Genomic DNA, 176,019 nt, shown 5'->3' on the forward strand with positions numbered 1-176,019 from the left:
CGCTGTGCCGCCGTCGGCCTCACCCTGCCGATGGTCCGCAAGGTGGCCGAGGCCGCCGAGCCGGTGCCGCTGGGCGGGGAGGTCGCGGGCGAGGTGGTGGCGGCCGGCCCCGGCGTGTCCCGCTTCCGGACCGGCGACCGGGTGACCGGGCTGTGCTTCGGCCACGGCTACGCCGACTTCGCCGTGGTGCGCGAGGCCATGGCCTCACCGGTGCCGGAGGGCGCCGGCTTCGTCACCGCGATCGCGCTGGTGCGCAGCGGCCTGGTGGCGTACGGCGCGCTGGAGGCGGCACGGCTCGCGCCGGGCGAGTCGGTCCTCGTCACGGCGGCGGCGAGCGGTGTCGGGCACCTCGCGGTACAGCTCGCCCGGGCACGGGGCGCGGGCCGGGTGGTGGGGGCCGTCTCCAGCGCGGCGAAGGCGGACTTCGTCCGCTCCCTCGGCGTGGACGACTGCGTGCGGTACGACGACGACGGCTGGGGCGAGCCGGTCGACTGCGTCCTGGACGCCGTCGGCGGGGAGCTGCTCACCCCGGCCCTGGCCGCGCTCGCCCCGCACGGCCGCCTGGTCGCCTACAGCTCGGGCGGCGGCACGATCCAGGCGTACGACCTGCTGGTGGGCGCCAAGTCGGTGACCGGCTTCCAGATGGCGCTGATCGCCCGCGAGCGGCCGGAGCTGTACGAGCGGTGGCGCCGGGAGCTGTGGCGGCTGCATGCCGAGGGTTCCCTGAAGCCCGCCGTGCACGGGGAGTTCGCCCTGGAGGAGGCGGAGGCGGCGCACCGGGTGATCACCACCCGGGCCAACCTCGGCAAGGTCGTCCTGTGCCCGTGAGTGCACGCTTCTTGTGAGCCGTACCCCCCGCAAGTACCGTCGTTCGGGCGCATGTTGGACATGGGATGTCCGGATGTCCGCTCATCCGGCCGACGAAGGGCAGGCCGCACCGTGCCGCCGAGTCTCCGCACCCGCCTCAGACCCGTACTCGCCCTCGCCGCGGCCGGGTTGCTCCTGCCCTTCCTGCCCGCCGCACCGGCCCGCGCCCAACCCTCCTCTGCGGCATCCGAGTTCGAGCAGCAGGTGCTGTTCAAGGCGGGCCAGGATCCCGGTTACGCCTGCTTCCGCATCCCGGCGGTGGTGCGCACGACCGACGGCACCCTGCTGGCGTTCGCCGAGGGCCGGGTCCTGAACTGCGGTGACGCCGCCGACATCGACATCGTGCTCAAGCGCTCCAGCGACGGCGGGCGCACCTGGGGGCCGCTCCAGGTCGTCACCGAGGGCGGCGGCGACACCCATGGCAACCCGGCGCCGGTCGTGGACCGCGACACCGGCCGGATCTGGCTGGCGGAGACCTACAACACCGGCCGCGGCGACAGCGCCAGCTGCCGCGTCCCCTGCGACCGCACCCCGCACCTGCAGTACAGCGACGACGACGGCGAGACCTGGTCCGCGCCGCGCGATCTGAGCCCCGAGATCCTGCCCGCCGACTGGAACTCCTGGTACGCCACCGGGCCCGTGCACGGCATCCAGCTGACCCGCGGCCGGTACGCGGGGCGTCTGGTCTTCGGCGTCAACACCGAGACCTGGGACGGCACCCGGGTCACCGCCAACCACGCGGCGCTGATCGTCAGCGACGACCACGGCGGCCACTGGCGGATCGGCGCCACCGACACCTGGCCCATCGCCGCCGACGGCACCTTCCGGCAGAAGCCCTCCGAACTCACCCTCGCCGAACGCGCCGACGGCTCGGTCCTGGTCAGCGGGCGGGAGCAGGACGGCACCGACCTCGGCCACCGCACCCAGGCCGTCGGCCGCGACGGCGGCACCGCCTTCACCGGGCCCTTCCGCGCCGTGCCGGACCTGTACACCCCGCAGGTGCAGGGCTCGATGCTGCGGCTCGGCGACCGCCTGCTGCTCGCCTGCCCCGGCGACCCCGACCGGCGCCGCACCATGATGATCCGCTCCTCCTACGACGGCGGGCGGACCTGGGACAGCGTGGACCGGGGCACGGTCGTCACCACGGACTGGTCCGGCTACTCGGACCTGGTGCGCATCGGCTCCACCGCGGTCGGCCTGCTGTACGAGGGCGGGGCGGTGGACGCCCGGGACGAGATCCGCTTCGCCCGCTTCACCGAGGACTGGCTCGCCCCGCGCCGCGGCCCCGACCCGGCCACCCCCGACCTGGCCCGCAAAGCCCGTCCGGCGGCGGTGCTCGGCGACCCGGAGCGCGTCGACGGCGTGTCGGGAAGCGCGCTGGAGTTCGATGGCACGGACGACGCGGTCCGGCTGCCGTACCGCGCCGGGCTCCCCCTCGGCACGAAGGACTTCACGGTGTCGCTGTGGTTCCGGTACGCGGCCACGGCCGGCGAGCAGCCGCTGCTGTGGATGGGCGGGATCGGCACCAACCAACCGCAGGTGTGGCTGCGCGGGGAGCCCGCGAGCGACCGGGTGCGGGCGCTGATCACCGTGCGGAACGGGGCCGGGGCGCCGCAGTCCGCGTCCGTGCAGACCCCGGCCGCCTACAACGACGGCCGGTGGCACCACGCCGTGCTCCGCCGGGGCGGCGGGCTGCTGTCGCTGGCCGTCGACGGCGCGGCCGTCTCCACGGCGGACAAGCCGGGCTCGGTCAGCCGCAACTCGCCCTTCGGCGTGCACCTCGGTCAGCGCCTGGACAGCCGCGCCTTCCTCACCGGAGCGCTGGACGAGGTGCGGGTGTGGGACCGGGCGCTGGACGACGCGGAACTGGCGGACCCGAAAGTGCTGCGGTCAACGCAGGACACGACTGTGTGGCTGCCCCTGGACCGGGTCCGCGGCTGACCCCTCGGGCGCGTCCCCCTGCTCCCGGGGCGCGCCCTCGGCCGCCTCCGGGTCGTGGGAGCGGCGCTTGGCGATGACCGCGCACACCATCAGCTGCATCTGGTGGAAGAGCATCAGCGGCAGGACGGCCAGGGACGCCTGGGCGCCGAACAGGACGCTCGCCATGGGCAGCCCGGAGGCGAGGGACTTCTTCGACCCGGCGAACTGCACGGCGATCCGGTCCGCCCGGCCGAAGCCGAGCGCCTTGGCGCCGTACCAGGTCAGGACCAGCATCACCGCCAGCAGGACGGCCTCCACACCGAGCAGCGCGGCCAGCCGCAGCGGGCTGACCTGGTGCCAGATGCCCTGGTTCATGCCCTCGCTGAACGCGGTGTAGACGACCAGCAGGATGGAGCCGCGGTCGACCAGGCCGAGGACCTTCTTGTGCCGGGTGACGAAGGTGCCGATCCAGCGCCGCAGCAGCTGCCCGGCGAGGAACGGCACCAGCAGCTGGAGCACGATCTTCACCAGCGAGTCCGTGGAGAACCCGACCGCGTCGCCGCCGAGCAGCCCCGCCGCGAGCAGCGGGGTCAGGACGATGCCGGCGAGGGAGGAGAAGGACCCGGCGCAGATCGCCGCGGGCACGTTGCCGCGGGCGATGGAGGTGAAGGCGATGGACGACTGGATGGTGGACGGCACCAGCGTCAGGAACAGCAGCCCCTGGTAGAGCGGCTGGGTCAGCAGGACCGGCACCAGGCCCCGGGCGGCCAGCCCGAACACCGGGAAGATGACGAAGGTGCAGATCAGCACGGTGAGGTGCAGCCGCCAGTGGCGCAGTCCGTCCAGCGCCTCCCCGGTGGACAGCCGGGCGCCGTAGAGGAAGAAGAGGAAGGCGATGGCGGCCGTGGAGGCGCCCGAGGTCACGTCGGCGGCCGTGCCGCGCGCCGGGAGGAGGGCGGCGAGCCCCACCGTCCCGAGCAGCAGCACGATGTACGGGTCGATCGGCAGCCAACTGGGCCGGCGCAGGCGTGTCACGGTGCTCCGATTGCTCTGTCTCGTCTTGCTCACTGTTCGTACGGTCCCGGGGCCGCAGGACCCCCCTCCATCGTCCTCTCGTCGCCGCCGATCGGGAATCCGGTATACCGCTCTGACTGTCATCGCGTTCCGTGATGGCCGCGCTAGGCTCGGGACGTGTACGAGCCGACGCACCTGCGCACCTTCCTGGCGGTCGCCCAGACGCTGAGCTTCACCCAGGCCGCCCGGCGGCTGGGGCTGCGCCAGTCCACGGTGAGCCAGCACGTACGGCGGCTGGAGGAGGCGGCCGGGCGGCAGCTGTTCGCCCGGGACACCCATTCGGTGGAGCTGACCGAGGACGGCGAGGCGATGCTGGGGTTCGCCCGGCGGATCCTGGAGGTGCACGAGCAGGCGACGGCGTTCTTCTCCGGCACGCGCGTGCGGGGCCGGCTGCGCTTCGGCGCCTCGGAGGACTTCGTGCTGACCCGGCTGCCGGAGATCCTGGAGGGCTTCCGCTACGACCACCCGGAGGTCGACCTGGAGCTGACGGTGGAGCTGTCCGGCACGCTGTACGAGCGGCTGGCCGCCGGGAAGCTCGACCTGGTGCTGGCCAAGCGGCGCCCGGAGGATCCGCGCGGTGCGCTGGTGTGGCGCGACGACCTGGTGTGGATCGGTGCCGAGCGGCTGCGGCTGGAGGCGGACCGGCCCGTTCCGCTGATCGTCTATCCGCCGCCGGGCATCACCCGGGCCCGCGCCCTTCAGGTGCTGGAGCGGCAGGGCCGGGCGTGGCGGATCGTGTGCACGAGCGGCAGCCTCAACGGGCTGATCGCGGCGGCCCGGGCCGGCCTCGGGGTGATGGCCCACTCCCGGCGGCTGATCCCGCCGGGCCTGTTCCGGCTGCCCGACCGGGCGGGCCTGCCCGAGCTGGGCAAGGTCGACTTCGTGCTGGTGCACGGCCGCCGCCGGGGCCCGGCCGGGGAGGCCGCCGACGCGCTGGCGGCGGCGGTGCTGGCCGGCGGCGAGCGGCTGCGGCGCAGCGGCGGCTGACCGGCCCGGCCCGCCGGGGCGTCAGCGGGCCGGGCGGTAGGTCAGCTGCTTGACCCCGCGCAGGATGGGCGTCGCCTCCACGTGCCGCACCCCCTCCAGGCGGCCGAGCGGGCCGCTGAGGTAGGCGTACAGGGCGGCGGTGTCGCGGACGACGACGGTGGCCACGATCTGGGAGGGGCCGGCGGTGGCGGAGGCGAACGCGACCTCGTCGTGGCCGGCCAGGGTCCGGCCGACGGAGTCCAGGGCGCCCGGCGAGGTGGTGATCCACAGCATGGCCTTCTTGGGGAAGCCGAGGACCGCGGTGTCGTACTCGGCGTCGACGTACACCGCGCCGGAGGCGATCAGGGCGGACAGCCGGCGCCGGAGCGCGGACTCGGAGCGGCCGGTGGCGCGCTGGAGTTCGGGGTAGCCGGCGCGGCCGTCGCGTTCGAGGACGGCGAGCAGCGGGGCGTCCTCGGGCTCCAGCCGGGCCGGGCCCGGCTCGGGCAGGTCGGGGCGGAGCGCGGCGATCTGGTCCGCGTCGAGCGCCTGGAAGCGGGGCAGCCAGCCGACCGGGCCGCCGTAGAAGCGGTGCAGGAGCTGCTGGGCGCGGATCTCGACGACGCTGGGGGTGCGGGGCAGCTTGCCCAGCAGCAGGTCGTCGTGGTCGCCGGGGCTGCGCGGGCGGGTGATGCAGGCGATCTCGGTGCCGCCGGAGCACAGCCCGATCCAGTAGGTGTCGGGGCGCCGGGCGAGCGCGTCGGCGATGACGGCGGCGCCGTCGGGCGCGCAGCGCAGCCGCAGCATCCACTGGTCCTCGCCGAGCCGGGCGGCGTCCCGCAGCACGACGACCCGCAGCCCGCCCTCGGCGCACAGGCGGCGGTAGCGGCGGGCGATGGTGCGGTCGGAGACGCCGAGCACGGCGGCGATCCGGCTGAAGGGAGCGCGGCCGTCTGTCTCCAGCGCGCAGAGCAGCTGGAGGTCCAGCAGATCAAAGGTGTCGGATTCCATCCGCAGCATGCTCTCCCCCGTCGGATTCCGTCGCGTGCGGCTCGGTGGGGCGTCCGATCGGCCGCCGTCGGGTCATCGTACGCGGCGGTACACCGATCGCAGGGACAGGGAGTTGAGGGGATTGCGGAGCTGGGGGACGCTCACGGCCATATGCCTGGGCACGTTCATGCTGCTGCTGGACGTGACCATCGTGGTGGTCGCGCTGCCGGACATGGCGGGGTCGCTGCACGCGTCGCTGGGCGACTTGCAGTGGGTGGTGGACGGGTACGCGCTGGCGCTGGCCGCGCTGCTGCTCGGGGCGGGGGCGGCGGCCGACATCCTGGGCCGGCGCCGGGTGCATGTGGTGGGCGTGGTGCTGTTCGCGCTGGCCAGCCTGTTGTGCGGGCTGGCGTCGGACCCGGGCCTGCTGGTGGCGGCGCGGGCGTTGCAGGGCATCGGCGGGGCGGCGATGTTCGCGACGACGCTGCCGCTGCTGGGCTCGGTCTACCAAGGGCGGCAGCGCTCGGCCGCGCTCGGGGTGTGGGGCGCGGTCAGCGGCGGGGCCGCGGCGGTCGGTCCGGTGCTGGGCGGGCTGATCACCGAGGGTCCGGGCTGGCGCTGGATCTTCTTCGTGAACCTGCCGGTGAGCGTGGTCGCGGTGTGGCTGACGCTGCGGACGGTCCCGGAGTCGCGCGGACCGCGCGGCATGAGCGTCGACTGGGCGGGGACGGTGTCCTTCGCGGTGTTCGCGGGCGGGGCGACGTACGCCGTCGTGCGGGCCGGCGAGGACGGCTGGACGGCGCCCGCCACGCTGACCGCGTTCGCCGTGGCCGCGCTGGCCGTGGTGGTGTTCGCGCTGGTGGAGCGGCGGGTGGCGCATCCGCTGCTGGATCTGTCGCTGCTGCGCCGGCCCGCGTTCGTCGGCACGATGCTGGGCGCGTTCGCCTTCAACGGGGTGGCCTTCGGCGCCATTCCGTACCTGTCGATCTGGATGCAGACGCTGCTCGGGATGTCGCCGGTGCGCGGCGGGCTGACGCTGCTGCCGATGACGGTGGTGTCGATGGTGGTGGCGGTGCTGGTGGGCCGGCTGCTGCACGGGGTGCCGGCCTGGCTGACGGTCGGCGGCGGGCTGCTGCTGGTCGGTACCGGCACGCTGTGCCAGGCGGTGCTGGGCGCGGGCTCGGACTGGACGGCGCTGGTGCCGGGATTCGTGCTGGTCGGGGCCGGTACCGGGTTCGTGGCGCCGACGGTGGCCGGGGCGGCGCTGGCCTCGGTGCCGGCCGAGCGGGCCGGGATGGCGGGCGGCGCCGTGAACACCGTCCGGCAGCTGGGCTACGCGCTCGGGGTGGCGGTCATCGGCACCGTTCTCACCTCTCGGATGACCGGCCGGCTCCCCGACGACGCGGCGCACGCGCTGGCCGGCGGCGGCGCCGGGGCGCTGCTGCGCGACGGGGTCCCGGAGCACTCCCTGCGGGCCGCGTTCGCCTCCGGGCTGAACGGCGCCCTGGTGGTGGCGGGCCTGGCCGGGCTGGTGGCGGGCGCCCTGGTGATGGCGCTGGTCCGGCTGGGCCGCCGGACACCCGCGCCCGCCCCCGCGCCGGCCCCCGGGGCGGCCCCCGAGAAGGCGGCGGCACGCGGCTGAACCGTGCCGCCTCTCCCGGCGGCTGCGCGGGTACGGCCCACGGGGCGGTCACGGTGCGAGGGCTCCGGGGCCGCCCCCGCACCACCGGAGGGTGTGCGGATCCGGCCGCCGTAAGCGGCCGGTACAGATTCGGTGGAGATTACGGTACCGAAACTTACGGTGCCGTCGGTGTTGTGTCCGGCCCTTCCCCATGTGCGGGCATTTCCCGGCGGTCGTCCGGGCGGAACGCGCGGTTTGCCCGGCTTCCGTAGCCCTCCCGCAGGCGGATCGTGTGAGGTAGCTTTCACCGCGCTGTTGCGGTGCGTGGACCAGCGACACCGAGACGCGAGAAAACGGGGAGCGAGGTTGCGCGAGTTCACCAACCCTCCGCTGGTGTCGCCACCGCCGGCGGGCGGTCTGGCCGACATCGTCTTCGAGCACGCCCTGACCGACCCGCGGCACATCGCGCTCGGCCGCAAGGACGCCGCCGGGCAATGGCGGGACGTGACCGCCGCCGAGTTCCGCGACGAGGTCATGGCCCTCGCCAAGGGCCTGCTGGCCGAGGGCGTGCGCTTCGGCGACCGCGTCGCGATCATGTCCCGCACCCGCTACGAGTGGACCCTCTTCGACTTCGCCCTGTGGACCATCGGCGCCCAGGTGGTGCCCGTCTACCCCACCTCCTCGGCCGAGCAGTGCCTGTGGATGCTGCACGACGCCGAGGTGACCGCGGCCGTGGTGGAGCACGAGGACCACGCGATGACGGTGGCCACCGTCATCGACCGGCTGCCCCGGCTGCGCCGGCTGTGGCAGCTGGACGCCGGCTGTGTGCAGGAGCTGTACGACGCCGGGGCGCACCTGGACGACGAGGTGGTGCACCGGCACCGGCAGGCGGTGACCCCGGACTCGGTCGCCACCGTCATCTACACCTCCGGCACCACGGGCCGCCCCAAGGGCTGTCTGCTGTCCCACGGCAACTTCATGTGCGAGGCGGACACCGTGCTGCGGGGGTGGGAGCCGGTGTTCCACTCCAGGAAGGGCGACGAGGCGTCCACGCTGCTGTTCCTGCCGCTGGCGCACGTCTTCGGGCGGATGGTGGAGGTCGCCGCGATCCGCGGCAAGGTCCGCTTCGGGCACCAGCCGCAGCTGCACGCCGCCGCCCTGCTGCCCGACCTGGCCGCGTTCCGGCCGACGTTCATCCTCGCCGTGCCCTACATCTTCGAGAAGGTGTTCCACGCGGCCCGCCGCAAGGCCGAGCGGGAGGGCAGGTCGGGGCCGTTCGAGAAGGCCGTCGACATCGCCGTGAAGTACGCGGAGGCGGTGGAGGCCAAGGCGTGGGGCACCGGGCCGGGCCCGTCGGCGGGGCTGCGGATGCAGCACCAGCTGTTCGACAAGCTGGTGTACGCCAAGATCCGCGCCGCGATGGGCGGGCGGATCCGCAACGCGATGTCCGGCGGATCGGCGATGGACCGCCGGCTGGGTCTGTTCTTCGCGGGCGCGGGCGTGCAGATCTACGAGGGCTACGGGCTGACCGAGTCGACGGCCGCCGCGACCGCCAACCCGCCCGGGCGCACCCGCTACGGCACCGTGGGCCCGCCGGTCCCGGGCGTGACCGTGCACATCGCCGACGACGGGGAGATCTGGCTGCGCGGCGGGACCGTCTTCCAGGGCTACCTCAACAACCAGAAGGCCACCGACGAGACCCTGCACGACGGCTGGCTGGCCACCGGGGACCTGGGCGCGCTGGACGAGGACGGCTATCTGACCATCACCGGCCGCAAGAAGGAGATCCTGGTGACCTCCGGCGGCAAGAGCGTCTCGCCGGGCGTGCTGGAGGAGCGGGTGCGCGAACATCCGCTGGTCAGCCAGTGCATCGTGGTCGGCAACGACCGGCCCTTCATCGCCGCTCTGGTGACGCTGGACCGGGAGGCCGTCGAGCACTGGCTCCAGATGCGCTGCAAGCCGGGGATGACCGCGGCCGAGCTGGTGCGCGACGCGGATCTGGAGGCGGAGGTGCGGCGCGCGGTGGTGGCCGCCAACACGCTGGTCTCGCAGGCGGAGTCGATCCGCACCTTCCGCATCCTGGCCCAGCCGTTCACCGAGGAACACGGCCTGCTGACGCCGTCGTTGAAGCTGAAGCGGAAGGCGATCGAGAAGGCGTACGCGAACGAGGTGGAGGCGCTCTACCGCGTCTGACACCCCGCCCCGCGGCACCTTCGCGGGCTGCCGCGCGCGGCGGGAAATCCGAGGTGACGCGCGTGGTCAGGAATGCGGAACGGCCTCTGATCGTTGACCATGGGAGTAACACCTGTCGACAACCGAAGGACCAAGAGGCGCGTGAGCAGCAACGTCCCCCCGATCATCCTCAACAACGGCGTCGAGATGCCCCAGCTGGGATACGGCGTCTGGCAGGTGCCGGACGACGAGGCCGAGCGATCCGTCGCCACGGCGCTTCAGGCCGGTTACCGCAGCATCGACACCGCCGCGATCTACGGCAACGAGGAGGGCACCGGCAAGGCCATCGCCGCCTCCGGCCTGCCCCGCGAGGAGATCTTCGTCACCACCAAGGTCTGGAACAGCGACCAGGGCTACGACGCCACGCTGCGGGCCTTCGACACGTCACTGGCGAAGCTGGGGCTCGACTACGTCGACCTGTACCTGATCCACTGGCCGCTGCCGTCCCGGGACGCGTACGTCGACACCTACAAGGCGTTCGAGAAGCTGTACGCGGACAAGCGGGTGCGTGCCATCGGCGTCTCCAACTTCCTGCCCGAGCACCTGCGGCGGCTGACCGAGGAGACCTCGGTCGTTCCGGCGGTCAACCAGATCGAGCTGCACCCGCACCTCCAGCAGCGCGCGTCGCGCGCCGTCCACGAGGAGCTGGGCATCGCCACCGAGGCCTGGTCGCCGCTCGGCCAGGGCAAGGGTCTGCTGGAGGTGCCCGCGATCGTGGCGATCGCGCGCAAGCACGACCGCACCCCGGCCCAGGTGGTGCTGCGCTGGCACCTCCAGCTGGGCAACATCGTGATCCCGAAGTCCGTGACGCCGTCCCGGATCGAGGAGAACATCGCGGTGTTCGACTTCAGCCTGGACGACGAGGACCTCGCGGCGATCAGCGCGCTCAACGAGGACCGGCGGCTCGGCCCCGACCCGGCCACCTTCGACATGGCCTGACCACCGGCCGGGCCCCTGGCCTGATCGCCGGGCCGGGCCCGACCACCGGCCCGGCGCGGCCCCGCGGCTCAGTCGAGGCGCACGTCGGCGTACACGACCTCGAACTCCTCCAGGCCGACCACGTCGACGTGTGCCTTGGCCGACGCCTCGTGGCGCACGCCGGCCATGGCCGCCCGCGAGGCGGCCAGCGCGGCGCGGTCGGCGAACAGGGCGCCGGCCACCGCCCGCCCCCGCTCCCGGTCGAGCAGCAGGGTGGTCCGGCACAGTCCCGGCAGCGACTCGGCCCGCGGCACCACCGAGGCCCGGAAGGCGTCGACGACCAGGTCCGCGTCGCGCGGGTCGAACTCCAGCCGGGCGGCGCGCAGTCCGCCGCCCTGCCGGGGATGCCCGACCTGGTGGTACACCGCCGCCTCGTAATTGGCGACCGACATCGTGCCGGCGAAGGGCTCCAGCAGCGCCTCGCGCCGCTCGCGCATGACCTCGTCGCTGTTGTGCCGCGCCTTCTCGGACTCCCACCAGCTCACCGTGAGGAGTGTGCCGAGCTCGCGGTCCACGAAGACGTCCGCGCCCCGGTATCCCGGGCGCTCCTCCAGCAGGTCCCGCCCCTCGCTGTTCAGCGACCGCAGGGCCGCGTCCAGCAGTGCGGGATCACCGGTCGCGTACACCGCGCGTACGAACATGGGACTCGCCTCCGCAAACGGCGACCGTGAAACGGCCGGACCGCCAGGACAGGTCCGACCCCACCAGTCTCCCCAGCGACCGCAATCACCGCAATGCGCAGGGATTTCAGCCGTTCGCAACCCAAGGGTTGACGAGGGCATGCCGTCGGGGCACGGTGGTCCCCATCCGGTAAGGAAACTTTCCTAACAGAAGGGTCCCGCCGTGCGTCTCCGTACCCTCTCCCTCGCCGCGGCCTCCGGTACCGCCCTGCTCGCCGCCGGCCTCCTGCCCGCCCACGCCTCCGCCGCCGCCCCGAAGTCCGCCCAGGAGGGCACGGTCAGCGCCGCCGACCTGCTCGCCAAGGTGACCTCCTGTTCGCAGATATCCAGCGGCAAGTACAAGACCGACGAGGAGACCTCGGCCACGGTCCCCGTGTGCGGCAAGAACGGCGCGGTGTTCTGGAAGGCGGACATGGACATCGACTGCGACGGCCAGCGCACCACCAACTGCAACGAGGACCGCGACCCCTGGTTCCAGGCCGACACCGCCTTCCACCAGTCCGACGGCAAGCCGCTGAAGGCGGAGACCCTGCCGTACGTCGTGGTGCCCAGCACCAGCGGTATCTGGAACTACTCGAACGCCGGGATCAAGGGCGGCGGTGTGGTCGCCGTCATCTACAACAACAAGGTCGAGTACGCCGTCGTCGGCGACACCGGCCCCTCGCAGATCATCGGCGAGGCGTCGTACGCCACCGCCAAGGCGCTCGGCATCGACCCGGACCCCGCGACCGGGGGCGCGGACTCGGGGGTGACCTACATCCTGTTCAAGAACTCCAAGGTCTCCCCCATAGAGAGCCACAGCGCCGCGGTCTCCCTCGGGGACCAGCTGGCCAAGCAGTTCCTCGCGAACAACTGAACGCCCGTCGTCCGTCAGGTGGGCTGGCCCACCGGGCGGACGACCACCGTGTTGACATCGACCCCGGCCGGCTGCCGGATCGCCCAGACCACCGAGTCGGCGATCTGGCCGGCGGTCAGCAGATGCCCGGGCGGCAGGCTGCCGTAACTGTCCCAGAAGGGCGTCTCCACCCGGCCGGGGGCCACCAGCGTGACCCCGACGCCGAACTCCGTGACCTGCCGCCGGGTGTTCTCGGCGAGCCCCGTCACCGCCCACTTGGTGGCGCCGTAGAGGTTGCCGGGGCCGTGCACGAACCCGGCGACGCTGCCGACGAGGACGATGCGGCCCCGGGTCTCCTTCAGCGCGTCGATGGAGGCCCGGATGAGCAGGGCCGGGCCGAGCACGTTGGTGAGGACCATCTCGGCCCAGCCGGACGGGTCGCCGTCCGCCACGGTGTCATGGGTGGCGAAGCCGGCGTTGGCGACGACGGTGTCCAGCCGGCCGTACGCCTTGAGCGTGAGGTCGACCGCGTGCCGGACGTCGGCGTGGTCGGCGGCGTCGCCGGCCACCGTCAACAGCCCCTCGGGACGGCCGAGTCCGTCGGCGAAGTCCCGCAGCCGCCGCTCCCCGCGCCCGGTGACGGTCACCCGGTGCCCGGCGTCGAGCAGTCGCCGTGCCACGGCGGCGCCGATCCCGCTGCCGCCGCCGGTGATGAGCGCGACCGGAGAGTCGTTCGTGGTCATGTGTCTGGCCCCCTGCACATCGGTGAAGTGCCCGGAGTCCATCACTTGGAGAACACTTCAAGTCAAGTGCGGGTTCAGTCCTGGCGGACGGCGGTGTGCACGGTGTACGCACCGAGCACGAACACGTCCGGGCGGACGTGCACGCTCGCCGGGTCGGACGGGTCCAGGAGCCGGTCCAGGGTGGCGCGGTCCTCGGCGTCCAGCGCCTCGCCGACGCCCTCGCGCACCCGGGACAGGTGCGCGGCGACATAGGCGCGGGCCCGGTCGTCGGCCGGGGCGGGCAGGTCGAGCAGGAAGGTGCGGGTGCCGGTGTGCTTCAGGCCGGCCGCGGTCAGCAGGGCGGGCCAGTCCTCGGTCTCCGCGACGGAGCCCGGCAGTTCGGCCCGCATCCGGGCGAACCACTCCTCCTCCAGCGCGTCGAGCCGGGCCTGGAGTCCGGGGCGGCCGATGCCGAGGTCGCGGGGCAGGAAGCGGGAGGGCAGTCCGCCCTCCAGGAGGGCCAGGGTGCCGCCGGGGGCCAGGTGTCCGGCGAACGCGGCGAGCGCGGCCCGCTGGTCGCCGAGGTGGTGCAGGCTGCGGCTGGCCCACAGCAGGCCGGCCGGGCGGTCCAGGCGGCCGAGCGCCTCGGGCAGGTCGCCCGCGACGGTGTCGAAGCGGTCGCCGACGCCGAGCCGGGCGGCCCGGTCGCGGGCGCGTTCCAGCAGCGGGGCGGTGCCGTCGACGGCGACGACCCGGGCGGTGGGGAACGCCTCGGCGAACAGGCAGGAGACGACGCCGGGGCCGCTGCCCGCGTCCACGACGAGCCCCGGCTCGGGAACGTCCTGCCCGAGCCAGGCCAGCGCCTCCCGGTAGACCGGGGCGAACAGCTCCGCCTGCGCCTGAAGCAGGCCGGCCAGCTCGTTCCAGTCGATGTCCGTGCCGTGCCCGTGGCCATGTCCGTGGCCGTGGCCGGCCTGGTGCCGGTCGTGCCCCTCGTGGTGTCCGTGTGCCATGGTGATCAGCCTCTCTTCCGGTTGCCGTCAGGGTGCGACGGCACACCGGCCGAGGGCCACTTCCGTTGCCGTTCCGGCAAACACGCATGCCGAAAGCGGACCGCCGGGGCCCGGGGGTCGGGCGGGCCCCGGCGGAGTCACCGCGTCAGGACAGCGGCGGGTAGGCGTTCTGCACCAGCTGCTGGAACTGGGCGGAGAACCAGTGCCCGGCCAGCGGAGCGTTCGGCAGCGCGCCCGAGGGGTTGTTGCCGTTGCGCGCGTTGCCACCGTAGGTGGGGTCGCACATCTGGTCGAAGCCCTTGCCCTCGTCGTTGTCGACGGGGGCGCTGGCACCGTCGGACTGCCCCGGCGGCTTGGCCCACACGTAGGCGTCTATCCCGGCGGCGGGCGCCGCGGTCGGCCGTTCACCGAGTCCGGCACCGCTCTGGTTGCACCAGTTGCCGACGTGGATGCGCCGGTCGATGCGGCCGCCGTTGACGTAGTTGTCGACCGAGGTCAGCGGGCCGGGGCCGGTGGGCCGGGCGGTGCCGCCCCAGCCGTTGCGGGAGGTGTCGATCAGCATGCCGATGTTGGAGCTGAACCCGGTCGAGATCAGCTTGTCCCGCAGGCCCTGCGCGTACGACTGCTCGTCCACGTACTGGTTCCAGTCGACCCACTTCGACTGGCGGACGGTCTGGCCGTTCACGGTGTCGGTGACCTTGAAGTTGGGTTCCTTGGTCGGGCTGTAGTTGGCCGTGTTGACGATGAAGCCGGCCACGTCGCTCAGGCTGGCGCCGTTGGTCGTGGCGACCTTGTAGAACTCCTGGGCGGTCGGGCCGAGGTTGGTGTCCCAGCCGAGCCAGCCGTGGTGGCCGGCGTCGATGTAGTTGTAGACGTTCGAGAGGTTGCCCAGCTTGTCCAGGGCGTAGCTCACGCCCTTCTCGTAGTTGCCGTTGGACTTCATGGTCACGCAGGCGTCGGTGGTGGTGTTGGTGCCGCCGGCGTTGGTGACCAGGTTCGGCAGCGAGTCGGGCTCGATGAGCGCGGAGATGCGCAGGCCCGCGTACTTGGAGTCGGCCAGGATCGAGGCGATGGCGTCGATGTACTGCGTCTTGTACTTGTCGATGTCCGTCGGGCCGAGTTCGCCGTTGGAGGCGAGGGCGGCGCAGTCCCGGCCGGGCAGGTCGTAGATGACCAGCTGGACGACCAGTTCGCCGGAGCCCTTCTGCTTGAGGGCCTCGTCCAGGTGGGCACGCAGGCCCATGCCGCCGTTGACGCCGTTGATGGCCGCGATGCGGTCCAGCCAGACGAACGTGGGCTGGTTGGAGACGCGGCTGCCGCCCGGCTCGGCGGCGGCCAGCTTCGACCACTCCGGGTCCACGTACACCTTGGCGCCGGTGTACGGGTTGTCGACGCGGCCGGTGGTGCCTCCGCCGCCGTTGTCGCCCCCGCCGCCGTTGTCCCCGCCGCCGCCGTTGTCGCCGCCGCCGCCGTTGTCGACGTTGCAGGCGACCCCGTCGAGGGTGAACGTGGCGGGCACCGCGTTGGTGCCGGTGTAGCTGCCCTGGAACCCGAAGCTCACCGAACCACCGGTGGCCAGCGCGCCGTTGTAGCTCTCGTTGGCGGCGGTCACCGCGTTGCCGCTCTGGCTGAGCTTGGCGTTCCAGCCGCTGGTGACCTTCTGGTCGCCGGCGTACGACCACTTCAGCGACCAAGTGGACTTCGCGGGCGCGTTGTTGGTGATGGTCACGGCGGCGGTGAAGCCGGTGCTCCACTGGTTCTGCACCTTGTAGTCCACGGTGCAGGGGACGGCGGCGGCAGTGGCGGAGGCCGACTGCATGCCCAGTGCCGTCCCGGAGGCCCCGGCGACCAGCGCCAGGGCGGCGAGCAGTGATGTTCTGGTACGACTCATGAGTGCGGGTGTCCTTCGGTGTGATGTCGTGCCGTGCGGTGCTGTGTCGGGAACTGCGGGGTGACGGCGCGCGGGCGGTCACGCGGCCCGGCGCCGTACGCGGTGGAGGTGCCGTCGTGGGCGAAGCGGTGGCGGGCGGCGGGGAGTCCGCCCGCCGGGTGGGTGGGTTCGCGGGAGTTCCCCTGCCCGAGGCCGTCGCGGTACGCCGCCCCGGTGGCCCGGCCCGGCCGGGTCGTCACCGCTCCCCGGCCGCCGTTCGCCCACTGGCCCGCGGCGGGTGGAGGTACTGAACACAAAGGTGGCGCATGAGCGAGTCCTCGCAGTGAGGTGTGCCCGGACGGACACACCGACTGATGGAAGCGCTCCCACTGGTGCGAAGGAAGGTAGCGCCAACCGACGGGAAAGCCCAGGGGGTTCGCTTTACTTTTTTACGATCGGGTTCCTCGAATGTTTTTCGCAGTGTCCAGGTCTTGACCGTCCGTTACGCCGTCTTCACTATGGGAGCGCTCCCACTGGTTCAAGCCTTGACCTCTCCCCGAGCCGCAGCCGCAAGGAGGAACCAGCACATGGATCCCGGACGCAGACACAGGGCCGCGCGCCGGCTCTGGACCGCGGTGGCCGCCGCGTTCGCCCTGCCGCTGTCGATGCTCGCCACCGGCGCGGAGACCGCCCACGCGGCCGCCGTGCAGTGCAGCGTCGACTACAAGACCAACGACTGGGGCTCGGGCTTCACCGCCGACCTCACGATCACCAACCGCGGTACGGACGCCATCAACGGATGGACGCTGACGTACGCCTACGCGGGCAACCAGAAGCTGAGCGGCGGCTGGAACGGGACCTGGTCCCAGTCCGGCCAGTCGGTCACCGTGAAGAGCGCCTCGTACAACGGCACCATCGCCGCGGGCGCCGCCGTCTCCACCGGCGCCCAGTTCACCTACAGCGGCGCCAACACCGCCCCCACGTCCTTCGCCGTCAACGGCACCACCTGCGCCGGCGCCCACCAGCCCCCGGTGACCGTGCTGACCAGCCCGAGCGCGGGCGCGGTCTACACGCAAGGGGACGCCGTTCCGCTCGCGGCGACCGCGGCGGCGGCCGACAACGCGACCATCAGCAAGGTGGAGTTCTACGACGACACCACGCTGCTGGGCACGGACACCAGCGCGCCCTACTCGCTCTCGGCCTCAAGTTTGACCGTGGGCAGTCATTCCCTGGTGGCGAAGGCCTACGACAGCCTGGGCGCGTCCGCCACCTCCACCCCGGTGGGCATCACCGTGTCCTCCGGACCCGCCGTGGTCGCCTCGCCGACCCAACTGGGCGTCCAGCAGGGCAAGTCGGGCACGTTCTCGGTGAAGCTGTCCACGCAGCCGAGCGCGAACGTCACGGTGAGCACGACCCGCACGGACGGCAACACCGGCCTGTCCGTCACCGGTGGTTCCCCGCTGACCTTCACCCCGTCGAACTGGAACACCGCGCAGACCGTGACCCTCACGGCCGACTCCTCCGGCACCGGCAGCGCGACCTTCACCGCGTCGGCCACCGGCCACACCAAGGCGACGGTCACGGTCACCGAGCTGCCCGCGGCCAAGGCGTACGACGCCCGCTTCCTGGACCTGTACGGGAAGATCACCAACCCGGCGAACGGCTACTTCTCCCCCGAGGGCATCCCGTACCACTCGGTGGAGACGCTGATCGTCGAGGCCCCGGACCAGGGGCACGAGACCACCTCCGAGGCGTACAGCTATCTGCTGTGGCTCCAGGCGATGTACGGCAAGGTCACCGGCGACTGGTCGAAGTTCAACGGCGCCTGGGAGATCATGGAGAAGTACATGATCCCCACGCACGCCGACCAGCCGACGAACTCCTTCTACAACGCCTCCAAGCCGGCCACCTACGCGCCCGAGCTGGACACCCCGAACGAGTACCCGGCGAAGCTGGACACCTCGGTCTCGGTGGGCTCGGACCCGATCGCCGGTGAGCTGAAGAGCGCGTACAACTCGGACGACATCTACGGCATGCACTGGATCCAGGACGTGGACAACGTCTACGGCTACGGCAACGAGCCCGGCAAGTGCGAGGCCGGACCGACCGCCACCGGACCGTCGTACATCAACACCTTCCAGCGCGGCGTGCAGGAGTCGGTCTGGGAGACGATTACGCAGCCGACCTGCGACGCCTTCAAGTACGGCGGCCGCAACGGCTACCTGGACCTGTTCACCGGCGACAGCTCCTACGCCAAGCAGTGGAAGTTCACCAACGCCCCGGACGCCGACTCCCGCGCGGTGCAGGCCGCCTACTGGGCGGACGTGTGGGCCAAGCAGCAGGGCAAGAGCGGTGACGTCTCCTCGACGGTCGCCAAGGCCGCCAAGATGGGCGACTACCTGCGCTACGCGATGTACGACAAGTACTTCAAGAAGATCGGCAACTGCACGAGCACGTCCTGCCCGGCCGGTACCGGCAAGGACGCCTCGCACTACCTGCTGTCCTGGTACTACGCCTGGGGCGGCGCCACCGACACCTCCGCCGGCTGGGCCTGGCGGATCGGCTCCAGCCATGTCCACGGCGGCTACCAGAACCCCCTGGCCGCCTACGCGCTCAGCTCCGTCGCCGACCTGAAGCCCAAGTCGGCCACCGGTGCGAGCGACTGGGGCAAGTCGCTCCAGCGGCAGCTGGAGTTCTACCAGTGGCTCCAGTCCTCCGAGGGCGGCATCGCGGGCGGCGCCACCAACAGCTGGGCCGGCCGCTACGCCTCCCCGCCCGCCGGCACCTCCACCTTCTACGGCATGGCCTACGACCCGGCTCCCGTCTACCACGACCCGCCGTCCAACCAGTGGTTCGGCTTCCAGGCCTGGTCGATGGAGCGGGTCGCCGAGTACTACCAGCAGACCGGGAACGCCCAGGCCAAGGCGATCCTCGACAAGTGGGTGAAGTGGGCGCTGTCCAAGACCACGATCAACCCGGACGGCACCTACCGCATCCCCTCCACCCTCCAGTGGTCGGGCCAGCCCGACACCTGGAACGCCACCAGCCCCGGCGCCAACAACGGGCTGCACGTCACCGTCGCCGACTACACCGACGACGTGGGCGTGGCCGCCGCCTACGCCAAGACGCTGACGTACTACGCCGCCAAGTCCGGTGACACGGCGGCCAAGTCCACGGCGAAGGCGCTGCTGGACGGCATGTGGAACAACTACCAGGACAGCCTCGGCATCGCCGTGCCCGAGACCCGGACCGACTACAGCCGGTTCAACGAGAAGGTGTACGTGCCGAGCGGCTGGACCGGCACCATGCCCAACGGCGACGCGATCAACTCCTCGTCCACGTTCTCCTCGCTCCGGTCCTTCTACAAGAGCGACCCGAACTGGTCGAAGATCGAGGCCTACCTCAAGGGCGGCGCAGCGCCCGTGTTCACGTACCACCGGTTCTGGGCCGAGGCGGACATCGCCCTGGCCATGGGCTCGTACGCGGAACTGCTCGAATAGTCCCCGCCGGCACTCCGCGTACCCGGCCCCGCCACCGGACGGCGGGGCCACCCGGGCCGGGCGGCCCCCGACCGCACAGGGCGGGGCCGCCCGGCCCACCCGCACCGCCACCTCCGTGACCCTTCTTGAGCCTTCGTCGGGAAAGGTATCCCCACCGTGCGCAGAACCCGCATCCTCGTGGCCGCGTTCTCGCTGGCCGCCGGACTGCTCGCCGGCACCCCGCCCGCACTGGCCACCGCCACGTCCGCTCCGCCCCTGGCGGCGGACACCTACACCTGGAAGAACGCCCGGATCGACGGCGGCGGTTTCGTCCCCGGGATCGTCTTCAACCGCACCGAGAAGAACCTGGCCTACGCCCGCACCGACATCGGCGGCGCCTACCGCTGGCAGCAGTCGACCAAGACCTGGACCCCGCTACTGGACTCGGTGGGCTGGAACGAGTGGGGGCACACCGGAGTGGTGAGCCTCGCCTCCGACCCGGTCCAGCCGGACAAGGTGTACGCGGCCGTCGGGACGTACACCAACAGCTGGGACCCGACGGGCGGGGCGGTGCTGCGCTCCGCCGACCGGGGCGCGAGCTGGCAGAAGACCGACCTGCCCTTCAAGCTGGGCGGCAACATGCCCGGCCGGGGCATGGGCGAGCGGCTGGCCGTCGACCCGAACCGGAACAGCGTGCTGTACCTGGGCGCGCCCAGCGGCAAGGGCCTGTGGCGGTCGACGGACTCCGGGGTGACCTGGTCGCAGGTGACGAGCTTCCCCAACCCCGGCAACTACCGGCAGGACCCGAGCGACACGAGCGGGTACGCGAGCGACAACCAGGGCATCGTCTGGGTCACCTTCGACGAGTCCACGGGCACGTCCGGGAACGCGACGAAGACCCTCTACGTGGGCGTCGCCGACAAGGACAACGCGGTGTACCGCTCCACGGACGCGGGCGCCACCTGGACCAGGCTGGCGGGCCAGCCGACCGGGTACCTGGCGCACAAGGGCGTCCTGGACGCCGTGAACGGATACCTGTACCTCGCCTACAGCGACACGGGCGGCCCCTACGACGGCGGCAAGGGCCGGCTGCTGCGGTACGCGACGGCGACCGGCGCCTGGACCGACATCAGCCCGGTCGCGGAGGCGGACACCTACTACGGCTTCAGCGGGCTGAGTGTCGACCGGCAGCACCCGTCCACCCTGATGGCGACCGCCTACAGCTCCTGGTGGCCGGACACCCAGCTGTTCCGGTCCACCGACAGCGGCGCCACCTGGACGAAGGCGTGGGACTACACGTCGTACCCGAACCGCGCCAACCGCTACACCATGGACGTGTCCTCCTCGCCCTGGCTGACCTTCGGCGCGAACCCGTCGCCGCCCGAACAGACGCCGAAACTGGGCTGGATGACGGAGGCGCTGGAGATCGACCCGTTCGACTCCGCCCGCATGATGTTCGGCACCGGCGCCACCGTCTACGGCACCGAGGACCTCACGAAGTGGGACAGTGGCGGGCAGTTCGGCCTGAAGCCGATGGTGCGGGGCCTGGAGGAGACGGCCGTCAATGACCTCGCCGCACCGCCCTCCGGCGGCGCCCGGCTGTTCAGCGCCCTCGGTGACATCGGCGGCTTCCGGCACACGGACCTGACCTCGGTCCCGTCCATGATGTACACCTCGCCGGCCTTCACCTCGACCACCAGCCTGGACTTCGCCGAGTCGAACCCGGATACCGTCGTCCGCGTCGGCGACCTGGACTCCGGTCCGCACATCGCGTTCTCCACGGACAACGGGGCCAACTGGTTCGCGGGCCAGGACCCTTCGGGTGTCTCGGGCGGCGGCACGGTCGCGGCGGCGGCGGACGGCAGCCGGTTCGTGTGGAGCCCGGCCGGCACCGGCGTGCGCCACACCACGGGCTTCGGGACCTCCTGGGCACAGTCCGCCGGCATCCCGGCCGGCGCGATCGTCGAGTCCGACCGCGTCGACGCGAAGACCTTCTACGGCTTCAAGTCCGGGAAGTTCTACGTCAGTACGGACGGCGGGGCGACCTTCACCGCCTCGTCGGCCACGGGCCTGCCGAGCGGGGACAGCGTGCGCTTCAAGGCGCTGCCCGGCGCCAAGGGCGACGTGTGGCTGGCGGGCGGTGCGGCGGACGGCGCGTACGGGCTGTGGCACTCCACCGACGGCGGCGCGAGCTTCACCAGGCTGGCGAACGTGGAGCAGGCCGACACCGTCGGCTTCGGCAAGGCCGCCCCGGGCGCCTCGTACCAGACGCTCTACACCAGTGCGAAGATCGGCGGGGTGCGCGGCATCTTCCGCTCCACGGACAAGGGCGCGTCCTGGACCCGGATCAACGACGACGCCCACCAGTGGGGCTGGACCGGCGCGGCGATCACCGGTGACCCGCGGGTCTTCGGCCGGGTGTACGTGTCGACGAACGGCCGCGGGGTCGTCTACGGCGATGTCTCCGGCACCGGCGACACCGGCGGCGGTGAGGGCGGCGGCACCGACCCGGCGCCGGGGCCCACGGGCGCCTGTACTGTCAGCTACAAGATCACCAATCAGTGGGCCGACGGCTTCCAGGCCGACGTGACGCTGGCCAACACCGGCTCCTCGGCGTGGAACGGCTGGTCCCTCGCCTGGTCCTTCGCCGACGGACAGAAGGTCACGCAGATGTGGAACGCCGGGTACACCCAGTCCGGCGCGACGGTCACGGTGAGGAACGCGGGCTGGAACGGCACGGTGGCGGCGGGCTCGTCGGTGGCCTTCGGCCTCACGGGAAGCCGGTCAGGTACGGCGAACACCACACCGGCGTCGTTCAAGCTGGGCGACCGGACCTGTACGGTCGCCTGACGACCGGCCCGGCGGGGGTGCCGTCCACGAGCGGCATCCCCGCCGGGTCCGCTACTTGACGGTGCCGGTGAAGATCGCCGCGTCCGACTCGAAGTCGGGGCTGACCTCGATCTGGATGAGCTTCTCCCCCTTGGGCAGTTCGCAGCCCCACGGCACGTTCAGGGAGCGGCCCGGGAGCAGCTTGGTCTCCGGGCCGCCCTCCAGGCCGGCGTCGGAGTCGAAGACCGAGTCGCTGCTCTTGCCGTCCTTGCCGTAGGAGCAGTTGACGGTGAGCTGCGTGATGTCGAGGGCCTTCTTGCCGCCGTTCTTCACCTTGACGGTGAACTGGAGGTACGGCGTGTTCTCCGGCTCGGCGTACTCGCCGGTCACGGAGCGCTTGAACCCGGAGAGGGCGACCTCGGTGGCCGGCTCGTAGACGGCGGTGTCGTCCAGGGCGTAGACACCGTCCTCGTCCTGACCGCCGTCCTCGCTGTCCGTGGTCTCCTCGTCGGCGGCGGCCGCCGCGTCGTCGTCTTCGGCCCGGGCGCCGTCCGCGTCCGCGGCGGCGGTCTCGGTGACGGTCACGGTGGGCGCCGGCTTGGCTTCGGCGTCTCCGCTGACCCCCACGGTGATCAGGGACGAGACCGCGGCGGCGACGACGGCCGCCGCCACGGCGATGAGCGCGGTACGGGATTTCCTCGGCGGCACGGGCGGCGGCGGAGGGACCGGCGGTCCGTAACCCGGCATGGGCGGTGGTGTGAAGTCGGTGCTCATGGGCCCCCCTGGGACGTGCTGTGTGATCTTCGCATGATCCCCTCTCGAAGCGGAATGTGAAAACTCCGTGATGGAATCGTGTCCGGGGGCCTGGTCGCGGCGTGACAACGGCTCAGGGCGAGGCGGATGCCGGTTTCCGGAACGCGCGGACGCTGAAGACCGGGTCGGCGCGCGGACGGTCCTGGTCGGGGAGCGCGGCCAGCCGGGCGGCGAACTCCTCGGTGCGCGGCTCGCCGGGCGGCAGCAGGGTGAACCAGCCCCGGCGCAGGTCGGCGATGGTGCGGCGGGGGCTGCGGCCCTGCCCGGGGCTGCGGAAGGAGCCGTGCCCGGCGGGCCGCAGCCCGTGCCGGGCGGCCTCGGCGGTGACGACGGCGGGGGCGTCCGCCGCGGGCCGGCGCGGGCGGTCGGCGAGGACCGCGTCGATGTCGCTGCCGACGTTGTGCGCGGCGGCCTTGTCGACGGTGGTGACGTACACCCCGCCGGGCCGCAGCACCCGGGCGCACTCGGCGAGGACCGCGCGCAGGTCGGCGGGGTCGTCCAGCAGGTGCAGCAGCCAGATGGTGGTGACGGCGTCGAACGTGCCGTCGGGGAAGGGCAGTCGGCGGCTGTCGGCCCGCACGACCCGGCCGGGCAGCCGGGCCGCCGCCCGGCGGAGCATCGCGGGGGTGAGGTCGGCGCCGGTCACCCGCAGCCCGGGGCGCACGGCGGCGAGCCGCCGGGTGACGATCCCGGTGCCGCAGGCGACGTCGAGGAGGCGGCCGGGCCCGGGGGGTATCAGGTCCAGGACGGTGCGTGCGGCGGCCTCGGCCCGGGCCTCGCCGCCGCGCAGGGCGTCGTAGCGGCCGGCTTCCTTCTCGTAATCGAGCACATCGCTCAGTGTGCCCCGTGGCCTGGGGCGATGTCCTCCACTCTGCGGGCCAGTGCGAAGTCCTGGGCGGTGAGGGCGCCGCCCGCGCTGTGGGTGTGCACGCCGAGGGCCACGGTGTTGTAGCCGAGGGTCAGCTCGGAGTGGTGGTCGAGCTCGTCCTGGATGCCGGCGATGTGCACCACCAGCGCGGTGGCCGCGAAGTGCGAGCCGAGCCGGTAGGTCCGGGTGAGCCGCCCGTCCCGCACCGACCAGCCGGGCAACTCGGCCAGGCGGTCCTCGATCTCCTGCTGCGACAGCGGTGCCACGGCCATGGCCGTTCGCTCCCTTCCATGCCGGGGTACGGATCCAGCCTGCCACGGCCGGGACACGGACGGCGGACCGACGCGTCCGGGTCTCTACTAGGGTCGGGCGCATGTCCGTTGCCGCCTCCGCCCGCCCCGTCTCCCCCGCCGCCGGCTCCGGTGCCGGCCCGCTGCTGCGTGCCTGGCGCGAGCGGCGCCGGCTCTCCCAGCTGGAGCTGGCGCTGCGGGCCGGCTCCTCGGCGCGCCACCTCAGCTTCATCGAGACCGGACGCTCCCGGCCGAGCGAGGAGTTGCTGCTGCGGCTGGCGGAGCGGCTCCAGGTGCCGGTGCGCGAGCGCAACGCCCTGCTGCTGGCGGCCGGTTACGCCCCGCGCTATCCGGAGACCCCGCTGGACGATCCGGCGCTGGAGGGCTTGCGGGACGGGCTGGAGCGGCTCCTTCGGGGCTATGAGCCCTACCCCGCGCTGGTGGTCGACGCCGGGTACACGGTCGTCGCCGCCAACCGGGGCGTCGAGATGCTGCTGGCGGGGGTGCCGGAGAAGCTGCTGGCCCCGGCGCCGAACGCGATGCGGCTGACGCTGCACCCGGAGGGGCTGGCGCCGCGCATCCGGAACCTGCGTCAGTGGCGCGGGCATCTGCTGGCCCAGATGGAACGGGACATCGCCCTGCACCGCTCGGACCGGCTGCGCGCGCTGTACGAGGAGGTGGCGGCCTACCCGGTGCCCCCGGAGGAACCGGGGGCCGAACCGGAGGAGCCGGTTGCGTACTTCGCGCTGCCGCTGCGCGTGGAGCACTCCGGCCGGATCCTGTCGTTCATCTCCTCGATCTCCACGTTCAACACACCGATGGACATCACGGTCGCCGAACTCGCCGTCGAGACCCTCCTGCCGGCGGACCGGGCCACCGCCGAGCACCTGCGCGCGCTCGCCGGCTGACCGGCCCCGGCGCCGGGACATCACCCGCCGTTCACCCGGCGGAGCCGGTCTTCGGACATGCGAGGGGCCCGGATGTGATCGGATAGGACGCGCCGGGAACCCCGGCAGACCGCGACCCTCGCGAAAGGAACCACCGTGGCAACCACGCGCACCGCGCACACCGTCTGGGAAGGCAACCTGCTCGACGGCAACGGAGTCGTCACCTTCGACTCCTCCGGCATCGGCCAGCAGCCGGTGTCGTGGCCCTCGCGCGCCGAGCAGGCGAACGGCAAGACCAGCCCCGAGGAGCTGATCGCCGCCGCCCACTCCAGCTGCTTCTCCATGGCCCTCTCGCACGGCCTGGCCGGCGCCGGCACCCCGCCCACCCGGCTGGAGACCAAGGCCGACGTCACCTTCCAGCCGGGTGAGGGCATCACCGGCATCCACCTCACCGTGCGCGGCGAGGTGCCCGGCCTGGACGCGGACGGCTTCGCCGCCGCCGCCGAGGACGCCAAGAAGAACTGCCCGGTCAGCCAGGCCCTGGCCGGTACGACGATCACCCTGACGGCCGAGCTGGCCTGAGTCCGGTCCGTGCCCGTGGGCCGCGCCCCCGCACCGGGGCGCGGCCCGCGGCGTTCCCGGGGCGCTCAGCCGCCCGGGCGCTCCCAGCCCCGCCGCTCCGGTCGCGGGCCGAGCTGCCGGGGGTCCCGGGTGCGGTAGACCACGTACGGCCGGAACAGGTACTGCACCGGCGCGCTGAACATGTGCACCAGCCGGCTGTACGGCACGAACGCGATCAGCACCATGCCCACCACCGCGTGCACCTGGTACAGCACCGGGACGCCCGTCATCAGCCCCGTCTCCGGCCGGAGGGTGAACAGGCCGCGTGCCCAGGGCGCGATGGTCCGCCGGTAGTCGTACCCGTTGCCACCGGTGTGCGTCAGCTTGGCGGCCATGCCCAACGCGATCGCGCCGATCAGCAGCAGGTACATCGCCTTGTCGTTGGCCGTGGTGGCCCGGAAGACGGGGGCGCGGGTGCGGCGGCGGTAGACGAGCAGGGCGATCCCGGCGACCGTCAGCGCCCCGGCCGCCGTCCCGCCGTACAGCGACAGCAGGTGGTAGGCGTGCTCGTCCACGCCGAACGCCTGCGTCCAGGACACCGGCACGAACAGCCCCACCAGGTGCCCCGCCAGCACGAACAGGATGCCGTAGTGGAAGACCGGGGAGGCGATGTTCAGCAGCCGTGACTCGTACACCTGCGAGGAGCGGGTGGTCCAGCCGTACTTGTCGTAGCGGTAGCGCCAGACGAGGCCGGCCACCAGCAGGGCGAGGGCGACGTAGGGCAGGGCGCCCCACAGCAGGACGGTCATCGGCGTGCTCCGGGGTGGGCGGCGGGCAGGGCGGCGCAGACCGCGTCCAGGACGCCCGCGTACGGGGTGGCGCAGGCGCCCAGCCGGGTGCGCAGCCGCTCCAGGCCGGTGCGGTGCTCCGTCAGCAGGCCGGTGTCACCGGTCCGCGCGGTGAACTCCAGCACGGCCGGCAGGAAGTCGGGCAGCTCCTCGCCGCTGAACTCCAGGCCGTGCCGGCGGTAGACGTCCTTGAAGCGCACCAGGGACATCCCGCGCCGCCGGGTGTCGCCGTCGTGCCACCAGCTCAGGTACAGGCTGTGCCGGTTCCTGAGGTCGAAGACCTCCACGTAGTGGGCGGCCAGGTCCGGCAGCGGGGTGACGGCCGCGTGGTCGGTGAACTGCCTTAGCTGCGGGGCGGCTTCGCGCAGCAGCGGCAGCCGGGCGATCAGGTCGTCGTCCGGGTAGGTCAGGCACAGGGCCGCCGCCTGGTAGAGCACCGCGTCCGAGGGCATCAGGCCTCCTCCGCCTCGTCCGAGGTCTGCCGTCTGCGCAGCCGGTGGAAGTTCTCCACCGACACCAGCGGGAGCCGTCTGCGGCCGGAGTCCCGGCCGAACGGCCCGTCGCCGCCCATGCCGGGACCGCCCGCGTGGTCGAGGCTGCACTCCGCGGGCACCGCCGACTCCTCCAGCCGGCGGGCGTCGCCGAGGGCGGCGGTCGGGATGACGTAGCGCTCCTCGTACTTGGCGAGGGCCAGCAGCCGGTACAGGGCCTCGACGTCGGCCGGGCCCATACCGGCCGACGAGGCGATCGCCGGGTCCGGCCTCTCGCCGAGGTTGAGCGCCCGCATGTGGGAACGCATCGCGGCGAGCTTCTCCAGCGCGGCCCGCACCGGCCCGGTCTCGCCCGCCGTGAACATCTCCGCCAGGTACTCCAGCGGGATGCGCAGGGTGTCGATGGCGCCGAACAGGTTGCCCGCGTCCTCCCCGTCGTGCCCGGTGGCGGACAGGGCGTCCACCACCGGCGACAGCGGCGGGATGTACCAGACCATCGGCATCGTCCGGTACTCGGGGTGCAGCGGCAGCGCCACCCGGTGCCGGCTGACCAGCGCGTGCACCGGCGAGCGGCGGGCGGCCTCGGTCCACTCGCGCGGGATGCCGGCGTCCTCGCAGGCGCGCAGCACGGCGGGGTCGTCCGGGTCGAGGAACACCCCCAACTGGGCCTCGTACAAGTCTTTTTCGTCGGATACGGAGGCGGCGGCGGTCACCTTGTCGGCGTCGTACAGCAGGACCCCGAGGTAGCGCAGCCGGCCCACGCAGGTCTCCGAGCACACCGTCGGCAGGCCGACCTCGATCCGCGGATAGCACAGGGTGCACTTCTCGGCCTTGCCGGTGGCGTGGTTGAAGTACACCTTCTTGTACGGGCATCCGGTCACGCACATCCGCCAGCCCCGGCAGTGGTCCTGGTCGACCAGGACGATGCCGTCCTCGGCCCGCTTGTACATCGCCCCGGACGGACAGGAGGCCACGCACGAGGGGTTCAGGCAGTGCTCGCAGATCCGGGGCAGATAGAACATGAACGTCTGCTCGTAGGCGAACCGCACCTGCTCGGAGGCCTGTTGGCGCAGGCGTTCGACCATCGGGTCCAGGTCGCCGTAGGCGGGGGCGCCGCCGAGGTTGTCGTCCCAGTTCGAGGACCACTCGATCTTCATCGGCTCCCCGGTGACGGACGACACCGGCCGGGCCACCGGGTAGTCGTCGCCGAGCGGGGCGTCGGTGAGGTTGCGGTACTCGTAGGTCCAGGGTTCGTAGTAGTCCTTGATCTCCGGCAGCCGGGGGTTGGAGAAGATCCCGGCGAGCTTCCGGAACCGGCCGCCGGCCTTGAGCGTGAGCGCGCCGCGCCGGTTCAGCTCCCAGCCGCCGCGCCACGTGTCCTGGTCCTCGTAGCGGCGCGGATAGCCCTGCCCGGGGCGGGTCTCCACGTTGTTGAACCAGACGTACTCCATGCCGCGCCGGTTGGTCCACGCCTGTTTGCAGGTGACCGAACAGGTGTGGCAGCCGATGCACTTGTCGAGGTTCATCACCATCGCGATCTGGGCCATCGGGCGCATCAGTACTCGACCTCCTGGCCGCGGCGGCGGATCACCGTCACCTCGTCGCGCTGGTTCCCCGTCGGACCCAGGTAGTTGAACGCCCAGGACAACTGGGCGTAGCCGCCGATCAGATGGGTCGGCTTGAGCAGCAGCCGGGTCAGGGAGTTGTGGATGCCGCCGCGCATCCCGGTGGTCTCCGTCCTCGGCACGCTCACCGTGCGCTCCTGCGCGTGGTGCAGGTAGACGGTGCCGGGCGGCATGCGGTGCGAGACGATCGCGCGGGCCACGACCACGCCGTTGCGGTTGACCGCCTCCACCCAGTCGTTGTCCGCGGCCCCGATCGCGTCGGCGTCCTGCGGGGACATCCAGACGGTCTGTCCGCCCCGGGAGAGGGCCAGCATGAACAGGTTGTCCTGGTACTCGGAGTGGATCGACCACTTGTTGTGCGGGGTGATGTAACGCACCGTCACCTCCCGCTCCCCATCCGGCCCGAGGCGCGGTTCGCCGAACAGCCGGTGCATGTCCAGCGGCGGCCGGTACACCGGCAGGGCCTCGCCGAGTTCGTGCATCCAGTCGTGGTCGAGGAAGAAGTGCTGGCGGCCGGTGAGGGTGTGCCAGGGTTTGCCGTGCTCGGTGTTGAGGGTGAAGGCGGTGTAGCGCCGGCCGCCGGACTCGCTGCCCGACCACTCCGGCGAGGTGATCACCGGCACGGGCGCCGCCTGGGTGTCGGCGTACGTGACCCGTTTGCCCTCGTGTTCGGCGGCGAGATGGGCCATCGGCCGCCCGGTGCGCCGCTGAAGTGTGCGGAAACCCTCGGTGGCCAGACGGCCGTTGGTGGTGCCGGACAGGGCGAGGATGGTGTTCGCCGCCTTCACGGCCGTGTCGAGCGACGGCCGCCCCTGGTAGCCGGTGCCGTTCGACTTCCGCAGCCCGGCCACCTCCACGTCCGGGCGCAGGGTGATTCCCTTGACGGCGAGGCCGCGTTGCTCCACCAGCGGGCCGAGGGCGGCGAACTTGGCGGCGATCGCGGTGTAGTCGCGTTCCACGACGGTCAGGTCCGGCAGGGTCCTGCCGGGTACGGGGGCGCACTCGCCGCGCTTCCAGTCCCGCACCACCCCGCCCGGCTGGGCGGTCTCGGCCGGGGTGTCGTGCTGGAGCGGGCTCGCCACCAGGTCCTTGCGGACGCCCAGGTGGTCCACGGCCAGTTCGCTGAGCTTCTCCGCGAGCGCCTTGAAGGTGTCGAAGTCGGTGCGGGCCTGCCAGGGCGGGTCCACGGCCGGGGTGAACGCGTGCACGAAGGGGTGCATGTCGGTGGAGGACAGGTCGTGCTTCTCGTACCAGGTCGCGGCCGGCAGCACCACGTCCGACAGCAGCGTGGAGGAGGTGTGCCGGAAGTCCAGCGACAGCAGCAGGTCGAGCTTGCCCTCCGGCGCCCGCTCCCGCCAGGTCACGTCCCTCGGCCGCTCGCCGGGCGCGGCCTCCCGCGCGCGCAGCGAGGAGTGGGTGCCCAGCAGGTGCCGGGTGAAGTACTCGGCTCCCTTGGCCGAGGAGCCCAGCAGATTGGCCCGCCACAGGGTCAGCACGCGCGGCCAGTTCTCCGGGGCGTCCGGGTCCTCGCAGGCGAACCCCAGCGTGCCGGCGCGCAGTGCGGCCACCGCCTCGGCCACCGGGTCGCCGCTCACCTCGCCCAGGTCGAGCGGGTTGCGGTCGAAGGTGGGGTACGACGGCATCCAGCCCGCGCGGGCGGACAGCGCCAGGCAGTCCGCGGCGGTCATCCCGGTGAACCGGCCCTCGCCGAGCGGGGAGGCGAGCACATCGGCGCCGAAGCGGTCGTAGCGCCACTGGTCGGTGTGCAGGTACCAGTACCCGGTGCCGATCGCCTGCCGGGGCGGGCGGGACCAGTCGGAGGCGGCGGCCAGCGTCGCCCAGCCGGTCACCGGGCGGCACTTCTCCTGGCCCACGTAGTGCGCCCAGCCGCCGCCGTTGCGGCCCTGGCAGCCGGTGAGCTTCAGCAGGGCCAGGAAGGCGCGGTAGATCGTCTCGGAGTGGAACCAGTGGTTGGTGCCCGCCCCCATGATGATCATGCAGCGGCCGCGGGAGCGCTCGGCGGTCCGGGCGAACTCCCGGGCGATCCGCACGCACTGGGCGGCCGGGACGGAGGTGTGCGTCTCCTGCCAGGCGGGGGTGGCCGGGGTGCGGTCGTCGTCGTAGGAGGCGGGCCAGTCGCCGGGCATTCCGGGGCGGGCCACCCCGTACTGGGCCAGCAGCAGGTCGTAGACGGTCGTCACCAGCGGGCCGTCCGCGCCGCCCAGCCGGGTGGCCGGCACGCTGCGCCGCAGCACCTCGCCCCGCCCCTGCCCGTGCGCTCCGCCCTCGGTGTCGAACCGGGGCAGCAGCACCTGGACCGGCACCGCGACCTCGCTGCCGTACAGGCTCAACCGGGGCCGGATGTCACCCAGTTCCAGGTTCCAGCGGCCCTCGCCCGACTCGGTCCAGCGAAAGCCCAGGGAGCCGTTCGGCACCACCGCGCGGCCGGTCGTCTCGTCCAGGACGGCCGTCTTCCACTCCGCGCCCTCCCCGCCTTCGCCGATGTCGGTGGCGCGCAGGAACTTCCCCGGCACCCACGCCCCGTCCCGCTCGGTGAGCGTCACGAGGAACGGCAGGTCGGTGAACTTCCGTACGTAGTCGGTGAAGAACGGCGTCTGCCGGTCGACGAAGAACTCCTTGAGGATCACATGGCCCATCGCCAGGGCCAGCGCGCCGTCCGTGCCCGGGTGCGGGTGCAGCCAGGCGTCGGCGAACTTGGTGGCGTCCGAGTAGTCCGGTGAGACCACCACCACCTTCTGTCCCCGGTAGCGCGCCTCCGCCATCCAGTGCGCGTCCGGGGTGCGGGTCACCGGCACGTTGGAGCCCCACAGGATCAGATAGGCGGCGTCCCACCAGTCGCCCGACTCCGGTACGTCCGTCTGGTCGCCGAAGACCTGCGGGGAGGCCACCGGGAGGTCGGCGTACCAGTCGTAGAACGACAGCATGGCCGCGCCGATCAGCGAGTGGTAGCGGGCGCCGGCCGCGTGCGACACCATCGACATCGCCGGGATCGGGGAGAACCCGGCGATCCGGTCCGGGCCGTAGGTCTTGATGGTGTGCACCTGCGCGGCGGCGACCAGTTCCACCGCCTCCTCCCAGCGCGCCCGCACCAGGCCGCCCTTGCCGCGCGCCCGCTGGTAACGGCGGCGCCGCTCGGGGTCGTTCTGGATGTCCGCCCAGGCCAGCACGGGGTCTCCCAGCCGCTGCTTCGCCTCCCGGTACATCTGGAGCAGCACGCCCCGGACATAGGGGTAGCGGACCCGGGTGGGCGAGTAGGTGTACCAGGAGAACGCGGCGCCGCGCGGGCAGCCGCGCGGCTCGTACTCGGGCCGGTCCGGGCCCACCGAGGGATAGTCCGTCTCCTGGGTCTCCCAGGTGATGATCCCGTCCTTGACGTACACCTTCCACCGGCAGGAGCCGGTGCAGTTCACGCCGTGGGTGGAGTGCACCACCTTGTCGTGGCTCCACCGGTCCCGGTAGAAGGCGTCCGCCTGCCGGCCGCCGGTCAGGGTGACGCTGTGCAGGTCGGGCGCGGGCGTGCCGGGCCGGAAGAAGCGGCCGGCGGACAGCAGGGCCGCGCCGGGCTCCCTGGGCGGTCTCCGCGGGTCGGTCACATGCGCTCCCTAGGTTCACCCCCGTACTCAGAACCTAGGGGCCGGCCCGGCAGGGCACCTGTCCGGGGACCCGTACGGGTCACGCCGGGCGGCGGGCCGGGTCACAGACTCTCGCGGTACTCCCGCAGCAGCTTCCGGGTGCGCTGGGCGGACGCGGCGCGGGCCGTCATGTGGTCCAGCACCTCCAGGTGCGCGGCCACCTCGCGGCGCGCGTCCAGATAGAGCGCGCCGGTCAGGTACTCGGTGAACACCATGTCCGGCAGCTCCGGTTCGGCGAACCGGAACAGCGTGAACGGCGCGTACGTCCCCGGGTGCGGGCCCGCGGCGAACTCGGCGATCTGGAGCGTGACCCGGTCCCGCTCGGCGTACTCCAGCAGCCGGTCCAGCTGGTCCCGCAGCACCTTGGGGTCGGTGCTCACCGGGCGCCTGAGCACCGTCTCGTCCATGATCACCCACAGGTGGGGCGGGTCCTTCCGGTCCAGCAGCCGCTGCCGTTCCATGCGCAGCGACACATGCCGGTCGACCGTCTCCGGGGAGGTGTGGCCGACGGTGCCCGCCTCCATCACCGCCCGTGCGTAGTCCTCGGTCTGGAGCAGGCCGGGGACGAAGTGCGGCTCGTAGGAGCGGATGATCCGGGCGGCGCCCTCCAGGCTGACGTACAGGCTGAACCAGTCCGGCAGCACGTCGTGGAACCGCTGCCACCAGCCCGGCTGGTTCGCCTCCTCGGCCAGCCGGACGAAGGCGCCGGCCTCCTCGTCCGGCACCCCGTAGGTGGTCAGCAGCACCTGCACGTAGGGGATCTTCAGCGCGACCTCGGCCGTCTCCATCCGCCGTACGGTCGCCGAGGCCACCCTGAGGACCCGGGCGGCCTCCTCGCGGCTGAGCCCTGCGGCCTCCCGCAGCTCCTGCAACCGCTTGCCGAGCACCACCTGGCCCACGGTGGGCGCAGCCCGCCGCTCACTCACAGCCACGCCCTCCCCTACGCGCCGATGAACGCGGGCAGCAGTCTGTCATGCGATCGCGCTGTCGCACATATGGCCTAGCCTGCGAGCACGGTGGGGCCGGTGGGCCGTGGCCGGAATCAGGCGGCCCTTTCCTCCTCCGCGCCCTCCTCTTCCTCCTCGGCGGCGGGCGTCAGCGGTACCTGGGGGCCGTTCAGCTCGTCCAGCCAGCGGCGCAGTATGCGGTGGATCCGCTCGGCGCCGACCGGTTCCGTCCCGTCGGCGGCCGGCGGGGTCAGGTCCACCGGGGAGAGCAGGAACGGGCGGGACTGGGCGCCGCCGAGACCGCCGTGCGAGCCGATCTGCTCCTCGAAGGCGAGCACCTCGCCGTCGGCGGGGTCGTAGGCGGAGTTGACCATGATGTCGGCGGTGTGCGGGAAGGAGTGGGTGCGGCGGATGGCGTCGGCGGCGCCGGGGCCGAAGCGGGCCAGCGGGCCCGGCTCCTCGTCCAGCCGGTCCAGCGGGATCTCGGCGCCGTGCGCGCCGAGCACCACGCCGCCGTGCCGCTCGCTGCGCACCAGCAGGAAGCCGATGCCGGGGTGGTTGGCGAGGGTGGTGAGCAGGGCCGGGTGGCGGGCGTCGATCTCCTCCTTGGTCATCCGGTGCGGGACGTCCGGGAAGGAGATCAGGCCGAGGTTGCCGGAGGCCAGCACGACGGGTTCGCGGCGGCGGGCCGGGCGGTGGTGCTCGCCCTTCTCCTCCACCGGGCGGCGCAGGGCGGCGCGCACGGCGGCGCGGGCCTCGGCACCGCTGTGCGTCTGCTCGGCCCGGCGCGGCACGGGCAGCCCGCAGCCGGCCCGGACCAGGTCGCCGAGGGTGAGGCCGTAGCGGGCGCGGAACGTCTCGCCGGGGCTCTGCCCGTGGTCGGACAGCACGACGATCCGGTACGGGCGCGGGGCGTGCTCGGCGACCCGCTCCAGCAGGGCCAGGCAGCGGTCGAGGCGCCGCAGGACCTGCTCGGCGTCGCGGCCGTGCGGGCCGGAGTGGTGGGCGACCTCGTCGTAGGCGACGAGGTCGGCGTAGACGGCGGTGCGGCCGGCGAGCATGTCGCCCATCACCGCGGCGACGACGACGTCCCGTTCGACGACCGTGGCGAAGGCACGGACCAGCGGATACAGGCCGCCCCGGCCGACCCGCGGGCGCTGCCGGCCCAGCCGGGCCCGGGTGGACTGGCCGATCTCGCGGGCCACCTCGGCGACGAAGGACAGGGCGGTGCGGACGGCGTTCGCGGGGTCGGAGAAGTAGGCGAAGTAGCCGGCCCGGGAGCGGTTGTCCCGGCCGCGGCGGCGGGTGGCGATGGACAGCACCAGCGCCTGTTCGCCGGCGCCGCCGCTGAAGAGGTTGCCGCGGCTGGCGCCGTCGACGGCGAGCAGTCCGTCGTCACGGGTGCGCAGGGCGGCGCGGCGCTGGAGCTCGGCCGCGCTGGTCGGCCGGTTGCACACCATCACCTCGCCGCGGTCCTTCTCGTACCAGCGGAAGGCCGGCACGTCGAAATTGCTGCCGTGCAGGATGCCGAGCTGGCTGGCACCGGTCTGACTGGACCAGTCGGTGCGCCAGGGGGTGAGGCGGTGGGTGGGTTCCTGGTGGGCGGGCTCCTGGTGGGTGGATCCGCCCGATGCCAGCCAGCGGGCGACCGTCGGCATCAGGCCCTCGCGGACCGCGTTCATGAGGACGTCGTGGCCGACGCCGTCGAGCTGGACGCAGACCAGGCCGGGCGCGGTGGGGCAGGGCGGGTGGGCCCGGCGGCCTCGGGTGGCGAGGCGGTGCAGCCGGCGGCGGTAGGCCTCGTCGTCGCGGACCGCGAGGGCCCCGCCGGTCGCGGAGGCGACGGCGGACATCACCGCCGCCACGATGACCGCGGTCTCGGGCGCGGCCTCGCCCCGGCCGGAGGGGTTGACGCGCAGGGCGAGCAGCAGCAGGGAGCCGTTGAGGAAGAAGACCAGCAGGCCGAGGACCAGCGCCGGCACGAGCAGCAGCAGCCGGACCAGCAGCGGCCAGACCACGGCCGACAGGATGCCGAAGGCTCCCGCCCCGCAGGCGGCGGCCAGGGCGATGGTGGTGACGTTGTCGCCGTCGGCTGACTGGAGCCGGAAGTCGGGCAGGAGCCCGGCGAGGACCAGCATGGTGGCCGTGGAGACCGCCCATACGGCGACGCTTCGCCCGACCTGACGGGCGATCCGCCGCCACCGCATGCCCCGCACGCCGTACACCTCACAACCCGGCCCTTCCCGCCCCGCGGGCCAGGAGGACCCTCCTTACGCTCCAAGCGGGCCGGTCGGGCCCGGTCCCACCTTGTCACACGGGACGCCGGCGGCCCGGACGGACCGGGGTCAGCGGCCGTCGTAGCCGGCCGTCGGCATGGACAGGCGGCGGTGCACCCGGGCCTTCATCTGCGCGTCGTACGACGGCTCGGCGCGCCCCACCGTCTCCACGCGCACGCCCCGGCGCGCGCACTCGGCGGTGAACTCCTCCACCGACGACAGGGCCCGGCGCAGCACCCGCAGACTGGGCGCGACGAACACGTCCACCCCGGGGCGCACGCCCTCCCACAGCTCGCAGTGATCGAAACGCAGACCGCCGACGAGGAGTTCCCGGGCGATGACGTAGCCGCGCTCGGCGGCCCAGCGGGCACACATGGCGTACTGGCTGCGGGAGTCCACCAGGAAGGGGTCGGCCTCCAGCTCCTCCAGGGGCGTCAGGCTCGCGATGGCGGTGACCCGCACCGGCGTCAGCGTGCCGAAAGCCCCTCGCGGCTGTCTCATGGCGTCCCCTCACCTCCCGTTTTCGCCGCCGACCCTACTCCTGCCCGTAGGCTTCGGGGAGTCGCGCGAAGGAGGCGGAAGAAGGTGCCGGTGGAGATCACCTGGTGGGGTCACGCCACCTGTGTGGTGGAGGATACGAACATCCGGGTGATGACCGATCCCCTGTTCGCCCGCCGGCTGGCGCACCTGCGCCGCCGCCGGGGTGCCGTGCCGCCCGCCGGGGCCCGCCGCGCCGATCTGGCGCTGGTCTCGCACCTGCACGCCGACCATCTGCACCTGCCCTCGCTGGCCTGCCTCGCCCCGGGCACGCGCCTGCTCGTGCCCCGGGGCGCACCACGGGCCGTGCCCGGACTGCGCCGGCTGCGGCAGCTGCGGATCACCGAGGTGGCGCCCGGCGACGAGGTGCGGGTGGGCGAGGTGCTGGTGCGGGTGGTGCCGGCGCTGCACGACGGGCGGCGGCTGCCGGTGGGCCCGCGCCGCTCCCCCGCGCTGGGGTACGTCGTGGAGGGCGAGGCACGGACCTACTTCGCCGGTGACACCGGGCTGTTCGACGAGATGGCCGAGCGGGTCGGGCCGGTGGACGCGGCGCTGCTGCCGGTGGGCGGCTGGGGGCCGTACCTCGGGGAGGGGCACCTGGACGCGGGGCGGGCGGCGCGGGCGCTGGCCCGGCTGGCGCCGCGGGTCGCGGTGCCGGTGCACTACGGGACGTACTGGCCGATCGGCATGGACGCGGTGCGCCCGCACGAGTTCCACGCGCCGGGCGACGAGTTCGTACGGCTGGCGGCGGTGGCCGCGCCCGGGGTGGCGGTGCACAAGCTGGCGCACGGCGAGAGTGTGCGGCTGGAGGTCGCGCGGTGACCTGGCTCGCCGCCGCGTCGGCCGCCTTGACCCCCGAGTCCACGCAGCAGGCGGCGGGCTATCCGTCGTTGTTCCTGCTGGTGCTGATCGGGGCGCTGGTGCCGGTGGTGCCGACGGGCGCGCTGGTGAGTTCGGCGGCGGTGGTCGCGTTCCACCAGCGGGCGCCGTATGCGTCGGCGCTGGTGTTCGTGACGGCGTCGCTGGCCGCGTTCCTGGGGGACGCGGCGCTGTACTGGCTGGGCCGGCGCGGGATGCGGTCCAGGAGCGGCTCGCGCTGGCTGGCGGCGATCCGCGCCCGGGCGCCGGAGGAGCGGCTGGCCCAGGCGCGGGAGAAGCTGGCCGGGCACGGGACCGCCGTGCTGGTGCTGTCCCGGCTCCTGCCGGCGGGGCGGATACCGGTGATGCTGGCGTGTCTGATGGCCGAGTGGCCGCCGCGCAGGTTCGCGCGGGGGAACCTGCCGGCGTGTCTGGCCTGGGCGGCCACATACCAGGTGATCGGGGTCGTGGGGGGTTCGTTGTTCGAGCAGCCGTGGGAGGGGGTCGTGGTGGCGGTGGTGCTGACGGTCCTGATCAGCGCGGTGCCCGGGGTGTGGCGGCGGGTCCGGGCCGCCGGGTGAGGCCGCCGGGACCGAGCGGGGCGGTCCTCAGTCCAGGACTCTCGACGCGCCGACCGGGAGGTCCCACAGGTCCTCGCGCTCCAGCCCCGCCTTCTCCCAGGCGGCCCTGACCCGGGTGAGCGGTTCGAGGACCGGTTCCGCCGAGAGGATGAACGTGCCCCAGTGCATGGGGGCCATGCGGCGGGCGCCGAGGTCCAGGGTGGCCTGGACCGCCTCCTCGGGGTCGCAGTGGACGTCGCTGAGCCACCAGCGGGGGTCGTAGGCGCCGATGGGCATCAGGGCCAGGTCGATGCCGGGGTAGCGGCGTCCGATGCGGGAGAACCAGTGGCCGTAGCCGGTGTCGCCGGCGAAGTACAGGCGCTGTCCGTCCGGGGCGGTGAGGACCCAGCCGCCCCACAGACTGCGACAGGTGTCGGTCAGGGTGCGCTTGGACCAGTGGTGGGCGGGGACGAAGTCGAAGCGGGTGCCGGACAGTTCGGCGCCCTCCCACCAGTCCAGCTCGGTGACGCGGGTGAACCGGCGGCGGCGGAACCAGCCGCCGAGGCCCGCGGGTGCGAACACGGGGGTGTCGCGCGGGAGCCGGCGCAGGGTGGGGGCGTCCAGGTGGTCGTAGTGGTTGTGGCTGATGACGACGGCGTCGACGGGGGGCAGGGCGTCCCAGGGCACGCCCACGGGGGTGACGCGGGCCGGGGTGCCGAGGATGCGGCGGGACCAGACCGGGTCGGTCAGGACGGTCAGCCCGCCGATCCGCACGACCCAGCTGGCGTGTCCCGCCCAGGTGACGGCGAGGGTGCGGGTGTCGACGCGGGGCAGCGGGCCCGGTTCGTACGGCAGCCGGGGGATGTCGGCGAGGCCGTCGGGGCCGGGGCGCACGGCGCCTTCGCGGGCGAAGCGGGCGAGGGCCTTCAGGCCGGGCAGCGGCGCGGTCAGCCGGTCGTGGAAGGTACGCGGCCAGACCCGGCGTTCGCCCAGCGGGCGGGGCTCGGCCAGCGGCGGGAAAGGGCCGGCGAGCGGTTCCGGCACCCCGGGTGCCGTGGTCGTCGTGGCCGGGCCGGGCTCATGCGTCTGCTGCGTCATCGAGGAGGCTCCCATCGCTGAGCGTCGTCGCGGAGATCGTCGAAGGCCGACATCGCCGACATCAAGGAGACCAACGCGTCTCGCACGTGGGGCAGTTCCAGCGGTGCGGGGGACGCGAGGCTCTCGGTGCGCTCCTCGTCCGTGCCGCCCAGCAGGGGTCCGGTGGCGAGCCGTACGCGCAGGGCCCCGAGGTCGTCGCCGAAGCGGTGGCCGCCGGGCGCGGGCATGCCGAGCCGGGCGGTGAGAAGGTCCTCCAGGTCCTGGGCGTCCCCGACCCCTCGGGCGGCCAGCGGCTCGCGCAGCGGCGCGAGGTCGGCGTACAGGTGGCGGCCGGCCTGCGGGGGCCGGGCGAGCGCGCCGGCGGCGACCACGGCGGAGTGCGCGGCGGCGGCCACGCGCGCGTGCAGCCGGACGGTGGCCTCCCGGCGCTCGGTGACGGGCGGTGGCTCGTCGAGGGCGTAGCAGGCCGCGGCGGCGACCGGTACGGCGAGCCGCGCGCCGAGGGCGGTGAGGACGTCGAGCACGCGCGCGTGCAGCCGCCGTCCGGCCGGGGTGGCCGGGAAGCGCGCGACGGCGGCGGGCCAGCCGGCGGGCAGCAGGGCGCCGGCCAGGTCGGTGACGACGGTGACCTCGTCGGGCCACATCTCGGCCGGGCTGAGCAGGACGGTCTCGTGCGGTGCGTGCAGGGTGTCGCGCCAGGTCTCGTCGCTGACCAGGTGGAGGCCCTCGGCGGTGGCGGCCTCGACGGTCTCGTGCAGCAGTTCGGGCGGGGCGACGGTGGCGGTGGGGTCGTCGGCGACGGACAGCACCAGCAGCCGTGGGTCGCCGCCCTCGGCGCGGACCCGGCGCACGGTCTCCAGCAGGGCGTAGGGGTCGGGGACGCCACCGCTCTCGGCGGGGGTCGGCACATGGAAGACGGACCGGCCGAGGAGCCGGGCGTACGGCGCCCACCAGGCCGCGCAGGGGCGGGGTACGAGGATGTCGGCGCCCTCTCCGGCCAGCGCGGCGGTGATGGCGAGCAGCAGCGCGGGGGCGCCGGGACCGGCGGCGATCCGGTCGGGGACGCAGGGCAGTCCGCGCCGGGTCCAGTAACCGCAGGCCGCCTCCAGCAGGGCGGGGGCACCGCCGACGGGCTGGGCGTCGGCACGGCCCGCCGCGGCGGCGAGCACGGCGGACAGCTCGGGCAGCACGGGCAGCCCGTCGTCGGGAAGCGGCGGACCGTAGCGAACGGGTCCGTGATCCTCCCGACGCCGAGCGGGGCCTTGGCCGTCCCGGCGGTGCGCGGGTCCTTGGCCGTCCCTGCGGTGGGCGGAGCCGTCACCCTCACCGCGGGCAACGGGGGCCGGGGCGTCCCCGCCATGAGCGGGGCCGGAGTTCTCCCCGCGCGGGGCGGGGTCCCGGTCGTCCCGGGGGTCCCGCTCCGGGTCCGTCCGCCGCATGTCCGCCTCCGCGAGTGGGTGGTGCCGTGTCTTGCTCCGAGCGTGCGTTCCGGGTCCGGTGCTCGCGGGGCGGATGGTGCCGGTGGGGCGCTGCCGGTTCCCTTGGGACGACGTGTACCCGGCGGGCGGCTCTCCATGGGCGGCGGCGAGTGTTGCCGGGGTCACATCCCGGCGGACGGGTCCACGGCGAGGCGCGTGCGGCCGTACAGCCGGTAGCCGGCGCCCGCGCAGGCGGCGGCGATCAGGGCGGCGCCGACGGCGAGGGCGGGGACCGAGTCCTCGAAGGTGCCGCCCGCCCCGGCGTCCACGCCGTGCTGGACACCGGCCGGGCGGCAGCCGTCGGCGTCGGGGGCCGTACGCGGGTCCTCGCATCCATGGCCGCCCTGTTCCCCGCCGGTCTGCCCCGCCCCCTCCTGACCCGGACCGTCCCACCCGGCACCGTCGCGCCCCGCACCGTCCCACCCGGCGCCGTCGCCTCCGCCCGGGTCCCGGGCCGCGCCGTCCGGCTGGGCCGGGTCCGGACCGCCCGGGTCCCGTCCCGCACCGTCGCGTCCTCCGCCGACCTGCCCGGCCGCGTCCCACCCCGGGCCGTCCGGTCCCCCGCCGGTCTCCCCGCCGCCCTCCCGCGTCGAGCCGTCCCACCCCGTACCGTCCGGCCCGACCGCCTCCTTTCCCGTACCCTCCACGGCTCCGGCATCGGGCCCGCCGCCCCCGTCCGGCCCGGCCGGCTCGCGTGCGTCGGCCCCGGTGGAAGGGTCCTCGCACCCCGGTCCGCCCGCGGCCCCGCCGCCGGGGACTATGGGCGCGGCACCCAAGGCGCCCGGCACGGGTACCGGTACCGGAACGGGAACCGGTGGGGCCCCGGTGAGCGGGGCGCAGGACGCCGGGAGCGGTACCGGGGCGGCGACGGACGCGGCGGGCCCCGTCAGGGCGAACGCGGGCCCGGTCACGGCGAGCGCGGCACCGGCGGCGCAGGCGGCGGACAGGGCGGCGCGGGCGGTGCGGCGCATGGGCGGGGCTCCTCGCGGGGTGCGGCGGGCGGTCGGACGTACGCCGGCGCACCGGCACCACGGCGACGCGTGCGGCACCCGGCTCCGAGGGGGGACGGGCGTACCGCGGCGACGCCGTGCGGCGCCCCGGCCACGGGGGCACGGTCGGTGTGCCCTCGCTGCCATGACAGCCCGCGCGGGGCCGTACCGCGCGCGGCCGGAGCCCATTCGCGCGACACGCGGGGCCGCGCGGGTGACGGCCCGCCGGTTCCCGGCGTCGCGAAGCCCGTACCCGCCCCGCCGCCCCGCCCCGGAGGTTTTCCGTCTGCCGCGCAGGTCACTCGGTACGGGCTGACCGGATCGTCCGCTTCGCTCTCCACCGGGAGGTCTGTCCATGAGCACCAAGGTCTCGGACCACATCCTCGAACGCCTGCGCGCTTGGGGCGTGGAGGAGGTCTTCGGCTATCCGGGCGACGGCATCAACGGACTGCTCGCCGCCTGGGGCCGAGCCGAGAACCGGCCGCGGTTCGTCCAGTCCCGGCACGAGGAGATGTCCGCCTTCGAGGCGGTCGGGTACGCGAAGTTCAGCGGGCGCCTCGGGGTGTGCGCGGCGACCTCCGGACCCGGCGCGATCCACCTTCTCAACGGCCTCTACGACGCGAAGCTGGACCACGTACCCGTGCTGGCCATCGTCGGCCAGACCAACCGGACCGCGATGGGCGGCTCCTACCAGCAGGAAGTCGACCTGCACACGCTGTACAAGGACGTCGCCTCGGAGTTCGTGGAGACCGTGACGGTGCCCGAGCAGCTGCCGAACGTGCTGGACCGGGCGATCCGCACCGCGTACGCCCGGCGCTGCCCGACCGCGCTGATCATCCCGGCCGATGTGCAGGAGCTGGACTACTCGCCGCCCACGCACGCGTTCAAGATGGTGCCGTCCAGCCTGGGGATGAGCGAGTTCACGGCGACACCGACCGACGACGCGCTGCGCCGGGCGGCGGACGTGCTGAACGCGGGCGAGAAGGTGGCCGTCCTGGTCGGCCAGGGCGCGGCCGGGGCGGTCGCGGAGGTGCGGGAGGTCGCCGAGCTGCTCGGCGCGGGGGTGGCGAAGGCGCTGCTCGGCAAGGACGTGCTCAGTGACGAACTGCCGTATGTGACGGGCCCGATCGGACTGCTCGGCAGCCGGCCGTCGTACGAGCTGATGCGGGACTGCGACACGCTGCTGACCATCGGCTCGTCGTTCCCGTACACGCAGTTCATGCCGGAGTTCGGCAAGGCGCGCGCGGTGCAGATCGACATCGACGCGCACATGATCGGCATGCGCTACCCGTACGAGGTGAACCTGGTCGGCGACGCGCAGGCGACCCTGCGCCGGCTGATCCCGCTGCTGAAGGCGGAGGGGCGGAGCCGCAAGTGGTACGACACGGTGTGCGCGAACGTCAAGCGCTGGCACACCACGATGGAGCGGCGGGCCGCGGTGGCGGCCGACCCGATCAACCCCGAGTACGTGGCCCGGGCGCTGGACCCGCTGCTGCCGGACAACGCGATCCTGACCTCCGACTCCGGTTCGGTCGCCAACTGGTACGCGCGGCACATCACGATGCGGCCGGGCATGCGCGGTTCGCTGTCCGGGACGCTGGCGACGATGGGCCCGGGGGTGCCGTACGCGATCGGGGCGAAGTTCGCCCACCCGGACCGGCCGGTGTTCGCGCTGGTCGGCGATGGCGCGATGCAGATGAACGGGCTGGCGGAGATGATCACGGCGGCCAAGTACCGGGACCTGTGGTCGGATCCACGGCTGGTGGTGGCCGTGTGGAACAACCAGGACCTGAACCAGGTGACCTGGGAGATGCGGGCCATGGAGGGCGCCCCCTCGTTCCTGCCGTCGCAGTCGCTCCCGGACGTGCAGTACGCGGCGTTCGCCCGTTCGCTCGGGCTGACCGGCATCCGGGTGGAGAAGCCGGAGGACGTGGAGGCCGCCTGGCGGGCCGGGCTGGAGGCGGACGGGCCGGCGGTGCTCGAGTTCCTCACCGACCCCGCCGTACCGCCGATCCCGCCGCACGCCGACTGGGCGCAGATGGAGGCGACGGCCGCCTCGATCCTGAAGGGCGACGCCGACCGGGGTTCGATGATCAAGCAGGGCCTGAAGGCGAAGGTGCAGGAGTTCCTGCCCGGCCGGGCCAAGCGGTGACCGTACGGGACGTGTCCCGTTTCCGGACTCGGCAGCCCGTGTCGGACGCGGGGCACCGGGTACGCGGTGCGGACCCCGACCCTTGGAGGGAGATATGCAGCGAGGCAGTGACCGGCTGAACGTCCACCGGGACGACGAGATGAAGCACGAGCTGAAGGGGCTGCTGCGGTCCGGCCATCCCACGCGCGTGGAGGAGTGGCACGACCCGGAGCCGGCCGCGGACGACGACCCGGAGGTCTGGAGCGGCCCGGTGGGCGGCCTCGGATCCCCGGCGTCGCTGGAGCGGACCCGGCTGGAGCTGGCCCGGCACCTGAGCCGGCACGCCTTCCCCGCGCAGCCGGGCGAGCTGGCCCGGGCGCTGCGCCGGAGCAACGCGCCCGGCACGCTGATCGACGCCGTCGCCGGTCTGCCGCAGCAGGACCGGTACGAGAACCTGCAACAGCTGGCCGAGGCGCTGGTGGGGGGCGCATGAGCCAGGGGGTACCCTGGCCGGCTCCCCGCACCGCGGGCCAGGCGGCCGAGATCGCGCGGGGCGCGACCGTCGACGTCGGCGAGGTCACGACGCGGTTCCTGCTGTACGGGCTGCTGCCCGGCTGGTTCGTGCCGGGGCTCGCCGACTGGGCGATGCACCGGCGCACCCGGATCGAGGACACGTCGGGGACGAAGGAGTCCCTGATCCACTCCCTGATGATGGCGGAGGTGGGCCTGCCCATCGCGCTCACCCTGCGCTACGAGGTCAACCCCCTGCTGCTGACCGTGCAGCTGGGCGCGGCGGCGGTGCACGAGGCCACCGCGCTGTGGGACGTACGGACGGCGGAGGACAGCGACCGCGAGGTCAAGCCGCTGGAACAGCACATCCACAGCTTTCTGGAGTCGCTGCCGTTCGGCGGGCTGGTCGCCCTGATGTGCCTGCACTCCGACCAGGTGCGGTCGTTGCTGCGGGGAGGGCGCGGCGATGCGGACGCCTGGCGGCTGCTGCCGCGCCGGCGTCCGCTGTCGCCGGGCTACCTGGCGGGCATCGGGGTCGCGATCGGCGCGTGCGTGCTGCTGCCGTACGGCGAGGAGCTGCTGCGCTGCCGGCGGGCGGCCGGGAAAAGGAAGCGGCGCGCCCGGGCCCACCGGGCGGCGCTGCGGAAACTGAAAGGAGCCTGAGACAACATGCGTATCGCGTTTCTGGTGGCACCCGAGGGCGTCGAGCAGGTCGAGCTGACCGAGCCGTGGAAGGCCGCCTCGGACGCCGGGCACGAGCCGGTGCTGGTGTCGACGCAGCCGGGGAAGATCCAGGCGTTCAACCATCTGGACAAGGCGGACACCTTCCCCGTGGACGAGGTGGTGGAGCAGTCGTCGGCCGGGTCCTTCGGCGGTCTGGTGCTGCCGGGCGGGGTCGCCAACCCGGACTTCCTGCGGATGGACGAGAAGGCCGTCGCGTTCGTGAAGGACTTCTTCGACCAGGGCCGGCCGGTCGCCGCGATCTGCCACGCGCCGTGGACGCTGGTGGAGGCCGATGTGGTGCGCGGCCGGGTGCTGACGTCCTGGCCGAGCCTCCGGACCGACATCCGCAACGCCGGCGGCACCTGGGTGGACGAGCAGGTCAAGATCTGCGACCACGGCTCCAACCAGCTGGTGACCAGCCGCAAGCCGGACGATCTGAAGGCGTTCTGCGACGCGTTCCTGCACGTGTTCGCCGGGGAGCCCGGCTGACCGCCGCCCGCCCGTACGTCACGGGGCCGGCCCGCTTCCGGGCCGGCCCCGTCGTATGCCGTGGGGTTCCGGGCATGCCGTGGGGTTCGTGGCGTGTGCCCCGGGGTTCCGGGTGTTCAGGTGCCGGACGTGTCCGGGGTCGCCGCGTCGCCGCAGCTCCGCTCCCGGGCGCCCTCGCGGGTGCGGCCCGCGCTGACCAGGCGGCGGGGGTTGCGCCGCAGGTACTCGCCCTCCAGCTGCGCCATCCGCTCGTTATGGGCCCGCAGTGCGTCGTTCGAGCCGTACAGCAGGGTGTCGTGGCGCGTGCGGTGGATCGTCTCCAGCTCCTTCATGAGCTGCTGGTCGTCCAGCCGGCTGGGGTCGACTCCGGTCATGGTGGTGCCCCGCTCGTCGTATTCGTCCATGGGGTACGGGTACCCGCCCGGCATGCACTGCCCCCGAGCGATTTCCGGGAGGAATCCATGGAGCTCGCGTTCCTGAATCCACTGTACGAACATCCGGGGTCCTGGGCCTCCGCATACGTCGACCTGTCGCAGCACGAGGAGGACATGCACTCCCAGCGCAGGCTCACGGCCGAGGCGGTGGCCCGGCAGCTGCGGGAGCAGGGCGCCGACGAGGCCACCTGCCGGGCGGTGCACGACGCGATGGCGGCCCTGGAGCGCAGCACCGAGCCGTACGGGCGGGCCGTCTTCGCCCGGGACGGCGAGGTGGTGCTCCAGGTCCCGCTGACCCAGGCCCCGCCGCAGGGTCTGGTGCACTGGGGCACGCTGCCGCACGTCACCCCGCTGCTGGACCTGGCCGGTGAGGACCCGGTGGCGCTGGTGGCGTACATCGACCGCACCGGGGCCGACTTCGAGCTGCGCAGTGCGGTGGTGCGGGAGGAGGCCGGGCAGGTGACGGGCAGCCGGCAGTGGCCGACGCACCGGGCGAAGGCGTCCGACTGGTCGGAGCGGCACTTCCAGCTGAAGGTGGGGAACACCTGGGAGCACAACGCGCGGGAGATCGCCGAGGCGCTGGCGGCCTGCCAGGCCGAGACCGGCGCGGATCTGCTGATCCTGTGCGGGGAGCCACGGGAGTGCCGGTCGGTGCACGAGCAGTTGCCGGCACATCTGCGGGACCGGGCCGTCGAGACCGCGCACGGCGTGGGCAGCCGGCTGCTGCCGCGGGAGGTGGCGGAGATCCGGGCCCGGCACGTGCGGGAGCGGATCCTGGCCGAGGTGGACCGGTACCGGTCCGCCCGGACGCCCGACGCGGAGCGGCGGGCGGCGGCCGTCGAGGGCGTGCCGGGACTGATCGAGGCGGCCCGCGAGCACCGGCTGGCCGAGCTGCTGATCCTCCCGGACGGGCCGGACACCCGGCGCGAGGTGTGGATCGGCGAGGACCCGGCGCAGCTGGCGGAGCGCCGTACGGAGCTGAGGGACCTCGGCGAGCGGGAGGCCTGGCCGGCCCGCGCCGACGACGCGCTGGTGCGGGCGGCCGTGGTGACGGACGCGCCGGTCTTCTCGCTGGCGCCGGTGCTGGCGGACACCGGCGAGGAGGTCCCGGCGGGCGGCATGGGCGCGCTGCTGCGCTGGCGGTAGCGGCCCGGGCCCCGGGACGGGCCCGGGGCGCCGGGGCCCGCTCGACGCGGCGCTGCCGGACCCGCTCGACGGCGCTACCGGGCCCGCTCGACGCGGCGTTCGTCCCAGACCGGCTGCGGGGTCTCGCGGACCCGGCCGTCGCCGCCGAAGACCAGGAAGCGGTCGAAGGAGCGGGCGAACCAGCGGTCGTGGGTGACCGCGAGGACCGTGCCCTCGAACGCCTCCAGCCCCTCCTGGAGGGCCTCGGCGGACTCCAGGTCGAGGTTGTCGGTGGGCTCGTCCAGCAACAGGGCGGTGGCGCCGGCCAGTTCCAGCAGCAGGATCTGGAAGCGGGCCTGCTGTCCGCCGGAGAGGCGGTCGAAGGTCTGCTCGGCCTGCCGGGTGAGTTCGTAGCGGCGCAGCCGGGACATGGCCGCGCCCCGGTCCTGGGCGTGTTCCTTCCAGAGGATGTCCAGCAGGGTACGGCCCTGGAATTCGGGCTGCGCGTGGGTCTGCGCGAAGTGGCCGGGGACGACCCGGGCGCCCAGCTTCCACTCGCCCGTGTGCGCGACGTCCTCGCCGGCCAGCAGCCGCAGGAAGTGGGACTTCCCGGAGCCGTTGGAGCCGAGGACGGCGACCCGTTCGCCGTAGAAGACCTCCAGGTCGAACGGCTTCATCAGGCCGGTCAGTTCGAGCCCTGCGCAGGTGACGGCCCGTACGCCGGTACGGCCGCCCTTCAGGCGCATGGTGATCTCCTGCTCGCGGGGCGGCTCCGGCGGCGGGCCGGCCTCCTCGAACTTGCGCAGCCGGGTCTGGGCGGCGGCGTACCGGGAGGCCATCTCGTGGCTGACGGCGGCGGCCTGACGCAGGTTCAGCACCAGCTTCTTCAGCTGGGCGTGCTTCTCGTCCCAGCGGCGGCGCAACTCCTCGAAGCGGGCGAAGCGTTCGCGGCGGGCCTCGTGGTAGGTGGCGAAGCCGCCGCCGTGCACCCAGGCGTCGGCGCCGGCCGGGCCGGGCTCCACGGAGACGATCTTCTCGGCGGCGCGGGCGAGGAGTTCGCGGTCGTGGGAGACGAACAGGACGGTCTTGCGGGTCTCCTTCAGCTGCTGCTCCAGCCAGCGCTTGCCGGGTACGTCGAGGTAGTTGTCCGGCTCGTCCAGCAGCAGTACCTCGTCGGTGCCGCGCAGCAGCGCCTCCAGCACCAGCCGCTTCTGCTCGCCGCCGGAGAGGGTGCGCACCTCGCGCCACTGGGCGCGCTCGTAGGGGACGCCGAGGGCCGCGGTGGTGCACATGTCCCACAGGGTCTCGGCCTCGTAGCCGCGTGCCTCGGCCCAGTCGGCGAGGGCCTGGGCGTAGCCGAGTTGGGCGGCCTCGTCGTCGACGGTCATCAGGGCGTGCTCGGCGGCGTCGACGGCCTTCGCGGCCTCCCGGATCCGGGGCGGCGCGACGGAGACCAGCAGGTCCCGTACGGTCGTCTCGTCGCGTACGGAGCCGATGAACTGGCGCATCACGCCGAGGCCGCCGGTGACGGTGACGGTGCCGCCGTGCGGTTTCAGCTCGCCGGAGATCAGCCGCAGCAGCGTGGTCTTGCCGGCGCCGTTCGGCCCGACCAGGGCGACGACGGCGCCCTCGCCGACCCGGAAGGAGACATCGCCCAGCAGCGCCCTTCCGTCGGGGAGGTAGTACTCCAGGTGCGCGGCTTCCAGATGTCCCATGGGCAGGCATTCTGCGCGGCCCTCGGGGGCGGGGGCAAATGGGTATCGGCCGGGCCAGGGGTGTCCCGGCCGCCGCTCCGCCCTCCCCGGGGCCTGTCCGGCCGGGCCGCCCTCGCCGGCCGGTGTCACCACGGCGCCCTCCCAGGACAGGGCCTTCCACCCGTCGGACGGGGTGCCCTCCAGGACGATCACGCCGGTGTTCTCCAGGGGGCGGGCCGCGGCGAAGGCCACGTCGACGTTGGCGGCGCGGGCGGCGGTCCAGACCCGGATCGCGGCGCCGTGGCCGATCATGGCGACGGTCCGGGCCCCGCTCGCGGCGGCCTCGGCGACCACGGCGTCGTACCGGCCCAGTGCCTCGGCGCCGCTCTCGCCGCCGGGCATCCGCAGCGCGGTGTCCCCGGACGCCCACGCGCATGCGGTGCGCAGGTACCGCAGGCCCTCCGGGGTGTGCCCGGGCAGCAGTTCCGGATCGCCGGCGGACAGCTCGCGGATGCCGTCCCGGACGAGCACCTCATGGCCGCGGGCGGCGGCCGGCGGGGCGGCCGTCTGCCGGGCGCGGACCAGCGTGGCCCCGGGCCGGGCACGGCGGTGTCCAGCAGGCCGTCCGCATGGGACGGGGTCTGGCCGTGCCGGACGAGCGGCAGCCGCATCCGGGTTCACCTCCCGCGCCTACACAGGAAACGGGCCCTTCAGGGTAACCGCATCCCATGAGCCCTGACCTGGACCTGACCGCCCCCGCCTCGGCCGCCGCCCGCGCCCGGCTGCGTAAGCTGATCGACCTCGACGGCCGGCTGTTCGAGGCCGCCGCCGCCTGGCACTGGCCCGGCGCCGAGCGGGTGCTGCCCCGGCTGAGCCGGGCCGCGAACCACGGCGTGCTGTGGTTCGCGTCGGCCGCCGCCCTGGCCGCGAGCCGCACGCCCCGCTCCCGCGCGGCGGCGGCCCGGGGCCTGGCCTCGCTCGGCCTGGCCTCGCTGACGATCAACACCGTCGGCAAGCGCTCGGTGCGCCGGGCCCGGCCGCAGCTGGACCCGGTGCCGCTGGTGCGGCGGCTGTCGCGGCAGCCGATCACCACGTCCTTCCCGTCCGGGCACGCGGCCTCGGCGGCGGCGTTCGCGACCGGCGTGGCGCTGGAGTCGCCGGCGTGGGGCGCGGCGGTGGCGCCGGTGGCGTTCTCGGTGGCGATGTCCCGGGTCTACACCGGGGTGCACTTCCCGAGCGACGTGCTGGCCGGGGCGGCGCTCGGGGCGGGCGCCGCGTTCCTGGTACGGCGGCTGGTGCCGCCGCGCGACCGGGTGCGGCTGCCCGCCCGGTCCCGGGTGGAGGTGCCCGCGCTGCCCGAGGGCGAGGGGCTGGTGCTGGTCGCCAACCGGGCCTCGGGAACGGCGGACCGGGTCGGGGCGCTGCACGACGCGCTGCCGGCGGCGGAGGTCGTCGAGTGCGCGCCGGAGGAGGTCGGGGACGAGCTGGAGAAGGCGGCGGCGCGGGCCCGGGTGCTCGGGGTGTGCGGCGGCGACGGCACGGTGAACGCGGCGGCCCGGGTGGCGCTGCGGCACGGGCTGCCGCTCGCGGTGCTGCCGGGCGGCACCCTCAACCACTTCGCCGCCGACCTGGGCGTGGCGGACGAGCGTCTGCTGGCCCGCGCGGTCCGGCACGGCGAGGCGGTCCGGGTGGACGCGGGCCGGTTCGCCTCCGGGGACCGGGAGGGCCTGTTCCTGAACACGCTGAGCCTCGGGGTGTACCCGGAGCTGGTGCGGGTCAGGGACCGCTGGTCGCGCCGGATCGGCGGCTGGCCGGCCGGGGTGCTGGGCGCGCTGCGCGTGCTGCGGGCCGGCGAGCATCCGCTGGAGGTGGAGGTGGGCGGTGAGCCGCGGCCCCTGTGGGTGCTGTTCGTCGGCAACGGGATCTACCACCGCGTGGGGCTCACGCCGGGCCGCCGGACCGATCTGGCGGACGGGCTGCTGGACGTGCGGGTGGTGCACGGGGGCCGCAGGCCCGCGCTGCGGCTGCTCGCGGCGGCCGTGGCGGGACCGCTGACCCGGTCGCCGGCGCACTCGGCGGTGCAGGTGAACCGGCTGCGGCTGACCGGTGTCGCCCCGGGCACCCCGCTCGCCTACGACGGCGAGGTCACGTCGGTGTCGGGCGAGGTGACGCTGGAGAAGCTGCCGGAGGCGCTGACGGTCTACCGCCCGCTGGACACGTTTTCCTGACGGATCATCAGTCCGTATGGCGATACGTGGGTCTCATCATTCGGCATGCGTGCGTACGGTGGGGACGTACCGGCGGACGGCTGCGGGCCGCTCCGCCACGAGGGGAAGGGGTACGGCCATGCCGGAGGCACAGGAGACCGCCGTCTACACGCACGGGCACCACGAGTCGGTGCTGCGCTCGCACACCTGGCGGACCGCCGCCAACTCCGCGGCCTATCTGCTCGGCTCCCTGAAGCCCCACATGAAGATCCTGGACATCGGCTGCGGGCCGGGCACCATCACCGCCGACCTGGCGGAACTGGTCCCCGACGGCCATGTCACCGGCGTGGACCGGGCGCCCGGCGTGCTGGAGCAGGCCCGGGCCACCGCCGCCGGCCGGGGGCTGGCCAACGTCGACTTCGCGGTGGCCGACATCCACGCCCTGGACTACCCGGACGACACCTTCTGCGTGGTCCACGCCCACCAGGTGCTCCAGCACGTGGGCGACCCGGTCCGGGCGCTCAGCGAGATGCACCGGGTGACGAAGCCGGGCGGGTTCATCGCCGTACGCGACGCGGACTACGCGGCGATGACCTGGTATCCGGCGGTGCCGGGGCTGGACGACTGGCTGGACCTGTACGAGCGGGTGGCCCGGGCCAACGGCGGCGAGCCCGACGCCGGGCGCCGGCTGAAGGCGTGGGCGCTGGCCGCCGGGCTGACCGACGTCACCGCCACCACCAGCACCTGGACGTTCGCCACCGCCGAGGAGCGGACCTGGTGGAGCGGCCTGTGGGCGGACCGCACCCTGGCCTCCGCGTACGCCGACCGGGCGGTCCAGGGCGGCCACGCCACCTTGGAGCGGCTGCGCGCGGTGTCCGAGGCGTGGCGGGACTGGGGCCGACGCGAGGACGGCTGGTTCGCCGTTCTGCACGGGGAGATTCTGTGCCGTAAAGAAGCCTGATTCGCGGATTTCTGGAAACCAGATCTGCAGGAGGTTTCACACTATGGTTCCCATCCTGCTGGTACTGCTTCTGGCCCTTGTTCTTTTCGGCGCCGGATTCGCGGTGAAGATTCTCTGGTGGATTGCCCTGGCGGTGCTGGTCCTCTGGCTGCTGGGTTTCGTGGCCCGCGGCACGACGGCCGGCGGCGGCCGGGGGCGGTGGTACCGGTGGTGACATGACGTCCCGGCCGGCCCGCTAGTCGCGGGGCAGCAGCGGTCCGAGCGGCCCGAGGTCCAGATTCAGGTCCTCGGGCCGCAGGCCGTAGCGGTCGCGCAGCTCGGCCATGCGTTCCTCCAGAAGCATCAGGGTGAGCCCGATGCGCTCCTCCTGCTCCTCGGTCAGCTCGCCGGTGTCGAAGCGGCGCACGGCCTGCCGCTCCATGAGCTGGCGCAGCAGTTCCACCACGGTCAGCACCAGTTTCACCAGGTCGCGCTCGACCGTGTCGGGTTCCAGGTCGAGCCGCTTGGGCGGGGTCACATGGCCTCCTCGGAGGGCTCGGCGGGCCCGGCGGGCGGGAAAGCGGGCTCGAAGGGCGAGGGCACCGCCGCGTTGACGGAGCTGATCAGGGCGTTCAGGTCGATCCGGACCAAGTCGACGTCCGCGATCCGCAGGGTGATGTCCCCGGTGATCACGACTCCGCCGGCCAGCAGCCGGTCGAGCAGGTCGACGAGCGCGATCTCACGCCGCTCGACTACGGTCACGACACCCCCTCCCCCACGTCCGCCGCGCCTTGGCCGTCTTGTATCTGCCCGGTGTCCCCGGAGCCCCCGGTGTCTCCCGTGAACGAATAAGCAGCCCACGGGCCGGTCAGTTCCACCCGGAATCCGGGCTCCTCGTCCTTCGTCCGGTCCACCAATTCCACGAATTCCTCGGAATGGGCCCGCGGCACCAGATAGGCCGCGTTCAGCACATTCAGCCCCGACGCCTGTGAAAGCGCGGAATTCTGCGGAGCGTGCAGCCGGACATCCTCGGCGTGTGCCGAAAGGCGTGCGTGCAGCGCGTGGGCGAACCGCTCGGCCCGCTGCCAGGTCTCCTCCTTCGCCTGCCCGCGCGCGCGGCGCTGCCGCAGATAGTCCCGGCCGCTCGCGGGCTTCGCCCCGGCGGCGGGCGGCGCCCCGACCGGCTCGGCGGCCGCCTCCTCGGCGTACACCTTCACGCCCCATTCCACCCGGCCGTCGAGCCGGTCCAGCAGGGCCCGGAAGTGCTCCTCGCGGGCCTCGATCATGACGCGTACGGCGCTGTCGTCACGGAAGACGGTGGCGAGCCGCAGCGGCAGCGGTGTGGTGACCGTGGTGAGCGCGTCGACCACGCCCTGGTGGGCCCGGGCGGTCGCGGCGAGCCAGTCCAGGTCCTCCAGGTGGGCCTTCAGCGCCTCCTCGCCGAAGTCGGCCTCCGGGACCGTACTGACCACGGCGACCAGCCCGTGGTGGTGGAGCAGGCCGGCCGGGGCGCCCGCGACGCCCGTCAGCTCGGCCTGCAACGGCGTCCCGAAGGGACGGCACACGGCGTACACGTAGCGCAGTCCGGTCATGGGGCCTCCTTCGGGGCGCGGCGGCCCGGCTCCAGTTCCTCCAGCCGGGCGAGCCGTTCGCGCAACTCGGCGTTCTCCCGGGCCAGCTCGTCCCGGCGGGCCCGGGAGGACAGGGCGGGATCGCTCTCCCACCAGTCGATCCCCATCTCCTTGGCCTTGTCCACCGAAGCGACGATCAGTCGCAGCTTGACGGTGAGCAGTTCGATGTCGAGCAGGTTGATCCTGATATCGCCCGCGATGACGACGCCCTTGTCGAGCACCCGTTCGAGGATGTCGGCGAGGTTGGCCCCCGATGCCTGCCCGTACGGCTCGGGCAGGCGGCTCGGCGTCGTCATCGACCACCCCCGCGCCCGGTGGACTCGGGTTCTTCTTCCTCTTCCTCTTCCTCGTCGTACTCGTCGTAGGCGCCCTCCTCGCCCTCTTCGGGCTCCTCCTCGGGCTCCTCTTCCTCCTCGCCCTCGTACTCGTCTTCGTACTCCTCGGGCTCCTCAGGTTCCTCGGGCTCCTCGGGCTCCTCAGGTTCCTCGGGCTCCTCGGGCTCCTCGGCCTCGTCGCCGGGCTCCTCGGCGTCCTTCGGCTCCCGGTCCTCGTTCTCCGAGGCCTGTGCCCCGGACTCCTGCTCCTGCTCCTCCTCGGCCACCGCGTCCTCGTGGCTGCGGACCACCTCGCCGTCGCGGATCTCGCCCCGCCAGGCGTCCTCCGCCTCTCCCTTGAGGGTGATGAAACGGGCGAAGTTCTTCAGGTCCAGCCTGGCCCGGCGGCCCTGGGCGCGCCAGATGTTGCCGGTCTTCTCGAACAGGCCGGTCGGGTAGTACTCCATGACCAGCAGCACCCGGGTGAGGTTCTCCTCCAGCCGGTGGAAGGAGACCACGCCCTTGGTGGTGCCCTTGGCGCCCTCGGAGGTCCACTGGATGCGGTAGTCGGGTATCTGCTCGGTCGTCTGCGCCTTCCAGCTGCGGGAGGACCAGAAGATCTTCGCCTGCCAGTCGGAGTGGGTGTCGTCGGAGCGGCTCGCGCTCTTGACGCCCTTGGCGAAGGTGCTGAAGCTCTGGTACTGCGTCCACTGGTCGTACGCGGTGCGCAGCGGCACGCCGACATCGACGGACTCCATGATGACGGTGGGCTTCCTGCCCGCGCCGCCCTTCTTGCCCTTGCCGCCCCCGAGGTTTCTGACCGCGCCCAGCACGCTGTCCTTGGCACGGGAGGCACCGAGCTCCAACGCGGAGCGCACCGGGCCCTTGCCCTCGGCCAGCTTGCGGCCGCCTTCCAGGGCCAGCTTGGCGAAGCCCGGGCTGTTGCCCTCGGCGATGTCGTTGAGCTTGACGGTGGTCTCGCCGAGCTTGCGGCCGGCACCGGCCAGCATCCGTTCGGCCTGCGCCATCAGATACGCGCGGGCCTCCTCCTTGAGCCGGTCGGCGGCCTCGCTCTGGGCGAGGCCGGTCAGCGGGCCCGTGCCCTTGGAGGCCGTGGAACGCAGGGTCTCGGTCATCGGTCATCGCCGCCCTTCGAGCGCCGGGTGGCAGCGCCGCGGGCGGCCCCGGCCGTGCGCTTCGCCGCCGACTTCCCGGCCGCGCTCGTCTTCCTGGTCGTTCCCTTCCCGGCGGCGGACAGCGGCTTCTTGGCCGGCTTCCGCCCGGGAGTCTTCTTCTCGGGGGCCTTCCGCTCGGACGTCTTCTCCGGTTCCTCTTCTCCGTCCTTCTCCGGTTCCTGTTCTTCCTCGCGTTCCTCGCGGGCCTCCTCGCCGGAGCCGCCGGACACGGCCCCGGACAGCTGGTCGCGCACCCGGTCGGTGCGGCTGTGCAGCCGGTCGGCGAGCGAACTCATCTGCCGCTCGACCATCGCGCCGGAGGCCGCCTTGCCGACGCCCCGCAGGTCCTGGCGCAGCTGGTCCCCGATCTCCTGGAACTGCGGGTTGCTCTTCAGCTGCTGGTTGACCAGGTCCGCGAGCGTCTTCGGGCTGAGGTTCAGCTTCTTGCCCGCCACCAGGGAGCCGACGGCGAGCGCCATCTTCAGCTTCTTCGTGCGGCCGAGCAGATATCCGGCCCCTACGGCGAGGCCCAGTGCCGTTCGGTTCATCGTCCCGTCCCGTTGCCTGTCGTGTTGCCGGAGTGCATGGCTGTCTCCAGCCGGTCGAGCAGTTCGTCCTCACACCGGTCGAACTCCTCCTCGGTGATCTCGCCCGCCTCCAACCGCTCCTCGAGGCGGGCGAGCTCGGCCCGTACGGTGGCGGGGTCGTAGTAGATCCGTTCCGCCTCGCGGAGCACCTGCCTGACGGCCCAGCCGGCGCCGCGCACAGGGGCGAGCGGCAGCATCAGCACTTCACCTATCAGTCCCACGGTGTTCTCCTTCCGTCGGGCCGGGAGCGCCGGTCAGCGCGCGCCGGCGTCCGCGCCGGTCGTGGTGGAGGCGGGCTGGGCCGGTCCGGGTTCCACGAAGCTGTACGGCGGCAGCGGCCCGTGGACACTCAGCTCGAGATGGGGGTGGCTCTGGCGGACCTCCTCCACGGCGGCCAGGAAGCGGTCGGACGTGTCCCGTGGCACGAGGTACGACACGTTCAGCAGCCAGCCGGTGGACTCGGGGCCCACACTGACCGCGGTCGCGGCCGGGGCCAGCAGGTCCCGTACCTGCTGGGCGTCGTCGGCTTCCTTGGCCTTGACCAGATGGGCGACCAGTTCGCCGAGGCGGATCTTGTCGTCGTAGCTGCCTCCGCCGGAGCGGCGGTTGGCCTCGGCGAGGGCGCGGGCCTCGGTGTTCTCGGCCATCACCAGGTGCAGCACGGCCTCCTCGACATGGGTGGCCTTGACGTTGTACTCGACCTTGCCGTCCAGCTCCCGCAGCCGCTCCGCGTAGTGGTCCGCCCGCTCGGTGAGCACGTGGACGACCGCGTCGTCGTCGTCGGCGACGCTGCCGAACCGCATGGGCAGCACGCAGCCGCCGGCCCCGGCCTCGGCGAGCACGTTCTGGTGCGCGAGCAGGTCGCGGCGCTTGGGGCGCAGATCCTCGGGGGCGTCGCTGACCACGGCGGACAGGTCACCGGCCGTGAGGACGCGCACCGGGCGGGCCGGCTCACCCACCCCGGTCATGCCCTCGGGCAGCGCCGGGTGCGACCGGGTGGTGATGCCGTAGACGTAGGTGCTCACTCCTGCTCCTCCTTACTGCGCGACGGAGCCTTGCGGGCACGCGGCCGGGACTCGGTCTCCCCTTCCTGGCGGGCCTGGTTGAAGGCGTCGGAGATGGTCTGGGCGGCACCGGACAGCGCGCCCTTGGACTTGCCCCGGGCGCCCTTCTCGGTGATCTCGCCGACCACCTCGGGCAGACCGGGGCTCTTGCGCGGGCCCGACTCCAGGTCCAGGCGGTTGCACGCCTCGGCGAAGCGCAGATAGGTGTCGACGCTGGCCACGACGACCCGTACATCGATCTTCAGGATCTCGATCCCGACCAGGGAGACGCGGACGAACGCGTCGATCACGAGCCCCCTGTCGAGGACGAGTTCAAGCACGTCGTAGAGGCCGCTGCTGCCGCCTCCGCCTCCGGTCTGCTGTGCCGGAACAACAGTCATGCCGGCTATTCCTCCTCGTGCCTAGTAGGTGCACGGTGTGGGCGGTCGGGGCGCGCGGTGGGCTCAGCGGCCCCCGCGCGCGTCGGCCCTGCCGCGCTCGTAACGGCGGACGCGCCGGTATCCGGTCAGCTGCCCCTCGGGGTCCAGCTCGACCTGGTAGCTCGCCATCAGGCTCATGGTGTCGGGCACCCGGGTGAGCTCCAGCACCTCGACTTCGACGGACCAGCCGTCCTCGGTCTGCTCGAAGGAGGAGACCGTCTCGGGGACGAGTCCGGTGAGTTCGGTGAGCTGGGCGCGCGCCTGGCGCAGGACCTCCATGGGGGTCGGCCGACGGCCGTCCGCTTCGTTCTCGTTCCGTTCGTTGCGCACGGTGTCGTGCGTGTCGCTGTCGTGTGAGTCCTGGGTTTCCTGTGGACTCTGTGTCTTCGGTGTGCTGTTTGTGTTCGACATGGCCACCTCTCCCTGCGTGTGGCCGTTCCTCCCTTGGCCAAACCTCAGGAGCGCATGTGATCGAGGCGGCGTCGGGCCGGGCCGAGCGAGCGGCCCCGTCGCGGCAGGCCGGCCCACGGCTGGGTACGGGCCTGCTCGACGGCGTCGGCGAGGCTCCACCGGCGGGCGTCGAGCGCCGGGTCGTCCACCTGCTTCCAGGCTAGGGGCACGGCGACCGGGGCGCCCGGCCGGGCGCGGACGCTGTAGGGGGCGACGGCGGTCTGGGCGTAGGCGTTGCGCTGGACATCGAGGTAGAGGCGGTCCGCGCGGTCCTTCTTGCGGGCGGCCGTGGTGAGCCGGTCCGGGTGCCGGGCGGCGGCCAGGGCGGCCACGTCGTGGGCGAACCGCAGCACCTCCCCGGCGTAGTGCCCGCCGGTCAGCGGGACGACGAGGTGCAGACCGCGCGAGCCGGTGGTCATGGGCGCGGCGGGCAGGCCCAGCTCCGTCAGCAGCTCCCGCAGCCATCCGGCCGCTTCCCGGACGGCGGCGAAGTCCTCGCCGGGGGGATCGAGGTCGAAGACCAGCCGGTCGGGGTGGCCGGGTCCGCCGGCCCGGTCGGTGCGCGCGAGCCGGCGGTGCAGGGTGATACAGGCCTGGTCGGCGAGGTACAGCAGGGTCGCGGTGTCGTCGCAGACGACGTGGGTGACCGTGCCGCCCTCCTTGGCGACCTCGGCGCGGTGATCCACTCCGGATAGTGCCCGGGGACGTTCTTCTGCAGGAACCTCTCGCCGTCCAGACCGTCCGGGCAGCGCTCCAGCATCAGCGGACGGCCCCGTACGTGCGGCAGCAGATACGGCGCGACGGCCCGGTAGTAGTCGGCGAGGTCGCCCTTGGTGTACTCGGGCGCGCCGTCGCGGCCGGGGAAGAGGACCTTCCCCGGCCGCTGGATCTCCACCGTGCGCCGGCCCGCCCGGACCGTCCGCGCGGCGCCGTGGCTCATCGCACGACCGCCTCCTCGACCAGCAGCCGGGCCGCCGCCGCGATGCCCGCGGAGTCGATGCCGGCCGCGTGCAGCTGCTCGTCGGGGGCGGCCGAGCCCGGCATGGTGCGCACCGCGAGCCGGACCAGCCGGGGGGCCGGCCGGCCGTCGCCGAACACCTCCGCCACGGCGTCCCCGAGGCCGCCCTCCGGGTGGTGGTCCTCCACCGTGAGCAGGCAGCCGGTCTCCTCGGCGGCCCGGCGCAGGGTGGCGGCGTCGACGGGCTTGACCGAGTACAGGTCGACGACCCGCACCTCGATGCCCTCCTCGGCGAGCCGGTCGGCCGCCGTCAGCGCCTCGGGCACGGTCACCCCGGCCGCGACGATCGTCAGCCGGTCGGCGTCGCCGGAGCGCAGGGTCTTGCTGCCGCCGACCGGGAACTCCTCGTCCGGGCCGTAGATCACCGGTGTCTTGCCGCGGGAGGTGCGCAGGTAGCGGATGCCGTCCAGTGAGGCCATGGCCGCGACCAGCCGGGCCGTCTGGTTGGCGTCGCACGGGTAGAGCACCGTGGAGCCGTACACGGACCGGAACATCGCCAGGTCCTCCAGGCCCATCTGGGAGGGCCCGTCCTGGCCGATGGCGACCCCGGCGTGCGAGCCGACCAGGTTGATCCCGGAGCCGCTGATGGACGCCATGCGCACGAAGTCGTGGGCGCGGGTGAGGAACGCGGCGAACGTGGCGGCGTACGGCACCCAGCCGCGCGTGGCCATGCCGACCGCGCTCGCGACGAGCTGCTGCTCGGCGATGTAGCACTCGAAGTAGCGGTCGGGGTGTTCCTTGGCGAACTCCTCGGTGCGGGTGGAGTCGCCGACCTCGCCGTCCAGGGCGACGACGTCGCCGCGCGCGGTGCCGAGCGCGGCGAGGGCCTTGCCGAAGGCGTCCCGGGTGGCGGCCTCCTCGCCCACCTCGTAGTGCGGCAGCCGGACCGCCTCGGTGGTGACGGAGCGCGGCGCGGCGGCGACCTGCGGTTCGCTCACCCGGACCCGCAGGTCGCGCGGCCCGCCGAGTTCGGCGATGGCCTCCTCGGCCTCGGCCAGCGGCTTGCCGTGCAGTCCCTCGCGGTCCTCCACGGCGGCGACGCCCTTGCCCTTGAGGGTGCGGGCGAGGATCACGGTGGGCTGCCCGACGGTGGACAACGCCTCCCCGTAGGCCCGGTCGATCTTGTCGATGTCGTGCCCGTCGATTTCGATGGTGTGCCAGTCGAAGGCCTGGAAGCGGCGGGCGTAGGCGTCCAGGTCGTGGCCGTGCCGGGTGGCGCCGCGCTGGCCGAGCCGGTTGACGTCCACGATGACGACCAGGTTGTCCAGGTTCTCGTAGCCCGCGTGTTCGGCGGCCTCCCACACCGAGCCCTCCGCCAGCTCGCTGTCGCCGCACAGCACCCACACCCGGTAGCCGGTGCGGTCCAGCCGCTTGCCGGCGAGCGCGATGCCGACGCCGACCGGCAGGCCCTGGCCGAGCGAGCCGGTGGCCGTTTCCACCCAGGGCAGCCTGCGGGGCGTCGGATGGCCCTCCAGCCGGCTGCCCAGCTTGCGGAAGGTGACCAGTTCGCCGTCCTCGATGGCGCCGGCCGCCTTGTAGGCGGCGTACAGCAGCGGGGAGGCGTGTCCCTTGGACAGCACGAAGCGGTCGTTGGCGGGGTGTTCGGGGCGCTCGAAGTCGTAGCGGAGGTGGTTGGCGAGCAGGACGGCCAGCAGGTCGGCGGCGGACATCGAGGACGTGGGGTGCCCCGATCCGGCGGCGGCGGACGCCCGCACGCTGTCCACGCGCAACTGCTGGCCGAGTTCGGCGAGTTCGTCGGTGTTCATGAGTCTCCTAGGTCTCCTTACGGTCTGCCGGGGCCGGCCGCTGTCCGCTCGCGGGCTCAGCCGGCCGGGCCCGGGGTGTCAGCGGCACGGTGACCCGGCGGGCCTTTGGGACACCGGTGGCGGCCTGGGGCGGCAGCGGCAGGTGCGGGAAGTGGCCGGCCGGGTCGGCCGGCGTGATGTCGGCGCGGTTCCGGGTGAGCCGGAGCGGCGTGCGGGCGGCCCGGTACCCGGTGAAACCGGCGCCGACGATCACGACGCGAGGTCGGCTCACGGGGCGCCTCCGGGGGTGCGGCTCGTCCGAGGTCTTCCGCGTAACCGGGGCGGGGGCGGCCAAACGCCGGGCGGGCCACCGTTGCGCCGACCGGGGGGCGGCCGACGGTGGCGTTTCGCGCGGGCGCGCCCGGGTTACCCGGCCGGACCACGACCGGCACCCAGCCCCGCGGAGGTTTGCCCATGCCCGAGTACGGCTATTTCCTGGCGGCCGAGGAACACGACCCCGCGGCCCTGATCGAGCAGGCCCGGATGGCCGAGCAGGCCGGGTTCCAGGCGCTGTGGATCTCCGACCACTACCATCCGTGGAACGACGCGCAAGGGCAGAGCGCGTTCGTGTGGTCGGTGATCGGGGCGCTGTCCCAGGCGGTGTCGCTGCCCATCGAGACGGCCGTGACCTGTCCGACCGTGCGGATCCACCCGGCGGTGCTGGCCCAGGCCGCGGCGACCAGCGCGGTGCTGACCGAGGGCCGCTTCCGGCTCGGCGTCGGCAGCGGTGAGGCGCTGAACGAGCACATCCTCGGCGACCCCTGGCCCCCGGCGGGGGTGCGGCTGGAGATGCTGGAGGAAGCCGTCGAGGTGATGCGCCGGCTGTTCACCGGCGAGGAGGTCAGCCACCACGGCAAGCACTACACCGTGGAGAACGCCCGGCTCTACACCGTCCCGGACGAGCCCGTCCCGATCGACGTCTCCGCCTTCGGCCCCAAGGCGCTCTCCCTGGCCTCCCGGGTGGGCGACGGCTTCATCACGATGATGCCGGACGAGGAGGCGGTGCGCCGGTTCCGCGAGGGCGGCGGCGGGACGAAGCCGGTCAGCGGCGGCACGAAGGTGTGCTACGGCACCGACCGGGACGAGTGCGTCCGTACCGTGCACCGGCTCTGGTACAACGAGCTGCTGCCCGGCGAGATGGGGCAGGTGCTGCCCTCGCCCCGGCACTTCGAGCAGCTGCACGAGCTGGTCACCGAGGACATGGTGCGGGAGAAGGTGGTGTGCGGCGACGACGTCGAGCAGCACGTGAGCACGCTGCGGGCGTTCGCCGACGCCGGGTTCGACCGGGTGTACGTGAACCAGATCGGGCCCGACCAGCGGGGATTCTTCGACTTCTACCGGACGAAGGTGCTGCCGCGGCTCGCCGGGTGAGCGGGTCAGGCCCTGTGGTGCGGAACGTCCGGCGGGATCTGGGGCATCGGCGGGTACGGCATGCCCAGGCCCATCGGCGGGGTCGCGGGTGCGGCGCCGCCCACGACGCGGTGCGGTGGGTGCGGGGTGTGCCGGCCGTGGGCCGCGCCCCGCAGGGCGTACGCCACCACGCCGAGCAGCGCCGCGGTGAGCAGGGCCGCGGCCCAGCCGGGCAGCCCGGACGCCAGGGCCAGGCCCACCGCGAGGGCCACCGCGCCGCCCGCGTACAGGGCGACGGCACCCGAGGCGGCGTACAGCAGGGCGGTGCGGCGCTGCCTGCGGGACTGCTCGCGCAGTTCGTCGCGTACCGTCTCACGGGCCACCTGGGCCAGTTCCTCGACCAGGTGCCGGTCCAGATGATGTTCCAGGTTTTCCGAACGGTTGTTCATACCGTGCGGGTACCCGTCCCTCACAGCGGGTAACGCGGGAGCCGTGCACGCCCCCGGCGGCCCCAACTAGGCTCGTCCGCATGGAGATTCTGGGCGCTTCGCTGCGCATCTGCGTCGACGACCTCGATACCGCGATCCCCTTCTACGAGCAGCTGACCGGCGGCAGGGCGCTGCGCTTCACGCGCGGTGGTGTCGAGGTCGCCGCGGTCGGTTCGTTCCTGCTGATGAGCGGCCCCGAGGAGGAACTGGAGATCCTGCGCAAGGTGGCGGCGACGATCGCGGTGAAGGACGTCGAGGAGGCCCACCGGCTGCTGACCGGGCTGGGCGCGAGGATCGTCGCGGGACCGGTGCCGACACCGGCGGGCCGCAATCTGCTGGCGGTGCACCCGGACGGGTCGGTCTTCGAGTACGTGGACCAGCGCGGCTGAGCCGCTCAGCCGCGCATCTCGGTGGTCAGGGCCCAGCGTTCGTGGTCGCGCCAGGCACCGTCGACGTGGATCATGGCGGGCGAGAAGCCCTCCAGGCGGAACCCGGCGCCCCGGGCGAGGGCGATGGAGGCGGCGTTGCCCGGCTGGACGTTGATCTCCAGCCGGTGCAGGCCGAGCGGCCCGAACGCGTACCCGATGACCAGCTCCAGGCCCTCGCGCATCAGGCCCCGCCCGGCCGCGTGCGCGAAGGCGCCGTAGCCGAGGGCGCCGCACTGGAAGCCGCCCCGCACGATGTTGTTGATGTTGATGAAGCCGGCGATGTCCCCGCCGTCCCGCTCGCACACCAAAAAGCCGGCCCGGGCCGGGTCGTCGATCAGCCGGCCGGCGTAGTCGGCGTACGCCTCGTCGGTGTCCGGCGGGAACAGCCAGGGCCGGTGCAGGTCCTTGCTCTCCCGGGCCCGGGCGGTGAACTCGGGGCCGTCTTCCAGGGTGAAGGGCCGGATGCCCACGCGGGGGCCTTCGGCGAGGTACCGGGACGGGGGGTGCGCCATCGGCCCAGCCTACGGCGTCAGCGCAGGGCCGGCTCGTCCAAGGTGAGCGTGCCCGCCTCGGTGTCCAGGGTGGCGGCCACCCCGAGCGGCACCGTCAACGCCCCCTCGCAGTGGCCGAATCCGGCGTTCTCGGCGACCGGGATCCCGAGTCCGCCGAGCCGGTCGGCGAACAGGGCCCGCAGCTCCTCGGGGCCGGCGCAGTCCTCCCAGGAGCCGAGCAGCACCCCGTGCACCCCGTCCAGCCGGCCGGCGCGCAGCAGCTGGGTGAGGCAGCGGTCCAGCCGGTAGGCCGGCTCGCCCACGTCCTCCAGGCACAGCAGTCCGCCGTGCGCCGGGGGCCGGGCGTGCGGGGTGCCGAGTTCCGCGGCGAGCAGGCTCAGGCAGCCGCCGAGGGTGACGCCCCGGGCCCGGCCGGGGACGAGGGCGGTGCCGCCGAGGGCGAGGGTGCGCACGGTCTCGGGCGCGAACAGGGTGGCCCGCAGGTGTTCCTGGGCCCGCTGGTTCTTGATGAAGTCGGCACCGGCCGCCACCGGCCCGTACAGGGTGACCAGCCCCAGCCGGGTGGCGATGGCCTCGTGCAGCGCGGTGACGTCGCTGAAGCCGACGAACAGCTTGGGTCCGGCCGCGCGCAGGGCGTCCCAGTCGAGCAGGTCGATCATGCGCTGGGCGCCGTAGCCGCCGCGGGCGCACAGCACCGCGTCCACGGCGGGGTCGCACCAGGCGTTCTGGAAGTCGGCGGCGCGGTCGGCGTCGGTGCCGGCGAGATAGCCGAACCCGGGGTGCCGGTCCAGGGCGTGGGGGCCGGCGACCGGGTCGAGGTCCCAGCCGCGCAGCACGTCCAGGCCCGCCTGGAGGCGTTCCTCGGGCACCGGCCCGCTGGTGGCGACGACGGCGACCCGGGCGCCCGGGGCCAGCCGGCGGGGGCGGGCGAGTTCCTTCACGGGGACAGCTCCAGCTTCGGTGCGGGCGGCGCCGGGTCCAGCCCGAACACCTGGGTGTACAGCGACAGTTCCGCCTCCAGGGCGCGGATCATGGTATCGGCGCGGCGGAATCCGTGGCCCTCGCCCTCGAACGTGAGGTAGGCGTGCGGTACGCCCCGGCCGGCGGTCCGGGCGAGCAGGCGTTCGCACTGGGCGGGCGGGCAGACGACGTCGTCCAGGCCCTGGAGCAGCAGGAACGGCGCGGTGAGCCGGTCGGCGTGGGTGATCGGGGAGCGTTCGGCGTACCGGTCGGGGACCTCGGCGAGCGGGCCGATCAGCGACTCCAGGTAGCGGGACTCGAAGTCGTGGGTCTCGCCGGGGCCCCAGGTGGTGAGGTCGAGCACCGGGTAGCGGATGGTTCCGCAGGCGTAGACGTCGGTGGTGGTCAGGGAGGCGGCGGCGGTCCAGCCGCCGGCGCTGCCGCCCCGGATGGCCAGCCGGGCGGGGTCGGCGGTGCCCTCGGCGGCGAGGGCGCGGGCGACGGCCGCGCAGTCCTCGACGTCCACCACGCCCCACCGCTCGCGCAGCCGTTCCCGGTAGGCCCGGCCGTACCCGGTGGAGCCGCCGTAGTTCACCTCGGCGACGCCGATGCCCCGGGAGGTGAAGTAGGCGACGGTCAGGTCCAGCACGAGCGGGCTGCGGCTGGTGGGGCCGCCGTGCGCCCAGATCACGTACGGCGGCCGTTCGCCGTCGGGCGCGGTCCGCGCGGGGTGGTGCGGCGGGTACACGTGGGCGTGCACCTCGCGCCCGTCGGGCCCGGGGAAGACGCGCACCTCGGGCCGCGGGTAGTAGGCGGGGTCGACGGGGTCGCGGTGGCGGGCGCCGAGCACGCGGGCGCGGCCGGTGACGGTGTCCAGCTCCACCACCTCGTACCCGGTGTGCGGGCCGGCGCCGACGGTGACGACGCGCTGGCCGTGGACGGCGAGGGTGGGGGCGCACTCGGTCCAGGGCCCGGCGGCGTCGACGATCTCGCCGGACTCCGGGTCCAGTATCCCGAGCGCGGCCGGTCCGCGTCCGTGCAGGACGGCCAGCAGGCCGTTGTCCAGCGGCGCGAACCAGCGCAGCCCGAGCTGCCACAGGGGCCCGCCGAACTCCTCCTCGCGGGTGCACAGGGGGTGGCCGTCGCGGTAGAGCTGCCACCAGCCGCCGCGGTCGCTCGCGTACAGCAGGCGGCCGTCCGGGGCCCACTCGGCCTGGCAGACGGACTCGTCCGGGCCCCCGGCGACCGTGCGGACACCGGTCAGCCGGCCGTCGTCGGTCACCTCGGCGACCAGCAGGTCGGTGCCGTCCCAGGGCATCCGCGGATGGTCCCAGCCGAGCCAGGCGGCACGCCGGCCGTCGGGCGAGAGCCGGGCGCCGGTGACGAACCGGTGCCGGGCCGCGGTGAGTTCGCGCACGGCGGCGCGGTCGGCGGCGGCCGAGCCGTCCAGCGGCACGGCGGCCAGGACCCGTCGTACGTCGTCCGGCCCGTCCCCGGTGTGCTCCTCCAGCACGCACCACACCTCGCCGCGGGCGGGGTCCACGCGGGGCTCGGCCCAGCGCAGGCCGCCGCCGACCGGGGAGACGGGGGTGAGCGGGACGGGCTCGCCGCCGGGCTCGTACCGGTACAGCCGCTGGTCGGCGAAGTGCGCGAACACGACCAGCGGCCGGCCGTCGGCCACCACCCCGGTCCAGGGCCGGCCGCCGTACTCGACGACCCGGCTGCGGACGTTCCACGGCGCGGGCAGCACGGTCTCCTCGGTGCCGTCGGCGCGCCGCCGGACCAGGGCCCCTCGGCCGCCCTCGGCGGGCCGGGGCTCGGTCCACCAGATCTCGTCGCCGACGAACCCCACCCAGTCCGGGCGGCCGTCGTGCGCGGCGGCGAGCGCGGCGGTCACGGGCGAGGGCCACGATCCGTACGGCGCGGTGCGCATCTGTTCCCCCATCGGCTAGGCCGCCCTCAGGAAGCGGTCCAGGACCCGGACGCCGAAGTGCAGCGCCTCGACGGGCACGCGTTCGTCCACGCCGTGGAACAACGCCTGATAGTCGAGGCCGGCGGGCAGCTTCAGCGGGACGAAACCGTAGCCGGTGATGCCGAGCCGGGAGAACTGCTTGGCGTCCGTGCCGCCGGCCATGCAGTACGGCACCACGTGCCCGCCGGGCGCGAACTCCTCGACGGCCGCTCGCATTCCGGCGAACAGGGGGGTGTCCACCGGTGACTGGAGGGCCACTTCGCGGTGGGCGAACTCCCAGTGGACGTCCGGGCCGGTGAGCCGGTCCAGGGTGGCGGCGAACTCCTCCTCGGTGCCCGGCAGATAGCGCCCGTCGACATGGGCGACCGCCTCGCCGGGGACCACGTTCAGCTTGTAACCGGCGTCCAGCATGGTCGGGTTGGCGCTGTTGCGGACGGTCGCCTCGACCAGCGCCGCGGCCGGGCCGAGCTTCTCCAGCAGCCGGTCCACGTCGGTGCGTGAGGTCTCGATGCCGTACAGCGCGGCGAGCGCGTCCAGGGCGGCCCGCACGGTGGGGGTGAGGCGCGCCGGCCACTCGTGTTCGCCGATGCGGGTGACGGCGGCGGCCAGCCGGGTCACCGCGTTCTCCCGGTTGACCTTGGAGCCGTGCCCGGCCCGGCCGCGCGCGGTGAGCTTCAGCCAGGCGGTGCCCCGCTCCCCCGCCGCGATCGGGTAGATCTCCCGGCCGGAGCCGTCGTGGAAGGTGAAGCCGCCGGCCTCGCCGACGCCCTCGGTGCAGCCCTCGAAGAGTTCGGGGTGCCTCTCCACGAGGAAGCCGGACCCGTCCTCGGCGCTGGCCTCCTCGTCGGCGGTGAAGGCGATGACCAGGTCCCGGCGGGGCCGTACGCCCTGCCGGGCCCAGGAGCGGACCACCGCGAGGAGCATCGCGTCCATGTTCTTCATGTCGACGGCGCCCCGCCCCCACACCATCCCGTCCCGGACCTCCCCGGAGAACGGCGGCACGCTCCAGTCGGCGGGCTCGGCGGGTACGACGTCCAGGTGGCCGTGGACCAGCAGCGCGTCGGCGGACGGGTCGGTGCCCTCGATCCGGGCCACCACGTTGGTGCGGCCCGGGGTGCGCTCCAACAGCAGGGGTTCCAGACCGGCCCCGGCCAGCCGTTCGGCGGCGTACTCGGCGGCCGGCCGCTCCCGGCAGTCGCCGCCGCCCCGGTTGGTGGTGTCGACGCGGATCAGGCCGGAGGTGAACTCCACGACCTCGTCGAGTGCCTGCGGGTCAGCCATACTGTTCCTCCACGGCGGCGGAGGCGATCGTGGTGACCGCCTTGAACGTCCTGATGCCCTCGTACATGGTGGCGCTGGTGTACGCCACCTTCCGCTCGCCGGTGCGCGCCACGCCGGGGACGACGGTGGCGGCCTGGGCGAGATGCTCGGCGTCGAACTCGACGGCGACCGTGAACGGCCCGGCCTCGGCGGGCTGGTGACGGACCGCCAGCCGGGCGGCCTCCTTGGCGGCGGCGCGGATGTCGGCGGCGGTGCGGGCCGGGGTCCGGCACACGGCCGCGTACCGGGACACATGGTCCTTGACGGCCACCTTGGGTGCCTCGGGCGCGTAGCCGAGGGCGTCCTCGCAGGCCACGTCATCGCCGGTGACGAGGACGACCGGGACGCCGTACTCGGCGACGACGTGGGCGTTGAGCAGACCCTCGCTGGCGCGGACGCCGTTCAGCCACACCCCGGTGATCTGGTTGGCGAGGTAGGTGTGGGCGAGGACGCCCTCCATGCCGGCACCGGCGTGGTAGCCGACGAAGGCGATGCCGTCGACGTCTCCGTGCTGGACGCCCTCCACCATCGACAGCGCCTTGTGCCGGCCGGTGAGCATCTCCACCCGCTCGTCGAGCCGTTCCAGCAGCAGGTTGCGCATGGTCCAGTGGGCCTCGTTGACCAGCACCCGGTCGGCGCCGCCGTCGAAGAAGCCCTCCACGGCGGCGTTCACGTCGGAGGTGAACATCGACCGGCACCGCTCCCACTGCGGCGTCCCCGGCAGCACGTCGGCGGGCCAGGTGACGCCCGTGGCCCCCTCCATGTCGGCACTGATGAGGATCTTCATGCCGTGTCACGTTACGCGCCGGGCCGCCTGCTGGCCACGACCCGGCGGGGGCGGCGGTGCCCGCGTCCGGTCAGGCCCGGGCGAGGACGAACCAGCGGGCCGGCAGGTCGATGCGGGTGCCGTCGGGGAGGTACTCGGTCTGCGGCAGGGCGGTCTCGCCGTCGGCCAGGACGGTGAGGCCGGCCTCGGCGAGCAGGCGCGGGATCTCCTCGTCGGGGGCGGCGGCGGGCTTGAGGCCGTGGTGGAAGACCCGGCGGAGCTTGGGCGGCGGGCCCGCCGGACCGGCGGCGGCGCGGCTGAGGACGTCCCGGGAGGCGGAGGTCAGCTCGACCACGAAGGCCCGGCCCTCGGTGCCGATGATCTCGGCGACGGCGGCGGCCACCGCGGGGCGCGCGGCCGGCTCGCTCTGGTGGATGACGGCCCGCATGTAGACGTGGCTGTCGCCGAGCCGCCGGTGCAGGGCGCGGACGGCGTCGGTGTCGGTGAGGTCGAGCTGCTGGAACTCGACGGGGGCGTCGCCCGCGGCGCGGCGGGCGTGTTCGACGGCCGCGTGCGAGAGGTCGACGCCCACGGCACGGGCGAACCGGGTGGCCAGATAGCGGGTCTGGGTGCCGTTGCCGCAGCCGAGGTCGACGATCGTACGGCCCGGGTCGGCGTGCGGCAGCAGGAGTTCGCTGTGCGGTGCGGCGCTCAGCGAGGGGTCGCAGTCCCATATCGCCTCCCCCCGGGCGCCGGAGGTCTCGCTCCAGTAGCTCTCCCACGCATGGCGATAGGTGTCCGAGATGTTCATGCGGTCTCCCCACGGGTCGGTTCCGTGATCGGGATATCGCGGCGGAGCGGCGCGGGGCAAGGGTCGCGCGGCTGGTTCCCGGGCGAGGTGCTGCCCGGCGGGTCAGCGGCCGGGGGTGAGGGCCTGTTCGAACCAGACGGTCTTGCGGTGCCCGGTGGCGCTGGCGCCCCACTCCCGGGCCAGCCGGCTGACCACGCGCAGTCCCCGGCCGGACTCGTCGTCGGGGCCGGTGCTCAGCAGGGCGGGCAGCGCGGGTTCGTCGTCGGTGACCTCGAACAGCAGCGCGTCGGTGCGCACGATCCGCAGGCCGATCCGGTCGCTCGCCGCGTGCAGCACGGCGTTGGTGACGACCTCGCTGACCAGCAGTTCGGCGGTCTCCACGGCCTGCGGCAGGCCCCAGTCCAGCAGTTGTCCGCGCACCAGGCGGCGGGCCCGGGGCACCTCGGCCGGTACGGACTCCAGCCGCCACTCGGCGACATGGTCGTCCGGGATGCCGTTGAGACGCGCCATGAGCAGGGCGACGTCGTCCTTGCGCCCGCCGTGGGTGTTCAGCGCGCGGATGATGGTGTCGCAGGCGTCGTCCATCGAGGCCGCGGGGTGGGCGGCGGACTCGCAGAGCGCGGCCAGGCCCTCGCCGATGTCGGAGCCGCGCACCTCGACCAGGCCGTCCGTGCACAGCACCAGCCGGTCGCCGGGCGCCACCTTGACCCGGGCGGCCTCGAACGGGACGCCGCCGACGCCGATCGGGGCTCCGGTGGGCAGGTCGAGGAGCCTGCTGCCGCCGTCCTCGGCGCGCACCAGCACGGGCGGGATGTGGCCGGCGTTGGCGAGGGTCAGTTCGCCGCGGATCGGGTCGTAGACCGCGTACAGGCAGGTGGCGAGGTAGGTGTCGCCGAGCCGGCGGGCCAGGTCGTCCAGGTTGCGCAGGAGCTGGGCGGGCGGGGTCTCCATGGCGGCCATGGTCTGGACGGCGGTGCGCAACTGGCCCATCATCGCGGCCGAGTTCAGTCCGTGGCCCATGACGTCGCCGACCACCAGGGCGGTGCGGGAGCCGGGCAGTTTGATGGTGTCGAACCAGTCGCCGCCGATCCTCCCGAGCCGGGTGCCGGGCAGATAGCGGGTGGCGACGTCACAGCCGGCCATCCGCGGGGTGATCTGCGGCAGCATGCTGTCCTGGAGGGTGTCGGCGACGTTCTCCTGGTACGTGTACATGCGCGCGTTGTCGAGCACGAGGCCCGCGCGGGCGGCGAGTTCGGCGCCGGTGGTGCGGTCCATGTCGTCGAACCGCGGCCGGTCGGGGCGGCGCATCAGCACCATGAAGCCGAGGACGACGTTGCGCGCCTTGAGCGGGACGATCAGCAGCGACCGGCCGCCGATGAGCGGCCTGAGGTCGCGCTTCTCGAACTCGCCGGAGATCCGCTCGGACAGCTCCTCGGTGACCCGGGGGACGAGCACGGGTTCGCCGGTGACCATGCACTGGTAGAACGGGGTGTGCTCGGGGAAGGCGAAGGCCTCGCCGACGGGCACGGTGTCGTCCCAGCGGCCGGGTTCGTCGTTGTGCTCGACCCAGACGCGGAACATCACGGTGCTGGCGTCCGGCGGGCCGTCCGGGAAGCCCTCGCCGGCCAGCACCGCGGCGCGCAGATGGGTGCCGGCGAAGTCCGCGAACCGGGGTACGGCGGCGCTGGTGACCTCGCGGATGGTCTCGCCGAGGTCCAGGGAGGAGCCGATGCGGGAGCTGACCTCGTTCAGGAACTCCAGGCGCTCGCGGACGGCGGCGTACTCCAGGTCCTGTTCGGCGCCGGCCGGGACCGCGGCGGCCACGGGCCGGTGCCCGGCCGCCGCGGGCTCGGGGACGGCTTCGACGGCGATGCGGCCGGGGCGGCGGGGCACACCCCAGTACGGGGTCACGGGCACCCGTTCGTGCCGGCTGAACTCCAGGATGGGGTAACCGAGTTCGAGGACCTGGGAGACGATGCGGGCGCTGAGGCCCGGGCCCATGTTGGGCAGGATGTCGGGCAGGCGCCGTTCGAGGTCCTCGGCGGCGGGCAGTTCGGTGTGGCGGGCGAAGCCGGGCGTGATGCGTTCGGCGGCCGGGTCGTCGTGGCCGCGTTCGGCGCGCAGCCGGGTGGCGTCGGCGACGAGCACCAGCAGCCGGGACGGGTCCGGGCCGACCAGTGGGTAGGCCCACCACAGCACGTCGATCCGGTCCTCGGCGCCGGGCCCCTCCGGGTGCGGGCAGAGCCGGGCGCAGCCGGCCTGGGGGTAACCGCTCCGCCCGTCGAGGGAGGACTCCAGGTCGGGACCGGCGGGGCCGTCGGGACCGGACCCGTCGTACGACGCGGGGCCGCCGAACGGGCCGTCGATGTCGTCGGCGTCGTCGGCGTGGTCGGTGTCGTCGGCGTGGAGGGCGCCGGAGACGGGCAGCAGATCGGCCGCGGGCCGTCCGACGGCCTCCTCCCGGCCGACGCCGAACAGGCGCCGCGCACCGCTGCTCCAGTGGGACACCAGACCGGCGCGGTCGACGACGACCACGGCCAACGGGACGCGGCCCGCCGCGGTGTCGCCGATGCCGCGCCCGGCGGGCGCGTCCCGCTCGTTGCCACGGTCCATGGCCCAGGCCCTTTCTCCCCACGGCTGTCCGCAAAACGATCTGTGCCGCCGCCACTACGGTAAGGCGGCCACCGGTCGCGATGTGTGGCAATCCTGGAATTGGGTGCACCGGATGCACCGGCGCACGGCCCGGCGCGCTGCGTGCGCCCCCCGGTCAGTCCTCGTGCCCCAACTGGAGGTCGCGTTCCGTGCGTCCGCCCCCCGCGACCTGGAGCACGGTGGCCACCGGCGGGTAGCCCGCGGCGATGACGGTGTACTCGCCGGAGGAGAGGTCGACGAACCGGAAGGTTCCGTCGGCTCCGGTGGTCAGGGTGTCGACGACGTTGCCGGCGGCGTCGAGCAGGGTCACCCGGGCCTCCTCCACGGGGCGTCCGCCGCCGGCCCGGACGGTGCCCCGCAGTACGGCGCCGCCCGCGAGCTCGACGTCCTGCCGGGTCTCCCGGGAGGCCTGCACGGTGACCGGGAGGGCGGCGGGCCGGAAGGCGGGGGCGCTGGCGGCGAGGGTGTACTCCCCGGCCACCAGCTCGGTGATGACGTAGCCGCCCTCGCGTCCGCTGCGGGTGGTGGCGACGACCTCGCCGTGCACGTTGGTGAGGGTGACGGTGGCGTCCCGGACGGGGCTGCCGTCGGCGGTGAGCACGCTGCCGGCCAGGCGTCCGGCGCCGCCGAGGACGACGTCGAGCTCCACGGGGCGTTCGCCGACGGTGACGGAGACGGCCTGCGGCTGGTGTCCGCCGGCGGCGGCGATCAGCACGTAGGAGCCGGGGCCGGGCGTGCCGAGCGCGTACCGCCCGTCCTCGCCGCTGGCTCCCCGGCCGACCTGCTGCCCGGCGATGTCGATGAGGGTGAGGGCCGCGCGGGGCACGACGGTGCCGTCGGGGTGCTGCACCGTGCCGCACACGGGGATGCCGGCGGTGAACGGCGAACGGGCGTGCGGGAGCGGGACGTTCACCGGCGCGGTCTCCTGGTCGGTGGCGGGGGCGTGGTGGGACACCAGGGGTTTCTCCTTGAGGAAGCAGGCGATGAGCAGGCCGAGGGCGAGCACCGGGACGAGGTAGAGGAAGATCCGGGGCATCGCGTCGGCGTAGGCGCGGATGTAGGCGTCGCGCAGGGCCGGGGGCAGCGCGTGGACGAGCTGCGGGGTGATCGAGTCCGCGGCGGGCAGGCGGGTGCCCGTGCCCGGGGGCAGCTCGGCGCGGAGCGAGGAGGTGAGCCGCTGGGCGAAGAGGGTGCCGAAGACGGCGGCGCCGACGCTGCCGCCGATCTGCCGGAAGTAGTTGTTGGCGCTGGTGGCGCTGCCGAGGTCGGCGGGGCGTACGGAGTTCTGCACGGCGAGGACGAGCACGGGCATCACCAGGCCGATGCCGGTGCCGAGGACGGCCATCCAGATGCTGTAGTGCAGCCGGGGCGTGTCGGTCTGGAGCCGGGACAGCAGCCACATGCCGACGGCCGAGACGGCGCTGCCGAGCACGGGGTAGATCCGGTAGCGGCCGGTGTGGCTGATGAGGTGGCCGCCGACGATGGAGGCGCCGACGATCCCGGCCATCATGGGCAGCATCAGCAGTCCGGACTCGGTGGCGCTGGCCCCGTCGACCATCTGCAGGAAGGTCGGCAGATAGCTGGCGGCGCCGAACAGGGCGACGCCGATGACCAGGCCGACCAGGCCGCTGACGGTGAACACGGAGTCGCGGAACAGCCTGAGCGGGATGAGGGGTTCGGCGGCGAAGTGCTCGGCGAGCAGGAAGAGAACGGTGGTGACGAGGGCGCCGGCGGCGAGGAAGAGGATGGGCCGGGAGTCCCAGGCATACTCGGTGCCGCCCCAGCTGGTGAGCAGCACCAGGCAGGTGGAGGCGGCGGCGAGCAGGATGGCGCCGGGCACGTCGAGCCGGGCCCGCACGGGCGGCCGGGGCAGTTTCAGCACGACGGTGACGACGGCGAAGGTGACCAGGCCGAAGGGGACGTTGACGTAGAAGCACCAGCGCCAGGAGAGGTGGTCGGTGAAGTAGCCGCCGAGCAGGGGGCCGGCGACGGAGGCGAGGCCGAAGGCGGCGCCGATCAGTCCCATGTACCGGCCGCGTTCCCGGGGCGGCACGATGTCGGCGATGATGGCCTGCACGCCGATCATGAGGCCGCCCGCGCCGACGCCCTGGAGCGCGCGGTAGAGGACCAGTTGGTCCATACTGCCGGCCCGGCCGGCGAGCGCGGAGCCGACGACGAAGACGGCGATGGCGAACTGGAAGACGCCCTTGCGGCCGACGAGGTCGCCCAGCTTGCCGTACAGCGGCAGGCCGATGGTGGAGGTGAGCAGGTAGGCGGTGATGGCCCAGGACATCTTGTCCAGGCCGTGCAGTTCGCCGACGACCTTGGGCAGGGCGGTGGCGACGATCATCTGGTCCAGGGCGGCCAGCAGCAGTGCCAGCATCAGCCCGGAGAACACCAGCCGGACCCGGCGGGGCGTCAGCGGCACGGCGGGCGCGGGGAGCGGCGGCGCGGTCGCGGACGCCTCGCCGGCCGCCGGTGCCACGTCCGGCTCCTGCCGCGCCAGTGTCGTCCCGCCCACGGACCGCTCCCCTCGTTGCGCCTCGCGCGTTTCCCGCGTGAGGCGACAACGGAGATCGGTTGCCTGGGGTTACGGCACCGCCCGGCCCGGGCCGGAGATCCACTCGAACCGGTGAAGGGGCCGACCGGAGGTCAACGCCCTTGCACCGGCGCGCGGTTGGGCTACTTCTCGACCTCGGCGGCGAGGTTGGCGAGCAGCGCGTCGTAGATCCGGCCGAGGCCCTTGGGCGCGAAGGTGCGCTCGAAGAAGCCGCCGATGCCGCCGGCGCCCTGCCAGGTGGTGGTGACGACCACGCGGGAGCGGCCCTCGCCGGCCGGGGTGACCCGCCAGGTGGTGACCATGGAGGAGTTGCGGTCCTTCTCGACGAGCTCGCCGTCGGTGGGCTCGGCCACCTCCAGCAGGCAGTCGCGCACCCGCTTGCTGGTGGCCTGGAGCTTCCAGTGGACGAGGGTGCCCTCGCCGTCGCCGCCCTCGCGCACCTCGTACTCGCTGAAGTGTTCGGGCAGCAGCTTCTGCCGGGTGCCGCGGTAGTCGGCGAGGGCGTCGAACACCTTCTCCGCGTCCGCCGCGACGACCCGCTCGGTAGTGGCCTCGACCTGCGCCATTGCGTTCCTCCAGGACCTGTCTTCCGGTACGGGGCAAGCCAACCACCCCCGCACCCGGCGGCCCAAATCGGGGTCCGCACGATCATGGGAACACATGTTCTATTCTGTGCCCAGTGCTACCGAGGAGGCGTCATGCGCTGGGACAACCTCACCGACGACGGCGACCACGCCCGGGCCGCCGACGCCGCGCTGTTCGGCGCGGACGCCGTGACGACCCGTACCGACCCGCCCGGGTTCCGCGGGATCACCTTCCACGAGGTGCGGGCGCGCTCGGTGCTCAACCGGGTGCCGGGCGCCTCGCGCATGCCGTTCGAGTGGACGGTCAATCCCTACCGGGGCTGCTCGCACGCGTGCGTGTACTGCTTCGCCCGCGCCACCCACGGCTATCTGGACCTGGACACGGGCCTCGGCTTCGACACCCAGATCGTGGTCAAGGTCAACGCCCCCGAGGTGCTGCGCCGCCAGCTCGGCTCGCGCCGCTGGCGGGGCGAGCACGTGGCGATGGGCACGAACGTCGACTGCTACCAGCGCGCCGAGGGCCGCTACCGGCTGATGCCGGGCATCATCTCCGCGCTCACCGACCACGCGAACCCGTTCTCGATCCTCACCAAGGGCACCCTGATCCTGCGCGATCTGCCGCTGCTGGTCCGCGCGGCCGAGGTGACGGACGTGGGCGTGTCCGTCTCCGTGGGCTTCCTGGACACCGAGCTGTGGCGCACGGTGGAACCGGGCACGCCCGCGCCCGAGCGCCGGCTGGAGGTCGTGCGCGCCTTCGCCGGGCACGGCATCGGCTGCGGGGTGCTGATGGCGCCGGTGATCCCGTTCCTGAGCGACGACCCGGAGCGGCTGCGGGAGACCGTGCGGGCGATCGCGGCGGCCGGGGCGGTCTCCGTCACCCCGCTGGTGCTGCATCTGCGCCCGGGCGCCCGGGAGTGGTTCATGGCCTGGCTCGGCCGGCACCACCCGCACCTGGTGCCCCGCTACCGGCGGCTGTACGCGGAGGGCGCCTACGCGCCGCGGTGGTACCAGCGCCGGATCACCCGTCAGGTGCACGAGCTGGCCGAGGAGTACGGCATCGGGCCCGCCCGCTCCGGGCAGGCCCGCCGGATCCACCCGGCCGCGCCGGGTCCCGAAGCACCGGCCCCCGACGCGGCGGAACCGGTGCAGCTCAGCCTGATGTGAGCGGCCCTGGGCGCGTTGGGGGCATCCCGCGGCCCGATCGGGTCAAGTATCGCGAAGCCGGGTTCCCCGGGACCCCGGCGCCGGGACGATCCGGGCGGAACCGTGCCGCACGGTTCACCGCGTCCCCGCGTCCCCGCGTCCCGGGAGGACCCGTATGAGAACACGCGCAGCCGCCGCGCTGGGCGCGGTCGCCGCCGTGGTGGCGGGCTCGCTCGCCGCCGCCCCCGTCCGGGCGGCCACCGCGCCCGCGCCCGTCTGGACGGCGTGCGCCACCCCCGGCCACCCCACGCTCCAGTGCGCCTCGGTGCGGGTGCCGCTCAACCACGCCGACCCGGCGGGCCGGCAGATCACGCTCGCCCTGTCCCGCGTCCCGCACACCGCGCGGACGTCCGAGGGGCCGCTGCTGGTCAACCCCGGCGGGCCCGGCGGCAGCGGGCTGGAGCTGGCCGGGTTCGTCGCCTCGGCGCTGCCGAAGAGCGTGGCGGCCCGCTACGACGTCATCGGCTTCGACCCGCGCGGGGTCGGCCGCAGCACGCCCGCCCTGACCTGTGCGCCCGGCCACTTCGCGGCTCCCCGCCCGGACTCCGTCCCGGCCTCCCCCGCGCTGGAGCGGGCGAACCTCGACCGCGCGCGCTCCTTCGCCGAGGCCTGCGGGCGCAGGTACGCGGACGTGCTGCCGTACCTGGACACCGTGAGCGCGGCCCGGGACCTGGACGTGGTCCGCCGGGCCCTCGGCGCGCCCCGGGTCAGCTACTTCGGCTACTCCTACGGCACCTATCTGGGCGCGGTGTACGCGAAGCTGTATCCCGGGCGGGTGCACCGGCTGGTGCTGGACTCGATCGTCGACCCGGCCGGCGTCTGGTACGCGGACAACCTCGCCCAGGACCACGCCTTCGACGACCGCCACCGCGCGCTGATGGCCTGGATCGCCCGGCACGACGCGGTCTACGGGCTCGGCACCGACCCCGCGCGCATCGAGGCCCGCTGGTACGCGATGCGGGCGGCGCTGGCGCGCGAGCCCGCCGGGGGCCGGGTGGGCGCCGCGGAGCTGGAGGACACCTTCACCCCCGGCGGCTACTACGACGGCTACTGGCCCCGCCTCGCCGAGGCGTTCGCGGCCTACGTCCACCGGGGGGCCACCGGGCCGCTGCTCGCCGCGTACGACCGGCTCGCCGCCGTGGACGCCGAGGGCGACAACGGCTACAGCGTCTACACGGCGGTGCAGTGCCGGGACGCCCCCTGGCCGCGCGACTGGAACCGGTGGCGGGCGGACACCTGGGCGGCGCACGCGAAGGCGCCGGTGATGGCCTGGAACAACACCTGGTACAACGCGCCCTGCGCGTTCTGGCCGACGGCCCCGCTGCGGCCGGTGGACATCGCCGGGGACGCGCTGCCGCCGGCGCTGCTCTTCCAGGCGACCGGCGACGCGGCCACCCCGTACGCCGGCGGTGTCGCGGTGCACCGGCTGCTGGCCCGCTCCGGCCTGGTGGTCGAGCAGGGCGGCGGCAACCACGGCATCACGCTGAGCGGCAACGCCTGCCTGGACCGGTATCTGGCCGCGTACCTGGCCGACGGCACGGTGCCGCGCGGCGCCGGACCGGCCGACGCGGTCTGCGCCCGGTCGCCGGAGCCGGAGCCGCTGTCGGCGAAGTCGGCGGCGGCCTCGCGCGGCGCGGTCCTGCACGGCCTGCTGGGCTTCCGCCGGTAGCGGGGGGACGGCCGTCCGGTAATTCCCGGCCGTGACCCGGGGTCCGCCCCTAGGGTTCCGTCATGGACGAGCCGACCCTGCGCATCCGCCCGATGACCCTCGCCGACTGCGACCGCGTCTCGGAGATCCGCGTGCGCGGCTGGCAGCACGCCTACCGCGGGCTCGTGCCGCGGCCGTACCTGGACCGGCTGAGCGTGGCGGCGGACGCCGAGCGGCGGCGGGAGCGGTTCGCGCGCGGCAACGGCACGGTGGTGAACCTGGTCGCCGAGCGGGACGGCCGGGTGCTCGGGTGGGCGGCGGTCGGGCCGTACCGGGAGGGGGAGGCGTACACGGCGGACGCCGAGCTGTACGCGATCTACGTCGATCCCGCACACCTCGGCCGCGGGACGGGACGGGCGTTGCTGGACGCGGCGGCCGGGCGGTGCCCCGCGGGCGCGCGCCTGCTGCTGTGGGTGCTCAAGGGCAACGCGCCGGCGCGCCGCTTCTACGAGCGCGCCGGGTTCCGGGCCGACGGCGCGGAGGAGTCCTTCGACGCCGACGGCGTGCCCGTGCCCGAGGTGCGGTACGTGCGCGCCCCGGCCGGCTGACCGGGCGTCAGGCGGGCCGCTGCTGCGGGAGCCGGGCCAGCGCGCGCACCGCCGCCTCGGCGAGCGCCGGGTGGGCCAGCGCCTCGGTCAGCACCCGCCGGGCTCGGTCGTCGCCGAGCGCGCCCAGGCCCTCCACACAGGCGAGGGCGACCTTGCGGTAGGGGTCGTGCGGGCTGAGCCGCCGCTCCAGGGTGGTGATCAGCGCGGGCACGGACTCCGGGGCGCGCAGGGCGGCCAGGAGCCGTACCGGGTGCAGGGCGTAGGCGACGCGCAGTTCGTTGGTGGCGAGGGCGGCGGCGGCCCGGGCGGTGCGGGGGTCGCCGAGGCGGGCGAGGGCGTGCGCGGCGGAGGCGCAGCGCGGTGGGTCGCGGTGGTTCAGCAGCAGCACCAGCGCCTCGAAGGCGCGCCGGTCGCCGGCCCGGCCGAGCCGGAAGGCGGCCAGTTCCCTGGCCCACAGGGGCTGTCCCGGGGCGGTGAGCACCTCGGCGAGTTCGTCGTGGTCCCCGGTCGCGAGCAGGCGGTCGAACGCGGCCGAGCCGCCCGACTCCTGCCGTAAGCGCTCCGTGAGCGAGCGCACCTCTTCGTCCACGAGGTCCAGCGTAGGCGGGTCGTGGCGCCCGGGGGAGGTACCTCACACGGAAGGATTGCCCCCTCCCGGGGGCTGGCGCGCTCGTTACCCGCCGGTTAAGCTCAGACGAGCGAGTACCCCTCGCACTCCGCTGGCGACGGTCTGGTGACGCGGCCGTCGCGAGCGAGCTTCATGTCGGTTCGGTACGCCGTACGTACCGCGGTACGACCCGGCTTCGGGACAGAGCCGGTCGGATCCCCCGCCGTGTGCGGGCGTGGACGCGCCCGTGGCCCGGCGGTGCTCACCGGGCGTGTGCGCTCGCAGCCCGGCAACACCCGCACCCCTCCGCGACCGCGGTGCGCTCCGGCGCACCCGGCGCTCCCCTTCCGCACCGTGGTGCGCCCTTGGGCGCACCCGGCGCGCTCCTCGTCGTCACCCTCATTCCTGGAGTCCCGCGATGGCCACTCCCCTGTCCGACACCCCTCTGTCCCCGTCGTCCCCGCTGAAGACGGTCGCCGTCGTCGGCCTCGGCACCATGGGCACCGGCATCGCCGAGGTCCTGGCGAGGGCCGGCCGCGAGGTGATCGGCATCGACGTCGGCGAGGAGCAGGCGGCCCGGGCGCTCGCCGCCCTGGAGGCCGCCACCGCCCGCGCCGTGCGGCGCGGCCGGCTCAGCGAGGAGGAGCGCGCCGGGATGCTGGCCCGGGTGCGCACCGGCACCGACCTCACCGCGGCGGCCGACGCGGACCTGGTCATCGAGGTGGCCCCGGAGTCGTACGAGATCAAGCAGCGGATCCTGGGCGAGCTGGACGGCATCGTCCGCCCCGACACGATCCTGGCGACCGGCACCAACGCGCTGTCGGTGACCCGGCTGGCGTCCGGCTCGGCGCGCCCCGAGCGCGTGCTCGGCCTGCACTTCTTCAACCCGGCGCCGGCCATGAGGCTGGTGGAGGTCGTCTCCTCGGTGCTCACCGCGCCGCAGGCCGTCGCCGCCGTCACCGCGCTGGCGGTGGAGCTGGGCAAGGAGCCGGTCGCGGTCGGCGACCGCCCCGGCTTCGTCGCGGACGGGCTGCTGTTCGGCTATCTGAACCAGGCCGCGGCCATGTACGAGGCGAAGTACGCCTCCCGCGAGGACATCGACGCCGCGATGCGGCTCGGCTGCGGTCTGCCGATGGGCCCGCTCGCCCTGCTGGACCTGATCGGTGTGGACACCGCGCGGACGGTTCTGGAGGCCATGTACGCCGAGTCCCGGGACCGGCTGCACGCGCCCGCCCCCCTCCTCAAGCAGCTCAGCGAGGCGGGGCTGACCGGCCGCAAGGCCGGGCGCGGCTTCTACACCTACGCGGCGCCGGGCAGCGCGACGGTCGTCCCGGACGCGCTGACCCCGGCGGCCGGGGACACCGGGGCGGCGGGCCGTACGGTGCGCTCCGTCGGCGTCGCCGGTTCGGGCACCATGGCGTCCGGCATCGCCGAGGTCTTCGCCAAGGCCGGCTACGACGTGGTCCTCGCCGCCCGCAGCGAGGAGAAGGCGCGGGCGGCCAGGGCCCGCGTCGGCAAGTCGCTGGCCCGCTCCGTCGACAAGGGCCGGCTGACCGCCGAGGCCGCCGCCCAGGCCCTGGAGCGGATCGTCCCGGCGGGTTCCTACGACGCCTTCGCCGAGGTGGACCTGGCAGTGGAGGCGGTCGCGGAGGACCTGGACGTCAAGCGGCAGCTGTTCGCGGCGCTGGACAAGGTGTGCAAGCCGGGCGCGGTCCTGGCCACCACCACCTCCTCGCTGCCCGTGGTCGCCTGCGCCCGCGCCACCTCGCGCCCGCAGGACGTGATCGGGATGCACTTCTTCAACCCGGCCCCGGCGATGAAGCTGGTCGAGGTGGTCCGCACGGTGCTGACGGCCGACGACGTGCACGCGACCGTGCGCGAGGTCTGCGGCCGGATCGGGAAGCACGCGGTGGACTGCGGCGACCGGGCCGGGTTCATCGTCAACGCGCTGCTGTTCCCCTACCTCAACAACGCGGTCAAGATGGTGCAGGAGCACTACGCGTCCCTGGACGACATCGACGCGGCGATGAAGCTGGGCGGCGGCTACCCGATGGGCCCGTTCGAACTGCTGGACGTGGTCGGCCTGGACGTCTCGCTGGCCATCGAGAAGGTGCTGCACCGCGAGTTCCGCGAGCCCGGCCTCGCCCCGGCGCCGCTGCTGGAGCACCTGGTGGCCGCGGGCTGCCTCGGCCGCAAGACCGGCCGCGGCTTCCGCGAGTATGCCCGCCGCTGACGGCGCCGGCGACTGGTTCCGGACGGAGCCGGACTGGGGCGGACTGCTCGGACCGGCCGCCGCTCCCCCGCCCCCGGCGGGCGGGGGACGTCCCGGTCCTGCGCATCGACATGGGCACATGCAGTACGTTCGGGTCATGTCCCAGCCCGCCAAGTCCTCACGTACACCAGCTACGCCCGACGCGCCGGAAAGTGCCGCAGGCAGCCGCGCCGCCGCCCAGCGGCTCAAAATGCGCCGGGAACTGGCGGCAGCAGCCATGGAGCTGTTCGCGACCAAGGGGTACGAGGCCACCACCGTCGACGAGATCGCCGCCGCGGCCGGGGTCGCCCGGCGCACCTTCTTCCGCCACTTCCGCTCCAAGGAAGAGGCCATCTTCCCGGACCACGACGACACGCTGGTCCGCGCCGAGGCGGTGCTCAACGCCGCTCCCGCGCACGAGCACCCGCTCGACACCGTGTGCCGCGGCATCAAAGAGGTCATGAGGATGTACGCCGGCGCGCCGGAGATCTCGGTGGCCCGCTACAAGCTCACGCGCGAGGTGCCCACCCTGCGCGAGGCCGAGATCGCCTCCGTGGCCCGCTACGAGCGCCTGTTCACCCGCTATCTGCTCGGCCACTTCGACGAGCACGCGCACGCCGACGACGCCAACGACGACCCGCTGCTGGCCGAGGTCGCCGCCTCCGCCGTGGTCACCGCCCACAACCACGTCCTCAGGCGCTGGCTGCGGGCGGGCGGCCAGGGGGACGTGGAGGCCCAGCTCGACCACGCCTTCGCGATCGTCCGCAGGACCTTCGGCACCGGCATCGGGGCCGGCCGGGAGGGCACCCCGCGCACCCCGGCGGCCGCCTCCGCCGCCCAGGGCGAGGTCCTGGTGACGGTGGCCCGCACCGACGCCCCGCTCGACGAGGTGATGCGCACCATCGAACAGGCGCTCAAAGAACGGTCGTAACGCAGCGGCCGGGAGAGAACGGTCGTAAGCGGCCGGACCGCGACAGACGGGCAGTGAGTGGCACTGAGTGCCGCCCACTGCCCGTTTCGTTTGCCCAGCGTTGATCGATCATCGCTCATCTGTTACGTAAAGATTTCATCTGAGAGCAATTTCTGGCACTCAGTGCCTTGTCACCTGACACGCCGTGTCATACGTTGGGGATGTCCGGGCGGCCGGCGAGCAGCGATCACCTGCCCGCCGGCTGTCCCCGGGGGCCCATGGCCCGCGCGCCCGGACGCCTGCGTCACAGGCACCCTCCCGCGCCACAAAGCGCTGCCGAAGCACCACCCCGCCGAACCGACGGCACCCCCTTCTCCACCCTCAGCAGCACGCATCCCAGCACCGACGAACCCTCAGGCGCCCCTCCCTCAGGGCGCTCACCGCCGGAGGCAACACCGTGACCGTGAAGGACATCCTGGACGCGATCCAGTCGCAGGACGCCACGTCCGCCGACTTCGCCGCCCTGCCGCTCCCCGAGTCGTACCGCGCGATCACCGTCCACAAGGACGAGACGGAGATGTTCGCGGGCCTGCAGACCCGCGACAAGGACCCGCGCAAGTCGATCCACCTGGACGAGGTGCCGGTGCCCGAACTGGGCCCCGGCGAGGCCCTGGTGGCCGTCATGGCCTCCTCGGTCAACTACAACTCGGTGTGGACCTCGATCTTCGAGCCGGTGTCGACGTTCGCCTTCCTGGAGCGCTACGGCAAGCTGTCGCCGCTGACCAAGCGCCACGACCTGCCGTACCACATCATCGGCTCCGACCTCGCGGGCGTCGTGCTGCGCACCGGACCCGGCGTCAACGCCTGGACGCCCGGTGACGAGGTCGTCGCGCACTGCCTGAGCGTCGAGCTGGAGTCGCCCGACGGCCACGACGACACCATGCTCGACCCCGAGCAGCGCATCTGGGGCTTCGAGACCAACTTCGGCGGCCTCGCGGAGATCGCGCTGGTCAAGTCGAACCAGCTGATGCCGAAGCCGAAGCACCTCACCTGGGAGGAGGCCGCGGCCCCGGGCCTGGTGAACTCCACCGCCTACCGCCAGCTGGTCTCCCGCAACGGTGCCGCCATGAAGCAGGGCGACAACGTCCTGATCTGGGGCGCGAGCGGCGGACTCGGCAGTTACGCCACGCAGTTCGCGCTCGCCGGCGGCGCCAACCCGATCTGTGTCGTCTCCTCGCCCCAGAAGGCGGAGATCTGCCGCTCGATGGGCGCCACGGCGATCATCGACCGCAACGCCGAGGGCTACAAGTTCTGGAAGGACGAGCACACCCAGGACCCCAAGGAGTGGAAGCGCTTCGGCAAGCGCATCCGCGAACTCACCGGCGGCGAGGACATCGACATCGTCTTCGAGCACCCCGGCCGCGAGACCTTCGGCGCCTCCGTCTACGTCACCCGCAAGGGCGGCACCATCACCACCTGCGCCTCGACCTCGGGCTACATGCACGAGTACGACAACCGCTACCTGTGGATGTCCCTGAAGCGGATCATCGGCTCGCACTTCGCCAACTACCGCGAGGCGTACGAGGCCAACCGGCTGATCGCCAAGGGCAAGATCCACCCGACGCTGTCGAAGACGTACTCCCTGGAGGAGACCGGGCAGGCCGCCTACGACGTCCACCGCAACCTGCACCAGGGCAAGGTCGGCGTGCTGTGCCTGGCGCCCGAGGAGGGCCTCGGCGTGCGCGATCCGGAGCTGCGCGCGAAGCACATCGACGCCATCAACCGTTTCCGCAACGTCTGAGAGCCATCGATGACAGAGCGTCAGAAGGACCGTCCGTGGCTCATGCGGACCTACGCCGGCCACTCCACGGCGGAGGCGTCCAACGAGCTGTACCGGCGCAACCTCGCCAAGGGCCAGACCGGTCTGTCGGTGGCGTTCGACCTGCCGACCCAGACCGGCTACGACCCCGACCACATCCTCGCCCGCGGCGAGGTCGGCCGGGTGGGCGTGCCCGTCGCGCACCTGGGCGACATGCGCCGGCTGTTCCAGGACATCCCGCTGGAGCAGATGAACACCTCGATGACGATCAACGCCACCGCCATGTGGCTGCTGGCGCTCTATCAGGTCGTCGCCGAGGAGCAGGGCGCGGACATCACCAGGCTCCAGGGCACGACCCAGAACGACATCGTCAAGGAGTACCTGTCCCGGGGGACGCACGTCTTCCCGCCGGGGCCCTCGCTCCGGCTGACGACGGACATGATCGCGTACACGGTCTCCCACCTTCCGAAGTGGAACCCGATCAACATCTGCAGCTACCACCTCCAGGAGGCGGGAGCCACGCCGGTGCAGGAGATCGCGTACGCGATGTCCACCGCGATCGCCGTCCTGGACGCCGTGCGCGACTCCGGCCAGGTGCCGCCGGAGCGCATGGGGGACGTGGTGGCGCGGATCTCCTTCTTCGTGAACGCGGGCGTCCGCTTCATCGAGGAGATGTGCAAGATGCGGGCGTTCGGCCGCATCTGGGACCAGGTCACCCGCGAGCGGTACGGCATCGAGGACCCGAAACAGCGCCGCTTCCGCTACGGCGTCCAGGTCAACTCCCTCGGCCTGACCGAGGCGCAGCCGGAGAACAACGTCCAGCGGATCGTGCTGGAGATGCTGGCGGTGACCCTGTCGAAGGACGCCCGCGCGCGGGCCGTGCAGCTGCCCGCCTGGAACGAGGCCCTGGGCCTGCCCCGCCCCTGGGACCAGCAGTGGAGCCTGCGCATCCAGCAGGTGCTCGCCTACGAGAGCGATCTGCTGGAGTACGACGACATCTTCGAGGGCTCGAAGGTGGTCGAGGCGAAGGTGGACCGGCTGGTCGCGGACGCCCTCGCCGAGATGGACCGGATCCAGGAGATGGGCGGCGCCATGGCCGCCGTGGAGTCCGGCTATCTGAAGTCGCAGCTGGTCGCCGCGCACGCCGAGCGCCGGGCCCGGATCGAGTCCGGCGAGGAGAAGATCGTCGGCGTCAACATCTTCGAGGGCACCGAGCCGAACCCGCTCACGGCCGACCTGGACACCGCGATCCAGACGGTGGACCCGGCGGTCGAGTCCCGGGTCGTCGAGGCCTTGCGCGGCTGGCGGGACACCCGCTACCAGCCGCCGTTCAACCACCCGCGCCCGTGCAAGGCGCTGGAGCGGCTGAAGGAGGCCGCCAAGGGCACCGAGAACCTGATGGAGGCCACCCTGGAGTGCGCCCGCGCCGGGGTGACGACCGGCGAGTGGGCCGCCGCGCTGCGCGAGGTGTTCGGCGAGTACCGGGCGCCCACCGGGGTCTCCTCCGCGCCGGTGGCCGTCCCCGCCGAGGCCGGTTCGGCGCTCGCCGACGTGCGTGCCAGGGTTGAGGCCACCGCCCGCGAGCTGGGCGTCGGCAAGCTGCGGTTCCTGGTCGGCAAGCCCGGTCTGGACGGGCACTCCAACGGCGCCGAGCAGATCGCCGTGCGCGCCCGGGACGCCGGCTTCGAGGTGGTCTACCAGGGGATCCGGCTCACCCCGGAGCAGATCGTGGACGCGGCCCTCGCCGAGGACGTCCACGCGGTCGGCCTGTCGATCCTGTCCGGCTCGCACGCCCAGCTGGTCCCGGACGTGCTCGGGCGGCTGCGTGTGGCCGGTGCCACAGATATACCCGTGATCGCGGGTGGCATCATCCCCAGCGGTGACGCCGAACAGCTCAGGGCCGCCGGAGTGGCCGCGGTGTTCACCCCGAAGGACTTCGACATCACCGGGATCATCGGCCGCATCGTGGACGAGATCCGGAAAGCGAACAAGCTCGACCCCCTGGAGGTCCCCGCATGACAACGGTCAACCGCCTTCGTCCCCGGCGCTCCTGCCTGGCCGTACCGGGCAGCAACCCGCGCTTCCTGGAGAAGGCGCAGGGCCTCCCGGCGGACCAGGTCTTCCTGGACCTGGAGGACGCGTGCGCGCCGCTCGCCAAGCCCGAGGCGCGGCACACCATCGTCAAGTTCCTCAACGAGGGCGACTGGACGGGCAAGACCCGGGTGGTCCGGGTCAACGACTGGACGACCGAGTGGACGTACCGGGACGTGGTCACGGTGGTCGAGGGCGCCGGCCCCAACCTCGACTGCATCATGCTGCCCAAGGTGCAGAACGCCCAGCAGGTGGTGGCGCTGGACCTGCTGCTGACGCAGATCGAGAAGACCATGGGCTTCGAGGTCGGCCGGATCGGCATCGAGGCGCAGATCGAGAACGCGCAGGGCCTGAACCACGTCAACGAGATCGCCGAGGCCAGTGACCGGCTGGAGACGATCATCTTCGGCCCGGCCGACTTCATGGCGTCGATCAACATGAAGTCGCTGGTCGTGGGCGAGCAGCCGCCCGGCTACCCGGCGGACGCCTACCACTACATCCTGATGAAGATCCTGATGGCCGCCCGCGCCAACGACCTCCAGGCGATCGACGGCCCCTACCTCCAGATCCGCAACGTCGACGGCTTCCGCGAGGTGGCCGGCCGGGCCGCCGCCCTCGGCTTCGACGGCAAGTGGGTGCTGCACCCGGGCCAGGTCGACGCCGCCAACGAGGTCTTCTCGCCCTCCCAGGAGGACTACGACCACGCCGAGCTGATCCTGGACGCCTACGAGTACTACACCTCCGAGGCGGGCGGCAAGAAGGGCTCCGCGATGCTCGGGGACGAGATGATCGACGAGGCCAGCCGCAAGATGGCCCTGGTCATCGCGGGCAAGGGGCGGGCCGCGGGGATGCGGCGCACCAGCACGTTCGAGATCCCGGAGGCGTGAGCGCGATGCAGTTCGGACGCACCTACGAGGAGTTCGAGGTCGGCGCGGTGTACAAGCACTGGCCGGGCAAGACGGTCACGGAGTACGACGACCACCTGTTCTGTCTGCTCACCATGAACCACCACCCGCTCCACATGGACGCCAACTACGCGGAGAAGACGACGGACTTCGGCAAGAACGTCGTCGTCGGGAACTACGTCTACTCCCTGCTGCTCGGCATGTCCGTCCCGGACGTCTCCGGCAAGGCCATCGCCAACCTGGAGATCGAGTCGCTGCGGCACGTGGCGCCGACCTTCCACGGCGACACGATCTACGGCGAGACGACCGTGCTGGACAAGTGGCCCTCGAAGTCGAAGGACGACCGCGGGATCGTGCACGTCGAGACCAAGGGCTACAAGCAGGACGGCACCCTGGTGTGCGTCTTCCGCCGCAAGGTGATGGTGCCCACCGAGACGTACATCAAGGAGCGCGGCGGCGAGCAGCCGGGCCGCCCGGAGCTGAAGCAGCAGGAGAAGTAAGCCATGGCCCGTCTCGCCCAGACCGCCGGTCTGACCGACGTCCAGCAGGAGATCCTCTCCACCGTCCGGGACTTTGTCGACAAAGAGATCATTCCGGTCGCGACCGAGCTGGAGCACCGCGACGAGTACCCGCAAGCGATCGTGGACGGCCTGAAGGAACTCGGCCTGTTCGGTCTGATGATCCCCGAGGAGTACGGAGGCCTGGGCGAGTCGCTGCTCACCTACGCGCTGTGCGTGGAGGAGATCGCCCGTGGCTGGATGTCGGTGTCCGGCATCATCAACACCCACTTCATCGTCGCGTACATGCTCAAGCAGCACGGGACGCAGGAACAGAAGGACCACTTCCTGCCGAGGATGGCGGCCGGCGAGATCCGGGGCGCCTTCTCGATGTCGGAGCCGGCCCTCGGCTCGGATGTGTCGGCCATCACGTCCAAGGCGGTCCGGGACGGCGACGAGTACGTCCTGACCGGCCAGAAGATGTGGCTGACGAACGGCGGCACCTCCTCGCTCGTGGCCGTACTGGTCCGCAGTGACGAAGGACACCCCGAGGGCACCGCCCCGCACAAGTCGATGACCACCTTCCTGGTCGAGAAGGAGCCGGGCTTCGGCGAGGTCCGCCCGGGCCTGACCATCCCCGGCAAGATCGAGAAGATGGGCTACAAGGGCGTCGACACCACCGAGCTGATCATGGACGGCCTGCGCGTTCCGGCCGACCGGGTGCTCGGCGGGGTCACCGGCCGAGGTTTTTACCAAATGATGGACGGCGTGGAGGTCGGCCGGGTCAACGTGGCGGCGCGCGGCTGCGGCGTCGCCCAGCGCGCCTTCGAGCTGGGCGTCCGGTACGCCCAGCAACGTCACACTTTCGGCAAGCCGATCGCCCAGCACCAGGCCATCCAGTTCAAGCTGGCGGAGATGGCGACCAAGGTCGAGGCCGCGCATGCGATGATGGTCAACGCGGCCCGCAAAAAGGACTCCGGGGAGCGAAACGACCTGGAGGCCGGCATGGCGAAGTACCTGGCCTCCGAGTACTGCAAGGAGGTCGTGGAGGACGCCTTCCGGATCCACGGCGGCTACGGCTTCTCCAAGGAGTACGAGATCGAGCGCCTGTACCGGGAGGCCCCGATGCTGCTCATCGGTGAAGGTACCGCCGAGATCCAGAAAATGATCATCGGCCGCCGACTGCTCGAAGAGTATCGATTCCAGGGCTGATTGTCCGGTTACGGGGTGTTTTCTTCGAGAAGAAGATCACACCCCGTAGACGTTCTTCGGCCGCCGACTCGGCTTCCTGGCTTGCCCAGTTGTGGGCCGCGCCCGGTACGATCCGGGAAAGCCGCCGTCCCCCGTCAGAGCGCGGCATCATCTCCGCTACGAAGGTCATCCATGCCCCACTCCTCTGCACACCGCGACAGTCTGGTAGGCGCACGCCTCGCGCGCGGAGCATCGCCGTGGCTCCTCCCGACCGTGGCCACCGCAGCCGTCAGCCTGGTCCGGGCCCGCCGCTCCGGCGCGGCCCGGGCCGTCGCCGTGCCCGCCACCGCGCTCGCGGCGGGCATGCTGTGGTTCTTCCGCGACCCCGAGCGCGAGATCGCCGAGGGCCGGGTCATCTCGCCCGCCGACGGCGTGGTGCAGAGCATCATGCCGTGGAAGGACGGCCGTACCCGCGTCGCGATCTTCATGAGCCCGCTCAACGTCCACGTCAACCGCGCGCCCCTCGCGGGCACGGTGACGTCCGTCGAGCACATCCCCGGCGGGTTTGTTCCGGCTTTCAACAAGGAGAGCGAGAACAACGAGCGCGTAGTCTGGCATTTCGACACCGAACTCGGCGACATCGAGATGATCCAGATCGCCGGCGCGGTGGCCCGTCGCATCGTGCCCTACATCCCCGAGGGCACGAAGGTCGAGCAGGGCGACCGTATCGGTCTGATCCGCTTCGGCTCGCGTGTCGACCTCTACCTGCCCGAGGGCGTGGAGGTCGCGGTCGAGGTCGGACAGAAGACCGTGGCTGGGGTGACTCGCATTGACCGTGATTGATCCGGAGACCCAGGCGGGCTGGGTGCCCGAGGCCGACGAGGTGGACGAAGAGGAGGAGATGCCCCTCTCTCTGCGGCTGTCGATAGCGGACACGCTCACGCTGGGCAACGCCACGTGCGGCTTCATGGCGGTGTACTTCACCACCACCGGCATCCTGATCCCGCACCTCACCGGCAGCCAGGAGTCCGGCATGGCCCGCCACAGCGCGGCCACGGCGGTCATCCTGATGCTCTGCGCGGCGGTCTTCGACCTGTTCGACGGCCTCGTGGCGCGCAAGCTGCGCTCGTCGCCGATGGGCGCGGAGCTGGACAACCTGTCGGACCTGATCAGCTTCGGCCTGGCGCCCGCGTACTTCGTGCTCGTCTACGGCATGGTCGCCGACGACGCGCACCAGCGGGTGGCGGCGGTGGGCGCGATCGTGGTGCTGCTGGCCGTGGTGCTCAGACTGGCCCGGTTCAGCTGTGTGACGCTGAAGGACGGCATGTTCCAGGGCATGCCCTCGCCGTTCGGCGCGCTGACCGTCGTCTCGATCGTGCTGCTGGAGCTGCCGTTCGTGGCGACGCTGCTGGCGATCCTGGGGACGGCGTGGCTGATGGTGAGCCGGGTGGAGTACCCGAAGCCGCGGGGCCGGCTGGCCGGGGCGATGCTCGGCTGGATCGTGCTGTCGATGGGGCTGCTGGCCGCGTGGGCCTTCGACGCGCCGAGCGGTCAGCTGCTGCTGCAGACGGGCTGCGCGCTGCAGCTGGTGATGGGCGCGGTGATTCCGCTGTTCGCCACGGCGCGGCGGGTGAACAACTTCCGCGACAACCGTCGTGAGGCGCGGGCGGCGCAGTTGCCGTAGCGGCGCTTTGACGAGGGGCCCCCTACCCGGGTTGGGTAGGGGGCCCCTCGCTTGTGCCCGGGCCCTGGGGGCTCCGCCCCCAGACCCCCGTTCTGCCCACCCGCCCACCCGTCTCGGTGGGTCGAAAGGCTGCCGCGCGGCCACCGCCCGTCGCCGGCTCCCGCCGCGGCCGGGCGACGGCTCGGACCGTGGCCGGGCGGAGCGCTCCCGCCGGGGCCGAGGCGAACGCTCCCGCCGTGACCGGGGGGAACGCTCCCGCCGTGGCCGGGGTGAGTGCTGTGGTGTGGCCCGGTTGGTCGCCTCTCGGGATGCCGGGTCGGGTGGTGGGTGGGCGAGGCCGGGGGGCTGGGGGCGGAGCCCCCCAGGGGATCAGCTCAGGTGGGTCTCGGCGATTCGGGTGGCGAGCCGCTCCAGGATGGGGCCGGCGTCCGCGATGCACTTGGCGACGTCCGGCTCGACCGAGGTCAGGGGGTAGGCATGCGCGATGCCGGCCCGGTTCAGCGCCTCCTCCGCAAGGGCGAGCCGTCCGCAGACGGCCACCACCGGCCTGCCCGCGGCCCGCGCCGCCGCGGCCACGCCCGCCGGCGCCTTGCCGTGCAGCGTCTGCTCGTCCAGCGAACCCTCGCCGGTGATCACCAAGGAGGCCCGCTCCAGGGCGGGTGCGAAGCCCAGGACGTCCAGCATGACCTCGATGCCGGCGCGGAACCGGGCGCCCAGGAGCAGCGCGCCGTAGCCGATGCCGCCCGCCGCGCCCGCGCCCGGGGAGGCCGCGTACTCGGCGGCCCGCGGGCCCACCTCGGCCTCCAGCACCTTCGCGAAGTGGGCCAGCGCCGCGTCCAGCGTCTCCACGTCGTCCGGCGAGGCGCCCTTCTGCGGGCCGTAGACGGCGGGCGCGCCCTTCGGCCCGGTCAGCGGGTTGTCGACGTCGCTGGCCAGCACCAGCTCGACCGAGGACAGCCGCGGGTCCAGGCCGGAGAGGTCGGCGCGGGCCAGGCCGGCCAGTGCGCCGCCGCCCGGGGCCACCGGCTCGCCGGCCTCGGTGAGGAACCGCGCGCCCAGCGCGGACAGCATGCCCGCGCCGCCGTCCGTCGTGGCGCTGCCGCCGACGCCGAACACGATGGTCCGCGCGCCCGCGTCCAGCGCGGCCCGCAGCAGCTCACCGGAGCCGTACGTGGAGGCCGTCAGGGGCGCGAAGACCCCGGCCGGCAGCCGCTGCAGACCGCTCGCCTCGGCCATCTCCACGACCGCGGTGCCGTCGCGCAGCGCGAACGCGGCCGTCACCTCCTCGCCGAGCGGCCCGGCCACCCGGACCTCGCGCCGTTCGAAGCCGGCCGCGACCGCCGCGTCCACGGTCCCGTCGCCGCCGTCGGCCACGGGCAGCGCCTCGACCGCCAGGTCCGGCACGACCCGGCGCAGCCCGGCCGTCACCCGCTCGGCGACCTGCACGGCCGTCAGCGAGCCCTTGAACTTGTCCGCGGCGATGAGCACCCGACGGGTCTCGTTCACTGCAGCGTCCGCCACCTTGTCTTCCCCTTGCTCTCCGGGCCCCGCGCACGGCGGGGCCAGTCGCGCCGCTGTGACGATAACCGCAGGACACCCCCGCCGTCATGCCCCGCCCGAACCGTGGAAGGCCGGGCGGAGCGGGCCGAAGTGGGTACCCCGCTGTCATGAGCACCCAAGGCACCGCACCGGACCTCGCCGACCGGCTGCACGGCGGCTGGCTCGGCCGGATCGCGGGCAACATGCTCGGCAAGCCGGTGGAGCAGGGCGAGGTGTGGACCCGGGACCGGATCGACCGCTATCTGCGCCGGGCCGCCGCCCTGCCGCTGACCGACTACCTGCCCGAGCCGGCCGACCCGGCCGAGGCCGCCGCGCTGCGCCCGGAGTGGCGGTGCTGTGTGCGCGGCCGGATCGACGGCAGCTGCCGGGACGACGACGTGGACTACGCGATCCTCGGCCTGCACCTGCTGGAGACCCACGGGTTCGGCTTCAGCACCGAGCAGGTCGGCGACCTGTGGCTGCTCCGGCTGCCGTACCTGCAGACGTTCACGGCGGAGCGGGCCGCGTACCGGAACCTGGCGAACGGTCTGAAGCCGCCGCTGACGGCGACGTACGACAACCCCTACCAGGAGTGGATCGGCGCGCTGATCCGCGCCGACGTCTTCGGCTGGACCTGCCCCGGCGATCCCGTCCGGGCCGCCGGCCTGGCCCGCCGGGACGCGGTGCTCTCGCACACCGGCAACGGCGTCTACGGCGCCATGTGGGCCGCCGCGCTGATCGCGGCCTCCTTCACCGCCCCGACCGTGCGGGACGCGCTTGAGGCCGCGCTGGCGGTCGTACCGGCGGGCAGCCGCCTGGCCCGGACGGTACGGCGGGTGACGAGCCTGTACGAGACCCGGCTGCCCTGGGAGCAGACCCTGGCCACGGTGGCCGAGGAGACCGCCGGGCTCGGCTGGATCCACACCGTCCCCAACGCCGCGGTCCTCACCGCCGGGCTGCTGTACGGCGAGGACGACTTCACCCGGACCCTCGCGCTGACCGTGCGCGGCGGCCTGGACACCGACTCCAACGGGGCCACGGCCGGCTCGGTGGCCGGGGTGCGCACCGGGGCGCGGGCGATCCCGGCCCAGTGGCGGGAGCCGCTGCGGGACACGGTGCGCAGCGCGGTGTTCGGCTTCGACGGCGTACGGATCAGTGCGCTGGCCGAACGCACCCTGCGCCTGGCGACGACGGGTTCGTAGGGCGGGCCGGCTGGATACCCTGTCCCGATGACCACCACTGCTGACTTCGCCGCGTACATCGCGGGTCTGCCCCGGGTCCTCGCCGGGGCCGCCGCGCTCTTCCGGGACGCCGAGGGCCGGGTGCTGCTCGTGGAGCCCAACTACCGGGAGGGCTGGGCGCTGCCGGGCGGGACCATCGAGTCGGACACCGGGGAGACGCCGCGCCAGGGCGCCCGCCGGGAGACGCTGGAGGAGATCGGGCTGGACCGGCCGCTGGGCCGGCTGCTCGCGGTGGACTGGGCGCACGGTGTGGACCGGCCGCCGCTGGTGGCGTACCTGTACGACGGCGGGGTGCTCACCCAGGCCGAGCTGGAGTCCATCCGGCTCCAGGAGGAGGAACTGCTGTCCTGGCGGCTGGTCGCCCGCGAGGACCTGACGGAGTATCTGCCAAAGGTGCTGGGCCGCCGGGTGCTGGCCGCCCTGGACGTGCTGGCCGAGGGCGGCGGCACGGCGGAGCTGGAGAACGGCCGGCGGGTGGCCTGACCGGCGCCCGGCCGTGCCCACGAGTCCGGCGGCGTCCCGCGGGCTGCCCGCCCCGGCTTAACCGTTCGCGGCGGGCAGGGGGCCCGGCCTACGCTCGGGGGCATGGCCAAGCCCCTCGTCGCCCTGCTCAGCGGGGCCGGTATCTCCACCGACTCCGGAATCCCCGACTACCGCGGACCGAACGGGCTGTGGCGGCGCGATCCGGAGGCCGAGAAGCTGGTCACGTACGAGCACTACATGGCGGACGCGGAGATCCGGCGCCGGTCCTGGCTGATGCGCCGGGACAGCGGCGCGCTCGGGGCCCGGCCGAACGCGGCGCACCGGGCCGTCGCCGAGCTGGAGCGGTCCGGGGTCCCGGTCCGGGTGCTCACCCAGAACGTGGACGGGCTGCACCAGCTCGCCGGCCTGCCCGCCCGCAAGGTCCTCGAACTGCACGGCAGCGCCCGCAGCGTGCTCTGCACCCGGTGCCACGCCCGGGGGCCGATGGAGGAGGCGCTGGCCCGGGTCGACGCGGGCGAGCCGGACCCGCCGTGCCGGGAGTGCGGCGGCATCCTGAAGCCGGCGACGGTGATGTTCGGCGAGCGGCTGGATCCGGTGGTCCTCGGCGAGGCCGCGGCCATCGCCAAGGCCTGCCAGGTGTTCATCGCCGTCGGCAGCAGCCTCCAGGTGCAGCCCGCCGCCGGGCTGGCCGGGGTCGCCGCCGACCACGGTGCCCGGCTCGTCGTGGTCAACGCCGAGCCGACGCCGTACGACGACCGGGCCGACGAGGTGATCCGCGAGCCGATCGGCACCGCGCTGCCCGCCCTGCTGGCCCGGCTGGCGGCGGAGGGCGGCGCGTAGACCCCGGCGGGTGCGGTCGGTCAGAACAGGGCCGCTCCGCGTTCGAAGTCCAGCAGGCGGCGCTTGCGGTCCAGGCCGCCGCCGTAGCCGGTGAGGCCGCCGCCCGCGCCGATCACCCGGTGGCAGGGCACGATGATCCCGACCGGGTTCTTGCCGTTGGCGAGGCCCACCGCGCGGGACGCCTGGGGATTGCCGAGGGCGTCGGCGAGTTGGCCGTAGGAGCGGGTCTCGCCGTACGGGATGCGGGTCAGCTGCTCCCAGACCCGGCGCTGGAACGGGGTGCCGTGCAGCCGGAGCGGCACGGTGAACTCCGTCAGCTCGCCCGCGAAGTAGGCCGCGAGCTGTTCCCGGGTCTCGGCGAACGGGGTGTCGTCGGGGGTGCCGAAGGTCTCCTCGGCCGGGCGGTGGCGCTGGTCGGTCATGTACAGGCCGCACAGCACACCGTCGTCGGCGACGAGGGTGAGCGGGCCGTAGGGGCTGTCGATGACGGTGTGCTGCTTCATGGCGGGGTCCTCGGGAGCCTTACACGGGCAGGAAGTTGATCGGATGGTCGTCGGTCGCCCACAGGTACTGCACCGCGTACGCCCGCCAGGGCCGCCAGGCCTCCGCGCGGGCGGTGAGCGCGGCCGGGGTGGACGGCAGGCCCAGTGCCCCGGCGGCGCGCCGGATGCCGAGGTCGGTGGGGAGGAACGCGTCGGGGTCGCCGAGGGCGCGCATGGCGATGACGTCCACCGTCCACGGCCCGAAGCCGGGCAGCGCGAGCAGCCGGGCGCGGGCCTCGGCCCAGTCGGTGTCCACGCCCAGGCGCACCCGGCCGTCGGCGAGCAGCCGGACCAGGGTGGTGAGCGTGGTGCGCCGGGTGCGGGGCATGGCCAGGGACTCGGGGTCCACGGCGGCCAGCGCCTCGGCCGGGGGGAAGAGGTGGGTGAGGCCGCCCTCGGGGTCGTCCAGGGGTTTGCCGTGCGCGGTGACCAGGCGGGCCGCGTGGGTGCGGGCGGCGGCCGTGGACACCTGCTGGCCGAGCACGGCGCGGACGGCGAACTCGGCCTCGTCGACCGTGCGCGGCACCCGGCGGCCCGGGCCCCGCTCGACCAGCGGGGCGAGCAGCGGGTCGGTGCCGAGCCGCTCGTCGACGGCGACCGGGTCGGCGTCCAGGTCGAGCAGGCGGCGGCAGCGGCTGATGGCCACGGTCAGGTCGCGCAGGTCGCTCAGGGTGAGCCGGCAGGCGATGTGGTCGGGGCGGGGAGCGAGGGCGGCGATGCCGTGGCCGTAGGGCAGCCGCAGCGTGCGGCGGTAGGCGCCGTCCCGCCACTCCTCCACGCCGGGTACGGCGGTGGCGGCGAGGTGGCCGAAGAGGTTGGACGGGTTGAGCGGGGCGCGGAACGGCAGCCGCAGGGTGAGCGCGCCGGGGGTGCCGGTGCCGTTCGCGGGCACCCGGGCGCGCAGCTCGCTCGGGGACAGGGCGAAGACCTCGCGGACGGTGTCGTTGAAGGACCGCACCGAGGAGAAGCCGGCCGCGAAGGCGATGTCGGCCATGGGCAGCGCGGTGGTCTCGATGAGCAGCCGCGCGGTCTGGGCGCGCTGGGCGCGGGCGAGCGCGAGGGGGCCGGCGCCCAGTTCGGCGAGCAGGTGCCGCTCCACCTGGCGGGTGCTGTAGCCGAGCCGGGCGGCGAGTCCGGGGACGCCCTCGCGGTCCACGACACCGTCGGCGATCAGCCGCATGGCGCGGGCGACCAGGTCGGCGCGCCGGTTCCACTCCGGGGAGCCGGGGCTGGTGTCGGGGCGGCAGCGTTTGCAGGCCCGGAACCCGGCCTGCTGGCAGGCGGCGGCGCTCGGGTAGAACGTCATGTTCTCCGGCTTGGGCGGTACGACCGGGCAGCTCGGGCGGCAGTAGATCCGGGTGGTCAGGACGGCCGTGAAGAACCATCCGTCGAACCGCGCGTCCTTGGACCGCACGGCGCGCACGCAGTGTTCCCGGTCGAGGTGAGTGCCTGTTGCCATGCCTCCAGCATCGGCCACCGCCCGCCCGGTCCGCTGGCGGGAATCCGACATCAACCGGTGCCGGCCGGGGACCTCACCGATTCGACTGCGACGGGGTGGGTGCGGGGGTGTGCTGCCGGCGGAATCCGTCGATCCATTCGGCGGTGGCCCGCAGTCCGCCGAAGGTGTAGAAGTGGATCTTCACCTCGCCGTGTCGGCCGGGGTCGTAGCGGTCGGCCAGCGCGTGCAGGAAGCGGTCCGGGCCGGTGGTGCCCATGAGGTTGGTCAGCGAGAACCCGTACTTGCGGGCGACGGAGGCGCTGGTGCCGACGCCGAACCGGGTGGCGTAGCCCAGCAGCCGGCGCACTCCGGCCGGGCCGGGGACGCCGACCCGGACGGGCAGGCGCACGCCCCGGGCGCGCAGGGCCTCCAGCCAGGCGAGGACCGGGTCCGCGTCGAAGCCGAACTGGGTGATGACGTCGCCGCCGAAGCGGTCCGCGTCGAGGGCGTCCGCCTTGTCCGTGAGCGCCGTCCACAGGTCCCGGTCGGTGATGCCGGGGTGGCCTTCCGGGTAACCGGCGATGCCGACGTGCCGGACGCCGTGGCGGCGCAGCAGCCCGGTGCGCAGGACGGCGAGGGCGTCCTCGTAGGGGCCCTCGGGCCGGGCGGGGTCGCCGCCGACGACGAACACGTTGCCGGCGGTGCCGTCGGCCGCCAGCCCGGAGAGGAACTCCTCCAGGGCGGGCCGGGAGGGCAGCCGACGGGCGGATATGTGCGGTACGGGGACGAAGCCGAGCCGCTTGACCGCGCGGGCCGCCGTCAGCCGGGTCGCGGTGTCCTCGCCGGCCAGGAAGGTGATGTTGATCCGGGTGCCCGGCGGGATGCCGTCGCGCGCCTCCTCCAGCCGGGGCACGTCCTTGCCGGTCATCTCCAGGGAGAAGTCGTCCAGCAGAGCGGGGTTCATCGTGCTTCTCGGCTTTCGTACGGCTGTTCCCGGACCCGACGATGATGTCACGCGCTCCGCCGGGGCCCGCGGGCAGGGCGCGGGCGCACCCGGCGGCCGGGGTCCCGGCGGCGGGCCGCGCGGCGCCCGTGGGGCGGGTGCCGCGCGGCGGGAGCCGGGTGCCCGTCAGCCGGCGGGCGGCCGGACGGACTGGCTGTGCCGGAAGACGTTGTGCGGGTCCCACTTCGCCTTGACGCGTTGCAGGCGCGGGTAGTTGTCCTTGTAGTAGAGGGTGTGCCAGGGGGTGGACGAGGTGTTGAACCGGGGGTCGCCGAGGTCGATGTCGGGGTAGTTGACGTAGCAGCCGTCGGTCACCTCGTTGGGCACCGGGACGCCGCCGGTGTCCGCGTAGACCTCGCGGTAGCAGTCGCGGGCCCAGGAGAGGTACCGGTCGTCGTCGGCGGGGTCGTTCCAGAAGACCTGCCAGAGCATCTTGAACGCGGCGTCGCGGTGGGGTGCGGCGGTCGCCGCGGGGTCCACCGCGTTGATCCGGCCGCCGTACGAGGTCAGCTGCACGCTGATGTCCGGGTTGTCGATGTCGTCGCGGGTGAGGTGCTTGTACAGCGCCTCCAGGTGGCTGTCGGGGAAGCCGGCCCGCATGAACGAGGACTTGTACTCGGCGCGCAGCGTGGGGTCGTTGAGGACGCTGTTGGTGGTGCCGAGCATCCGTACCGCCTGGAGCCAGGGCAGCCGGCGGGGGGCCGCGAACTGGGGCAGGGCGGGCAGGTCGCCCATGTGCCGGGTCAGCGCGCCGTGTTCGACGCCGATGCCGTAGCCGATGTGCTTGAGGTAGTCGGCGAGGATCTCCTCCGCGTCCGGTGCCGTGGCGTCGACCAGGGCGAGCAGGCCGATCTGTCCGGCGGAGCGGTGGTTGAGCACCAGCTGGCTGATGAGCGCGCGGTGGGGGTCGTCGGGTCCGCGGTGGGCGACGTGCCACTCGGCGTAGTTGCGCGCCAGTTGGCCGAACTCCTGCCTGCTCAGCTCGCTCCACGCCCAGCCGACCGCGCTGACCAGCAGCTCCGCGGGCGGCTTCGGCAGCAGGGCGCCGGGGTCGCGGCCCGTGGCGCCCGGGGAGCGGAACCAGTAGCGGGTGACGATGCCGAAGTTGCCGCCTCCGCCGCCGGTGTGGGCCCACCACAGGTCGCGGCGGGGGTCGTCCGCCTCGCGGGTGGCGACCACCGCGCGGGCCCTGCCGCGGGCGTCGACCACGACCACCTCCACGGCGTAGAGGTGGTCGACGACCAGGCCGTGCAGGCGGCACAGCGGCCCCCAGGCGCCGCCGCTGACGTGGCCGCCCATGGCGACCGAGTAGCAGAACCCGGTGGGGACGACGACGCCCCACTCCGGGTAGAGGGTCTGGTAGGTACGGAGGTTGGTGGCGCCGGACTCGACGGCGACGGCGCCGCGCCGCTCGTCGTGGTACACCGCGCTCATGCCCGACATGTCCACGATCATCTGGACGTCGGGGTGGTGCACGAAGTCCTCGTAGCAGTGTCCGCTGGAACGGACGCTGATCCGCTTGCCCTGGTCGACGGCCTGCTGGACGGCCGCGACCACCTCGTCGGTGGACCGTACGAGCCGTATGGACTCGGGCCGGGCCTGGTAACGCTGATTGAGCCCGCTGACCAGATCGGCGTACTGCCGGTCGGACCGTGTCACGGTCCGGCCGGCCGGATGGCGGGTCGTGTGTTCGGTCATGTGGGTGTCACACCTTCACGCGAATCCTGGGTGTCCCGAGTACGGACACCGCATGTGTGGAACTGCCGAATCGCTGTGATCCCCCGTGCGGCAAAACGGTGTCCCGGCGCTTCGTGGCCGGGACACCCGGCACAGGATCGCGTCGTGGGTGCTCGTGAGGTGGTGCGCCGGTGCGGACGGCCCGGTGGGCGCCGTCAGCCGGTCCGCAGCGGCGGGATCACCTCACGGGCGACTCGTTCGAACTCCTCCAGATGCGCCTCCCCCGGCCAGTCGAGGACGAATTCGGAGACACCGGCGGCGAGGAACCGCTCGAAGATCTCCTCGTAGGTGTGCCGTCCGGCCCGTGGGTCCCACGGTCCGAAGACGGTGTACGAGCGCCGGATGCCCGCGGGGTCCCGGCCGGCGGCCTCGGCGAGCCGGTCGAGCCGTTGGTTCTGCTCGGCGGTGATGGCGAGCACCTCGGCGGCGCTCGCGCCGGGCGGGCCGTGGGTGTTCCAGGCGTCGGCGCGTTCGGCGGCGACCCGGACGAGGGTCGGCGACTGGCCGCCGACGGTGATCGGCAGCCGGGGGCGCTGCGCGGAGCCCGGCACGGTCACCACGTCCTTCACCCACAGCCGCGCGCCCCGGTGGCTGAAGACACCGCCGCGCAGTACGCCGTCGACGATCGTGACGTAGTCCGTGAACCGTTCGGCCCGCTCCTTCGGGGACCAGGGTTCCTGGCCCACGCTGAAGTGGTCCCACGGGAAGATCCCGGCCCCGACGCCCAGTTCGAAGCGGCCGCCCGACAAGTGGTCGAGGGCGATCGCCTGCTTGGCGAGCTGCGCGGGAGGGCGCAGGATCTGGTTGGCGACCAGCGTGCCGATCCTGATGCGCCCGGTCACCACGGCGGCCGTGGCCAGCACCGACCAGCTGTCGAACCAGGGCCGGCGCGCGTCCCGCAGGTCGGCGCTGTGGTCGGGCAGGAAGACCTGGTCGAAGCCGAGTTCCTCCAGCAGGCGCAGGCGTTCGGCGAGGACCGGGAAGGGCTGGTCCGGGTAGAGCATCACGCCGAACCGGCGCACGGGCTTCGCGCGCGGGGCCTGTCCCGGGGTGCCCGGGGCGGGCTGCCCGGCCGCGCCGTGCGCAGTGTGCGGTGGTTCCGGGGGCGGGGTGCCGAGGGGTCCCCGCGGTTCCGGTGGTGCGGTGTCCAGTGGTGCCTCCAGGCTGTGTTCCGAAGCTGTCCGGCGGACCCGGGCCGGGTCCCGGCGGGCCACGGTCCCGGCTCACCGTAAGAGGGCGGGTGCCGGCCGGGGGTCCGGTACGGGCCGCCATCCCTCGTCCGGGTGCCCGTACCGCCAGCGCGGTCCGTCGCGGACCAGGTCGGCGAGGGCGGCCAGCAGCCGGTCCACGTGTTCGGCGGTGCTGCCGAGGCCGACGCTGGCCCGCAGGGCCCGGTCGGGCTGGTGGCCGTCGGCGTCCCGCAGCAGGGCGTGCACCGCCGGGTGGGCGCAGAAGGCGCCGTCGCGCAGGCCGATGCCGTGTTCGGCGGCCAGCGCGGTCGCCAGCAGCCGCTGGTCCGCCGGTTCGCCGCCGCAGCGGGCGACGCTGAACGCGACCACGCCGAGCCGGGGGTGGCCGCCGGGCCACAGGCTCAGCAGCCGCACCCCGGGGATACGGGCCAGCCCGTCGCGCAGCCGGGCGGTCAGCTCCTCCTCGTGGCGGGTCACGACGGGCCAGCCGGCGCGGGCCAGCGCCCGGCCGGCGACCGCCATGGCGTGGGCGCCCACCAGGTTCGGGGATCCGCCCTCGTGCCGGTGCGGCAGTCCGGACCAGGTGACGGTCGCCCGGCCGTCCCGCTCGGCCACCGCGGCGGTGGCTCCGCCGCCGGCCAGATAGGGGTCGGCGGCGGCCAGCCAGTCGGCGGCGCCCACCAGGGCGCCCGCCCCGAACGGCGCGTACATCTTGTGCCCGGACAGCGCGACCCAGTCCACGCCCCAGCCGGCGAGGTCCAGCGGCCGGTGCCCGGCCAGCTGGGCGGCGTCGAGCACGGTGCGCGCCCCCCGCGCGGCGGCCACCTCGGCCAGCTCCGCCACCGGCCACAGCTCACCGGTCACGTTGGAGGCGCCGGTGAGCACCACCAGCTTCGGTCCGCCGGGGGCGTCGGCGAGCGCCTTCGCCAGCACGGCGGGCGCCTGCCCCGGGCCGTCCGGGGTGGCCAGCCGGTGCACCCGGTGCCCGCGCCAGGCGAGCAGCGCGGCGTGGTGCTCGGTGGAGAACCGGAACACCGCCGTGTCCCCGGGCAGGCAGCGGCCCAGCAGGTTGAGCGCGTCGGTGGTGTTGCGGGTGAAGACCACGGTGGCGTCCGGCGGGGCGGCGGTGAAGCGCCGTACCTCCTGCCGGGCCCGCTCGTAGACGCGGGTGGCGACCTGGGAGGCGAACCCCGCGCCGCGGTGCACGCTGCTGTACCAGGGCAGCAGTTCGTCCACCGCGTCCCGCACGGCGACCAGGCTGGGGGTGCTCGCGGCGTGGTCGAGACCGGCGTACGGCACCCACTCGCCCGTCACCAGCGGCACCCTGAGCCCGGCGCCGACGACGGCGGGCAGGCCGTCGCCGACGTGTCCGGGCTCGGTCGCGGCCACGGGGATCACTGCGCGCTCCATCCACCGTCCATGACCAGCACCGAGCCGGTGAAGAAGGCCGCCTCGTCGCCCGCCAGGTAGGCCACGGCCGAGGCCGCCTCCCGCGGGCTGCCGATGCGGCCGAGGGGGTGCAGGGCGGTGAACATGTCCGCCATCTCCCGGCTGTCGCCCACGGAGGCGCGGTACATCGGCGTGTCCACGGTCGCCAGCGCGAGCGCGTTGACCCGGATGTTGTGGCGGGCGTACTCCAGCGCGGCGGCCTTGGTCAGGCCGACCACGCCGTGCTTGCCGGCCACGTAGGAGCTGATTCCGGCGCCGAAGCCGACCACGCCGAGCTGGGAGGCGTTGTTGACGATCGAGCCGCCGCCGCGCCGGCGCATGGCCGGCAGTTCGTGCCGCATGGACAGGAACACGCTGGTGAGGACCAGGGTGATGTCGTCGGCCCACGCCTCGGGTTTCTGCTCTTCGACCAGGCCCATGGAGCCGAGCGCCCCGGCGTTGTTGAAGGCGATGTCGAGCCCGCCGAAGTGCCGTTCGGCCGCCCGCACGGCGGCGGCGAGGTCCTCGTCCACCGTCACGTCGGCGCGCACGGCGAGGGCGACGCCCCCGGCGGCGGTGATCTCCCCGGCCACCCGGTCGAGTTCGCTCTCGCGCCGGGCCGCCAGCACCACGCTCGCCCCCTGGGCGGCCAGGGCCTTGGCGGCGGCCTCGCCGATGCCCGAGCTGGCGCCCGTCACCAGGGCGACCTTGCCGTGCAGCCGGCCGGGTGCGGAGCCGGGGCGGGTGGAGCGGTTCGTGTCACGTTCGGTCATCAGGTGATGAGCCGGCCCGGACGTGCCGGCCCTGCCCCCTTCGGGTTGTCGGTGGATCGGTCGGGAAGTGCCGGGCGGAGCGGTGTCTCAGGCCGTGCCGTCGCCCCGTTCGACGGGCACTCCGACCAGCGAGCCGTACTCCGCCCAGGAGCCGTCGTAGTTGCGCACGTCGGGCCGGTCCAGCAGTTCCCGCAGGACGAACCAGGTGTGCGCGGAGCGGGCGCCGACCCAGCAGTAGGTGATGATGCCGCGCTCCGGTGCCGCCCCGGCGTAGGCGCGGCTCAGCTCCTCGTCGGAGCGGAAGGTGCCGTCGGCGTGGACGGCGGTGTCCCAGGGCACGTTGACCGCGCCGGGCATGTGGCCGGGGCGCTGCGCCACCTCGTGCGGGTTGTTGCCGGGGGCGAACGCCTCGCCCGCGAAGCCCGGGGCGAAGGTGCGGCCGCTGTACTCCTCGGGCGAGCGCACGTCGAGGATGGTGTGGGTGCCGAGGGCGGCGAGCACGTCGTCGCGCAGGGCCCGGACCGACGGGTCGGGCCCCGCCGCGCGGTACCGGGCCGGCGGGCGGCGCACCGGCTCGGTGGTCAGGGGCCGGCCCTCCGCCTCCCACTTGGCGCGCCCGCCGTCGAGCAGCCGCACGGACCGGTGGCCGTACAGGGTGAAGTACCAGTACGCCAGCGCGGCCAGCAGGTTGGCGTTGGCGGAGTACAGCACGACGGTGTCGTCGTCGGCGATGCCCTTGGCCCGCATCAGCTCCTCGAACGCCTCGCGGCCGACGACGCCGAGCCGCAGGCCGTCCTGGAACTCGCTCCAGTTGATGAAGACGGCGCCCGGCGGATGGCCCTTGCGGTAGTCGACGTCGTCGTTCGCGGTCTCGACGAGCACCACCTGGCCGGTGCCGAGGCGGCGCTCGGCCCAGTCGCCGGTGACCAGGGCGGACTCACGGCTCATGGTTCCCCCTCGTGAGGTGTCGGCCGGGTGTTCCCCGGCGGGGCCTGCCCGGCCCCGTGCGTGGACGGGGCCGGGTGCGGTGCGAACGGCGGGGCCGTGCTGCCCGGCCGGGAGCGGGCGCTCCGCCGGGCGGAGGGTCAGGCCGGCGAGGTCTCCGTCGTCTTGCCCTCCATGCCGGTGCCGGCCGTGGCGCGGTCCCGGTACCAGGCGTAGCAGCTGAGCAGGATGCCGAGGACGGTGACCGCGGCGGCGGCGAGGTAGACCGGCCGCAGGCCGGGGCCGTCGATGATGCGGCCGCCGATCCAGCCGGCCAGGGCGGCGGCGATCTGATAGGCGGAGGCGTTCACCGCGATGGCCAGGGTCGGCGCCGAGCTGGCGGTGGTGAGGACGCGGGTCTGCATGCCGGGGATGACGGAGAAGCCGAGCGCGCCGATCACGAACACCATGACCGCGCTGGCGACGGTGCTGCCGCTGACCGCCCACATGACGACCAGGCCGGCGGTGAGCAGCCCGAGCAGGCCGATCTGCGACGGCATCAGCGCGCGGTCGGACAGCCAGCCGCCGGTGAAGTTGCCGACCGCCGCGCCCACGCCGTAGACCAGCAGCAGCACCGCGACCGCGCCCTCGGCGAAGCCGGTGACGTCGGTGAGCAGCGGGGCGAAGTAGGTGAAGACCATCAGCAGGCCCATGTTGGCGACGGCGGTGATGAGGATGGCCAGCTGCACGCTGCGGTCGCGGAACACGCGCAGCTCGGCCACCGCGGAGCCGCCGGACGTCGCGCTCTCCACCGCCGGGACCAGCGGCAGCACCAGCAGCAGGCCGACGAGGCAGACCACGGTGATGGTGCCGAAGGTCGCCCGCCACCCGAAGTGGTTGCCGATGAACGTGCCGATGGGCGCGCCCAGCATCATGGACAGGTTCATCCCGAAGACCAGCTTGGAGACGGTGGACGCCTGCTTGCCCTCGGGCGCGGTGGACGCGGCGATGACGATGGCGTTGGCGAAGAACGTGGCGGTCACCAGGGCCGTCACCACGCGGGCCACGAACAGCACGGAGTAGACGGGGGCCAGGGCCGAGGCGAGGTTGCCGACGACGACCACCGCCAGCAGGGCCACGATGAGCGGCTTGCGCGGGTAGCGCGCGGTCAGCGCGGTCATGACCGGACCGCCGAGGATCATTCCGATGGCGTACGCCGTGACCAGCAGTCCGGCGGCGGGGATCGACACGTCGAGGTCACCGGCGACATCCGGCAGGATGCCGGCGATCACGAACTCGCCGGTGGTGATGCCGAACACGCACAGCATCAGGGAAAGGAGCTTCAACGACATGGTGTCTCTTCTGTCGGGGTGGATATGTCTGTCGACCCGCCGTGGGGCGCCCGGCCGGGGCGGTTACGGAGCGGGGGGCGGGCCCGCGTACCGGTAGGCGTACGTGGTGCCCAGGGCGATGATGTGGTCCAGGTCCGGGCCGCCCACGTCCTCGGTGGGCAGCGTCAGCGTCTTGGCGTGCGGTATCTCCGCCTCCAGGAACAGGTCGAACTGCGGTCTGCGGTCCGGCTGCGGCGTGGAGTGGATGGTGAGGAAGCGGGCGTCGTCGGAGGTCGTGACGAAGCCGTGCGGGACCGTCCGCGGGACGATCATGGTGGTGCCCGCCTCCGCGACGTGTTCCTCCCCGTCGCAGATCATGCGCAGGGTGCCGTCCAGGACGATGAAGACCTCGTCCTCGTAGTCGTGGATGTGCAGCGGGGTGTTGTACCCGCGGTTCCCGGTGTGCTGGACGACCGTGAAGCTGTTCCGGGTCGCGGAACCGGGCACGCGCACCTGCGCCAGGCCGCCGAGCAGCCACACCGCGGTCTGCTCGGACTCGGGTATGAGGCGGCCCTTCTCGTCGTGGATCATGTCCGGGAAGGTCATCGTGCTCCCTTGTGTGCCGAATGGTGAGCTGTGTCTTGGTCGGTTCGCTCCGGTGCCCGCTGGTTCCGCTCAGCCGGCCGGTGCGGGCATTGCCCCCTCGCAGTCGGCGACGAAGGCGGCCACGCCCTCGGGGCTGGAGAGCGTGCGCCACATCGCGACGGGGTCGTTGAAGCGGCTGACGAAGGCGTCGGCGATCCGCCGGTCCGCCGCCGCCCGGCCGAGCAGTCCGGCCACGTGCGGCGGCGGAGGCTGGAGGAAGGCGTTGCTCCACTCCACGACGTGCCGGGCGTGCTCCCACAGCCGTGCCGAGGCGGCGCGGCAGAACGCCTCGTCGTAGGGGGCCTTGGTGTCGGCCAGGAGGCCGGCCAGGGTGAACGCGGTGTGCGAGCCGAGGTTGGCGCCCTGGGCGGTGAGCGGGTCGTTGGTGATCCAGGCGTCCCCGATGGCCAGGGCGCAGGTGCCGTCGTCGAGCCGTGCCCAGCCCCGGCGGACCACCGGGGTGATCGCTCCCTGGGCCAGTTCGCCGGGCCCGGTCAGGGTGAAGGCGCGGGTGTCGACGCGTTCCCGCAGGCCGGGGGCGTACTCGGCGACCAGGTCGAGGACCCGCCGCCGGAATCCGGCGGGGTCGGCCTCGGCGTCGACGTGGCAGACGGCCTCCAGCGGGCCGCCCGGTACGGCCTCGAAGGCGAGGACGTCCGCCCGTCCGGCCGGCGAGAAGAACGGCAGCCGCAGGATCTCGCCCGCGCCGGGCAGGAAGTGGATGTCGAGGGAGTGCGGCACCTCCTCGGTGATGCCGTGGTAGATCCCGGCGCACAGGACGCGCTGCGGCGTGGTGTACGGCGAGCGGTCGGGGTCGGCCGGGAACAGCCGTCGCACCGAGCGGCTGCCGTTGGCGACGACCAGGAGGTCGTGGCGGCCCGTCAAGTCCTCCGGCGCGTGCTCTCCGGTGATCAGTTCGCCGCCGCGGTCGACGTACGCGGACAGCAGGTGCGGCAGGTAGATCCGGAAGTCCACGACGCTGGAGGGCGGCCGGAGGGCGGCGAGGAAGCGCAGCGGCGGCTCGCCTTCCCCGGGGTGCGCGGTGACCGCCCAGTGCCGGACCTGGGCGTCGGCGAAGTCCCAGTCGAAGACGCCAAGTTCGCGTTCGCGCTGCTGGGTGCGGCCGAACCGGGCGGGGAAGTTCCGCGGCCGTCCGGTCTTCAGGCCGTCGATGTCGTGCTCCGAGTACACGGTGACCGGCACGCCCAACTGCTGGAGACGCAGCGCGAGTTGCAGTCCGGAGATGCCGGAGCCGACGACGCCGATGCTCATGCGGACACCTCCTCGGAGTCGGCGCCGGAGCGCAGCCGGCCGGTGAACCAGCCCACGGACTCCAGCGTGAATCCGGCGGCCTCGGGGGACGCGAGGGCGGAGGCGGGGATCAGCATGGGGTGCCGCATGCCGGCGTCGAGCAGCTCGCCGATCCGCTTCAGCACGGTCTCCCGGCTGCCGGCCAGGACCTGGTCGGCGACCACCTCGTCGGGCACGGCGGCGAGGGCCCGTTCGACCTCCTGCCTGGTCAGCAGGTGCGGCAGCAGCTCCACCAGGCCCCGGTAGTGCTCCCCGAAGGGGTGGGCGGCGCCGTGGCGGCGCCAGGCCCGGGCGCCGGCGTGCAGCGCCAGGAAGCGGATCGGGGTGGCCCGCAGCAGTGCGTGCGCGGCGGCGTCGGTCTCCGCGACCACGATCGGGACACCGCCGGCGGGAAGCACCGCGTCGGGGTCCCGGCCGGCGTCCGCGGCGGCGGCGCGCACCACGGCCAGCCGCCGGGCGTACTCGTCGGGGCTCATCAGCTCCGAGGGCAGCCACCCGTCGGCGTACCGGCCGGCCAGGGTCAGCATCCGCCGGTGGTTGGCGCCGAGCCAGATCAGCGGCGTACGGCCCTCGGGGGCGGGCAGGCCCATGATCGCCCGGTCCAGGGTGAAGTACCTGCCCTGGAAGTCGTGCGGCCCCTCGCCGGACAGGAGCAGCCGCAGCACGCGCAGCGCCTCCTCCACCCGGCCCACCTGGTCGTCGTGCTCCACCCCGAACGGCACCAGGTTCTCCAGTGCTCCCGCGCCGATGCCCAGCACCGGCGCCCGCTCGGTGAGCTGGGCCAGGGTCAGGGCCGTCTGGGCCAGGACGGCGGGGTGCCGGCGGTGCGGGTCGGTGACGCCGACGGCGAGCCGTACCGGGCCGGCCTGCGGGGCCAGGTTGCCGAGGACCGTGGCGAAGTCCAGGCAGCGGTCGGGGGTCGGCAGGTCCGCGGCCGCGTAGCTGAAACCGGTGTCCCAGGCCTGCCGGGGAAAGACGTTGATCAGGTGGTCGAAGACGAGGAAGGTGTCCGCACCCGCCTGCCGGGCGAGCTTCAGCAGCTGCCGGCCGCCCTCGATCCGCCCGACCGCGTCCCAGACCAGACCGACTCGCACCTTCATACCGCGCTCCTCGTTGACCGTGCCTGTGCGATGAACTCCTCCGTGCCCCGCTCGGTGCCGACGGCCCGCCACATGGCGGGCGGGTCGTCCAGCCGGGCGACGAAGGCGTCCGCCACCCGCTGGTCGGCCGCGGCGGCGGTCAGCAGGGTGCCCATCCGCGGCGGGGGCGGGCCGATGAACTGGTTGGTCCAGTCCACGACGGGCCGGGCCGTCGCCCACAGCCGGTCCGACACCGTGCGGCAGAACGTCTCGTCGTACGGCCCGTCGTGCTCGCGCAGGGCGTCCGCCAGCTGGAAGGCCAGCCGGGAGCCGAGGTTGGCGCCCTGGGCGGTGAGCGGGTCGTTGGTGATCCAGGCGTCCCCGATCGCCAGCGCGTACCGGTCGTCCGCCAGCCGCGCCCAGCCGTGCCGCACCATCGGCAGCACGGCTCCGCGGAGCATGTCCACGGGGCGGGTCAGGGCGAACTCCCGCTCGTCTATCCGGGCGTGCAGCGTGGGCGCGTGCGCGGCGATCAGGTGCAGCAGTTCCTTGGTGAAGCGCCCGGGGTCGTCCTGGTCGTCGTGGTCGGTGACCGCGCTGAGCGGGCCGCCGGGCACCGCCTCGACGAGCACCGCCGTCACCTGGCCGGCGAAGGAGTGGTACGTCGGGGCGTGGATCTCGCCGGCGCCGGGCAGCATGTGCATCGTCATGCCCGGCGGGTCGGGTGGCCGGACGCCGTGAAAGAGTCCTCCGGCGAGGTGGCGCGGGGCCCGCTCGTAGGGCGAGCGGGCCGGGTCGCGCGGGAAGGTGTCCCCCAGCCCGCCCCGGCCGGCCGCGACCACCACGAGGTCGTGCCGCTCGGCGAGCCGGGCCAGGCCGGCCCGGTCGGTCACCTTCCGCAGGACCGTGTCGCCGCCGCGCCGCCGGTACTCCTCCAGCAGCGCGGCGAGGTACATCCGGAAGTCGACCGAGCTGGCCGGGTGGGGCAGTTCGGCGCGGAACGACGGTCCGCCGGGTCCTTCGACGGACAGGTGCATCCAGGCGTTGTCGTACGCGCCGGACGCCCATTCGGTCAGGCCGAGTGCCTTCTCCCGTTCCCGGGTGGAGTGGAACCGGGTGACGAAGTTCGACGGCGGCCCGCTGCGGATGCCGTCCGGGTCCTGAGCCGTGTACAGGGTGGCGTCGATACCGGACTGCCGCAGTCTGAGGGCCAGGTGCAGGCCGGAGATGCCGGTGCCCACGATGCCGATACTCATGCGCTAGCTCCACCTGTGCTGGGAACGGTTGCCTCTTGCGGGACGCTGCCGGGAGGGGTCAGATGACCTCGACCCGTTGCAGATGCCGGGAGGTCGGCCCGGTGAAGGCGTTGCGTCCGTGGACCAGCGCGAAGTTGTCGGCGATCACGATGTCGCCCTTGCGCCAGTCGTGGGCGTAGCAGTACTCGGGGCGGTGCAGCCGCTCGGCGAGGGAGGCGACGAAGGCGTCCGCCTCCGACTCGTCGACGCCCTCCACCCGCACGGACACCGGGTTCTTGTAGCGGTCCGGGTCCAGCGGTTCGGCGAAGCGCAGCACGGGGACGCCGGTCGCGGGGTGCTGGGCGACGAGCCGTTCGGTGACCTCGCCGCCGTAGTGGACCATCTTCTCGGTGGTGTAGGTGATGCTGATCCGCTCCCAGCGCGCGCGTTCCCCGGCGTCGGCGTCCCGGTAGACGGCCGTGGTGTCCGAGAAGACGGTCTCCCCGCCGGCGCCCGCGGTGGCGTCCAGGCACTGGAAGAAGAAGTAGCGCGGGTCGGCCTCCACGAAGGCGCCGTCCCAGTGGAAGGGCACGTCACCGCTGGCGAACAGGTAGTTGCGCGGGTTGTCCTCGACGACCAGGTCGATCACCTCCCCCGGCTCCCACTTCAGCACCTCGCCCCAGCGGCGGCAGTAGTCGGCGAACTCCTGGGTGTCCATGAGCCGGAATCCGCGCAGCACGAGCACGCGGGACTCCTCCGTCCAGCGCGCCAGGGTGTCCACCGGGATGTCACCGACCGGCGCGTCGCCGCCCGGGGCCTCGATCACCCGGCCGAAGGGGCGCAGCGGAATGTGCTCCAGCGTCCCGAGGGCAGGCGTCGACATCGTCATGTCGTGGTGTTCCTTTCTGGATGTGCGTCCACGCGGCGCCACGGCGCCGCGGCCGGACACCGCCTCAGGCGGTCACGGAGAGGTGAGGGGCCACGAAGTGGCTGGGCCGGCCGTTGCGCCAGACGACGGAGCCGTGCACCTTCTCGGCGTCCCACCGCCGGACCAGGTACCGGTTGACGCCGTCGTCCAGGACCACCCCGTGCCAGGGGGTCAGCCAGCCGTCCTTCGTGTGCAGGAGCCTCACCCCCAGCTTCTCGGAGTCCGGTGCCTGGGGGTGTATGGACAGCCGTACCGCCTGCGGGAACTTCTCGGCGACGACCCGGCTCCAGGCGTTGGAGCGGAGGATGGTCTGGTACGCCGTCTCCTTGGAGTCCTTGCGCAGCTGGCTGCGGGTGGCCTGGTCGCCGCGCCGCGCCACCGCGTCCTCGAACATGAACCGGTGGATGCCGTTGAACAGCGCCTGGGTGGTGCGGTCGGTACGCACCTTCTCGCGCAGCTCCGCCAGGGGAGCGCAGTAGTTCTCCTCCAGGAGGCGGCGCAGCTTCGGGTAGTCGGTGGTGCAGAAGGCGTCGTCGAGGCCGTAGAGGTCGAGGGAGGAGAAGCCCGATTCCGCGATCATCTCCGCCAGGGCCTGCCGGTACGCGGTCACGGCGCCGTCCGTGACGCCGACGACGTCACCGAAGACGTGGCCGTCGGAGCAGATGGTGATGCGGGCGCCCGGCTCGTAGAAGTGCCCGATGTAATCGCACAGCGACTGGAGGAACCCGAGCGCCAGATGCTCCCCGAGGTCGGGGAGCGCGCCGAGCACCTTGCTGCGGTTCGGCGACTTCGCGGGAAACGCCGGGATCACGAAGTGGATCGGTTCCCGGCGCTCGACGAAGCGCTCGACGCGCTCCCGGTGGACGTCGGCGCAGCCCGCGCCCGCCACGCTGTCCGTGCCGTCCTCGCCGCCGGGCGTGTCCTGTGTGCCGCCGGCCGCGAGCGTCTCGTCGATCCGCCGGTAACGGTCGAGCAGTCCCATTAATCTCTGCGACACCGTCCCGGAGAACGAAGCCCCCGTTATGTTTTCGTTCAACACTCCTCCATCGCACAGGCGCGTATGGACGCGAAATCGGACTCGCGCTGTTCGGGCAGGACGGATTGCGGACGAAACACTGATCGAATTCTCACTTCACCGCTCCTGGGTTGGCGTCCGCGTATTCGCGGATCCACGTCCGGATGGTGCTCCATGAGGGTCGACGGTTCGGCCCGCCAGGACCTCCCTGCCATGGTCACCGAACCCATGGCGCTACGAGATCAATCTGCCTCCGAACCGACGAACACTCCTGCGCAACTGCCAAGCGCCCTGCGTGCGCGGGCGATCCGGCCAGGCTGAAAAGAAAAGCCGTGACGGTAGCTTTCGGCCAACGCCGTCTCGCACGGCTGGAATCCCCCGCTGGCACGTCGAAGCGCCAACAGCTTCCCGTGAATGCGAGGAGCCATGCAATCGTCCATCGATTAACATGCGTGATGGATCACGGACCCGTTCCGCTCGGATGGGAGGCATCGGCGATGCTGGTCACGGACGACCCTGCCGTTCATCAACTGCGGTCGCTGCTGACACTGGCCGAGGAGCTGCACTTCGGCCGCGCCGCCGCTCGGCTGTACCTGACCCAGCCCGCCTTGAGCCAGCAGATCCGGACCCTCGAACGCCGCCTCGGTGTCCAGCTGTTCGCCCGTACCAGCCGCAAGGTGGAGCTGACGCCGCTGGGCCAGGCGCTGCTTCCGCTGGTACGGAACGTGGTGGGCGCCGCGGACGAACTCCGGTACGCCGCACGGCATCCCGCGGACGGCAAGGACGGGCTCACCCTGCGGGTGGGGCTCACCGACTGCGCCGCGACGCTGGCGGCGACCCGCCGGGTGATCGCCACCCTGACCACCCTGCACCCCCGTCTGGAGATCGACTTCCAGGTGCTGGACCTGGTGGAGCAGGCGACGGCCCTGTCGGTCGGGAAGGTCGACGCCGCCTTCGCCTATCTGCCGGTTCCGGAGGGGCTGTCCGTCGAGCCGCTCACCACCGAGGCGCGTGTGGTGTGCCTGTCCGCCACCGACCCGCTCGCCCGGCGTGCCACGCTGCGGCTGGCGGACCTCGCCGACCGGCCGATGATCAGCCTGGCCCAGGAGGTGTCCCCCGTCGAGCGGCGCTTCTGGGCCGTGGACCCCCGGCCGGACGGCACCCGGGTGCGCTACACCGACCACCATGTGACCCGGGTCGAATCGCTGCTGTCCGCCGTCTCCTTCGACGGGGCGATCGCCTTCCTGCCGGCCGTGGCGGCGGAGCTCTTCCCCCGGCCCGACATCGTCTACCGCACCGTGGCGGACCTGGAACCGTGCGGCTTCGGCGTGGTGTGGCCCGAGCGCGCCGGGGAGGACTGCCCCGGTATCACCGCGCTGACGGACGTCTGCCGTCGCCTGCGCGACCAGGGCGGCCTGCCGCCGGGAACCATGCGCCGGCCCGACGAGGAGCTGCCGCCGGCGGCAGGGCGCTGATCGGCCGCGGCCCCGGCCCGCCTACCGGTCGCCTGCCTACCGGTCGTCCAGCTGCCGGGCGAACGCCTCGTACGCGGAGGTGTCGAAGAGGACGAACCGCACCTCTTCCACGGCGGCCGGGGCGCTGCGTACCGCCTCCAGCGCGATGCGGGCCGCGTCCCGCATCGGCCAGCGGTAGACGCCGGTGGAGATGGCGGGGAACGCGACGGTGCGCGCGCCGAGTTCGCCGGCGACGCGCAGGGACTCGCGGTAGCAGGAGGCCAGGAGGTCCGAGCGGTCCTCCGTCGGCGACCAGACGGGGCCCACCGTGTGGATCACCCAGCGGGCGTCCAGGTCGCCCGCCGTGGTGGCGACGGCCTGGCCGGTGGGCAGGCCCTTGCCGTACCGGGAGGCGCGCAGCGCGCGGCACTCCGCCAGGACGGCGGGGCCGCCGCGGCGGTGGATCGCGCCGTCCACTCCGCCGCCGCCCAGGAGCGAGGAGTTGGCCGCGTTGACGAGGGCGTCGGCGTGCTGCCGGGTGATGTCGCCCTGGACGAGGGTGATGCTGGTCATGCCGGTGGTCCCCTTCCGCAGCTCCGGCCCCGCTCGCGTCGGTCAGCCCTGTCTCAGTCTGCGCCAGACCGCCTTGGCCGCGTTGTGGCCCGACATGCCGTGCACCCCGGGTCCCGGCGGGGTGGCCGAGGAGCAGATGAAGACGGCCGGGTGGGGGGTGTGGTACGGGAACAGGGACAGCTTCGGGCGCAGCAGCAGCTGGAGTCCGGAGGCCGCGCCGCAGGCGATGTCCCCGCCGACGTAGTTGGCGTTGCGGGCGGCCATCTCGGCGGGCCCGGCCGTCGCGCGGGCGAGCACCCGGTCGCGGAAACCGGGCGCGAAGCGCTCCAGCTGGCGTTCCATGGCCTCGGTGAGGTCCCCGGACCAGCCGCTCGGCACATGGCCGTACGCCCAGAAGACGTGCTTGCCCTCGGGGGCCCGGGAGGGGTCGGCCACGCTCGGCTGCACGGTGATCATGAACGGCCGCTCGGGCGCGCGTCCCTCGCGGGAGGCGGCGCGCAGGGCGGTGCCGATCTCGGCCTGGCTCGCGCCGATCTGCACGGTGCCGGCGGTGCGGGCCTCCGGCGCGGTCCACGGCACCGGGCCGTCCAGCGCGTAGTCGATCTTGAACACGCTGGGGCCGTAGCGGTAGTTCGCGTAGTAGTCGCCGAGGCCGGCGATGCGGGCGAGCGCGGCGGGCGAGGTGTCGAAGACGTACGCGCGCGCGGGCGGCAGGTCGTCCAGGCGCTTGACCTCGAAGTCGGTGTGCACCGCGCCGCCGAGGTCCCTCAGGTACGCGGCGAGGGCGTCGGAGACGGCCTGGGAGCCGCCGCGGGCCACCGGCCAGCCGCGGGCGTGCGCGGACAGGGCGAAGACCAGGCCGACGGCGCTGGTGGCGAGGCCGCCCAGCGGTGCCATCACATGGGCGACGAGGCCGGCGAAGAGGGCTTTGACCCGCTCGTCCTTGAACCGGCGCATCAGCCAGGTGGACGGCGGCAGCCCGGCCAGGCCGAAGCGGGCCAGGGTGACCGGGTCGCGGGGCAGCGCGGTCGACGGCAGGGACATGAAGTCCTGGACGAGGGTGTCCCAGTGGGCGAGCAGGGGCTCGACCAGCCTTCGGTACGGGCCGGCGTCGCGCGGTCCGAAGGAGGCGGCGGTCTCGGCCACCGAGCGGGACAGCACGGCCGCGCTGCCGTCCGGGAACGGGTGGGCCATGGGCAGCGGGGCGTGCAGCCACTCCAGGCCGTACCGGTCGAGTGGGAGGGCGCGGAACGCCGGGGAGTTGATGCCGAGGGGGTGGGCGGCCGAGCACGGGTCGTGCCGGAAGCCGGGCAGCGTCAGCTCCTCGGTGCGGGCGCCGCCGCCCACCGTCGGCTTCGCCTCGAACAGGGCCACGGAGAAACCGCGGCGGGCCAGCTCCACCGCGGCGGTCAGTCCGTTCGGCCCCGCACCCACCACGACCGCATCGAGCATCGACGGCACCTTCGGACCCCTATCGTCAGCCGATGGCCATTCGGGATCAGGATATGCCGGGGCACCGACACTCCCCCGGCCCGGGTCGCCCCGGCCGGTCAGGAGGGGGTGCGCAGCACCTCGGCCACCCGGCGGGCGGTGGCGGCGTCCCGCGCGGCGGTGAACGGCAGGGCGTTGCCGCCGGTGACGCGGAACGGCTCGCCGGTCAGGGTGAGGTGCGTGCCGCCGGCCTCCTCCACCAGGAGCAGTCCGGCCGCGTGGTCCCAGGCGGCCTCCCAGGAGAACGCGACGGCGTCCAGCTCGCCCCGGGCGACCGCGAGGTATTCGAGGCCCGCGGAGCCGCAGGCGCGCGGGGCGAGGCCGTCGGTCCACAGGGCGCGCAGCGCGCGCTTCTGCTCGTCGGTGGTGTAGTCCGGGTGGGAGGTGGCGACGACGAGGTCCCGGCCGGGCTCTGGCGGGCCGGCGAACAGCCGCTCGCCGTCGAGGAAGGCGCCCCGGCCGCGGACGGCGGTGGCGAACCGGTCGCGCGCGGCGGCGTAGGTCCAGGAGGCGACCACGGTGCCGCGGTGGGCGAGGGCCACCAGGGTGCAGAAGCCGTCGTCGCCGTGGACGAACTGACGGGTGCCGTCGACCGGGTCGACGATCCAGACCGGGGTGTCGCCCTGGAGCGCCTCGTAGACCGCCGGGTCGGCGTGCACGGCTTCCTCGCCGACCACCACCGAGCCGGGCAGCAGCGCGCCGAGGTCCTCGGTGAGCCGCAGCTCGGCGAGCCGGTCGGCGTCCGTCACCAGGTCGTGCGGGCCGCTCTTCTGGTCCACCTCGTGCGCGGCGAGGCGGCGGAAGCGGGGCAGGATCTCGGCCGCGGCGGCCTTGCGGACCGCCTCCTCCACGTCGGCCGAGCGGCGGGCGAGAAACTCCTCGATGGTTTCCGTCTCTTCGATCATGCCTCCCATCAGACCACGCCCCACTGACAGCCCCGGGCCCGCGGGTGCCCGGAGGGTGGAATCGGCGTGAACAGCGGGGGCTCGCGGAGCGGGTCTTCCGGGCGGGGAGGTACGGTCCGCGTCCCGGCAGGGCGTCAGCGGCCGACCGCGTACCCCTGCATCCCGCGCGGGTTCGCCGCCGCCGAGAGGATGCCGGTCCCCGGGTCGCGGGCCACCGCGCACAGCCGGCCCTCGGACCAGGCGGGGCCGACGGTGACGTCATGGCCGCGCCGCCGCAGTTCCCCGATCACGCCGGGGTTCATGCGGGACTCCACGGTCACGCTGCCGGGGCTGCGGCGGCGCGGGTGGAAGGAGCCGGGGAAGCTGTCGTTGTGCCAGTTGGGGGCGTCGATGGCGCCCTGGAGGTCGAGGCCGCCGCGGACGGGGGCGCGCAGGGCCGCGGCGAGGAAGAAGTGCAGCTGCCACTGGTCCTGCTGGTCGCCGCCGGGCGTGCCGAACGCCAGGACCGGTACCCCGTCGCGCAGCGCGAGGGAGGGGGTGAGGGTGGTGCGGGGGCGGCGGCCGGGGGTGAGGGTGCCCGGCAGGCCCTCCTCCAGCCAGGTCATCTGCAGCCGGGTGCCGAGCGGGAAGCCGAGTTCGGGGACCACGGGGTTGGACTGGAGCCAGCCCCCGCTGGGCGTGGCCGCGATCATGTTGCCCCAGCGGTCGACGACGTCCAGGTGGCAGGTGTCGCCCCGGGTCGAGCCGTCGGCGGCCACCTCGGCCTCACCGGCCGCGTCGGCCCTTCCCGTGACCTCCGCCTCTCCGGTGGCCTCCGCGAGGGTGGGCGCGCCGGGCAGCGGGGCGACGGTCGGTTCGCCGGCGCCCATCGGGTCGAAGCCGGGCCGCGTGCCCGCCGGCACGCGCGCGTGCGCGAGTGCGGGCAGCCTCGGGAGCCGTCCGCCGGGGCTGCCGGGACGCAGGTCGTAGGAGGCCTTGGCGCCGATCAGGGCCCGCCGCCCGGCGTTGTAGGCGTCCGACAGCAGGTCGGTGAGCGGCACCTCGGCGGCGTCGCCGTACCAGGCCTCGCGGTCGGCCATGGCGAGCTTGCAGCCCTCGATCAGCAGGTGGACGTAGTCGGCGGAGCCGGGGGCGGGCAGCTCGGGCGGGAGCAGGGCGAGCTGCTGGAGCAGCACCGGGCCCTGGCTCCAGGGGCCGGCCTTGCACACGGTCCAGCCGTTCCAGTCGTACGTCACCGGGGTCTCGTAGTGGGCCGACCAGCCGGCCAGGTCGGCCTCGGTGAGGGTGCCGGTGTGCCGTTCGCCGCTGGTGTCCAGGGTGGGCCGCCGGGACTGCCGGACCAGGGCCTCGGCGATGAAGCCGGAGCGCCACACCTCGCGCGCGGCGTCGATCCGCGCCTCCCGGTCGCCCGCGTGGGCGGTCTCGGCCAGCAGCCGCTTCCAGGTGGCGGCGAGCGCGGGGTTGCGCAGCAGCGTGCCGGGGCGGGGCGGCCGGCCGCCGGGCAGGTACACCTCGGCCGACGACGTCCACTCGGTCTCGAACAGCCGCCGTACGCTCGCCACGGTCGCGCCGACGTTCTCCACGGGCGCGTGCCCGTGCTCGGCGTAGCCGATGGCGTACTTCAGGACGTCGTCCAGGGACTTGGTGCCGTGGTCGCGCAGCAGGAGCAGCCAGGCGTCGAAGGCGCCGGGCACGGCGGCGGCGAGCGGTCCGGTGCCGGGTACGAGGTCCAGTCCGAGGTCCCGGTAGTGGGCCGGGGTGGCGCCGGCCGGGGCCACGCCCTGTCCGCACAGCACGCGTACGGCGCCGCCCGCCGGGGCGAGCAGCATCGGGACCTCGCCGGCCGGCCCGTTCAGGTGCGGTTCCACGACGTGCAGCACGAACGCGCCGGCCACGGCCGCGTCGAAGGCGTTGCCGCCGTCCTCCAGCACCGCCATCGCCGACTGGGAGGCCAGCCAGTGCGTGGAGGAGACCATGCCGAAGGTGCCTTGGAGGGTGGGTCGCGTCGTGAACGGCATCTCTCACCTCGGTGTGCGCGCGTCGGCCGGTCTGCCCGGGAGCAGTTGTCGTGCCCGGAAGCTGCCCCGCCGCACGGCCGGCTACGCGGCCGGGGCCCGGTCTTCGCCGCATCCCTTTACCTGGCTGTCATGTCCCTGTAGCTTCCGCTCCTGCAAGCAGTTGCAGCAACTTACTGTCTCCAGTTTCATCCACTCCCCGACCGCTGAGCGGGAGACGTCATGAGATCGAGATCCACCGCCCCTCCGAGCGCACCGCCGCGCCCCCGCATCCTGCGGCGCGTGCTCGCCACCGCCGCCGCGGCCGCCGGGGTGGCCGCGCTGCTCACCGGACCGTCGCCGTCCGCACCGGCCCCGCTGCGGCCGGCTGCCGCCGCCTCCGGTACGACCACGGTCTTCTACTACACGAAGACGAAGAACTGGCCGTCCGCCTACCTGCACTACGCCCCCGACGGCGGGTCCTGGACCACCGTCCCCGGCACCCGGATGGAGCCCGCCTGCACGGACTGGGTGAAGAAGACCGTCGACCTCGGCGCGGCCACCGGGCTGCGCGCCGCCTTCACCAACGGCAGCGGCACCTGGGACAACAACGGGGGCGGCGATTACGCCCTGGGCACCGGGACCGTCACCGTCAAGGACGGGGTGGTCGCCCACAGCGACCCGTGCGCGGACACCGGCTCCGGCTCGGGCTCCGGCAACGAGGCGACCGTCTACTACGCGACGGCCACGACCGGCTGGACCACCGCCAACATCCACTACGCCCCGGCCGGCGGCTCCTGGACCACCGCCCCCGGCGCCGGCATGGAACCGGCCTGCGCCGGCTGGTGGAAGAAGACCCTCGGCATCGGCACCGCCACCTCGCTCAGGGCCGCGTTCAACAACGGCAACGGCGTCTGGGACAACAACAACGGCACCGACTACACCCTCGCCACGGGCACCTCCACGGTGAAGGACCGGAAGGTCACCACCGGGGCGCAGAACCCCTGCGCCGCCGCGGAGCCCGACACCCGGGCCCCGACGGCGCCCGCCAAGGTCACCGCCACCGCCACCCACACCTCGGTCGTGGTCGGCTGGGACGCGGCCACCGACGACACCGGTGTGGTGAAGTACCAGGTCACCCGCACCGGCGGCACCAAGGGCACGACCGTCACGGACGTCACCTCGACGGTCCTGACCGACACCGGGCTGGAGGCGAGGACCACCTACACCTACACCGTGAAGGCGGCCGACGCGGCCGGCAACACCTCACCCGCCTCGGCGCCGGCCACCGTGACGACCGGGGAGCGGGCGCCGGAGCCCGCCGGCGGCACCCCGCTGGGCACCGACCCGCGCAAGGACCCCATCTACTTCGTCCTCACCGCCCGCTTCTACGACGGCGACAGCTCCAACAACCGCGGCGGCAGCCAGCACGTGAAGTCCGGCAACGCGGCGGGCGACGACCCCATGTTCCGCGGCGACTTCAAGGGGCTGGTGGAGAAACTCGACTACATCAAGGCGCTCGGCTTCTCCGCCGTCTGGATCACCCCCGTGGTCCTCAACCGCTCCGACTACGACTACCACGGCTACCACGGCTACGACTTCTACAAGGTCGACCCGCGCCTGGAGTCGGCCGGCGCCTCCTACCAGGACCTGATCAACGCCGCCCACGCCAAGGGCATGAAGATCTACCAGGACGTGGTGTACAACCACAGCTCCCGCTGGGGCGCCAAGGGCCTGTTCACCCCCACCGTGTACGGCGTCCGCGACAGCCAGTGGAGCTGGTACTACGACGAGCGCGACGACGGCTTCGCGTACGACGGCCTGACCGTCGAGCCCAAGTCCGGCAAGTCGTACTACAACGGCGACCTGTGGTCCACCGCCGAACCCACGGGCAACACCTGCGTCAACTGGGGCAAGCCCACCGGCGGCAGGAGCGCGGAGGGCTACACCGTCTACAACTGCCAGTGGCCGAGCCCCACTTCGGGCATGTTCCCGAAGCAGTACTACCACCAGTGCTGGATCGGCAACTGGGAGGGCGAGGACTCGCGCTCCTGCTGGCTGCACGAGGACCTCGCCGACTTCGACACCGAGTCCACCGCCGTGCAGAACTACCTCGTCGGCGCCTACGACAAGTACATCGACATGGGTGTCGACGGCTTCCGCCTGGACACGGCCGTCCACATCCCCCGGGTCACCTGGAACCGCCGCTTCCTGCCCGCCATCCAGGAACGCGTGACCCAGCGGTTCGGTGCCGGGAAGGCGGCCAACTTCTTCGTCTTCGCCGAGGTCGGGGCCTTCGTCAACGACAAGTGGAACCGCGGCTCCGTGAACCACTCCGCCCAGTTCTACACCTGGAAGGAACGCAAGGAGTACAGCGCCGACGACACCCGGGCGGCCCTCGAACAGTACGACTACGAGGAACAGCTCGGCACCGGCAACCAGCCCGTCTCCGCCAACGCCTTCCTCAACGGCAACACCTACCACGCGCCGGACCACAGCCAGGCCTCCGGCATGAACATCATCGACATGCGCATGCACATGAACTTCGGTGACGCGCAGAACGCCTACAGCAACGGCAAGGACTCCGACGACAGCGTCAACGACGCCACGTACAACGTCGTCTACGTCGACAGCCACGACTACGGCCCGAACAAGTCGAGCACCCGCTACAGCGGTGGCACCGACGCCTGGGCCGAGAACATGTCCCTGATGTGGACCTTCCGCGGCATCCCGACGCTGTACTACGGCTCGGAGACCGAGTTCCAGAAGGGCAAGCAGATCGACTGCGGCCCCACCTGCCCGCTCGCCTCCACCGGACGCGCCTACTACGGCGACCACCTGGCCGGCACCGTCACCGCCGCGGACTTCGGCAGGACCGGCTCCGCCACCGGCGCGGTCGCCGACACCCTCGCCCAGCCCCTGGTCCAGCACCTCCAGCGGCTCAACCGGATCCGCCGTGCCGTACCGGCCCTGCAGATGGGCCAGTACTCCACCGACGGCATCTCGGGAGGCATGGCGTTCAAGCGCCGCTACACCGGTGGCGGCACGGACAGCTTCGCCCTCGTCACGGTCACCGGCGGCGCCACCTACACCGGCATACCGAACGGCACCTACACCGACGCCGTCACCGGGGACGTGCGGACCGTCACGAACGGCACGCTGTCCGTCGCGGCCCCCGGCAAGGGCAATCTCCGGGTGTACGTGCTCGACGGGCCCGGCAGGATCGGCGGTGACGGCCCCTACCTGAAGTGAGGACACGCCGGGGCGCCGCGGACCGGGCGGCGCCCCGGGAACACCCCGGGCGGGCCGGACGTTGATCCCCGGTGACAGGAACGAAAGGCCAAGGCAGTGCACGGTGAGTACAAGGTGCCCGGCGGCAAGCTCGTCGTCGTGGACGTGGACGTCGAGGACGGCGTGCTGCGGCACGTGCGCGTGGCGGGCGACTTCTTCCTGGAACCGGACGAGGCGCTGGACGCGGTGAACGGCGCCCTGGAGGGCGCCCCCGCGGACACCGACGCGGCGGGGCTGGCCGCGCGTATCGACGCGGCCCTGCCGGCGGGGACGGTGATGTACGGCCTGACCTCGGACGGCGTCGGCATCGCGGTGCGCCGGGCGCTCGCCCGCGCCACGGACTGGACCGACTACGACTGGCAGCTGATCCACGAGGCTCCGCAGCCGCCGGCCCTGCACATGGCGCTGGACGAGGTGCTGACCGCCGAGGTGGCCGCGGGCCGGCGTCCGCCGACGCTGCGGGTGTGGGAGTGGGGCGCCCCGGCGGTGATCATCGGCAGCTTCCAGTCGCTGCGCAACGAGGTCGACCCTGAGGGCGCCGCCCGGCACGGCGTCGAGGTGGTGCGGCGGATCTCCGGCGGCGGCGCGATGTTCGTGGAGCCCGGCAACACGATCACCTACTCGCTGTCGGTGCCCGAGTCCCTCGTACAGGGCCTGTCCTTCCAGGACTCCTACGCCTATCTGGACGACTGGGTGCTCGGCGCCCTCGGCGACCTGGGCATCCGGGCCTGGTACCAGCCGCTGAACGACATCGCCACCGACCAGGGCAAGATCGCGGGCGCGGCGCAGAAGCGGATGGTCGGGCCCGGCGGGGGGCCGGGTGCCGTGCTGCACCACGTGACGATGTCGTACGACATCGACGCCGACAAGATGGTCGAGGTGCTGCGGATCGGGCGGGAGAAGCTGTCCGACAAGGGCACGAGGAGCGCGAAGAAGCGGGTCGACCCGCTGCGCCGGCAGACGGGGCTGCCGCGCGAGGCCGTCATCGAGCGGATGATCGACTCCTTCCGGGCGCGCTACGGCCTCGCCGACGGCAAGGTCACCGACGAGGAGCTGGCCCGGGCGGAGGAACTGGCCCGCACCAAGTTCGGCTCGGCGGAGTGGACGGCGCGCGTGCCGTAGCCGCCGGTAGCGGTCCGCGAGCCTGAAGGAGGCGGGGGCCGGGGGTGCATTACGGGCAGACCGGTACGTCATGAGTGTGGCCCGTGACCGGGTGCGTACGCGGTGCGTTGGCACTTCCGCCCCACAGGCAGTCATGTGACACTGTCGTACCCCGTCCGCCCCGCGGACCCCTCCACCCCTCTCCCCCACGAGAAGTGTGCCCGTGCGTTCCCTCCCCCTGCCGCTCGCCCTCACCGCGCGTCTGTCCCCGGTCGCGGTGCTCGCCTGCGCCGGCTGGCTGCTGTCCTCCGGCCCCGCCGCCCCGCCCGCCGCCGGGCAGCAGACGGCCCGGATCCCGCCCGCCGGAAGCTCCGCCTCGGCCCCGTCCGCCCCTGCGGCGGCACCCGCGTACACCACCGCGCCCTCCCCCTGCGCCGCCGTCCCCGCCGCCATCCTGAAGTCCCTGGTGCCGGGTGCCGGGCCGGCCGGCAAGGAGATCCCGTCCACGGACACCAAGCTGCGCCGCACCTGTTCCTGGAACGCGCTCCACGGCTACGACTACCGCTGGCTCGACGTGTCGTTCGAGATCGGCGAGTCGGACCAGGAGGCGGAGAAGGAGTACGGGCAGCGGGTCGCGGAGAAGAGCGGCGGCGGGGCCGTGCCGGGGCTCGGCGACAGCGCGTACTCCGTCGTCGGTCTGACCACGGAGGACAAGCAGCAGACCCGTGAGGGCGTGGTGCTGGCCCGGGTCGCCAACGCCCTCGTCGTCGTCACCTACAGCGGAAGCGACTTCGAGACCCGTCAGGCGCCGACGACGGACGAGATCAACAAGGGCGCCATCAAGGCGGCGAAGGCCGCGGTGGCCGCGCTGGGCGGCGGCCGGGACTGAGACCGGGAACCGGGCCCGGCCGGCCGCCACCGCTCAGTCCGCCGCCGGCTCCTCCGCGACACCGCGGACCTCGAAGCGGGCCCTCGGGCCCAGTTCGATCCGGTCGCCGTCGCGCAGGCGGACGGCCTGGCCGGGCACCAGGACACGGTCGTTGACCCGGGTGCCGTTGGTGGCGCCCCGCGCGACCTCGGTCACCCAGGCCGCGCCCTCGGCGGTGTGCGTGACGGTGGCGTGCCGGGCCGACACCGTCTCCTCGTCCGCGAGGAGCGCCGACGCCTCGGGGGCCCAGGCGCCGCTGCGGCCCAGCCGCACCTCCCCGCCGCGCGGTACGTCGAGATGGCCGCCGCCGGCCCGGAACACCAGCCGCAGCACCCCGCCGGCCGGCCGCCGGGGGCGATCGCCCGCGCCCGCCGGGGCCAGACAGCCGGGGCAGGTCGTCGTACCGGCCGGGACGACCGTGGTGCAGCGCGGGCACCGTTCACCGAGGGGCGGGGGCGGGGGCTCGGGGCGCGTGACGCCGTCGACGGGCTGCCAGTCGTCGTCATCCCAGTCGGGTGGCTCCGTCAACGGCCTCTCCCTTCCGCACGACGACCTTGGTGTCCACCCGTCCGCTGTCGGCCTCGCGCACCTCGGTCACCACGACGGTGGTGCCCGGGCCCAGGTCGGGCGCGGCGAACAGCTCCCGGGCGAGCGGGTTGACCAGATGGGTCTCCAGCACCATGCCGATGCCCCGGCCGCCGTTCCACTTGTCCCGGGTGCAGTACTCCAGCAGTTCCCGCCGGGCCTTGTCCTCGATCCGGAGGACCAGGCGGTGCCCGTGGGCCAGTTGCCGCTGGATGTTGCGGATCTGGAGGTCGAAGATCCGCTCGGCGACGTCGTCGGAGATGAAGTCGAAGACGACGACGTTGCCGCCGATCCGGTTCATCAGCTCCGGCCGGCCGATGACCTGTTCGAAGTGCTTCTTGACGTTGTCCCGAACGGTGGCCTCCAGCTCCTTGTACGGCGTGCCGGGCGCCACGATCCACTCGCGTTCCCCGGTCTCCGGATCGGTGCGCTGCACGCCGAGGTTGGAGGTGAAGATGAGCACGCACTCGCTGAAGTAGGTGGTGACGCCCTGCCCGTCGGTGAGCCGGCCGTCCTCCAGCACTTGGAGGAACTTGTCGAGGATGCCCTTGTCGGCCTTCTCGATCTCGTCGAAGAGGATGACGCGGAAGGGGTTCTCCCGTACGGCGGAGGTCAGTTCGCCGCCCGCCTCGTAGCCGACGTAGCCCGGGGGCGCCCCGACGAGGCGGTCTGCGGAGTGCGCGGCCGAGAACTCGCTCATGTCGAACCGGAGATACGCCTGGTCGCTGTCGAACAGCACGGAGGCCACGGCCTTCGCCAGTTCCGTCTTGCCGGTGCCGGTCGGGCCGGCGAAGAACAGCACACCGCGCGGCCGGTGCCCGGGGCTGGTGGCCTGCGCCCCGGACAGCCCCAGCGCGGCGCGCTTGAGGATGTCCAGGGTCCGCGCCACGGCCGCCTCCTGGCCCAGTACCCGGCGGGGGATGGACCGTTCGTCGGCCGGGTCCTCGCCGCGCAGGATGCGCTGCCGGATCTCGTCACGGCCCCAGGGGTTCTTCTCCACGCCCAGCCGGTAGATCCGCACGGCGTCGGGCATGGCGGCGAACGGCAGGCCACGGGAGCGGGCGAGCCGCACGCTCTCCTCCATGGCCCGCAGGCTCATCCCGGAGGCCGCGCGGGCGAAGGCGCCGATCTCGCGGGAGGTCTCCTCGGCGCCCGTGCCGCCGGGCGCGGCGGCTCCGTCGCGGCTGCCGTGACCGGCGTACCGCTCGTAGACCTGGTGGAGGAGGCGGGCCATCGTGGTGCGTTCGTCCGCGTCCGGCTCCGGTACGGCGATGGCGCGGATCCGCTCGCTGCCGGAGAGCAGCCAGGCGGGGACGTCCCGCTCCCCCTCGGCGAGCCAGATCACCGGATTGAACAGGCCGGGGCCCTGCGGCAGGCTTCCGGCGCCGGTCCGGGGTGGCAACGGCCGTGCCTCGTGGGCGAGTTTGAGGCAGGCGAGGAAGAAGTCCCGTTCGTCGGGGGCCGGCCGGGCCGGGTCGGTGAGCAGCCGGGAGGCGTGGTCGATCACCAGGGCGACGCGCAGCGGCGGCAGCCGGCGGCCGTCGCGCGGTGCCTCGGTCCGCTGCCGCGCCCACCCTTCGGTGATGTTCCGCAGCTGGTCCAGCACGGCCTGGCGCCGCGCCGCCGTCTGGCCGGGGAAGTCCCCGGCGCCCCGCAGGAGTTCGGCCACGGCCGCCTGGACGTCGCCCGCGCCGGCCTGGGCCACGCCGAAGCCGCTGATCTGGTCGCACACCACCAGCGCCTCGTAGCCCTGCTGCCGCAGCGGGTTCCACAGCACGTCGAGCAGCGGGTGGAACCGGTCCCGGCCGCGCCGGCGCACCAGGTGCAGATCGCGGATGTTGCCGTGCAGGACGTACTGCGCGTGCACGCCGAGTGTTCCGGTCAGCTCCTCCACGAAGGGCGGCAGCCGGTCTTCCTTGGACAGATCCATCGTTCCTCCCCGATGCGCGCTGTCGCGGGCCGCGCGCCGGCCGTGGACGCGGCGGTGCGCTCAGGGCCCCGCCGGTGGTTCGTGCCCCCGGAAAGTCAGCCCGGGCGGCGGTTGTCGCCGTCGGCGTGGCGCTGCCGGACGGGCTGGGGGATCACGTCCCGGTACGTGTCCGCCAGCTCTTCCGCCTCGCCCATCAGCTCGTCGAGCACCAGGGCGTCCTCCCCGAGCACCCCGGGCAGCGCCCCTTGGGTGTGTTCGACCGTGAACTCGACGTCCAGGCCCAGTGCTTCGGTGATCCGCTCCAGTTCGGTGAGCCGCGCCCGGGCCTCGGCGCAGCGTTCGTCGTCCAGGGCGCGTTGCTCCGGTGTCCGCTCGCCCGGACCGCCCCGGTACATGGTCGCCACGCTCAGCCGGCCGTCGAGCAGGGTCGCCCGGAGCCAGTGCCCGGGGTCCCAGTCCGGCGGGGTCCAGTCGAGCCGTACCTCCTGTCCCGCGCCCCGGCCCAGTCCGGCTCGGCCGCCGAACCTCCTGGTCAGCTCGGCGACGGCGTCGGCGCACCGCTGCTGGACGTAGAGGGACTCCAGGGCGTGCACCCGCTCGGTGACCCGGCGTTCGACCAGCTCCCGTTCGGCCGGGCCGAGCGGGACGCCCTCGTCCAGGGTGTGCCGCAGCAGGGCCACGGCGTCCGGTGCCGGGGCGAGGTCCTCGGCTCCTTCGGGGGTCTCGTAGACGAGGAAGTCGTACTGGGCGGCAGCGCGTTCCTGCGCCTCGCGGGTCTCACGCGCCTGCCGGTTGGCGTCGCGGACGAACTTGCGTGCCTCGGTGAGGTGGATACGGGCCCGGCGGGGGTCCTCGGCGGCGCGGCGTACTGCGTCCCGGACGGCCTGCGCGGCGAGGCCGGCCGCCTCGGGGTCGGCGTACGGGTCGAGTTCGCCGAGGATTCGGGCCCCGGTGCGGCGTGCCTCCCGGACGTCGGAGGGTCCGGGGGCCGGGCGGCCGGCGGCCGGGCGGGGCAGCCGCCCGGCCTCGGCGTCGGCGGTGCGTTCGGCGGAGAAGCGGCGCAGTGCGTGTGCGCGGCTCTCGCGCAGGGCGAGCTGCCAGTCGTCGTCGTGGTCCTCGTCCAGCCGGCACTGGGCGGCGAGCCGCCGCTGTTCCCACTCGGCCTGTGCCCGCTCCGCGCGGTGCAGGGCCTGTTCGGCGCGGGCCAGTTCCCCGCGCAGGGCGGCGAGCCGGGCGCCGGCCGGGGTCAGCGGCGGCGGTACGTCGGGGTGGGGCGGGGGGCCGGGCGGGCCGCCGAGGGCCTGGGCGCGGGCCACCCGGGCCAGCAGGGCGTGGCGGCGGGCGTTGACCCGTACGGCGGCGAAGGCGGCGGCCTCCCACTGCTCGGCGGCCGTGGCCGCGATCCGCTGCCGCTGTTCCAGGCAGCGCTGTTCCTCGGCGGCCCGGACCGCGCCGGCGGCCAGCAGCCGGGTGCCGAGCAGGGCGGCCCGCCCGGCCAGCAGCACGCCGCTGAGCGAACCGAGCACCTGGAGCGCCGCGTCCGCGGCCTGGTGGGCGGCGTGCCCGGCGGCGTCGGTGAGCTGGCCGGCCGCGTCGGTGAGATGGCCCGAGGCATGGCCGGCCGCGTCGTGCAGGTGGAGCATGCCGGTGTGCGGCAGCGCCTGGGCGTCCAGGGGCGGCGGGGGCGGCGGGAAGTGCACGGCGGGTGCCACCATCTCGATGCTGGGCAGGGCGAAACCCGAACTCATGCCTGTTCTCCTGTCGTGTCGGTCGTCGTCCCGGGCCGCCACGGCCGGCCGGCGCGGTTGGCCTCCCGGCGGGCCCGGAGGTCGCGCCGCCGGCGCCGCCATGCCCGGCAGCGGTGGACGCTCCACGCGACGACGGCGCCGGCCGAGGCGAGCGGCCACAGCCAGGGCACGGCGGTGACGGCGTAGAACCCGAGGAGGACGGCGAGGACGAGCAGCGCCGCCCCGATCCAGCGGCCGGCCCGGGTGCGGGCCAGCCGGCCGGGGCGGTCCGCGCCGCGGATCAGCAGGCCGGCCAGGGAGCGGTGGGGGTGGTAGAAGGGCGGGCCGATGTAGACGGCGGTCCACAGTTCCGCCGTGAAGACGACCGCGGCGGCGGGCAGTGCCTCCAGCCAGGCCGTGACCACCGCCTCCTGGGAGGCGCGGCCCAGGACGTCCGCGAGGCCGATGACGAAGGTCCAGGGGGCCGTGCCGGCGATGCCGCCGAACAGCGCCCAGCCGAGGGTGGGCAGGCGGTCCAGGCGGCGCAGCACGGCGGTGAGTCCGTCCTGGTCGGCGGCGAGCAGCAGTTCCCGCTCCTCCTGGTTGCGCCGGGCCCTGCGCTGCTCCGCCTCCTGCCGGGCCCGGCCCCCGAGCCGGACGGCGGCGACGAGGCGGGGATCGTCGTCCTGGGCGGCGAGCAACGCGTCGAACCACGGGACGGGTTCGGGCAGTTCGGCGCGCAGGCGCAGCAGCATGCCGGTGAGCAGGCGGCGGGTGCGGTCCGGTTCGCGGGCCAGTTGCAGCAGCCAGGCGTCCACGGCGGCGGTGTGGCGCAGGACCGCCCGGTCCTGGCGGTCCCGTGCGATCTCCCGGACGGTGGGCTCCCACCGGGCGCGCAGGCGGGCCCACGCGGTGGCCGTGTCGTCCAGTCCCTCGCCGCCGGGCCGCCGGGCGAGTTCGGTCATGACCCCGGGGTGGTCCGCCAGGTGCCGCAGCAGCGCGACCGCGGCGGCGTGCCCGTCCCGGGCGCCCTGGCACAGCCGGCGCATGGCCGGCGCGTCCAGCCGGGCCCCGTGCCAGGTGACATCGAGGCCGGGGCCGAGCCAGTTCAGCAGCCGGGCGAGGGTCTCTGGGGCGGGCGGCCGGGCCAGTTCCCCGCTCAGCTCGTCCAGCCGGGCCAGTTCCTCCTCGCCCCGGCCGCCGAGGGTCCGGAACTGCTCCAGCCACTCGGTCAGCCGGGCCCGGTCGGCGTCGTCGGCCAGCATGCGGGCCGCCGAGACGTGGTTCTGGTCCAGGTGCAGGGCGAGCGACTCGGTCCCGGTGAACTCCTGGCCCATGAACGGGAACGGGCGGACCGCCGGGCGCGTGGGGTCGTCGGCGAAGATCCGGCCGCCGGTGCGCGGGAGGACGAAGGGTTCCCGGCCGTCCAGCCAGTCCCGTACCTGCGGTGCCTGCCAGCGGTGTTCGGGGGCCCGGGTGAGCAGGCCCTCGCAGAGCAGGCGGGTCGCGCGGTGGGCGATGCCGGAGACGTCGGGGTCGTGGGTGGCGATCTCGGCGAGCACGTCCTCGTCCCGGCGGAACTCGATGGGGTGGCGGCCGAGGGCGAGCTGGGCGACGACCATGCCGAGCGACCACCAGTCGCCCGCCTCGGAGACGGTCTGCCGGAGCAGTCCGGCCTCCGGTGCGAGGTAGAGGGGCTTGCCGCGCCAGTCGGTCCGGGGTTCCAGCACCTCGTCGGGCCGGTGGACGGCGGCGCCGAAGTCCACGAGGACGAGGTCGGCCCGGTCGCCCCGGCGGGTCTGGACCATGATGTTGTCGGGGGTGATGTCCCGGTGGACGACGCCGCGTCCGTGCAGCGCGGTGACGGCGTCGTACAGCTGGCCCACCACGTCCCGTACGGCGTCGGGGGGCAGGCCCTCGGGGTGGTCCCGGTGGTACGTCTCCAGGGTCTCCTCGCCGTGCGACCGGTACAGGTGCCAGGGGTGGCCGTGTGCCTCGCCGGTCTCCAGGAGCCGTTCCAGGTGGGGAGCGGGGAGTGCGCCGAGGTCCCGCAGCTCGTGTTCCACGGCCGGGTCCGGGGCGTGCAGCCGGTGGTACCACTTGAGGACCAGGGGTATCTCCGCCGCCCCATGACGGGCCGTCAGGTCGCGTACGCGCAGGACGACGGCCTCGGCGGGCCGCCGCGCGGCGGAGAGCACGGCGACCAGCGGGAAGCGGTCCGCCAGGTCCGGGGGCACCTCGGCGAGGACCGGGCGGGTCTCGGTGAAGCGGGCGTCGGTGAAGCCCCCCTCGGCGGGGTCGACGAACCGGGTGGGCGGTGTCGTGGTCATCGTCCGGCCTTCCGGGAGCCGCGCCGGGCGCACCGGGGCGCGGTGGTGCGGTGCGGGGGCCGCCGGGGGACGAGGACCTCCCGGCCCCGGGCGGGTGACAGGGGGTTTCCCAGATCTTCAGCGGATCCCCGGCCGGGGCTACGATGCGCAGCATGCACCCCCTGCCCTCGCACGAGAGCCTCGTGGCCGAACTCAGGGAACTGAGGCGGCGCGGCCTGCCCGGGCTGCGCCACTGCACCAGGGACGCGCTGCGCCAGGCGGCGGTCGCGGCCGGGCTGTGCGCCGGGCCGGAGGACGAACAGACCGGCATCGAGGAGCTGTTGGGCGCGGCGGTACGACGGCTGGCCGGCGGGCGTCCGGTGCGGGACGACGACTCCAGCGATCCGCTGGCCCGCGCCGCCGCGCACTCGTTCGGGATCTTCCCCGCGCGCCGGGGGGTGCCCGGCACCGACCGGCGCAAGGCGGCGGCGGCCGTCTACGGCGTGACCACCGAGCGGTTCCGCAAGAGCCAGGAGCACGATGTCATCGCCGAACTGGCGGCGGCGGTGCTGACCGTCGCCCGCCGGACGCCGGGCCGGCCCGCCGAAGTCGTACGGGAGCCGGGGGCGGATCCCGCGGCACCCGCGGTGCGCACGGTGCCCGCGGTCGCCCGTCCGGCACGCCCGGGGGCCGGGATCACCGTGCGGGTGGGCCCGATCGAGGACGTGCGGGACGTGGACATCCTGGTGTCCTCGGAGAACACCTACCTGGAGATGTCCAAGACCTTCCGCCCCACGGTCTCCGGGGCACTGCGCCGGGCCGCCGCCCTGCGGGACGCCCAGGGCGAGATCGTGGACGACGTGCTCTCCCGGGAACTGGGCGTGTGGCTGCGGACGCACGGCAGGACGGGCATGCCGGTGCGGCCGGGCACGGTCGTCGCCACCTCCTCCGGCGCGCTGGCCGCCCAGGGGGTGCGGCGCATCCACCACGCGGCGATCGCCACCCCGGTCGGGGACGGCGACCGCTATCACGTGTCCCCCGCCGTGCTCGGCGAGGCGGTGCGCAGGTCCTTCGAACTTGCCCGCCACGAAAGCGAGTTCCTCTCTCTGCCGATGTCCTCGATCTGCTTTCCGCTGCTGGGCTCCGGCCGGGGCGGACTGCCCGTGGAGACGGTGGCCCGGCGGCTGCTCGACGCGGTGCGCGAGGAGCTGCGCCGGGATCCGTCCTGGTCGGTGCTGCTGGTCACGCCGGAGGAGAGCCACGCCCGGCTGCTCACGGCCGCCAGCTCCGGTCCGTGAGGGCCACCCCGTCCTGCCTCAACAGCTTTTCCAGTGCGACGAGTTCACCGCGCAGCGGGACACCGTGGAGGCGCAGCGCGCCGTCCGGGCCGGGTGCGGGCTGCAACCGGGGGCCGGGGGCTTCCCGGGTGAGGTACGGGGCGTAGCGGGCGGCGCCGAGCGGGGTCAGCGGGTGGATCCGCTGGTTGGCCGAGCCGCGCCAGGCCAGCCGGGTGGGTTCGGCCACCCGGAACCGGCCGGTGATCACGGCGTCCGCGCCGTGGAGGGCGCGGCGGCGCCCGGGCGTCAGCTCCCCGGGTTCGTACCCCGTGTACACCAGCAGGTCGGGCAGGCGGGGCCCGGCGCTCCCCTCGTGCCGCCGGGCCCCGTCGCGCAGCCGTGCCGCGCCGGTGAGGAGTGCGGCGAGCGCCTCCGGCTGCTGAAGGGGCTCGCCCCCGCTGACCGTGAGGCCGTCCGCGCCGTCGGCGAGGGCCCGGCGCCACAGTCCGAGCACCTCGGCGACCGTGCCGGCCGTGCCCGCCGCGGGGTCCCAGGTGTGCCGGGACATGCAGCCGGCGCAGGCCAGCGAGCAGCCCTGGAACCAGACGCCGAGCCGTTTTCCCGGGCCCAGCGTTTCCAACGGGTAGTGCGTCCCGTCGAGACGTAATTCCACGGCTTCTCCTCCTCGTACCGGCTTGGAGTATCCAGCGCTCCGGGGGGCGCCCGCAATTGTCCGAAGCCCTCTGATCCGGTTCTCCGCCGGGCGGGATCCGGTTGTTTTCCGGAACCCCGCCGAGAATGATCGGTTTTCCGCGAACGACCGGTCCCGCCAAGGGTTTTGCTCCGCTAGCCTCTCTCCATCGCGGCGCCTTCCCACCCGGACCGCCCGCGATGAATGGGGGATTTTCGAAAATGATCAGCAAAGCTCGAATAAATGTCCGGGTCCGTCGACTGAATGCCGGGGTGCTGTCCTCCGCACGCGCCCGGTCGCACGGCCGCAGGGACGCGGCCAGGCTGCGGGAATTCCTGCGGAAAGCGGCGCGGGGCCACCAGCCGGCCGATGCCGCCCCGGGCCTCCCGCCGTACGTCCTGGGCCTGCACGCCCGGGTGCGGCGCGGCACCGCGCGGCTGCGCTCCCGCACCCTGCGGGCGCACCGCGCCCTGCACATCCGGATCGAGGCGGAGTCGGTCCGGGTGGTGCACCAGTACCAGGTGCGCGGCAAGCCGGCGCCGGCCGCGCTCGCCCGGTTCGGGCGGATGGTCGGCGAGTGGCGCTCGACCGCCGCCGAATGCCGCCAGCAGGCCCAGCAACTCGCCGACGAAGCGAATCAGTTGATCGCCTGCTACTGGGACGCCGCGTGGGCCGCCGGCCAGGCGGACGGCCTGGTCGACGGGGTGCGGCCCGCGGGCTGGCTGCCCGGGGAGATCGCCCTGGACCGCACCTGGGAACACATCGACGACAGCCTGCTCACCGACCGCTGGTACGCCGGGCGCGGCACCGCCGCGTCGGCCGTGGCGCAGGCGCTGCACATCCTCGACCACCAGGCGGCGTACGACGGCGCCCCGAGCGGCGTCCGCGAGGGCTGACCCCGCCCGCGCCGCTCCCCGTCCGCCGTCCCACCGCTGTCCGTCTCCCAGGAAGGCCAGGGAACGTCATCGTGCATCACTCGGCCAGGACCGGTCACCGGTCCACCGTCCGCGCCACCCGCCGGCTCGCCGTCGTCGTCCCGCTGGTGTGCGCACTGTCCGCCCTCGTGTCCTGCACCCAGCAGGAGGAGGCCCTCACCACACCCTGCGGGGTGGTGGTCGACGGCTCCGGGTCCGCCGCCGCGGTGAAGGAGGGATTCGACTCGGAGGCCAAACTCAAGGACAGCCTCGTGGAGTTCCTCACCGGCCAGAAGTGCGGAACCGTCGACTTCGCCCCCATCACCCGCTCCTCGCGCAGCTCCTCCTGCCGCCAGCGCCAGGTCGACCTCGACCCGCCGCACGACGCCAACACCGACCAGAAGGCACAGCGGGCCGCCGCCCGGCGGGACGCGGCCCTCGCCGCGCTCGCCGAGCTCAAGTGCGCCCGCACCCAGAACGGTTCGGACGTGTGGGGCGCGCTGGCCCGCATCGGGGAGACCGTCGCCGGTGACGGGCCGGCCCCGAAACTGCTCGTCGTCAGCGACTTCCAGCAGGCCGACCCGGAGTTCTTCCTCTCCCGCCAGGACCTGTCCACCGAGTCGAGGCGGGCGAAGGTCATCGACACCCTCGTCGACAAGCGGGGGCTGCCCGGCATCAAGGGGATGGACGTCTTCCCGGTCGGGCTCGGCATGCAGTACAAGGCGAAGCCCAGCGAGGCCGACGACTTCGAATCCTTCTGGGTGGAAGCGCTCGAAGGGAGGGCCAAGGCTCATGTCGACTCCCGTTACCGGCGCTGACGGGCCGCGCCCGCGCCGCCTCCGGATGCCCTTCCCCAGGCGGCCCGCGCCGGACACCGCGCGGCGCGGACCGGACCGCGCCGCGCGGGCCGCCCGCCCGCCCCTGGTCCTGGACGCCAGGGACCAGGGCACACTGCTCAAGGACGCCGGCCGGCACGGACGGCAGGCCGGCCGGAAGAAGACGCTGGACCCCTGGCTGCTGTACGGCGACGAGCCCCTGCCCTACTTCGTCAAGCTGGCCGCGCTGCGCGACGCCATGGTCCACCGCATCGAGGAGGAGCTGCACGGGCGGCAGGAGGAGGCCCGGCTCCAGGACGCCCAGGCCGACGCCGACATGACCACGGGCAAGGCCCGGACCCTGCTGCTGGAGCGGCGGCTCCAGGAGGCCGACACGGCCGTCCGGACCGCCCTGGACCAGCTGGACCTGCTCGCGCTGCGCTCCTCGCGCTGGCTGCGCTTCCGGGACCGGCTGCGCGAACGGGTGGAGGAACGCTGGCTGCGCGCCCGCTTCGGGGACGCGGCCGGACCCGGCCCGGCGGCCACCGCGCTCGCGGACGACGGCACCGGGCCGGCGCCCGGCATGGAGGAGGGCGCGGACCCGGGCGACGACTGGCAGTCGGTGTCCACGACGGCCGGCGCGCCGGACGGCACCGCTTCCGCCTCGCTCGGGGCGGACTACCGGGCCGCCCTGCGGGAGACCGGCGTCCAGGGGTCGGCCGACCGCTGGGAGGGACTGCTGACCCGCCCCGGCCTGCCCCGGTGGCTGAGCCTGGCCCTGCTGGCGACCGTCATGGCCGTCGAGGTGCCCGTCTACTGGGTCGCCTACCAGCCCTTCCACGGGGTCGGCAGCACCGGCGGGGACCTGATGTCCGGCACGCTCGCCGTCTCCTCCGCCGTCGTCATGCTGATCGTGCCGCACCTGGCGGGGCACATGCTGCGCTGGCGCTCGGCGACCGGGGCGCCGCGCGGCGGATGGCTGCCCTCCCTGACCCTGCTCGGGGTATGGGGCGCACTGACCTGGCTGCTCGGCACACTGCGCGCGAAGTTCGTGACACAGCACGACACTCCGGCGCGGGCCACGGGAGACAGCGCCGGCTTCGCCGGGCTCGACGGTTCGGCGGCCGGCACCACCACCCTGGTGGACCGGCTGCACCTGGCACCCCAGACGGTGACCTGGCTGTTCTGCGCGCTGCTGCTGCTCTCGGGCGGTGTCGGGTTCCTGCTCGGCCTGTTCCGGGAACACCCGTTCCTCGACGCCTTCCGCACGGCGGTCGAGCGGCGGGAGGACCTGCAACGGCAGCACGACGAGAGCGTGGCCGCCACCGAGCGGGCACGGGCCGCGCGGGAGACGGCCCAGGCCCGGCAGGAGGACCGCCGCGAGGCCGCGCGCGAGCGGATCGCCGCGACCCGCGAGCTGTACGAGTCCGCCGCCGCCGAGTTCCTCCAGGGGGTGGTCACGGCTTCGAAGGATCCCGCCGTCAGCGAGGCGGCGATGCGCCGGTCCGACCACCGGCCGCTGCTGCCCGGCCCGGCGCCACTCGGCTGACCCCTCCCGGAGCCCCTGTACGCCCGTTGCCCCGGCCCCCTTCTCGGGAGGCCGGGGCAACGGGCGTACAGGGGCCGCGCTCACTCCTCCGGGACGGAGACGACCGCGCGCAAGGGTGCCAGCAGCCGGTTGACCTCGCGCACGTCCTCCGGGGACGCGAGCCGCAGGCACTCCTCGGGCCGGGGGTCGAGGGGTGCGGGCGGACAGCGGTCCTCGAACAGCTGGAGCGCCGTGCGCGGCCGGCACCGCTTGGACGTCCACCACAGCCCCTGCGCATCGGCGCACCGCTCGCGGATCAGCCGCACCCAGTAGCGGGTGCCGGCGTACTCCTCGGTGTCGATCAGCCAGTGGTCCTGCCAGACCGCGGCCAGTCCCTCGGCGGTCGTCAGGTCCACCAGGGACAGCTCCGCCGTGGTGCGGAACGCCGACAGGACGTACCGGGAGGCCTGCGCCCAGGGGATCAGGCGCACTCCGTCGCCGCCGAACTCCACCGAACGCAGCATGACTTCACTCAGCGCGGTGACCGGGTCCAGGGCGGCGTAGAGATGGCGGTAGGGGTCCTTCTCGGTGGGGTCGAAGCGGTTGCCCTTGAAGTACTCGTGGGCGACCTTCGGGTTGAACTCGGTGGCCGCGTACTGCTCCTCGTGGCACCGCCACAGCACCGTGCCCGCGGGCAGCTTGTGCCACACCGGCTCCATCGGGACGCCCTCCGGCGGGATCTGATCCGGCATCAGACAGCCCCCACCAGTTCGGCGGCGGCGCGTTCCAGCGCGTCGTCCGGCACCACGCCGAGCAGTTCCGCGGGGACCCCGCCCAGCCACCGGTTGCCGCCCAGCCACCAGTCGGCGGCTCCCCACGGGTCGCGGTCCGCGCGCAGCAGTGCGTTGATCCTGCGGACGACCGGCAGGGGTTCGGCCGTACCGGGCCTGAACTGGAAACGGGGGTAACGGAAGCCGTCGTCCGGGTCGCGCAACCGGATCAGACCGGCGGCGGGGCCGCACGGCTCTGCGGGTGGCGGGGCGGATCCGGCCTCGTCGCGCGCGGTGGGTTCAGGGCGGCCGGCAGGTTCGTGGCGCCCGGCAGGTCCGTGGTGCCGGGTCCCGGCCTCGGCCAGGGCCGTGTGCTCGGCCTCGGTCAGGGCGGGGGCGGCCAGGAGGCGCCGGCGGGCCGCGTGGAGCAGTTCGGCGGGGTCGGGCGGCGGGGTGCCGAGGACGCCGATCACCGCGTCGATCGTGGCGAGGCGGGGCAGTTCGCGGGGGCCGGCGGCGTAGCGGTGGCCGCCGAGCGCCTCGGCCACCGGGTGACCGGGCGGCAGCGCGGCCAGCGTGCGCTTGAGCCGGCGTACGGCACGGGCGGCGGCGCCCGGGTTGCCGGCGGCCGTCCGCTCGCGCAACTCCCGCAGGGCGTCGGACAGTTCGCGGTGGTCGTCCGCCTCCAGTGCGGTGGTGACGGTGGTCCAGTGGTGTTCCAGGAGCCTCAGCAGGTCCTCGGAGGTCATACGGGCTCTCCTTCCCGCTGCCGGACGGCGGGGGCCGCCGGTGCCGGGTTGCCGTGGTGGACGAAGGCGGCCCAGGTGTCGGGCCGGTCGCGGAAGTCCTCCGCCAGCCGCCCGGCCGAGACGCGCCGCAGCGCCGGGACGGCCGGGCGCTTCTCGGGCGGGGTGAGCATCCAGCACTGGGCGGCGCGCAGCGCGTCCGGTGGCGCGAGCCCCCGGTGGAGGGCGTCGTGCAGGACGAGCATCATCAGCTCCGAGCGCTGGTCGTCGACCTTCCACCGGGAGCCGATGGCGTCGGCCGCCAGCCGGTGCACCAGCACGGAGGTGACGGTCAGGGCCTCGTCGTGGTCGCGGGTGGTCAGGTCGGTCTCGCAGCCCCCGCACACCACCAGGGGCCCGGCCGACCGGAAGGCGTCGCCCTCGGCGGGCGTCTCCAGCAGGGTGCTCAGGGTGAGTCCGGCGGTCCGGTCCGGCTCGTCCGCCCGGTCCGGGTCGGCCAGGAGCAGCGCGGACCGGGTGGGGTCCGGGCCGGCCAGCCCGTGGCAGGCGAGGTGCACCAGGGAGGCGGGGGCGGTGGCCCGGCCGCCGAGCAGCGCCAGGACGGTCTCCGGGGTGGCGGGGTCCTCGTGCGGGCGGTGCACCACGGCGTCGCGGTAGAGCACGGCGGCCAGGGTGTCGATCTCCTCCTCGGCCCACTCCAGGTCGTCCCCGCCGTGGAAGACCAGGGCGGGCCGGCCGGTGAGCGGCATCCGCCGCCGGGCCGCGGCCCGCAGGAACTCCCGGCCGGAGGCCGCGTGGGTGAGGACGGCGATCTCGCAGGCCCGCACCGGGCGCGGCTTGCCCGAGCCGGACGCCTCGCGGCCGGCGGGCGGCCCGAGCAGGGCCGCCTGCCAGGGCACGACCCCCAGTTCGCCGCAGGGCACCAGGACGATCCGTACGGCACCGGGCCGCGTACCGGCGCCCGTACCGGTACCGGCAACCGCGTCGGCGTCCGCCAGGGCCGGGACCGCGAACACCTCCGTCCCGGTGACGGTCCGGTCCGCCGCGCCGAGGCGGTCCAGCGCGGGCCCGAGCACCTCTCCGGCCCAGGCGCACATGCCGTCCAGGGCCCGCAGCCAGCGCCGCTCGGCACGCTCCCGCTCCTCCGCACCGGCCGCGTGCCCCTCCTCGGCCGCCTCCTCGTGGGCCGGGGCCTCCAGCCGCTGCCGGTCCGCGCCGGCCGCCAGGTACTCGGCGACGGGCCGGCGGCCGTCCGGGGCCAGGGCGGGCAGGGGCAGCGCCTCGGCGGGGCCCTCGCGGGGGACGATCAGCACCGCGCCGTCCGGGTCGTCGACGCCCGGGACCAGGTACAGCAGCGCGTCCGCGCCCGTCGCCCGCAGCCCGGCGCGCAGGTCGTCCGCCGAGGGCAGCACCGGCTCCAGGTCGGTCCCGCCCCGCCCGCGCAGCAGCTCCAGCGAGCGGCGCCGCACGTCGCCGGGCAGCCCGGGACCGCCCGCGCCGGCCCCGGCCAGCACCTCCATCGGGGAGCCGCCCGAGCGGCCGCCGGGGGTGCCGGAGGCCATGTCGGCGGACAGTTCCCACAGGGAGCGGTCGTCGCCGCTGTCCTGAGCGGGGTCGGCGGCGGCCCGCCAGCGCTCGGCCAGTTCGCTCTCGCCGAGTGCGGCCAGCCGGTCGGCGACGCCCGCGGACACGGCCGCCGCCCCGAGCACCAGGGAACGGCCGGCCTCCAGGCAGGCGATCGCGTCCTCGGTGCGCCCGGCGCGCAGCGCCCAGAAGGCGGCGGCGCGGCCCCGGTCGGCCGCCGCGCGGGCGATCCGCAGGCCGCGGCCGACGCCCTGCTGGAGCAGGACGTCGTCGGCGGAGTGCCGCAGCGAGGTACGGGCGAGGCCGACGGCGGCCGTCAGGTCCTCGTCGGTGCCGGGCGCGCCCGCCCGCAGCCGGGCGCGTTTGGCGTGCAGCGCGGCCAGGTCCCAGGTGAGTCCGGCGCCGCCCGGCAGGCCGTCGGGCAGGCCGGCCACCCCCTCGGTCAGCTCGCCGATGGCCTCGTCCAGCGCTCCGGCGTCCCCGGTGAACGTGTGCAGGGTGTCCAGGGCGAGCGCGACGGCACTGTGTGACCGGGGTTTCAGCGCGCCGCTGAATCCGGTGGTGGCCAGCGCGGCCCGGGCGCGCCGGACGCCCTCGGCGATGCGGCTCGGGTCGGACTCGGCGATCGCCGTCAGGGTGAGCAGCGGGGCCCAGGTCATGTCGAGCAGGCAGCGCAGGATGGGCATGTCCACCGCCGTCTCCACGGCCCGCCGCATGTGGTGCACGGCCGCCCTCAGGTGCGCGGTCCGGTCCGCGCCCGAGGCGTCGAGGACGACGATGCCGAGGTAGGCGATGCCGAGGCCCAGAGCGATGTGGATGCCGGTCCACTCCTCGGCGGCGGCGTAGGTCTCGTCCAGCTCCAGTTCGCACAGCGCGTCGATGACGTCCCAGACGGTCTTGACGTCGCCCCGGTCCAGGGCGGAGGTCAGCCGCGCCGTGAGCCGCATCGCCTCGCCGCACAGGCGCAGGCTGGCGGCGGCCGTACTGGCGGGGTCACCTTCCCACCGCTGAGTCTCGAACAGCTCCAGGGCCAGGTCCTCGTCCTCCAGGCTGCCGCCGTTCATGGCGGCCCCGATGAGCAGTACGGGGACGACGTTGGTGAGCCATGCGCCGTTGGGAATACCGTCGAGTTCCCCATCGGTCCACGCTTCGTGCACCAGCCGCAGCGCCTCCCTGAAGCCCGTCACGTCGCCGGAGTACAGGGCGCGGGCGGCGTGGAGGAAGGCGCCGACCATCCGGGACGGCGGCGGTGTACGGCCGTCCTCCCGGTCGGTGCCGGGGTGTTCGCCGGTCAGTTCGGCGAGGAGTCCGGGCAGGTTCTGGGGGCCGACGAGTCCGGGTGCCATCGCCTCGGCCAGGGCCAGGAACTCGGTGAGGGCGCTGCGGGTGGCCCCGGCCGTGTCGCTGCCCCCCGTCGCCGCCTCCGCGGGGCCCGGGGACCTGGCGAGGTAGTCCTCCAGCTCGCCCAGCATCAGCGTCAGCAGGGTGACCATCGAAGCCGGTGCCTCTGCGTCCGTGAGACCGGCGAACACGGGCCGTGCCTCGCGGACGAACGCACCCATGTCGCCCGCCAGCAGGGCGTGGGTCAGCGCGAGCAGCCCCTCCGCCCTGGCGCGCAGTGCGGGAGTCATCCGGGGGTGCTCGCGTTCCAGCAGCAACCGGGTGAGCAGCGCGGTGTCCTCCACGATGCCCGGCCCGCCATGGGTGAGCGGGGTGCCCACCTCCATCAGGCGCATGAGCCGGTCGACGCTCCAGTGCGGCTCGGCGAGGAGTGAGGGGTCACGGCTGAGCCCCACCAGCCGGAATCCGGTCAGCGCCACGAGTCCCCGGTAGGCGGCCTCCCGCTCTTCCGCGCCGAGCACGGCTGACGTACGGGCCTGGTCCAGCAGGGGCAGTGCCCGCTCCCGGTCGGCCGGGGCGCCCTCCAGCACGAACCGTAAGGCCCGGCACCGGCCGAGCCGCGCCGCCACCGCCGCGCCGCCCTGTCCCTCATCCCCCAACTCGCCCAGGACGGACTCCAGTTCCTCGATCAGGGCGTCGAGTTCCGGTCCTCGTATCCCGGTGTGTTTCTCCGGTTCGAGCGGTACGGACACCTGGTCGGTGCGGGCGAGCGCGGCGGCGGCGCGGTCGGCCGCGGACACGGTTGCGGCATCACTCATGTGCATCCCCTCCGCCGCCATGGTGCCCGCTGCCGTGGTCCGGCAGCCGGGTCCGGGCGCGCCCCACCGGCATCCTGCCGGACAACGCCCGGCTACCGGCCGGTTTCCGCCCGTTCCGCCCCGGGCCGTGCGCTCGGCCTCACGCCGGGCGCGGTGGCACGAGCCGGGTCAGCGCGAGGTACACCACCAGGGAGGTGCCCAGGCCCACCGCCCAGCCGTAGTCGGCGAGCGGGGACAGCGCCGGGAGCGGGCGGCCGTCGATCAGTGGGGTGAAGTCGGCGCCGCCGACGGCGAGGACACCGCCCGTCAGGAAGGCGAGGACCGCGCGCGGGTTCCAGCCGCCGCGGTACCAGTACCGGCCGCCCGCGCGGTACAGGGCGGCGAGGTCCAGGCGGGTTCGGCGCAGCAGCCAGTAGTCGGCGACGAGGATGCCCGCGACGGTGCCGAGCAGGCCGCCGACCAGGCCAAGCCAGGTGAAGATGTAGCCCCGCGGGTCGGAGTACAGCCGCCACGGCAGGATCAGCACCGCGAGGACGGCGGTGATCAGCGCGCCGGTGCGGAAACCGACCCTGCCGGGCGCCACGTTGGAGAAGTCGAACGCCGGGGAGACCAGGTTGGCGGCGATGTTCACGGACAGCGTGGCGACGAGGACCGTCACGAGCGCGTACAGCAGTCCGGCCGGGTTGTCCGTCTTCGCCGCCAGCCGCACCGGGTCCCAGACGGGCTCGCCGTAGACGGCCTGCGAGCCGGAGGTCACCAGTACGGACAGGAACGCGAACAGGGTCATCGTGGTCGGCAGGCCGAGCGCCTGTCCCCAGCCCTGCGCGCGCTGGCTCTTTCCGTAGCGGGTGAAGTCGGGGATGTTCAGCGACAGCGTGGACCAGAAGCCGATCATGCCCATGAGGGAGGGCCAGAACAGCTTCCAGAAGGCGCCGCCCCAGCCGAGCCGGGACGGCTGGGCGAAGAGCGGGCCGAACCCGCCGGCCCGGTCGCTCATCCACCAGAGCATCACGAACGCGCCGACGAGGACGAAGGGCGCCGCCCAGTTCTCGAAGCGGCGGATGGTGTCCATGCCCCGCAGGATGATCGCGACCTGGAGGGCCCAGAAGAGCGCGAAGGACAGCCACATGGTCCAGGCGTGGCCGTCCACCCGCGTGGCGTCCGTCCAGCCGGCGCCGATCAGCTTCCCGGCGAGGAAGTAGATCGCCTCGCCGCCGATCCAGGTCTGGATGCCGAACCAGCCGCACGCCACCAACGCCCTTACCACGGCGGGCAGGTTGGCGCCGCGCACGCCGAAGGAGGCGCGGGCGAACACCGGGAAGGGGATGCCGTACTTGGGGCCCGCGTGCCCGGTCAGCAGCATCGGGGCCAGCACGATCAGGTTGGCGAGGGCGATGGTGAACACCGCCTGCCGCCAGTCCATGCCGACCGCGATCAGCCCGGAGGCGAGGGTCCAGGAGGCGGTGTTGTGGGCCATGCCGACCCACAGGGCCGAGAAGGTGTACGTCGTCCAGGTGCGCCGGGCGGCGGGCACCGGGAGCAGGTCGTCGTTGGCGTACGGCCCGCCGGGCGGCGGGGTGCCGGGCGCGAGTTCCACGCGTCCGTCGGGGAGGGTGACCTGGCCGGGTATCGGTGCGTCCGTGGGGGCGGTGTCGGTCATGGGCGGCCCATCGTCGTCGGGCGGATCGGAGCGGCCGTGCGGGCGCCGGCCCCTTCCCCCGGGCGGTGGACAGGGGCGATCAGGACAGCGAACGAGCGTATTCGGCTCAGGAGTTGACGGCGGGGATGATCCGGCTGCCGTAGACGTCGATGGTCGTCTCCTGCGCGTCGTGCATGTCGTACACCGCGAACTGGTCGACACCCAGGGCGCGCAGCGCGGTCAGCTTCTCGATGTGCCGCTCGGCGGGGCCGATGACGCAGAACCGGTCCACGATCTCGTCGGGTACGAACGCGGTGTCGGGGTTGCCGCTGCGCCCGTGGTGGGCGTAGTCGTAGCCCTGCCGGGCCTTGATGTAGTCGGTGAGTTCCGCGGGGATGTCGGCGGAGCGCTCGCCGTAGCGGGAGACGAGGTCGGCGACGTGGTTGCCGACCATGCCGCCGAACCAGCGGCACTGGTCGCGGGCGTGGGCGAGGGCTTCGGGCGAGTCGTCCTCGGTGACGTAGGCCGGGGCGGCGACGCAGACCGTGACCTCGGACGGGTCGCGGCCGGCGGCTGCCGCCGCGTCCCTGACCGCCTTCACCATGTACTCGGTCAGGTACAGGTCGGCGAGCTGGAGGATGAACCCGTCGGCCTCCTCGCCGGCCATCCTCAGGGCCTTCGGACCGTAGGCGGCCATCCAGACGGGGACTTCGGCGCCTTCCTTGATCCACGGAATGCGGATCCGGGCGCCGCCGAGGTCGGCCTCCTCGCCCCGGCCGAGGGCGCGGATGACCTTCATGGCCTCGCTGATCCGGGCCAGGGTGTTGGGTTTGCGCCCGGCGACGCGCATCGCCGAGTCGCCGCGGCCGATGCCGCAGACGGTGCGGTTGCCGAACATGTCGTTGAGGGTGGCGAAGGTGGAGGCGGTGACCTCCCAGGTGCGGGTGCCCGGGTTGGTCACCATCGGTCCCACGGTCAACCGCTCGGTCTGCGCGAGGATCTGGCTGTGGATCACGAACGGTTCCTGCCAGAGCACGGCGGAGTCGAAGGTCCAGCCGTAGCGGAAGCCGTTGCGCTCGGCCCGGCGCATCAGGGCGACGACGCGGGAGGCGGGCGGGTCGGTCTGCAGGACGAGTCCGAAGTCCATGATCGCCACTCCTAGTTCAGGTACTGACAGGTGGAGCGCGGGGTGAAGACGCCGTGCCCCGCGCGGCCGGTGTACTCCCGCTGGACGATGACGGGTTCGCCGCGCGAGAGGACCGTCTCGACGCGGCCGGTGACCCGCTTGCCCTCGTACGCCGAGTAGTCGACGTTCATGTGGTGGGTCGCGGCGGACATCACCTGCTCGGCGTGCGGGTCGTAGAGGACGATGTCCGCGTCGGAGCCCGGGGCGATGGTGCCCTTCTTCGGGTACAGGCCGAACATGCGGGCCGGGGTGGCGCAGGCGATCTCGATCCAGCGGCGGCGCGAGATCCGGCCGTCCACGACGGCCTGGTGGAGCAGGTCCATGCGGTTCTCGACGCCCGGCAGGCCGTTGGGGATCTTGGAGAAGTCGCCCCGGCCGAGCTCCTTCTGGCCGGTGAAGCAGAAGGGGCAGTGGTCGGTGGAGACCACCTGGAGGTCGTTGGTGCGCAGGGCCCGCCACAGGGCGGCCTGGTGTTCGCGGGGGCGCAGCGGGGTGCTGCACACGTACTTCGCGCCCTCGAAGTCCGGCTCGGCGAGGTTGTCGGCGGACAGGAACAGGTACTGCGGGCAGGTCTCGCCGAAGACGTTCAGCCCCTCGTCGCGCGCCCTGGCCAGCTCCGTGACCGCCTCCGTCGCCGAGACGTGGACGACGTACAGCGGGGCCCCGGCGACCTGGGCCAGCCGGATCGCGCGGTGGGTGGCCTCGGCCTCCAGCAGCGCCTTGCGGACCTCCCCGTGATAGCGGGGGTCGGTCTCGCCCCGGGCCAGCGTCTGCTGCACCAGTACGTCGATGGCGATGCCGTTCTCGGCGTGCATCATGATCAGCCCGCCGTTCTCGGCGGAGCGCTGCATGGCGCGCAGGATCTGGCCGTCATCGGAGTAGAAAACGCCCGGATATGCCATGAACTGCTTGAACGAGGTGATTCCCTCTTCGATCAGCAGGTCCATTTCCTTGAGCGTCTCGTCGTTCACATCGGAGACGATCATGTGGAAGGCGTAGTCGATCGCGCAGTTGCCCTCGGCCTTGGCGTGCCAGGCGTCCAGGCCCTCGCGCAGGGTGTGGCCGACGCTCTGCACCGCGAAGTCCACGATGGTGGTCGTACCGCCCCAGGCCGCGGCCCGGGTGCCGGTGGCGAAGGTGTCGGAGGCGTGTGTGCCGCCGAACGGCAGCTCCATGTGGGTGTGCGCGTCGACCCCGCCCGGGATGACGTACTTCCCGGTGGCGTCGATCACCCGGTCCGCGGTCCAGCTCTGCGAGTCGGGCGTGGCCAGGGCGGCGATGCGGCCGTCCTCGACGAGGACGTCGGCATGGATCTCGTCGGACGCGGTGATGACGAGGCCGTGGCGGATGACGGTACGGCTGCTCATGCTGCTCCTCGGTCACTCGGCTCGGGTCGGGGCGCCGTCAGCGGCTCGGGGTTCCCGGCGAGCACCCGCCCGTTCTCTCGTGCGGGACAGGCCGCCGATTCCCTCGTGCGGGACAGGCCGCCGAGCGCGTCTTCAGTACGGGCTCCTGAGCGCGTGCTCCAGGATCGCCGCGCCCTCCTCGGCCTCGGCGACGGTGAGGGACAGCGGCGGGGCGATCCGCAGGGCGCTGCTGTCGTGTCCGCCGCCCTTGCCGATGAGCAGTCCGCCCTGGCGGGCCGCCTCCAGCACGGCGGCGGCGGCCCGCGGGTCGGCCTCGTCCGTGCCCGGCCTGACCAGCTCGATGCCGATCATCAGCCCGCGTCCGCGCACCTCGCGCACCCCGGGCAGCCCGGCGGTGGCCGACCGGAGCCGTTCGATGAGCAGTCCGCCGACCCGCCGGGCGTTGCCCTGGAGGTCGTGTTCGAGGAGATAGGTGAGGTTGGCGAGGCCCGCGGCCATGGTGATCTGGGTGCCGCCGAACGTGGAGATGCTGTTCGCGTCCAGGCAGTTCATGATCTCGGCGCGGGCGACGACCCCGCCGATGGACATGCCGTTGCCGATGCCCTTGGCGAAGGTGACGATGTCCGGCGGGCCGCTGCGGGCGTGTGCCTGCCAGCCCCAGAAGTGGTCGCCGGTGCGGCCCCAGCCGGTCTGCACCTCGTCGGCGATCCACAGGATGCCCTGGTCGGCGAGGACCTCACGGAAGGCCGCGAAGAGCCCGTCGGGCGGCGAGGTGAACCCGCCGACGCCCTGGACGGGTTCGGCGATCAGCGCGGCCGGGGGCCGGGTGTGGCCGAGGACGTCCTTCAGGTCGGCCACACAGGCGTCGATGAACGCGCGGTCGTCGAGGTGGGCGAACGGGCCCCGGGTGCGCACGCCGCCGTGGACGTACAGGGTCTGGACCGGGGACAGGGAGGTCGGGGACCAGCCGCGGTTGCCGGTGATGCCGACCGCGGTGAAGGAGCGGCCGTGGTAGCTGTTGCGCAGGGCCAGGACGGTGTTGCTGCGCCGGTGGGCGGTGGCGAGCAGCAGGGCGGTGTCGTTGGCCTCGGTGCCGGAGGCGGTGAAGAACACCCGGGCGTTCGGGATGCCGCTCAACCGGGCGATGCGTTCGGCGAGTTCGACCATCGGCCGGTTGAGGTAGAGGGTGGAGGAGTGCACGATCCGGCCGGCCTGCTCGGTGACCGCCTTGGTCACCTCGGGCAGGGCGTGCGCGGTCATCGTGGTGAGGATGCCGCCGAAGAAGTCCAGGTATCTGCGGCCGGCGGAGTCCCAGACGTGGCGGCCCTCGCCGTGGGTGATCTCGATCGGGTCGTCGTAGTAGAGGGCGAGCCAGTCGGGCATGACGGCGCGGTGGCGGGAGTAGAGGTCGGTCACGGCCGCACCAGCCCTTCGTAGGCGTCGGGGCGGCGGTCGCGGTAGAAGGCCCACTGCTGCCGCACGTCCTCGATGAGGCCGAAGTCGAGGTCGCGGACCAGGAGTTCCTCGCTCTTGTCGCTCGCGACCTCGCCGACGAACTGCCCGCGCGGGTCGACGAAGTACGAGGTGCCGTAGAAGTCGTTGTCGCCGTACTCCTCCTGTCCGACCCGGTTGATGGCGGCGACGAAGTACTCGTTGGCGACGGCCGCGGCGGGCTGTTCGAGCTGCCAGAGGTGGGCGGACAGACCCCGGTGGGTGGCGGACGGGTTGTATACCAACTGGGCTCCGTTGAGCCCCAGTTGGCGCCAGCCTTCCGGGAAGTGGCGGTCGTAGCAGATGTAGACGCCGACCTTGCCCACGGCGGTGTCGAAGACAGGCCAGCCGAGGTTGCCGGGTTTGAAGTAGTACTTCTCCCAGAAGCCCTTGACCTGCGGGATGTGGTGCTTGCGGTACTTGCCGAGGTAGCTGCCGTCGGCGTCGATCACGGCGGCGGTGTTGTAGTAGAAGCCGGACTGCTCGACCTCGAAGACCGGGACGACGATCACCATGCCGGTCTCGCGGGCGAGGTCCCGCATGCGGCGCACGGTCGGGCCGTCGGGCACGGGCTCGGCCCAGCGGTAGTGTTCCGGCTCCTGGACCTGGCAGAAGTAGGGGGCGTTGAAGACCTCCTGGAAGCCGATGATCCGCGCGCCCCGGCGGGCCGCCTCGCGGGCGTGCTCCTCGTGTTTCGCCACCATGGTCGCGGTGTCGCCGGTCCAGGTGGCCTGGACCAGAGCGGCGCGGACGACGTTGGCCATGAGCTGCTCCTTCGACACGACGTCAGAGCCTCTACGCCCGTAGAGCAGGCGGTAGAGGGACGAACGTAAGCCTCCGGACGGCCCTTGCCAAGACCATCGTCGTCAAAGCGCGGAGTCGATCACGTTTCACACTCCGGTGGCGGAGCCGGTCACCGGAGGGGTGAGCGGCGGCTCAGACGGGCACCAGGGCGCACCGCGCCACCAGCTCGTCCATGGACAGACCGAGGGCCTCCGCGAGCGCGGCCACGGTGAAGAACGCCGGTGTCGGCGCCCGCCCCGTCTCGATCTTGCGGAGCGTCTCGGCGGACACGCCCGCCGCGGCGGCGACGTCCGCCATGCTCCGGTCGCCGCGCGCCTCGCGCAGCAGCCGCCCGAGCCGCTCGCCGCGGTCGCGCTCTTCGGGAGTGAGGGGGGTACGCACCATGCCCCCATTCTGCCCCCGCGCGCCCCTTTCCCGGCCCGCCGGGCGTCACCCAATTAAAATACCGGTATAGTAATTGGCATGGTGGAACTGAAGACCGAGACGTCGATCGACGCGATGCACGCGGCGGGCCAGGTGGTCGCCCGCGCCCTGACGGCCGCGCGGGAGGCCGCGCGCGTCGGTGTCACGCTGCTGGAGCTGGACGAGGTGGCCCGGGAGGTGCTGCGCGAGGCGGGCGCGACCTCGCCGTTCCTCGGCTACCGCCCCTCCTTCGCCCCGACCCCCTTCCCCGCGGTGATCTGCGCCTCGGTGAACGACGCGATCGTGCACGGCATCCCGACGGACTACCGGCTGCGCGACGGCGACCTGCTCTCCGTCGACTGCGGCGCCGAGCTGGACGGCTGGGCGAGCGACTCGGCGATCAGCTTCGTGGTGGGCCGGCCCCGCCCGGCGGACCTGCGGCTGGTCGAGACCGCCGAGCGGGCGCTGGCCGCGGGCATCGCGGCGGCCGTCGTGGGCAACCGCATCGGGGACATCGCGCACGCCGTCGGCCGGGTCTGCCGCACGGCCGGCTACGGCATCCCGCAGGGCTTCGGCGGCCATGGCGTGGGCCGCCGCATGCACGAGGACCCCGAGGTGCCGAACGAGGGCCGGCCCGGCCGCGGCCTCCCGCTGCGGGCCGGCATGGTCCTCGCCATCGAGCCCATGCTGATCGCGAGCGGCGAGGACGGCTACCACGAGGCCCCCGACGGCTGGACCCTGCGCACCAACGACGGCTCCCGCGCGGCCCACGTCGAGCACACGGTGGCCGTCACGGAGGCGGGCCCCCGCATCCTGACGGCACGGTAGGCGCCCCCCAGGGGCGCGGGGCGGTATCGGCGGTGCGGCTTTGCCGCGCGGGCGCGCCCGGCCACGCCGCACCGCCAGCCGCCATCCGGACCAGCGCCTTTCTCCTTCGTAGGCGGACATGCCCGACGAAACGGATCGTGTCATCGTGGGCATGAGCGGCTCCCCACCGGTTACCCGGCGGAGCCAGTCGTCAGCGAAGGAAACGCAACGCCATGACCAACGGCTACCCTCCTGACCCGTTCGGTGACTTCCTGGCCCGCTTCTTCGGCGGATCCGTCGGCGGGGCGCCACGCCACATCGACATCGGCCGCCTGCTCAGCCAGCCGGCCCGGGAGCTGGTCAGAGGAGCCGCCCAGTACGCCGCCGAGCACGGCAGCCGGGATCTGGACACCCAGCACCTGCTGCGCGCGGCCGTGTCGGCGGAGCCCACCCGGAGCCTGCTGAGCCGGGCGGGCGCGGACCCGGACTCGCTCGCCTCGGAGATCGACGACCGGGCGGGTCCGGTACAGCACCCGCCGGGCGAGGCCCCGCCGCCGACGTCGCTGTCCCTGACCCCGGCCGTCAAGCGGGCCCTGCTGGACGCGCACGACATGGCGCGGGCCAGCGGGGCCGGGTACATCGGCCCGGAGCACGTGCTCAGCGCGCTGGCCTCGAACCCGGACTCGGCGGCCGGGCACATCCTGCACGCGGCCCGGTTCCAGCCGCGCTCCATGCCGCCGGAGGCCCCGGAGAGCGCGCCGCCCGGCCCGGAGCGGCAGCGGCCCACCGGCACGCCCACCCTGGACAAGTACGGCCGTGATCTGACCGACCTGGCCCGGCAGGGCCGGATCGACCCGGTGATCGGCCGGGACACCGAGATCGAGCAGACCATCGAGGTGCTGTCCCGGCGCGGCAAGAACAACCCGGTGCTGATCGGTGACGCGGGCGTCGGCAAGACCGCGATCGTCGAGGGGCTGGCCGAGCGCATCGCCGACGGGGACGTGCCGGACATACTGGCCGGGCGCCGGGTCATCGCCCTGGACCTGACCGGGGTGGTGGCCGGCACCCGCTACCGGGGCGACTTCGAGGAGCGCCTGAACAACATCGTGGAGGAGATCCGCGCCCACTCCGGCCGGCTGATCGTCTTCATCGACGAGCTGCACACCGTCGTCGGCGCCGGTTCCGGCGGTGACGGCGGCGGGATGGACGCCGGGAACATCCTCAAGCCCGCCCTCGCCCGGGGCGAGCTGCACATCGTGGGCGCGACCACGCTGGAGGAGTTCCGCCGGATCGAGAAGGACGCGGCGCTGGCCCGCCGGTTCCAGCCGATCCTGGTGCCGGAGCCGACGGTGGAGGACACCATCGGCATCCTGCGCGGGCTGCGCGACCGGTACGAGGCCCACCACCAGGTCCGCTACACCGACGAGGCGCTGGTGGCCGCCGTGGAGCTGTCCGACCGGTACCTCACCGACCGGCGGCTGCCGGACAAGGCGATCGACCTGATCGACCAGGCCGGCGCCCGGGTCCGGCTCGGCGCCGGGACGAAGGGCACGGACGTGCGCGCCATGGAGCGCGAGGTGGAACAGCTGGCCCGGGACAAGGACCAGGCGGTCGCGGACGAGGACTACGAGCAGGCCAAGCAGCTGCGCGACCGGATCACCGGGCTGAGGCAGCGGATCGCGGCGGCCAGCGAGGACGGCCGGGCCGACGAGGGGCAGCTGGAGGTGACGGCGGAGGCCATCGCCGAGGTGGTGTCCCGGCAGACCGGCATCCCGGTGAGCCGGCTGACCGAGGAGGAGAAGGAGCGGCTGCTCGGCCTGGAGGAGCACCTGCACCAGCGGGTGGTCGGCCAGGAGGAGGCGGTCGCCGTGGTCTCGGAGGCGGTGCTGCGCTCCCGCGCCGGGCTCGCCAGCCCGAACCGGCCGATCGGCAGCTTCCTCTTCCTCGGCCCGACCGGCGTCGGCAAGACCGAGCTGGCCCGGGCGCTGGCGGAGGCCCTGTTCGGCAGCGAGGAGCGGATGGTCCGGCTGGACATGAGCGAGTACCAGGAACGGCACACCGTCTCCCGGCTGGTGGGCGCCCCGCCCGGATACGTCGGCCACGAGGAGGCCGGACAGCTCACCGAGGTGGTGCGCCGGCACCCGTACTCGCTGCTCCTGCTGGACGAGGTGGAGAAGGCGCACCCGGACGTCTTCAACATCCTGCTCCAGGTGCTGGACGACGGCCGGCTCACCGACTCGCAGGGCCGGACGGTGGACTTCAGCAACACGGTCATCGTGATGACCAGCAACCTGGGCTCCGAGGCGATCACCCGGCGCGGGGCCGGGATCGGGTTCGGGCCGGGTGGCACACAGGCCGACGAGGAGGCGCGGCGCGAACGCATCCTGCGGCCGCTGCGGGAGCACTTCCGGCCGGAGTTCCTCAACCGGATCGACGAGATCGTGGTCTTCCGGCAGCTCACGGGCGACCAGCTGCGGCGGATCACCGAGCTGCTGCTGGAGAGCACCCGGCGGCTGCTGGAGGGGCAGGGCGTGTCGGTGGAGTTCACGCGGGCGGCCGTGGACTGGCTGGCCGAGCGCGGCTACCAGCCCGAGTACGGCGCCCGGCCGCTGCGCCGCACCATCCAGCGCGAGGTGGACAACCAGCTGTCCCGGCTGCTGCTGAACGGCACGGTGTCCGAGGGTGGCCGGGTCACGGTGGACGTCGAGGACGGGCGGCTGGACTTCCGCGCCGATCAGGCGGCCCCGCACCCGTCGGACACGCAGGACCAGCCGCCCGCACCGGAGTTGTGAGCCCCTCGGCGCGGCGCGGCGCCGCCGGCCGCCGGGACTCACGGGCCCGGTGGCCGGCGTGCTTCTAGCCCGAGCGGCTCACCGCGCCGGGCGTACCACCATCGCCGAGCCGCCGCCGCGTCGTACCTTCTCGGCGGCGGCCAGCCACCTGCCGTCCGGCAGGCGCTGCACGCCGGTGGCGGCGCCGATCTCGGGGGTGCGGGCGAAGGAGTGCCCGATGGCCTCCAGACGGCGCTTCAGCGCGCTGTCGTACAGCGCCGGTTCCAGCTCGGTCTTCGCGGTGTTGCGCTGGCTGGCGCGCGGTGCGGCGATGGCGTCGACCAGCGGCAGGTGCCGGTCGAGGAACCCGGTGAGGGTCTGGAGCACGGTGGTGATGATGGTGGCGCCGCCGGGGGAACCGACCGCGACGACGGGCCTGCCGTGGCGGTCCAGCACGATCGTCGGGGCGACCGAGGAGCGCGGGCGCTTGCCCGGGCCGGGCAGGTTCGGGTCGTGGACGGCCGGGTTGGCGGGGGCGAAGGAGAAGTCGGTCAGCTCGTTGTTGAGCAGGAAGCCCCGGCCGGGGACGGTGATGCCGCTGCCGCCGGTCTGCTCGATGGTGAGCGTGTAGGCGACGACGTTGCCCCACTTGTCGGCCACGGTCAGATGGGTGGTGTTCTCGCCCTCGTACGTCGTCGGGGCCGCGGTGCCGCCCTTGCCGCAGGGCGCGGGCCGGCGCGGGTCGCCCGGGGCGAGCGGGCTGGTGAGGACGGCGTCGTCCTTGATGAGGCAGGCGCGCGAGTCGGCGTACCGCTGGGACAGCAGCCCCCGGGTCGGTACGTCCTCGAAGGCGGGGTCGCCGACCCAGCGCCCGCGGTCGGCGAAGGCGACGCGGCTCGCCTCGATCAGGCGGTGCAGGTACCGGACCTGGTCCGCCTTCGACAGGTCGGTCCGCTCCAGGATGTTGAGGGCCTCGCCGACGGTGGTGCCGCCGGAGGAGGAGGGGGCGATGGAGTAGACGTCCAGGCCGTGGTAGGAGGTCCTGGTCGGGGCCTGGAGCTTCGCCCGGTAGACCGCGAAGTCCTTCTCGGCGAGCTTGCCGGGGCGGGCGTTCCAGCCGGAGGCGGGGTCCACGGGCGGGTGTTCGACGGCCTTGACGATGTCGTCGCCTATGTCCCCGCGGTAGACGGCGGCCGTGCCCTCGCGGCCCAGCTGCTCGTAGGTGCGGGCCAGTTCGGGGTTCTTCAGGGTGGAGCCGACGACGGGGAGCCGGCCACCCGGCAGGAACAGCTTCACGGTGTCGGGGAAGTAGCGGAACCGGGTCTCGTTGGCCGCGGTCTGCGCCCGGAAGGTGTCGTCCACCGTGAAGCCGTCGCGGGCTATTCGCTCGGCCGGCTTCAGGACCGTGCGCAGCTTCTCGCTGCCCCACTCCGCCAGGGCCTTCTGCCAGGTGGCGGGGGTGCCCGGGGTGCCGACGCTCAGGCCGCTGCTGACGGCCTGGTCGAAGGGGAGCGGTTTGCCGTGCTCGGTGAACAGGCCGGAGTCCGCGGCGAGCGGCGCGGTCTCGCGGCCGTCGATGCTGTGCACCGTGCGGGTCCTGGCGTCGTAGTAGACGAAGTAGCCGCCCCCGCCGATGCCGGAGGAGTAGGGCTCGGTGACGCCGAGCGCGGCGGCCGTGGCGACGGCCGCGTCCACCGCGTTGCCGCCGCGCCGGAGGATCTCGATGCCGGCGGCGGAGGCGTCCGCGTCGACGCTGGCGACGGCTCCGCCGTAACCGACGGCCACGGGTGTCTTGGTGGCCGTTCCGCTCGCCGACGCGGCGGGCGGCGCCGCCGCCCCCACCGACACCATGGCGGCCGTGACCGCCAGAACCGCCAGTTTCCGCTTGTCTGGGCGACCCATGCGTACCTCCCGTCGGGACAGTCCGCGCAGCGTAACCAGAACGGTGCTGTACCGACAGTACGCCGGGGTGCCCCACCCCACCATGCCGGAGCTCGAACACGCGTACGGAACGGGCGTGGTCGGGCCGGTGGCGGATGTCACACCGCCGAGCACAACCCGTCCGGCGCGCAGCTGACCTTCTCCCCGCCGTGGGACGACCCGTCACAGGTGTCCGTCCCGCTCCGCGAGCAGTGATCTCCGGCTGCCGCCGGACGAGCCTGGCCCGTTGAACTGCCGCCCCCTCAGGGTTCCGGGGCCATGGGGGGCTCCCCACCGGGCAGCAGCGCCCCAGGGCCGGCCGGGGCGTGAGCCACCGCCTCGGTCTTGGGGCTGCGCTGCTCACGGCGGGACACCCAGCCGGCGAACCACGAGAGCAGCATGCACATCCCGATGTAGATCGGCGAGATCACCATCACCACGGGGATGAACGGCAAATCGTAGTCGAGGTTGGAGGCGATGAGTTTCCCGGCATGGAGAAACTCCTCGTAGGTGATGAGGAAGCCGAGCGAGGTGTCCTTCAGCGCGACCACCAACTGACTGATGAAGGCGGGTAGCATGGCGCGCACCGCCTGCGGCACGAGGACGTGCGCCATGACCTGCGTCTTGCGCATGCCGAGCGCGAACGCGGCCTCCCGCTGGCCGCGTTCGACGGCGTGCACACCGGAGCGGAAGACCTCGGCGAGCACCGAGCCGTTGTAGAGGGTGAGCCCGGCGACCAGTGCGGGCAGCGGCTGCACCTTCAGCGCCACGAAGATGAAGAAGATCATCACCAGCACGGGCATGGCCCGGAAGAACTCCACGACGAGCGTGGCGAGCGCGCGCACCGGCCGGTGGTCCGACAGCCGGCCGGTGGCCAGCACCCCGCCGAGGGCCAGGGAGAGGACGGCCGCGATCGCGAACGCCTTCAGGGTGTTGCCGAGGCCGCGCAGCAACAGCAGCTGGATGCCCTGGTACTCGAAGGGCGTCCACTTGGTGGCGGTGAACTGGCCGGTGTGGAACAGCAGGTACAGGATCCAGGCGAGCAGCGCGAGCAGGACCACGGTGGACAGGGCGCCGTAGAGCGCGTGCCGCCGCCGGGCGCGCGGGCCCGGGACGTCGTAGAGCGCGGGGGCGGCGGTCATCGGGCGACTCCCCACCTGCGCTCCAGCGCGTGGAACACGGCGCTGATGGCGAGCGTGATGACCAGATAGCCGACGGCGATCCAGACGAACGTCCAGATGATGCTGTAGCCGAGTTCGTTGAGCGTCTTGTACGTGCCGAGCAGTTCGGTGACGCTGAAGGCGCCCGCGATCGCGGAGTTCTTGGCGAGCGCGATGAGGGTGGAGCCGACCGGCGGGATCACGGACCGGAACGCCTGGGGCAGCACGACCAGGGACAGGGTCTGCCCGAAGGTCATGCCGAGGCTGCGGGCCGCCTCCCCCTGTCCCCTGGGCACGGTGTTGATGCCGGAGCGCAGCGCCTCGCAGATGAAGGCGGAGGTGTAGCAGCCCAGGGCGAGGACCGCGAACACCTCGAAGGGCAGGACGAGTCCGAACCGGGGCAGTCCGAGCAGCACCGCGAAGAACAGCAGGGTGAGCGGGGTGTTGCGCAGGACGGCGACCCACACGGTGCCGAAGATCCGCAGGGAGCCGACGGGCGCGACCCGGAAGGACGCCATCAGGAAGCCCAGCGCGAGGGCCAGCAGGGAGGCGTAGACGGTCAGTTCGAGGGTGCCGAGGAAACCGGCGCCGTAGTCCGAGAAGTTGTCTGTCAGTACGTTCATGCCGTCCTCCCCCGTCCCGCCGGGTAGCGGTCGATGGCGGGCGGGTGGGGTGCGGGCACACCGGACAGGCCGAGCGTGGCCTCGTACGCCCTCTTCCAGTCGCCGTTCCTCTCGCGGGCCGCCAGGGCGTCGTCGAGGGCGAGGCGCAGGGCGTTGTCGCCGCGCGGGACGCCGATGCCGTAGGGCTCCTTGGAGAACGGCCTGCCGGCGAGCTTGAGTTCGCTCGGGACCTTGGCCGCGTAGCCGATGAGGATGGCGTCGTCGGTGGTGACCGCGTCGACCTGGTAGGTGAGGAGGTTGTCCACGCAGACGGAGTAGGTGTCGTAGGCGACCAGGACCGCTTTCGGGTAGTCGGCCTTGACGCGCTGGTACGGCGTGGAGCCGGCGGCCGAGCAGACGCGCTTGCCGGCGAGGTCGTCCGGGCCGTGGATGGTGCTCTCGTCCTTGCGGACCAGGAGCGACTGGCCGGCCAGGTAGTAGGGGCCGGCGAAGCCCACGAGTTTCTTGCGGTTGGGGTTGATGGTGTAGGTGCCCACGTAGTAGTCGATCTGGCCGTTCTGCAGGGCGGTCTCGCGGTTGGCGGAGGCGATGGTGCGGAACCGGATGGTCTTCGGCGCGAGGCCGAGCGAGGCGGACATCATCCTGGCGATCTCGATGTCGAAGCCGGAGTAGGTGCCGGTGGCCGGGTCCTTCTCGCCGAGGTAGGGCTGGTCCTCCTTGACGCCGACGACGAAGTGGCCGCGCCGCTTGGCCCGGGTCCAGGTCCGGGAGGCGGGCAGGCGGACGTCCCGGGCCACCTGGTAGTGCGGGAGTCTCCCGGCGGCCGGTCCCTTGCCGGGCGGGCTGCCCTCCTTGCCGCAGGCGGCGGCCAGCAGCACGAGCAGCGCGCACAGGGCGCGGGGCACACGGGTGGTACGGCACATGGGTCGCGGTCCCCCGGTCAGTGCTTGAGGATCTTGGAGAGGAAGTCCTTGGCGCGGTCGCTGCGCGGGTGGGTGAAGAACTCGTCGGGGCTGCGGTCCTCCACGATCCGGCCGTCGGCCATGAAGACGACCCGGTTGGCGGAGGCGCGGGCGAAGCCCATCTCGTGGGTGACGACGACCATGGTCATGCCCTCCCGGGCGAGCTGCCGCATGACCTCCAGCACCTCGTTGATCATCTCGGGGTCGAGGGCGGAGGTGGGCTCGTCGAAGAGCATCGCCTTGGGTTCCATGGCGAGCGCGCGGGCGATGGCGACGCGCTGCTGCTGGCCGCCGGAGAGCTGGGCGGGGTATTTGCCGGCCTGGTTCAGCAGGCCGACCCGGTCCAGGAGTTCGCGGGAGCGGCGGTCGGCCTCCTCCTGCCTGCGCCGGCGCACCTTGACCTGGGCGAGGGAGACGTTCTGCAGGACGGTCTTGTGCGCGAAGAGGTTGAAGGACTGGAAGACCATGCCGACCTCGGCGCGCAGCCGGGCGAGGGCCTTGCCCTCCGCGGGCAGCGGCCGGCCGTCGAGGGTGATGGTGCCGGACTCGATGGTCTCCAGCCGGTTGATCGTCCTGCACAGCGTCGACTTGCCCGAGCCCGACGGGCCGATGACCACGACCACCTCCCCCTTGCCGACCGTGAGGTCGATGTCCCTCAGGACATGCAGCTCTCCGTAGTACTTGTTGACGTTGCGCAGTTCGATCAACGGATCGACGGCCATTCGCAGCCCCGCTCGCTCTCGGCTGTGTCGTGGTTGCCGCAACCTATCCAGCCGGCCGGGCGGCCGAAGGACGACACGCACCTTCAGGGCATTAGCCGTATTTACGTCAGCGGGCGACCCGGGGGGGCGGCCCTGGCTTGGTTCAGCGGGCGGCCGGGGGGGCGGGGGCGGGCTCAGTCCTCGGCGATCTCCGCGTACAGCTGGGACAGCTCGGGGACCCCGCTCGCGGCCCACTCCTGCCCGGCCGGCACCACCTCCACCGTCCGGCCGGAGGCGAGCCGTACGACGGGTTCGCCGTCGGAGCGGATCCGCCAGGCGGCGCCGGGCACCGTGCGCACCACGACCGTGCCCAGGTACAGCCCGGCGTCATGGCCCAGCCACAGCAGCGTCTCGGGGTCGTCGCGCCAGAGCGGGTCCATCTGGTCCAGGGCCTCCAGGGAGGCCGGGGTGTCGTCGAGGCGGACGCCTCCCCGGGCCGCCTGGGAGCGCAGCAGATCGCACTCGGACAGCAGCGCGGCGACCGCCTCGGGGTCGGCGGGCGGCGCCGCCTCACCGTTCTTGTCGTGCCGGGGGCCCAGGAACGGAAGACGCATGCCCCCAGCGTGGCATCACACGTCCAGGTCGACCACCACCGGCGCGTGGTCGGAGGCGCCCTTGCCCTTGCGCTCCTCGCGGTCGACGTAGGCGTCCTTGACGGCCTTGGCGAACGGCTCGTTGCCGTACACCAGGTCGATGCGCATGCCGCGGTTCTTCGGGAAGCACAGCTGGCGGTAGTCCCAGTAGGTGAACGGCTGGTCGTACTTCAGGGGGCGCGGCTTGATGTCGTCCAGGCCCGCCTCGCGCAGGGCGGCGAGCGCGGCGCGCTCGGCGGGGGTGACGTGGGTGGAGCCCTCGAAGGCCGTCACGTCGTAGACGTCGTCGTCGGTCGGGGCCACGTTGTAGTCCCCGAGGACCGCGAACGGGCGGCTGCCCCGGGCGTCGCCGTGCACGGCCGCCTTCAGGGCCTCGAACCACTGGAGCTTGTAGGCGTAGTGCGGGTGGCCCACCTCGCGGCCGTTGGGCACGTACACCGACCAGACGCGGACCGGGCCGCAGGTCGCCGAGAGGGCGCGCGGCTCGGTCACGCCGTCGTAGCCGGGGTCGCCGGGCAGGCCCTTGACCACGTCCTCCAGGCCGACCCGGGAGAGCACCGCCACGCCGTTCCACCGGCCGGTCGCGTGGACCGCCGACTCGTAGCCCAGCTCGCGCAGCTGGTCGAACGGGAACTGCTCCTCGGCGATCTTGGCCTCCTGGAGGCACAGCACGTCGGTGCCGCTGCTCTCCAGCCAGGCCAGCAGCCGGGGCAGGCGGGCGGTGATCGAGTTCACGTTCCAGGTGGCGATGCGCATGCCTCACAACCTACCCGGAGCCTGTGACAACGGGCTCAGACCTCCGCCGCCGCCCCGGGCGCCAGCCGCTGGTGGTCGGTGCCGCCCAGCCGGCCGAGGTGGCCCTCGTAGATCGGCAGGGCGAGGTCGGTGAGCAGGGCGTCGTGGACGTCGTAGGCGCGTCGCGGGGCGACCTCGCGGACGTAGTCGATCACCTCGGAGATCTTGTTCCAGGGGGCCATCACCGGCACCAGCAGCGTCCGCACCGGCTGGTCGGGGACGGTGAGGGCGTCGCCGGGGTGGAAGAGGGCGCCGTCGTCGATCAGGTAGCCGACGTTGGTGACGCGCGGCAGGTCGGGGTGGATCACCGCGTGCAGCTCGCCGTGCACCCGGACGTCGAAGCCGGCGGCGGTGAAGGTGTCGCCGTGGCCGACGGTGTGCACCCGGCCCGGGAAGGCGGCCGAGAGGCGCTCGGCGACGGACTTCAGCGTCCAGATCTCGGCGGCCGGGTTGTCCTCCATGGCGGCCCGCAGCCGGAACTCGTCGAAGTGGTCCGGGTGCTCGTGCGTGATCAGGATGGCGTCCGCGCCGAGCGCCGCGTCCTGTTCGGAGAAGGCGCCCGGGTCGATGACGAGCGTCCGGCCCTCCTTGTCGAGGCGGACGCAGGCGTGGGACTTCTTCGTGAGCTTCATGTCTCCCATCTTCACGCCCGCGCCCGCCGCGCGCGGCACTACCCGGCGGGCGTGGTCTCCTCGCGGATGACCCGCTGGGCGACCCGGAACGCGCTGTTCGCGGCCGGGACCCCGCAGTAGACGGCGGTCTGCAGCAGCACCTCGGCGATCTCGGCCGGGGTCAGTCCGCTGCGCAGGGCCGCCCGGGTGTGGGCGGCCAGCTCCTCCAGGTGGCCGCCGGCGACCAGCGCGCTCAGCGTGACGCAGCTGCGGGTACGGCGGTCCAGGCCCGGCCGGTCCCAGATCTCGCCCCAGGCGTAGCGGGTGACGAAGTCCTGGAAGTCCCCGGAGAACTCGTCGGCGTCCGCCAGCGTCCGGTCCACGTGCGCGTCGCCGAGCACCTCCCGGCGGATCTTCAGCCCGGTCTCGTACCGGTCGGGCGCTTGGCCGGCCTGGGCCGGTACGGCGGCCGGGGCGATCTCGGCGACCGGCGCGGCCTGCGCCGGCACCACCGGGGCGGGCGCCGGGACGGCGGGCGCGACGGCGGCCGGCAGGGCGGTCTGCCCGGTGTCGAAGGGCTGCTGCCAGGCGGTGGAGAAGTGGTGGACGAGCAGGTCGGTGACGGCGGCGGGCTGCTCGACCGGCACCAGGTGGGAGGCGCCGGGCACGACCGCGAGCCGGGCGTCGGGGATGCCGGCGACCAGCGTACGGGCCTCCGCCGGGCCGGTGATCTGATCGTCGGAGCCGACCAGCACCAGCGTGGGCACGCCCACCCGGCCGAGCTCGGCCCGGACGTCGAACGAGGCCAGCGCCTCGCAGGCGGCGATGTAGCAGCCCGGGTCGGTGGTACGGACCATCTGCACGGCCCACTCGGTGATCGCGGGCTGCGCGGCGGCGAACCCGCCGGTGAACCAGCGGTCGGGCGCGGTCCGGGCGATCGGGTCGAGCCCGTTGGTACGGACCACCACTCCGCGCTGCCGGAACTCGTCCGCGGTGCCGAACCGGGGGGAGGCCGCGACCAGCGCGAGCGAGGCGACCCGCTCGGGGTGGCGCAGGGCCAGCTCGATGCCGACGGCGCCGCCGAGCGCGCAGCCCGCGTAGCCGAACCGCTGCACGCCGAGCGCGTCCAGCGTGGCCAGCAGCCGGCCGGTGAGGTCGGCGACGGAGCCGGCGGGGTACGCCGGGGCACCGCCGTGTCCCGGCAGGTCGAACCGGAGGACCCGCCACTGCTTGGCCAGCTCCGGGACCTGACGGTCCCACATGTGCCAGGTGGTACCCAGTGAGGGACCCAGGATCAGGACTGGAGCGTCTTCTGGCCCGTCAAAGCGGTATTGCAGGGTGTTCGGGGGTGTCTCACTCACGCGTCAGACCCTCTCACGTCCCACGGACCCCCGGTAACGGGGTTCGGTCGGTGCCGTCCTGACCAGGGTGAAGACCTCCCGGGCCGCATGTCGGACGGGACGCGTGCCGGCCGGCCGGGCCCACGGGATGACCGGACCTCAGGGGCGCGGGATGTTGCGCAGGTTGGTGCGGGCGAGGTGGATCATCCGTCCGACTCCGCCGGTGAGGACGCTGCGGCCCGCGGACAGCGCGAAGCCGCTGACCTGTTCCGCGGTGGTCCTGGGCGGTATGGCGAGCGCGTCGGGATCGGTGACCACGTCGACCAGGGCCGGCCCGTCGTGCGCGAACGCCTCACGCAGCGCGCCTCGCAGCGCGCCCGGCCTGTCGACGCGGATGCCGCGGGCCCCGGCGGCGGTCGCGATGGCCGCGTAGTCGGTGCGGGGATAGGCGGTGCCGTGCGGGGGCAGGCCGTCGACCATCATCTCCAGGTCGACCATGCCGAGGGAGGAGTTGTTGAAGACGACGACCTTCACCGGCAGGTCGTACTGGACCGCGGTGAGGAAGTCCCCCATCAGCATGGAGAACCCGCCGTCGCCGGAGAGGGACACCACCTGCCGCCCGCGGTCGAGGAACTGGGCGCCGATCGCCTGCGGCAGGGCGTTGGCCATCGAGCCGTGCACGAAGGAGCCGAGGATGCGGCGATGGCCGTTCGGCGTCAGGTAACGGGCCGCCCAGACGCAGCACATGCCCGTGTCCACGGTGAAGACGGCGTCGTCGGCCGCCTCCTCGTCCAGCACGGACGCCACGTACTCGGGGTGGATCGGGGTGAGGGTCTCGACGTCGTGGGTGTAGGCGCCGACGGCCTTCTCCAGCGCGTGGGCGTGGCGCCGGAGCATCCGGTCGAGGAAGTGCCGGGACTCCTTCTCCCGCACCATCGGGGTCAGGCACGCCAACGTCTCCCGTACGTCCCCCCAGACGGCGAGTTCCAGTGAGGTACGCCGCCCCAGCCGTTCGGGCTCGATGTCGACCTGCACGGTCTTCACGTTCCGCGGCAGGAAGTCGGCGTACGGGAAGTCCGTGCCGAGAAGAATCAGCAGGTCGGACTCGTGCATCGCCTCGTGCGCGGCGCCGTAGCCCAGCAGGCCGGACATCCCGACGTCGTACGGGTTGTCGTACTGGATGTGTTCCTTGCCCCGCAGAGCGTGCCCCACCGGGGCCTTGATCTTCCCGGCGAATGCCATCACCTCCGCGTGGGCCCCCGCGACGCCCCGGCCGCAGAAGAGGGTGACCTTCTCCGCGCCGTCCACCAGGTCCCGCAGCCGGGCCAGCTCCTGGTCGGCCGGACGGATGGCGGGCAGGCCGAACGGCAGGGCCGGCTCGGTCCCGCCGCTCGGGGCGTCCTGGTCCGCCACGTCGCCGGAGAGCGCCACGACCGACACACCGCGCCGCCCCACCGCGTGCTGGATCGCGGTCCGCGCCACGCGGGGCATCTGGTGGGGCGAGGAGATCAGCTCCGAGTAGTGGCTGCACTCCGCGAACAGCCGGTCGGGGTGGGTCTCCTGGAAGTAACCGGTGCCGATCTCACCGCTGGGTATCTGCGCGGCCAGCGCGATGACCGGAGCCATCGACCGGTGGGCGTCGAACAGTCCGTTGATCAGGTGCAGGTTGCCCGGGCCGCACGAGCCGGCGCAGGCGGCCAGCCGGCCTGTCAACTGCGCCTCGGCCCCGGCGGCGAAGGCCGCGACCTCCTCGTGCCGCACCTGGACCCAGTCCAGCCCGCCGTGCCGCCGCACGGCGTCGACCACGGGGTTGAGACTGTCGCCCACCACCCCGTAGATCCGTTCCACACCCGCACGGGCCAGAAGGTCGACATATTGCTCGGCAACGCTCTGCTTGGCCACGGCACTCCTCGGATCGGTCGGCCAGAGTGGCGGCCAGGCTAGGAACGCGGCGAGGGGGGTCCTGACCCGTCAGCGCACCGCGTGGTCACCCGGAGCGCACGCCGGCCGCGGGGGCACCCCGTCCGCACGGAGGCCGGCCGCGCCGGGGCGTCGTCCGCCTCTGAGCGCATCGCTGTGTGCCGACACCGCACTACGTGGTGCCGGCCCTATGGGATCGCCACCGGCGGACCTTTACTGGACCGCGCACAGCCGCGTACGGGAGAGGCGCACCGATGGCCACGCTGACCGTCCGGCAGTCCGGCACACCGGAGAGCGGCCGGAGGCGGGAGGCCCGACTGCGCGAGGTGTGCGAGGGCCGGCCCGCGGATCGCGTCACCCCCGGCCCCTCCGGCCGCCCCCACCCCGACGTCGTGCGGTCCGTCCGCCGGCGACGTCTCCGCCGTTCCTCCGAGACCTGCGAGTCGAGATGACAGTCACGCCGGAAGTCACCCACCACACACGGGTGCTCAACGGAATCAAGCAGCACTGGGTCAGCGCCGGTGAGGGCCCGCCGGTCTATTTGCTGCACGGCTTCCCGGAGACGTGGTACGGCTGGCGCAAGCAGTTGCCCGTCCTCGCGGAGAAGTACACCGTCATCGCACCCGATCTGCGCGGGTACGGCGACACCGACAAGCCGGCGTCCGGGTACGACAAGCGCACGATGGCCCGCGACGTCGTGGCCCTGATGGACCACCTCGGCCACGAGAAGATCGCGCTGGTCGGCCACGACCGAGGGGCGCGGGTGGGCACCCGGTTCGCGAAGGACCACCCGGGCCGGATCGACCGGTTCGTCGCCATGGACAACATCCCGACCCGTGTGATCGCCGACACCTACGACGTGGCGCTGGCCCGGCAGGGGTACTGGTTCTTCACCTTTCTCCAGGTCCCGGACCTGCCCGAGGCGCTGATCGTGGGCAACGAGGAAGCCTGGCTCACGCACTTCTACCGCGGCTGGTCGTACGACCCGGACATGCTGACGGCCGAGGAGATCGACGTGTACGTCCGCGCCTACCGGCAGCCCGGGGCGGTGCGCGGTTCGTGCATGGATTACCGCGCGGCTCCCGAGGACGTCGCCCAGGACCGCGAGGACGCCGACCGGCTCATCGAATGCCCGGTGCTCACGATGTGGGGCGAGGACTTCGGCGCCGTCGGCGGAGCGTACGACGTGCTGGACGTCTGGAAGGGCATGGCCCGCGACGTCCGCGGCGTCGCGATCCCCCGATGCGGACACCTGTGCCAGGAGGAGAAGCCCGAGGTCGTCAACGCGGAGCTGCTCGGTTTCCTGGACGGCTGGAACGGCTGACGGGCCGTGCGGCACCCGCTGCCGCTTCCGCCGTTCTTCCCTTTCGCCCCGTTCGTCGACGCGGTTTTTCGTGCGCGCGCCGGAGCGCGCTCGGGCAATGATCGGGGCGCCCACAGAAAAATCCGGCCGGTGATCGTCCCTAGGTTGATCCGTGTCCGCGGCAGTGGTCCGCCTCTTTCCGGCCGTACGCCGTGGTGACATCTCCCCATGTCACGGAACAAGTTTTCCCGCAGAAGAGAAACGAGCCCGTCATGTCCCGTTCCGAGAAGCCGACCGTTGTCCTGGTCCACGGCGCGTTCGCCGATGCCTCCAGCTACGCGAGCGTCATTCCCGAACTGCTCAAGCGCGGCCTGAAGGTCGTCGCGCCGGCCGTCCCCAACCGCAGCCTGACCGGTGACGCGGCGTACATCGCCTCGGTCGTCCGGCAGATCGAGGGCCCGGTGATCCTGGTGGGCCACTCCTACGGCGGCGCCGTCATCACGGTCGCCGGTGTGGAGGACAACGTGCAGGCCCTGGTCTACCTCTCGGGCTACGCCCTGGAGGTCGGCGAGAGCCTCGGTGAGCTGCAGGGCCGCTTCCCCGACTCCGACCTGGCGGCGGCCCTGGTCTACACCCCCTTCCCCGTGGCGGGCTCGGACGCCCCGGGCACCGATGTGTCGGTCGTGGTGGACGAGTTCCCGTCGATCTTCGCTGCTGACGTCGACCCGGATCTCGCCAGAGTGCTCGCGGTCTCGCAGCGTCCCCTGGCCGCACAGGCCTTCGCCGACGCGGCTCCCGCCGCCGCCTGGAAGACCAAGCCGTCCTGGGGCCTGGTCTCCTCCTCCGACCGCACCATCAACCCCGACGTCGAGCGCTTCGGTTACGAGCGCGCCGGCATGACCACGGTCGAGGTCGACTCCTCCCACCTCGTCATGCTCGCCCACCCGGGGCGCGTCGTCGCCCTCATCGAGGAAGCCATCGAGGCGACGTCGAAGTAGCCGCTCCCGTTCGTCCGGCCCGGCTCCCGTGGACGCGCTGTCATCACCGCGCCCACGGGAGCCGGGTCCGCTTTCCCACCCCTCGGCCACCGAGGACGGCCGCTCGGTCCCGGTCTGTCCGCCCCATGTGTCCCGTCGGCCTTTCCTCTCCGTGCCGGTCGGAAGGACCGGTCGCGCACGGTGCGCTCGCGCACTGCGCGCGGTGCGTCCAGGGTCAAACCGCGCGGCTTCGCAGCCCATTCAATGGAGCGTGATCCGACCGAAGCGGCGCGTGGCGGATTTCCGCCGCCCGCCCGAAGAACGAGCGAGGAAAGAAGCACCATGCCGAATCATCTGCCCCGTACGCGTACCGGCCTGCTGGCCTCGGCGGTCGCGGCGGCCCTCGCCCTGACCGCCGCGGGCCCGGTGGCCGCGGCCGGCGCGGCCCCGCGACCCGATGTGCACTTCGTCGCGCACCTGGACATCACCGACGGGCAGCGACCGGAGAACATCACCCTGGAGCCCGGGGGCAGCGCCGTCGTCACCTTCGCCTACAGCCGGCAGGTCGCCCGGATCGGCCGCGACGGCACGGTCCGCGTCCTCGCCACCCTGCCCGAGCCGCCGGCCGGCTCCGTCACCCCGGCGCTCACCCAGCCGTTCCTCGGGGGTGTCGTCCGCACCGGCGACGGAACGCTGTACTTCGTCTACGCGACCGGCGGCAGCGACCTGACCGGTGTGTGGCGCCTGCGGCCCGGCGGCACCCCGCAGCGCATCGCCGCCCTCCCCGCCGGGGCCCTGCCCAACGGCCTCGCCCTGGACCGCGAGGAGCACCGGCTGTATGTCGCCGACTCGGTCCTCGGCACCGTCTGGCGTGTCCCGGTGAGCGGCGGCACTCCCGTCCGCTGGAGCACCGCGCCCGAGCTGGCGGCCGACGGCTTCCTCGGTGCCAACGGCATCAAGGTCCGCGACGGCGCGGTCTGGGTCTCGAACCTGGACCGGGGCACCGTGCTCCGTATCCCGGTCACCCGGCACGGCGCGGCCGGCCGGGCCGAGACCCGCGCCGAGGACCTCGTGGGCATCGACGACTTCGCGTTCACCGGGCGCGGGGACACGCTCCTCGCCGCCCTCAACGCGGACAACGAGGTGGCCCTGGTCAGGGCGGACGGCACCCACACCACCGTGCTGACCGGTGCCGACGGCATCGAGAACCCGACCTCGCTCGCCGTGCGGGGTACCGCCGCCTATGTCGCCAGCGGTGCCTACTTCACCGACGAGGACCCCAATCTGCTGGCCGCCCGCGTCGCCCCGCGCGAGTGAACGCACACCCGCGTCCCGCACCTCACACCGCACACACCGCACACACCGCACACATCGCCCAAGAGGAGAGCCCGATGAGTGAGCCCACCGCCGAACCGGCCACCGACGCACCGGAGCCGTTCGCCCCCGACTCGTTCCTGGTGGTCCCGGCGAGGAGCTTCGAGGACCTGCGCGTCGGCGAAGTGTTCCGCGCGCCCAGCCGCACCCTCACCGACGCGCACGCGGCGGCCTTCCAGACCGTCTCCGCCGACAACCACCCGGTGCACTACGACGCGGAGTGGGCCCGTCGGCACGGGCACTCCGCACCGGTCGTCCACGGCCTTCAGGTGCTCGCCTTCACCGCGCCGGGCGCCACCCTGTTCCCGCACTTCATCGGCGAGGTGTTCATCAGCTTCCTCGAACTGTCCTGCAGCTTCCTGAAGGAGGTGCACTCCGGGGACACCCTGTATCCGGCGCTCACCGTCACCGCCCTGGACCCGGACGGCGACAAGGGCGTCGTCACCACCGCGGCGACCGTCCACAACCAGCGCGGGGAGCTGGTGCTCTCGGGCCGGCACAAGTACCTGCTGCGCCGCGGGTGACAGGACGGAATCGGCCCGCCGTACCGGAGGGGCGTGGCCCGCGGGGGCGGGACGACGGGGAGGGCGCCGCAGTGGGGGTGTCTCCGCGTCGTCCCGTCCGCGCCGGGGCGGGAGGTCAGTGACCGGCGCGGCTGCGCGCGGCCTTGTCCAGCAGGTCGGCCACGGCGCGCGGGTCGCTCACGGTGACGGCGTGCGGGGCGTGGACGGTGACGGTGCGGGCCTTGGCGCGCGTGGCCATCCAGCGCTGTGCCCGTGGCGGGATGTTGCGGTCCTCGGTGGCGATCAGGTACCAGGTGGGCAGCGTCTTCCAGGCCGCCGCGGTGGCCTTCTCGTTCAACGCCGCGACCGTGATGGGGCGCTGTCCCGCGGCCATGGTGGCCGCGGTGGTGCGGGGCACCCCGGCCGCGAACTGATGACGGAACAGGTCCTGACGGATGAGCAGTTCCTCGCCGGTGCCCCCACCCGGCAGCGGGTACGTCCGGGTGACGGTGGTCTCGGCCAGGGAACTCCCCGGGTACTTGCCGCTCAGCTCCGCGGCGCTCTCCCCCACGTCCGGGACGAACGCCGCGATGTAGACGAGCCCCTCGACCTTGGCCGACCCGACCGCGGCGCGGCTGATGACGGAGCCGCCGTAGGAGTGGCCGGCGAGCAGGACGGGACCGTCGACGCCGTCCACGACACCGCGGAGGTAAGCGGCGTCGGCCGCCACCCCGCGCAGTGGGTTCGGCGGGACCATGACGCGGTGGCCCTGGCGCAGCAGCAGCCGGACCACGGGACTCCAGCTGGAGGCGTCCACGAAGGCGCCGTGCACCAGCACGATGGTGGGGAGGGCCGGCCGGGCGGCGGACGTGCGGTCGGCGGCCGGTGACGGGGCGGCCTGGGCGAGGCCGGCGGTGCCGAGGGCGGCGGCGCCGGCCATCATGGACGCGGTCAGGGTGCGGCGTGGGATCGGTGTGTTCATCGTGGTCTTCCTGCTCGTGGCGACCCGGTGGACGGGATCGTCCGAAGGGGCCGGGGGCTGCTCGCGGTGCTCGTCGCGGCGTCCTCGACGACAGCCACGGCCCGCTCGGTGGGGGTGTCGCGGGGTGTGGGGTGCCGGAGCGGGCGGCGGCGCGCCGGCGCCGTGGCCGCGCGCGGACGAACGGTGCGGTACCGACTCGTTCGCCGGTACCGAAGCCGCGGGTACGCACGTCAAGTTACCGACGAGCGAGGGCGGCACTTGTCCGCGTGCGCCCCGAGGCTTGCTTGTGAGCGCCGCGCCGGGGCGGGCCGGGCTCCTCTGAACGCCGCGGAAGGACCGGGCGCGGCTCAGTCACGCCGGGCGGTGAGCCGGGCGAGTCCGCTCTCGATGCCGGCGTGGGCCGTCTCGGTCCCCGGGGGCACCAGTTCCCAGGTGTCCCGCAGGAAGCGTTCGGTCTCCGACGCCGGCAGCTCGACCAGCGCGGCGCCCGCGCCGGGCCGCCGCAGGACGATGCGCAGGGTGTCGGGGAGGCACCCGTGGCGGGGGAAGACCAGGACGTCTCCCTCCCCGGCCGGCCGGCGCAGCCCCTCGGCGAGCAGGTCGCGGGCGAACACCCAGTCCACCGGTCCCGTCCCGGGCCGTCCCAGGGAGAGACGGACGGCGTACGGGTCCGCCCGGTCGTAGCGGAGCCGGGCGGGCAACGGCGCCCCGCGCCGGTCCGGGACGCTGACGACCGCCGTGACGGCGCGCAGGACCGGGGTGAGGTGCTGGCTCATGGGGTCTCCCGGGAGGAGGATCCGCGACTGCGGCTTGCCCGGAGACCCTAGGGACGCGTGGGCGCGTCCTTTGACGCTCAGCGCATGTGCCGTTGTCGCTGGACGAACGCTTCCCGGGGGGTTCCGCCGCGGGTGGCGGGAGGTGTGGAGGAGGAGGGCGGTGCCGCCGGTCCCATCGTGCGGACGGCGCCCTGTCGTGTCTCATGGGCGCACGGTTTCCGGCCGGGCGTGGCGGCCGGTGCCGGCGCACGGGGTCCATGGGCTCGGCATCGAGGTGCGGGACCCAGGTCCTGGAGGGCGACGGGCTCGGCGGCCTCGGCGGCTCGGCCGGGGAGCTGATCGACGACGAGGTGGGGGACGCGCGGGCGGGACGGCTGGTCGCGCCGGACGAGGGCAGCCGTACGAACACCGAGTCGGGCCTGTTCGCGTCCGGCCTGGGGCTGGACGGAGCCGGGTCGTCGGCGGAGGAAGCGGCCATGCACGTGATGCCCGGCCCGGAGCCGTACTGACGTCCCGTCGGCGGGCGCTTCGCGGCGCCGTGAGGGCTGTGGGTGCCGCGGGCGGGCCCGGCACCCCTGTCCGCGGCCCTGGCCGAACCTCGTGGGCGCCGCACCGCCCGACCCCGGCGGCGCCCCCCGCCTACCGGCTTGACCTGTGCTTTCACCGCGCCTCGTATGATCGGCCGGGCGGGCTCACGGGGAGTGCGGCCAACAGGAGAACCGGGGGGCGGTCATGGGAGGGGAAGCGTTCGGAGCCCTGTTGCGTGAGCTGCGACTGGCCGCGTCACTGACGATCGAGGGCCTGTCCGAGGCGTCCGGGGTGAGCGTCCGGGGCATCGGGGACCTGGAACGGGGGCGGCGGGCGGCTCCCCAGCGCCGTACGGTCGCCGCCCTCGCGGACGGCCTGCACCTGGACGACACGGAGCGGGAACGTCTGTTCGCATCCGCGCGCGGCGGGCGCCTCCCGATGTCCGCCGGTTCGGGGCTTCGGGCCCTGCCCCGGGGGGTCGACGACTTCGTGGGCCGCGGGGAGGAACTGACCCGGCTGACCGCCTACGCCGACCAGGCCGCCGCACGGAGCACCGGGGGTGAGTCCGGCACCACGGCCGGACCCCCGGTCGTGGTGACCGTCTCGGGGCCGCCCGGCACGGGCAAGACCACCCTCGCGCTGCACGCGGCGCACCGGCTCGCGGACCGGTTCCCGGACGGGCAACTGGTGGTGGACGCGCGGGGCACGGACGAGACACCGCCGGCACCGGAGGAGCTGATGCTCACCGTCCTCAAGGCGCTGTCGGTCTCCGACCGGGACCTGCTGGAGGCCGGACCGCGACGGCGCCCGGACCTGTACCGGCACCTCCTGGCCGAGCGGCGCTGCCTGCTGATCCTGGACAACGTGCGCGACGAGGCCCAGGTGCGCCCGCTGCTGCCGGGCGCCGGCGCGGGCATGGTCCTGGTGACCAGCAGACGGATGCTGACGGGACTGGACAGCGTGCGCCGGCTGCCGCTCGGTGAGCTGAGCGCCGAGGAGGCGGCCGTGTTGCTCTCCTCGCTCGTCGGGACCGATCGCGCGGCGGCCGACCCGGCCGCCCTCGCCGAGGTCGCCCGACGCTGCGGGCACCTGCCCCTGGCGCTGCGGGTGGCGGGCAACTGGCTGGCCACCCGCACCGGGTGGTCGGTACGCCGCCTGGCCGACCGGCTGGCGCAGGAGGAGCGGCGACTCGACGTGCTGACCGCCGGGGACGTCCGGGTGTCGGCTGCCTTCGACCTGTCCTACCGGCAGCTCCCTTCCGGTACGGCCCGCATGTTCCGGCTTCTGTCGCTGGTCCCGGGCCCGGACCTCGGCGTCGCCTGCGCCGCCGTGCTGACCGGCCAGGGCCTGTTCGACGCGGAGGACACCCTGGAGGAACTGGTCGAGGCCGGGTTGCTCGGCACCGACCGGGACCGCTACCGGCTGCACGATCTGCTGTGTGTGTACGCGCGGACCCTGCTGGCGGCGGAAGAAGAACCCGGCGCGGCCGACGCCGCGCGCGCGGCGATGCACCGGTGGCTGCTGGAGACCACCGTCGTCGCCGGCCGCTGGTACGAACCCGGCCACGGGGCCCCGCCCGCGTCCTGGCAGGGGACGGTCGACCTGTCCAGTGCCGAACGCGCGCGGGAGTGGCTGCAGGACGAGGGGCTCAACTGGCTGGCGGCCTTCCACGCCGCCGCGGCGGCGGGCGAGCACGCCACGGTGGTCGAGGTCGCCGAGTCGCTGCACTGGTTCTCGGACCAGTGGATCTTCTGGGGGCACTGGCCCGAGGTCTTCGCCACCGCCGTCGACGCCGCGCGGGCCCTGGGTGACCCCCTGCTCGAAGCCACCCAGCTCAACTACCACGCCTGGGCGCTGCTGGTCTGCGAGAGCCGGCACCACGACAGTCTCGCCCGGTCCGCGCAGGCCCTGGCCGCCGCGGAACGCGCGGGCGACCTGACCCAGCAGGCCTGGGCCCACGTGTACAGCGCCTGGGCGCACAACCTCCTGGACCAGTCGGAGCAGGCCATCGAGCACAACGAGCGCGCCGCCCGCCTGTTCGAGGCCGCCGGTGACCTCCACGGCTTCCTGCAGACCTTCCACAACCGGGCCCGCATCCTCACCCAGCAGCACCGCGACGAAGAGGCCATCGCGATCTACCGGGAGCTGCTGGACCGGCTGGAGGAGCACGAGGAACACCTCGAACCGCACATCGCCGAGCTGACCCGGCTCGGCGCCCACGAGGGCATCGGCCGGAGCTCCGGCCAGCTCGGCCGGTGGGAGGAGGCCGTCACCCACCTGGAGATCGCCGTCGACATCTGCCGCAAGGGCGGCAACACCGCCCTGGAGAGCCGCTATCTGACCAGGCTCGGCGAAGCACTGCTGGCCACCGGCAGGACCGCACCCGCGTACGAGGCTCTGCACCGCGTCCTTACCCTCGGTCCCGACGCCGACCCGGCGCACGTCGCCACCGCCCGGGACCGGCTGGACGCCCTCGACCCGCCCACCACGTGAGGGACGGACCTGCCGTGCCCGGTGCCGCACCGCCCCACCAGCCGCCAACCGGCCCCCCTCCCCGGGCCGCCCGGGGACGGCGGCTGTCCTGAGAGCCTGGGCTCCCGGCGCCGCCCGGGCCGGTGCTCCGCGCGCACACCCCTGTTCCGGCAGCGCACGCCGACCGCTCCCCCGCTCCCCGGCTTTCTGCCTGCTGTTCTGCCTCCCTTCTGCCTGGAGCCCGGCGGTGCCCCCTGATTGGCTGGGAAGCAGCGGGGCCCGGCCCGTGCCGTAAGGGGGAAGAGGAGAGTCAAGTGAGTCCGCTGCTGACGACGGATGCCGTTCCGGACCAGGACAAGCTCGACTACTGGCGCACGGTCGTCAGCAGCGCCCTGGTGCCGATGAGCGTCACACCGCAGGACGATCGCCGGTTCGCCGGCCGGATCGCCTCCGACCGCCTGGGCTACGTCAGGCTCTCCGCCGTCGAGGCCGACGCCCAGCGCACCACTCGTACCAGGGCGCACATCGCACGCTCCGGCGAGGCCCTGGTGGCCATCGGCATACAGATGCGGGGGAAGGCCCACTTCACCCAGGCCGGACAGCGCGCCACGGTCGGCGAGCGGCAGATGATCGTCTACGACACGGCCCGCCCGTACTCCGTGGAGTACCCGGAACGGTTCGCCGCCCGCATCCTGCACATCCCCCGCCGGAACCTGGGACTGCCCGACGACCGGATCGACCGGCTGTCCGGCACGGTCATCGACACGGCGGAAGGGACCGGCGCGCTGCTGGTGCCCTTCCTGGCGACCCTGGTCACCTCGACGCACATGTACTCCGCTGCCGTCGCGGGCCGGCTGGCCGGTCATGTCGTCGACCTCTTCGCCACCCTGGTGGCCGAGCACGGCCCGGCCGGCGGCCCCCGAGCGGACGGCGAGCACAACGCGCTGGCGGCACGGGTGCGCGCGTACATCGACCTCCACCTCGGGGACCCGGGGCTGTCGCCGAGGACCGTCGCGGCGGAGCACCACATCTCCGTCCGGTATCTGCACCGCGTTTTCGAGGCGGAGGGCGTCACCGTGAGCCGGCTCGTCCGTCAGCGCCGGCTGGAGAAGAGCGCCCGGGAACTGGCCGGTGCGAAAGGTGCCGTGCCGGTGGTCTCCGCCGTGGCCAAGCGGTGGGGTTTCGTCAGCCCGCCGCACTTCAGCCGCGTCTTCCGCGAGACGTTCGGTTACTCGCCGCTCGAATGGTGGGAACTGCACGCGTCCTGACGCCCGGGACGGCGGACGAGGCCGGCGGACCAGCGGGCGGAGCCTTCCCGTTCTGCCGGGAGAGCCGGTCGAGGTGGGCGCGCTGTGGTCGCCGTACGGTGGTCACCTCGCGCTCCCGACCGCCTCACGGATCACATCGGCCACCGTCGCCGGCCGGGAGACGGCCACGGCGTGTGAGGCGCCGTCCACCTCGATGGTGGTCGCGCCGGCCCGTTCGGCACCGAACCGCACCACCTCGGGGTTGATCGCCCGGTCCGCGCCGGCCACGAGGACCCAGGAGGGCCTGGTGCGCCAGGCGGCCGTCGTGGGTGCCTCGGTGAACACCGAGGCCGCGAGCGGCCGTTGGGTGGCGGCCAGCACTCGGGCGACGGCCGGGGAGACATCACCCGCCACGATCTCGCCGAACGCCTCCGGCGTCACACTCAGTTCGGTGGCCGCCTCCCCGCCGCCGACCGGACAGCTCCACCGTTGCAGGTGGTCCGCCAGGGCCGTGGGAGCGAAACGGTCCTGGAGCGCACCGAGGCTCTCCCCTTCCGCCGGGGCGTAGGCGGCCACGTAGACGAGTCCGACGACGTTCCCCACGGTCCCGGCGACGGTGATGACCGCACCGGCATAGGAGTGGCCCACCAGGACGACCGGACCGCTGATCTGGGCGATCCTGGAGGCCACGTAGGCCGCGTCGGCGGCCAGGCCGCGCAGCGGGTTCGCCACCGCGACGACGGACACGCCGGCCCGTTGCAGCTCATCGATGACGCCCAGCCAGCTCGCCGCGTCGGCGAAGGCACCGTGCACGAGGACCACGGTGGGGGAGGCAGAGGACATGGTGGTCCTGTTCCTTCTCAGACCGACCCGAGCGCGGTGCGGAGCACGGTGACGGCCTGGGTGATGGCGGCTTGGGCGGCGTGGGTCTCACGCAGGGCGTTGAGCATGACGAAGTCGTGGATGACGCCCTGGTAGCGGACGGCGGTGACGGGCACTCCCGCCCGGCGGAGCTTGCCCGCGTAGGCCTCACCCTCGTCGCGCAGGACGTCGGCCTCGGCGGTGATGATCAGCGCCGGCGGCAGACCGGTGAGCTGCTCGGTGGTGGCGCGCAGCGGAGAAGCGGTGATCTCCGCGCGCTGGTCCTCGTCGGTGGTGTACTGGTCCCAGAACCACCGCATGCCGTCGCGGCGCAGGAAGTAGCCCTCGGCGAACTGGTGGTAGGAGCCGGTGTCGAAGCTCGCGTCGGTGACCGGGTAGAACAGCACCTGCTGGACCAGCTGGATGCCGCCGCGTTCCTTGGCCATCAGGGTCAGGGCGGCGGTCATGTTGCCGCCGACGGAGTCCCCGGCCACAGCCAGCCGTGAACCGTCCAGGCCCTTGGCCGCGCCCTGCTGGACGATCCACTGGGCGACCGCGTAGTTCTGCTCGATGGCCACGGGGTAGCGGGCCTCGGGGGAGAGGTCGTACTCGGGGAAGACGACGGCCGCCTCGGCGCCGACGGCGAGTTCGCGGACCAGGCGGTCGTGGGTGTGCGCGTTGCCGAAGACCCAGCCCGCGCCGTGGATGTAGAGGATCACCGGCAGGGCACCGTCGGTGCCGACGGGCTTGACGATGCGGGCCCGGACGCTGCCCGTCGGGCCGCCCGGGACGGTGATCCACTCCTCGTCGACGTCCGGCTTGGCGATGTCGCCGGACTGCACGTCGTCGACTGCCTTGCGGCCCTCCGCCGGAGGCAGGTCGAACAGGTAGGGGGGATGGGCGGTGGCCTCGGCGAACGCGGCCGCGGCCGGCTCCAGGACGGGCTGAACCGGCTCGATGGTGTGGGACATTGCAGCTCCTCGTGGTGCGGGTGTCCGGGCGTCCCGGAGGGTGGGGGCGACGAAGGAGGCGGGGCGAAGGGGCCCGCCGTCGCGGGCCGCGCGGGCCCGTCGGATCAGGTTACGAACGCGTCGGCGCACGGACGGCACATCCGTGCACCGACGCCGGTCTCACAGCGCACGCGGGGACGCACCGTCCTGGTGCGCGCCGGAGACCGAGACCTGCCATTGACTGGGCGACAGGCCGTAGGTCTGGCGGAACAGCCGGCTGAAGTGCGAGGGGTTGGCGAAGCCCCAGGTCTGGGCGACGGCCGCGACCGTGCGCCGGCGGTTCCGTGAGCGGCCGAGGTCGAGGCGGCAGGCGGCCAGCCTGCGCTGCCGTACATAGGTGCCCACCGTCGTGCCGCCGGAGTGGAACAGCTTGTGCAGGTACCGGACGGAGATGTGGTGGGCCCGGGCGATGGAGTCGGGTGACAGGTCCGGGTCCATGAGATTCTCCTCGATGTGGGACCGGATCCTGACCATCAGGTCGTTGCCGACGTCGGACGCGGCCGACCGGTGGGGCTCCAGCAGGTCGGCCACGAGCAGGGCGATCAGGTCCACGGCGTTGAGCGCCAGCCGCCTGCCGGCCGCCGTGTCCCGCAGGTCGCTCTCGTTGGTCAGCGTGTCGAGGAAACCGGCGATCAGTCCCGGTATCCCGCCGGCCGCGTCGACCCGGACCTGCGACAGGTGCCGCAGGTCCGCCGGCGCGATGCCGAGCTGGGAGCAGGCGACGCGGAAGAAGACGAACCTCGGGTCATGGGAGAGCAGCAGGTGCTGCGGGGCGTCGAGCAGGACCATGTCGCCGAGGCCGAGGGAGGAGTGCGAGTCCTCGCCGGTATCCGTGTCCCGCGACCGGCATATCAGTCCGAGATACAGGAAGGCGTCGTCCGCTTCCCGTGACGTCCAGGGAAGTGTTCTGTAATTCCCGGAGTCGGCACCCCGGGTGACCCGATGAATGCGCTGCGCCGGGTTTTCGGGCATGCGTGAGATGACCGACCTGGTCATAGGAAACTCCAGTCGCGGACAAAGGAGAGACAGAGATAAGAAAGGAAGGGGTGAAAAAGGGAGGGGCAGAAGGGCGGGAAGCGGAGATCAGGGCTGCCCGGTCATCAGGGGTGCTCGGACAGGAAGGCGTCGACCACCTCGTTGAACGCGGCGGGGTTCTCCAGGAAGGGGAAGTGGCTGCAGGCCACGCCGGTGGGGAAGACATGCAGCCGCGCTCCGGGGACGCGGTCGGCTATGTAGCGCTGCGAGGCCGGGTCGACATGGCTTCCGTCGCAGGCCATCACCAGGGTCGGCACGTCCACGCGGGGCAGGACGTCCCGCCAGTCCTGTGCGCAGTGGTCGAAGAGCAGGGGGACACCGGCGTACGGCGGGGTGGATCGGACCTGCTCGGCGACGAAGGCGAGCAGGCCCGGGTCCGGGGTGCCGGAGAACATGCCGCGCACGAACTTCCAGCGCACCTGTTCACCGTCCGGCCCGGCCAGAGCGACGGCCAGTTCCAGCAAGCCGGCCACGTCGAAGATGGCGCCGCTTTCACGCTGTTCGCGGGCGCTCATCCAGGGCACGGCCGCCACGGCGGCGGGCTGGTCCACGGCGACGAACCGCCGGATCCGGCCGGTCCCCCACTGGTCGATGAAGCTCCACCACACGGACACCCCCATCGACCAGCCCAGTGCGTCGAAGCGTTTCAGCTCCAGGTGGTCGACCAGGTCCAGGACGTCCCGGGCCAGCCGGGCGATGCGGTAGCCGTGGCGGGGCTTCTCCGAGGTGCCGTGGCCCCGCAGGTCCAGGGTGACGACGCGGCGGCCGGTTCCGAGTCCGGACGCCTGGTGGCGGAACATCTCCTGCGTCTGTCCCCAGCCGTGCAGCATGAGCAGCGGGACGCCGTCCCCACCGCTGTCCCGATAGGTCAGCCGTACGCCGTCGTTCGTCGTCAGCTCGCCCGTGGTCATTCCCGTTCCCCCTGCCTCGTCCTGCCTGGCGCATCCGTCCCGGCCGCCGTTCGGGCGGTGGCCGATGCCGCGCGATCAGTGTCAGCGAGCGAGCCTCTCGGGCACCACCGCGCTCCGTAGGGATCGGCTCGCGAAAACCACGTCACTCTGTAGCGGTGGGGCCGGCTGTCCGCCGGGATCAGGCCGGTGCACGCCCAGGTGCGGCGCCGTCCGCTCGATCGCCGGGGCCGCCGCCTGCCGGTTCGAGGAGGCCGTGGAGGCGCAGGCCGAGGTGGAGGACGAGACGGTCGGCACCGTTGTCGAGGTCGAGTCCGGTGATCTCCTGCACCTGCCGCAACCGGTAGTACAAGGAAGTGCGGTGGATCCGGAGGGCCTCCGAGGTCCGCGGCACCGACCCCGCGTGCTCCAGGAAGGTGCCGAGCGTCTCCACCAGGCGCGGACCGCCGGGGGCGGCGAGGAGGGTGCGCAGGGCCTGCGGCAGCAAGGAGGCGTTCAGGACCCGGTCCGGCACGTGCAGCAGCACGCCGTACTCCCCCAGTTCCTCCCAGTGGCCGGCCCGGTCCAGGTGCGGCAGCCGGCGTGCGGCGCGGGCCCCGACGAGTGCCTGCTCGTAGGAGACCCAGGCATCGGCCACGCCCGGCTGGGCACCGCCGACTCCGACTACGGCGTCGATGTCCTCGCCGAGGAAGGTCTCCAGCGCTTCGAGGATGTCCCGCGACTGGTTGCGCAGGGCCTGCGGCTCCGGCGGCCGTTCGCCGAACCGCAGCAGCACGGCCCGGCCGGAGGTGACGGCGACGACGTCCCGGACCCACCGGCTGCGGCGAACCGACTCCAGGGCACCGCGCAACGCCGTCTCCACGTGTCCGGGCGGCTGGTGAGTACGTGTCACCTGGACCACGCTGACCTGCACATGCCGGGCTTCCGCGGCGCCACCGGTGGTCAGGAAGTGGTGCGCGGCGGCGGCCCGCGCGGTGGGGTCGGCGCCCACCAGGGCCAGCAGCTGTTCCCGCGCCTCCGCCTCCTCGGCGCGGCCCGCGAGCTGCTCCGCGTACATCTGGGCGGCGATGAGCCGGGCCCACTTGTCGATGTCGGCCGTCTCGCCGGCCGTCAGGTCCTTGTCGGGCGAGACGATCATGAGCAGGCCGAGCAGGTGACCGCGTTCGCGCAGCGGCACGCAGTAGCGGCTGCGGAGGCCCAGATCGTCACAGCCCTCGATGTATCCCGGTTTCGACCACTGCGCGACGCCCTGGCCGAGGACGAACCGGACGATCTCGTCGTCCGCGCGCCCCTGCAACAGGCTGCGCACGCGCACCGGATCGGCGTCGTCGAAATGCCGGCTGGAGTGGATCAAGCGGACCAGGGGGTCGTCCAGCACCACGGAACGCCGGAGTCTGCCGGCCAGTTCCTCCAAGAGCTCCTGCAGCACCTCGCTGCCCACCCGTGCCCGCCCCAGCCCGTCCGCCATACCGTTCCTTTCCTCGGTCCCTTCCTACAGGCAGTGGAAGCGGGACCCTGCCTTTCCTACAGCGTGAGGTAAGCCTCGGTGATCCCTGGGCTCCGTCGTCGGCATCCGGCCGGGGTGACTGCGCTGGCGGACAACATCCGTGCACGGACCGGCAAGCACGCCGTTCCGGCGCCGGTACCGGCGGTGACCGCGTGGGGTCTGGCGGCGGGTGCCCCCTGACGCGACGCCCCGTGCGTCCAGCGTCGAACCGGGCGGTCCTCGGAGGCCAAGAGCACGGCCGTACGGCCGCTGTGGGCGACGACGGCGTCTGCCGGACAGCGTGCTCTCCAGGGCAAGACCTCGTGCGTTCTGCGACAAGATTCCCGGTCGTGGGCCCGTAGCCTCGGCGGACCGGCGACACCGTCGGCACAGTTCGGGCTTCGCCCCCGCCCTCACCCGTAAGGAATTCTGGTGCGCCGGAATAACGACAGCTCACCCAGCACGCAGTTCGGGATCTTCAGCGTCGGGGACGTGACCACCGACCCGACCACCGGACGCACCCCGTCCGAGGGCGAGCGGATCAAGGCGATGGTCGCCATCGC

General features: G+C 73.4%; 151 protein-coding genes and 2 pseudogenes (1 of these 153 running past the window's edge). 55 read left to right on the forward strand and 98 right to left on the reverse strand.

Annotation, left to right across the window (positions count from 1 at the left end; all coding sequences use genetic code 11):
* Positions 1-828, forward strand: the 3' portion of a protein-coding gene (locus IH25_RS0108955) for a quinone oxidoreductase family protein (RefSeq protein ID WP_030605749.1). 90 nt of this gene lie to the left of the window's left edge; the window shows 828 of its 918 coding nt (coding positions 91-918); the start codon falls outside the window, past its left edge; its stop codon occupies positions 826-828.
* A 111-nt stretch (positions 829-939) separates the two neighbouring features.
* Positions 940-2,808: a sialidase family protein gene (locus IH25_RS0108960; RefSeq protein WP_030605751.1), complete on the forward strand. Its 1,869-nt coding sequence runs from the start codon at positions 940-942 to the stop codon at positions 2,806-2,808.
* Here the strand turns inward: IH25_RS0108960 and IH25_RS0108965 are convergent.
* Positions 2,758-3,822 (reverse strand): bile acid:sodium symporter family protein, encoded by a 1,065-nt coding sequence (locus tag IH25_RS0108965; protein WP_051753835.1) that lies wholly within the window; start codon positions 3,820-3,822, stop codon positions 2,758-2,760. The two genes, IH25_RS0108960 and IH25_RS0108965, sit on opposite strands and share 51 nt — an antisense overlap.
* 156 nt (positions 3,823-3,978) lie before the next feature.
* On the opposite strand from IH25_RS0108965, the gene IH25_RS0108970 reads away from it, so the two are divergent.
* Positions 3,979-4,848: a LysR substrate-binding domain-containing protein gene (locus IH25_RS0108970; protein ID WP_030605756.1), complete on the forward strand. Its 870-nt coding sequence runs from the start codon at positions 3,979-3,981 to the stop codon at positions 4,846-4,848.
* A 21-nt stretch (positions 4,849-4,869) separates the two neighbouring features.
* On the opposite strand, the gene IH25_RS0108975 is transcribed toward IH25_RS0108970, so the two are convergent.
* Entirely contained in the window at positions 4,870-5,838 is a 969-nt protein-coding gene (locus IH25_RS0108975; RefSeq protein ID WP_391637695.1) for an Lrp/AsnC family transcriptional regulator, read from the reverse strand.
* A gap of 121 nt (positions 5,839-5,959) precedes the next feature.
* Between IH25_RS0108975 and IH25_RS0108980 the strand changes: the two genes are divergently transcribed.
* The 3 genes from IH25_RS0108980 to IH25_RS0108990 all read left to right on the forward strand — a co-directional run bounded on the left by IH25_RS0108980 (position 5,960) and on the right by IH25_RS0108990 (position 10,609).
* Positions 5,960-7,459, forward strand: a complete 1,500-nt coding sequence (locus IH25_RS0108980) for an MFS transporter (protein WP_030605760.1) — start codon at positions 5,960-5,962, stop codon at positions 7,457-7,459.
* A 345-nt stretch (positions 7,460-7,804) separates the two neighbouring features.
* Complete coding sequence (locus tag IH25_RS0108985; RefSeq protein ID WP_030605762.1) at positions 7,805-9,631, forward strand: AMP-dependent synthetase/ligase; 1,827 nt, start codon at positions 7,805-7,807, stop codon at positions 9,629-9,631.
* A gap of 141 nt (positions 9,632-9,772) precedes the next feature.
* The gene (locus tag IH25_RS0108990; RefSeq protein ID WP_030605763.1) at positions 9,773-10,609 is read left to right on the forward strand and encodes an aldo/keto reductase; all 837 of its coding nucleotides are present in this window, start codon (positions 9,773-9,775) and stop codon (positions 10,607-10,609) included.
* A 68-nt stretch (positions 10,610-10,677) separates the two neighbouring features.
* On the opposite strand, the gene IH25_RS0108995 is transcribed toward IH25_RS0108990, so the two are convergent.
* Entirely contained in the window at positions 10,678-11,289 is a 612-nt protein-coding gene (locus tag IH25_RS0108995) for a hypothetical protein (RefSeq protein WP_030605764.1), read from the reverse strand.
* A 202-nt stretch (positions 11,290-11,491) separates the two neighbouring features.
* On the opposite strand from IH25_RS0108995, the gene IH25_RS0109000 reads away from it, so the two are divergent.
* Positions 11,492-12,184 carry a glycoside hydrolase family 75 protein gene (locus IH25_RS0109000; protein ID WP_030605766.1) on the forward strand — a complete coding sequence of 231 codons (693 nt, stop codon included), beginning with the start codon at positions 11,492-11,494 and terminating at the stop codon, positions 12,182-12,184.
* A gap of 14 nt (positions 12,185-12,198) precedes the next feature.
* Here IH25_RS0109000 and IH25_RS0109005 read toward each other — a convergent pair whose 3' ends face one another.
* The 4 genes from IH25_RS0109005 to IH25_RS0109020 form a co-directional block, all read right to left on the reverse strand.
* On the reverse strand, positions 12,199-12,906 hold the full coding sequence (locus tag IH25_RS0109005) for an SDR family oxidoreductase (RefSeq protein WP_030605767.1): 708 nt from the start codon (positions 12,904-12,906) through the stop codon (positions 12,199-12,201).
* A gap of 74 nt (positions 12,907-12,980) precedes the next feature.
* The gene (locus IH25_RS0109010; protein ID WP_030605770.1) at positions 12,981-13,898 is read right to left on the reverse strand and encodes a class I SAM-dependent methyltransferase; all 918 of its coding nucleotides are present in this window, start codon (positions 13,896-13,898) and stop codon (positions 12,981-12,983) included.
* 145 nt (positions 13,899-14,043) lie between these two features.
* Complete coding sequence (locus IH25_RS0109015) at positions 14,044-15,789, reverse strand: glycoside hydrolase family 6 protein (protein WP_030605771.1); 1,746 nt, start codon at positions 15,787-15,789, stop codon at positions 14,044-14,046.
* Positions 15,786-16,028, reverse strand: a complete 243-nt coding sequence (locus tag IH25_RS0109020) for a hypothetical protein (RefSeq protein ID WP_030605775.1) — start codon at positions 16,026-16,028, stop codon at positions 15,786-15,788. The genes IH25_RS0109015 and IH25_RS0109020 overlap by 4 nt, the downstream gene beginning before the upstream one ends.
* Before the next feature lie 327 nt (positions 16,029-16,355).
* Between IH25_RS0109020 and IH25_RS0109025 the strand changes: the two genes are divergently transcribed.
* Together IH25_RS0109025 and IH25_RS0109030 are read left to right on the forward strand one after the other, a co-directional pair.
* Positions 16,356-19,268: a glycoside hydrolase family 48 protein gene (locus tag IH25_RS0109025; RefSeq protein ID WP_030605778.1), complete on the forward strand. Its 2,913-nt coding sequence runs from the start codon at positions 16,356-16,358 to the stop codon at positions 19,266-19,268.
* A gap of 156 nt (positions 19,269-19,424) precedes the next feature.
* Positions 19,425-22,097 (forward strand): cellulose-binding domain-containing protein, encoded by a 2,673-nt coding sequence (locus tag IH25_RS0109030; RefSeq protein ID WP_030605780.1) that lies wholly within the window; start codon positions 19,425-19,427, stop codon positions 22,095-22,097.
* A gap of 51 nt (positions 22,098-22,148) precedes the next feature.
* Here the strand turns inward: IH25_RS0109030 and IH25_RS0109035 are convergent, their stop codons facing one another.
* The 3 genes from IH25_RS0109035 to IH25_RS0109045 all read right to left on the reverse strand — a co-directional run bounded on the left by IH25_RS0109035 (position 22,149) and on the right by IH25_RS0109045 (position 24,029).
* Positions 22,149-22,850 carry a DUF4352 domain-containing protein gene (locus tag IH25_RS0109035; RefSeq protein WP_030605782.1) on the reverse strand — a complete coding sequence of 234 codons (702 nt, stop codon included), beginning with the start codon at positions 22,848-22,850 and terminating at the stop codon, positions 22,149-22,151.
* 112 nt (positions 22,851-22,962) lie between these two features.
* The gene (locus tag IH25_RS0109040) at positions 22,963-23,718 is read right to left on the reverse strand and encodes a class I SAM-dependent methyltransferase (RefSeq protein ID WP_030605786.1); all 756 of its coding nucleotides are present in this window, start codon (positions 23,716-23,718) and stop codon (positions 22,963-22,965) included.
* 5 nt (positions 23,719-23,723) lie between these two features.
* Positions 23,724-24,029 carry a 4a-hydroxytetrahydrobiopterin dehydratase gene (locus IH25_RS0109045; protein ID WP_030605788.1) on the reverse strand — a complete coding sequence of 102 codons (306 nt, stop codon included), beginning with the start codon at positions 24,027-24,029 and terminating at the stop codon, positions 23,724-23,726.
* A gap of 101 nt (positions 24,030-24,130) precedes the next feature.
* Here IH25_RS0109045 and IH25_RS0109050 point away from each other — a divergent pair, with 101 nt between their 5' ends.
* Both IH25_RS0109050 and IH25_RS0109055 read left to right on the forward strand, forming a co-directional pair.
* A complete protein-coding gene (locus IH25_RS0109050) occupies positions 24,131-24,955 on the forward strand; it encodes a helix-turn-helix domain-containing protein (protein WP_030605791.1) in 825 nt (274 codons plus the stop codon).
* Positions 24,956-25,090: 135 nt separating this feature from the next.
* Positions 25,091-25,516, forward strand: a complete 426-nt coding sequence (locus IH25_RS0109055) for an OsmC family protein (RefSeq protein WP_030605793.1) — start codon at positions 25,091-25,093, stop codon at positions 25,514-25,516.
* A gap of 65 nt (positions 25,517-25,581) precedes the next feature.
* Here IH25_RS0109055 and narI read toward each other — a convergent pair whose 3' ends face one another.
* From narI to IH25_RS0109090, 7 genes are all read right to left on the reverse strand, one after another.
* Positions 25,582-26,304, reverse strand: coding sequence for a respiratory nitrate reductase subunit gamma (gene narI, locus IH25_RS0109060; RefSeq protein WP_030605799.1), 723 nt, complete (start codon positions 26,302-26,304; stop codon positions 25,582-25,584).
* Complete coding sequence (gene narJ, locus IH25_RS0109065) at positions 26,301-26,795, reverse strand: nitrate reductase molybdenum cofactor assembly chaperone (protein WP_030605801.1); 495 nt, start codon at positions 26,793-26,795, stop codon at positions 26,301-26,303. Before narJ ends, narI begins: the two co-directional genes overlap by 4 nt.
* Complete coding sequence (narH, locus tag IH25_RS0109070) at positions 26,795-28,390, reverse strand: nitrate reductase subunit beta (RefSeq protein ID WP_030605802.1); 1,596 nt, start codon at positions 28,388-28,390, stop codon at positions 26,795-26,797. Before narH ends, narJ begins: the two co-directional genes overlap by 1 nt.
* Complete coding sequence (locus IH25_RS0109075; protein WP_030605804.1) at positions 28,390-32,073, reverse strand: nitrate reductase subunit alpha; 3,684 nt, start codon at positions 32,071-32,073, stop codon at positions 28,390-28,392. The genes narH and IH25_RS0109075 overlap by 1 nt, the downstream gene beginning before the upstream one ends.
* Before the next feature lie 101 nt (positions 32,074-32,174).
* Positions 32,175-33,038 carry a helix-turn-helix domain-containing protein gene (locus IH25_RS0109080; protein ID WP_030605806.1) on the reverse strand — a complete coding sequence of 288 codons (864 nt, stop codon included), beginning with the start codon at positions 33,036-33,038 and terminating at the stop codon, positions 32,175-32,177.
* 116 nt (positions 33,039-33,154) lie between these two features.
* A complete protein-coding gene (locus tag IH25_RS0109085) occupies positions 33,155-35,266 on the reverse strand; it encodes a phage holin family protein (protein ID WP_107058354.1) in 2,112 nt (703 codons plus the stop codon).
* A 138-nt stretch (positions 35,267-35,404) separates the two neighbouring features.
* Positions 35,405-35,836 carry a hypothetical protein gene (locus tag IH25_RS0109090; protein WP_387877821.1) on the reverse strand — a complete coding sequence of 144 codons (432 nt, stop codon included), beginning with the start codon at positions 35,834-35,836 and terminating at the stop codon, positions 35,405-35,407.
* A gap of 84 nt (positions 35,837-35,920) precedes the next feature.
* On the opposite strand from IH25_RS0109090, the gene IH25_RS0109095 reads away from it, so the two are divergent.
* Positions 35,921-36,694: an MBL fold metallo-hydrolase gene (locus tag IH25_RS0109095; RefSeq protein WP_030605813.1), complete on the forward strand. Its 774-nt coding sequence runs from the start codon at positions 35,921-35,923 to the stop codon at positions 36,692-36,694.
* On the forward strand, positions 36,691-37,311 hold the full coding sequence (locus tag IH25_RS0109100) for a DedA family protein (RefSeq protein WP_030605815.1): 621 nt from the start codon (positions 36,691-36,693) through the stop codon (positions 37,309-37,311). The genes IH25_RS0109095 and IH25_RS0109100 overlap by 4 nt, the downstream gene beginning before the upstream one ends.
* Before the next feature lie 27 nt (positions 37,312-37,338).
* Here IH25_RS0109100 and IH25_RS0109105 read toward each other — a convergent pair whose 3' ends face one another.
* The 3 genes from IH25_RS0109105 to IH25_RS0109115 all read right to left on the reverse strand — a co-directional run bounded on the left by IH25_RS0109105 (position 37,339) and on the right by IH25_RS0109115 (position 40,837).
* Complete coding sequence (locus IH25_RS0109105) at positions 37,339-38,388, reverse strand: MBL fold metallo-hydrolase (protein WP_030605817.1); 1,050 nt, start codon at positions 38,386-38,388, stop codon at positions 37,339-37,341.
* Complete coding sequence (locus IH25_RS0109110) at positions 38,385-39,827, reverse strand: aminotransferase class I/II-fold pyridoxal phosphate-dependent enzyme (RefSeq protein WP_245172736.1); 1,443 nt, start codon at positions 39,825-39,827, stop codon at positions 38,385-38,387. The genes IH25_RS0109105 and IH25_RS0109110 overlap by 4 nt, the downstream gene beginning before the upstream one ends.
* A gap of 161 nt (positions 39,828-39,988) precedes the next feature.
* The gene (locus tag IH25_RS0109115) at positions 39,989-40,837 is read right to left on the reverse strand and encodes a hypothetical protein (protein ID WP_051753836.1); all 849 of its coding nucleotides are present in this window, start codon (positions 40,835-40,837) and stop codon (positions 39,989-39,991) included.
* A gap of 373 nt (positions 40,838-41,210) precedes the next feature.
* Here IH25_RS0109115 and IH25_RS0109120 point away from each other — a divergent pair, with 373 nt between their 5' ends.
* From IH25_RS0109120 to IH25_RS0109135, 4 genes are all read left to right on the forward strand, one after another.
* Positions 41,211-43,007 carry a thiamine pyrophosphate-requiring protein gene (locus IH25_RS0109120; RefSeq protein ID WP_030605820.1) on the forward strand — a complete coding sequence of 599 codons (1,797 nt, stop codon included), beginning with the start codon at positions 41,211-41,213 and terminating at the stop codon, positions 43,005-43,007.
* Between the two features lie 94 nt (positions 43,008-43,101).
* Complete coding sequence (locus tag IH25_RS0109125; RefSeq protein WP_030605821.1) at positions 43,102-43,479, forward strand: DUF2795 domain-containing protein; 378 nt, start codon at positions 43,102-43,104, stop codon at positions 43,477-43,479.
* On the forward strand, positions 43,476-44,159 hold the full coding sequence (locus tag IH25_RS0109130) for a hypothetical protein (RefSeq protein WP_051753837.1): 684 nt from the start codon (positions 43,476-43,478) through the stop codon (positions 44,157-44,159). Before IH25_RS0109125 ends, IH25_RS0109130 begins: the two co-directional genes overlap by 4 nt.
* A 6-nt stretch (positions 44,160-44,165) precedes the next feature.
* Positions 44,166-44,708 carry a type 1 glutamine amidotransferase domain-containing protein gene (locus tag IH25_RS0109135; protein WP_030605823.1) on the forward strand — a complete coding sequence of 181 codons (543 nt, stop codon included), beginning with the start codon at positions 44,166-44,168 and terminating at the stop codon, positions 44,706-44,708.
* A gap of 116 nt (positions 44,709-44,824) precedes the next feature.
* Here the strand turns inward: IH25_RS0109135 and IH25_RS0109140 are convergent, their stop codons facing one another.
* The gene (locus tag IH25_RS0109140) at positions 44,825-45,112 is read right to left on the reverse strand and encodes a DUF6158 family protein (RefSeq protein WP_030605825.1); all 288 of its coding nucleotides are present in this window, start codon (positions 45,110-45,112) and stop codon (positions 44,825-44,827) included.
* A gap of 57 nt (positions 45,113-45,169) precedes the next feature.
* Here IH25_RS0109140 and IH25_RS0109145 point away from each other — a divergent pair, with 57 nt between their 5' ends.
* A complete protein-coding gene (locus IH25_RS0109145) occupies positions 45,170-46,288 on the forward strand; it encodes a baeRF2 domain-containing protein (protein ID WP_030605827.1) in 1,119 nt (372 codons plus the stop codon).
* 74 nt (positions 46,289-46,362) lie between these two features.
* Here IH25_RS0109145 and IH25_RS0109150 read toward each other — a convergent pair whose 3' ends face one another.
* Both IH25_RS0109150 and IH25_RS42190 read right to left on the reverse strand, forming a co-directional pair.
* Positions 46,363-47,982, reverse strand: coding sequence for an ABC-F family ATP-binding cassette domain-containing protein (locus IH25_RS0109150; RefSeq protein ID WP_030605829.1), 1,620 nt, complete (start codon positions 47,980-47,982; stop codon positions 46,363-46,365).
* Between the two features lie 201 nt (positions 47,983-48,183).
* Positions 48,184-48,642 (reverse strand): annotated as a pseudogene (locus IH25_RS42190) (histidine phosphatase family protein); the annotation flags it as partial.
* A gap of 47 nt (positions 48,643-48,689) precedes the next feature.
* Between IH25_RS42190 and IH25_RS0109155 the strand changes: the two are divergent.
* The 3 genes from IH25_RS0109155 (at position 48,690) to IH25_RS0109165 (ending at position 51,343) form a co-directional block, all read left to right on the forward strand.
* Positions 48,690-50,189, forward strand: coding sequence for a bifunctional phosphatase PAP2/diacylglycerol kinase family protein (locus IH25_RS0109155; protein ID WP_030605831.1), 1,500 nt, complete (start codon positions 48,690-48,692; stop codon positions 50,187-50,189).
* A 118-nt stretch (positions 50,190-50,307) separates the two neighbouring features.
* Positions 50,308-51,129: a class I SAM-dependent methyltransferase gene (locus IH25_RS0109160; protein WP_030605832.1), complete on the forward strand. Its 822-nt coding sequence runs from the start codon at positions 50,308-50,310 to the stop codon at positions 51,127-51,129.
* A 43-nt stretch (positions 51,130-51,172) separates the two neighbouring features.
* Positions 51,173-51,343, forward strand: a complete 171-nt coding sequence (locus IH25_RS0109165; protein ID WP_030605834.1) for a hypothetical protein — start codon at positions 51,173-51,175, stop codon at positions 51,341-51,343.
* Positions 51,344-51,364: 21 nt separating this feature from the next.
* Here the strand turns inward: IH25_RS0109165 and IH25_RS0109170 are convergent, their stop codons facing one another.
* From IH25_RS0109170 to IH25_RS0109230, 13 genes and pseudogenes are all read right to left on the reverse strand, one after another.
* Entirely contained in the window at positions 51,365-51,646 is a 282-nt protein-coding gene (locus tag IH25_RS0109170) for a gas vesicle protein K (RefSeq protein WP_030605837.1), read from the reverse strand.
* Complete coding sequence (locus tag IH25_RS0109175) at positions 51,643-51,870, reverse strand: gas vesicle protein (RefSeq protein WP_030605839.1); 228 nt, start codon at positions 51,868-51,870, stop codon at positions 51,643-51,645. Before IH25_RS0109175 ends, IH25_RS0109170 begins: the two co-directional genes overlap by 4 nt.
* Positions 51,867-52,700 carry a GvpL/GvpF family gas vesicle protein gene (locus IH25_RS0109180; RefSeq protein ID WP_030605842.1) on the reverse strand — a complete coding sequence of 278 codons (834 nt, stop codon included), beginning with the start codon at positions 52,698-52,700 and terminating at the stop codon, positions 51,867-51,869. Before IH25_RS0109180 ends, IH25_RS0109175 begins: the two co-directional genes overlap by 4 nt.
* Positions 52,697-53,035 carry a gas vesicle protein gene (locus IH25_RS0109185; protein ID WP_030605844.1) on the reverse strand — a complete coding sequence of 113 codons (339 nt, stop codon included), beginning with the start codon at positions 53,033-53,035 and terminating at the stop codon, positions 52,697-52,699. Before IH25_RS0109185 ends, IH25_RS0109180 begins: the two co-directional genes overlap by 4 nt.
* Positions 53,032-54,189, reverse strand: coding sequence for an SRPBCC family protein (locus IH25_RS0109190; RefSeq protein WP_030605845.1), 1,158 nt, complete (start codon positions 54,187-54,189; stop codon positions 53,032-53,034). Before IH25_RS0109190 ends, IH25_RS0109185 begins: the two co-directional genes overlap by 4 nt.
* The gene (locus tag IH25_RS0109195; protein WP_030605848.1) at positions 54,186-54,776 is read right to left on the reverse strand and encodes a hypothetical protein; all 591 of its coding nucleotides are present in this window, start codon (positions 54,774-54,776) and stop codon (positions 54,186-54,188) included. The genes IH25_RS0109190 and IH25_RS0109195 overlap by 4 nt, the downstream gene beginning before the upstream one ends.
* Entirely contained in the window at positions 54,773-55,036 is a 264-nt protein-coding gene (locus IH25_RS0109200; protein ID WP_030605850.1) for a gas vesicle protein GvpG, read from the reverse strand. Before IH25_RS0109200 ends, IH25_RS0109195 begins: the two co-directional genes overlap by 4 nt.
* 33 nt (positions 55,037-55,069) lie before the next feature.
* Positions 55,070-55,840: a GvpL/GvpF family gas vesicle protein gene (locus IH25_RS0109205; protein ID WP_030605852.1), complete on the reverse strand. Its 771-nt coding sequence runs from the start codon at positions 55,838-55,840 to the stop codon at positions 55,070-55,072.
* The gene (locus IH25_RS0109210; RefSeq protein WP_030605854.1) at positions 55,837-56,259 is read right to left on the reverse strand and encodes a gas vesicle structural protein GvpA; all 423 of its coding nucleotides are present in this window, start codon (positions 56,257-56,259) and stop codon (positions 55,837-55,839) included. The genes IH25_RS0109205 and IH25_RS0109210 overlap by 4 nt, the downstream gene beginning before the upstream one ends.
* Before the next feature lie 63 nt (positions 56,260-56,322).
* Positions 56,323-56,709: a gas vesicle protein GvpO gene (locus IH25_RS0109215; RefSeq protein WP_030605857.1), complete on the reverse strand. Its 387-nt coding sequence runs from the start codon at positions 56,707-56,709 to the stop codon at positions 56,323-56,325.
* A 44-nt stretch (positions 56,710-56,753) separates the two neighbouring features.
* Positions 56,754-57,538: pseudogene (locus IH25_RS37430) on the reverse strand (DNA polymerase domain-containing protein).
* A 146-nt stretch (positions 57,539-57,684) separates the two neighbouring features.
* A complete protein-coding gene (locus tag IH25_RS0109225; protein WP_030605859.1) occupies positions 57,685-59,532 on the reverse strand; it encodes a transketolase in 1,848 nt (615 codons plus the stop codon).
* Between the two features lie 7 nt (positions 59,533-59,539).
* Positions 59,540-59,803 (reverse strand): hypothetical protein, encoded by a 264-nt coding sequence (locus IH25_RS0109230; protein WP_157846954.1) that lies wholly within the window; start codon positions 59,801-59,803, stop codon positions 59,540-59,542.
* 182 nt (positions 59,804-59,985) lie between these two features.
* Between IH25_RS0109230 and IH25_RS0109235 the strand changes: the two genes are divergently transcribed.
* The gene (locus tag IH25_RS0109235; RefSeq protein WP_030605863.1) at positions 59,986-60,942 is read left to right on the forward strand and encodes an LLM class F420-dependent oxidoreductase; all 957 of its coding nucleotides are present in this window, start codon (positions 59,986-59,988) and stop codon (positions 60,940-60,942) included.
* 5 nt (positions 60,943-60,947) lie between these two features.
* Here IH25_RS0109235 and IH25_RS0109240 read toward each other — a convergent pair whose 3' ends face one another.
* Positions 60,948-61,370, reverse strand: coding sequence for a phage holin family protein (locus tag IH25_RS0109240; RefSeq protein ID WP_030605865.1), 423 nt, complete (start codon positions 61,368-61,370; stop codon positions 60,948-60,950).
* Positions 61,371-61,450: 80 nt separating this feature from the next.
* On the opposite strand from IH25_RS0109240, the gene IH25_RS0109245 reads away from it, so the two are divergent.
* Positions 61,451-61,798 (forward strand): VOC family protein, encoded by a 348-nt coding sequence (locus IH25_RS0109245; protein WP_030605867.1) that lies wholly within the window; start codon positions 61,451-61,453, stop codon positions 61,796-61,798.
* Positions 61,799-61,803: 5 nt separating this feature from the next.
* Here IH25_RS0109245 and IH25_RS0109250 read toward each other — a convergent pair whose 3' ends face one another.
* The 9 genes from IH25_RS0109250 to IH25_RS0109290 all read right to left on the reverse strand — a co-directional run bounded on the left by IH25_RS0109250 (position 61,804) and on the right by IH25_RS0109290 (position 73,956).
* On the reverse strand, positions 61,804-62,349 hold the full coding sequence (locus tag IH25_RS0109250) for a GNAT family N-acetyltransferase (RefSeq protein ID WP_030605869.1): 546 nt from the start codon (positions 62,347-62,349) through the stop codon (positions 61,804-61,806).
* Between the two features lie 17 nt (positions 62,350-62,366).
* On the reverse strand, positions 62,367-63,290 hold the full coding sequence (locus tag IH25_RS0109255) for a S66 peptidase family protein (RefSeq protein ID WP_030605871.1): 924 nt from the start codon (positions 63,288-63,290) through the stop codon (positions 62,367-62,369).
* On the reverse strand, positions 63,287-65,254 hold the full coding sequence (locus IH25_RS0109260; RefSeq protein ID WP_030605873.1) for a S9 family peptidase: 1,968 nt from the start codon (positions 65,252-65,254) through the stop codon (positions 63,287-63,289). Before IH25_RS0109260 ends, IH25_RS0109255 begins: the two co-directional genes overlap by 4 nt.
* Positions 65,255-65,257: 3 nt before the next feature.
* Positions 65,258-66,562 (reverse strand): M20/M25/M40 family metallo-hydrolase, encoded by a 1,305-nt coding sequence (locus tag IH25_RS0109265; protein ID WP_030605875.1) that lies wholly within the window; start codon positions 66,560-66,562, stop codon positions 65,258-65,260.
* Positions 66,555-67,388 (reverse strand): M55 family metallopeptidase, encoded by an 834-nt coding sequence (locus IH25_RS0109270; RefSeq protein WP_030605878.1) that lies wholly within the window; start codon positions 67,386-67,388, stop codon positions 66,555-66,557. The genes IH25_RS0109265 and IH25_RS0109270 overlap by 8 nt, the downstream gene beginning before the upstream one ends.
* A 70-nt stretch (positions 67,389-67,458) precedes the next feature.
* Positions 67,459-68,178, reverse strand: coding sequence for a class I SAM-dependent methyltransferase (locus IH25_RS0109275; protein ID WP_030605880.1), 720 nt, complete (start codon positions 68,176-68,178; stop codon positions 67,459-67,461).
* A gap of 102 nt (positions 68,179-68,280) precedes the next feature.
* Entirely contained in the window at positions 68,281-70,791 is a 2,511-nt protein-coding gene (locus IH25_RS0109280; protein WP_030605882.1) for an ATP-binding SpoIIE family protein phosphatase, read from the reverse strand.
* 154 nt (positions 70,792-70,945) lie between these two features.
* A complete protein-coding gene (locus tag IH25_RS0109285; RefSeq protein ID WP_030605884.1) occupies positions 70,946-73,351 on the reverse strand; it encodes an MFS transporter in 2,406 nt (801 codons plus the stop codon).
* Between the two features lie 161 nt (positions 73,352-73,512).
* Positions 73,513-73,956 (reverse strand): SRPBCC family protein, encoded by a 444-nt coding sequence (locus IH25_RS0109290; RefSeq protein ID WP_030605886.1) that lies wholly within the window; start codon positions 73,954-73,956, stop codon positions 73,513-73,515.
* Between the two features lie 132 nt (positions 73,957-74,088).
* Between IH25_RS0109290 and IH25_RS0109295 the strand changes: the two genes are divergently transcribed.
* The 3 genes from IH25_RS0109295 to IH25_RS0109305 all read left to right on the forward strand — a co-directional run bounded on the left by IH25_RS0109295 (position 74,089) and on the right by IH25_RS0109305 (position 77,433).
* Positions 74,089-75,138, forward strand: coding sequence for an Rv2578c family radical SAM protein (locus IH25_RS0109295; RefSeq protein ID WP_030605889.1), 1,050 nt, complete (start codon positions 74,089-74,091; stop codon positions 75,136-75,138).
* Positions 75,139-75,292: 154 nt separating this feature from the next.
* A complete protein-coding gene (locus IH25_RS0109300; RefSeq protein WP_030605891.1) occupies positions 75,293-76,846 on the forward strand; it encodes an alpha/beta hydrolase in 1,554 nt (517 codons plus the stop codon).
* A gap of 62 nt (positions 76,847-76,908) precedes the next feature.
* Entirely contained in the window at positions 76,909-77,433 is a 525-nt protein-coding gene (locus IH25_RS0109305; RefSeq protein ID WP_030605893.1) for a GNAT family N-acetyltransferase, read from the forward strand.
* Between the two features lie 7 nt (positions 77,434-77,440).
* Here IH25_RS0109305 and IH25_RS0109310 read toward each other — a convergent pair whose 3' ends face one another.
* Positions 77,441-78,022 carry an adenylosuccinate lyase gene (locus IH25_RS0109310; protein ID WP_030605895.1) on the reverse strand — a complete coding sequence of 194 codons (582 nt, stop codon included), beginning with the start codon at positions 78,020-78,022 and terminating at the stop codon, positions 77,441-77,443.
* A 436-nt stretch (positions 78,023-78,458) separates the two neighbouring features.
* Between IH25_RS0109310 and IH25_RS0109315 the strand changes: the two genes are divergently transcribed.
* From IH25_RS0109315 to pssA, 9 genes are all read left to right on the forward strand, one after another.
* Positions 78,459-80,273 carry a 3-hydroxyacyl-CoA dehydrogenase family protein gene (locus tag IH25_RS0109315; protein ID WP_030605897.1) on the forward strand — a complete coding sequence of 605 codons (1,815 nt, stop codon included), beginning with the start codon at positions 78,459-78,461 and terminating at the stop codon, positions 80,271-80,273.
* Positions 80,274-80,409: 136 nt separating this feature from the next.
* Positions 80,410-81,222: a TetR family transcriptional regulator gene (locus tag IH25_RS0109320; RefSeq protein WP_245172737.1), complete on the forward strand. Its 813-nt coding sequence runs from the start codon at positions 80,410-80,412 to the stop codon at positions 81,220-81,222.
* A 442-nt stretch (positions 81,223-81,664) separates the two neighbouring features.
* Positions 81,665-83,002, forward strand: a complete 1,338-nt coding sequence (gene ccrA / locus IH25_RS0109325; protein ID WP_030605902.1) for a crotonyl-CoA carboxylase/reductase — start codon at positions 81,665-81,667, stop codon at positions 83,000-83,002.
* Between the two features lie 9 nt (positions 83,003-83,011).
* The gene (locus IH25_RS0109330; RefSeq protein WP_030605905.1) at positions 83,012-85,039 is read left to right on the forward strand and encodes a protein meaA; all 2,028 of its coding nucleotides are present in this window, start codon (positions 83,012-83,014) and stop codon (positions 85,037-85,039) included.
* Positions 85,036-85,998 (forward strand): HpcH/HpaI aldolase/citrate lyase family protein, encoded by a 963-nt coding sequence (locus IH25_RS0109335; protein WP_030605907.1) that lies wholly within the window; start codon positions 85,036-85,038, stop codon positions 85,996-85,998. The genes IH25_RS0109330 and IH25_RS0109335 overlap by 4 nt, the downstream gene beginning before the upstream one ends.
* A 5-nt stretch (positions 85,999-86,003) precedes the next feature.
* Entirely contained in the window at positions 86,004-86,516 is a 513-nt protein-coding gene (locus IH25_RS0109340; protein ID WP_030605909.1) for a MaoC family dehydratase, read from the forward strand.
* A gap of 3 nt (positions 86,517-86,519) precedes the next feature.
* The gene (locus IH25_RS0109345) at positions 86,520-87,725 is read left to right on the forward strand and encodes an acyl-CoA dehydrogenase family protein (RefSeq protein WP_030605911.1); all 1,206 of its coding nucleotides are present in this window, start codon (positions 86,520-86,522) and stop codon (positions 87,723-87,725) included.
* Positions 87,726-87,896: 171 nt separating this feature from the next.
* Positions 87,897-88,547, forward strand: coding sequence for a phosphatidylserine decarboxylase (locus IH25_RS0109350; protein ID WP_030605913.1), 651 nt, complete (start codon positions 87,897-87,899; stop codon positions 88,545-88,547).
* Between the two features lie 22 nt (positions 88,548-88,569).
* The gene (gene pssA, locus IH25_RS0109355) at positions 88,570-89,388 is read left to right on the forward strand and encodes a CDP-diacylglycerol--serine O-phosphatidyltransferase (protein ID WP_030605915.1); all 819 of its coding nucleotides are present in this window, start codon (positions 88,570-88,572) and stop codon (positions 89,386-89,388) included.
* Positions 89,389-89,757: 369 nt separating this feature from the next.
* Here pssA and IH25_RS0109360 read toward each other — a convergent pair whose 3' ends face one another.
* On the reverse strand, positions 89,758-90,894 hold the full coding sequence (locus IH25_RS0109360; RefSeq protein WP_030605918.1) for a glycerate kinase: 1,137 nt from the start codon (positions 90,892-90,894) through the stop codon (positions 89,758-89,760).
* A gap of 161 nt (positions 90,895-91,055) precedes the next feature.
* On the opposite strand from IH25_RS0109360, the gene IH25_RS0109365 reads away from it, so the two are divergent.
* The 3 genes from IH25_RS0109365 to IH25_RS0109375 all read left to right on the forward strand — a co-directional run bounded on the left by IH25_RS0109365 (position 91,056) and on the right by IH25_RS0109375 (position 93,491).
* Positions 91,056-92,129, forward strand: coding sequence for an ADP-ribosylglycohydrolase family protein (locus IH25_RS0109365; RefSeq protein ID WP_030605920.1), 1,074 nt, complete (start codon positions 91,056-91,058; stop codon positions 92,127-92,129).
* Positions 92,130-92,156: 27 nt separating this feature from the next.
* Positions 92,157-92,651: an NUDIX domain-containing protein gene (locus IH25_RS0109370; RefSeq protein ID WP_030605922.1), complete on the forward strand. Its 495-nt coding sequence runs from the start codon at positions 92,157-92,159 to the stop codon at positions 92,649-92,651.
* Between the two features lie 102 nt (positions 92,652-92,753).
* Complete coding sequence (locus IH25_RS0109375) at positions 92,754-93,491, forward strand: SIR2 family NAD-dependent protein deacylase (RefSeq protein ID WP_030605925.1); 738 nt, start codon at positions 92,754-92,756, stop codon at positions 93,489-93,491.
* A gap of 20 nt (positions 93,492-93,511) precedes the next feature.
* On the opposite strand, the gene IH25_RS0109380 is transcribed toward IH25_RS0109375, so the two are convergent.
* The 15 genes from IH25_RS0109380 to IH25_RS0109450 all read right to left on the reverse strand — a co-directional run bounded on the left by IH25_RS0109380 (position 93,512) and on the right by IH25_RS0109450 (position 110,037).
* Positions 93,512-93,994: a methylated-DNA--[protein]-cysteine S-methyltransferase gene (locus tag IH25_RS0109380; protein ID WP_030605927.1), complete on the reverse strand. Its 483-nt coding sequence runs from the start codon at positions 93,992-93,994 to the stop codon at positions 93,512-93,514.
* A gap of 19 nt (positions 93,995-94,013) precedes the next feature.
* Positions 94,014-95,492, reverse strand: a complete 1,479-nt coding sequence (locus tag IH25_RS0109385; RefSeq protein WP_030605929.1) for an AlkA N-terminal domain-containing protein — start codon at positions 95,490-95,492, stop codon at positions 94,014-94,016.
* A 73-nt stretch (positions 95,493-95,565) separates the two neighbouring features.
* Complete coding sequence (locus IH25_RS0109390; protein ID WP_037654625.1) at positions 95,566-96,435, reverse strand: methylenetetrahydrofolate reductase; 870 nt, start codon at positions 96,433-96,435, stop codon at positions 95,566-95,568.
* Between the two features lie 165 nt (positions 96,436-96,600).
* Positions 96,601-98,172, reverse strand: a complete 1,572-nt coding sequence (locus tag IH25_RS0109395) for an FAD-binding oxidoreductase (protein WP_051753838.1) — start codon at positions 98,170-98,172, stop codon at positions 96,601-96,603.
* A gap of 194 nt (positions 98,173-98,366) precedes the next feature.
* Positions 98,367-99,233, reverse strand: a complete 867-nt coding sequence (locus tag IH25_RS38540; RefSeq protein WP_051753839.1) for an LLM class flavin-dependent oxidoreductase — start codon at positions 99,231-99,233, stop codon at positions 98,367-98,369.
* A 201-nt stretch (positions 99,234-99,434) separates the two neighbouring features.
* Positions 99,435-100,811 (reverse strand): aminotransferase class V-fold PLP-dependent enzyme, encoded by a 1,377-nt coding sequence (locus tag IH25_RS0109405; protein ID WP_030605938.1) that lies wholly within the window; start codon positions 100,809-100,811, stop codon positions 99,435-99,437.
* Positions 100,796-101,602 (reverse strand): SDR family NAD(P)-dependent oxidoreductase, encoded by an 807-nt coding sequence (locus IH25_RS0109410; RefSeq protein ID WP_078844185.1) that lies wholly within the window; start codon positions 101,600-101,602, stop codon positions 100,796-100,798. The genes IH25_RS0109405 and IH25_RS0109410 overlap by 16 nt, the downstream gene beginning before the upstream one ends.
* 87 nt (positions 101,603-101,689) lie before the next feature.
* Positions 101,690-102,550: a sulfurtransferase gene (locus IH25_RS0109415; RefSeq protein WP_030605942.1), complete on the reverse strand. Its 861-nt coding sequence runs from the start codon at positions 102,548-102,550 to the stop codon at positions 101,690-101,692.
* A 137-nt stretch (positions 102,551-102,687) separates the two neighbouring features.
* Positions 102,688-103,878: an MFS transporter gene (locus IH25_RS0109420; RefSeq protein WP_030605945.1), complete on the reverse strand. Its 1,191-nt coding sequence runs from the start codon at positions 103,876-103,878 to the stop codon at positions 102,688-102,690.
* A gap of 63 nt (positions 103,879-103,941) precedes the next feature.
* Positions 103,942-104,463, reverse strand: coding sequence for a cupin domain-containing protein (locus IH25_RS0109425; protein ID WP_051753840.1), 522 nt, complete (start codon positions 104,461-104,463; stop codon positions 103,942-103,944).
* Between the two features lie 69 nt (positions 104,464-104,532).
* Entirely contained in the window at positions 104,533-105,774 is a 1,242-nt protein-coding gene (locus IH25_RS0109430; protein ID WP_030605949.1) for a styrene monooxygenase/indole monooxygenase family protein, read from the reverse strand.
* Positions 105,771-106,913 (reverse strand): LLM class flavin-dependent oxidoreductase, encoded by a 1,143-nt coding sequence (locus IH25_RS40585; protein WP_051753841.1) that lies wholly within the window; start codon positions 106,911-106,913, stop codon positions 105,771-105,773. The genes IH25_RS0109430 and IH25_RS40585 overlap by 4 nt, the downstream gene beginning before the upstream one ends.
* Entirely contained in the window at positions 106,910-108,148 is a 1,239-nt protein-coding gene (locus IH25_RS40590; RefSeq protein ID WP_051753842.1) for a styrene monooxygenase/indole monooxygenase family protein, read from the reverse strand. The genes IH25_RS40585 and IH25_RS40590 overlap by 4 nt, the downstream gene beginning before the upstream one ends.
* Positions 108,149-108,206: 58 nt before the next feature.
* Positions 108,207-109,016 carry a TauD/TfdA dioxygenase family protein gene (locus tag IH25_RS0109445; RefSeq protein ID WP_030605960.1) on the reverse strand — a complete coding sequence of 270 codons (810 nt, stop codon included), beginning with the start codon at positions 109,014-109,016 and terminating at the stop codon, positions 108,207-108,209.
* Between the two features lie 64 nt (positions 109,017-109,080).
* Positions 109,081-110,037 (reverse strand): isocyanide synthase family protein, encoded by a 957-nt coding sequence (locus tag IH25_RS0109450; protein WP_051753843.1) that lies wholly within the window; start codon positions 110,035-110,037, stop codon positions 109,081-109,083.
* A 488-nt stretch (positions 110,038-110,525) separates the two neighbouring features.
* Here IH25_RS0109450 and IH25_RS0109455 point away from each other — a divergent pair, with 488 nt between their 5' ends.
* Positions 110,526-111,545, forward strand: a complete 1,020-nt coding sequence (locus IH25_RS0109455; protein ID WP_167346017.1) for a LysR family transcriptional regulator — start codon at positions 110,526-110,528, stop codon at positions 111,543-111,545.
* Between the two features lie 36 nt (positions 111,546-111,581).
* Here the strand turns inward: IH25_RS0109455 and IH25_RS0109460 are convergent, their stop codons facing one another.
* From IH25_RS0109460 to IH25_RS0109475, 4 genes are all read right to left on the reverse strand, one after another.
* Positions 111,582-112,097 (reverse strand): O-acetyl-ADP-ribose deacetylase, encoded by a 516-nt coding sequence (locus tag IH25_RS0109460; protein WP_030605965.1) that lies wholly within the window; start codon positions 112,095-112,097, stop codon positions 111,582-111,584.
* A 42-nt stretch (positions 112,098-112,139) separates the two neighbouring features.
* A complete protein-coding gene (locus IH25_RS0109465; protein WP_030605967.1) occupies positions 112,140-113,549 on the reverse strand; it encodes a phytoene desaturase family protein in 1,410 nt (469 codons plus the stop codon).
* 98 nt (positions 113,550-113,647) lie between these two features.
* Positions 113,648-114,493 (reverse strand): inositol monophosphatase family protein, encoded by an 846-nt coding sequence (locus tag IH25_RS0109470; protein WP_030605968.1) that lies wholly within the window; start codon positions 114,491-114,493, stop codon positions 113,648-113,650.
* Positions 114,494-114,627: 134 nt separating this feature from the next.
* The gene (locus IH25_RS0109475; RefSeq protein ID WP_030605969.1) at positions 114,628-116,511 is read right to left on the reverse strand and encodes a gamma-glutamyltransferase family protein; all 1,884 of its coding nucleotides are present in this window, start codon (positions 116,509-116,511) and stop codon (positions 114,628-114,630) included.
* Positions 116,512-116,730: 219 nt separating this feature from the next.
* On the opposite strand from IH25_RS0109475, the gene IH25_RS0109480 reads away from it, so the two are divergent.
* From IH25_RS0109480 to IH25_RS0109490, 3 genes are all read left to right on the forward strand, one after another.
* Positions 116,731-119,739: a carbohydrate binding domain-containing protein gene (locus IH25_RS0109480; RefSeq protein WP_051753845.1), complete on the forward strand. Its 3,009-nt coding sequence runs from the start codon at positions 116,731-116,733 to the stop codon at positions 119,737-119,739.
* Between the two features lie 96 nt (positions 119,740-119,835).
* Complete coding sequence (locus tag IH25_RS0109485; RefSeq protein ID WP_030605971.1) at positions 119,836-120,900, forward strand: lipoate--protein ligase family protein; 1,065 nt, start codon at positions 119,836-119,838, stop codon at positions 120,898-120,900.
* Between the two features lie 202 nt (positions 120,901-121,102).
* Entirely contained in the window at positions 121,103-121,768 is a 666-nt protein-coding gene (locus tag IH25_RS0109490) for a hypothetical protein (RefSeq protein ID WP_030605972.1), read from the forward strand.
* Positions 121,769-121,801: 33 nt separating this feature from the next.
* On the opposite strand, the gene IH25_RS42195 is transcribed toward IH25_RS0109490, so the two are convergent.
* The 4 genes from IH25_RS42195 to IH25_RS0109510 form a co-directional block, all read right to left on the reverse strand.
* The gene (locus tag IH25_RS42195) at positions 121,802-122,335 is read right to left on the reverse strand and encodes an FHA domain-containing protein (RefSeq protein ID WP_245172738.1); all 534 of its coding nucleotides are present in this window, start codon (positions 122,333-122,335) and stop codon (positions 121,802-121,804) included.
* Positions 122,310-124,322, reverse strand: a complete 2,013-nt coding sequence (locus tag IH25_RS0109500) for an AAA family ATPase (RefSeq protein ID WP_051753846.1) — start codon at positions 124,320-124,322, stop codon at positions 122,310-122,312. The genes IH25_RS42195 and IH25_RS0109500 overlap by 26 nt, the downstream gene beginning before the upstream one ends.
* 95 nt (positions 124,323-124,417) lie before the next feature.
* Positions 124,418-126,070, reverse strand: a complete 1,653-nt coding sequence (locus tag IH25_RS0109505; protein ID WP_051753847.1) for a hypothetical protein — start codon at positions 126,068-126,070, stop codon at positions 124,418-124,420.
* The gene (locus tag IH25_RS0109510) at positions 126,067-128,379 is read right to left on the reverse strand and encodes a serine/threonine protein kinase (protein ID WP_051753848.1); all 2,313 of its coding nucleotides are present in this window, start codon (positions 128,377-128,379) and stop codon (positions 126,067-126,069) included. The genes IH25_RS0109505 and IH25_RS0109510 overlap by 4 nt, the downstream gene beginning before the upstream one ends.
* Before the next feature lie 152 nt (positions 128,380-128,531).
* On the opposite strand from IH25_RS0109510, the gene IH25_RS0109515 reads away from it, so the two are divergent.
* The gene (locus tag IH25_RS0109515) at positions 128,532-129,656 is read left to right on the forward strand and encodes a macro domain-containing protein (RefSeq protein WP_037654658.1); all 1,125 of its coding nucleotides are present in this window, start codon (positions 128,532-128,534) and stop codon (positions 129,654-129,656) included.
* Here the strand turns inward: IH25_RS0109515 and IH25_RS0109520 are convergent.
* On the reverse strand, positions 129,631-130,308 hold the full coding sequence (locus IH25_RS0109520) for a 4Fe-4S single cluster domain-containing protein (protein WP_030605982.1): 678 nt from the start codon (positions 130,306-130,308) through the stop codon (positions 129,631-129,633). The two genes, IH25_RS0109515 and IH25_RS0109520, sit on opposite strands and share 26 nt — an antisense overlap.
* Before the next feature lie 290 nt (positions 130,309-130,598).
* Between IH25_RS0109520 and IH25_RS0109525 the strand changes: the two genes are divergently transcribed.
* The 3 genes from IH25_RS0109525 (at position 130,599) to IH25_RS0109535 (ending at position 133,604) form a co-directional block, all read left to right on the forward strand.
* On the forward strand, positions 130,599-131,222 hold the full coding sequence (locus IH25_RS0109525) for a hypothetical protein (protein ID WP_051753849.1): 624 nt from the start codon (positions 130,599-130,601) through the stop codon (positions 131,220-131,222).
* Between the two features lie 71 nt (positions 131,223-131,293).
* Positions 131,294-132,058 carry a hypothetical protein gene (locus IH25_RS0109530; RefSeq protein ID WP_051753850.1) on the forward strand — a complete coding sequence of 255 codons (765 nt, stop codon included), beginning with the start codon at positions 131,294-131,296 and terminating at the stop codon, positions 132,056-132,058.
* Complete coding sequence (locus IH25_RS0109535; protein WP_030605988.1) at positions 132,033-133,604, forward strand: hypothetical protein; 1,572 nt, start codon at positions 132,033-132,035, stop codon at positions 133,602-133,604. Before IH25_RS0109530 ends, IH25_RS0109535 begins: the two co-directional genes overlap by 26 nt.
* Positions 133,605-133,684: 80 nt before the next feature.
* Here the strand turns inward: IH25_RS0109535 and IH25_RS0109540 are convergent, their stop codons facing one another.
* From IH25_RS0109540 to IH25_RS0109580, 9 genes are all read right to left on the reverse strand, one after another.
* Complete coding sequence (locus IH25_RS0109540) at positions 133,685-134,335, reverse strand: RES family NAD+ phosphorylase (RefSeq protein WP_030605990.1); 651 nt, start codon at positions 134,333-134,335, stop codon at positions 133,685-133,687.
* Entirely contained in the window at positions 134,335-135,102 is a 768-nt protein-coding gene (locus IH25_RS37435; protein WP_051753852.1) for a serine/threonine-protein kinase, read from the reverse strand. The genes IH25_RS0109540 and IH25_RS37435 overlap by 1 nt, the downstream gene beginning before the upstream one ends.
* On the reverse strand, positions 135,099-138,842 hold the full coding sequence (locus IH25_RS0109550) for a CHAT domain-containing protein (protein ID WP_157846955.1): 3,744 nt from the start codon (positions 138,840-138,842) through the stop codon (positions 135,099-135,101). The genes IH25_RS37435 and IH25_RS0109550 overlap by 4 nt, the downstream gene beginning before the upstream one ends.
* A gap of 139 nt (positions 138,843-138,981) precedes the next feature.
* Positions 138,982-140,502: an NCS1 family nucleobase:cation symporter-1 gene (locus IH25_RS0109555; protein WP_030605996.1), complete on the reverse strand. Its 1,521-nt coding sequence runs from the start codon at positions 140,500-140,502 to the stop codon at positions 138,982-138,984.
* A 106-nt stretch (positions 140,503-140,608) separates the two neighbouring features.
* Positions 140,609-141,628 (reverse strand): TIGR03842 family LLM class F420-dependent oxidoreductase, encoded by a 1,020-nt coding sequence (locus IH25_RS0109560; RefSeq protein ID WP_030605998.1) that lies wholly within the window; start codon positions 141,626-141,628, stop codon positions 140,609-140,611.
* A gap of 11 nt (positions 141,629-141,639) precedes the next feature.
* A complete protein-coding gene (hydA, locus tag IH25_RS0109565) occupies positions 141,640-143,034 on the reverse strand; it encodes a dihydropyrimidinase (RefSeq protein ID WP_030606000.1) in 1,395 nt (464 codons plus the stop codon).
* A 132-nt stretch (positions 143,035-143,166) separates the two neighbouring features.
* Positions 143,167-144,417, reverse strand: coding sequence for an aspartate aminotransferase family protein (locus IH25_RS0109570; RefSeq protein WP_209445294.1), 1,251 nt, complete (start codon positions 144,415-144,417; stop codon positions 143,167-143,169).
* Positions 144,418-144,446: 29 nt separating this feature from the next.
* Complete coding sequence (locus tag IH25_RS0109575; protein WP_030606004.1) at positions 144,447-145,289, reverse strand: nitrilase-related carbon-nitrogen hydrolase; 843 nt, start codon at positions 145,287-145,289, stop codon at positions 144,447-144,449.
* Positions 145,290-145,461: 172 nt separating this feature from the next.
* Entirely contained in the window at positions 145,462-145,713 is a 252-nt protein-coding gene (locus tag IH25_RS0109580) for a helix-turn-helix domain-containing protein (protein WP_030606007.1), read from the reverse strand.
* A 78-nt stretch (positions 145,714-145,791) separates the two neighbouring features.
* Between IH25_RS0109580 and map the strand changes: the two genes are divergently transcribed.
* Together map and IH25_RS0109590 are read left to right on the forward strand one after the other, a co-directional pair.
* Positions 145,792-146,559: a type I methionyl aminopeptidase gene (gene map / locus IH25_RS0109585; protein ID WP_030606009.1), complete on the forward strand. Its 768-nt coding sequence runs from the start codon at positions 145,792-145,794 to the stop codon at positions 146,557-146,559.
* 212 nt (positions 146,560-146,771) lie between these two features.
* Positions 146,772-149,330, forward strand: coding sequence for an ATP-dependent Clp protease ATP-binding subunit (locus tag IH25_RS0109590; protein WP_030606011.1), 2,559 nt, complete (start codon positions 146,772-146,774; stop codon positions 149,328-149,330).
* A gap of 78 nt (positions 149,331-149,408) precedes the next feature.
* On the opposite strand, the gene ggt is transcribed toward IH25_RS0109590, so the two are convergent.
* The 10 genes from ggt to IH25_RS0109640 form a co-directional block, all read right to left on the reverse strand.
* Positions 149,409-151,211 carry a gamma-glutamyltransferase gene (gene ggt, locus IH25_RS0109595; RefSeq protein ID WP_030606013.1) on the reverse strand — a complete coding sequence of 601 codons (1,803 nt, stop codon included), beginning with the start codon at positions 151,209-151,211 and terminating at the stop codon, positions 149,409-149,411.
* A gap of 281 nt (positions 151,212-151,492) precedes the next feature.
* Positions 151,493-152,371, reverse strand: coding sequence for an amino acid ABC transporter permease (locus IH25_RS0109600; RefSeq protein WP_030606015.1), 879 nt, complete (start codon positions 152,369-152,371; stop codon positions 151,493-151,495).
* Positions 152,368-153,012, reverse strand: a complete 645-nt coding sequence (locus tag IH25_RS0109605; protein ID WP_030606017.1) for an amino acid ABC transporter permease — start codon at positions 153,010-153,012, stop codon at positions 152,368-152,370. The genes IH25_RS0109600 and IH25_RS0109605 overlap by 4 nt, the downstream gene beginning before the upstream one ends.
* Complete coding sequence (locus tag IH25_RS0109610) at positions 153,009-153,935, reverse strand: glutamate ABC transporter substrate-binding protein (protein ID WP_030606019.1); 927 nt, start codon at positions 153,933-153,935, stop codon at positions 153,009-153,011. The genes IH25_RS0109605 and IH25_RS0109610 overlap by 4 nt, the downstream gene beginning before the upstream one ends.
* 17 nt (positions 153,936-153,952) lie before the next feature.
* Complete coding sequence (locus IH25_RS0109615; protein ID WP_030606021.1) at positions 153,953-154,696, reverse strand: amino acid ABC transporter ATP-binding protein; 744 nt, start codon at positions 154,694-154,696, stop codon at positions 153,953-153,955.
* A gap of 173 nt (positions 154,697-154,869) precedes the next feature.
* Complete coding sequence (locus IH25_RS0109620; protein WP_030606023.1) at positions 154,870-155,289, reverse strand: DUF6278 family protein; 420 nt, start codon at positions 155,287-155,289, stop codon at positions 154,870-154,872.
* A 15-nt stretch (positions 155,290-155,304) separates the two neighbouring features.
* Positions 155,305-156,084: an exodeoxyribonuclease III gene (locus IH25_RS0109625; protein WP_030606025.1), complete on the reverse strand. Its 780-nt coding sequence runs from the start codon at positions 156,082-156,084 to the stop codon at positions 155,305-155,307.
* A 35-nt stretch (positions 156,085-156,119) separates the two neighbouring features.
* A complete protein-coding gene (locus tag IH25_RS0109630; RefSeq protein WP_030606027.1) occupies positions 156,120-156,755 on the reverse strand; it encodes an MBL fold metallo-hydrolase in 636 nt (211 codons plus the stop codon).
* A gap of 38 nt (positions 156,756-156,793) precedes the next feature.
* Entirely contained in the window at positions 156,794-158,095 is a 1,302-nt protein-coding gene (pcaDC, locus tag IH25_RS0109635) for a bifunctional 3-oxoadipate enol-lactonase/4-carboxymuconolactone decarboxylase PcaDC (RefSeq protein WP_030606029.1), read from the reverse strand.
* A 138-nt stretch (positions 158,096-158,233) separates the two neighbouring features.
* Positions 158,234-159,976 (reverse strand): pyruvate dehydrogenase, encoded by a 1,743-nt coding sequence (locus IH25_RS0109640; protein WP_030606030.1) that lies wholly within the window; start codon positions 159,974-159,976, stop codon positions 158,234-158,236.
* Positions 159,977-160,478: 502 nt separating this feature from the next.
* Here IH25_RS0109640 and IH25_RS0109645 point away from each other — a divergent pair.
* From IH25_RS0109645 to IH25_RS0109660, 4 genes are all read left to right on the forward strand, one after another.
* Positions 160,479-161,318, forward strand: a complete 840-nt coding sequence (locus IH25_RS0109645; RefSeq protein WP_245172739.1) for an alpha/beta fold hydrolase — start codon at positions 160,479-160,481, stop codon at positions 161,316-161,318.
* Between the two features lie 251 nt (positions 161,319-161,569).
* Positions 161,570-162,295, forward strand: a complete 726-nt coding sequence (locus tag IH25_RS0109650) for an alpha/beta fold hydrolase (RefSeq protein WP_030606035.1) — start codon at positions 161,570-161,572, stop codon at positions 162,293-162,295.
* A 321-nt stretch (positions 162,296-162,616) separates the two neighbouring features.
* Positions 162,617-163,591 carry an SMP-30/gluconolactonase/LRE family protein gene (locus IH25_RS0109655; RefSeq protein WP_030606037.1) on the forward strand — a complete coding sequence of 325 codons (975 nt, stop codon included), beginning with the start codon at positions 162,617-162,619 and terminating at the stop codon, positions 163,589-163,591.
* 74 nt (positions 163,592-163,665) lie between these two features.
* Positions 163,666-164,172: a MaoC family dehydratase gene (locus tag IH25_RS0109660; RefSeq protein WP_030606039.1), complete on the forward strand. Its 507-nt coding sequence runs from the start codon at positions 163,666-163,668 to the stop codon at positions 164,170-164,172.
* A gap of 115 nt (positions 164,173-164,287) precedes the next feature.
* Here the strand turns inward: IH25_RS0109660 and IH25_RS0109665 are convergent, their stop codons facing one another.
* The gene (locus tag IH25_RS0109665; RefSeq protein WP_030606041.1) at positions 164,288-165,133 is read right to left on the reverse strand and encodes an alpha/beta fold hydrolase; all 846 of its coding nucleotides are present in this window, start codon (positions 165,131-165,133) and stop codon (positions 164,288-164,290) included.
* A 347-nt stretch (positions 165,134-165,480) separates the two neighbouring features.
* Positions 165,481-165,909: an SsgA family sporulation/cell division regulator gene (locus IH25_RS0109670; RefSeq protein WP_078844188.1), complete on the reverse strand. Its 429-nt coding sequence runs from the start codon at positions 165,907-165,909 to the stop codon at positions 165,481-165,483.
* Positions 165,910-166,166: 257 nt separating this feature from the next.
* Between IH25_RS0109670 and IH25_RS0109675 the strand changes: the two genes are divergently transcribed.
* The 3 genes from IH25_RS0109675 to IH25_RS0109685 all read left to right on the forward strand — a co-directional run bounded on the left by IH25_RS0109675 (position 166,167) and on the right by IH25_RS0109685 (position 170,177).
* Positions 166,167-166,418: a DUF5709 domain-containing protein gene (locus tag IH25_RS0109675; RefSeq protein WP_342447342.1), complete on the forward strand. Its 252-nt coding sequence runs from the start codon at positions 166,167-166,169 to the stop codon at positions 166,416-166,418.
* Between the two features lie 223 nt (positions 166,419-166,641).
* A complete protein-coding gene (locus tag IH25_RS0109680) occupies positions 166,642-168,930 on the forward strand; it encodes an ATP-binding protein (protein ID WP_030606048.1) in 2,289 nt (762 codons plus the stop codon).
* 293 nt (positions 168,931-169,223) lie between these two features.
* Positions 169,224-170,177, forward strand: coding sequence for an AraC-like ligand-binding domain-containing protein (locus IH25_RS0109685; RefSeq protein WP_030606050.1), 954 nt, complete (start codon positions 169,224-169,226; stop codon positions 170,175-170,177).
* A gap of 102 nt (positions 170,178-170,279) precedes the next feature.
* Here IH25_RS0109685 and IH25_RS0109690 read toward each other — a convergent pair whose 3' ends face one another.
* The 5 genes from IH25_RS0109690 to IH25_RS0109710 all read right to left on the reverse strand — a co-directional run bounded on the left by IH25_RS0109690 (position 170,280) and on the right by IH25_RS0109710 (position 175,438).
* Positions 170,280-170,999: an alpha/beta fold hydrolase gene (locus tag IH25_RS0109690; RefSeq protein ID WP_030606053.1), complete on the reverse strand. Its 720-nt coding sequence runs from the start codon at positions 170,997-170,999 to the stop codon at positions 170,280-170,282.
* Between the two features lie 17 nt (positions 171,000-171,016).
* The gene (locus tag IH25_RS0109695; RefSeq protein WP_030606055.1) at positions 171,017-171,988 is read right to left on the reverse strand and encodes an alpha/beta hydrolase; all 972 of its coding nucleotides are present in this window, start codon (positions 171,986-171,988) and stop codon (positions 171,017-171,019) included.
* Positions 171,989-172,147: 159 nt separating this feature from the next.
* Complete coding sequence (locus IH25_RS37440; RefSeq protein WP_157846956.1) at positions 172,148-172,999, reverse strand: helix-turn-helix transcriptional regulator; 852 nt, start codon at positions 172,997-172,999, stop codon at positions 172,148-172,150.
* A gap of 128 nt (positions 173,000-173,127) precedes the next feature.
* The gene (locus tag IH25_RS0109705) at positions 173,128-173,973 is read right to left on the reverse strand and encodes an alpha/beta fold hydrolase (RefSeq protein ID WP_030606060.1); all 846 of its coding nucleotides are present in this window, start codon (positions 173,971-173,973) and stop codon (positions 173,128-173,130) included.
* A gap of 178 nt (positions 173,974-174,151) precedes the next feature.
* Positions 174,152-175,438, reverse strand: a complete 1,287-nt coding sequence (locus IH25_RS0109710; protein WP_051753855.1) for a PucR family transcriptional regulator — start codon at positions 175,436-175,438, stop codon at positions 174,152-174,154.
* Positions 175,439-176,019: the final 581 nt, after the last annotated feature.

This window comes from Streptomyces achromogenes subsp. achromogenes, from assembly GCF_000720835.1.
Classification (GTDB): domain Bacteria; phylum Actinomycetota; class Actinomycetes; order Streptomycetales; family Streptomycetaceae; genus Streptomyces; species Streptomyces achromogenes.

What these genes read in the sequence shown, in the direction of transcription:
- ggt (WP_030606013.1), bottom strand. Translation starts at nt 151,211, where the DNA reads ATGGGTCGCCCAGACAAGCGGAAACTGGCGGTTCTGGCGGTCACGGCC.
- IH25_RS0109265 (WP_030605875.1), bottom strand. Translation starts at nt 66,562, where the DNA reads ATGGCTGACCCGCAGGCACTCGACGAGGTCGTGGAGTTCACCTCCGGC.
- IH25_RS0109610 (WP_030606019.1), bottom strand. Translation starts at nt 153,935, where the DNA reads ATGTGCCGTACCACCCGTGTGCCCCGCGCCCTGTGCGCGCTGCTCGTG.
- IH25_RS0109540 (WP_030605990.1), bottom strand. Translation starts at nt 134,335, where the DNA reads ATGCCGGATCAGATCCCGCCGGAGGGCGTCCCGATGGAGCCGGTGTGG.
- IH25_RS0109480 (WP_051753845.1), top strand. Translation starts at nt 116,731, where the DNA reads ATGAGATCGAGATCCACCGCCCCTCCGAGCGCACCGCCGCGCCCCCGC.
- IH25_RS0109145 (WP_030605827.1), top strand. Translation starts at nt 45,170, where the DNA reads ATGGAGCTCGCGTTCCTGAATCCACTGTACGAACATCCGGGGTCCTGG.
- IH25_RS0109710 (WP_051753855.1), bottom strand. Translation starts at nt 175,438, where the DNA reads ATGGCGGACGGGCTGGGGCGGGCACGGGTGGGCAGCGAGGTGCTGCAG.
- IH25_RS0109455 (WP_167346017.1), top strand. Translation starts at nt 110,526, where the DNA reads ATGGATCACGGACCCGTTCCGCTCGGATGGGAGGCATCGGCGATGCTG.
- IH25_RS0109380 (WP_030605927.1), bottom strand. Translation starts at nt 93,994, where the DNA reads ATGAAGCAGCACACCGTCATCGACAGCCCCTACGGCCCGCTCACCCTC.
- IH25_RS0109575 (WP_030606004.1), bottom strand. Translation starts at nt 145,289, where the DNA reads ATGGCCAACGTCGTCCGCGCCGCTCTGGTCCAGGCCACCTGGACCGGC.
- IH25_RS0109385 (WP_030605929.1), bottom strand. Translation starts at nt 95,492, where the DNA reads ATGGCAACAGGCACTCACCTCGACCGGGAACACTGCGTGCGCGCCGTG.
- map (WP_030606009.1), top strand. Translation starts at nt 145,792, where the DNA reads ATGGTGGAACTGAAGACCGAGACGTCGATCGACGCGATGCACGCGGCG.
- IH25_RS0109105 (WP_030605817.1), bottom strand. Translation starts at nt 38,388, where the DNA reads ATGACGCAGCAGACGCATGAGCCCGGCCCGGCCACGACGACCACGGCA.
- IH25_RS0109425 (WP_051753840.1), bottom strand. Translation starts at nt 104,463, where the DNA reads ATGACCTTCCCGGACATGATCCACGACGAGAAGGGCCGCCTCATACCC.
- IH25_RS0109035 (WP_030605782.1), bottom strand. Translation starts at nt 22,850, where the DNA reads ATGAGCACCGACTTCACACCACCGCCCATGCCGGGTTACGGACCGCCG.
- IH25_RS0109250 (WP_030605869.1), bottom strand. Translation starts at nt 62,349, where the DNA reads ATGGCGCACCCCCCGTCCCGGTACCTCGCCGAAGGCCCCCGCGTGGGC.
- IH25_RS0109580 (WP_030606007.1), bottom strand. Translation starts at nt 145,713, where the DNA reads ATGGTGCGTACCCCCCTCACTCCCGAAGAGCGCGACCGCGGCGAGCGG.
- IH25_RS0109335 (WP_030605907.1), top strand. Translation starts at nt 85,036, where the DNA reads ATGACAACGGTCAACCGCCTTCGTCCCCGGCGCTCCTGCCTGGCCGTA.
- IH25_RS0109420 (WP_030605945.1), bottom strand. Translation starts at nt 103,878, where the DNA reads ATGTCGTTGAAGCTCCTTTCCCTGATGCTGTGCGTGTTCGGCATCACC.
- IH25_RS0109415 (WP_030605942.1), bottom strand. Translation starts at nt 102,550, where the DNA reads ATGAGCCGTGAGTCCGCCCTGGTCACCGGCGACTGGGCCGAGCGCCGC.
- IH25_RS0109165 (WP_030605834.1), top strand. Translation starts at nt 51,173, where the DNA reads ATGGTTCCCATCCTGCTGGTACTGCTTCTGGCCCTTGTTCTTTTCGGC.
- IH25_RS37440 (WP_157846956.1), bottom strand. Translation starts at nt 172,999, where the DNA reads ATGCCCGAAAACCCGGCGCAGCGCATTCATCGGGTCACCCGGGGTGCC.
- IH25_RS0109275 (WP_030605880.1), bottom strand. Translation starts at nt 68,178, where the DNA reads ATGAACATCTCGGACACCTATCGCCATGCGTGGGAGAGCTACTGGAGC.
- IH25_RS0109090 (WP_387877821.1), bottom strand. Translation starts at nt 35,836, where the DNA reads ATGAGACAGCCGCGAGGGGCTTTCGGCACGCTGACGCCGGTGCGGGTC.
- IH25_RS0109450 (WP_051753843.1), bottom strand. Translation starts at nt 110,037, where the DNA reads ATGGGACTGCTCGACCGTTACCGGCGGATCGACGAGACGCTCGCGGCC.
- IH25_RS37435 (WP_051753852.1), bottom strand. Translation starts at nt 135,102, where the DNA reads ATGACCTCCGAGGACCTGCTGAGGCTCCTGGAACACCACTGGACCACC.
- IH25_RS0109160 (WP_030605832.1), top strand. Translation starts at nt 50,308, where the DNA reads ATGCCGGAGGCACAGGAGACCGCCGTCTACACGCACGGGCACCACGAG.
- IH25_RS0109370 (WP_030605922.1), top strand. Translation starts at nt 92,157, where the DNA reads ATGACCACCACTGCTGACTTCGCCGCGTACATCGCGGGTCTGCCCCGG.
- IH25_RS0109405 (WP_030605938.1), bottom strand. Translation starts at nt 100,811, where the DNA reads ATGGAGCGCGCAGTGATCCCCGTGGCCGCGACCGAGCCCGGACACGTC.
- IH25_RS0109140 (WP_030605825.1), bottom strand. Translation starts at nt 45,112, where the DNA reads ATGGACGAATACGACGAGCGGGGCACCACCATGACCGGAGTCGACCCC.
- IH25_RS0109315 (WP_030605897.1), top strand. Translation starts at nt 78,459, where the DNA reads ATGGCCACTCCCCTGTCCGACACCCCTCTGTCCCCGTCGTCCCCGCTG.
- IH25_RS0109125 (WP_030605821.1), top strand. Translation starts at nt 43,102, where the DNA reads ATGCAGCGAGGCAGTGACCGGCTGAACGTCCACCGGGACGACGAGATG.
- IH25_RS0108975 (WP_391637695.1), bottom strand. Translation starts at nt 5,838, where the DNA reads ATGGAATCCGACACCTTTGATCTGCTGGACCTCCAGCTGCTCTGCGCG.
- IH25_RS0109625 (WP_030606025.1), bottom strand. Translation starts at nt 156,084, where the DNA reads ATGCGCATCGCCACCTGGAACGTGAACTCGATCACCGCCCGCCTGCCC.
- IH25_RS0109570 (WP_209445294.1), bottom strand. Translation starts at nt 144,417, where the DNA reads ATGCCCGACTGGCTCGCCCTCTACTACGACGACCCGATCGAGATCACC.
- IH25_RS0109615 (WP_030606021.1), bottom strand. Translation starts at nt 154,696, where the DNA reads ATGGCCGTCGATCCGTTGATCGAACTGCGCAACGTCAACAAGTACTAC.
- IH25_RS0109515 (WP_037654658.1), top strand. Translation starts at nt 128,532, where the DNA reads ATGCACCCCCTGCCCTCGCACGAGAGCCTCGTGGCCGAACTCAGGGAA.
- IH25_RS0109045 (WP_030605788.1), bottom strand. Translation starts at nt 24,029, where the DNA reads ATGGCCGTGGCACCGCTGTCGCAGCAGGAGATCGAGGACCGCCTGGCC.
- IH25_RS0109670 (WP_078844188.1), bottom strand. Translation starts at nt 165,909, where the DNA reads ATGAGCCAGCACCTCACCCCGGTCCTGCGCGCCGTCACGGCGGTCGTC.
- IH25_RS0109410 (WP_078844185.1), bottom strand. Translation starts at nt 101,602, where the DNA reads ATGACCGAACGTGACACGAACCGCTCCACCCGCCCCGGCTCCGCACCC.
- IH25_RS0109510 (WP_051753848.1), bottom strand. Translation starts at nt 128,379, where the DNA reads ATGACCACGACACCGCCCACCCGGTTCGTCGACCCCGCCGAGGGGGGC.
- IH25_RS0109135 (WP_030605823.1), top strand. Translation starts at nt 44,166, where the DNA reads ATGCGTATCGCGTTTCTGGTGGCACCCGAGGGCGTCGAGCAGGTCGAG.
- IH25_RS0109155 (WP_030605831.1), top strand. Translation starts at nt 48,690, where the DNA reads ATGAGCCCTGACCTGGACCTGACCGCCCCCGCCTCGGCCGCCGCCCGC.
- IH25_RS0109015 (WP_030605771.1), bottom strand. Translation starts at nt 15,789, where the DNA reads ATGAGTCGTACCAGAACATCACTGCTCGCCGCCCTGGCGCTGGTCGCC.
- IH25_RS0109445 (WP_030605960.1), bottom strand. Translation starts at nt 109,016, where the DNA reads ATGACGATGTCGACGCCTGCCCTCGGGACGCTGGAGCACATTCCGCTG.
- narH (WP_030605802.1), bottom strand. Translation starts at nt 28,390, where the DNA reads ATGCGCCCGATGGCCCAGATCGCGATGGTGATGAACCTCGACAAGTGC.
- IH25_RS0109225 (WP_030605859.1), bottom strand. Translation starts at nt 59,532, where the DNA reads ATGAACACCGACGAACTCGCCGAACTCGGCCAGCAGTTGCGCGTGGAC.
- IH25_RS0109665 (WP_030606041.1), bottom strand. Translation starts at nt 165,133, where the DNA reads ATGAACACACCGATCCCACGCCGCACCCTGACCGCGTCCATGATGGCC.
- IH25_RS0109185 (WP_030605844.1), bottom strand. Translation starts at nt 53,035, where the DNA reads ATGACGACGCCGAGCCGCCTGCCCGAGCCGTACGGGCAGGCATCGGGG.
- IH25_RS0109590 (WP_030606011.1), top strand. Translation starts at nt 146,772, where the DNA reads ATGACCAACGGCTACCCTCCTGACCCGTTCGGTGACTTCCTGGCCCGC.
- IH25_RS0109460 (WP_030605965.1), bottom strand. Translation starts at nt 112,097, where the DNA reads ATGACCAGCATCACCCTCGTCCAGGGCGACATCACCCGGCAGCACGCC.
- IH25_RS0109470 (WP_030605968.1), bottom strand. Translation starts at nt 114,493, where the DNA reads ATGATCGAAGAGACGGAAACCATCGAGGAGTTTCTCGCCCGCCGCTCG.
- IH25_RS0109365 (WP_030605920.1), top strand. Translation starts at nt 91,056, where the DNA reads ATGAGCACCCAAGGCACCGCACCGGACCTCGCCGACCGGCTGCACGGC.
- IH25_RS0109115 (WP_051753836.1), bottom strand. Translation starts at nt 40,837, where the DNA reads ATGCGCCGCACCGCCCGCGCCGCCCTGTCCGCCGCCTGCGCCGCCGGT.
- IH25_RS0109630 (WP_030606027.1), bottom strand. Translation starts at nt 156,755, where the DNA reads ATGAAGCTCACGAAGAAGTCCCACGCCTGCGTCCGCCTCGACAAGGAG.
- IH25_RS0109240 (WP_030605865.1), bottom strand. Translation starts at nt 61,370, where the DNA reads ATGAACAACCGTTCGGAAAACCTGGAACATCATCTGGACCGGCACCTG.
- IH25_RS0109305 (WP_030605893.1), top strand. Translation starts at nt 76,909, where the DNA reads ATGGACGAGCCGACCCTGCGCATCCGCCCGATGACCCTCGCCGACTGC.
- IH25_RS0109235 (WP_030605863.1), top strand. Translation starts at nt 59,986, where the DNA reads ATGCCCGAGTACGGCTATTTCCTGGCGGCCGAGGAACACGACCCCGCG.
- IH25_RS0109295 (WP_030605889.1), top strand. Translation starts at nt 74,089, where the DNA reads ATGCGCTGGGACAACCTCACCGACGACGGCGACCACGCCCGGGCCGCC.
- IH25_RS0109290 (WP_030605886.1), bottom strand. Translation starts at nt 73,956, where the DNA reads ATGGCGCAGGTCGAGGCCACTACCGAGCGGGTCGTCGCGGCGGACGCG.
- IH25_RS0109600 (WP_030606015.1), bottom strand. Translation starts at nt 152,371, where the DNA reads ATGACCGCCGCCCCCGCGCTCTACGACGTCCCGGGCCCGCGCGCCCGG.
- IH25_RS0109705 (WP_030606060.1), bottom strand. Translation starts at nt 173,973, where the DNA reads ATGACCACGGGCGAGCTGACGACGAACGACGGCGTACGGCTGACCTAT.
- IH25_RS40585 (WP_051753841.1), bottom strand. Translation starts at nt 106,913, where the DNA reads ATGAAGGTGCGAGTCGGTCTGGTCTGGGACGCGGTCGGGCGGATCGAG.
- IH25_RS0109475 (WP_030605969.1), bottom strand. Translation starts at nt 116,511, where the DNA reads ATGCCGTTCACGACGCGACCCACCCTCCAAGGCACCTTCGGCATGGTC.
- IH25_RS0109395 (WP_051753838.1), bottom strand. Translation starts at nt 98,172, where the DNA reads ATGACCGAACACACGACCCGCCATCCGGCCGGCCGGACCGTGACACGG.
- IH25_RS0109650 (WP_030606035.1), top strand. Translation starts at nt 161,570, where the DNA reads ATGTCCCGTTCCGAGAAGCCGACCGTTGTCCTGGTCCACGGCGCGTTC.
- IH25_RS0109605 (WP_030606017.1), bottom strand. Translation starts at nt 153,012, where the DNA reads ATGAACGTACTGACAGACAACTTCTCGGACTACGGCGCCGGTTTCCTC.
- IH25_RS0109050 (WP_030605791.1), top strand. Translation starts at nt 24,131, where the DNA reads ATGTCCGTTGCCGCCTCCGCCCGCCCCGTCTCCCCCGCCGCCGGCTCC.
- IH25_RS0109300 (WP_030605891.1), top strand. Translation starts at nt 75,293, where the DNA reads ATGAGAACACGCGCAGCCGCCGCGCTGGGCGCGGTCGCCGCCGTGGTG.
- IH25_RS0109150 (WP_030605829.1), bottom strand. Translation starts at nt 47,982, where the DNA reads ATGGGACATCTGGAAGCCGCGCACCTGGAGTACTACCTCCCCGACGGA.
- IH25_RS0109505 (WP_051753847.1), bottom strand. Translation starts at nt 126,070, where the DNA reads ATGAGTTCGGGTTTCGCCCTGCCCAGCATCGAGATGGTGGCACCCGCC.
- IH25_RS0109190 (WP_030605845.1), bottom strand. Translation starts at nt 54,189, where the DNA reads ATGACCGAGACCCTGCGTTCCACGGCCTCCAAGGGCACGGGCCCGCTG.
- IH25_RS0109085 (WP_107058354.1), bottom strand. Translation starts at nt 35,266, where the DNA reads ATGCGGTGGCGGCGGATCGCCCGTCAGGTCGGGCGAAGCGTCGCCGTA.
- IH25_RS0109120 (WP_030605820.1), top strand. Translation starts at nt 41,211, where the DNA reads ATGAGCACCAAGGTCTCGGACCACATCCTCGAACGCCTGCGCGCTTGG.
- IH25_RS0109560 (WP_030605998.1), bottom strand. Translation starts at nt 141,628, where the DNA reads ATGGACTTCGGACTCGTCCTGCAGACCGACCCGCCCGCCTCCCGCGTC.
- IH25_RS0109620 (WP_030606023.1), bottom strand. Translation starts at nt 155,289, where the DNA reads ATGCGTCTTCCGTTCCTGGGCCCCCGGCACGACAAGAACGGTGAGGCG.
- IH25_RS0109270 (WP_030605878.1), bottom strand. Translation starts at nt 67,388, where the DNA reads ATGAAGATCCTCATCAGTGCCGACATGGAGGGGGCCACGGGCGTCACC.
- IH25_RS0109550 (WP_157846955.1), bottom strand. Translation starts at nt 138,842, where the DNA reads ATGAGTGATGCCGCAACCGTGTCCGCGGCCGACCGCGCCGCCGCCGCG.
- IH25_RS0109320 (WP_245172737.1), top strand. Translation starts at nt 80,410, where the DNA reads ATGTCCCAGCCCGCCAAGTCCTCACGTACACCAGCTACGCCCGACGCG.
- IH25_RS0109500 (WP_051753846.1), bottom strand. Translation starts at nt 124,322, where the DNA reads ATGGATCTGTCCAAGGAAGACCGGCTGCCGCCCTTCGTGGAGGAGCTG.
- IH25_RS0108995 (WP_030605764.1), bottom strand. Translation starts at nt 11,289, where the DNA reads ATGTTCGTACGCGCGGTGTACGCGACCGGTGATCCCGCACTGCTGGAC.
- IH25_RS0109195 (WP_030605848.1), bottom strand. Translation starts at nt 54,776, where the DNA reads ATGAACCGAACGGCACTGGGCCTCGCCGTAGGGGCCGGATATCTGCTC.
- IH25_RS0109260 (WP_030605873.1), bottom strand. Translation starts at nt 65,254, where the DNA reads ATGGGGGAACAGATGCGCACCGCGCCGTACGGATCGTGGCCCTCGCCC.
- IH25_RS0109130 (WP_051753837.1), top strand. Translation starts at nt 43,476, where the DNA reads ATGAGCCAGGGGGTACCCTGGCCGGCTCCCCGCACCGCGGGCCAGGCG.
- IH25_RS0109210 (WP_030605854.1), bottom strand. Translation starts at nt 56,259, where the DNA reads ATGACTGTTGTTCCGGCACAGCAGACCGGAGGCGGAGGCGGCAGCAGC.
- IH25_RS40590 (WP_051753842.1), bottom strand. Translation starts at nt 108,148, where the DNA reads ATGAGTATCGGCATCGTGGGCACCGGCATCTCCGGCCTGCACCTGGCC.
- IH25_RS0109390 (WP_037654625.1), bottom strand. Translation starts at nt 96,435, where the DNA reads ATGAACCCCGCTCTGCTGGACGACTTCTCCCTGGAGATGACCGGCAAG.
- IH25_RS0109330 (WP_030605905.1), top strand. Translation starts at nt 83,012, where the DNA reads ATGACAGAGCGTCAGAAGGACCGTCCGTGGCTCATGCGGACCTACGCC.
- IH25_RS0109110 (WP_245172736.1), bottom strand. Translation starts at nt 39,827, where the DNA reads ATGCGGCGGACGGACCCGGAGCGGGACCCCCGGGACGACCGGGACCCC.
- IH25_RS0109010 (WP_030605770.1), bottom strand. Translation starts at nt 13,898, where the DNA reads ATGGCACACGGACACCACGAGGGGCACGACCGGCACCAGGCCGGCCAC.
- IH25_RS0109695 (WP_030606055.1), bottom strand. Translation starts at nt 171,988, where the DNA reads ATGTCCCACACCATCGAGCCGGTTCAGCCCGTCCTGGAGCCGGCCGCG.
- IH25_RS0109375 (WP_030605925.1), top strand. Translation starts at nt 92,754, where the DNA reads ATGGCCAAGCCCCTCGTCGCCCTGCTCAGCGGGGCCGGTATCTCCACC.
- IH25_RS0109430 (WP_030605949.1), bottom strand. Translation starts at nt 105,774, where the DNA reads ATGAGCATCGGCGTCGTCGGCTCCGGCATCTCCGGACTGCAACTCGCG.
- IH25_RS0109215 (WP_030605857.1), bottom strand. Translation starts at nt 56,709, where the DNA reads ATGTCGAACACAAACAGCACACCGAAGACACAGAGTCCACAGGAAACC.
- IH25_RS0109680 (WP_030606048.1), top strand. Translation starts at nt 166,642, where the DNA reads ATGGGAGGGGAAGCGTTCGGAGCCCTGTTGCGTGAGCTGCGACTGGCC.
- IH25_RS0109655 (WP_030606037.1), top strand. Translation starts at nt 162,617, where the DNA reads ATGCCGAATCATCTGCCCCGTACGCGTACCGGCCTGCTGGCCTCGGCG.
- IH25_RS0109025 (WP_030605778.1), top strand. Translation starts at nt 16,356, where the DNA reads ATGGATCCCGGACGCAGACACAGGGCCGCGCGCCGGCTCTGGACCGCG.
- narJ (WP_030605801.1), bottom strand. Translation starts at nt 26,795, where the DNA reads ATGCCCTCGGACGCGGTGCTCTACCAGGCGGCGGCCCTGTGCCTGACC.
- IH25_RS0109555 (WP_030605996.1), bottom strand. Translation starts at nt 140,502, where the DNA reads ATGACCGACACCGCCCCCACGGACGCACCGATACCCGGCCAGGTCACC.
- IH25_RS0109280 (WP_030605882.1), bottom strand. Translation starts at nt 70,791, where the DNA reads ATGGACCGTGGCAACGAGCGGGACGCGCCCGCCGGGCGCGGCATCGGC.
- IH25_RS0109690 (WP_030606053.1), bottom strand. Translation starts at nt 170,999, where the DNA reads ATGTCCTCTGCCTCCCCCACCGTGGTCCTCGTGCACGGTGCCTTCGCC.
- IH25_RS0109345 (WP_030605911.1), top strand. Translation starts at nt 86,520, where the DNA reads ATGGCCCGTCTCGCCCAGACCGCCGGTCTGACCGACGTCCAGCAGGAG.
- IH25_RS0109245 (WP_030605867.1), top strand. Translation starts at nt 61,451, where the DNA reads ATGGAGATTCTGGGCGCTTCGCTGCGCATCTGCGTCGACGACCTCGAT.
- IH25_RS0109005 (WP_030605767.1), bottom strand. Translation starts at nt 12,906, where the DNA reads ATGACCACGAACGACTCTCCGGTCGCGCTCATCACCGGCGGCGGCAGC.
- IH25_RS0109660 (WP_030606039.1), top strand. Translation starts at nt 163,666, where the DNA reads ATGAGTGAGCCCACCGCCGAACCGGCCACCGACGCACCGGAGCCGTTC.
- IH25_RS0109180 (WP_030605842.1), bottom strand. Translation starts at nt 52,700, where the DNA reads ATGACCGGACTGCGCTACGTGTACGCCGTGTGCCGTCCCTTCGGGACG.
- hydA (WP_030606000.1), bottom strand. Translation starts at nt 143,034, where the DNA reads ATGAGCAGCCGTACCGTCATCCGCCACGGCCTCGTCATCACCGCGTCC.
- IH25_RS0109340 (WP_030605909.1), top strand. Translation starts at nt 86,004, where the DNA reads ATGCAGTTCGGACGCACCTACGAGGAGTTCGAGGTCGGCGCGGTGTAC.
- IH25_RS0109675 (WP_342447342.1), top strand. Translation starts at nt 166,167, where the DNA reads ATGGGCTCGGCATCGAGGTGCGGGACCCAGGTCCTGGAGGGCGACGGG.
- IH25_RS0109535 (WP_030605988.1), top strand. Translation starts at nt 132,033, where the DNA reads ATGTCGACTCCCGTTACCGGCGCTGACGGGCCGCGCCCGCGCCGCCTC.
- IH25_RS0109350 (WP_030605913.1), top strand. Translation starts at nt 87,897, where the DNA reads ATGCCCCACTCCTCTGCACACCGCGACAGTCTGGTAGGCGCACGCCTC.
- IH25_RS0109465 (WP_030605967.1), bottom strand. Translation starts at nt 113,549, where the DNA reads ATGCTCGATGCGGTCGTGGTGGGTGCGGGGCCGAACGGACTGACCGCC.
- narI (WP_030605799.1), bottom strand. Translation starts at nt 26,304, where the DNA reads ATGACCGTCCTGCTGTGGGGCGCCCTGCCCTACGTCGCCCTCGCCCTG.